The 221,888-nt window shown below is 64.4% G+C and carries 213 protein-coding genes, 4 tRNA genes and 3 pseudogenes (2 of these 220 only partly in view); 124 read left to right on the forward strand and 96 right to left on the reverse strand.

Translation table 11 applies throughout. The features are described 5' to 3' along the window. Positions 1–772: the final stretch of an ATP-dependent Clp protease ATP-binding subunit ClpA gene (clpA, locus tag AAFG16_RS23020; protein ID WP_342740642.1), read on the forward strand. It extends 1,637 nt beyond the left edge of the window; the window shows 772 of its 2,409 coding nt (coding positions 1,638–2,409); its start codon lies off the left edge, out of view; the stop codon is at positions 770–772. Positions 773–869: 97 nt separating this feature from the next. On the opposite strand, the gene AAFG16_RS23025 is transcribed toward clpA, so the two are convergent. From AAFG16_RS23025 to AAFG16_RS23045, 5 genes are all read right to left on the reverse strand, one after another. Further along, positions 870–2,291 carry an MFS transporter gene (locus tag AAFG16_RS23025; protein ID WP_342740643.1) on the reverse strand — a complete coding sequence of 474 codons (1,422 nt, stop codon included), beginning with the start codon at positions 2,289–2,291 and terminating at the stop codon, positions 870–872. A 92-nt stretch (positions 2,292–2,383) separates the two neighbouring features. Then, positions 2,384–2,545: a hypothetical protein gene (locus AAFG16_RS23030; protein ID WP_342740644.1), complete on the reverse strand. Its 162-nt coding sequence runs from the start codon at positions 2,543–2,545 to the stop codon at positions 2,384–2,386. Positions 2,546–2,740: 195 nt separating this feature from the next. Further along, positions 2,741–3,766 carry an aldo/keto reductase gene (locus tag AAFG16_RS23035; RefSeq protein ID WP_342740645.1) on the reverse strand — a complete coding sequence of 342 codons (1,026 nt, stop codon included), beginning with the start codon at positions 3,764–3,766 and terminating at the stop codon, positions 2,741–2,743. 116 nt (positions 3,767–3,882) lie between these two features. Continuing rightward, entirely contained in the window at positions 3,883–4,119 is a 237-nt protein-coding gene (locus AAFG16_RS23040) for a hypothetical protein (RefSeq protein WP_283086424.1), read from the reverse strand. 92 nt (positions 4,120–4,211) lie between these two features. Then, a complete protein-coding gene (locus AAFG16_RS23045) occupies positions 4,212–5,168 on the reverse strand; it encodes a helix-turn-helix domain-containing protein (protein ID WP_283086425.1) in 957 nt (318 codons plus the stop codon). Positions 5,169–5,364: 196 nt separating this feature from the next. On the opposite strand from AAFG16_RS23045, the gene AAFG16_RS23050 reads away from it, so the two are divergent. Both AAFG16_RS23050 and AAFG16_RS23055 read left to right on the forward strand, forming a co-directional pair. Then, on the forward strand, positions 5,365–6,381 hold the full coding sequence (locus AAFG16_RS23050) for a carbon-nitrogen hydrolase family protein (protein ID WP_342740646.1): 1,017 nt from the start codon (positions 5,365–5,367) through the stop codon (positions 6,379–6,381). A 29-nt stretch (positions 6,382–6,410) separates the two neighbouring features. Beyond that, complete coding sequence (locus AAFG16_RS23055) at positions 6,411–7,451, forward strand: phenylacetaldoxime dehydratase family protein (RefSeq protein ID WP_342740647.1); 1,041 nt, start codon at positions 6,411–6,413, stop codon at positions 7,449–7,451. Between the two features lie 97 nt (positions 7,452–7,548). On the opposite strand, the gene AAFG16_RS23060 is transcribed toward AAFG16_RS23055, so the two are convergent. After that, positions 7,549–8,187, reverse strand: coding sequence for an HAD family hydrolase (locus AAFG16_RS23060; protein WP_342740648.1), 639 nt, complete (start codon positions 8,185–8,187; stop codon positions 7,549–7,551). 89 nt (positions 8,188–8,276) lie between these two features. Between AAFG16_RS23060 and AAFG16_RS23065 the strand changes: the two genes are divergently transcribed. The 4 genes from AAFG16_RS23065 to tsaA all read left to right on the forward strand — a co-directional run bounded on the left by AAFG16_RS23065 (position 8,277) and on the right by tsaA (position 10,946). Beyond that, a complete protein-coding gene (locus AAFG16_RS23065; RefSeq protein ID WP_342740649.1) occupies positions 8,277–9,227 on the forward strand; it encodes a lytic transglycosylase domain-containing protein in 951 nt (316 codons plus the stop codon). Positions 9,228–9,334: 107 nt separating this feature from the next. Further along, positions 9,335–10,075, forward strand: a complete 741-nt coding sequence (locus AAFG16_RS23070; protein ID WP_283086430.1) for an AzlC family ABC transporter permease — start codon at positions 9,335–9,337, stop codon at positions 10,073–10,075. Next, positions 10,072–10,422 (forward strand): AzlD domain-containing protein, encoded by a 351-nt coding sequence (locus AAFG16_RS23075; RefSeq protein WP_342740651.1) that lies wholly within the window; start codon positions 10,072–10,074, stop codon positions 10,420–10,422. The genes AAFG16_RS23070 and AAFG16_RS23075 overlap by 4 nt, the downstream gene beginning before the upstream one ends. A 32-nt stretch (positions 10,423–10,454) precedes the next feature. Next, positions 10,455–10,946 (forward strand): tRNA (N6-threonylcarbamoyladenosine(37)-N6)-methyltransferase TrmO, encoded by a 492-nt coding sequence (gene tsaA / locus AAFG16_RS23080; protein WP_235545880.1) that lies wholly within the window; start codon positions 10,455–10,457, stop codon positions 10,944–10,946. A 117-nt stretch (positions 10,947–11,063) separates the two neighbouring features. On the opposite strand, the gene AAFG16_RS23085 is transcribed toward tsaA, so the two are convergent. The 4 genes from AAFG16_RS23085 to AAFG16_RS23100 are packed head-to-tail and all read right to left on the reverse strand — an operon-like array spanning position 11,064 to position 14,057. Beyond that, positions 11,064–11,492, reverse strand: a complete 429-nt coding sequence (locus AAFG16_RS23085) for an HIT family protein (RefSeq protein WP_342740652.1) — start codon at positions 11,490–11,492, stop codon at positions 11,064–11,066. A gap of 50 nt (positions 11,493–11,542) precedes the next feature. After that, positions 11,543–12,784: a GNAT family N-acetyltransferase gene (locus tag AAFG16_RS23090; RefSeq protein ID WP_342740653.1), complete on the reverse strand. Its 1,242-nt coding sequence runs from the start codon at positions 12,782–12,784 to the stop codon at positions 11,543–11,545. A gap of 53 nt (positions 12,785–12,837) precedes the next feature. Beyond that, entirely contained in the window at positions 12,838–13,584 is a 747-nt protein-coding gene (locus AAFG16_RS23095; protein WP_342740654.1) for a glycerophosphodiester phosphodiesterase, read from the reverse strand. Between the two features lie 5 nt (positions 13,585–13,589). After that, positions 13,590–14,057 carry a RidA family protein gene (locus AAFG16_RS23100; protein ID WP_014494672.1) on the reverse strand — a complete coding sequence of 156 codons (468 nt, stop codon included), beginning with the start codon at positions 14,055–14,057 and terminating at the stop codon, positions 13,590–13,592. Between the two features lie 254 nt (positions 14,058–14,311). Between AAFG16_RS23100 and AAFG16_RS23105 the strand changes: the two genes are divergently transcribed. Next, positions 14,312–15,157 carry a cell envelope integrity EipB family protein gene (locus AAFG16_RS23105; protein ID WP_283086436.1) on the forward strand — a complete coding sequence of 282 codons (846 nt, stop codon included), beginning with the start codon at positions 14,312–14,314 and terminating at the stop codon, positions 15,155–15,157. A 118-nt stretch (positions 15,158–15,275) separates the two neighbouring features. On the opposite strand, the gene AAFG16_RS23110 is transcribed toward AAFG16_RS23105, so the two are convergent. Together AAFG16_RS23110 and AAFG16_RS23115 are read right to left on the reverse strand one after the other, a co-directional pair. Then, a complete protein-coding gene (locus tag AAFG16_RS23110) occupies positions 15,276–17,015 on the reverse strand; it encodes a hypothetical protein (protein ID WP_342740655.1) in 1,740 nt (579 codons plus the stop codon). A 20-nt stretch (positions 17,016–17,035) separates the two neighbouring features. Continuing rightward, on the reverse strand, positions 17,036–18,346 hold the full coding sequence (locus AAFG16_RS23115; protein WP_342740656.1) for an autotransporter strand-loop-strand O-heptosyltransferase: 1,311 nt from the start codon (positions 18,344–18,346) through the stop codon (positions 17,036–17,038). Between the two features lie 525 nt (positions 18,347–18,871). Here AAFG16_RS23115 and AAFG16_RS23120 point away from each other — a divergent pair. From AAFG16_RS23120 to AAFG16_RS23140, 5 genes are all read left to right on the forward strand, one after another. Continuing rightward, positions 18,872–21,010, forward strand: coding sequence for a type I secretion system permease/ATPase (locus AAFG16_RS23120; protein WP_342740657.1), 2,139 nt, complete (start codon positions 18,872–18,874; stop codon positions 21,008–21,010). Continuing rightward, on the forward strand, positions 20,997–22,430 hold the full coding sequence (locus tag AAFG16_RS23125) for an HlyD family type I secretion periplasmic adaptor subunit (RefSeq protein ID WP_342740658.1): 1,434 nt from the start codon (positions 20,997–20,999) through the stop codon (positions 22,428–22,430). The genes AAFG16_RS23120 and AAFG16_RS23125 overlap by 14 nt, the downstream gene beginning before the upstream one ends. 88 nt (positions 22,431–22,518) lie before the next feature. After that, entirely contained in the window at positions 22,519–22,920 is a 402-nt protein-coding gene (locus tag AAFG16_RS23130) for a RidA family protein (protein ID WP_342740659.1), read from the forward strand. A 10-nt stretch (positions 22,921–22,930) separates the two neighbouring features. Then, entirely contained in the window at positions 22,931–23,341 is a 411-nt protein-coding gene (locus AAFG16_RS23135) for an NUDIX domain-containing protein (RefSeq protein ID WP_342740660.1), read from the forward strand. Between the two features lie 414 nt (positions 23,342–23,755). After that, positions 23,756–24,037, forward strand: a complete 282-nt coding sequence (locus tag AAFG16_RS23140) for a hypothetical protein (RefSeq protein ID WP_342740661.1) — start codon at positions 23,756–23,758, stop codon at positions 24,035–24,037. Here AAFG16_RS23140 and AAFG16_RS23145 read toward each other — a convergent pair. The 3 genes and pseudogenes from AAFG16_RS23145 to AAFG16_RS23155 all read right to left on the reverse strand — a co-directional run bounded on the left by AAFG16_RS23145 (position 24,014) and on the right by AAFG16_RS23155 (position 25,374). Next, positions 24,014–24,427 (reverse strand): nuclear transport factor 2 family protein, encoded by a 414-nt coding sequence (locus AAFG16_RS23145; protein ID WP_342740662.1) that lies wholly within the window; start codon positions 24,425–24,427, stop codon positions 24,014–24,016. The genes AAFG16_RS23140 and AAFG16_RS23145 overlap by 24 nt on opposite strands. A 132-nt stretch (positions 24,428–24,559) precedes the next feature. After that, positions 24,560–24,643, reverse strand: a pseudogene (locus AAFG16_RS23150) (IS5/IS1182 family transposase); the annotation flags it as partial. 329 nt (positions 24,644–24,972) lie between these two features. Then, positions 24,973–25,374: an ACT domain-containing protein gene (locus tag AAFG16_RS23155; RefSeq protein ID WP_342740663.1), complete on the reverse strand. Its 402-nt coding sequence runs from the start codon at positions 25,372–25,374 to the stop codon at positions 24,973–24,975. Between the two features lie 199 nt (positions 25,375–25,573). On the opposite strand from AAFG16_RS23155, the gene AAFG16_RS23160 reads away from it, so the two are divergent. Next, the gene (locus AAFG16_RS23160) at positions 25,574–25,729 is read left to right on the forward strand and encodes a hypothetical protein (RefSeq protein ID WP_283086445.1); all 156 of its coding nucleotides are present in this window, start codon (positions 25,574–25,576) and stop codon (positions 25,727–25,729) included. A 16-nt stretch (positions 25,730–25,745) separates the two neighbouring features. Here AAFG16_RS23160 and AAFG16_RS23165 read toward each other — a convergent pair whose 3' ends face one another. Together AAFG16_RS23165 and AAFG16_RS23170 are read right to left on the reverse strand one after the other, a co-directional pair. Then, positions 25,746–27,035, reverse strand: a complete 1,290-nt coding sequence (locus AAFG16_RS23165) for a DNA polymerase IV (RefSeq protein WP_342740664.1) — start codon at positions 27,033–27,035, stop codon at positions 25,746–25,748. Further along, positions 27,032–27,343 (reverse strand): DUF3572 domain-containing protein, encoded by a 312-nt coding sequence (locus AAFG16_RS23170; RefSeq protein ID WP_283086447.1) that lies wholly within the window; start codon positions 27,341–27,343, stop codon positions 27,032–27,034. The genes AAFG16_RS23165 and AAFG16_RS23170 overlap by 4 nt, the downstream gene beginning before the upstream one ends. A gap of 252 nt (positions 27,344–27,595) precedes the next feature. Here AAFG16_RS23170 and AAFG16_RS23175 point away from each other — a divergent pair, with 252 nt between their 5' ends. Together AAFG16_RS23175 and AAFG16_RS23180 are read left to right on the forward strand one after the other, a co-directional pair. Then, a complete protein-coding gene (locus AAFG16_RS23175; RefSeq protein WP_008566616.1) occupies positions 27,596–27,961 on the forward strand; it encodes a response regulator in 366 nt (121 codons plus the stop codon). A gap of 14 nt (positions 27,962–27,975) precedes the next feature. Then, the gene (locus AAFG16_RS23180) at positions 27,976–29,349 is read left to right on the forward strand and encodes a PleD family two-component system response regulator (protein WP_342740665.1); all 1,374 of its coding nucleotides are present in this window, start codon (positions 27,976–27,978) and stop codon (positions 29,347–29,349) included. A gap of 326 nt (positions 29,350–29,675) precedes the next feature. Here AAFG16_RS23180 and AAFG16_RS23185 read toward each other — a convergent pair whose 3' ends face one another. After that, the gene (locus AAFG16_RS23185) at positions 29,676–30,281 is read right to left on the reverse strand and encodes a TetR/AcrR family transcriptional regulator (protein ID WP_342740666.1); all 606 of its coding nucleotides are present in this window, start codon (positions 30,279–30,281) and stop codon (positions 29,676–29,678) included. Between the two features lie 130 nt (positions 30,282–30,411). On the opposite strand from AAFG16_RS23185, the gene AAFG16_RS23190 reads away from it, so the two are divergent. Further along, entirely contained in the window at positions 30,412–31,650 is a 1,239-nt protein-coding gene (locus AAFG16_RS23190; protein ID WP_342740667.1) for an MFS transporter, read from the forward strand. Positions 31,651–31,662: 12 nt separating this feature from the next. Here AAFG16_RS23190 and AAFG16_RS23195 read toward each other — a convergent pair whose 3' ends face one another. After that, entirely contained in the window at positions 31,663–31,893 is a 231-nt protein-coding gene (locus AAFG16_RS23195; RefSeq protein ID WP_342740668.1) for a hypothetical protein, read from the reverse strand. Between the two features lie 375 nt (positions 31,894–32,268). On the opposite strand from AAFG16_RS23195, the gene AAFG16_RS23200 reads away from it, so the two are divergent. Continuing rightward, entirely contained in the window at positions 32,269–32,835 is a 567-nt protein-coding gene (locus tag AAFG16_RS23200) for a hypothetical protein (protein ID WP_342740669.1), read from the forward strand. A gap of 391 nt (positions 32,836–33,226) precedes the next feature. Here AAFG16_RS23200 and AAFG16_RS23205 read toward each other — a convergent pair whose 3' ends face one another. Both AAFG16_RS23205 and AAFG16_RS23210 read right to left on the reverse strand, forming a co-directional pair. Beyond that, positions 33,227–33,583 (reverse strand): hypothetical protein, encoded by a 357-nt coding sequence (locus AAFG16_RS23205; protein WP_342740670.1) that lies wholly within the window; start codon positions 33,581–33,583, stop codon positions 33,227–33,229. A 687-nt stretch (positions 33,584–34,270) separates the two neighbouring features. Further along, a complete protein-coding gene (locus AAFG16_RS23210) occupies positions 34,271–34,441 on the reverse strand; it encodes an RNA polymerase sigma factor region1.1 domain-containing protein (protein WP_342740671.1) in 171 nt (56 codons plus the stop codon). A gap of 135 nt (positions 34,442–34,576) precedes the next feature. Here AAFG16_RS23210 and AAFG16_RS23215 point away from each other — a divergent pair, with 135 nt between their 5' ends. Continuing rightward, the gene (locus AAFG16_RS23215; RefSeq protein ID WP_342735350.1) at positions 34,577–35,947 is read left to right on the forward strand and encodes an IS1182 family transposase; all 1,371 of its coding nucleotides are present in this window, start codon (positions 34,577–34,579) and stop codon (positions 35,945–35,947) included. A 140-nt stretch (positions 35,948–36,087) separates the two neighbouring features. Here AAFG16_RS23215 and AAFG16_RS23220 read toward each other — a convergent pair whose 3' ends face one another. From AAFG16_RS23220 to AAFG16_RS23230, 3 genes are all read right to left on the reverse strand, one after another. Further along, positions 36,088–37,701 carry a glycosyl hydrolase family 17 protein gene (locus AAFG16_RS23220; protein ID WP_342740672.1) on the reverse strand — a complete coding sequence of 538 codons (1,614 nt, stop codon included), beginning with the start codon at positions 37,699–37,701 and terminating at the stop codon, positions 36,088–36,090. 264 nt (positions 37,702–37,965) lie between these two features. Beyond that, positions 37,966–38,796 carry a phosphotransferase gene (locus tag AAFG16_RS23225; RefSeq protein WP_342740673.1) on the reverse strand — a complete coding sequence of 277 codons (831 nt, stop codon included), beginning with the start codon at positions 38,794–38,796 and terminating at the stop codon, positions 37,966–37,968. A gap of 2 nt (positions 38,797–38,798) precedes the next feature. After that, a complete protein-coding gene (locus AAFG16_RS23230) occupies positions 38,799–39,038 on the reverse strand; it encodes a DUF1127 domain-containing protein (RefSeq protein ID WP_283086458.1) in 240 nt (79 codons plus the stop codon). A gap of 204 nt (positions 39,039–39,242) precedes the next feature. Here AAFG16_RS23230 and AAFG16_RS23235 point away from each other — a divergent pair, with 204 nt between their 5' ends. Both AAFG16_RS23235 and AAFG16_RS23240 read left to right on the forward strand, forming a co-directional pair. Further along, positions 39,243–40,796 carry a winged helix-turn-helix domain-containing tetratricopeptide repeat protein gene (locus AAFG16_RS23235; protein WP_342740674.1) on the forward strand — a complete coding sequence of 518 codons (1,554 nt, stop codon included), beginning with the start codon at positions 39,243–39,245 and terminating at the stop codon, positions 40,794–40,796. A gap of 293 nt (positions 40,797–41,089) precedes the next feature. Next, positions 41,090–42,142, forward strand: a complete 1,053-nt coding sequence (locus tag AAFG16_RS23240; RefSeq protein WP_342740675.1) for a glycosyltransferase family 2 protein — start codon at positions 41,090–41,092, stop codon at positions 42,140–42,142. A gap of 80 nt (positions 42,143–42,222) precedes the next feature. Here the strand turns inward: AAFG16_RS23240 and AAFG16_RS23245 are convergent, their stop codons facing one another. From AAFG16_RS23245 to AAFG16_RS23260, 4 genes are all read right to left on the reverse strand, one after another. Beyond that, entirely contained in the window at positions 42,223–42,789 is a 567-nt protein-coding gene (locus AAFG16_RS23245) for a hypothetical protein (protein WP_342740676.1), read from the reverse strand. A 37-nt stretch (positions 42,790–42,826) separates the two neighbouring features. Continuing rightward, on the reverse strand, positions 42,827–43,408 hold the full coding sequence (locus AAFG16_RS23250) for a hypothetical protein (RefSeq protein WP_342740677.1): 582 nt from the start codon (positions 43,406–43,408) through the stop codon (positions 42,827–42,829). Next, on the reverse strand, positions 43,390–44,424 hold the full coding sequence (locus AAFG16_RS23255; RefSeq protein WP_342740678.1) for a hypothetical protein: 1,035 nt from the start codon (positions 44,422–44,424) through the stop codon (positions 43,390–43,392). Before AAFG16_RS23255 ends, AAFG16_RS23250 begins: the two co-directional genes overlap by 19 nt. A 260-nt stretch (positions 44,425–44,684) precedes the next feature. Further along, entirely contained in the window at positions 44,685–45,020 is a 336-nt protein-coding gene (locus AAFG16_RS23260) for a nuclear transport factor 2 family protein (RefSeq protein WP_342740679.1), read from the reverse strand. Between the two features lie 153 nt (positions 45,021–45,173). Here AAFG16_RS23260 and AAFG16_RS23265 point away from each other — a divergent pair, with 153 nt between their 5' ends. Then, on the forward strand, positions 45,174–49,616 hold the full coding sequence (locus AAFG16_RS23265; protein ID WP_342740680.1) for a LuxR C-terminal-related transcriptional regulator: 4,443 nt from the start codon (positions 45,174–45,176) through the stop codon (positions 49,614–49,616). 87 nt (positions 49,617–49,703) lie between these two features. Here the strand turns inward: AAFG16_RS23265 and AAFG16_RS23270 are convergent, their stop codons facing one another. The 3 genes from AAFG16_RS23270 to AAFG16_RS23280 all read right to left on the reverse strand — a co-directional run bounded on the left by AAFG16_RS23270 (position 49,704) and on the right by AAFG16_RS23280 (position 53,731). Beyond that, entirely contained in the window at positions 49,704–50,711 is a 1,008-nt protein-coding gene (locus AAFG16_RS23270; RefSeq protein ID WP_342740681.1) for a class I SAM-dependent methyltransferase, read from the reverse strand. A 119-nt stretch (positions 50,712–50,830) separates the two neighbouring features. After that, positions 50,831–52,066, reverse strand: a complete 1,236-nt coding sequence (locus AAFG16_RS23275) for an acyltransferase (protein ID WP_342740682.1) — start codon at positions 52,064–52,066, stop codon at positions 50,831–50,833. A 1,383-nt stretch (positions 52,067–53,449) separates the two neighbouring features. Then, positions 53,450–53,731, reverse strand: a complete 282-nt coding sequence (locus tag AAFG16_RS23280; protein ID WP_342740683.1) for a hypothetical protein — start codon at positions 53,729–53,731, stop codon at positions 53,450–53,452. A gap of 157 nt (positions 53,732–53,888) precedes the next feature. Between AAFG16_RS23280 and AAFG16_RS23285 the strand changes: the two genes are divergently transcribed. The 3 genes from AAFG16_RS23285 (at position 53,889) to AAFG16_RS23295 (ending at position 56,927) form a co-directional block, all read left to right on the forward strand. Continuing rightward, on the forward strand, positions 53,889–55,280 hold the full coding sequence (locus AAFG16_RS23285) for an ammonium transporter (RefSeq protein WP_342740684.1): 1,392 nt from the start codon (positions 53,889–53,891) through the stop codon (positions 55,278–55,280). Between the two features lie 203 nt (positions 55,281–55,483). Next, a complete protein-coding gene (locus AAFG16_RS23290) occupies positions 55,484–55,828 on the forward strand; it encodes a hypothetical protein (protein ID WP_342740685.1) in 345 nt (114 codons plus the stop codon). Positions 55,829–55,937: 109 nt separating this feature from the next. Continuing rightward, positions 55,938–56,927 carry a DUF6745 domain-containing protein gene (locus tag AAFG16_RS23295; protein ID WP_342740686.1) on the forward strand — a complete coding sequence of 330 codons (990 nt, stop codon included), beginning with the start codon at positions 55,938–55,940 and terminating at the stop codon, positions 56,925–56,927. A gap of 3 nt (positions 56,928–56,930) precedes the next feature. On the opposite strand, the gene AAFG16_RS23300 is transcribed toward AAFG16_RS23295, so the two are convergent. From AAFG16_RS23300 to AAFG16_RS23315, 4 genes are all read right to left on the reverse strand, one after another. Next, a complete protein-coding gene (locus tag AAFG16_RS23300) occupies positions 56,931–57,461 on the reverse strand; it encodes a hypothetical protein (protein WP_283086471.1) in 531 nt (176 codons plus the stop codon). A gap of 100 nt (positions 57,462–57,561) precedes the next feature. After that, on the reverse strand, positions 57,562–57,729 hold the full coding sequence (gene rpmG / locus AAFG16_RS23305) for a 50S ribosomal protein L33 (protein WP_007603295.1): 168 nt from the start codon (positions 57,727–57,729) through the stop codon (positions 57,562–57,564). Positions 57,730–57,850: 121 nt separating this feature from the next. Next, positions 57,851–59,176, reverse strand: coding sequence for an LLM class flavin-dependent oxidoreductase (locus AAFG16_RS23310; protein ID WP_342740687.1), 1,326 nt, complete (start codon positions 59,174–59,176; stop codon positions 57,851–57,853). A 204-nt stretch (positions 59,177–59,380) separates the two neighbouring features. After that, positions 59,381–60,718 (reverse strand): amidohydrolase, encoded by a 1,338-nt coding sequence (locus AAFG16_RS23315; RefSeq protein WP_342740688.1) that lies wholly within the window; start codon positions 60,716–60,718, stop codon positions 59,381–59,383. Positions 60,719–60,911: 193 nt separating this feature from the next. On the opposite strand from AAFG16_RS23315, the gene AAFG16_RS23320 reads away from it, so the two are divergent. Then, positions 60,912–61,454 carry a hypothetical protein gene (locus AAFG16_RS23320; RefSeq protein ID WP_342740689.1) on the forward strand — a complete coding sequence of 181 codons (543 nt, stop codon included), beginning with the start codon at positions 60,912–60,914 and terminating at the stop codon, positions 61,452–61,454. A 50-nt stretch (positions 61,455–61,504) separates the two neighbouring features. On the opposite strand, the gene AAFG16_RS23325 is transcribed toward AAFG16_RS23320, so the two are convergent. Genes AAFG16_RS23325 through topA form a run of 4 tightly spaced genes read right to left on the reverse strand, consistent with a single transcriptional unit; the run spans position 61,505 to position 67,821 of the window. Further along, the gene (locus AAFG16_RS23325; protein ID WP_342740690.1) at positions 61,505–62,254 is read right to left on the reverse strand and encodes an NUDIX hydrolase; all 750 of its coding nucleotides are present in this window, start codon (positions 62,252–62,254) and stop codon (positions 61,505–61,507) included. Between the two features lie 32 nt (positions 62,255–62,286). Then, complete coding sequence (locus AAFG16_RS23330) at positions 62,287–62,727, reverse strand: DUF983 domain-containing protein (protein ID WP_342740691.1); 441 nt, start codon at positions 62,725–62,727, stop codon at positions 62,287–62,289. Next, entirely contained in the window at positions 62,721–65,066 is a 2,346-nt protein-coding gene (gene rnr, locus AAFG16_RS23335; protein ID WP_342740692.1) for a ribonuclease R, read from the reverse strand. The genes AAFG16_RS23330 and rnr overlap by 7 nt, the downstream gene beginning before the upstream one ends. A 19-nt stretch (positions 65,067–65,085) precedes the next feature. Beyond that, positions 65,086–67,821: a type I DNA topoisomerase gene (topA, locus tag AAFG16_RS23340; protein ID WP_342740693.1), complete on the reverse strand. Its 2,736-nt coding sequence runs from the start codon at positions 67,819–67,821 to the stop codon at positions 65,086–65,088. 226 nt (positions 67,822–68,047) lie between these two features. Between topA and AAFG16_RS23345 the strand changes: the two genes are divergently transcribed. Beyond that, positions 68,048–68,287 carry a hypothetical protein gene (locus AAFG16_RS23345; RefSeq protein ID WP_027559641.1) on the forward strand — a complete coding sequence of 80 codons (240 nt, stop codon included), beginning with the start codon at positions 68,048–68,050 and terminating at the stop codon, positions 68,285–68,287. A 243-nt stretch (positions 68,288–68,530) separates the two neighbouring features. On the opposite strand, the gene AAFG16_RS23350 is transcribed toward AAFG16_RS23345, so the two are convergent. Together AAFG16_RS23350 and AAFG16_RS23355 are read right to left on the reverse strand one after the other, a co-directional pair. Then, entirely contained in the window at positions 68,531–69,001 is a 471-nt protein-coding gene (locus tag AAFG16_RS23350) for a flavodoxin family protein (protein WP_342740694.1), read from the reverse strand. A 250-nt stretch (positions 69,002–69,251) separates the two neighbouring features. Continuing rightward, on the reverse strand, positions 69,252–69,719 hold the full coding sequence (locus AAFG16_RS23355; protein WP_342740695.1) for a helix-turn-helix domain-containing protein: 468 nt from the start codon (positions 69,717–69,719) through the stop codon (positions 69,252–69,254). A gap of 122 nt (positions 69,720–69,841) precedes the next feature. Between AAFG16_RS23355 and AAFG16_RS23360 the strand changes: the two genes are divergently transcribed. Together AAFG16_RS23360 and AAFG16_RS23365 are read left to right on the forward strand one after the other, a co-directional pair. After that, on the forward strand, positions 69,842–70,615 hold the full coding sequence (locus AAFG16_RS23360) for a glucose 1-dehydrogenase (protein ID WP_342740696.1): 774 nt from the start codon (positions 69,842–69,844) through the stop codon (positions 70,613–70,615). Positions 70,616–70,789: 174 nt separating this feature from the next. After that, positions 70,790–70,972, forward strand: coding sequence for a hypothetical protein (locus AAFG16_RS23365; protein ID WP_283086482.1), 183 nt, complete (start codon positions 70,790–70,792; stop codon positions 70,970–70,972). A gap of 60 nt (positions 70,973–71,032) precedes the next feature. On the opposite strand, the gene AAFG16_RS23370 is transcribed toward AAFG16_RS23365, so the two are convergent. Beyond that, on the reverse strand, positions 71,033–71,641 hold the full coding sequence (locus tag AAFG16_RS23370) for an NAD(P)H-dependent oxidoreductase (protein WP_342740697.1): 609 nt from the start codon (positions 71,639–71,641) through the stop codon (positions 71,033–71,035). A gap of 83 nt (positions 71,642–71,724) precedes the next feature. On the opposite strand from AAFG16_RS23370, the gene AAFG16_RS23375 reads away from it, so the two are divergent. Then, the gene (locus AAFG16_RS23375; RefSeq protein ID WP_283086484.1) at positions 71,725–72,138 is read left to right on the forward strand and encodes a helix-turn-helix domain-containing protein; all 414 of its coding nucleotides are present in this window, start codon (positions 71,725–71,727) and stop codon (positions 72,136–72,138) included. On the opposite strand, the gene dprA is transcribed toward AAFG16_RS23375, so the two are convergent. Beyond that, complete coding sequence (gene dprA / locus AAFG16_RS23380) at positions 72,135–73,277, reverse strand: DNA-processing protein DprA (protein ID WP_342740698.1); 1,143 nt, start codon at positions 73,275–73,277, stop codon at positions 72,135–72,137. The genes AAFG16_RS23375 and dprA overlap by 4 nt on opposite strands. A gap of 91 nt (positions 73,278–73,368) precedes the next feature. Here dprA and AAFG16_RS23385 point away from each other — a divergent pair, with 91 nt between their 5' ends. After that, complete coding sequence (locus tag AAFG16_RS23385) at positions 73,369–74,613, forward strand: amidase (protein WP_283086486.1); 1,245 nt, start codon at positions 73,369–73,371, stop codon at positions 74,611–74,613. On the opposite strand, the gene AAFG16_RS23390 is transcribed toward AAFG16_RS23385, so the two are convergent. The 4 genes from AAFG16_RS23390 to AAFG16_RS23405 form a co-directional block, all read right to left on the reverse strand. Then, positions 74,605–75,795 (reverse strand): patatin-like phospholipase family protein, encoded by a 1,191-nt coding sequence (locus AAFG16_RS23390; RefSeq protein WP_283086487.1) that lies wholly within the window; start codon positions 75,793–75,795, stop codon positions 74,605–74,607. The two genes, AAFG16_RS23385 and AAFG16_RS23390, sit on opposite strands and share 9 nt — an antisense overlap. A 311-nt stretch (positions 75,796–76,106) precedes the next feature. Further along, positions 76,107–76,703: a glycerol-3-phosphate 1-O-acyltransferase PlsY gene (plsY, locus tag AAFG16_RS23395; RefSeq protein ID WP_027559631.1), complete on the reverse strand. Its 597-nt coding sequence runs from the start codon at positions 76,701–76,703 to the stop codon at positions 76,107–76,109. A 62-nt stretch (positions 76,704–76,765) separates the two neighbouring features. Next, on the reverse strand, positions 76,766–78,067 hold the full coding sequence (locus AAFG16_RS23400; RefSeq protein ID WP_283086947.1) for a dihydroorotase: 1,302 nt from the start codon (positions 78,065–78,067) through the stop codon (positions 76,766–76,768). Positions 78,068–78,072: 5 nt separating this feature from the next. Further along, on the reverse strand, positions 78,073–79,020 hold the full coding sequence (locus tag AAFG16_RS23405; protein WP_283086488.1) for an aspartate carbamoyltransferase catalytic subunit: 948 nt from the start codon (positions 79,018–79,020) through the stop codon (positions 78,073–78,075). 237 nt (positions 79,021–79,257) lie between these two features. Here AAFG16_RS23405 and AAFG16_RS23410 point away from each other — a divergent pair, with 237 nt between their 5' ends. From AAFG16_RS23410 to AAFG16_RS23420, 3 genes are all read left to right on the forward strand, one after another. Then, positions 79,258–79,968 (forward strand): M15 family metallopeptidase, encoded by a 711-nt coding sequence (locus tag AAFG16_RS23410; protein WP_342740699.1) that lies wholly within the window; start codon positions 79,258–79,260, stop codon positions 79,966–79,968. Positions 79,969–79,988: 20 nt separating this feature from the next. Then, the gene (locus AAFG16_RS23415; protein ID WP_342740700.1) at positions 79,989–81,632 is read left to right on the forward strand and encodes an acyl-CoA dehydrogenase family protein; all 1,644 of its coding nucleotides are present in this window, start codon (positions 79,989–79,991) and stop codon (positions 81,630–81,632) included. A gap of 145 nt (positions 81,633–81,777) precedes the next feature. Beyond that, complete coding sequence (locus AAFG16_RS23420) at positions 81,778–82,542, forward strand: type II CAAX endopeptidase family protein (RefSeq protein WP_342740701.1); 765 nt, start codon at positions 81,778–81,780, stop codon at positions 82,540–82,542. A gap of 138 nt (positions 82,543–82,680) precedes the next feature. Here the strand turns inward: AAFG16_RS23420 and AAFG16_RS23425 are convergent, their stop codons facing one another. Next, a complete protein-coding gene (locus tag AAFG16_RS23425) occupies positions 82,681–83,604 on the reverse strand; it encodes an AEC family transporter (RefSeq protein WP_342740702.1) in 924 nt (307 codons plus the stop codon). A gap of 4 nt (positions 83,605–83,608) precedes the next feature. Beyond that, positions 83,609–84,094, reverse strand: a complete 486-nt coding sequence (gene ruvX / locus AAFG16_RS23430) for a Holliday junction resolvase RuvX (protein ID WP_283086493.1) — start codon at positions 84,092–84,094, stop codon at positions 83,609–83,611. A 47-nt stretch (positions 84,095–84,141) separates the two neighbouring features. Between ruvX and AAFG16_RS23435 the strand changes: the two genes are divergently transcribed. Further along, on the forward strand, positions 84,142–84,357 hold the full coding sequence (locus AAFG16_RS23435) for a hypothetical protein (protein ID WP_342740703.1): 216 nt from the start codon (positions 84,142–84,144) through the stop codon (positions 84,355–84,357). A gap of 80 nt (positions 84,358–84,437) precedes the next feature. On the opposite strand, the gene AAFG16_RS23440 is transcribed toward AAFG16_RS23435, so the two are convergent. After that, positions 84,438–85,373, reverse strand: coding sequence for a cyclase family protein (locus AAFG16_RS23440; protein ID WP_342740704.1), 936 nt, complete (start codon positions 85,371–85,373; stop codon positions 84,438–84,440). Positions 85,374–85,573: 200 nt separating this feature from the next. Next, positions 85,574–86,464: a LysR substrate-binding domain-containing protein gene (locus AAFG16_RS23445; protein ID WP_342740705.1), complete on the reverse strand. Its 891-nt coding sequence runs from the start codon at positions 86,462–86,464 to the stop codon at positions 85,574–85,576. Positions 86,465–86,563: 99 nt separating this feature from the next. Between AAFG16_RS23445 and AAFG16_RS23450 the strand changes: the two genes are divergently transcribed. The 9 genes from AAFG16_RS23450 (at position 86,564) to AAFG16_RS23490 (ending at position 94,752) form a co-directional block, all read left to right on the forward strand. After that, entirely contained in the window at positions 86,564–87,589 is a 1,026-nt protein-coding gene (locus AAFG16_RS23450; protein WP_342740706.1) for a nitronate monooxygenase, read from the forward strand. Positions 87,590–87,730: 141 nt separating this feature from the next. Then, positions 87,731–88,807, forward strand: coding sequence for a nitronate monooxygenase family protein (locus tag AAFG16_RS23455; protein WP_342740707.1), 1,077 nt, complete (start codon positions 87,731–87,733; stop codon positions 88,805–88,807). Positions 88,808–88,886: 79 nt separating this feature from the next. Then, positions 88,887–89,174 (forward strand): Asp-tRNA(Asn)/Glu-tRNA(Gln) amidotransferase subunit GatC, encoded by a 288-nt coding sequence (gene gatC, locus AAFG16_RS23460; protein ID WP_342740708.1) that lies wholly within the window; start codon positions 88,887–88,889, stop codon positions 89,172–89,174. A gap of 21 nt (positions 89,175–89,195) precedes the next feature. Then, complete coding sequence (locus AAFG16_RS23465; protein ID WP_025036737.1) at positions 89,196–89,420, forward strand: hypothetical protein; 225 nt, start codon at positions 89,196–89,198, stop codon at positions 89,418–89,420. Further along, a complete protein-coding gene (gene gatA, locus AAFG16_RS23470) occupies positions 89,417–90,892 on the forward strand; it encodes an Asp-tRNA(Asn)/Glu-tRNA(Gln) amidotransferase subunit GatA (protein WP_342740709.1) in 1,476 nt (491 codons plus the stop codon). The genes AAFG16_RS23465 and gatA overlap by 4 nt, the downstream gene beginning before the upstream one ends. Further along, positions 90,883–91,185 (forward strand): hypothetical protein, encoded by a 303-nt coding sequence (locus AAFG16_RS23475; RefSeq protein WP_342740710.1) that lies wholly within the window; start codon positions 90,883–90,885, stop codon positions 91,183–91,185. The genes gatA and AAFG16_RS23475 overlap by 10 nt, the downstream gene beginning before the upstream one ends. After that, positions 91,182–92,660 carry an Asp-tRNA(Asn)/Glu-tRNA(Gln) amidotransferase subunit GatB gene (gene gatB / locus AAFG16_RS23480; protein WP_342740711.1) on the forward strand — a complete coding sequence of 493 codons (1,479 nt, stop codon included), beginning with the start codon at positions 91,182–91,184 and terminating at the stop codon, positions 92,658–92,660. Before AAFG16_RS23475 ends, gatB begins: the two co-directional genes overlap by 4 nt. Before the next feature lie 1,508 nt (positions 92,661–94,168). Next, positions 94,169–94,435, forward strand: a complete 267-nt coding sequence (locus AAFG16_RS23485; protein ID WP_212483257.1) for a hypothetical protein — start codon at positions 94,169–94,171, stop codon at positions 94,433–94,435. A 95-nt stretch (positions 94,436–94,530) separates the two neighbouring features. After that, on the forward strand, positions 94,531–94,752 hold the full coding sequence (locus tag AAFG16_RS23490) for a hypothetical protein (RefSeq protein WP_283086502.1): 222 nt from the start codon (positions 94,531–94,533) through the stop codon (positions 94,750–94,752). Positions 94,753–94,879: 127 nt separating this feature from the next. Here AAFG16_RS23490 and AAFG16_RS23495 read toward each other — a convergent pair. Then, positions 94,880–94,972: transfer RNA gene (locus tag AAFG16_RS23495), tRNA-Ser, on the reverse strand. An 808-nt stretch (positions 94,973–95,780) separates the two neighbouring features. On the opposite strand from AAFG16_RS23495, the gene AAFG16_RS23500 reads away from it, so the two are divergent. From AAFG16_RS23500 to AAFG16_RS23510, 3 genes and pseudogenes are all read left to right on the forward strand, one after another. Further along, the gene (locus AAFG16_RS23500; protein ID WP_283086503.1) at positions 95,781–97,394 is read left to right on the forward strand and encodes a porin; all 1,614 of its coding nucleotides are present in this window, start codon (positions 95,781–95,783) and stop codon (positions 97,392–97,394) included. A gap of 392 nt (positions 97,395–97,786) precedes the next feature. Beyond that, positions 97,787–98,005 (forward strand): annotated as a pseudogene (locus AAFG16_RS23505) (SUMF1/EgtB/PvdO family nonheme iron enzyme); the annotation flags it as partial. Positions 98,006–98,034: 29 nt separating this feature from the next. Further along, positions 98,035–99,711 (forward strand): arylsulfatase, encoded by a 1,677-nt coding sequence (locus AAFG16_RS23510; RefSeq protein ID WP_342740956.1) that lies wholly within the window; start codon positions 98,035–98,037, stop codon positions 99,709–99,711. 92 nt (positions 99,712–99,803) lie between these two features. On the opposite strand, the gene AAFG16_RS23515 is transcribed toward AAFG16_RS23510, so the two are convergent. After that, positions 99,804–102,284: a transglycosylase SLT domain-containing protein gene (locus AAFG16_RS23515; RefSeq protein ID WP_342740712.1), complete on the reverse strand. Its 2,481-nt coding sequence runs from the start codon at positions 102,282–102,284 to the stop codon at positions 99,804–99,806. A 228-nt stretch (positions 102,285–102,512) separates the two neighbouring features. Here AAFG16_RS23515 and dapA point away from each other — a divergent pair, with 228 nt between their 5' ends. From dapA to AAFG16_RS23535, 4 genes are all read left to right on the forward strand, one after another. After that, positions 102,513–103,403: a 4-hydroxy-tetrahydrodipicolinate synthase gene (gene dapA, locus AAFG16_RS23520; RefSeq protein WP_342740713.1), complete on the forward strand. Its 891-nt coding sequence runs from the start codon at positions 102,513–102,515 to the stop codon at positions 103,401–103,403. A 54-nt stretch (positions 103,404–103,457) separates the two neighbouring features. Beyond that, complete coding sequence (mscL, locus tag AAFG16_RS23525; RefSeq protein ID WP_283086949.1) at positions 103,458–103,871, forward strand: large conductance mechanosensitive channel protein MscL; 414 nt, start codon at positions 103,458–103,460, stop codon at positions 103,869–103,871. A 71-nt stretch (positions 103,872–103,942) separates the two neighbouring features. Continuing rightward, the gene (smpB, locus tag AAFG16_RS23530) at positions 103,943–104,416 is read left to right on the forward strand and encodes an SsrA-binding protein SmpB (RefSeq protein ID WP_024341117.1); all 474 of its coding nucleotides are present in this window, start codon (positions 103,943–103,945) and stop codon (positions 104,414–104,416) included. Between the two features lie 28 nt (positions 104,417–104,444). Then, positions 104,445–105,026: a peroxiredoxin gene (locus AAFG16_RS23535; protein ID WP_283086506.1), complete on the forward strand. Its 582-nt coding sequence runs from the start codon at positions 104,445–104,447 to the stop codon at positions 105,024–105,026. Between the two features lie 3 nt (positions 105,027–105,029). Here AAFG16_RS23535 and AAFG16_RS23540 read toward each other — a convergent pair whose 3' ends face one another. After that, positions 105,030–105,704: a uracil-DNA glycosylase gene (locus AAFG16_RS23540; protein ID WP_283086507.1), complete on the reverse strand. Its 675-nt coding sequence runs from the start codon at positions 105,702–105,704 to the stop codon at positions 105,030–105,032. Next, positions 105,685–106,332, reverse strand: a complete 648-nt coding sequence (locus AAFG16_RS23545) for an NYN domain-containing protein (protein ID WP_018644573.1) — start codon at positions 106,330–106,332, stop codon at positions 105,685–105,687. Before AAFG16_RS23545 ends, AAFG16_RS23540 begins: the two co-directional genes overlap by 20 nt. A gap of 327 nt (positions 106,333–106,659) precedes the next feature. Between AAFG16_RS23545 and rpoZ the strand changes: the two genes are divergently transcribed. From rpoZ to AAFG16_RS23610, 13 genes are all read left to right on the forward strand, one after another. After that, positions 106,660–107,052: a DNA-directed RNA polymerase subunit omega gene (gene rpoZ, locus AAFG16_RS23550; protein ID WP_008133017.1), complete on the forward strand. Its 393-nt coding sequence runs from the start codon at positions 106,660–106,662 to the stop codon at positions 107,050–107,052. A 209-nt stretch (positions 107,053–107,261) separates the two neighbouring features. Continuing rightward, the gene (locus AAFG16_RS23555) at positions 107,262–109,547 is read left to right on the forward strand and encodes a bifunctional (p)ppGpp synthetase/guanosine-3',5'-bis(diphosphate) 3'-pyrophosphohydrolase (RefSeq protein ID WP_283086508.1); all 2,286 of its coding nucleotides are present in this window, start codon (positions 107,262–107,264) and stop codon (positions 109,545–109,547) included. Between the two features lie 111 nt (positions 109,548–109,658). After that, positions 109,659–110,411, forward strand: coding sequence for a pyridoxine 5'-phosphate synthase (locus AAFG16_RS23560; RefSeq protein ID WP_342740714.1), 753 nt, complete (start codon positions 109,659–109,661; stop codon positions 110,409–110,411). Then, positions 110,408–110,827 carry a holo-ACP synthase gene (gene acpS, locus AAFG16_RS23565; protein ID WP_092218809.1) on the forward strand — a complete coding sequence of 140 codons (420 nt, stop codon included), beginning with the start codon at positions 110,408–110,410 and terminating at the stop codon, positions 110,825–110,827. Before AAFG16_RS23560 ends, acpS begins: the two co-directional genes overlap by 4 nt. Positions 110,828–111,075: 248 nt before the next feature. Further along, a complete protein-coding gene (gene lepB, locus AAFG16_RS23570) occupies positions 111,076–111,849 on the forward strand; it encodes a signal peptidase I (RefSeq protein ID WP_027559600.1) in 774 nt (257 codons plus the stop codon). Further along, positions 111,846–112,676: a ribonuclease III gene (gene rnc, locus AAFG16_RS23575; RefSeq protein ID WP_283086511.1), complete on the forward strand. Its 831-nt coding sequence runs from the start codon at positions 111,846–111,848 to the stop codon at positions 112,674–112,676. Before lepB ends, rnc begins: the two co-directional genes overlap by 4 nt. Next, positions 112,666–113,592 carry a GTPase Era gene (gene era, locus AAFG16_RS23580; protein WP_342740715.1) on the forward strand — a complete coding sequence of 309 codons (927 nt, stop codon included), beginning with the start codon at positions 112,666–112,668 and terminating at the stop codon, positions 113,590–113,592. Before rnc ends, era begins: the two co-directional genes overlap by 11 nt. A gap of 21 nt (positions 113,593–113,613) precedes the next feature. After that, entirely contained in the window at positions 113,614–113,994 is a 381-nt protein-coding gene (locus AAFG16_RS23585) for a hypothetical protein (RefSeq protein WP_283086513.1), read from the forward strand. A gap of 140 nt (positions 113,995–114,134) precedes the next feature. Continuing rightward, entirely contained in the window at positions 114,135–114,887 is a 753-nt protein-coding gene (gene recO / locus AAFG16_RS23590) for a DNA repair protein RecO (RefSeq protein WP_342740716.1), read from the forward strand. Between the two features lie 102 nt (positions 114,888–114,989). Next, complete coding sequence (locus AAFG16_RS23595; protein ID WP_283086515.1) at positions 114,990–115,265, forward strand: hypothetical protein; 276 nt, start codon at positions 114,990–114,992, stop codon at positions 115,263–115,265. Positions 115,266–115,326: 61 nt separating this feature from the next. Next, positions 115,327–117,585: a DNA topoisomerase IV subunit A gene (parC, locus tag AAFG16_RS23600; RefSeq protein WP_342740717.1), complete on the forward strand. Its 2,259-nt coding sequence runs from the start codon at positions 115,327–115,329 to the stop codon at positions 117,583–117,585. 267 nt (positions 117,586–117,852) lie between these two features. Continuing rightward, positions 117,853–119,400, forward strand: coding sequence for an ABC transporter substrate-binding protein (locus AAFG16_RS23605; RefSeq protein ID WP_342740718.1), 1,548 nt, complete (start codon positions 117,853–117,855; stop codon positions 119,398–119,400). Positions 119,401–119,404: 4 nt separating this feature from the next. Then, positions 119,405–120,949 carry a GMC family oxidoreductase N-terminal domain-containing protein gene (locus AAFG16_RS23610; RefSeq protein WP_342740719.1) on the forward strand — a complete coding sequence of 515 codons (1,545 nt, stop codon included), beginning with the start codon at positions 119,405–119,407 and terminating at the stop codon, positions 120,947–120,949. A gap of 119 nt (positions 120,950–121,068) precedes the next feature. Here the strand turns inward: AAFG16_RS23610 and AAFG16_RS23615 are convergent, their stop codons facing one another. The 4 genes from AAFG16_RS23615 to AAFG16_RS23630 form a co-directional block, all read right to left on the reverse strand. Next, the gene (locus AAFG16_RS23615; protein ID WP_342740720.1) at positions 121,069–121,374 is read right to left on the reverse strand and encodes a hypothetical protein; all 306 of its coding nucleotides are present in this window, start codon (positions 121,372–121,374) and stop codon (positions 121,069–121,071) included. Between the two features lie 705 nt (positions 121,375–122,079). Continuing rightward, positions 122,080–123,420, reverse strand: a complete 1,341-nt coding sequence (locus AAFG16_RS23620) for a TAXI family TRAP transporter solute-binding subunit (protein ID WP_342740721.1) — start codon at positions 123,418–123,420, stop codon at positions 122,080–122,082. 270 nt (positions 123,421–123,690) lie between these two features. Beyond that, positions 123,691–125,076, reverse strand: a complete 1,386-nt coding sequence (chrA, locus tag AAFG16_RS23625; RefSeq protein WP_283086522.1) for a chromate efflux transporter — start codon at positions 125,074–125,076, stop codon at positions 123,691–123,693. Then, on the reverse strand, positions 125,076–125,894 hold the full coding sequence (locus AAFG16_RS23630) for a chromate resistance protein ChrB domain-containing protein (RefSeq protein ID WP_342740722.1): 819 nt from the start codon (positions 125,892–125,894) through the stop codon (positions 125,076–125,078). Before AAFG16_RS23630 ends, chrA begins: the two co-directional genes overlap by 1 nt. A 199-nt stretch (positions 125,895–126,093) precedes the next feature. On the opposite strand from AAFG16_RS23630, the gene dmeF reads away from it, so the two are divergent. The 3 genes and pseudogenes from dmeF (at position 126,094) to AAFG16_RS23645 (ending at position 128,930) form a co-directional block, all read left to right on the forward strand. Beyond that, complete coding sequence (gene dmeF / locus AAFG16_RS23635) at positions 126,094–127,056, forward strand: CDF family Co(II)/Ni(II) efflux transporter DmeF (RefSeq protein ID WP_342740723.1); 963 nt, start codon at positions 126,094–126,096, stop codon at positions 127,054–127,056. A 90-nt stretch (positions 127,057–127,146) separates the two neighbouring features. Next, a complete protein-coding gene (locus tag AAFG16_RS23640; protein ID WP_283086525.1) occupies positions 127,147–127,968 on the forward strand; it encodes an N-acyl homoserine lactonase family protein in 822 nt (273 codons plus the stop codon). 84 nt (positions 127,969–128,052) lie between these two features. Beyond that, positions 128,053–128,930 (forward strand): annotated as a pseudogene (locus AAFG16_RS23645) (DMT family transporter). Here the strand turns inward: AAFG16_RS23645 and AAFG16_RS23650 are convergent. Next, the gene (locus AAFG16_RS23650; RefSeq protein ID WP_283086527.1) at positions 128,927–129,118 is read right to left on the reverse strand and encodes a hypothetical protein; all 192 of its coding nucleotides are present in this window, start codon (positions 129,116–129,118) and stop codon (positions 128,927–128,929) included. The pseudogene AAFG16_RS23645 and the gene AAFG16_RS23650 overlap by 4 nt on opposite strands. A gap of 31 nt (positions 129,119–129,149) precedes the next feature. Continuing rightward, on the reverse strand, positions 129,150–130,307 hold the full coding sequence (locus AAFG16_RS23655; protein WP_342740724.1) for an MFS transporter: 1,158 nt from the start codon (positions 130,305–130,307) through the stop codon (positions 129,150–129,152). 177 nt (positions 130,308–130,484) lie between these two features. On the opposite strand from AAFG16_RS23655, the gene AAFG16_RS23660 reads away from it, so the two are divergent. Next, positions 130,485–131,744, forward strand: a complete 1,260-nt coding sequence (locus tag AAFG16_RS23660) for an adenylate/guanylate cyclase domain-containing protein (RefSeq protein WP_283086529.1) — start codon at positions 130,485–130,487, stop codon at positions 131,742–131,744. Here the strand turns inward: AAFG16_RS23660 and AAFG16_RS23665 are convergent. Continuing rightward, positions 131,741–132,304, reverse strand: a complete 564-nt coding sequence (locus AAFG16_RS23665; RefSeq protein WP_342740725.1) for a pyridoxamine 5'-phosphate oxidase family protein — start codon at positions 132,302–132,304, stop codon at positions 131,741–131,743. The two genes, AAFG16_RS23660 and AAFG16_RS23665, sit on opposite strands and share 4 nt — an antisense overlap. 162 nt (positions 132,305–132,466) lie before the next feature. Between AAFG16_RS23665 and AAFG16_RS23670 the strand changes: the two genes are divergently transcribed. Beyond that, a complete protein-coding gene (locus tag AAFG16_RS23670; RefSeq protein ID WP_342740726.1) occupies positions 132,467–133,936 on the forward strand; it encodes a PLP-dependent aminotransferase family protein in 1,470 nt (489 codons plus the stop codon). Positions 133,937–133,944: 8 nt separating this feature from the next. Here AAFG16_RS23670 and AAFG16_RS23675 read toward each other — a convergent pair whose 3' ends face one another. Beyond that, positions 133,945–135,189, reverse strand: coding sequence for an MFS transporter (locus AAFG16_RS23675; protein WP_342740727.1), 1,245 nt, complete (start codon positions 135,187–135,189; stop codon positions 133,945–133,947). Between the two features lie 171 nt (positions 135,190–135,360). Between AAFG16_RS23675 and AAFG16_RS23680 the strand changes: the two genes are divergently transcribed. Further along, positions 135,361–136,713, forward strand: coding sequence for an Nramp family divalent metal transporter (locus AAFG16_RS23680; protein ID WP_283086533.1), 1,353 nt, complete (start codon positions 135,361–135,363; stop codon positions 136,711–136,713). 72 nt (positions 136,714–136,785) lie between these two features. Here the strand turns inward: AAFG16_RS23680 and AAFG16_RS23685 are convergent, their stop codons facing one another. The 3 genes from AAFG16_RS23685 to hemB all read right to left on the reverse strand — a co-directional run bounded on the left by AAFG16_RS23685 (position 136,786) and on the right by hemB (position 139,609). After that, entirely contained in the window at positions 136,786–137,562 is a 777-nt protein-coding gene (locus AAFG16_RS23685) for an arginyltransferase (RefSeq protein WP_283086534.1), read from the reverse strand. A 130-nt stretch (positions 137,563–137,692) separates the two neighbouring features. After that, the gene (locus AAFG16_RS23690; protein ID WP_027559580.1) at positions 137,693–138,235 is read right to left on the reverse strand and encodes an RDD family protein; all 543 of its coding nucleotides are present in this window, start codon (positions 138,233–138,235) and stop codon (positions 137,693–137,695) included. A gap of 312 nt (positions 138,236–138,547) precedes the next feature. Continuing rightward, entirely contained in the window at positions 138,548–139,609 is a 1,062-nt protein-coding gene (hemB, locus tag AAFG16_RS23695) for a porphobilinogen synthase (protein ID WP_342740728.1), read from the reverse strand. Positions 139,610–139,731: 122 nt separating this feature from the next. Between hemB and AAFG16_RS23700 the strand changes: the two genes are divergently transcribed. The 12 genes from AAFG16_RS23700 to AAFG16_RS23755 all read left to right on the forward strand — a co-directional run bounded on the left by AAFG16_RS23700 (position 139,732) and on the right by AAFG16_RS23755 (position 150,508). Then, a complete protein-coding gene (locus AAFG16_RS23700) occupies positions 139,732–140,223 on the forward strand; it encodes a DUF6163 family protein (RefSeq protein ID WP_342740729.1) in 492 nt (163 codons plus the stop codon). A gap of 495 nt (positions 140,224–140,718) precedes the next feature. Continuing rightward, the gene (locus AAFG16_RS23705) at positions 140,719–141,237 is read left to right on the forward strand and encodes a MarR family winged helix-turn-helix transcriptional regulator (RefSeq protein WP_128966623.1); all 519 of its coding nucleotides are present in this window, start codon (positions 140,719–140,721) and stop codon (positions 141,235–141,237) included. A gap of 201 nt (positions 141,238–141,438) precedes the next feature. Further along, a complete protein-coding gene (locus AAFG16_RS23710) occupies positions 141,439–141,675 on the forward strand; it encodes a hypothetical protein (protein WP_283086950.1) in 237 nt (78 codons plus the stop codon). Between the two features lie 37 nt (positions 141,676–141,712). Continuing rightward, entirely contained in the window at positions 141,713–141,934 is a 222-nt protein-coding gene (locus tag AAFG16_RS23715) for a hypothetical protein (RefSeq protein WP_027559576.1), read from the forward strand. Between the two features lie 273 nt (positions 141,935–142,207). Beyond that, positions 142,208–143,506, forward strand: coding sequence for a serine hydroxymethyltransferase (glyA, locus tag AAFG16_RS23720; protein WP_092213863.1), 1,299 nt, complete (start codon positions 142,208–142,210; stop codon positions 143,504–143,506). 15 nt (positions 143,507–143,521) lie between these two features. Then, a complete protein-coding gene (gene nrdR, locus AAFG16_RS23725; protein ID WP_011087793.1) occupies positions 143,522–144,004 on the forward strand; it encodes a transcriptional regulator NrdR in 483 nt (160 codons plus the stop codon). Next, positions 144,001–145,149, forward strand: coding sequence for a bifunctional diaminohydroxyphosphoribosylaminopyrimidine deaminase/5-amino-6-(5-phosphoribosylamino)uracil reductase RibD (gene ribD / locus AAFG16_RS23730; RefSeq protein ID WP_342740730.1), 1,149 nt, complete (start codon positions 144,001–144,003; stop codon positions 145,147–145,149). Before nrdR ends, ribD begins: the two co-directional genes overlap by 4 nt. Before the next feature lies 1 nt (position 145,150). After that, positions 145,151–145,762: a riboflavin synthase gene (locus tag AAFG16_RS23735; protein ID WP_342740731.1), complete on the forward strand. Its 612-nt coding sequence runs from the start codon at positions 145,151–145,153 to the stop codon at positions 145,760–145,762. Positions 145,763–145,824: 62 nt separating this feature from the next. Next, positions 145,825–146,316: a 6,7-dimethyl-8-ribityllumazine synthase gene (gene ribH / locus AAFG16_RS23740; protein WP_342740732.1), complete on the forward strand. Its 492-nt coding sequence runs from the start codon at positions 145,825–145,827 to the stop codon at positions 146,314–146,316. A gap of 3 nt (positions 146,317–146,319) precedes the next feature. Next, a complete protein-coding gene (gene nusB, locus AAFG16_RS23745; RefSeq protein WP_027559570.1) occupies positions 146,320–146,817 on the forward strand; it encodes a transcription antitermination factor NusB in 498 nt (165 codons plus the stop codon). 174 nt (positions 146,818–146,991) lie between these two features. After that, positions 146,992–147,981, forward strand: a complete 990-nt coding sequence (gene thiL, locus AAFG16_RS23750; protein WP_342740733.1) for a thiamine-phosphate kinase — start codon at positions 146,992–146,994, stop codon at positions 147,979–147,981. A 406-nt stretch (positions 147,982–148,387) separates the two neighbouring features. Next, complete coding sequence (locus AAFG16_RS23755; RefSeq protein ID WP_342740734.1) at positions 148,388–150,508, forward strand: sodium-translocating pyrophosphatase; 2,121 nt, start codon at positions 148,388–148,390, stop codon at positions 150,506–150,508. Between the two features lie 171 nt (positions 150,509–150,679). On the opposite strand, the gene AAFG16_RS23760 is transcribed toward AAFG16_RS23755, so the two are convergent. Together AAFG16_RS23760 and bamE are read right to left on the reverse strand one after the other, a co-directional pair. Next, entirely contained in the window at positions 150,680–151,681 is a 1,002-nt protein-coding gene (locus tag AAFG16_RS23760; protein WP_283086543.1) for a tripartite tricarboxylate transporter substrate binding protein, read from the reverse strand. A 117-nt stretch (positions 151,682–151,798) separates the two neighbouring features. After that, positions 151,799–152,284, reverse strand: a complete 486-nt coding sequence (bamE, locus tag AAFG16_RS23765) for an outer membrane protein assembly factor BamE (RefSeq protein WP_342740735.1) — start codon at positions 152,282–152,284, stop codon at positions 151,799–151,801. 98 nt (positions 152,285–152,382) lie between these two features. Between bamE and AAFG16_RS23770 the strand changes: the two genes are divergently transcribed. From AAFG16_RS23770 to AAFG16_RS23800, 7 genes are all read left to right on the forward strand, one after another. After that, entirely contained in the window at positions 152,383–152,934 is a 552-nt protein-coding gene (locus AAFG16_RS23770; protein ID WP_283086545.1) for a ubiquinol-cytochrome C chaperone family protein, read from the forward strand. Beyond that, the gene (locus AAFG16_RS23775; protein ID WP_283086546.1) at positions 152,931–153,500 is read left to right on the forward strand and encodes a DUF177 domain-containing protein; all 570 of its coding nucleotides are present in this window, start codon (positions 152,931–152,933) and stop codon (positions 153,498–153,500) included. The genes AAFG16_RS23770 and AAFG16_RS23775 overlap by 4 nt, the downstream gene beginning before the upstream one ends. 298 nt (positions 153,501–153,798) lie before the next feature. Next, a complete protein-coding gene (plsX, locus tag AAFG16_RS23780) occupies positions 153,799–154,860 on the forward strand; it encodes a phosphate acyltransferase PlsX (protein WP_342740736.1) in 1,062 nt (353 codons plus the stop codon). Beyond that, a complete protein-coding gene (locus AAFG16_RS23785) occupies positions 154,857–155,837 on the forward strand; it encodes a beta-ketoacyl-ACP synthase III (RefSeq protein WP_283086548.1) in 981 nt (326 codons plus the stop codon). Before plsX ends, AAFG16_RS23785 begins: the two co-directional genes overlap by 4 nt. A 132-nt stretch (positions 155,838–155,969) precedes the next feature. After that, positions 155,970–156,311: an integration host factor subunit alpha gene (locus AAFG16_RS23790; RefSeq protein ID WP_283086549.1), complete on the forward strand. Its 342-nt coding sequence runs from the start codon at positions 155,970–155,972 to the stop codon at positions 156,309–156,311. A 24-nt stretch (positions 156,312–156,335) separates the two neighbouring features. Beyond that, positions 156,336–156,911, forward strand: coding sequence for a MerR family transcriptional regulator (locus AAFG16_RS23795; RefSeq protein WP_283086550.1), 576 nt, complete (start codon positions 156,336–156,338; stop codon positions 156,909–156,911). Positions 156,912–157,037: 126 nt separating this feature from the next. Continuing rightward, positions 157,038–157,115, forward strand: a tRNA-Pro gene (locus tag AAFG16_RS23800). Positions 157,116–157,512: 397 nt separating this feature from the next. Here AAFG16_RS23800 and AAFG16_RS23805 read toward each other — a convergent pair. Next, positions 157,513–158,145: a TetR/AcrR family transcriptional regulator gene (locus tag AAFG16_RS23805; RefSeq protein ID WP_342740737.1), complete on the reverse strand. Its 633-nt coding sequence runs from the start codon at positions 158,143–158,145 to the stop codon at positions 157,513–157,515. Positions 158,146–158,267: 122 nt separating this feature from the next. On the opposite strand from AAFG16_RS23805, the gene AAFG16_RS23810 reads away from it, so the two are divergent. Continuing rightward, positions 158,268–159,242 carry an alpha/beta hydrolase fold domain-containing protein gene (locus AAFG16_RS23810; protein ID WP_342740738.1) on the forward strand — a complete coding sequence of 325 codons (975 nt, stop codon included), beginning with the start codon at positions 158,268–158,270 and terminating at the stop codon, positions 159,240–159,242. Positions 159,243–159,362: 120 nt separating this feature from the next. Here the strand turns inward: AAFG16_RS23810 and AAFG16_RS23815 are convergent, their stop codons facing one another. Continuing rightward, a complete protein-coding gene (locus tag AAFG16_RS23815; RefSeq protein ID WP_027559556.1) occupies positions 159,363–159,602 on the reverse strand; it encodes a hypothetical protein in 240 nt (79 codons plus the stop codon). Between the two features lie 447 nt (positions 159,603–160,049). On the opposite strand from AAFG16_RS23815, the gene AAFG16_RS23820 reads away from it, so the two are divergent. Both AAFG16_RS23820 and AAFG16_RS23825 read left to right on the forward strand, forming a co-directional pair. Next, positions 160,050–161,021 carry an SDR family NAD(P)-dependent oxidoreductase gene (locus tag AAFG16_RS23820; RefSeq protein ID WP_342740739.1) on the forward strand — a complete coding sequence of 324 codons (972 nt, stop codon included), beginning with the start codon at positions 160,050–160,052 and terminating at the stop codon, positions 161,019–161,021. Between the two features lie 275 nt (positions 161,022–161,296). After that, positions 161,297–162,406 carry an alpha/beta hydrolase gene (locus AAFG16_RS23825; protein WP_342740740.1) on the forward strand — a complete coding sequence of 370 codons (1,110 nt, stop codon included), beginning with the start codon at positions 161,297–161,299 and terminating at the stop codon, positions 162,404–162,406. A 15-nt stretch (positions 162,407–162,421) separates the two neighbouring features. On the opposite strand, the gene AAFG16_RS23830 is transcribed toward AAFG16_RS23825, so the two are convergent. Further along, the gene (locus AAFG16_RS23830) at positions 162,422–162,928 is read right to left on the reverse strand and encodes a MarR family transcriptional regulator (protein WP_167380687.1); all 507 of its coding nucleotides are present in this window, start codon (positions 162,926–162,928) and stop codon (positions 162,422–162,424) included. A gap of 405 nt (positions 162,929–163,333) precedes the next feature. On the opposite strand from AAFG16_RS23830, the gene AAFG16_RS23835 reads away from it, so the two are divergent. Beyond that, on the forward strand, positions 163,334–164,890 hold the full coding sequence (locus AAFG16_RS23835) for a porin (RefSeq protein WP_283086624.1): 1,557 nt from the start codon (positions 163,334–163,336) through the stop codon (positions 164,888–164,890). A gap of 338 nt (positions 164,891–165,228) precedes the next feature. On the opposite strand, the gene AAFG16_RS23840 is transcribed toward AAFG16_RS23835, so the two are convergent. The 3 genes from AAFG16_RS23840 to AAFG16_RS23850 form a co-directional block, all read right to left on the reverse strand. Further along, positions 165,229–165,708 carry a GcrA family cell cycle regulator gene (locus tag AAFG16_RS23840; protein WP_342740741.1) on the reverse strand — a complete coding sequence of 160 codons (480 nt, stop codon included), beginning with the start codon at positions 165,706–165,708 and terminating at the stop codon, positions 165,229–165,231. 72 nt (positions 165,709–165,780) lie between these two features. Then, positions 165,781–165,978 (reverse strand): hypothetical protein, encoded by a 198-nt coding sequence (locus AAFG16_RS23845; protein WP_007603456.1) that lies wholly within the window; start codon positions 165,976–165,978, stop codon positions 165,781–165,783. Positions 165,979–166,177: 199 nt separating this feature from the next. Continuing rightward, a complete protein-coding gene (locus tag AAFG16_RS23850) occupies positions 166,178–167,119 on the reverse strand; it encodes an acetamidase/formamidase family protein (RefSeq protein WP_342740742.1) in 942 nt (313 codons plus the stop codon). Positions 167,120–167,351: 232 nt separating this feature from the next. Between AAFG16_RS23850 and AAFG16_RS23855 the strand changes: the two genes are divergently transcribed. The 3 genes from AAFG16_RS23855 to AAFG16_RS23865 are packed head-to-tail and all read left to right on the forward strand — an operon-like array spanning position 167,352 to position 170,098. Continuing rightward, a complete protein-coding gene (locus AAFG16_RS23855; protein WP_342740743.1) occupies positions 167,352–168,068 on the forward strand; it encodes a YdcF family protein in 717 nt (238 codons plus the stop codon). Positions 168,069–168,127: 59 nt separating this feature from the next. After that, positions 168,128–168,910 (forward strand): DUF169 domain-containing protein, encoded by a 783-nt coding sequence (locus AAFG16_RS23860; protein WP_342740744.1) that lies wholly within the window; start codon positions 168,128–168,130, stop codon positions 168,908–168,910. 9 nt (positions 168,911–168,919) lie between these two features. After that, positions 168,920–170,098 carry a saccharopine dehydrogenase NADP-binding domain-containing protein gene (locus AAFG16_RS23865; RefSeq protein ID WP_342740745.1) on the forward strand — a complete coding sequence of 393 codons (1,179 nt, stop codon included), beginning with the start codon at positions 168,920–168,922 and terminating at the stop codon, positions 170,096–170,098. Between the two features lie 142 nt (positions 170,099–170,240). Here AAFG16_RS23865 and AAFG16_RS23870 read toward each other — a convergent pair whose 3' ends face one another. Next, positions 170,241–171,437 (reverse strand): FAD-dependent monooxygenase, encoded by a 1,197-nt coding sequence (locus tag AAFG16_RS23870; protein ID WP_342740746.1) that lies wholly within the window; start codon positions 171,435–171,437, stop codon positions 170,241–170,243. 147 nt (positions 171,438–171,584) lie between these two features. On the opposite strand from AAFG16_RS23870, the gene AAFG16_RS23875 reads away from it, so the two are divergent. Beyond that, positions 171,585–172,058 (forward strand): MarR family transcriptional regulator, encoded by a 474-nt coding sequence (locus tag AAFG16_RS23875; RefSeq protein WP_283086956.1) that lies wholly within the window; start codon positions 171,585–171,587, stop codon positions 172,056–172,058. Here the strand turns inward: AAFG16_RS23875 and AAFG16_RS23880 are convergent. From AAFG16_RS23880 to AAFG16_RS23890, 3 genes are all read right to left on the reverse strand, one after another. After that, a complete protein-coding gene (locus AAFG16_RS23880) occupies positions 172,030–173,283 on the reverse strand; it encodes an O-antigen ligase family protein (protein ID WP_342740747.1) in 1,254 nt (417 codons plus the stop codon). The two genes, AAFG16_RS23875 and AAFG16_RS23880, sit on opposite strands and share 29 nt — an antisense overlap. A 167-nt stretch (positions 173,284–173,450) precedes the next feature. Next, positions 173,451–174,998 carry an undecaprenyl-phosphate glucose phosphotransferase gene (locus tag AAFG16_RS23885; RefSeq protein WP_342740748.1) on the reverse strand — a complete coding sequence of 516 codons (1,548 nt, stop codon included), beginning with the start codon at positions 174,996–174,998 and terminating at the stop codon, positions 173,451–173,453. A 120-nt stretch (positions 174,999–175,118) separates the two neighbouring features. Next, positions 175,119–176,252 (reverse strand): glycosyltransferase family 4 protein, encoded by a 1,134-nt coding sequence (locus AAFG16_RS23890; protein ID WP_342740749.1) that lies wholly within the window; start codon positions 176,250–176,252, stop codon positions 175,119–175,121. A 201-nt stretch (positions 176,253–176,453) separates the two neighbouring features. Between AAFG16_RS23890 and AAFG16_RS23895 the strand changes: the two genes are divergently transcribed. Then, positions 176,454–178,754, forward strand: coding sequence for an exopolysaccharide transport family protein (locus AAFG16_RS23895; RefSeq protein WP_342740750.1), 2,301 nt, complete (start codon positions 176,454–176,456; stop codon positions 178,752–178,754). A gap of 75 nt (positions 178,755–178,829) precedes the next feature. Here AAFG16_RS23895 and AAFG16_RS23900 read toward each other — a convergent pair whose 3' ends face one another. Next, the gene (locus AAFG16_RS23900) at positions 178,830–180,011 is read right to left on the reverse strand and encodes a GNAT family N-acetyltransferase (RefSeq protein WP_342740751.1); all 1,182 of its coding nucleotides are present in this window, start codon (positions 180,009–180,011) and stop codon (positions 178,830–178,832) included. A 129-nt stretch (positions 180,012–180,140) separates the two neighbouring features. Here AAFG16_RS23900 and AAFG16_RS23905 point away from each other — a divergent pair, with 129 nt between their 5' ends. After that, positions 180,141–181,190 (forward strand): polysaccharide deacetylase family protein, encoded by a 1,050-nt coding sequence (locus AAFG16_RS23905; protein WP_342740752.1) that lies wholly within the window; start codon positions 180,141–180,143, stop codon positions 181,188–181,190. Here AAFG16_RS23905 and AAFG16_RS23910 read toward each other — a convergent pair. Next, positions 181,174–181,395 (reverse strand): DUF2842 domain-containing protein, encoded by a 222-nt coding sequence (locus AAFG16_RS23910; protein WP_342740753.1) that lies wholly within the window; start codon positions 181,393–181,395, stop codon positions 181,174–181,176. The two genes, AAFG16_RS23905 and AAFG16_RS23910, sit on opposite strands and share 17 nt — an antisense overlap. A gap of 109 nt (positions 181,396–181,504) precedes the next feature. Between AAFG16_RS23910 and AAFG16_RS23915 the strand changes: the two genes are divergently transcribed. Continuing rightward, the gene (locus AAFG16_RS23915; RefSeq protein ID WP_283086638.1) at positions 181,505–182,587 is read left to right on the forward strand and encodes a COX15/CtaA family protein; all 1,083 of its coding nucleotides are present in this window, start codon (positions 181,505–181,507) and stop codon (positions 182,585–182,587) included. On the opposite strand, the gene AAFG16_RS23920 is transcribed toward AAFG16_RS23915, so the two are convergent. The 4 genes from AAFG16_RS23920 to AAFG16_RS23935 form a co-directional block, all read right to left on the reverse strand. Further along, positions 182,588–182,932, reverse strand: coding sequence for a hypothetical protein (locus AAFG16_RS23920; protein ID WP_283086639.1), 345 nt, complete (start codon positions 182,930–182,932; stop codon positions 182,588–182,590). Positions 182,933–183,128: 196 nt separating this feature from the next. Then, positions 183,129–184,409 carry an O-acetylhomoserine aminocarboxypropyltransferase gene (locus tag AAFG16_RS23925; protein WP_283086640.1) on the reverse strand — a complete coding sequence of 427 codons (1,281 nt, stop codon included), beginning with the start codon at positions 184,407–184,409 and terminating at the stop codon, positions 183,129–183,131. Between the two features lie 149 nt (positions 184,410–184,558). Further along, positions 184,559–185,143, reverse strand: a complete 585-nt coding sequence (locus AAFG16_RS23930; RefSeq protein ID WP_342740754.1) for a CoA-binding protein — start codon at positions 185,141–185,143, stop codon at positions 184,559–184,561. A gap of 107 nt (positions 185,144–185,250) precedes the next feature. Then, positions 185,251–186,075, reverse strand: a complete 825-nt coding sequence (locus tag AAFG16_RS23935) for an enoyl-CoA hydratase (protein ID WP_342740755.1) — start codon at positions 186,073–186,075, stop codon at positions 185,251–185,253. Positions 186,076–186,161: 86 nt separating this feature from the next. Here AAFG16_RS23935 and AAFG16_RS23940 point away from each other — a divergent pair, with 86 nt between their 5' ends. From AAFG16_RS23940 to AAFG16_RS23965, 6 genes are all read left to right on the forward strand, one after another. Then, entirely contained in the window at positions 186,162–186,590 is a 429-nt protein-coding gene (locus AAFG16_RS23940; RefSeq protein ID WP_283086642.1) for a PaaI family thioesterase, read from the forward strand. Between the two features lie 158 nt (positions 186,591–186,748). Continuing rightward, positions 186,749–187,213, forward strand: a complete 465-nt coding sequence (gene rplM / locus AAFG16_RS23945; RefSeq protein ID WP_011087726.1) for a 50S ribosomal protein L13 — start codon at positions 186,749–186,751, stop codon at positions 187,211–187,213. 1 nt (position 187,214) lies between these two features. Continuing rightward, on the forward strand, positions 187,215–187,694 hold the full coding sequence (rpsI, locus tag AAFG16_RS23950; protein WP_211411555.1) for a 30S ribosomal protein S9: 480 nt from the start codon (positions 187,215–187,217) through the stop codon (positions 187,692–187,694). A gap of 229 nt (positions 187,695–187,923) precedes the next feature. Beyond that, complete coding sequence (locus AAFG16_RS23955) at positions 187,924–189,144, forward strand: GGDEF domain-containing protein (RefSeq protein WP_342740756.1); 1,221 nt, start codon at positions 187,924–187,926, stop codon at positions 189,142–189,144. Positions 189,145–189,202: 58 nt separating this feature from the next. Further along, complete coding sequence (locus AAFG16_RS23960) at positions 189,203–189,439, forward strand: hypothetical protein (protein ID WP_283086644.1); 237 nt, start codon at positions 189,203–189,205, stop codon at positions 189,437–189,439. 100 nt (positions 189,440–189,539) lie between these two features. Further along, positions 189,540–189,836, forward strand: a complete 297-nt coding sequence (locus tag AAFG16_RS23965; RefSeq protein WP_063683124.1) for an antibiotic biosynthesis monooxygenase family protein — start codon at positions 189,540–189,542, stop codon at positions 189,834–189,836. Between the two features lie 16 nt (positions 189,837–189,852). Here AAFG16_RS23965 and AAFG16_RS23970 read toward each other — a convergent pair whose 3' ends face one another. Then, the gene (locus AAFG16_RS23970; RefSeq protein WP_283086645.1) at positions 189,853–190,986 is read right to left on the reverse strand and encodes an AI-2E family transporter; all 1,134 of its coding nucleotides are present in this window, start codon (positions 190,984–190,986) and stop codon (positions 189,853–189,855) included. Between the two features lie 258 nt (positions 190,987–191,244). Here AAFG16_RS23970 and AAFG16_RS23975 point away from each other — a divergent pair, with 258 nt between their 5' ends. Both AAFG16_RS23975 and AAFG16_RS23980 read left to right on the forward strand, forming a co-directional pair. Next, positions 191,245–192,018 (forward strand): gamma-glutamyl-gamma-aminobutyrate hydrolase family protein, encoded by a 774-nt coding sequence (locus tag AAFG16_RS23975; protein WP_342740757.1) that lies wholly within the window; start codon positions 191,245–191,247, stop codon positions 192,016–192,018. Positions 192,019–192,117: 99 nt separating this feature from the next. Further along, positions 192,118–192,723, forward strand: coding sequence for a hypothetical protein (locus tag AAFG16_RS23980; RefSeq protein WP_342740957.1), 606 nt, complete (start codon positions 192,118–192,120; stop codon positions 192,721–192,723). A gap of 31 nt (positions 192,724–192,754) precedes the next feature. On the opposite strand, the gene AAFG16_RS23985 is transcribed toward AAFG16_RS23980, so the two are convergent. Beyond that, positions 192,755–193,732 (reverse strand): helix-turn-helix domain-containing protein, encoded by a 978-nt coding sequence (locus AAFG16_RS23985; protein WP_342740758.1) that lies wholly within the window; start codon positions 193,730–193,732, stop codon positions 192,755–192,757. A gap of 151 nt (positions 193,733–193,883) precedes the next feature. Between AAFG16_RS23985 and AAFG16_RS23990 the strand changes: the two genes are divergently transcribed. From AAFG16_RS23990 to AAFG16_RS24005, 4 genes are all read left to right on the forward strand, one after another. After that, on the forward strand, positions 193,884–194,141 hold the full coding sequence (locus tag AAFG16_RS23990; protein WP_283086648.1) for a tautomerase family protein: 258 nt from the start codon (positions 193,884–193,886) through the stop codon (positions 194,139–194,141). A 159-nt stretch (positions 194,142–194,300) separates the two neighbouring features. Next, complete coding sequence (locus tag AAFG16_RS23995; RefSeq protein ID WP_342740759.1) at positions 194,301–195,671, forward strand: nodulation protein NfeD; 1,371 nt, start codon at positions 194,301–194,303, stop codon at positions 195,669–195,671. Then, entirely contained in the window at positions 195,668–196,429 is a 762-nt protein-coding gene (locus AAFG16_RS24000) for a slipin family protein (RefSeq protein ID WP_342740760.1), read from the forward strand. The genes AAFG16_RS23995 and AAFG16_RS24000 overlap by 4 nt, the downstream gene beginning before the upstream one ends. A 145-nt stretch (positions 196,430–196,574) precedes the next feature. Then, complete coding sequence (locus AAFG16_RS24005) at positions 196,575–197,186, forward strand: alpha/beta hydrolase (RefSeq protein WP_342740761.1); 612 nt, start codon at positions 196,575–196,577, stop codon at positions 197,184–197,186. 277 nt (positions 197,187–197,463) lie between these two features. Here the strand turns inward: AAFG16_RS24005 and glnA are convergent, their stop codons facing one another. Further along, the gene (gene glnA, locus AAFG16_RS24010; RefSeq protein ID WP_014494828.1) at positions 197,464–198,873 is read right to left on the reverse strand and encodes a type I glutamate--ammonia ligase; all 1,410 of its coding nucleotides are present in this window, start codon (positions 198,871–198,873) and stop codon (positions 197,464–197,466) included. 150 nt (positions 198,874–199,023) lie between these two features. Continuing rightward, on the reverse strand, positions 199,024–199,362 hold the full coding sequence (locus tag AAFG16_RS24015; RefSeq protein ID WP_007603495.1) for a P-II family nitrogen regulator: 339 nt from the start codon (positions 199,360–199,362) through the stop codon (positions 199,024–199,026). A 381-nt stretch (positions 199,363–199,743) separates the two neighbouring features. Here AAFG16_RS24015 and AAFG16_RS24020 point away from each other — a divergent pair, with 381 nt between their 5' ends. Then, positions 199,744–201,243: an NAD(P)H-hydrate dehydratase gene (locus AAFG16_RS24020; RefSeq protein ID WP_342740762.1), complete on the forward strand. Its 1,500-nt coding sequence runs from the start codon at positions 199,744–199,746 to the stop codon at positions 201,241–201,243. Further along, positions 201,243–201,695 carry a GNAT family N-acetyltransferase gene (locus AAFG16_RS24025; RefSeq protein ID WP_342740763.1) on the forward strand — a complete coding sequence of 151 codons (453 nt, stop codon included), beginning with the start codon at positions 201,243–201,245 and terminating at the stop codon, positions 201,693–201,695. Before AAFG16_RS24020 ends, AAFG16_RS24025 begins: the two co-directional genes overlap by 1 nt. Positions 201,696–201,781: 86 nt before the next feature. On the opposite strand, the gene AAFG16_RS24030 is transcribed toward AAFG16_RS24025, so the two are convergent. After that, positions 201,782–203,107: a multicopper oxidase domain-containing protein gene (locus tag AAFG16_RS24030; RefSeq protein ID WP_342740764.1), complete on the reverse strand. Its 1,326-nt coding sequence runs from the start codon at positions 203,105–203,107 to the stop codon at positions 201,782–201,784. 153 nt (positions 203,108–203,260) lie between these two features. Here AAFG16_RS24030 and AAFG16_RS24035 point away from each other — a divergent pair. The 9 genes from AAFG16_RS24035 to AAFG16_RS24075 all read left to right on the forward strand — a co-directional run bounded on the left by AAFG16_RS24035 (position 203,261) and on the right by AAFG16_RS24075 (position 212,377). Then, positions 203,261–203,345, forward strand: a tRNA-Leu gene (locus tag AAFG16_RS24035). A gap of 174 nt (positions 203,346–203,519) precedes the next feature. Beyond that, the gene (gene tig, locus AAFG16_RS24040) at positions 203,520–204,881 is read left to right on the forward strand and encodes a trigger factor (protein WP_342740765.1); all 1,362 of its coding nucleotides are present in this window, start codon (positions 203,520–203,522) and stop codon (positions 204,879–204,881) included. 276 nt (positions 204,882–205,157) lie between these two features. Next, on the forward strand, positions 205,158–205,793 hold the full coding sequence (locus AAFG16_RS24045; RefSeq protein WP_342740766.1) for an ATP-dependent Clp protease proteolytic subunit: 636 nt from the start codon (positions 205,158–205,160) through the stop codon (positions 205,791–205,793). Between the two features lie 461 nt (positions 205,794–206,254). After that, on the forward strand, positions 206,255–207,526 hold the full coding sequence (gene clpX / locus AAFG16_RS24050) for an ATP-dependent Clp protease ATP-binding subunit ClpX (RefSeq protein WP_342740767.1): 1,272 nt from the start codon (positions 206,255–206,257) through the stop codon (positions 207,524–207,526). A 323-nt stretch (positions 207,527–207,849) separates the two neighbouring features. Continuing rightward, on the forward strand, positions 207,850–210,273 hold the full coding sequence (lon, locus tag AAFG16_RS24055; RefSeq protein ID WP_027559513.1) for an endopeptidase La: 2,424 nt from the start codon (positions 207,850–207,852) through the stop codon (positions 210,271–210,273). Positions 210,274–210,338: 65 nt separating this feature from the next. Further along, the gene (locus tag AAFG16_RS24060) at positions 210,339–210,743 is read left to right on the forward strand and encodes a GFA family protein (RefSeq protein WP_342740768.1); all 405 of its coding nucleotides are present in this window, start codon (positions 210,339–210,341) and stop codon (positions 210,741–210,743) included. A 63-nt stretch (positions 210,744–210,806) separates the two neighbouring features. Further along, positions 210,807–210,883 (forward strand) — tRNA-Val (locus AAFG16_RS24065). A gap of 252 nt (positions 210,884–211,135) precedes the next feature. Next, the gene (locus AAFG16_RS24070) at positions 211,136–211,327 is read left to right on the forward strand and encodes a hypothetical protein (RefSeq protein ID WP_254143339.1); all 192 of its coding nucleotides are present in this window, start codon (positions 211,136–211,138) and stop codon (positions 211,325–211,327) included. 189 nt (positions 211,328–211,516) lie between these two features. Continuing rightward, positions 211,517–212,377, forward strand: a complete 861-nt coding sequence (locus tag AAFG16_RS24075; RefSeq protein WP_342740769.1) for a methyltransferase domain-containing protein — start codon at positions 211,517–211,519, stop codon at positions 212,375–212,377. A gap of 152 nt (positions 212,378–212,529) precedes the next feature. On the opposite strand, the gene AAFG16_RS24080 is transcribed toward AAFG16_RS24075, so the two are convergent. The 6 genes from AAFG16_RS24080 to AAFG16_RS24105 form a co-directional block, all read right to left on the reverse strand. Further along, the gene (locus tag AAFG16_RS24080; RefSeq protein ID WP_283086658.1) at positions 212,530–213,516 is read right to left on the reverse strand and encodes a cation diffusion facilitator family transporter; all 987 of its coding nucleotides are present in this window, start codon (positions 213,514–213,516) and stop codon (positions 212,530–212,532) included. A 2-nt stretch (positions 213,517–213,518) separates the two neighbouring features. Further along, positions 213,519–216,737, reverse strand: coding sequence for a CusA/CzcA family heavy metal efflux RND transporter (locus AAFG16_RS24085; RefSeq protein WP_342740770.1), 3,219 nt, complete (start codon positions 216,735–216,737; stop codon positions 213,519–213,521). Then, complete coding sequence (gene ihpB / locus AAFG16_RS24090) at positions 216,730–217,707, reverse strand: divalent metal ion exporter adaptor subunit IhpB (protein WP_342740771.1); 978 nt, start codon at positions 217,705–217,707, stop codon at positions 216,730–216,732. The genes AAFG16_RS24085 and ihpB overlap by 8 nt, the downstream gene beginning before the upstream one ends. Then, on the reverse strand, positions 217,704–218,978 hold the full coding sequence (gene ihpA / locus AAFG16_RS24095) for a divalent metal ion exporter subunit IhpA (protein WP_342740772.1): 1,275 nt from the start codon (positions 218,976–218,978) through the stop codon (positions 217,704–217,706). The genes ihpB and ihpA overlap by 4 nt, the downstream gene beginning before the upstream one ends. 56 nt (positions 218,979–219,034) lie before the next feature. Next, positions 219,035–219,394 (reverse strand): hypothetical protein, encoded by a 360-nt coding sequence (locus AAFG16_RS24100; RefSeq protein WP_342740773.1) that lies wholly within the window; start codon positions 219,392–219,394, stop codon positions 219,035–219,037. A gap of 118 nt (positions 219,395–219,512) precedes the next feature. Further along, positions 219,513–219,755, reverse strand: coding sequence for a hypothetical protein (locus tag AAFG16_RS24105; RefSeq protein ID WP_342740774.1), 243 nt, complete (start codon positions 219,753–219,755; stop codon positions 219,513–219,515). Positions 219,756–220,125: 370 nt separating this feature from the next. Between AAFG16_RS24105 and AAFG16_RS24110 the strand changes: the two genes are divergently transcribed. Next, positions 220,126–221,019, forward strand: a complete 894-nt coding sequence (locus AAFG16_RS24110; RefSeq protein WP_342740775.1) for a hypothetical protein — start codon at positions 220,126–220,128, stop codon at positions 221,017–221,019. 54 nt (positions 221,020–221,073) lie between these two features. Here the strand turns inward: AAFG16_RS24110 and pepT are convergent, their stop codons facing one another. Continuing rightward, positions 221,074–221,888, reverse strand: the 3' portion of a protein-coding gene (gene pepT, locus AAFG16_RS24115) for a peptidase T (protein ID WP_342740776.1). Its footprint extends 436 nt past the window's final position; only the last 815 of its 1,251 coding nucleotides appear in the window; its start codon lies beyond the right edge, outside the window — the gene reads right to left on this strand; its stop codon occupies positions 221,074–221,076.

Consider the following 221,888-nt stretch of genomic DNA (forward strand, 5'->3'; position numbering starts at 1 on the left):
CGGCTATGTCGGCTTTGACCAGGGCGGCCTGCTCACCGATGGCGTCGACCAGCATCCGCATTGCGTGGTGCTGCTCGATGAGATCGAGAAGGCGCATCCCGACCTCTACAACGTGCTGCTCCAGATCATGGACCACGGCCGGCTCACCGATCACAACGGCAAGCAGGTCAACTTCCGCAACGTGATCCTGATTATGACCACGAATGCGGGCGCTTCGGACCTCGCCAAGCAGGCGTTTGGCTTCACGCGCTCGAAGCGGGAAGGCGACGACCACGAGGCGATCAACCGGCAGTTCGCGCCGGAATTCCGTAACCGTCTCGATGCCATTGTCTCGTTCGGCCATCTCAGCGTCGAGGTGATCGGTACCGTCGTCGAGAAGTTCGTGCTTCAGCTCGAGGCGCAGCTCGGCGACCGCGATGTCACCATCGAGCTGTCGGACCCCGCCAAGTCCTGGCTGGTCCAGCATGGTTACGACGAGCAGATGGGCGCACGACCCATGGCCCGCGTGATCCAGGAGCACATCAAGAAGCCGCTCGCCGACGAGGTGCTGTTCGGCAAGCTCAAGGGCGGCGGCCACGTCCGCGTCGTCCTGGTCAAGGACGAAGCCGACGAGACCAAGGACAAGATCGGCTTCGAATTCGTCGAGGGCCCGGTCACGCCGAAGCAGGAGAAGCTGCCCGGCACCCGCAAGCGCCCGCCGGGCAAGTCGAAGCCGGGCGGTCCTGGTGGCTCGAAGGGGCCGACCTCGAAGGGCCCGCTGGTCAAGGCTTGATCGCGAGCGACATCATCGAAAAGGCCGGCTGTTCAGCCGGCCTTTTTGTTTTTGGCGAGAACTGGCCGCGCCGTCGCGTGAACGAACCGTCGCGGCCTCAATCCCCCTTCATCCGCTGCCCGTCCTGCACCCGCACATGCTCAGCGCCGCGCGCGGCGGTGGGCGACAGGCGCAACATGCTGAGCAGCGCGCCGCACAGCGCAAAGCCGACGCCGGCCAGCAGCGCGATCCTGGTTCCCTCCTGCGGGTAGCGGCCGAGGAACAGCGCGACCAGCGCGGCGCCGGTGGTCTGGCCGAGCAGCCGGGCGGTGCCGAGCATGCCGCTGGCGCCGCCGGTGCGCTCGCGCGGGGCGGCCGCGATCATGGTGCGGTTGTTCGGTGTCTGGAACAGGCCGAATCCGAAGCCGGCCAGCGCCATGCGCCAGGCGATGTCGAAGGCGCCGGGCTCGGCCGGTAGCATGGCGAGGGAGGCCAGCCCGCCCGCGAACAGCAAAAGTCCGATGCCGCCGAGCAGGCCGGCGGGATAGTGCTCGACCAAGCGACCGGCGAGCGGGGCGGCGAACGCCACCGTGATCGGCCAGGGCGTGATCAGCAGCCCCATATGCACGGCCGAATAGCCGAAGCGGCTTTGCAGGTAGAACGGGATTGCGACGAAGGCCAGCATCTGGGCGCAGAACGAGGCGATCGAGGTCGCGATCGACAGCGCGAAGATCGGGATGCGCAGCAGATCGACCGGCAGCAGCGGCGCGGCCATATGGGTCTCGCGCCAGATCAGCGCGGCGCCTGCGACCGCGGCGACGGCGAATTCGATCAGGCAGGTGAGAAGCGGCTCGCCATGGCCGACGCTGTCGACGGCAAAAATGCCGACGCCGAAGGTGACGGCGCTTAAGCCCGCGCTTTGCCAGTCGAACGAATGCGCCGCGAGATGCGTGTGCGGCAGGCAGCGCGCGCCGAGGACAACGGCGACCGTACCGATCGGCACGTTGATCGCGAACAGCCAGGGCCAGCTGCCGACGGCGAGGATGCCCGATGCCAGCGTCGGCCCGATCGCGGCCGACACCGCCACGACGAGCGCGTTGCGCGCGATGCCGCGCCCGAGCAGTGCGTGCGGATAGGTGAAGCGGACCAGCGCGGTATTGACGCTCATGATGCCGGCCGCGCCGAAGCCCTGGACGATGCGCGCGACCGTCAGCAGCGGCAGCGAGTGCGCCACGGCGCAGAACGCGGAGGCGAGAGTGAACAGCGCAAGTCCCGCCAGATAGACGCGCCGGTAGCCCACGATCTCGCCGAGTGAGGCGAGCGGCAGCAGCGAGATGGTGATGGCGAGCTGGTAGCCGTTGACGATCCAGATCGAGAAGGCCGGGCTCGCCTTGAGGTCGGCGGCGATGGTCGGTAGTGCCACGTTGGCGATGGCGCCGTCGATCACGGACATGGTGATGCCGAGCGCGATGGTGAGAATGGCCCATCGGCGCTGCGGCAGCGGCAGGCCGTCGGCCTGCTCGATCGTGACTGTCGACATCGTGAGCAGCGTCTGGTTTGGCGAATCGAACGCGCCAGCTGGCGGAGTATTGCGCCAACCGGACGGGACCGCGATAGTTCCGGAACCGGCCGCTACCAGCGCGCGGTCGTCTTGCCCCAAATGTAGAGCGCGACGAGGCCGAGCGTCACCGCCGTCGACGCGACAATGGCGGTGCGATCCCAGTCGATCCGCGTCCGCTCGACGCGGTTCAGGTTGAGGGCCGTGAACAAGGCCTTCATGGCAAAGCGGCGCATCGGGGGGCCTCGCGAACGCCATACGATGCCACGGCCGGCCCCTCACGGCTTGATGCAGCTCAAGCCGCCGGGGACGAAGCAGATCGACCGGCTGCTAAAGCATGATCCGGAAAAGTGCGAAGCGGTTTTCCGGAAAGATCATGCGTAAACAACAACCTAAAGCGCGATGACGATTCACCCAAATCTCATCGCGCTTTAGACCGCCGGCGGATTACGGTCCGTGAAGGTCCCACGCTGGTGCCAATAGGGATAGGGCAGCGTCACCTTGCTCGCTTCATCGAGCTTGGCGATCTGGTCCTTGGTCAATGACCAGCCGACCGCGCCGAGATTCTCGCGCAGCTGCGCCTCGTTGCGCGCGCCGATGATCAGCGTCGACACCGTCGGACGCTGGAGCAGCCAGTTCAGCGCGATCTGCGACACGCTCTTGCCGGTTTCCGTCGCGACCTCGTCGATCGCATCGACCACCCGATAGACGTGCTCGTCCGGCACCGGCGGGCCGAACTCGGCGGTCTTGGGCAGGCGGCTCACCTCGGGCTTCGGCTGGCCGCGGCGGATTTTTCCGGTGAGGCGTCCCCAGCCGAGCGGCGACCAGACCACCGCGCCAAGGCCCTGGTCGAGACCAAGCGGCATCAGCTCCCACTCATAGTCGCGCCCAATCAGCGAATAGTAGGTCTGGTTGGCGACGTAGCGCGGGAAGCCGTGCTTGTCGGCAACGGAGAGCGACTTCATCAGGTGCCAGCCCGAAAAATTCGAGACGCCGACATAACGGATCTTGCCGGCGCGCACGAGCACATCGAGGGTGCTGAGCACCTCCTCGGGCGGCGTGAAGGCGTCGAAGCCATGGAGCTGGAACAGGTCGATGTAATCGGTGCCGAGCCGGCTCAGCGAGGCGTCTATGGCGGTTAGCAGATGCTGCCGCGACGAGCCGATGTCGTTGGGGCCGTCGCCGAAGCGAAACGTCGCCTTGGTCGAGACCAGCACCTTGTCGCGGCGGCCCTTGATGGCTTCGCCGAGAACGCGCTCGGACTCGCCGAGCGAATAGACGTTCGCGGTGTCGAACATCGACACGCCGGCTTCGAGGCAGATATCGAGAAGACGCCGCGCTTCGGTCGCGTCGGTCGTGCCCCAAGCGGCAAGGCGGCCGACGCCGCCGAAGGTGCCGGTCCCAAGGCTCAAAGCGGGCACCATGAGGCCTGACCGGCCCAAGCGTCGGTATTCCATTGATCTGCTCCTCGGCTGGCCGCTGATTGATCAGTGCGGCCTTGGAGTTCAATGGTAATGCAAGTACGCGCGCTGTCCTACGCTAGGCTCACATACCGGCCTTGCTTGGAAACGACCTAGTCGTGCAGACGCATGTCATCGAATGCCGCATCGGCAATGCGCGGACCGGCTGTCTTCGCCGAAGACTGAGCCTCGCCCCGTGTCGCAGGCGAGGGGAAACAGGCGACCTCGCCGTCACGCGCCTGCCGCGGCAGCAGAGTCAGGCTCCAGCCCACCAGGACGAGGACTGCGAGCCGGATCGCGATCACACCCAGCAGCAGCTCCGATCCGCTTATCGTAGACTGAGTCCTCATGCCTGGCAGCCTGATCCACGCAGCAACACAACACAATCTGGAATTGGCGAGCATTGCCTTCGCCTGAAGCGAAGGCTCGCGCAGATGGCTGCTCAGTGCCGCAACTGGCTCTGCCGGAAGTCGCGCGGCGACATTCCGAAATGCTCGCGGAAGACGCGGCCGAAATGCGAGAGATCGTTAAAGCCCCAAGCGAACGCGATCTCGCTGATGTGGCGGTGCGCAAGCACGGGCGAGGCGAGGTCGCGCCTGCATTGCGCGAGACGCTCGGCAAGGACATAGCGCTGGAACGACATGTCTTCATCGGCGAGCAGATCATTGACGTAGCGCGGCGAGATGCCGATTGCGGCGGCGGTTTCCGCCGGCGAGAGGTCGGGATCGGCAAGGTGCGCGCGGATGTGCGCCTTCAGCCGGTAGAGCAGGGCGGAACGGTGGGTCGAGGACGGCAGCGATGCCTTGCCGAGCCGTTCGCTCAGCGCCATCGCCAACAGATCGACGGCCTGCTCCGACAAGGCCGCGGCATGATCCGGCGCAAGCAGGTCCGCGCTCTGGCAAAGCCGGAAGATGAAATCGTAGGCGAGCCGTTCGAGCGGTGCGTCAGCCCCGAACGACATCGCGGTGAGCGTCTCGGTGGCGCCGAGCCGCCGCTGCAGCATTTCCCGCGGCACCTTGAAGATGGTCTGTGTGAAGGCCTCGTTGAACTTCAGCTCATAGGGCCGCGTGGTGTCGTAGAGCGCGAACTCGCCGGGATGGATCACGGTCTCGCGGCCGTCCTGCACCAAGCCGCCGTGACCGCGATTGCCGAGTGCGATGAGAACGAAATCCTGATCCGAACGTGCAATGCGAGAGGGTGTGCGGAACACGTGCTGGCGGTCGGAGCAGACCTCTGAGCACACCGCCTTGCCGAGCGGGGCCTGTGTGACCGAGCCGCGAAAGGCGCTGCCGAGATCGGACTTGCAGTCGAGCCCGACGAAGACGTCACACACGATGTCCTGCCAAAGCGCCAGCCGCCGGTAGCCGGGGCTGCCGTCTGTCGTGAACTGGATTGGCATCGGCAAGCCTCCCTGTCACATCCTGCAAACCGCATGCTGGCGCGGATCGATCCTCGGCCGAGGCAAATTCCGTACCGGGTCGGCGCTTCCGTCCAGTCGAGTTTTTGTTCCGCCGCGGTCGAGCGCGCGGCCGCCCGGCTTGGCCAAATAGACTGCATCGGACGTGGCTTCCGATCAACCGGCAAGGGAGGCGGGAATGGGCATCGAACATCCGAAATACAAGGTGGCGGTGGTGCAGGCGGCCCCGGCCTGGCTCGATCTCGACGGCTCGATCGACAAGTCGGTCGCGCTGATCAGGGAGGCCGCCGAGAAGGGGGCGAAGCTGATCGCCTTTCCCGAGGCCTTCATCCCCGGTTACCCCTGGCATATCTGGATGGACTCGCCGGCCTGGGCGATCGGCCGCGGCTTCGTGCAGCGCTATTTCGACAATTCGCTGGCCTATGACAGCCCGCAGGCCGAGCGGCTGCGCGAGGCCGTTCGAAGAGCGAAGCTGACGGCCGTGATCGGACTGTCCGAGCGCGACGGCGGCAGCCTCTATCTCGCGCAATGGCTGATCGGGCCCGATGGCGAGACCATCGCAAAGCGCCGCAAGCTGCGGCCGACCCATGCCGAGCGCACCGTCTATGGCGAGGGCGACGGCAGCGATCTGGCCGTCCACGCGCGGCCCGACATCGGCCGCCTGGGGGCGCTGTGCTGCTGGGAGCATCTCCAGCCGCTGTCGAAATACGCGATGTATGCCCAGAACGAGCAGGTGCATGTCGCGGCTTGGCCGAGCTTCTCGCTCTACGATCCCTTCGCGCCGGCGCTCGGCGCCGAGGTCAACAATGCGGCTTCGCGCGTCTATGCGGTGGAAGGCTCCTGTTTCGTGCTGGCGCCTTGCGCGACCGTCTCGCAGGCGATGATCGACGAGCTCTGCGACCGGCCCGACAAGCACGCGCTGCTGCATACCGGCGGCGGCTTTGCTGCGATCTACGGCCCCGACGGCAGTCAGATCGGGGACAAGCTGGCGCCGGATCAGGAGGGGCTTTTGATCGCCGAGATCGATCTCGGCGCCATCGGTGTCGCCAAGAACGCGGCCGATCCCGCCGGGCACTATTCGCGGCCCGACGTGACGCGGCTCCTGCTCAACAACAAGCCGTACAAGCGCGTCGAGCAGTTTGCACTGCCGGTCGACAGCGTCGAGCCCACGGACATCGGCGCGGCGGCGAGCTGATCGCCCGAGATCAAGGGGAGGGCACGATCATGGAATCCGCAATTCCTCTACATCTCGAAACGGCGCGCACGCGCCACAAGCGCGTGCCTGATGACTACCAGCCGCCATATCCGTCCTTCGTGGCGCGCTACAAGCCGGCCGTGAGCCGGGTCGTGATGGCCTATTTCGGCGTGCAGTATCGTCGGTCAGCTCCGGTGGCCGCGACCGAGGCGCTCGCGGAGATTGCCGGGCGGTTCGCGGGCGAGGGCGGTCCCTCGCACTGGGACCGCGCGCATTATGTCGACCAGGCCGGCTATGAGACCGTCGTCTCGGTGGCCTATTGGGACGACGTTGCGCGCTTCGATGCCTGGTTTGCGTCGGCGCGCGAAGTTTGGACCGGCAGGGCCTGGGATGGCATCGGTACCTTCATCGAAGTGCTGCGTCCTGCGCTGGCGCGGTATGAGACGCTGTTCTCCTCGCCCGACCGGCCCGAGGGCGTCGCCGTCATCGCAGGCGGCATGAGCGGCGAGGTGCAGGAGCACGCTTATTGGGGCGGCATGCGCGATCGCATTCCGCTGTCGCAGACCGATCCGATGTCGCCGGCGGGTACTCCCGAGCTGATCCGCGACGGCGCGCGCCTGCGCGTCAAGGCACACGATAATCTCTGCCTGATCCGCTCGGGGCAGGACTGGAGCGATACCGAGGCGTCCGAGCGGAAGCTCTATCTCGACGACGTCGAGCCGGTGCTGCGTGAGGGCATGGATTTCTTGCGCGACGACGGCCTTGCGATCGGCTGCTACGCCAACCGCTACATGCGTGTGCTCGCGAATGACGGCAGCACGAGCGAAAAGTCCTACGGCCAGAGCTGGTGGAAGAGCCTCGCCGCGCTCGAGCGCTGGGCGGAGTCGCATCCGACCCATGTCAGGATCTTCGGCGCGGCGATGAAGTACCTCTCGACGCTCGGGCCGTCAGCCAAGCTGCGGCTCTATCACGAGGTCACGGTGGCAGCCGCGGACGAGCAGTTCTTCGAATACCTGAACTGTCACGCGAAGACCGGCATGCTTGCGGCGGTGGAGACCGTCAGCGTCTAAAGCATGATCCGGAAAAGTGCACAGCGGTTTTCCGAAAAGATCATGCGCAAACAACAAGCTAAAGCGCGATGACGATTCATCCTGATCTCATCGCGCTTTAGGCCAGGCAATGGCCGAGCAACTCGGAATGCGCGGCGCAGATGTGATGTGCGCCGGCATCCCGCAGCTCGGCCTCGCTGCCATAGCCATAGAGCACGCCGATCGCGGTCATGCCGTTGGTGCGGGCGCCGACCACGTCGTGGCTGCGGTCGCCGATCATGATCGCATCGGCGGGATCGACCTTGGCTTGGTCGAGCGCGTAGCGCAGCAGGTCGCGCTTGTCGACGCGCGTGCCATCGAGCTCGGAGCCGAACACGCGCTCGAAATACGGCTTCAGGCCGAAATGATCGACGATGCGGGTGGCATAGACTGCCGGCTTGCTGGTCGCCACGAACATGCGCTGATGCGTCGCGGCAATCGAGGATAATGTGTCCTTGATCCCGCCATAGGCCTCGTTCTCGAACAGGCCGACATCGCTGAAGCGCTCGCGATAGAGCAGCAGCGCGCGGTCAGCGAGTTCCGAGCTGCCGGTAAGCTTCTCCAGGCTGGCATGCAGTGGCGGGCCGATGCACCAGGTCAGTTCGTCCTCGCTCGGCACCGCGACGTTCAGCCGCTCCAGCGCGTACTGGATCGAGCGGGTGATCCCGGGTTTCGGGTTGGTCAGCGTGCCGTCAAGATCAAAATAGATTGTAGCCATCTGGGCGGGACCGGCGTTGATATCGTCGCCCGTTGCTAGTTGGCTGGGCCCTCAAGTCAAGGTCCGATTTGTCCGCTATCATGGACGCCATGCGTATAACCCAGGTTATTGCTGTGTTCTGCCTTGCCGTCGCGGTGTCGCCCGCGCCTGGCCAGGAGACACCGAACCGGTTCGTGCATCCGAGCGTCGAGGAGCTTGCACATCCCCTTGAGAAACCTGACGCGCGCGAAAGCAATACGCGGGAATCTATCTGCCTGATTGTGGAGGCGGCCGCGCGCGACAATAACCTGCCGCTGGAGTTCTTCGCCCGCGTGATTTGGCAGGAAAGCCGCTTCCAGGCCGATGCGGTGGGGCCGATGACGCGTAGCGGCGAGCACGCCCAGGGGATCGCGCAGTTCATGCCGGGCACCGCGAGCGAGCGCGGGCTCCTCAATCCGTTCAATCCGGTGCAGGCGCTGCCGAAGTCGGCCGAATTCTTGAACGAGTTGCGAAACCAGTTCGGCAACCTCGGCCTCGCGGCGGCGGCCTACAATGCGGGACCGCGCCGAGTGCAGGAATGGCTCGCCGGCACCGGCGGCATGCCGGAGCAGACCCGCAACTATGTCTATGCCATCACCGGCGCGAGCGTCGATGCCTGGGCCAAGGCCGGCAGCACCGGCAAGGGGCCGCCGAGCTCGCCGCCGACGAGCTGCCGCGATCTGATGGCGCTGCTCAAGCGCGCGCCAAATCCGTTCGTCGCCGAGCTCGAGCAGCATGTGGAGCTTGCCGCCGCAAAGATCTGGGGCGTGCAGCTTGCGGCCGGCTTCGACCGCAACAAGGCGCTGGCGATGTATTCCCGGGCCGTCACGAAGCTGAGCGCCGTGATCGGCGAGCGTGATCCGAGCCTGCTGAGCTCGGTGATGCGCAGCCGCGGCACGCGCGCGTTCTATCAGGTGCGCATCGGCGCGGACACGCGCAACGAGGCGGATGATCTGTGCAATAAGATCCGCAAGGCCGGTGGCGCCTGCTTCGTGCTGAAGAACCGGGGCGTGACCGGGTAGGGCTTCTGTCTTCTCACGCATGCCAGCCCCGCCGCGCGCTTCCTTGACGCGGGCCGCCGCATTGCCCGTTATGCGGGCACGATTCCGCAACCTCGGCCGGCCCTCCCTTGGCGCTTCCTCCGCTCGATTCACCTCAATGGCAAAGCCCGTGGCGCGCCTTTGGCTGGGGGCTGCGCTCGATCACGCAGACGATCCTCACGCTCGTCCTGTTTGCGACCTATCTCGGCATCGGTGCGCTGGCCCATGACAGCCATTTCAGCCTGCTCTGGGCGCTCTGCTCGACGCTGTTCGTCTGGGCAGGCCCGGCGCAGATCATTCTGATCACCACGCTCGGCTCGGGCGCCACCATCATCCAGTCGGCGATCGCGGTGACCGTCAGCGCCATCCGCCTGTTTCCGATGGTGGTCTCGGTGCTGCCCTTGATGCGCACGCCGACGACCAAGCGGCGGGAGCTGTTCTTCGCGGCGCATCTCACCGCCGTGACGCTGTGGGTCGAATGCCATCGCTTCCTGCCGCAGGTCCCGCGCGAGCGGCGGATCGCCTTCGTCAATGGACTTGGCTTCGGTCTGGTCTCGGTGTGCCTCACCGCCAACACGGTCGGCTATTTCCTCGCCGCCAACCTGACGCAGACGCTGGGCGCGGCGATCCTGATGCTGACGCCGCTGTCGTTCCTGTTCTCGACCGCGCGCAACAGCCGGGAGGCCGCTGACGTCGTCGCGCTGGCGCTTGGCGTTCTGCTCTATCCGCTGGCCGCGAAGATGGATTCCGGTCTCGACATCCTCGTCAGCGGCCTTGTTGCCGGCACCATCGCCTATGGCGTGCACTGGTGGCGGGAGGTACGCGCATGAGCTACGCACAGCTCATCGGCGACTGGCATGCGCTCGTTGTGCTGTTCGTCGCCGGCGTCGTTCCCAACCAGATCTGGCGCATGCTGGGCCTGTGGTTCGGCGGCGGCATCGACGAGGGCTCCGAGCTGCTGGTCTGGGTGAGGGCGGTCGCTACCGCGATCCTGGCCGGCGTCATCGCCCAGATCGTGGTCCAGCCGCCTGGCGCGCTGGCCAGCGTGCCGGATGCCCTGCGCTACGGTGCGGTCGGCGCCGGCCTCGTCGTCTTCCTGCTGACCCGCCGCTCGATTTTCGCGGGCGTGGTGACCGGCGAACTCTTCATGCTGGCCGGCAAATGGTGGTTGGGCTAAAACCGCCGGCGAACAGCCAAGGAACTGGAAATATGGTTCGCGAAAACGAGCTCCGTGAGGGCGAGGTCGCCATCGAGCTGCCGCCTGTGGAGGATGCCGGCCTGGTCTTCATCGGCCGCATTCGCACGCCCTGGACCTCGCGGCTGGAGACGCCGCGGCAGGGCCGCCACGACGGCCCGATCTGCCGGCTCGAGATATTTGAGCCGTTCGTGCCGGCCATCAAGGGGGTCGACTTCTACAGCAATCTCGAAGTGCTCTACTGGCTCGACAAGTCGCGCCGCGACATCATTCTGCAAAGCCCGAAGAACAACGAGAAAACCCGCGGCACCTTCTCGCTGCGCTCGCCGGTGCGGCCCAATCCGATCGGGACCTCGATCGTGAAGCTGGTCGGCATCGAGGGAAATACGATTCTGGTGCGCGGCCTCGACTGTCTCGACAACACGCCGCTGATCGACATCAAGCCTGATCGCTGCGAGTTCACCCCGCTGGCCGCGCCGCAGCCGGGAGACTTTCAGACGGAGTGAGGGGGCACCGCTCCAACCCCGTCATTGCGAGGAGCTCTTGCGACGAAGCAATCCAGACTGTTTCTGCGGAGGCAGTCTGGATTGCTTCGCTTCGCTCGCAATGACGAGCGGAGAGACCTAGCCCGCCTTCAGGGCCGCGATCAGCTTGGTCGCGTTCTCTTCCAGCACCTTGACGTCTTCCTTGCGGCTCGCGGGCGGCAGCATCGCGACGCCGTCGTGGCGCGGCATCACGTGCATGTGGAGATGAAACACCACCTGTCCGCCGGCAGGCTCGTTGAACTGCTGCACGGTGATGCCGTCGGCCTCGAACGCCTTCATCGCTGCGGCCGCGATCTTGTGCGCGCCGCGCGCGACATGGGCGTAGTCGTCCGGCTGGATGTCGAGGATGTTGCGAGCAGGGGCCTTGGGGATCACCAGGGTGTGGCCAGGCACGCGCGGCATGATGTCGAGGAAGGCGAAGACATGCTCGTCCTCGTAGACCTTGTGGCAGGGAAACTCGCCGCGCAGGATCTTTGCGAAGATGTTATTGGGGTCGTAGGCGGTCATGGCGGGGCTCCCAAGATTTTGCGCTTACTGTCACCAGCGGCGGCAAACCGTCAAGGCGCCTCGCTGATGCCTTTGCGGAACGGGCCGAGCTCGGCGAGCTCCCGTCCGGCTTCCGCGACATAGGCACGCTCGCGCTTGAGGTAATCGTCGATGGCGCGGCGCAGGCCGGGATCGGCGATGAAATGGGCGGAATGGGTTGTGCGCGGCAGGTAGCCGCGCGCGATCTTGTGCTCGCCTTGAGCGCCGGCCTCGACATGGGTGAGGCCGCGCTTGATGGCGAAATCGATCGCCTGGTAGTAGCAGACCTCGAAATGCAGGAAGGGATGATGCTCGACCGCGCCCCAGTTGCGGCCGAACAGCGTGTCCGAGCCGATGAAGTTGATCGCGCCCGCGATCCAGCGCTCGTTGCGGCGGGCCATCACCAGCAGCACGTCATCGCTCATGGTCTCGCCGACGAGCGAAAAGAATTCGCGCGTCAGGTAAGGCCGGCCCCACTTGCGCGAGCCCGTCTCCATGTAGAACGCGAAGAACGCGTCCCAGGCGTCCTCGGTGATGTCCTTGCCGGTGAGCCAGTGGATGGTGATGCCGGCCGCCAGCGCATCGCGCCGCTCGCGCTTGATCGATTTGCGGTGGCGCGAATTCAGTGTCGCCAGAAAATCGTCAAAACTCGCAAAGCCCTCGTTGCGCCAATGGAACTGCTGGTCGGTGCGCTGGAGGAAGCCGTGCTGGGCAAGCAGCTTCCACTCCGCCTCGCGGGCGAAAGTGACGTGCACCGAGGAGGCCTTGCTGACGCCGCACAGCGCCACCAACCCGCTCGCCAGCGCCTCGGTGATGCGCCCGCGATCGACACCGTCGCGCACCAGCAGGCGCGGGCCCGTGGCCGGCGTGAAGGGAACCGAGACCTGGAGCTTCGGATAATAGCGTCCGCCGGCGCGCTCATAGGCGTCCGCCCAGCCGCGGTCGAAGACGTATTCGCCCTGGCTGTGTGATTTCAGATAGCAGGGCACCACTCCGGCGACGCGGCCGTCGAGCTTGGCGACGAGATGCCGTGGACCCCAGCCGGTGCGGATCGTTGCCGAACCCGATTTCTCGACGGCAGATAAAAATGCGTGTGAGACGAACGGGTTATAGGCCGGTTTTGAGAGGCCGAGGGAATCCCTTGGACGAGCGGATGAGGTTCCCGCGCTAACCTCGTTGCATTTGCCGCCGGGATTGGCGCAGGCGTCCCAATCCTCGGCAGACACCTCGCCAATGGAAGGGACCGCCTCGAGCGTGATTTCAGATGATGCCATCGAGCCCAAGATCGTGCATTGCAGCAGCGACTTCAAGGGTGGGACCATCATGCCTACGGCACGAATCCCTCAAAGATCATCTGATCGGCATACTGCCCGACCCGCGTGCGCTGCTCGGGTGTGCGCACGGTCCAGCCCAGCAGGGCGCAGCCGAACAGATTGCGGGCGATCCAGGGGGCGGGGGCTGGGAGGTGGTCGACCTTGAAGGCGACGAAATGCGGCTGGGTCTGAAAGCCGTGGCGCAGGTACAGCATGCTGTCGCGCTGCTCCTGGGTCAGGTAGGCCCAGTACTCGTCCTCATAGGTCCGCTGCGCGACGATGCCGCGCGGCCGGTTGGGCAATAGCTCGCGCAGCGCCAGCACCTGGTCGGGATCGAAGGACATGCCGACGGCGGGGCCGTCATAGGACGCCAGCACCTCGGCCATCCGCTTCACCAGCTTGCGGTCGCCGCCAAAATGGCTCTTCACCTCGATCACCAGCGGCACGCGGCCGGCGACCATGGCGCAGAGGTCGGACAGCGACATCATCCGCTCGTCGGTGTCCTTGAACTTGATCGCCCTCAGCTCCGCTGCGGTCTTCGAGACCACCTCGCCCGTCGCCTCGGTGAGGCGGCCGAGCGCGTGGTCGTGATGGATCATCGCCTCGCCGTCGGCTGAGAGCTGGATGTCGACCTCGATCGCGAAATTGCCCGCGATCGCAGCCTGCACCGCGCCCGGCATGTTCTCGACGATGCCGCGCGAAATGTCGTGCAGGCCGCGATGAGCGACCGGTCGGGCTGTCAGCCAATCCGGAGCGCGCATGCGCCTCAAGCGACCTCGAACACGCCTTCGACCTCGACCGCCGCATCCGCGGGCAGCGAGGCGACACCGACGGTGGTGCGAGCATGGCGGCCCTTGTCACCGAAGGCGGCGACCATCAGGTCGGAGGCGCCGTTCAGCACCTTCGGCCCGTCCAAAAAGTCCGGCGCAGAGTTGATGAAGCCGCCGAGGCGCACCACGCGCACGACCTTGTCGAGGTCGCCGAGCGCTGCCTTGACCTGGGCCAGCAGGTTGACCGCGCAGCCGCGCGCCGCCGCGGCACCGTCCTCGATCGAGACGCCGGCGCCGAGCTTACCCTTGGCGATCAGCTTGCCGGCGGGGTCGAAGCAGACCTGGCCGGAGACGAACAGCAGATTGCCGGTGCGCACGAACGGCACGTAATTGGCCACCGGGGTGGGGGCCTCATGCAGCTTGATGCCCTGTTCCGCCAGTTTCTGCTCGACCGTGCCCGCCATGTTCGACCTCGTTGTCCAAAAATTCGTCCAGGATTCGTCAGCCCGGGCGCTATCTGTTGGCCCGGCGCGTCCTGTTTCGCTCATCGTACCGCCACATGCAAGCAACCGGAGGCACCGCATTTTGTTGAGGCAGGGCAGGCGGTTCAACGCAAAGGCCGCAACTTTACGTGAAACGGCCTCAGTTGCGACGCAATGGAACAGTCATTAAAATGTCGAATCTGCGCTCGCCAAGGACGCGTCCCCAAGGAACAGACATGGTGCACCTTTTCCGGACTTCGCTCGGTGTGATGGCGCTCGCGGCGGCCAGTTTCGGCCCTGGCTGCGGGGCGCAGGCCGCCAACGGTCCGTTCCTCGCGCACCAGGCGCTGTACGATTTGAGCCTGGTGAAATCGCGCTCCAATTCGATCAACAGCGCGCGCGGCCGCATTCTCTACAACTTCACCGGGAGTGCCTGCGAGGGCTACACCTCGGAATTCCGCCAGGTCTCCGAGCTCGACAGCGGCGAGGGCAAGGTCACGCTCAGTGACCTCCGCTCCAATTCCTGGGAGGATGCCGCGGGAAAAAGCTACCGCTTCAAGATCGAGACGCGGATGAACGAGGCCGATGCCGGCCGGGTCGACGGCTCGGCGGAGCGCGACGGCGACCACATCAACGTCAAGCTGAAGCTGCCGGCACCCAAGACCTTCACCCTCGACGGCAAGATCGTGTTCCCGACCGAGCAGATCCAGCGCATCATCGCGGCGGCAAAGGACGGCAAGTCACTGCTCGAGCTCTCCGTCTATGACGGCTCGGACGACGGCCAGAAAGTCTACAACACGCTGACCGTGATCGGCCAGCCGATCCCCGCCGACCGCACGATCTCGTCCGATCCGTCGACCTCCGACGAGCACATGAAGTCGCTCAAGCGCTGGCCCGTCACCGTCAGCTATTTCGACCGCGAGTCCCAGCAGAAGGAAGGCGAGCAGACCCCGGTTTACGCGATGGCGTTCGAGCTCTACGAGAACGGCGTCTCCCGCCAGCTCGTGCTCGACTACAATGATTTCGTCATTTCCGGCGCCATGGGCAAGTTCGACGTCAAGGACAGCAATCCCTGTAACTGAGCGTCGACTCCCGACGCACGTCGGCAAGCCAACAGCCCGAAGAAAAAGGGCGCAGCCTCGGAAAGGCTGCGCCCTCGATGTTTCAGGGCAGGCGGAGCCGGGCTCCGCCGTGTCGCGATCAGGCCGCAAGGGCGTTGGGCGCGAGGTTCGCCTGCGGAACGACGACGTGCTCGGTGATCATGGTGCCGCCATGTCCATCCGAAGCCAGCGCGAAGTTCGCGGCCGAGTACTGGCCCAGCAGGACCAGCGAGGCCGAATTGACGCCGTTGCTGATTGTCAGCGTGCCGCCGCCATTGCCGGGATCGGCCGCGTAGCCCAGCGTCGTCCCCGCGCCGAAAGCGATGTCGCGGAGGTCGATGATGTCGGTATCGCCGAAGCCGGAGATCTGACCCGAAAACAGGTCGGAGCTGTCGAGCTGAAGCGTGCCGCCTTCGCCCTCGAACGTGACGTCGACCGCAGCGCCTCCCACGGCAACATGCGCGAGACCACCGGAGATGATCGTGCCGTTGGCCACGCCGCTGTTCACGAGCTCGACGCCGCCGCTGTGGACGATCGTTCCGTTGGTGATGCCGCCGGACACGGTCTGGAGGCCGCCGCTGTTCACCACCGTGTCGTTGGCGACGCCCATGACGTTCTCCTTGCCGTGATTTCCGATCACGGTATCGTCGACGACGCCATAGACGTATTCGATGCCACCGAGGTTGGTGGTGTTATCCGCAGTGCCGTAGACGAACTGGTATCCGCCGCTGATGACCATGTTCGTCGCAAGGCCGCCGACCTGGATCATGGCGTAGCCGCCGGTCAGCACCGTGGCATTCTTCGAGATGCCGCCGGTGTCGACCACCTCGTAGCCGCCGGAATTGACGGTCGTGTTTGTCGAGGTACCACCGGCGCTGACGATCTCGTAGCCGCCGCGGTTGACCGTGGTCGCGAACGAGCTTCCGCCTGCGCTGACGAACTCGTAGCCGCCGCTGTTGGCGATCGTGCCGCTGGTCACGCCGCCCGAGGTGACGACTTCGTAGCCGCCGCGGTTGACCACGGTGGCGAGCGCCGTGCCGTAGATCTGCACCTGCTGTGTTGCGCTCGTCAGGGTCGTGCCGCTCACCACGCCGCCGCCGAGCACGGTCTGCGTGCCGCCGGTCATCACCGTGTTGTTGGCGATTCCGTCCCAGACGATCTGCGAGCCGCCGCTCATATGCGTGCCGTTGGCGGTGCCGCCGGCCAGCACATATTCGAAGCCGCCGCTCATGGTGGTGTTGTTCGCGACACCGCCGCTTCCGATGAACTGCCACCCGCTGGTCATCGTCGTGTTGATCGCAAGGCCGATGATGTCCTGCTGGCCCCCGGCAATGGTGGTGCCGCTCGCGGTCGCACCGCCATAGACGGCCTGGTAGATGGCGTTGCCGAGCGTCGAGCCGCTGGCCACGCCACCGGAATAGACCCATTGCGCGCCGGCGCTCAGGTTGGTTCCGGTCGCGATGCCGCCGTCATAGATGGCCTGGACGCCGCCGCCGGTCGTGCGGCTCGCCGTGCCGCCGGAGTAGACGTTCTGTGTGGCGCCGTCCAAGGTGGTGTCGATCGCCTTGCCACCGTTGAAGATGTTCATGACGGCGCCGCCGGCGATCGTCGCATTGATGTCGGTGCCGAACACGTTCTCGACGGCAAGCCCGCCGAGGAAAGAGTCGACAGCCGTTCCGCCGGCGTCCACCACCAGCACGCCGCCGCCATTGACGACCGTCCCGTTGGCGGTGCCGCCGGTGTGGATCTCGAGCGTGCCGTTCCACAGGACCAAGGTCCCGTCGACGGTCGCCCCGGAGCCGACCTCCAGAGTGTCGCCCGGCTGTACTGTGTCAGTCATCGCATTTCTCCTGGTAAAATTCACTGTGTCCTATGTCCGTTTCGCGTCCCGAAGCCCGGGATGGTCTCGATTGTGCGTCTCACTTGGTCGAAGGTGATCAACCGCGTGCACTCGTGTCGCGGCGTATCCTTGTGGCGTGGACACCACAGGAAGTCTTTGTGGTCGAACCTGTGAACAGGATCGTTCCAGCAGGAATTGCAGGCGTGATAGTTGACGACGCGGTAGGGCGTCGTGAACTCGTTGGTCGGATGCGTGAAGCCACTGATGAGCACGACTGGCGTTCCGGTCGCCCAGGCAAGCCATGACAGCCCGCTCGACAGGCCGATGAAGAAGTCCGCGTGCTTGAGCCAGCGCGCGCGCTCCTGCAGCGGGCGGTCGCCGGTCTCGTCCTCGGCGCCGTGCGGAATCTGCGTCCACGCCACGCCGGAGCCGTGAACGGGCTTCTGGTCGATGCAGATCACGCGATACCCCGCCTGCTTCAGGAAGCGGACGGTCTCGCGCCAGCCGTGCGGATTATTCCAGTATTTGCACTGCGTCGTGCTCTGCACGGCGATGCAGACATAAGGCTCGGAAATCGGAGGGGTGTCATCGGCCAGCGCAATGCGTGGCGGTTGCTCGGCCGGATCCACGCCGAGGATGTAGCCGGCCGTGCGATGCAGGCCGACATGGCGGAAGTCGCAGGGCTGAAACACATGGTCCTTATCGTCGAAGAACAGCCCGATATTGTACGTCGCGTAGTAGCGGCGTGGATCGACCTCGCCGTGACCGAGCAGCGTGATGTCCGGATAGGCCGTGCGGAACAGCGGGATGACCTTTTCGGACATCGTGCAGGTCAGGCGGCAGCCGTGGAGGGCGCGAAATCTGTCCGCGTAGGGAAACCACCCGATCGTATCGCCGAGTGTCATCTCGGGAAGCTGGATCAGGACGTCGCGACCTGTGGCTGAATAGTCGTGCTGGAGGCCGACCTCGCCTTTGATCCATATTTCGAGACGGATGCGCACGAAGTAGCGCTTGGTCGAATTGATGCGGCCCGACTCGATCTCGGTTTCGAACAGCACATTGCCGCTGTCGATATCGCTGAGCCTGACCCGGTAGGGGCCGTTGCCGTCGGGGAGCAACACCCGGCAGCCGTCGTTGAAGTCGAAGCGGATGCCGAGCGGGCCGGACTGGGTCGGGACGTCGGCCGGCGGACGGAATGGCAGCTTGTCCGGCCCCGCCGACGGCGCCCGCGCGCTCTGCGGCGATGGCGCGCCAGAGCCCGGTCCCGGCGCCGGGGGCCGAGGTGAGCCGTTCGCGCCCGGAGCGGGTGATGGGGCGTGCGCAATATTCATAGGTGAGCGGTCGGCTAAATGGACTTCATCTGACGGTTTTGGTGCGGAATGGCTTGCTGTCGCTATCGCAACGACCGGGCCGTCGGTGTCGCGGCGACGGGTAGGCAATTACGATATGCGCATCAATTTTGTTATCATAACACAGTGAGCGATGGTTTATTCCTATCCATTGTTATGTGATGTTGCGTCGCGTTGACGCGTCGGTTCGCGCCGAACGACGCCGCCAAAGATGACGAGCCGATCTTGAAGAGCTGATCGGTGCATTTTTGATGACGAGGGCCAAGCGGGGCCTATTTTGTTGATGCAGAGAGCGATGCGGGCCTGAAGCTAGGGTTCACCCAAATGTCGTCGGCGTTGAGTAAGACCCCTGATCGCGGGGCGCGGGATCGCCGTTCAATTGAATTTACGTTCGTATGTGAGTCGCGTTTGCAATATATAACATATATCGCCGGAATATCATATGGGTTTCCGCGCGGCCGCCGAGGTGTCCGTGCGTGACCGGGTTGAGACATGACGGGGCGGCACATGGCTGAAGACGTGGCCCGAGAGCCGTCCGGAGACTCAGGCCTTCACGCGATCGTCGCCTTGTTGCGTTTGAACGGCGTGGGGGCGAGCCCGGACCAGGTCCGGCATCAATTCGGCAACACGATCGGTGTCACCGAGATCCTGCGTTGCGCAAAGGGCTTCGGCCTGAAAGCCAAGTCCGTCTCCACGAGATGGGAGCGGCTTGGCGGATTGCCGATGCCGTGCATTGCAGTCTTGCGCGACGGCGGGTTTCTGCTGCTCGGCAAGGCCGGGGAGGACAAGATCATCGTCCAGGTGCCGGATGCCGCGAAGCCGGACCTGATGACCCGGGCCAAGTTCGAGGCCGTATGGGACGGCCGGGCGATCCTGGTCGCCAAGCGTTCGCTGCTGACCGATCTCTCGCGGCGCTTCGACATCACCTGGTTCCTGGGGGCGATCCACAAATACCGGCGGCTGCTCGGCGAGGTGCTGGTCGGCTCGCTCTTCCTCCAGCTGTTCGCGCTGGTCTCCCCGTTGCTGTTCCAGGTCGTGATCGACAAGGTGCTGGTCCATCGCAGCATGACCACCCTGGACGTCGTCGTGACCGGGCTGGTCGCGATCGCGATCTTCGAGACGATCCTCGGCGCGCTCCGCACCTATCTGTTTTCGCACACGACCAATCGCATCGACGTCGAATTGGGCGCGCGGCTGTTTCGGCATCTGTTGGCGCTGCCCATCGGCTATTTCCGGGCGCGCCGGGTGGGGGACTCGGTTGCGCGGGTGCGGGAGCTGGAGAACATCCGCAATTTCCTCACCAGCTCGGCGCTGACCATCGCGATCGATCTCTTCTTCACCATCGTCTTCATCGCGGTGATGTGGTTCTATTCGCCGCTGCTCACGCTGATCACGTTGGCCTCGTTTCCGTTCTACATCGCGGTCTCGGCCGGCGTCAGTCCAGCCTTCCGCGGGCGCCTCGACGAGAAATTCCAGCGTGGTGCGGAGAACCAGGCCTTCCTGGTGGAATGCGTCACGGGCGTCGAGACGCTGAAGGCGATGGCGCTGGAGCCGCAGATGCAGCGGCGCTGGGAGGAGCAGCTCGCTGCTTACGTGGCGGCGAGCTTTCGCGTCATCAGCCTCGGCAATACCGCGAGCCAGGCCATCCAGTTCGTCAGCAAGGTCGCGACCGCCGCGATCCTGTATTTCGGCGCGAGGCTCGTCATCGGCGGCGATCTGACCGTCGGCGAGCTGGTCGCCTTCAATCTCCTGGCGGGGCGCGTCAGCACGCCGGTGCTTCGCCTGGCGCAGATCTGGCAGGATTTCCACCAGGCGCGGTTGTCGGTGCAGCGGCTGGGCGACATCCTGAACACGCCGGCAGAGCCCGTCTACACGCCGGGGCGCGCGGCGTTGCCCGCGATACGCGGCGACATCAAGTTCGAGCACGTCACCTTTCGCTACCGCATCGACGGTCCCGAGATTCTCAGCGATGTGAGCCTGAGCGTGCCGGCGGGGCAATTCGTTGGGGTCGTCGGCACCTCGGGATCGGGCAAGAGCACGCTCGCCAAGCTGATCCAGAGGCTCTACGTGCCCGAGAGCGGGCGTGTGCTGGTGGACGGCACTGACCTCGCCATGGTCGATCCGACCTGGCTGCGCCGGCAGATCGGCATAGTGCTCCAGGAGAATATCCTGTTCAACCGCACCGTCCGCGACAACATCGCGCTCGCCGATCCCACCATGCCGATCGAGCGCGTCATCGAAGCCGCGAGGCTCGCCGGGGCGCACGACTTCATCCTCGAGCTTCCGGAAGGGTACGACACGGTCGTCGGCGAGCAGGGGAGCACGCTGTCCGGTGGTCAGCGGCAGCGGATCGCCATCGCGCGGGCTCTGATGACCAATCCGCGCATCCTGATCCTCGACGAGGCGACGAGCGCGCTCGACTACGAGAGCGAGCGGATCGTCCAGCAGAACATGGCGCAGATCGCCAGGGGACGCACCGTCTTCGTGATCGCCCATCGCCTTTCGACGTTGCGCATGGCCCACCGCATCATCACGATGGATCGCGGCCGCCTGATCGAGGACGGGACTCATGACGAGTTGATCAAGACGGGCGGCCGCTACGCCACGCTGTTCCGGCTTCAGGCGGGCTTGCATGAAATCAGCTAGCAAGGTCGTGCCGTTTCCGGCCGGCAGGGCTCCGGTGAGGAGCAAGGACGAGATCGCCTTTCTGCCGGCCGCGCTGGAGATCGTCGAGGCGCCGCCCAACCCTGTCGGCCGCGCCGTCGGTGCCGTGATCGTTGCCGCCTTCGCGGTGGCGATCGTCTGGGCCTGCCTTGGCACCGTCGATATTGTCGCGGTGGCACCGGGCAAGGTGATCCCGAGCGGCCGGACCAAGGTGATCCAGCCGTTCGAGACTAGCGTGGTGCGCGCGATCCAGGTCGCCGATGGCCAGACGGTGCGGGCAGGGGACGTGCTGGTCGATCTCGACTCCACGATGAACGAGGCCGAGCTTGGGCATCTCAAGAGCGATCTCGTCGGCGCGCAGCTCGAGGCGGCGCGGCTGCGCGCGGCACTCGCCGGCAGCGGCGATCCGGTCGCCAGCTTCCATCCGCCGGAAGGCGCTCCCGCCGAGCTCGCGAAGGTCCAGCAGCGATTTCTGGCGAGCCAGGCCGCCGAGCAGGCCGCCAAGCTGGCCTCGATCGAGCACCAGGTCGCGCAGAAGGAGGCCGAGCGGGCCACGATCACGGCGATGATCGGCAAGCTCGAGGCGACCATCCCGCTGCTCCAGCAACGCGTCGACATGCGCAAGCAGCTGTTCGACAAGGAATTGGGATCGAAGATCTTCTATCTCCAGGAGCTCCAGGATCTGGTGGGCCAGCAGCAGGAGCTCGTGGTTCAAAGGAGCCGGTCCAAGGAGGCCGACGCGGCCCTCGCTGCACTGGTCGAGACCGGGACGAAGACGACGGCCGAATATCAGCGCTCGCTGTCGGACGATCTTGCCAAGGCCGAGCAGAAGGCCGCGGGCCTGATGCAGGACGTGGTCAAGGCCGAGCAGAGGAGGAGTTTTCAGCGCCTGACCGCGCCGGTCGACGGCGTCGTGCAGCAGCTTGCCATCCACACGGTCGGCGGCGTCGTCACGCCCGCGCAGTCGCTGATGGTGATCGTGCCGCTGGAGAGCCGGCTGGAGATCGAGGCGATGGTGTCGAACCGCGACATCGGCTTCATCGAGGTCGGCCAGGACGTCGCGATCAAGATCGATACCTTCAATTTCACCAGGTATGGTCTGGTGGACGGCAAGGTCACGAGCGTGTCACACGATGCCATCACCCGCGACAAGCCTGCGGACAAGAATGGCGACAGATCATTGGGCACCGAACAGGACAGCAGCGAGCCCAAGGGGCAGGAGCTGGTTTATTCGGCCCGGATCGCTCCCGCGAAGGACCGGATGCTGATCGAGGACAAATCCGTCAATCTCTCACCCGGCATGGCCGTGACGGTCGAGATCAAGACTGGGACGCGCTCGATCATCAGCTATCTGTTGTCGCCGCTTGCGCGCTATCGGCATGAAAGCATGCGGGAGAGATAGCGGAGCATCGCGCGCCGCATCTTTCCCGCTGGCTCCGATCTCGCGATCCGGATAGGCTGTCCGACGAACAAAACGCCAGGGAGCCCCCATGCCCAAGCTCGATCATCTTCGCCCCAGCGGCCTTCATCACAATCCGGCCTATTCCCATGTCGTCACCGCCTCCGGCGCCCGCACCATCTACATCTCGGGACAGGTGTCGGTGGACGAGGAAGGGCGCATCGTGGGTGAGGGCGATCTCGCCGCGCAGACCACGCAGGTGATGCAGAATCTGGGACATGCGCTGAAGGCGGCGGGCGCGAGCTATGCCAACATCGTGAAGATCACGACCTTCGTCGTCGATTACAAGCCGGAGCTGCGCCCGATCATCGGCAAGGCCCGCTCGGCTTTCTTCGAGGGCATGGACCCGCCGGCCTCGACCCTCGTCGGCGTCTCCGCGCTCGCCGCGCCGGAATGGCTGATCGAGATCGAAGCGATCGCTGTTGCGGATTGAGTGTGCAGCAATGACCTCGAATGATTCCATCCGGATCGCGGCTGCGCTGATGAGCCGGAGCGATGGGCATGTCCTGCTGATCAGGAAACGGGCCACCGAGGCTTTCATGCAACCGGGCGGCAAGATCGAAGCGGGCGAGCATCCACAGGCCGCGCTGAGGCGGGAATTGGCCGAAGAGCTCGGGATCGAGGTCGACCCGAGCGAGATGACGTATCTCGGCCGATACACCGCGCCGGCTGCACACGAGCCGGGGCGGCTGGTTGATGCCGAAATCTTCCGTATCGCCATCGCGCGGTCGGTCCATCCCGGTGCGGAGATCGAGGAGTTCCTATGGCTGGACCCGAATGCGCCTGGATCGGTGAAGCTTGCGCCGCTGACACGCGACAAAGTGCTGCCGCTGTGTTCGCGTCCGGTCCGATAGCCGTACCTCCGCTCCAGCAAAAACTGAAAAACAACCCCATGCACAGTAGAAGCGCAATCTCGGAACCGCCATAATTTCGTATTTTGCGAAATTACTTTGACGCGTCGGGCAAAACAGTGGCACTATGGCATCGTGGCCGTCCGAATATAGCAACGGCCAATCGAGGTAGGTGACGCGCGCAATCCGTACGCGATGTCCTGTCTCCGGGCAAACCGCGTTACAGTCGCCAGGCGGTTTCGAACGAAGGGAAAGGCCATGTCGCGAGGGCTTCGCATCGGAGAGGTCGCCGGCCGAACGGGCCGCAGTATTCACACTATCCGTTGGTATGAAGCTCAGGGCTTGATCCCCGGCGTTATCAGGGATCGCGGCGGACGACGGGTCTACAGCGATTTTCACGTTGGCTGGTTGGATCTGATGGAGCGCCTGCGCGGCACCGGCATGTCGGTCAAACAGATGCGCGAATATGCGGCGCTTGCGAAACGCGGCGAAGCAACGCTGACCGAGCGTCACGCGCTGCTCGCAGCCCATCAGCAGCGCGTGCAGGACAACATCCATCGTTGGACGCAGGCTTTGGCGCTCATCGAAGCCAAGGTCGAATTCTATGAGGAGTGGATCGTCAGCGGGGAAAGACCCGCCGTGTCGCCGCATGGACGCCTCAAGGCCGCACCGGCCTCATTGGCTGCCGGGCGGCCTTAGCACCCTCTCGACCAATGCGGTGTCCATGTACTCGGTCAGCTCGCGCAGTTTTCCGTCCGCCATGCGAATGACGAAGCAGTACGTGTTGGCGTAGAGCTCGCCGGCCAGCGTCGTCGCATTGCCCCGGCATTCGGCGACGACGTAATCGCCTTCAGCAATGATGCGGGATACCGTGAGGCTGGTGGGAGCGGTGAATTGTCGGTGGAGAGGCTTCATCAGGCACTCTAGCACGTCGGCCTTGCCGACGTACTCGCCGGACCAGGCCGTCGAGCCGGTGATGCGCCAGACGAAATCATCTGCCATCGCGGCGATGAACGGGCCGGGGTCGCGACGTGCGCGCGCATCCATGATGCCCTGAATGAGTGCCTTGTTGTTGTCGGTCACTGTCATGGGCTGTCTCCTGAAATCGAGGCCAGCCGTCTCTCTACAGGCTAGAGCGTGCTCTAGATCAAGCCGAATTTAGGATGTGGACTCATTAGCGCCGAGCCGTAGCCTGATTGACGCGAAATGGACGAAGGCAAGCTAATTGGCGCCAAGATTGTCGTACCGCGTCGCTACCCGACGACATTGCTTGATCCTGTTGAAGAGCAGCTCAACTCGATTGCGAGCGTGATATGGGCACTGGTGTGGTAAGGTATGCGCCCACCTTGTCGATTTTGCACTTCCGGCGAGAGTTCGGTCTGCGCAGAACTCTTTTCGGGTTGAAGCAACTGCTCGGCGAGGCACAGCAGTGCAACCTTCAGGCGTCGTCGCGACACAATCATTGATTGCTTCCTATGTCCAGCTATCGCCAACATAGTTCGTCCGTGCGGACTAGAGGTGAGTCCGCAAGTGGCCCTTCCGCGACCTCGGGAGACGTCCACTTTCCCGCCGTTGTCAGGGGTTGAGCAGACATCGGGCGGCCAGCCGCTTATGAGTACATAGCCTAGCTAGGCTCAGTTCGTCCCGCTCATGTTTTGCAACAGAGCCATCGCCTCGTCAGCCCGGTCCACGGCCACGAAGAGATGGTCGTGGTGGAAGGCCGAAACGGCATTCACGCTGATCCCGGCCGCGGCGAGACGCGCGGTGATTGCTGCCAAAAAGCCCACCGCATCGAGCGCGGAGTGAACCGCGAGGGTGATCAGGCGCGATGGGAATGCGCACCGTAGTCCCGCACGTTCGGCCTCCTCGTGCCGTATCACCAGCGTAGTTCCTTCGCGTTCGCGGAACGTCAGCATCGGGCTGATGGTGGCTGGAATGCTCGCGCTTGGTGCAAGCGTGCAAAACACGAAGGTGCCGTCCATGATCTCCGGCTTCATGTTGCTCAGCAGCGCGTCGAGATCGCGTTCGCCTGTCACGGTGCCAGCCTCCGAACCGGTAAGATCGTTTGAGCCCCTGCGAAGCCATTGGCGCCAGCGACCGTTGATGCCAGAAGCAACATACCTTTGTATATCCGCTCTAATCCTTCTCATAGGCTGGTCTTACGCTGGTACAATTGAGCGACGGCGGGAGATTCTTACAATTTGAGTCCACTCGGGTCACTGCGAGGAAGCTCAAATGAACGTCGTCATCCGGAAGCTCAACGGCTTGTGGCACCTCATCGTCGGGTCTGGCCAGATCCGAACGCCGTTCCTGGAAACTCAGGATCGGCAGTTGGTCGTTCGATATGCCAGGCGCGCCTATCCGGGTGCACGGATCTTCGAATGCGACTGAGTTGAACAGGACACGATCACTCCTGCGCCTTCTCCGGCCCGTCATAGGCGATGCCCCGGATCACGGCGGCGCTGCCGAACTTCTTGCGCAGACTGTCGACGGCGCGCTCGGCATGGGCGGCGCGACGGTCCAGCATGTCGGTGTCGTCGGCGGGCGAGCCTTCGCGCAGCGCGCTGACGCCGGCGCCCATCAGGCGGAAGGCTGTGCCGTCGATCTCTTTCGCCAGCATCTCGCGGCAGATCGAAAAAATCTTTGCGGCGAGCTGCGTCGGGGCTGCGATCGACTGCGAGCGGGTGCGCTGGCGGAAATCGGCGGTCTTCAGCTTCAGCGTCACCGTCGAGCCGGCGAGCTCGCTGCTCTTGAGGCGCGACGATGTCTTCTCGCACAGCCGCCACAGGATTTTTTCCAGCGTCGCGAAATCGCGGATGTCGGTCTCGAAGGTGGTCTCGCTGGAGATCGTCTTGGCGCCGCGGTCAGGCTCGACGCGGCGGTCGTCGATGCCGCGCGCGAGCCGCCACAGCCTGCGGCCATCGCTCGGAAATTGCCGCATCATCTCGATCTCGTCGGCCTTCTGCAGATCGGCGATGATGCGGAAGCCGCGCTGCACGAGGCGCTCCTGGGTGGCGGGTCCGACGCCGAAGATGAAGCCGACCGGCTTTTCCGCCAGCATCACGCGCGCCTCTTCCTGGTCCAGTGTCGCAAAGCCGCGCGGCTTGCCGAGGTCGGAGGCGATCTTGGCCAAAAACTTGTTGCAGGACAGCCCGACCGAGACGGTGATGCCGACGTCGCGCTCGACGTTGCGGGCAAAGCGCGCCAGCACCTTGGCCGGGATCATGCCGTGCACCCGCTCGGTGCCGGAGAGATCGAGGAAGGCCTCGTCGATCGAGAGCGGCTCGACCAGCGGCGTCAGCGCCTGCATGGCCTGCCGCACCTCGCGCCCGACGCGGACGTATTTCGCCATGTCGGGCGGAATCACGGTCGCATGGGGACAGGCCTCGAGGGCCTTGAACATCGGCATCGCCGAGCGCACGCCGTAGGTGCGTGCGATGTAGCAGGCGGCCGACACCACGCCGCGCTTGCCCCCGCCGATGATGACGGGCTTGTCGGCGATGTCGGGATTGTCGCGCTTCTCGACCGTCGCATAGAAGGCGTCGCAGTCGATATGGGCGATGGTCAGGCTCGACAGTGCTCGGTGGCGGACGAGGCGGGGGGAGCCGCAGGCGGAACAGCGCCGCACGCCCATATCCAGATCGGCCAGACAATCCCGGCAGAAGCAGCGGGGCCCGGCCGTATCAGGACCAGTCACGGCACGTCGCGCTCCCAATTGGGGTCGCCGAGCGCATCACCGAGGACCTGCCGCGCCGCGGCAACGTTGGTCGGGTGCAGTTCCGCGGCCTTGGCGAAGGCCTTCACGGTGTCGTCATCACGCAGCACGAAATCGAGCACGCTGAGGAGGAAATTGGGGTCCGAGGCGGCGTTGCGCAGGGTCTCCGGACCGACCCCTGTCTCGGCCAGGAACAGGCCCAGCCGCTCGGGCTCGCTCGCGACGAAGGACAGCGCCTGAATCGCAACGATTTCAGCAACTTCCCGGGGGTTGTGAACAGGCTTTTTCAATGGCGCAGTTTGCCTTTCCGTTAACTTTCGGTGTCTACTTTGGATCATGCCCGAGTCTTGGGATTGAGTCTCGGCCCTGAGTCTTGCCGGCCCGCGACAAGCAACTGGAAACCACATCGCAGAAAGTGGGCCCTCGGGTTTAACGAAACTAGAGCGAATCTGGGGCTAGTTTGAATCCAGTTTTCGAAGCGCCGGAAAGAGGCGCCTGAGGCGTCACATGTATCGGTCTTTCGGACCAAACAGGAGGGCGGGATGGCTAAGACCGTCCTGATCGTGGAAGACAACGAGCTCAACATGAAGCTCTTCCGCGACCTGTTGGAGGCGCACGGCTATCAGACCTCCGGCACCAGCAACGGCTACGAGGCGCTCGACCTCGTGCGCAAGATGCGGCCTGACCTCGTGCTGATGGATATCCAATTGCCGCAGGTCTCCGGCCTCGAGGTGACGCGCTGGATCAAGGACGATCCGGAGCTGCGTGCCATTCCCGTCGTCGCGGTCACGGCGTTCGCGATGAAGGGCGACGAAGAGCGCATCCGCGAGGGCGGCTGCGAGGCCTATTTGTCCAAGCCGATCTCGGTCGGCAAATTCATTGAGACGGTCCGGCGTTTTATCGGATAGGAAGTGAGTTCACAGTGTCCGCGCGTATCCTGGTTGTCGATGACGTTCCTGCCAACGTCAAGCTGCTGGAGGCCCGACTCTCGGCCGAATATTTCGACGTGATGACCGCCTCGAACGGCGCCGAGGCCCTGGCGATCTGCCGGAGAGCCGAATGCGACATCATCCTGCTCGACGTCATGATGCCTGATATGGATGGCTTCGAAGTCTGCCGCCGCCTCAAGACCGATCCGGCCACGCACCACATCCCCGTCGTGATGGTCACCGCACTCGACAGCCCCGCCGACCGCAACCGCGGCTTGGAGGCCGGCGCCGACGATTTCCTCACAAAGCCCGTCTCCGACGTCGTGCTGATCGCGCGCGTGCGCTCGCTGACGCGGCTGAAGATGATGACCGATGAGCTGCGCATGCGCGCCATCACCTCGCTCGAGATCGGCATGCAGGCGCCCGAGCGCAGCGCCGTCGCCGACACCGGCAAGGGCGGCCGCATCCTTCTGGTCGACGACCGCCAGTCCTCCTATGAGCGACTGGCGACAACCCTCGCCGCCGAGCACACCATCGACGTCGAGCCGAACCCGACGGAGGCGCTGTTCCACGCCGCCGAGGGCAATTACGACCTCCTGATCGTCTCGCTCGACCTCAACAATTTCGATGGCCTCAGGCTGTGCAGCCAGGCGCGCTCGCTTGAGCGCACGCGCCACGTGCCGATCCTCGCCATTGCCGACCCCGAGAACTCGACGCGGCTGCTCCGCGGCCTCGAGATCGGCGTCAACGATTATCTGCTGCGTCCGATCGACAAGACCGAGCTCCTGGCGCGCGCCCGCACCCAGATCCGCCGCCGTCGCTACACCGATCACCTGCGCGACAACGTGCAGAACTCGATCGAGATGGCGATCACCGACGCGCTCACCGGCCTGCACAATCGCCGCTACATGGAGAGCCATCTGGCAACGCTCGCCGAGCAGGCCTCGATGCGCGGCAAGCCGCTGGCGCTGATGATTTTGGACATCGACTACTTCAAATCCATCAACGACAATTACGGCCATGATGCCGGCGACGACGTCCTGCGCGAATTTGCCGTACGCGTGCGCAAATCGATCCGCGGCATTGATCTCGCCTGCCGCTATGGCGGCGAGGAGTTCGTCATCGTGATGCCGGAGACCGATCTGCACGTCGCCGGCATGGTCGCCGAGCGCCTGCGCCGCTCGATTGCGGGGGAGCCGTTCGCCGTCCACAAGGGCACCAAGCGCATCGAGGTCACGATCTCGATTGGCCTCACCACGCTGGAGCAGAAGGGCGAGGCGGTCGCCGACGTCCTCAAGCGCGCCGACACCGCGCTCTATCGCGCCAAGCACGACGGCCGCAATCGCGTGGTGTCGCAGGCGGCGTGAGGCTGCCTGCGCATAAAAATGCGAAAACAACCCCATGCACAGTAGCCGGCGTTAGTCGGATCAAGGACTTGCGCGGATCGCGGAATGATCGGCGCCGGTTGCACCGCAATTTGACACGTCGGGCAAAACAGGGGCATGTTGGTAGGGTCGAGCGACGCGTGAATAGTTGCTGTCGCCACATCCTCAGCTGTCGTCCCCGCGCAGGCGGGGGCCCATAACCCCAGGGAGGGGTTATAGCGCGAGCTGGTAACTCCGAGTCTTCGCCAAACGTCTTCCTGTGGTTATGGGTCCCGGATCTGCGCTTCGCTTGTCCGGGACGACGGCGGTTATTGTGGCGCGGGCTTGCCTCGCTTCACCGCCTTGGCATCCCCACCCACATCAACCCCCGCGTTCCGCAGCAACACCTTCGCCGCCTCCTTTGCGGCGCGCGCCATCGCGGCGTCGTCGCGGACGAGGTCCTGCGCGATGGAGCCATCGACGAGCAGCACGAGCTGCGTTGCCAGCGCATCCGCATCCGCAACACCGAGCTCGGTCAAGCGATCACGAAACCAGATCCGGCGGCTTTCCTTGAAGGCGATCGCGATCTTCTTCACCGAGCGGTCGGCGGGCCCAAGCTCCGCCACCGCATTCACGAACGGGCAGCCGCGAAAATCCTTCGCCGCAAACCGCCGCTCCAGCGAATCGAAGGTGGCGAGGATCTGCTCGGCCGGCGGCCTGTCGGAGGGGCGCTGAGCTACAAAGCGGCGCTCGAGATAGGCTGCGATCAGCGCGTCTTTTGAGGGGAAATGGTTGTAGAGCGTGCGCTTGCTGATGCCGACCTCGGCCGCGATGGTGTCGACGCCGATGGCGCGAATGCCTTGCAGATAGAACAGCTTGTCGGCGGTCTGAAGGATCCGCTCTTTCATCGTCTGTGGAGGGGGCAGGGGAGCCATGCGGCGTCGGGTGTCCTGTTCGCTTGACAGCAACGGCCTTCTATAGCCTAAGTACACAGGTCTGTGTAACCAAAATCAACTGATATTGCAGACGGCGGCGGTTGCGCTGCGCCCAGATGGGAGAACAAAAATGCCCCTGTTGCAGGTCCTGCGTCCGACATTGCCCATCCTGATCGGCGCCTCGATCATGCTGACGCTGAGCATGGGGCTGCGGCAGAGCCTGGGCATCTTCATGCAGCCGCTGACGCACGACATCCACATCTCGATCTCGGATTTCACGCTGGCGCTCGCCGTGCAGAATCTCGCCTGGGGCTTCCTCCAGCCGCTCGCCGGCGCGATGACGGTGCGCTACGGCTTCCGGCCCATCATGATCGTTGGCGCGCTGATGTACATCGTCGGCCTCGCGCTGATGGCAATCGCGAACGGCCTCGTCAGCATCATGATCGGCGCCGGTGTGCTGATCGGCACCTCGCTCGCCTGCACCGCCGCGGCGATCGCGATGTCGGTGGCGGCGCGCGCGGTGCCCGAAACGGTGCGCTCCACCGTGCTCGGCATCGTCTCCGGTGCGGGCTCGCTCGGCGCCTTGCTGTCGGCGCCGATCGGCCAGATGCTCAACGAGGGCTTTGGCTGGCGCATCGGGCTTGCCGGCTTCGTCGTCATGTCGGTGCTGATGATCCCCGCGGCATGGTATGCCGGCCGCGTCGACGCCATCCCGCTGCCGAAGCCGGCCGCCGACGACATCGGCGATGCCACGGCCGCGTCGGTGACGAAGGCGGCGTTCGGAAATGCTCCCTTCGTGGTGATGACCTGCGCCTATCTCGTCTGCGGCATGCAACTCGTCTTCCTTACCACGCACCTGCCGTCCTATCTCGCCATCTGCGGCCTCGATCCGATGCTCAGCGCGCAGACGCTCGGCATGATCGGCGGCTTCAACGTGCTGGGCTCGCTGTTCTTCGGCTGGGCCGGCCAGCGCTGGAACAAGCTGGCGCTGCTCGGCGGCATCTACATCCTGCGCTCGCTCGCTCTTGCCTGGTACTTCATGTTGCCGGCGACGTCGTTCTCGACGCTGCTGTTCGGCGCGATCATGGGCTTCCTCTGGATGGGCGTCGGCCCGCTGGTCGCAGGCGCCGTCGCCGAGATGTTCGGCCTGCGCTGGCAGGCGATGATCCAGGGCCTCGCCTTCATGAGCCACCAGATCGGCAGCTTCCTCGGCGCTTACGGGGGAGGGCTGCTCTACGACGCGCTCGGCTCCTACACCATGGCCTGGCGCATCGGCGTGGCGCTCGGTCTTGCAGGCGGCATCATCCAGATCGCCTTCGCGCTGATCCGGCCCTCGCAGCCGCCAGCGCCGGTGCTGCGGACGGCGTAGGCGCGGGTGGGCTCATGTAGGTCCGCTCACGCGAGTGGAGCCGAAAAGCAAGGCGCGGTCTGACCGGTCGCTTGTGATCTCAAAGCGATCGGCAATCGAGATTGCAATAATTTTCCCGGCAAGGTTAGCTCGCTGCGTAGTGTTTTCGCGAAAAATCTTGCGCCCTGCAACTTTCGACTTTTGCAACAATATCGGCCCGTGGCTGACCTTAGCTAAGAGCGCCGCGAGGTCTGCTTCCTGCATGGGTAGTCGGTCAGCACAGCTGACGATATTCGCTGCGCTTTGCGGGCCCGACGGCTGACGTCCGCCACGCTTCATGTTACGGTGCGGTTAGCTTTGGATCGTGCGGTCATGCCTTCAGTGTTGACCGTTTATCGGCTCTGGCTGAGCCGGTTCTACCTAGAAGCTCATGAACCAACGATAGAAGCTACAATCTCTGCATACTTCGTCGGTTTGAGACGAAGCGTCGTTCGGGCGTGTCGCGTTGGCATTCAGCGCCGACGCACAACTCGACTCTAGCAAGGAAACGCATACGCAGGTGCAAAGCAGGTCATTTCCAACTTGGCGGCAGCTCACGGCGGAGCCTTGAAGCCGCACTTTGATTCCAAGGAGGGCCCCATGAAGTCTATTTACCTGAGCATAATCGATACACCCTCTGCAGCCTGGAGGCTTGCCAAAACAACCGCATTCGCAGCATTGCTCGTGGCCATTGCCCCCGCGGCTGCTCAGAGCGAGCCGATTGAGAAGAAGGGTACGACCCCCTATGTGACGCACTTCATTTTCAGGCCGTTGATGACAATTGATACCGCCGAACTTGGCAAAGCCACCATGCTGGAAGCGGTCGGAACAACCCAAAACATGAAGGGAGAGAAGATGCTGGACAAGATGTCCGCGCGTTGCGTAGCGCTGAACGTCTCATCCGGTGAGAAGAAATACATTGACGGAGCCTGCGTGCTGGCGGACAGCGACGGCGACAAGATTTTCTCGACCTTCGATACTCGGGACCTCGACAAGTCCCAGCCAAAGATGGACTGTGGAACCCATATCATCACCGGAGGTACCGGCAAGTATAAGGGGATCACCGGGAGCGAGCCATTTGCGTGCATCACTATGCCTGCGCTGGCTGGGTCCGGCGACTATTTTGCGATGGACATCCCGCACAACACGTCGTGGGAGATCAAATGATCCGAACCTCAAGGTCGCCCTAAACGCTGGTTATCGATAGCGGTCGTCAATCACTGAACGAGAGCCCAAATGAACGAGAGCCCGGCCAACAGCCGGGATCTTTTTTCTGCAGATACTCATCAGCAGAGTGCAACGGTTGTGAACGCAATAGGCCGACGACACGCTTGAGTGACATCTTTCTCGTTGTCGACATCGATTTCCCTGCAAACCGTTGGAGGCATCAATGTCTGGTGTTGGCCCGTACCGACGAAAGCGGGGGCTTGTCCGGATGTCGGCAGCCAGGGGTAGACCGGAAACGGCCGAGGGTTGGTCAAATCGACGCAGATGACCCAAAGCGGAATCCGCCAATGCGCAATGGCGGACATTCGCTCGCATGCCCCATGGAATGGGATCAGGAGCGCGAACAATTGAGCCGCGCGAGCGGCCCAGAGTTGTAGATGAGGAATAGATCGCCGGTATAGTGAAAATATTCTCCAGCAAACTCCTTAGTCGCAAACTTAAGTTGGATCTTGTTATTGCTGGTAATGCGGGGAGCAAGGATTTTCCCGTCGCCGGTCGTTATAGACAGCTTGTTCTTGTCGCCCAACGTCACGTTCAGATCGATTGGTTTTGGTTGAACGGCTGGATTGGTCATTTCTTGAACGACCTGTCCTTTGCAAGCGAACTGTTGCTCCGCTGCACCGCCGGGCCTAACCATCGTTGTCAGCAAGATTAGGCTACCCACAGTCAATCGAGTTGCTTGGACCATGACATTGCTCCAATCCGGTACCCACGTCTTCGGTACTCTCACTCATAGCCACAGATCTGGTCAAGGCGCGCTTCGGTTGGCGATGTCCGCGTATGGCCCTTAGCCGGCGTGCCGCGACGTCCGCCGATCTGACCGCTTGTGACCGTAAGCAGAAGAGTGCGCCCACGTATCGTCCGCTTCTATCGGTCGATCTTCTTGATGCAAGTGGGGTCGCCGCTAGGCTGAGGGGTGCAATCCCAATCGGGCCCAAAGGCGCCACCAGCGTTCCGCTGTGGGAAGAAAGGGAAGTAAATAGCAACGGCCGCGAAAATGGTGACAGCGATAACTGCCGACACCAGCATCCATACAATGCCCGCGCGATCCGGGCTCCACTGTGGCCGCCTTAACGGTCGGTGCCGTCTTGGATTGGGGTGTTTCACGGTGATCACATCGGCGGAAACTCACATCCAGGAGCACAAGTTCGCCTGAGCGTTGGTCTCGACGTTGAAGCAAGAAATTAGGGATTTTCGATACCTGCTGACATCCTCAAGTTCGCTGCCGATCACAACATCGAGCTTGATTTCGACATATATAGCGAGCGAACTGCGACTGTATGAAAGGTCCGCTTAGACTGGGACCTGACTGCCGATTGCAAAATGGGTGCTGTTGACCCGTTGCAGACCTCAATCGTTACATCAGAGCCAAGCTTTAGTCTCCTTCGATCCAAATTCCTGCTTCGCTCAGAGCGTTGAGAATGCGTTCGATGTCTTTGGGTTCAAGTTCTCTGCTGTCACACAGTTTATTCAATTCAGCAAAGGTAATTTTACCGCTCCGTTCACCGATCTCGACGGCTCGTCGAATGACTTCCGCCACGCTCATGTTCTCTCCGTTTCAGTAGCCCCCACTATACGGGATGAGAGTCAGGTTGTGGCCGATTTTGTTGCAAAAGTCAGTTGAGACGAGCCGGCAAGCGTGATTCCGTTGTGTTGACGTGAATCGCGACGAGGTCGATCCATGATGGGCCGTCTGAAGAGTGACCAAGGTCAACTGTTCTACGAGTTTCATCTCGGCGACGCGGTTCCCGAAGATCATCTGGTGCGGAAGATCGACGCTGCTCTCGATCTGTCGTGGCTTCGCAGCGAAGTTGCTCCTCATTATTCGTCCATGGGTCGTCCGTCGATCGATCCGGAGCTGATGATCCGGATGCTGGTCCTGGGGTATGTCTTTGCGCTCCGCTCGGAGCGGCTGATCTGTCGTGAAGTACAGGTGAACCTCGCCTATCGTTGGTTCTGCAAACTCGGCATTGAAGATGCCATCCCAGACCATTCGGCCTTCTCGCGGGCCCGCAACGAGCGTTTCCGCGAGGGGGATGTTTTCCGTCGCGTGTTTGAACGCGTCGTCGAGGCGTGCATTTTGGCGGGTCTGGTTGGTGGCGAAGGCTTTGCCGTCGATGCGAGCCTGATTGCTGCCGACGCCAACAAGCAGCGCTCGATTGCGGGTCAGGATTGGCGCAAGGATCGCGATCCGGCGAGGTCAAGCCGCGCGGTGAAGGAGTATCTGGCAACCCTCGACGATACGGCGTGGGGCGCGGCCAGCGACGTTGTCCCGAAGTTCATCTCGCTGTCCGATCCCGCGGCCCAGTGGACCGGAGCTCACAAGGGACCAGCATTCTTCGCTTACTCCGACAATTATCTCATCGACGTGAAGTTCGGCGTCATCGTTGATGTCGAGGCGTCCCGCGCCATTCGCCAGGCCGAAGTCGGTGCAGCAAAGACCATGATCGAACGAACCGAGGAGCGCTTTGGTCTCAAGCCGGAGCGGCTTGTCGGGGATACCGCTTACGGGGCTGCTCCGATGCTGAACTGGCTAGTCGAGGAGAAGGGCATCGCGCCACATATCCCCGTGTTCGACAAGTCGAAGCGAGATGACGGCACCTTCTCACGCAGTGACTTTCGATATGATCCGACCAGCGACGTCTACCACTGTCCGGGCGGAAAGCGGCTCGGGACGAGCGGCACCGTGCACGAGGGTAAAACGTTTCTGTATCGTGCGAGCAAGCTCGACTGCGACGCATGCCCGCTTAAACCGCAGTGCTGTCCAAAAGAACCATCGCGCAAGATCCCGCGCGACATACATGAGCACGCCCGGGACGTCGCCCGGTCGTTCGCTGGCACCGAGGGCTTCGAGACGTCGCGACGTCAGCGCAAGAAGGTCGAGATGCAGTTTGCACACTTGAAGCGCATCCTGAGGCTCGGTCGACTTCGGCTTCGTGGCCCACGGGGCGCCCAGGACGAGTTTGTTCTGGCCGCCATCGCTCAAAATCTGAGGCGCCTCGCGTTGTTCGTTGCGCGACCACCACCCGCTCATGCCCTGTGCATTGCGTAGCGTAGGAGTTGCATTGAGAGCGTCAGGGACGGCGGATCAAAGCCGGTCCGCCTTACCGAATGGCCGAAAGACATCCGTCGGTTACAGCCGCCTTTTGCAACAAAATCGGCCCAAAACGGAAGTCGGCTGACCAGGTTTTCTCAAGCGCGCGCGCGCCACAGCGTAACTGCAAGCAGGATATAGGCAGCACAAGTCCACAGCGACTGCCAATTATCCGGCCCTTCGCTAAGCGCTGCATAGATGGCCGCCACCAAGAATACGCCGGCAAATATCGCTTCCGCCATGGGGCGGCTTCCTTTCTTGGGGCGATTGAGCAGAGTCATAGCCGCAAAAGGGACCGCCGCCATAGTGAGGGCCGCAAAAGGAAAATCCTTCTCGCGCGGGTCAAATATAAAGCCCAGCCCGGTCTGCGTGCCGATCACGATGGTGACGATCAAGATCAATCCGTGCAAGATCGCCAGCCCCGATGGGGTCCGGAAGTCCTCCGGACCCAGCAATTCCAGAAATGTAGGCGGCGCGCGCCCGGAAATCAGGGCATTAGCGCCAAATAGCGGCGAGGCAGTTGCCGCCACCAGAAGTGCGCCCCACAGAAGCCAGCTGCCCGCGTCGTAGCTTTCATAGAACATCTTTTGAGCGGCCACCCCTAACAGGGCTCCGGCGGTGGTTGCCGATATTCCGACCGCAAACCATGAGACGAGCCGAGGCTGCGAGGGCTGCCGGCGCGAGGTCAGCCACGCAGTGCCGAACACCAGGATCGCCAGCGCCATTCCGCTGCTCATTTGCAGTTTCCAGAGCGGATAATTGCTGACGGGGATGCCGGGCGGATATTTCAGCGTGCGCTGCGCGGAATCGAATAAGCCCCACGATCCGCCGACGGTGCCCTCGAACTCATGCTTCCACAATTCATCATACGCCTCGAACAGGTTGACGCGGAAATTCTCGCGCCGGGCAAGATCGAGGATCTCAGAGATCACCCGCGCCTGATTGGTGCGCGACGGTAGCGCCGAGGCGCGCATCCGCCCTTCGCTCGGCCAACCTGTTTCTCCGATCAGGATTTCCTTGCCCGGAAACGCCAACGCCACCTGCTTTCGGACGGCGTCGACGTGAGCAGCGGCAGATTTCGCCGGGACCGGGACATTTTCCCAATATGGCAGGATATGAATGGTGACGAAATCGACGGCGTCATCGAGTTCCCGATAACGCAGCCAGTACTCCCAGACGTCGGAATAGGTGACGGGGACCGGCACCTGCGCCTTGATCGAGCGGATCAAGGCAGCAAGGTCGGTAGGCGTCATCTTCCGATGCAACAGAACCTCGTTGCCAACCACGAGTGCGGTGATGGTTTCGGGATATTGCTGGGCGAGGCGTATGCCCGTGGATATCTGCGTCGCGTTCTTCTGTCGGTCCCTATCGAGCCAAATTCCCTGAATGACTTTCAGCCCTACCTTGGACGCGAGTTCGGGGATTTGATCGAGGCCAAGATCAGTCGCATAGGTACGGATACAGTCGGTTATCTTGGCAAGCTGCGCGAGATCTTCCGCGATCTGGTCTCGCGGCACTGGTGTCGGCGACTCTGACGTTTGGTTGTTGCGGAAGGGCGCGTAGGATATGCACTGCAGTTTGGCATTAGGATCGATCGGTGCGCGCGCCAAGTTGATCGGTATGGCCAGCCACCACCACACCGCGGCGATCGCACCCAGGGATATGATGAGAAGCGCCAGAGGCGTGCGAAGCGAGATAGTTCGACCCTCCAACGTAGAGATCGTCGGTCAACCGGCATGCTGTTGTGACCCGACAACAACAGAAATCATCGTCTGCCGCTACCTACTTGACCTGTGAAAGCTGCCGCCAGATCGTCCGTGCCGCAAGTCAATATCCAGCGATGGCCACGAGATTGTCTCACTCCGAGTTCTTCGCATTATGCCCAAAAGAGACATCGGAGCGAAACCAACCGACGGCACCTTGGACGGCTACCAATTACCGCCGGACCCCAGCATCATCGCCTGCGGTTGCGGATATCAACCAGTACCGCCGTGCGGGCGCAGGGCCGCCTCGGCGCGCTGCATCATCCGCCGCCATCGCTCGCTTGTCGGCCCGCCCATAAGCAGGAAGTAGCGGACGATCGCGACCGGCAGCCAGGTCTCCATCGCTTGCCTCAGCGCCGCTACCGGCTTGCCGGACAGCCGCGCGTATTCGGACAGCGCGGCCGCATTGACCGCAAGCGGTCGCTGCGGATTGTCGGTGACGTCGAGGGCAAACTCGGTCAGGCTGATGTGAGTGAACCCATGATCGAGGGCCGCGGGCGCGCGGATCGAAAAGGTCCAGTCGATCAGCCGCGGACCGTCCGCCGTCATGATCACATTGTCGGGATGGATGTCGCCATGGCACAACCCATCCCCCGGCTGCTGCAGGCGGTCGATCAGCGCGAGAATGCCGGAGGCGATGTGTTTGGGCACGATGTCGCCCGAGAGCCTGAAGGCGTTGTCCATCCATGTGCGCAAATTGAAGGCCTCCAACGGCGGCGACATTCTGTGCACGGACAGGCCGAGCGACGCCAGGATCGCACCCGCCTCAGCGAACGTCACGGCGCCACTGCGCGTGGCCTGCAGCAATGTCGGTCCGTCGAGGCGGCCGAGTACGATGCCGAAGCGTCCGTCGAGCGTCACATCGCCCAACACCTCCGGCGCAGGCACGCCGGCGGTGAAGACTGCCTGTATCATCCGCGCCTCTTGCTGGCCGACCCGCGGCGGGAAGCCTTGCCTGAACAGTTTTACGACCTGACCTGGCGCCCAGGCGTGGATGTCCGCCGTGCCGCCCTGGTTGATCTTCGCCCCGAGGGATCCCCGCATCTTCATTCGCCGGATAGGGCGCCCCGCGCATCGCAACCTCGATGCGAGGCGAGGTAGTCGATTTCGCCGCGCGCAATACCGATATCCATCAGCTCCCTGTCACCCAGGTCGGACAAATCGGCCAGTAGTCTCCGGCGTTTGCGCCACTCCTGAAATGCATCCCAATACGGTTCGAGAGGGCTGTAGACCTGCCGCCTTGCGGTTACCACTCCAAGCTCAGTGGTCTCGCGTATCGTGCTCATCGGGGGCGTGTCCTGTCCGGACTGTTAGGTTATTGTTTGAGCACGATCTTTTCGGAAAACCGCTGCGCACTTTTCCAGATCATGCTCTGGACAGAACTTGCCGCAAGATGCGCGGGCGCGCTTAACCGGTGGGTTACATTTCTCTTACCGGCGGCTTATTCTCCATGCGCTGGTCCAGAGGCGACCCCGAGAAGGAATGGCAGCTTGCGCTATCTTTTCGAGGAATACGCATTCGACACCGACCGGCGCGAGCTGCATCGGGGGACCGATGCGGTGTCGATCACACCGCAGGTTTTTGACCTGCTCGATTACCTGATCCGCAACAGGGAGCGGGTTGTCAGCAAGGACGAGCTCATCAAAGCCATTTGGAGTGGGCGCAGCGTATCTGACGCGGCGCTGACAACCCGCCTGAATGCCGTCCGGGGCGCAATCGGCGATTCCGGCGAGGAACAACGCTTCGTCAAGACACTGCCGCGCAAGGGCTTCCGCTTCGTCGGACAGGTGCGGGAGGCGCGAGAGGTCGCGAGCCCAAATCCGGGCGATGCGCCCGAGAGCGCTCCTGCGCTTCCCGACCGACCCTCAATCGCCGTGCTGCCATTCACGAACATGTCTGGCGATCCCGAGCAGGAATACTTCGCGGACGGGATGGTTGAGGAGATCACGACCGCGCTGTCGCGGTTCCGATGGTTGTTCGTGATCGCTCGCAATTCGAGTTTCACCTTCAAGGGCAAAGCCGTCGATCTCAAGGAGGTCGGGCGCAGGCTTGGTGTGCGCTATGTCCTTCAGGGAGCGGTGCGCAAGGCGTCGGGGAAAGTTCGCATCACGTCCCAGTTGATTGAAGCGGCCACGGGCGCGCACATTTGGGCGGATAGGTTCGAGCGTGACATGACAGATATTTTCGCGTTGCAGGACGAAGTCACGCTCGCCGTTGTCTCAGCTATTCAGCCGAAGTTGTTTCAAGCAGAAATTGCACTGGCGACGCGGCGGCGACCGGAAGACCTTACCGCGTATGATCTTTATCTCCAGGCTGTACAGCAAGCCGACCGATCGTCCCGCGAAAGTTTGGTCGAGGCACTCCGGCTGGTCCAGCGCGCACTGGAGCTTGACCCGGGGTTTGCGGCTGCGGCAGCTTTGGCAGGTGCCTGTCATATGGAAAACGTTCTTCGGAGCTACGCGACTGACCCACAATTCGAACGCAAGGAAGCCGTTCGGCTTATGCGCCTGGCACTGAGCCTCGACGATCATGACCCAAACACGTTAGCAACGGCTGCATTAATCACCGCTTTGTTGGTCGGCGATTTTGAAACTGAAATTGAGCTGGCCGATCGAGCGGTCGCGCTCAACTCAAATTCATCTCACACATGGAACTGCAGAAGCTGGGTCTACAAGATTGCGGGGCAGCCGGAGGAAGCGATCCGGAGCTTTGAACGCGCCATGCGAATGAGCCCGGTGGACCCGCAACAATTCACAGCGTTAACCGGGATGGGGTATGCCTTTATTGAGCTTCGTCGCTTTGACGAGGCCATTGTTGCAGGAAAGAAAGCCCTGCGTCAGAATCCGTCCTATCCAGGACCATATCGCTGTCTCGCCTCCGCTTTCGCCCATCTCGGGCGTGACGCTGAGGCCCGTGAGGCGGCGGCCGGTATGCTTGAGGTCGATCCCGCTTTTACAATATCGGCGTGGATCGCTCGGAGCCGGCTACCAATAAATGCGAAGCTGATGATTGAGGGTTTTCGCAAAGCGGGGTTGCCCGAGTAGGGGCGGACAGCGCCGGGAAGCCCCGCTTGTAAACCTGCTGCGACATCGGCCACATCCGCTCGTTCGCCGTCACTAAGGCGCGAGCGGACATCAACAATTCGTGTGCCATGACGACACGCCTCGCGCCGGCTTTCCGCCGGACGTTCCTTCGAAAAATCGCGGGCTGCGGTCTAAGGTCACATGCGAATGGACGATGACTGTCGTCGTCCCCTCAGTCCATCTTTCGGGCGGCTCGGCGGGGTCAGTGCGAGAACGTCCATCATGCCTGCGGACAGGCAAAGCGGGAGGCGAGGATGAGTGTTTCAGCAGCCGCTTCGATGAATGAGGTACCGTTCAATGGATCACTGCAGGCCGATCGATACGGAAGCCGCCCGGGTTCGGAACTCCGCCCCTTCATTTCGATCGCGCTACCAACATTCCGCCGCCCAGACACGCTGCGCCGTGCGGTCGAAAGTGTGCTGCAGCAGGATTTCGCCAATTGGGAGTTGGTGATCAGCGATGACGAAGGGCTGGGCGGCGAAAGTTCGCACGTCTTGTCGGAATATGCGCGCAGGGAACCCCGCATCAGACCGATCGAGAACCGCCGAGGCCGTGGTCAGGTCGAGAACACGAACAACGCGATGCTTGCGTGCCGCGGTCAGTGGATCAAACCGCTGCATGACGACGACTGGCTCGCGCCAGGGGCGCTCCGGACTTTCGTGAGACTTGCGACGGCTTACCCGGCGGTGGCATTCATGACCTCCACAAGCCACCTGGTTCAGGACGAGGGCATCAGGTACCGGCGAGGAACCCAGATTTTCCACTATTCGGGTCAGGAATGCCTGGCGGACCTCTATTTGGCGGGCAAGACGCGGATACTTGGGATCGTCCCGTCGACACTGTTGGTCAACAGCAAGGTCGTCAAAGCAGGCTGCCTGATGCGAAACTATCGGTCGATAAGTTGGGGGGTGGACCAACTGTTCTTCATCGATCTGGCCTGTCACGGCGATATGGTGGCGATCGACGATGGTCTTATCTTCTACGACATGACCGACCATGCCAGCATCACGGCGACCGGATCGTTCGCCCAGATCGACCAGGAGACGATCGATCTCAAGCACCTCATCTGGAGCCTTTTGCAAGATAAGAGGGGACTGCCGGATCCCGAAACGATGGTGCGCGCGCTGCGGGTTGCTCGACTGCGCGGACGGATCGGTCGTCAGCCGATCAGCGCAACGATCCGCGATGCATTTCAAATCCTGCGCCCGTCGGTTCTGCGGGCTGCCAACAAGGCCAGACGAGCATGGGCGCGCGCGCCCGCTGCGACCACCTTCGTCCTTTCCTGCGGCAACGCCATGATGATCTGAGGCGTGCGGAATTCGGCGCGGGCAAAACGCGATCGAACACGGCTGGCTCGTCGAGCGGCACCATTCCGAATGGCTCTGGGTTATAACCCCAGCGCGACCTCGGCCCATTTCAACATGCGCTCGCTATTGAGGAACGCCAGCACCGCCGGCTCCAGTGACGCGGGCGCCCCCGGCCCAACCAGGGCCGTCGCGGCCACCATGTCGCAGCGCTGATTGAAGGCGAGCGAGAGCGCGGTGTTACGATCTCCCTCGATGCGATAGGCCCGGCTGCGGCCCCGCATCGGACCGACGATGATCTCTCGGCCGGCCCCGGTCGGCGTTGCCTTGCCGATCAGCACCAGGTCGCCCATCTGCTCGAGGTCGCCATCGTCGGCGATGCCGGTGGTGCAGTTGCAAAAGCCGAGCTTGGCGCGAACGTAGAGCTGGACCTCTCCGCCGCAATTATCGGCCTTGCAGCGGAACGCCTTGCCTTTGCCCCAGGGATCTGCGGCGAAAGGCCAGTCGGTTTCCGTCCACACCGGGCGGATCTCACCCGATGCTGCCGTTGCGCGTGCCGGTTCGCCGGATCGCGAGATCCAGACCGCCGCGGCTGCGCAAAGCAGTAGGGCGGCTGCGCTGATCGCGACGATTTTGCTTGTCAGGCGCATGGAAGCTGCCGAGGCACTCTTGCTATTGCGACCCGTGCTAATTCTGGGCCATGAACTTTCGAGCGGCCGCGAGGTCCTCCCGCGAGGAGTCGCCATTTTGCGCCATGTCGACGACTTTCGCGTAGTACTGGCGTGCCTTCACGGCATCACCCGCTTTCTCGGCGGCGTGAGCGGCGCCGATCGTCGCGCCAAAGCGGTTCGGCTCCTTGCGCATGGTGCTTTCGAACGCGGCCAATGCCTCCGTCGCCATGCCGCGCTCGAGCAGCATGGTTCCGTAGAGCTCGCGTGCCGGGGCGAGCGGTCCCGGGGTCACGATGGATTTTTCGGTCTTGTCTTCGGCATCGGCGGCAAGCCGCATCGCCTCCAACGCGTCCGCCTGTTTTCCCTGGGCGTTGAGCTGCCAAGCCGTGGCGACCTGCCGCTGAATGTCGACGATCTCGGCCCAATAGGCGTCCTTGTCCTGCTGCAGCTTGTCCCGCAGCTCAGTCAGCTTGGCGATGTCCGCCGTCGCTGCGTCAGCATTGCCGGAGCGCGCCGCGCCAAGGGCGCGGGCGAAATAGGTGATCGCATCGACATAGGCAAACCGGCTCGGCTCGACCTTCAGCGAGCGCTCTGCCAATCGCCGCGCTCGACCATGTAGCGCGCCTGGCTCGCCGCTATCGCGTAGGGACCGGCGCGGACCGCCGGCGCATAGCCCGTGGTCGCAACCATGTCTGCGATGACGTCGCGGGCTCGGCTGTCCTGCGCAAGCTGGAGCAGGGCGTAGACCATGTAGTCGTCGGCATGCAGCTGCTCGCTGGGGTCCTTGCCCTCCTTGGCGGCCTTGGCTGAACGGCTATTGGCGTCGATGGACTCGTTCCAGTAGCCGACGCGCGTGAAGATGTGCGAGGGCATATGCAAAGCGTGCGGCGCCGCCGGCGCGATCTCGGAATAGCGCTTGGCAGCGTCGAGACCTTGCGCTGCGATCGCCGGATAGTCGTAGAGGTGGATCAGGTAATGCGCGACGCCGGGGTGCCGCGGCTGCCGCTTGAAGATCGGCTCCAGGATGGCCGCGCCCTTGAGCTGGTTGGCATAGGTCTTGTCGTTCGGCGAGGCCGTGACATTCAGCGTGATGGCGTAGGCGATCTGAGCCTCGTCATCATCGGGATAGCGCGCGGCGACGGCTTCGGTGGCCTTGAGATAGGCCTGCGCGCGCTGGCCAAACGTGGTCTTTTCGTCGCCTGAATAGAAGGCCAGCAGCGCATCGATATAGTCCCGCTCGCGGTCGCTCTTGGCGCCGATCGCCTTGGCCTTCTGCAGCGCGGCGAGGCCCTCGGTGAGGTTTTCCTTCGGCGCGGGAAAATGCGGATTGTACAGCAGGCTCAGGGCAATGCCCCAATAGGCGATCGCGCATTCCGGATCGGCCTGCAACGTCTCCTCGAAGATCTCTTTCGCGGGCCGGTACCAGAACGAGTGCTGATAGCGCATCCCGCGGTCAAAGCGGCGCTGCGCCACCTCGTTGCATGACGTCTGGAAATGAACCTTGCCAAACTGCTCGTCGGTCCCGTCCTCCGCGCGTGCGGCAGGCGAGGCGGCGATCGAGGAGAGGGTAGCGAGAGCGAGAAGAGAGACGGTATTCAAGGCGAGCGCGCGCATCGGCCCCTCCGTTTCAGTTCCGAAAAAATTTGGTCAGATGGCGCCGATAAAGGTCGGGGCGCCGAATTAGGTAACTCTGAGATTGGCAATGGCAAATTGCGTGGTTGGAAGGATTTGCCCATTCGCGATGCGAGTCAATAGGAGGCGGGCGGATTGCGTTAGGGAAGCACGCCTGTCGCTCTCCGCCAGCGCGCGAGATCGCAGTCGTTGATCCGTTACGTAAGGCGGATAGTGAAGCGGGCCTGGATCACGCCGCAGGTCTAGTGCGAGGGATTGCAGCTCAGTTCCTTGATCCGACCGGCGGCGTCAAAGGCAAAAAGCGCGCTCATGACACCAGCGTTGGTGAGGTACGAGATAATGGTGCCGTCGTTGTGCGAGGGATTGAGATCGTCCAACTTGCCTGCCGGATGCTCCCGGAGGCGATCGACCCAATAGGCACGAAGTGCCTCGCGGCTCGTAATGGTTCTGATGCCGCCGCAGCCGCAGCGACAATGAGCCACGGCATCGTCGGCATACATGTCCAGGATCGCCTCGATATCGCCTGCGCGGTAGGCATCGAGCCAGTCAATGGCAGCCGCCATCGGGTCAAATGACATATTTTCTCGCCCAAACGCCCCCAAAGCTCGCGGTTCCAATTTAACCTTAACGCCGCTAAGCCTCTTTCTTCATTCGATTAATTGTATTTTAATATCTTGCCCGGTCTCGGCCATATGCCGAAGTACATAGATGGCCGGGCCGAGGCAGTGTCCATGTTAGACGTGTCTGCGAACCAAGGCATATTTCAGCGCAACCGTATTGTGATCGTCGATCGACAACCGATCGTTCTACAGGGGCTGAAGTCGATACTCGGAGCACAGCAGGACTTCGACGTTGTCGCATCATGCCGCGATGCGACAAGCGGTCTCGAAGCCATCAGGAATTTGACACCCGACGTCGCGCTGATTTCCGACACCCTGCCGGACCGGACGGTCACCGAGATACTGGCGATTGCGAAAGCCGAGAATGTTCCCACGCGCCTGGTGTTCTTTACCGAGGCCGAAGCCAACCACGAACTAACCGCTGCGATTGCCGCTGGTGCCTGCAGCGCAATTTCGAAATACGTCTCCCCCGACACCATGCTGCGACTGCTGCGGCTGCTGACGAGGCAAAGTGTGTCGCCCGAGCATTTCGATCTCTCGCCGATCGGCAGGGAGGCTGACGGCGCCGGCAAAATTGAAACGAAGCTGGAGCTATTGACGCACCGCGAACGTCAAATCGTTCGACTGGTGTCAGAGGGAATGTCGAACAAGGAGATCGCGCGCCGGCTAAAGGTTTCACCAGGGACAGTCAAAGTACACCTGTACAATATATTTCAGAAGCTCGAGGTCACCAACAGGACGGTGCTCGCGACCCTCGCGTTGTTGAAGCATCCCTCCGGCTTCGGCACGCTCGCGCTGGCCTTTCTGGCGATCGCCATTGCGGACGAACTCAAGGCATCGGAAGCGAACGACACGCGTCCGGATGACGACAGCATCGGCCACGCCGGGCAGGAGCCCTGGAAATATGAGGCTTGGCAATATGAGCCTTGGAAAAAAGCCATTCTCCGGCACCTCGTCGTCTGGGAAGCCGGCGAGACGCACCTGCTCAGCCAGAGCGACTTTTTGGCCAAGCTGGGCCAGGTCGCGAACGCGCCGGCGGCAATGGAAGCGCTGCGCGCAGCTGAGCAATCTGCAGACTCGAAGCCGTTGAAAATCTACGGTCCTGTTGGATCGGCCACGCCTAATCTTCCTGCGCCGCTGCTGCGAGCAACCAGCGACACACAGATGGGAGGTGACCTAACCGCGGACCATCAATTCCCCCGGCTTGCTTCCAATCCGATGTCGGTTCAGGGAGGGTATGGCACCTTCGCCACTGTCGCCGGTGCGTTGATCTACGCACTGCACGATCCACATCTCGCCGTGCAGGCGCATGAGCTGGGTCAGGCGTCGATCGACAGCGTCGTGACCATCGCCGGAGAGAATGCGGCCACGAAATTCGCCGCGATCCCTCATGCCGACGCCAATCATGTCGACAACTCGGCCCCAGGCCTGCCTTCGCACGATTCCCGCCTGTCTTCCGCGCATGTGACCACTGGAAACGAAAGCGTCGCTGGAGAAGGCGCTCGGATCCAAGTGAGTCACGGCGTGAGTCACGGCGCCGAGGGTGACGCACGCCAGAAACCTGTTGGCCTGGCCGACGCCGGTCACGATGCCAGTGTTGGCGGATATAGCCGCGACCAGCTGACGGGCGGCGGCAACGTTGATGGAAACGTTGTTCATCGCTCCCCAACCGATTCCAATTCTACATCGTCCCAATCCGCCTTCGATTTCGCTTCTGGGCCGGGCAGGATCAATCTTGCCGCTTTCGGAGCGCTTGCGTGGCTGCATATGACCGCAGCAAGCAAGTCCATACCGCCACATACCCTCGCCTGGATTTACGACGCCGCAAGCAATGAAACGATCGTCTATGTGAATCCGACCGATCGTGTCCTTGATATCGGGGATCGCAGCCTGCTGGAAATCCATCTGCAGGGGATTGTGTCCGTCGCGGAATCGGATGTCGTCGACCAGCGAGAAGGTGCACCTGTCGCCATCACCTTGGAGAAGCTCGAAGAAGCGCTGACATCGGCGAGCGCCATCGATGGGGCTGTTCTGAGCAAGGACGGTGCTGGGGCCAGCATCGAGGCGAGCGGGAGCACGCTCGGGACGGCCGGGGTTTGGGCCGTTCTTGCCGACCACGGCTTGGGGTTCCAGTTCGGGCAGACTCGGACCGGGGTGGGAGGGATGGCAAGGTCCAGAACCACCACCGGCGAGTCGGCGGACGCAAGGGAAGAGAGCATTGCTGCGTCCGGCGAACCGGTTCGCGTATCATCGATCGTGTCGGCCCATAGCGCGGCGGCTCCGGCCGTTGGAAATGTCACATCGAACAGTGGTCCGATCAATGCCGACACTGGCGTTTCGTCGGGGCCGAACGTGACCGTCCAACCGAGCGTCGCAATGGCCGACAGCGCGGACCGCGGCAACTCGCAGCACACTTCGGAGCCGGAGCCTGCAAAGGCGGCGGCCACGGAACCGACTGAAGCTGACTCCAAACCGGGCAATGGCGTCGACAATGATGCCGAGCGGAAAGCTGCGGATTCGGATGTTCCGACAAAGTTAGCGAAGAAGGTCAAACACGGCGACTCGGGGCACTCAAACTCTGAAAACGCGCCGGGCGCGGCCGTGAACGATCCGGGCGTCGCGAAGACCGAGAGCGCGGGCCATGGCAATTCGCTGCACGCTTCGGAGAAGGGATCTGCAAAGGCGGCAGCCACGGAATCGGCTGAGGCTGGCGTCAAGCCGGGTAAGGGCGCCGAGCATCACGCTGCGGCTTCGAACGTTCCGCGAGGGGCAGCGAAGAAGGCAGACTCAAGCGGAGCCGAACACGACAAGTCGGAGCACTCAAACTCTGCAAACGCGCCGGGCGCGGCCGAGAACGATCCGGGCGTCGCAATTGCCGCGATTGCGGGCCACGGCAATTCGCAGCACGCTTCGGAGAAGGGGTCTGCAAAGGCGGCAGCAACGGAATCGACTGAAGCTGACTCCAAGCCGGGCAACGGCGTTGGCAATGGGGCCGAGCATCACGCTGCGGCTTCGCACGTTCCGCGAGGGTTAGCGAAGAAGGCAGACTCAAGCGCTGTCGAACACGGCAACTCGGGGCACTCAAACTCCGCAAACGCGCCGGACGCAAGCGAGAACGTCGAATTGAGCGTCGTAACGGCCGCCAGCGCGGGCCAGGGCAACTCGGAGCACACGTCGGAGCCAGGGTCTGCAAAGGCGGCAGCGACGGAATCGCCTGAAGCTGACTTCAAGCCGGGCAACGGCGTCGGCAATGGGGCTGAGCATCAAGCTGCGGCTTCGGACGCTGCGCGAGGGGCAGCGAAGACGACAGAACCAGGCGGAGCGGAACACGGCAACTCGGGGCACTCAAACTCCGCAAAGGCGCCGGACGCAGGCGAGAACGTCGAATTGAGCGTCGTAGCGGCCGCCGGCGCGGGCCACGGCAACTCGGAGCACACGTCGGAGCCAGGGTCTGCAAAGGCGGCAGCGACGGAATCGCCTGAAGCTGACTTCAAGCCGGGCAACGGCGTCGGCAATGGGGCAGAGCATCCCGCTGCGGCTTCGGACGCTGCGCGAGGGGCAGCGAAGACGACAGAACCAAGCGGAGCGGAACACGGCAACTCGGGGCACTCAAACTCCGCAAACGCGCCTGACGCAGGCGAGGTCGATCCGACCGTCGTGACGGCCGCCAGTGCGGGCCACGGCAACTCGCAGCACACGTCGGAGCCAGGGTCTGAAAACGCGCCAGCCACGGAGCCGACTGAAGCTGATTCCAAGCCGGGCAACGGCATCGGCGATGGCGCGGAGCATCACGCTCCGGCTTCGGACTGTGCGGCGACGTCAGCGGCAGTGAAGGCAACAGAACCGGTCGCCGCGGAACACGGCAACGCGGAGCACGATCTGCACCCAACCTCCGCAAACGCACCGGAAGTAGCCGAAATCGTCGATCCGAGCGTCGCAACCGGCGGCAACGCCGGATGCGGTAACTCGCAGCACGCTTCGGAGCCTGGGCCTGCAAAGGCGGTAGCAACGGAGCCGACCGAATCCGACTTCACACCGGGGGCCGGCGTCGGCGATGAGGCCGAGCAACACGCCCCGGCTTCCGATCCTGCGAGTGCGGCAGCGGCAGTGAAGACGGAAGAACAGGTCGCCGTGGACCACGGCAATTCGGGGCACTCAACCGCCGCGAACACGCCGGAAGCAGCCGAAGTCGCCGATCCGAGCGTTGCAACCAACGGTAACGCCGAACGCGGCAACTCGCAGCACGCTGCGCGATCTGCTGCAATCGCATCTGACGACGCGCAGCCGGCCAAAGTTGCGTCCGCGACAGGCGGTGCAGATCAAGAACAGGTGTTCCGCTTCGATAGCGAGGCCGCTCCTTCCGCTCTCGTCGCGATCGTCGCGCCCAGCAAACTTGATGACCCGCTCGATCGACACGTTCCGCCCGGTCAGCAAGCGGACCTCGAGGTGATCGCCAAAATGCTCCCTATCGCAACGGACGAACATGCGAACAACCACGGCAATAGTGGTTCGCATCACGCCATCGTACCTGCGCATCATGACCTTCTGGTTTGAATCCGGAAGATCTCTTTGAAATCAGGATCCAGTATTTCATGCGCTCAGCGCAGGTCGGTCAATGGGATGTGAAGGGGGCGGCTCACATTACGAGCCTTTATCAATCTTCACCCAGAGTGCGCTCCCCAGCTTCGATGAATTCCTGGCGGCGTATGCCCATGCCGGTAAGCGTGTTGGTGACTGCGCAAGTGCAACCAAAGCCTGCGTAATCCGCTGCGCTTTGCTCCGCGGCAGGCCACGCACGAATTCACCCACGCTACCCGGCTTCTCCGCTTTGCATAGAAAGCTGTCTACGATGTCTTGCTGCAGGAATGTCGCGAGATTGAATGGTTCGTGCTCGCACTTGCTCAATTGCAGGCCGTGTCGTCGACAGAGGGCTTCGAACGCCGCCGTCGTCCACCGGCCGATGTGGTTTGGTGGTACGTCCAGGCGCGAGCCGTGGCGCTCCATATAGCAGGTCCGGATGTCATTGGGGACGGCGATGAAGACCGAGCCTTGCGGCTTTAGAAGATATTTCAATCGAGCGAAAACGTCATCCACTCGGTCCATGTGCTCGAAGACTTGAAACATGAAGATCATGTCGAAGGCTCCCTTCAGGGAGTCGAAAGCAGCGTCTCGCAGATCGACCGAAAAGGTCTTGTAGCCTTTCGACTGCAATGCGAGGAGTGCTGTCTGGTTGTAGTCCAGGGCATGGATGTCGGGCGTGTGGAACAGCCTGTCCCTGACGAGATCGAGAAAATACCCAAACCCGGCACCGACATCGATGATGGTTTTTCCGGCAGTCGTCATGCCGTTGAGCTCTTCGATCGTCCTTGCATACTCCCATTTCGTAGTCGGATAGGAAGGATGCGGCGCGGCCAGATTATAGAAGTCAGCGCCACCTGCGACGAACGGATCTGCAAAACCGAATCCACAATCGCTGCATCTACGGACATCGCATGTGCTACGACCCCAGAGACTTGACAGGTAATGCGTCAATTCCCGGGAGCGAGCTGGATACTGGCGCGGATTGACGAAGGATCGAGAGGCCTGATCTGCAGTCACTTCGAACAATTTCGCAGTTGATGCATGACCACATGCGGGGCAGGTGCTCATCTGCTGGTCTCTCTTAGGTGTTTGGCCTAGATTGGTCCGGTCCCACTTGTTCCGTCATCATTCAAATGAAGGCCGCCAAGGGGGTGATCAATCCCGCACGGGCGGCGTGGGGCGGACGCTTATCGCGGCCACGACGCCATCACGTTCGCCTTCACGGGGACGGGCAGGGGAAGGCGCAGCCCGCGGGCCAACGTCGGGCGGCTGGAGGCGGGTTGCCTTTGGGGCAGCCTGCCGAAATGCGCGAGCGTTTGCATCAGCGCGCCTCTGACGGCCGGCTCGATCTTCGCGCAGATGAACCAGCAGACCAGGACCAGCATGCCCAGCGCGATCCATACGGCCGTAGTGGCATCCAGGCCGGCCGCGACCAAGGCGCGAATGATCGCCGAGCCTATGACGTTGTGGGTGAGATAGAGCGGATAGGTGATCAGTCCGAGCGTTCTCAGATAAGCCGGTGCTTCCGGGGAAGTGGTGCCCGCAAAGCGCCTGCTCCGGTTCGCGGCTCGGGCAATCAGGAGCACCGCAGCCGCCCAGACCATGATCGGCACAAGGGCTGATTGATCCGCGATGGCGGGGATGGACGTCAGGAAGAAGGAGGCGAAGAAGTAGATTTCCACGGCGCCCGACAGACAGGTGACTGCAACGGCGATCTGTTCGTGCGCCGTCAATTGCCTGTTCGCGGACATGAACAGCCAGATCCCCAGCGCAAAGAAGCAGCCGTGGGTCAGCAGGAATGCTGCGCACGGCACCCGAAACATCAGAATGACCAGATAGGGCAGCTCGGACGGTGTCGTGCATGACAGCACGAGCAGCGCGACGGCGTTGAACACTGCGCTGTAGATGGTGAGACCGAAGGCGAGGTGCCGCAGGGTGATCCTCTTCGTGAGCATCGCGCAAAACACGAGGCCATAAAACGCCGTCTCGGCGGCCAGCGTCCAATAGACCTCGTCAAGCCATTGACCCGTGACGCCCTTCGGTACCATCAGCATGGCATGGATGTAAGGCAGGATGAATTCGGACGCCGGTCCGCTCCCGAACAGAAGCAGGACGAGGAAGGTCGCGGTGGCGCAGACCCAGACCGCCGGATAAAGCCGGAGCGCGCGACCAAGCAGAAACGCGCCCGGCGTAGACTGGCTCGCGGAATTCGCGATGACGAAGCCGGAGATGACGAAGAAGATCTCGACACCGACCCAGCCGAACCATGTGAAGGGCGCGGCGGACGGGTACAACACATCGGCGGCGACGGTACGCTCGAAACCGGGGACGCCGATCGAAGCCCAGGCCCAGGACCAGAACATCTGGTGAAAAATAGCAACTCCGAGCGCGGCTGCGAAGCGCAGCGGATCCAGCAGGGGCAAATGGCTTTTCACGGGAATGGACCAGGTTCATGCAACAATCCCGCTGGAGATATTGAATCCCCTCACGACGCTCTTTGAGGTGGGTCACATTTGGTCGGCCGGCGCTGCTGTTGCTGAACCGACCGTCGCAGTCACTCGCTCCAGTATCAGAGCCGGCACGGGGGCGCACGGCCGCAAGCGTCCGCTGAGGATGTTCGGCGGACGCCGGGCTGCCTTGTCGTGATCAAGCCTGCGAGAGGCTTGGACTAGCGACGTCCCGGACGCTTGAGGTCGGCGACCTTGAACCTGTTGCCGGCCTGCAGGCTGCTGCAAAACCAGTGGGCTCTGTTGCGAAACTCGCCCAGGAACACCTTCGTCTCGACGCAATTCTCGTAGGATGTATGAGTGATGGTGTCTCGGCACGTTGGCGAGAAAGGCCCATAGTTCAGACCGCCGCCCGACTCGCTGCATCCAATCCAGGGCTCTTTGCCGTGTGGGAAGCTTGATGCACAGCCACCGTTGCAGCTGCTGGCGCGTGCCTCGAGGCCGGCAATCCTCCCCATCACCGAACCCGGCGCATAGGAAGGCGTCCGTGTGCCTGAAGACGACGTTTGAGCGGTCGATGCAGTCCGGCGCGATGATGCCCCGGTCGTTGCCGCTGGCTCCTGTCTATGCGGCCTTGCCGCCTGCTTCGGCGCATCGACCGTAACAGAAGGAAGAGTGGCGGCGGAGCCTGTTGGGATTTGCGATGCTGCCGGAGCGCACAGCAAGACGGTTGACAAGGCAGCGACGGTTGAAGGCACGACAAGGCTTGATGAAAATCTCATGACCATGTCCTTCCAAATCCGGGACGGAATGCCCTCCCGGTAAGTGCACGGTAACATACATTTGAGGCTGAGCAATCAGGGGTTGAGGAGATGCCTGGTGATAAACGCGCCATCGGCACAGCCGAGAGAAACGCTGACGCACTCAAAGCAGCCGAGAAGTTTGCGTTCGGCGAAAGGTCTCTGCAGGCCTTCATTGCGAAGAGCGCTTGCGACGAAGCGATCCAGAGTCGTTCCGCAGGAGGCACCCCGGATTGCTTCGCGGAGCTGTCATCGGGCCGCGCTTTGCGTGGGCCCGGTGACTCGCAATGACGGCGCGGAGAAAGGGTAGCGGATGAATTCAGTCTCGTGCTCCGGACGAAGCGTAGCGCTTCTTCAGCGGTGCGTTGCTGAGCCAGAGAGAGGCAAAATCAAACGGGGCCCGAAAGGGCCCGCAAAATCTCTTCAGCGTCCGCGATCTTACTTGATCTTGGCTTCGCGGAATTCGACGTGCTTGCGCGCGACCGTCGGCTGCCAGCGGCCAGCGCCTGCGGGAGGTGGGGGCGCGCGGCCGGCATCGTGCAGATCGCGTCTGCGCTGATCAGGCCGACAGCGCCGCCGCTGTTGCGAACGATGTAGGCATCGTCAGCATCTGCTCATTCATTGGGCGAGACGCTGCTGTATGAAGCAGCACGCATCGGGCTTGTGGCAAGGCAGCAAATGGAAATCGCAGCGCGTTCAGCGGGGTGATTGAAATCGCGTCGATGGCGCAAATCTTGCATGTTTTTGACCAGGAATTGGAATCGTCTTTGACGCTTTCCGATCTGGCGACAAGGGAAAGGCCGATAAGCCATGAGGCTGGTCGCCGCCAGTCTCCAGCCATCGACGCTCGACGACCTCATCGCGCCGAGTCCTGATCATTGTGTCCCAAAAATCCGAGCTGATCACGCTAGCGCGTCGCGCCGGCGCAAACGTTCATCTCGACGGTTCCAGTCAAAGCCACGGCCGGAAGACATCTCTTGCGACTTGGGAGGATGGTGATGGAATCAAAAGCATCGACGCGCCAAAGGCTGCTGACGCTGGCGGTCGCGTTGCTCGGAATGGCACTTTTCTACCTCGTCCTCAGCGACGTTGCCTTGGCGGAGGATGCGGGCCCGCCGGCCTGCGGCGGCAAGATCCTCGAGAAGTGCACGCCCAATCCCGGCGACACCGCCTGGATGCTCACCTCCGTCGCGCTGGTGCTGATGATGACGGTGCCGGGGCTCGGGTTGTTCTATGGCGGCATGGTGCGCAAGAAGAATGTCGGCGACACCGTGATGACGAGCTTTGCGGTGACCTGCCTGGTCACGATCTTGTTCGCGATCCTGACCTACAGCCTGGCATTCCGCGCCGGCACGCCGTTCGTCGGGGGGCTGGACCGCATGTTCCTGAGGGACATTCTTAGCGACATCGGCAAGGGTGGGATCGGCAATCCCAATCCGCTCGCGGCGACGATTCCCGAAAGCGTCTACATCTGCTTCCAGATGACGTTTGCGATCATCACGCCGGCGCTGATCGCAGGCGCCTTCGCCGAGCGGATGAAGTTCTCCGCGATGCTCTGGTTCATCGGCCTGTGGGCGATCTTCGTCTATGCGCCGGTCGCGCATTGGGTCTGGGGCCCCGACGGAATCTTCGCTTCCGGCAATGACGCCGCCTGGGTCAGGGTGCTGGATTTCGCGGGCGGGACCGTCGTGCATATCAATGCCGGCGTGGCGGGCCTGATGTGCGCCATCATGCTCGGCAGGCGCAAGGAGACGGGACCGGCCCACAACATGGTGCTGACCTTCATCGGCGCCTCGCTGCTCTGGGTCGGCTGGTTCGGCTTCAACGCAGGCTCCGCGGTGACGGCAGGCATGCAGGCCGGCATGGCGATGCTGGTGACGCAGATCGCAACCGCGGTCGCCGGCTTCACGTGGATGCTCGTGGAGTGGTCGCTCAAGGGCAAGCCGACGGTCGTCGGCATCTGCTCGGGTGCGGTCGCGGGCCTCGTCGCCATCACGCCGGCGTCCGGTTTCGTCAGCCCGGTGGGGGCCTTCGTGATCGGGATCGCGGCCGGTGTCCTCTGCTACTGGGGATGCACCGGGCTGAAGGCCATGTTCAGCTATGACGATGCGCTCGACTGCTTCGGTGTGCACGCCGTCGGCGGCATCGTCGGCGCATTGCTTACCGGCATCTTCGCCGTCGAGCAATATGGCGGCACCGCGGGCGCGCTGGAGGGAAACCCGATCCAGTTCGTCAACCAGTGCATCGGCGTCGCCACGGTCTTTGTCTATGACGCCGTCGTCAGCTTGATCATCCTGTACGTGATCAAGCTGTTCGTCGGCTTGCGGGTGTCGGAGGATATGGAGCGCGACGGTCTGGACCTCGCACTGCATGGCGAGGTCGTGCACTAGAGCATGATCCGGAAAAGTGTGCAGCGGTTTTCCCTCGCGACAAACGCGGAACGCGTTTGCTCGGAGATCATGCTCAAAACAATAACCTAAAGCGCGATGACGATTCATCCCAATCTCATCACGCTTTAGACCGTCGATAGCGATGTTGAACCAACCCGGCCATCCGCGGTTCGCACGGATGCGCCGGCAAGGGAGAAGGCACGATGACCGAGATCTTTGCGCAAGGTGACCTGCTGATCGAGCGGGTGTCCGATGTCGCGCCATCGGGAACGCTCACGGAGACCGCCGAAGGTGGGCCGCTGGTCCTGCTGGAGGGCGAGGCCACCGGACATTGTCATGCCATTCGCGAGCGCGTGACACTGTTTCGCGACGACGATCTGGCGCGTGACATTCCGGCCGGGCTCTATCTCGGGCATCTCCTGATCGCCTCGGCCTATGCGCGGGTGACGCATCAGGAGCATGCGCCGTTGACGCTGCTGCGCGGGACCTATCGGGTGCGCCGCCAGCGTGAGCTCGGGCCGCGAGATGCGCGCGTCCTCGCCGACTGAGCAGGCGCTGTCTGTCGGGCAGACGGCGGCGTTGGGCGATTACCGTGCGCGGTGGAGAGCGGTCCGACGCTCGACCGCGCCTGCCGATCGCGACGCCGCGGAGCAGGGCGTGCGGCTGGCCTATCGTGCCGCGAGGCTGGCGCCGCCGGCCCGCATCGTCTGGTGCGATGGTCCGCAGGCGTTGGCCGGGCTTGCCGTGTCGCGCGATGACGGCCGCAATGTGCGCTTTCAGCTCGTCGATCGGCTTCGCCGTCAAATCGTTTCTCAAATCGAGGCGCGGATTCACCGGAAGGTGCTTGCCGCGGTCGACAGCGCAGTCAATCCCGCCGACACGCTGGTCACTGCTGCGGCCGAGGCGGTGATACGGAACGTGCCGGAGCAGAACCTGTCCGTGCTGGGCCAGCTGCGCCGAACCGGTCTGTCGCTCGCCGGCGTGCTGCAGGCGCTCACCGCCCCGCGGAGCTTTTCGAGCTGCGCGGCGGGGTCGCACGATCTGTCGTGGCTGGGTGCGTACGACTATCTCCGCGAGGTCCTCGGTTTGCACGCCGAGGCCGAGCCGCTGCGCGGCCTGATGCAACTCGCGACGAGCGCGGGCTGGCTGCTGCCGCACGAGCACAGCTGCTGGCTCGCGGAGCGACCGAACATGCTATGCGCTGATGCACGCGATCGGCTACATCACGCCAGCGGTCCGGCGCTGCGTTATCCCGACGGCTGGTCGATCTGGGCCTGGCGCGGGGTCGAGGTGCCCCGCTGGATCATCGAGCAGCAGGACCGGATCACGCTCGCTGCGATCGACGACCAGATCGACGTCCAGGTCCGCCGCTGCATGATCGAGATCATGACGCCGGCGCGATACGTCGCGCTCGGCGGCGCCACGCGCGTGGCCGAGGACGAGACCGGAATCCTGTGGCGCCGCAACTGGCTCGCTGCGGACGCCTGGGCCGCCGTGGAGGTCGTCAACGCCACGCCCGAGCCGGACGGCGCGCGCAGGCATTTCTTCCTCCAGGTGCCGGCCAATCTGCACACGCCGCGCGAAGCGGTCGCATGGACTTACGGCATGAGGGCAGAGGCCTATACGCACCTCGTGCAGCGGACGTGAGGCTCAGCTGCGGTAGTAGCGCCACATCCGCAGGAAGGTGCGATGGATCGTGTCCGGCGGCTGATCGAACGGCTCGACATTGATCCGCACCATGTTGGTGTGGCTCATTCGCCAGGGCAGGCGCATCAGCCAGCGCCAAGACGGCTGCTTGCGCCAGTCGGCCACGAGCGCGCTGGTGAGCGGCGCGTTCAGCACGATCTGGAGTTCATGCACCGTCATGGCGCGCTCGGCGATCTCGACAAGATCGATGCGCTCGATGGCGCGCCACCGGATCAGGCCGAAGGCCTGGACGAAGATGCCGTACTGGTTCGCGCCGATCGTGGGCCGGCCGGTCTCGAGCAGTGGAATGTTGTAGTAGGTGAACCCGGCCGCGAGCGCCGCGAGCACAAGCCAGTAGAATGCACCGGTGAGAAACGCGGCCGTGCAGAAGATCGCGGCCAGCGCCGCCGTGACGTAGACCGGGAAATAGACATCGTCGCGGCCATAAGCGACCGAGTAGCCACCGACATGTTCCTCGTTCAGGGCTGCGATCATGGACGCGAAGGCTACGACCATCGACCGCAAATAAAAACGGCCGCAAATAAAAACGGGGCCGTGAGGCCCCGTCAAAAGTCTTTCAGCTTATTCCGCGATCTTACTTGATCTTGGCTTCGCGGAATTCGACGTGCTTGCGCGCGACCGGGTCGTACTTCTTCTTGACCAGCTTGTCGGTCATGGTGCGCGAATTCTTCTTGGCGACGTAGTAGAAGCCGGTGTCAGCCGAGGACACGAGCTTGACCTTGATGGTGACCGCTTTGGCCATGTTCTGAACCTCAGAAAATTGGGGAATCTGGAGCCGGCCAAACGGCCCGCGTTGGCCAACGTAGCCAGAAACCGCCTGATGTCAAGGTTTTACACCTGGAAAACCACTCAAATCGGGCCCATTAAGCCTCGAAGAACCGGTTTTTCGGCCGGGGAAGGCCGAGATTCTCTCTCAAAGTGGCCCCTTCATACTCTTTCCGGAAAATCCCGCGCCGCTGCAGCTCCGGGACCACCTTGTCGACGAAATCGTCGAGGCCGGCGGGCAGGAACGGGAACATGATGTTGAAGCCGTCGGAGCCGCGCCCGACCAGCCATTCCTCCATCTGGTCGGCAATGGTTTTCGCCGTGCCGACGAACGACAGCCCGCCATAGCCGCCGACGCGCTGGGCGAGCTGGCGCACGGTGAGCTTGTCGCGAGCGGCGAGATCGACCATGCGCTGACGGCCGCTCTTGCTGGCGTTGGTCTCGGGGATCTCGGGCAGGGGGCCATCGGGATCGAAGCCGGAGGCGTCGGTGCCGAGGATGACCGAGAGCGAAGCGATGGCGCTGTCGTAATGCACGCGGCTGTCGAGCAGCGCGCGCTTCTCCTTGGCTTCATCGACGCTGTCGCCGACCACGACGAAGGCGCCGGGCAGGATCTTGAGGTGCTCGGGGTCGCGGCCGACCTTCTCCATGCGGCCCTTGATGTCCGCATAGAGCTTCTGTCCGTCGGCGAGGCTGCCGCCGCCGGTGAACACGGCTTCGGCGGTTTCGGCCGCGACCTGCTTGCCGTCTTCCGACGCGCCGGCCTGCACGATCACGGGCCAGCCCTGCACGGGGCGGGCGATGTTGAGGGGACCGCGCACCTTCAGATATTTGCCGTTGTGGTCGAGCGTGTGCATCTTTGCGGGATCGAAGAACAGGCCGGATTCCACATCGCGCACGAAGGCATCGTCGGCGAAAGAATCCCAGAGGCCCGTGACGACGTCGTAAAACTCGCGGGCACGCTTGTAGCGCTCGGCGTGCTCCATGTGGTCGTCGAGGCCGAAATTCAGCGCCGCGTCCGGGTTCGAGGTGGTGACGATGTTCCAGCCGGCGCGGCCGCCGCTGAGATGGTCGAGCGAGGCGAAGCGGCGCGCGACATGATAGGGCTCGTCAAACGTGGTCGAGCCGGTCGCGATCAGGCCGATCCGCTCGGTGACGGCAGAGAGCGCCGACAGCAGCGTGAACGGCTCGAACGAGGTCACGGTGTGGCTGCGCTTGAGCGCGTTGATCGGCATGTTCAAGACGGCCAAGTGATCGGCCATGAAAAAGGCGTCGAACTTGCCGGCCTCGAGCTTTTGGATCAGCGTCTTGATGTGGCCGAAATTGAAATTGGCGTCGGGCCAGGCCCCGGGATAGCGCCAGGCGCCGGTGTGGATGCTGATCGGGCGCATGAACGCGCCAAGCTTGAGTTGCCGTTGTGCCATCGCCCCGTATCCGTTCTGGGTGTCGTTCGCAAAGACATAGGGACGCGGCGGAACTCTGCCATTGGGAAGGCTGGGAAGAATTTTTCGTTTTTCGATCAACTCTCAGCACGTTCGCGTCATTCCGGGGCGCTGCGTAGTGGCAAGCTATGATGCGCGATTGCGCATCTGAGAAGCCATCAAGCCGCAGGCGCCGAGCGAGGGGGACTACTGCCCCCGCGCCCTTTGATCGAAGGCGCTCAGCACGGCGAGCGTCATCGCGGTGACGCCGGTCTGGATGGTCGGTTTCGGCACCGGGGCGAATTGCGGCGAGTGGTTGCCGGGAAGCGGCGGGCCGCTGCCGTTACGCGCGGCGGCAACGCGGTCGGGCTCATAGACGCCGATGTTGAAGAACATCGAAGGCACGCCGGCGTTGACATATTCCGAATAGTCCTCGCTGGTCGTGTTCGCAGGACTGACATTGAACTTGTCGCCGAAGGCCGCTTTCAGCACCCGCTCGGCCTGGCCGACCACGGCGGCATCGTTCACCACCGCCTTGGTCCCCTCGTCGAGATGGATTTCGGGCGCAGGCGCATCCGCCATCGCAGCCACCGCCTTCGCCGTCCGCTCGATCCCCGCCAGCATCCTGGCGCGCACCTGCGGCTTGAAGCTGCGGATCGTGCCGATCACCCTGGCCTCGTCGGGAATGATGTTGCCGGCGGTGCCGGCGTGGATCGCGCCGATGGTGACGAGGCCGAATTCGGTCGGGTCCTTCTCGCGGCTGATCACGCTCTGCACGTCGACGACGAAGCGGGATGCCATCATGACGGGATCGATGGTCACCTGCGGTATTGCGCCATGGCCGCCGCGGCCAAGGAATCTGATGAAGAGACCGTCGACATTCGACGATCCGACCCCGACCCTGTAGGTCACCGAGCCATAGGCTCCACTGCCATCGTGCAGGGCAAATCCCACATCGGGCTTCGGAAAGCGGGTGAACAGGCCATCGTCGATCATCGCCCTTGCGCCCGCGACCTCTTCCTCGGCGGGCTGCGCGATGAACATCAGCGTACCGTGCCACTGGTCCTTGATGCCGACCAGGGTCTTGGCCGTGCCGACCCAGCTCGCCATGTGGATGTCATGGCCGCAGCTATGGGCGACGAATGTCTCGCGGCCCTGCCAGATCTGCTTGTCGCGGCTGGCATAGGGCAGGCCGGTCTTCTCCTCCATCGGCAGCGCATCGAGCTCGGTGCGAACCATGATGGTGGGGCCGTCGCCGTTCCTGTAGATGGCGACAACACCGGTCTTGCCGACGTGCTCGGTGACCTCAAAACCGATCGCGCGCATCTCGGCGGCGAGTTTCGCCGCGGTTTTCTCTTCCTGGAAGGCGATCTCGGGATGGGCGTGGATGTCCTTGTAGAGTGCGTCGAGCTTCGGATAGTCGCTCTCGAAGGAAGTCTCGATCGTTTGCTTCAATCTGGCGACGTCGAGCTCTGCATGGGCAGGCAGCGAGAGCAGGCTGCACAACGCGACGGAAGCGAGCAGAGGCCTTGCGAACCGCGTCATCCGACCCTCCAGTCGTTTAAGCGCCTTTTCCCTCACCTAGCACATCTCGTCGCATCTTGCCGCCATGGAAATGCAAGAACGGCACCGGCGCATCGTGACGAAAGGGAGGCCGGTCGCGACGCGGCGGGCGCGCCTGTTCGAACCAATCCGCTCCTAGCCCCGACCAAGCCATAACCTCGCAAGGAGACCCGACATGGCCGGCGCAATGACAGTGGATGGCGGCATGGTCCGCATAGATCGGCCCATGCCCTGGGTCGGCCGGCTGCTGTCGTTGCCGCTGCTGGCGGCGAGCGGCTATCTCCTGTGGAATGTCGCGCTCGGCCTGCGCCAGGATTTTTCCGGCTTCGGCCGACTCGCCGACGATCTCGTGCCGGTGCTGGTGTTCACCGGTCTCGGCCTGCTCGTCGGCATCCCGGGACTGATCCTGCTGACCTTCCGCACCTTCGTCGTGCTGAACGAGACGCTGCGCCAGATCGTCATCACCAGCCAGTTCGGCCCGTTGAATTTTCGCAAGCACCGCGATCTCGCCGACTACCATTTCATCAGCATCACGGAAGACTACGATCCGGAGCTGACGGCCTATGACGTCAATCTGTGCGGCAACAAGGGTACCGAACCAATCAACCTGATGAGCTTCACGAAGCGTGACGACGCCGACAGGCTGGCCGGCGAAATCGGCCGTGTGCTCAAGCTGCCGGCGCGTGACTATGTCGGCACCGAGCCGGACGCCGACTAAGTCGGTCTGTCATTCCGGGGCGCGCGCCCCGGAATGACACGGAACAGCCCCTAGCTTAAAATATCCTTCTGCATCTTGCCGCCGTAGAAATGGAAGAACGGCACAGGCGCGTCGTGGCGCAGCGGGCCGATGGCAAGGCGGGTGTCGAGCTCGTTGAGCACGTTGCGGGTCATCGGATGCAGTTCGGCGAGCGGCTTCGAGCCGAGCTCGACCCAGACCAGCTCGACCAGCTCCGCATCGGCGTGGATGACGCCCTCGACGCGGTGGGTGATCGCGGAGGCATCGGCGGTGAAGAAGCGCGTGTCGAAGCGCTTGACGCGGCCGGGCGGGGTGATCGCACGTGCGATCAAGAACAGGCTGGAGGGATCGGGCAGCAGGCCTGCATCCGCGAATGGCTTCCACGGACCTTCGAGCCTCGCCTTGCCCTCGACCTTGCGCCCGAGGCAGAGGCCGGTCTCCTCACAGGCTTCGCGGATCGCGGCGATCGCCAGCGATTTCGCGCGCGAGGCCGGCGTCTTCGGGCTGCCCTTGGCGAGGTTGGCTTCCAGCTCCGCGGTGATGGGGGCCGCACACGGCACGCGATGATCGTCCTTGTCGACGCGGCCGCCGGGGAAGACGAATTTTCCGGGCATGAACACCACCTTGTCGTGGCGCTTGCCGACCAGCACCTTCGGAATGGTGCCGCTGCGATCGACCAGGATCAGCGTCGCCGCATCGCGCGGGCGGAAATAGGGATGGTGGTCGGCTTCCTTCTCGTCGTGAACCTTTGCCTTCTCGGCCGCCTGCGCCGTATCGGTCATGTCCTCACCCAAACTGCTTCTTGCTTATTTGCTTACACCGGCGGAATACCATCCGGAGGGTTCTCGTCAAACCCGTGCATGCGCAGAGCCCATTGCAAGCCGACCACAGCTCCCTTCACCGGCTGGAGCAGACCGAGCGAGGCAAAGAACGTGAAGGGCAGATAGGCCACGAAGGTCAGCCAGATCGGCGTCGTGTAATTGGTCTCGATCCAGAGAATCGCCGGCACGGTAACGTGGCCGACGATGACGATGACGAGATAGGCGGGCAGGTCGTCGGCGCGGTGCGGCGTGAAATCGAGGCCGCATGCGCTGCAATTGTCAGCTGTCTTCAGGAAGGCGCGGAACAGCTTGCCTTGGCCGCAGCGCGGGCAGCGGCTGCGAAAGCCGCGCTTCATTGCGGTCCAGACGTCGCGCTTCTCGACGAGACCGGTCTCGCGCGTCCAGATCTTCGGGGCCGTGCTCATCGTCACCACGCCTTGCCCTTCTTGCTTTTGCCCTTGTTCTTTCTTTGCTTCTTGCCCTTGCCGGATTTTTGCTTCTCCGGCTTGCGTTTTCTCTCCGGGCTGCGGCCGGGATGCGCCTTGGCGGATTTGCGCTGGGCGCGGAACGGCCGCCGCTCGCGTGGGCCGCTCTCGCTGTCCGAGGACAGCAGCTCGAAACGCAGCGCGCCGGCGATGGGCGCCGCCTCGATCAGGCGGACGTCGACGACATCACCGAGCTGATACATGGTGCCGCTGCGGGTGCCGACCAGCGCGTGACGGCCCTCGTCATAGTTGAAATATTCCGTGCCGAGGGATCGGATCGGGATCAGGCCGTCGGCGCCGGTCTCGGAGAGCTTCACGAACAGGCCGGCGCGGGTGACGCCGGAGACGCGGCCCTGGAAGCTCGCGCCGATGCGGTCGGCGAGGTGATGGGCGATCAGGCGGTCGACGGTCTCGCGCTCGGCCTTCATCGCGCGCCGCTCGGTCAGCGAAATATGCGCGGCGACCTCGCCGAGGCTCTCCGGCGTCTCGCTGTCGAGCAGGGCGCCCTCGCCGAGGCCGAGCGCGCGGACCAGCGCGCGGTGCACGACAAGGTCGGCATAGCGGCGGATCGGCGAGGTGAAATGCGCGTAACGGCGCAAATTCAGGCCGAAATGACCGTAATTCTCCGAGGAATATTCCGCCTGCGCCTGCGCGCGCAGCACCACCTCGCTGACCAGCGGGTAATAGTCGTGGCCTTCGAGCTGGGCCAGCACGCGGTTGAACAGGGTGGGGCGCAGCGCGCCTGATTTGGTGAAGGGGACGTCGAGCGTCTCCAGGAACTCCGCCAGCGCATGGACCTTCTCCAGCGTCGGCTCGTCATGCACGCGGTAGATCAGCGGGAGCGATTTCTTCTCCAGCATCTCGGCCGCGGCGACGTTGGCGAGGATCATGAACTCCTCGATCAGCTTGTGCGCATCGAGACGCTCAGGCACGACGACGCGGTCGACCGTGCCGTCGCTCTTGAGCAGGATCTTGCGCTCGGGCAGATCGAGGTTGAGCGGATCGCGCTCGTCACGGGCCCGCTTGACGCAGGCGTAGGCGGCGTAGAGCGGCCTCAGGATCGGATCGAGCAGGGGACCGGTGGTGTCATCGGTGCGGCCGTCGATCGCGGCCTGCGCCTGCGCGTAGTTCAGCTTCGCCGCCGAGCGCATCAGGATGCGATGAAAACTGTGCGAGCGCTTGCGACCATCGGGGCCGATCACCATGCGCACCGCGAGCGCGCCGCGCGGCTCGCCTGGCACCAGCGAGCAGAGATTGTTGGAGATGCGCTCGGGCAGCATCGGCACGACGCGGTCGGGGAAATAGACCGAGTTGCCGCGATCGAGCGCGTCGCGGTCGAGCGCGGTGCCCGGCCGGACGTAGAAGCTGACATCGGCGATGGCGACGTTGACGATGAAGCCGCCTTTGTTGTTGGGATCGTCGTCGGCTTGCGCATGCACCGCGTCGTCGTGATCCTTGGCGTCGGGCGGATCGATGGTGACGAGCGGGACGTCGCGCCAGTCCTCGCGTCCCCTAAGGTTCGCAGGTTCTGCCGCTTCCGCCTCGCGCTCGGCGGCGGAGGAGAATTGCAGGGGGATCTCGTGGGCGTAGATCGCGATCAGGCTAATCGCTTTCTCCGACTTGACCGAGCCGAGCTTCTCCTTGACCCGGCCGGAGGCGAGGCCAAAGCCGCGGGTGCGGACAATATCGACGCTGACGAGATCGCCGTCCTGCGCGCCTGATGTATCGGTCCTGGCGATGTTCAGCTCGCGGTCGGCGAACTTCTTGTCGACGGGGACGAGCCGGCCGCCGCCTTCGGGCAGGCTGCGAAACACGCCGAGGATGCGGCTTTTGGCCTTGTCGATGACCTTGATGATGCGGCCGCGATAGGCCGGGCCTTCGTCCTCGTCGGTGCGTTCGACGCGCAGCAGCGCGCGGTCGCCGACGCCGGCGGCGGTGCCGGGCTTGGCCCGGCGCGGCATCTCAATGAGAATTTTTGGCGGCTCGCCGCTCTCGACCTCGTCCCATTCGGCGGGGGAGGCGATCAGCTCGCCGTCGCTGTCGCGGCCGGTGATGTCGGCGAGCAGCGTCGGCGGGAGCGCGTCCGGCTCGGACACAGTGTGGCGTTTTTTCTTGATGATCCCGTCGTCGGCGAGCTCGCGCAGCATGCGCTTGAGCTCGACGCGATCGGCGTTCTTCAGGCCGAACTCGCGCGCAATTTCGCGGGTTCCGACCTTTCCGTGATTTGCCTTGATGAAGGCGACGATGGCTTGCCTGTCGGGAAAGCCATGGTCATGCTTGCGTTTCACTTAACCTCTAATTCTTGATCTAATTCTTGCCGGCACTCTTCTTGGCCGGAGCCTTGGCGGTGGCTGTCTTGGTCGGCGACGTTTTGGCGGTCGACGACACGGCAGCGCGCGCCTTGCTGGTGGATTCGGTTTTCGATTTGGCCGCGGCTTTCTTCGCGGCCGGTTTCTTCTTCGGCGTTGCGTCCTCGCCGTCGGCGGATTTGGCTGCCTTGGCCGGCTTCGCCTTCTTGGCGGCCTTGGCCTTGCCGCCGCCCTTGGCGGCGCGTTCATCGAGCAGCGCAATCGCCTGCGGCAGCGTGATGGCGTCCTTCTCGATCTCGGCAGGAATCGTCGCGTTGACGCCGCCCGCGCTGACATAGGGGCCATAGCGGCCGGCCTTCACCGTGACGGTGCCGAGCGAGGGGTGATCGCCGATCGCCTTGCCGGGATCGGCGCCGAAGCGGCGGCTCGGGCCCTTGGCGGCCTTTTCCGCGATCAGCGTCACGGCGCGGTTAAGGCCGATGTCGAAGACTTCGTCGCCGGCCTCCAGGCTCGCATAGGTCTTCTCGTGCTTCACGAACGGCCCGAAGCGGCCGAGGCCTGCCGTGATCGGCTGGCCGGTCTCCGGATGCTTGCCGATCTCGCGCGGCAGCGACAACAGCTTCAGCGCAAGCTCGAGGTCGACATCGCCGGGCGAGGTGCCCTTCGGGATGCCTGCGCGCTTCGGCTTCTCGCCTTCCTCATAATCCTTCTGCTCGCCGAGCTGGATATAGGGGCCGAAGCGGCCGGCCTTGACCCAGACATCGCGACCCGTATCGGGGTCCTGGCCGAGCGAACGGTCGGCGGTGGTCTCGCTGTCGGCGGCGAGCTGGCGGGTGTAGCGGCATTCCGGATAGTTCGAGCAGCCGACGAAGGCGCCGAACTTGCCGGCCTTCAGGTTCAGCCGGCCGTTGCCGCAGCTCGGGCACTGCCTGATATCGCCACCGTCCGCGCGAGGCGGATAGATGTGCTGGCCCAGCATGTCGTCGAGCACGTCGAGCACCTGCGCGACACGCAGATCCTTGATGTCGTCGACGGCGCCGATGAAGCCGGTCCAGAAATCCTTCAGCACCTGCTGCCAGGAGATCTCGTTGTTGGAGATGCGGTCGAGCTGCTCTTCGAGGCTGGCCGTGAAGTCGTATTCGACGTAGCGGGCGAAGAAGCTTTCGAGGAACGCGACCACGACGCGGCCCTTGTCCTCGCCGTGCAGGCGCTTCTTCTCCAGCTTGACGTAGCCGCGGTCCTTGAGGACCTGAAGGATCGAGGCATAGGTCGAGGGCCGGCCGATACCGAGCTCTTCCATCCGCTTGACAAGGGATGCTTCCGAGAAACGCGGCGGCGGCTCGGTGAAATGCTGGGTAACGGCGAGCGACTGCCGCTTCAGCGCGTCGTTCGGGCTCATCGCGGGCAGACGGCGGGAGTCTTCGTCCTCCTCGTCGTCGCGGCCTTCCTGATAGAGGGCGAGGAAGCCGTCGAACTTGACGACCTGGCCGGTTGCACGCAGTTCCAGCGTGCGGGCGCCGGCCTTCGCGGTGATGTCGACCGTGGTGCGCTCCAGCTCGGCCGATTCCATCTGGCTCGCAATGGTGCGCTTCCAGATCAGCTCATAGAGCCTGGCCTGGTCGGCATCGAGCTTGCGGCTCATGCTGTCGGGGCGGCGGGAGAGGTCAGTCGGACGGATCGCCTCGTGCGCTTCCTGGGCGTTCTTGGCCTTGGCCTGGTACTGGCGCGGGGCGTCCGGCACATAGGCGTTGCCGTAATCTTCGCCGATCACCTTGCGCGCCTGGGTGATCGCCTCGGGGGCGATCTGCACGCCGTCGGTACGCATATAAGTAATGAGTCCGGTGGTCTCGCCGCCGATGTCGATGCCTTCATAGAGGCGCTGGGCGATGCGCATGGTGTGCGCCGGCGCAAAGCCGTATTTGCGGCTGGCTTCCTGCTGCAGCGTCGAGGTGGTGAAGGGCGCCTGCGGATTGCGGCGGGCCGGCTTGGCGTCCACCGCGGTGACGGCGTAGCTCGCCAGTTCCAGCGCCTTCTTGAAGTCCTCGGCTTCCGCACCGGTGCCGATGTCCAGACGCTGGATCTTCTTGCCGTCGGCGCCGACGAGGCGCGCCTCGAAGGCATCGCCGCGCGGGGTGAGCAGGGTCGCGATCAGCGACCAGTATTCGCGCGGCACGAACTTCTCGATCTCGAGCTCGCGGTCGCAGACGAGGCGCAGCGCCACCGACTGCACGCGGCCGGCCGAGCGGGCGCCCGGCAGCTTGCGCCACAGCACGGGGGAGAGGGTGAAGCCGACGAGATAGTCCAGCGCACGGCGCGCCATATAGGCGTCGACCAGCGCACCGTCGATCTCGCGCGGGTTCTTCATCGCCTCCGAGACCGCCTGCTTGGTGATGGCGTTGAACACCACGCGCTCGATCTTCTGATCCTTCAGCGCGCGCTTCTCCTTCATCACCTCCAGCACGTGCCAGGAGATGGCCTCGCCCTCGCGATCAGGGTCGGTGGCGAGAATCAGGCGGTCGGCGCCCTTCAGGGATTTGGCGATATCGTTGAGCCGGCCGGCCGCCTTGGGGTCGACCTCCCAGATCATCTTGAAGTTGGCGTCGGGATCGACGGAGCCGTTCTTCGCGGGGAGATCGCGGACATGGCCGAACGAGGCCAGAACCTCGTAGGACGAGCCCAGATATTTGTTGATCGTCTTGGCTTTCGCCGGCGACTCCACAATGACGATATTCATGTAGTTCCAGTGACTTACGGGAAAATCTTGGGCCGAAGACGAAAGGACTCGGGTCGGCCGTTTCGATCCGAACATGGGTGGTGAGGCGGTCCCTGTCAAATCGAGGGGTGTTGAGAGCGTTCCGAATGGGAAAAGTTTCATATCGAGAAAGTTGCAAAATACCACCTTGGAGTTGCGCAGGATCGGCGTAAAGTTCCTCCGGGGCAGGGATTCGGGGTGGGGTCGGGTGACGAAGCCGGGAAGGAAACGGGCGCGCGCCGCATCACGCGCGCCGACACGCACGCGCAACGAGGAACCGGGGGAAGGCGGGGCCGATGAGGCGGTCGCCTTCATCTCGGAGCAGGCCGGCGCTTTGCGCAAACTCGCCGAGCGCCACAAGCTCGACGTGCTGCATTATCTCCTGGGGATGACCAAGCTGGAGGCCGACGAGCATTTGCGCCTGCGGAGCAAGCGCAAGCTGTCGTGAGGGTGGGCCCGATTTGTAGTCCCGTCATCCCCGCGCGAGCGCACGGCGCTCGTCGCTGGAGGTGCGAGCGGCACGATGCGGAGCATCGCGCCGGGAGCCACGAAGGATGAACGGCCGGGCCGTCGCCCTTCGAGGCTCGCCGAAGAGGCGAGCACCTCAGCGTGACGGTGAGAGATTGTGGCGCTCTGCATCAACGTCGTCAAAGACTCGGGATTGCTGCGCTACGCTCGCATGACGGGGTGGTCAGCCGTTGCGGCCAGCCGACCGAGCCAATCGCTGGCCCAGATATTCGGCCGTGCTGAGGTCGCCCCGAGGCAGCGCGCCGTCGACCTGATGCGTCGCAAGGCCGAGCTGGCTGCCCAAGCGATTACGGCCGCCCGGATCCTCCCCGCCCGGGATATCCAGTCCGCACCAGAGCATGCCGTGCTGCGCAGCCAGAATGGAAAAGTAAGTCAGCGTGTGCAGTTGATCGCCGCTCGCGCAGGCGCCCGTCGTGAATCCGGCGGCGATCTTGTTGGCCCAACGCTGTTGGCCCCAGCGGTCGCTTGACGCGTCTGCGAATGCTTTGAATTGAGCCGCGGGTCCGCCCATGTAGGTCGGGCTGCCGAACGCGACCGCGCTGGCGCGGTCGATCGCTTCGAATAGGCTCTCATTCTGGAAGCGGCCGGACACGATGTCATCGCCCGTGATGCGACAGAGTGCGACGTCCGCCACGCCATCCGCTCCACGCGCTACCGCATGCGCGAGCTTCTCGGTGGTGCCGGAATGGAGAAATAGACGATGGCGAGCAGAGGCATGGCGGTGCCACGTTGCGGTATTCAGGCATCTTTGACGCTGACTGTATTTTGTACAAGCCCCGCGTCGTCATTGCGAGCGCGGCGAAGCAATCCAGACTGCCTCTGCGGAAAGATTCTGGATTGCTTCGCTCCGCTCGCAATGACGGTGTCGTAGCAGACTTGCCGCATCACGCCGAGCGCCGTCGCGGCGCAGGCCGCAGCTTCAGCGTGGTGTCTGCGGGGCTGAGCAGGCGGCCGTCCTCGGCGCGCATTTCGAGCTTCTTCACCGGGCGGCCTTTCTCGCGGTCGACCAGGATGGTTGCGATCTCTTCGGGATGGTCGTCGAACTCCTCGCTCCATTGGCGCAGCGCGACGAGGACCGGGAAGACGCCGCGGCCCTTCGGCGTCAGCACATATTCCTGATAGGCACTGCCGTCCGACGCGGGGGCTGTTTCCAGAATGCCGTGGTCGACCAGCGACCGCAGCCGCGCGGACAAGATGTTCTTGGCCATGCCGAGCTTGCTCTGAAATTCGCCGAAGCGGCGGATGCCGAACAGCGCCTCGCGGATGATCAGCAGCGACCACCAGTCGCCGATCGCTTCCAGCGACCGCGCGATCGGACAGGAATCTCCTTCGAAGCTCGTTCGTTTCACCATCGTCTGTCGTCCTGTCGCATTCGCACGATTTCGGCGTCGATCACGCGCTTGTGTGGTTGCATCATAAAACCATGCGCTCTAGATGGCAATGTAGTTTCATTATGCAACCACTGGAGACGAGCGTGAGACTGAAGAACAAGACGGCCCTCATTACCGGCGGCAATAGCGGCATTGGACTGGCGACGGCAAAGCTGTTCGTGGCGGAGGGCGCCAAGGTGATCGTCACGGGGCGCAACAAGGAAACGCTGGAGGCCGCGGCGAAAGAGCTTGGCCCGAACGCGATTGCACTCGCGGCTGATGCCACCGACATCGCGGCGACGGAAGCTGCGATCAGGAAGGGCGCCGACAAGTTCGGCAAGCTCGACATCGTGTTCGCCAATGCCGGCATTCCCGGCGGCACGCCGCTGGGGTCGGCGACGCTCGAGGTTTTCGAGAAGGTCATCAGCACCAACCTCACCGGCGTGTTCTTCACGGTGCAGTCGGCGCTGCCTTATCTCAACGACAACGCCTCGATCATCCTCAATGGCTCGGTGATCTCCGTGCTTGGCATTCCCGGCTACTCCGCCTATGGCGCGGCCAAGGCCGGCGTGCGCGCGATGGCGCGCATCATGGCTTCGGAACTGTCGCCGCGCGGCATCCGCGTCAACGTCGTTGCGCCCGGCGCGATCCGCACGCCGATCTGGGGCGCGGCAATCGCAACGCCTGAAGCGGAGAAAGCATTCGAGAAGCGCATTGCGCTGTCGACGCCGCTGGGGCGCATTGGTGAACCAGATCACATTTCGAAGACGGTGCTGTTCCTTGCCTCCGATGATGCCGCGCACATCCAGGGCCAGGAGATCTTCGTCGATGGCGGCGCAGTGGCCTCCCCGAGCGGCGCGCCGATTTACCGTGGTTGATCAAGTGAAGTGAAAATTGAATCTGTCGGCCGGCCTCGCGCGGTTGTGCCGACGGGTTCCCGCATCTTGCGGGATATATTTGTTGAACCTTGTGTGAGGCGTTGAACCTTGGCGCATGCTGCCAAGACCTTTTTACGGGCGGGGGTCAAAAGACTCATTTCAAAGGAGCCCGTGATGCCGAAGGCAGCTCGCATTTTTTCGTCGATTTCAGCACCACGTATTTACACCGAACGGTCCGCCACATCAGCCAAACGCTCCGACACGTCCGAGTTCATCGGGGTGGCTCTGTTCTCCGGCATCGGGCTATTCATCTCGCTCGTCGCCGTGATCCTGGGAATTCAGGGCTCCTGGTTTTAGGTCCGTTCGATCGGTCAGCCGCCGCCGAAAGGCCGGCAGCGGCTGTTTTCAGTGTGAGCCTTACGCCGCGCGCAGGCTGGTGGCGGCCGCAAGAGCGCCGGCCAGGGCCTTCTCGCGATGCTCGGGGCCAACCTGGATGCCGTCGGCAACGATGAATTCGGGGCTGGTGATGCCCATGAAGGCGAACACACCGCGCAAGTAAGTTTCGAGATGCTCCAGTGAGGCGGCCGGCGTGCCCGGGCCGTAATAACCACCGCGCGAGATCGCCACGATCACGCGCTTGCTGCCGGCAAGGCCCTGCGGGCCGCTCGCGTCATATTTGAAGGTCTTCCCCGCCACGAGGACGCGGTCGATCCAGGCCTTGAGCTGGCTCGGGATGGTGAAATTGTACATGGGCGCGCCGATCACGACGATGTCAGCGTCGAGGAACTCGTTCAGAACGGCCGCGCTTGCGGCAAGGTCGGGTCCGAGTTCCGCAGGCGCCGGCGCGCCTTGCGCGGCCGCGAGGTGCGAGCCGGAAAGGTGGGCGAGCGGGGTCTGGGTCAGATCGCGATAGGCGATGTCGAGGGAAGGCGTCGCCTGCCTGAGCCGGTCGACGATGGCGGCGGAAACCTGCCTGGAGACGGAGTGGGGGCCGAGGACGCTGGAGTCGATATGCAGGAGTTTCATTGGGGTCACCCATGGTATAGATTTGTAACCCGGACTACATGAGTGACTGTCGAAATCCCCGCAAGAACGCACTTTTTTGAGCCATGGGCACATCATTGAAACCTGCACACATCGATTTGCCTGCGCCGCCGCTGCCGCATCCCGACCATGCCGACTGCCGCGGCGTGGCGTCGGTCCTGTCGCGGGTCGGCGACAAATGGAGCGTGTTCGTCATCATGAACCTGAGCGACGGGCCCAAGCGCTTCAATGAACTGAAGCGCATGATCAGCGGCATCTCGCAGCGGATGCTGACATTGACCTTGCGTGGCCTCGAGCGCGACGGCCTCGTCACGCGCACGATCTTTCCGACCATTCCGCCGCGCGTCGATTACGAACTGACCGATCTCGGCCGCGGGCTGCAGCAGCCGGTGAAGGCGCTCGGGCAGTGGGCCATGGACCATCTGATGCAGATCGAGGCTGCGCGTAGGCAGTTCGATCGGCGCAACGACGGCGATTAAAGAAGCGAAACGAGACCACCCCCGTGGCGCTCGAGGCGGCCGGCGAGCTCGAGCTCCAGCAGCACGGTGCGCACGATCGCGGGCGAGGCGCCGGACATCCGCACGAGATCGTCGATCGAGATCGGCGCAGGGCCGAGCAGGCCGGTGATCTGATCGCGGTCATGGCCTTGCGGATCGCTTTCGAACGGCTCGCTGTCGGGCTCGCTCGCAGGACTCATCAGCGGGCGCTCCATGATCGGCTCAACCGCGTTGATGATGTCGGCAGCTTCGGTGACGAGGGTTGCGCCCTGCTTGATCAGATCGTTGGTGCCGGCGGCGCGCGGATCGAGCGGCGAGCCGGGCACCGCGAACACCTCGCGGCCCTGTTCGGCTGCCATGCGCGCGGTGATCAGCGAGCCCGAGCGGTGCGCGGCTTCCACCACGACGACGCCGAGCGCTGCGCCCGAGATCAGCCGGTTGCGGCGGGGAAAGTCGCGGGCGCGCGGCTCGTGACCGAGCGGCATCTCCGAGATCGCCGCGCCCGCGTGATCGAGGATCGCCGTGAGCAGGTCGCCATGCTCGGGCGGATAGATGCAATCGTGTCCGCCGGCGAGCACGGCGATCGTGCCGCTCTCGACGCTCGCGCGGTGCGCGGCCTGGTCGACACCGCGCGCCAGGCCCGAGATGATGATGAAGCCGGCCTCGCCAAGCTCGCGCGCAAGCTGGCCGGCGAATTTCAGGCCTGCACCGGACGAATTGCGCGAGCCGACGATCGCGATCATCGGACGCATCAAGCTTGCGTTATCGCCGCGCACGGCGAGCAGAGGCGGCGCATCGTCAATCATCGCGAGGCGCGCCGGATAGCCGTCCTCGCCGGGCGCGAGCCAGGCGATGCCGAACTTGCGGCTCGCGGCGAGCTCGGCCTTGGCCTCGTCCGCGCTGCAGATGCGCCCCGACCGCTGGGCACCGCCGCGGCGCGCCAGGTCAGGAAGCCGCTCCAGCGCGGCGCGGGCGCTGCCGAGATGATCGACCAGCGAACGGAAGGTGCGCGGCCCGACATTGTCGGAGCGGATCAGCCGCAGGCGGTCGATCCGCTCTTGCTCAGTCAGCTCCACGCTTGGATTGATGGCGTCCACGGCGTCTCCTTGCAGAGACAGCATGGAACAACCTGAGGGCGTTGCGCAACAGCGACGTGCGCTTGCGCGACCTTGCCCCGATGCTAAAAGCGATCCCAATAAGAAGGATTTTGCCATGATCTCACTCGCCGACCTCCAGCGCCGCATCGAAGCGGCGGAGCTTTCGCCCGATGCCGCCATCGCCCAGTCGCTTGCAGCGATCGAGAGCAAGGAGAAGGATGTCCGCGCCTTCGTCCGCTACGACAAGGGTGCCAAGGCGCAAGCCGCCGGCCCGCTGCGCGGCATTGCGGTCGGGATCAAGGACATCATCGACACCGCCAATTTTCCGACCGAGATGGGCTCGGAGATCTATCGCGGCTGGCAGCCGCGCAGCGATGCGCCCGTGGTGATGATGCTGAAGCGGGCAGGTGCCACCATCATCGGCAAGACCACGACGACCGCGTTTGCCTCGCGCGATCCGACGCCAACACTCAATCCGCATAATCTCGGCCATTCGCCGGGCGGCTCGTCCTCGGGCTCGGCGGCGGCCGTCGGCGCCGGCATGATCCCGCTGGCGCTGGGCACCCAGACCGGCGGCTCGGTGATCCGGCCCGCGGCCTATTGCGGGACGGCCGCGATCAAGCCGTCGTTCCGGATGCTGCCGACGGTCGGCGTGAAGTGCTATTCGTGGGCGCTCGACACGGTCGGCCTGTTCGGTGCGCGCGCGGAGGATCTCGCGCGCGGACTGCTCGCCATGACGGGGCGCATCGAGTTCTCAGATATCGCGCCGGCGAAGTCGCCGCGCATCGGGGTGGTCAGGCAGGAGTTCGCGGGCGCGGTCGAGCCGGCTGCGGAAGAGGGGCTGCAGGCCGCCATCAAGGCGGCGGAGAAGGCCGGCGCCAGCGTGCAGGTCATCGATCTGCCTGAAGCGGTGCAGGAGGCCTGGCGCATCCATCCGGTGATCCAGGAGTTCGAGGCGCATCGCGCGCTCGCCTGGGAGTTTTCCGAGCGTCACGACGAGATCGCGCCGATGCTGCGCGCCAGCCTTGATGCGTCGGTCGGGCTGACGCCGAAGGACTATGACGAGGCACGGCGGATCAGTCGCCGCGGCCGCCGCGAGCTCGGCGAATTGTTCGAGGGCGTCGATGTGCTGCTGACCTATTCGGCGCCGGGCACGCCGCCGGCCAAGGAGCTCGCGACCACGGGCGATCCCCGCTACAACCGGCTCTGGACGCTGATGGGCAATCCTTGCGTCAACGTGCCGGTGCTGAAGGCGGGTGGCCTGCCGATCGGCGTGCAGGTGATCGCGCGCTTCGGCAATGATCCGGGCGCACTTGCCGCGGCGTGGTTCCTGGAGAACGCGCTGGCGAAATCAGGCTAGCGCAGGTTCTGCGACGGAAAGGGCGCGTTGGGCCGCTGCGGCTGCGTCCTGTCCGAGCCAGCGCTCGGCGGCTTCGCGGCCGCTCCGGTGCAGCGTGCGGATGAAGCCGCGACCGAGATCGGTGGATGAGCGCTGCGCGAGGCCCTCAACGGAGTCCTCGGCCGCGATCCGGGAGAGCCGCAGCGCAGGCGCTGCGTGCGATTGCGCCCATGCGATCGCAGCGATCTCGGCATTGAGCGCAGCGTTGGCGGCGATCTGGTCGAGCCGGCGGTCGATCGCGGCGAGCGTGATCGGCACATAGCTGTCGCGCGCCGGCGTGACCTGGATGAGCAGGAGGTCTGCGGTTGCAGATTCCTGCACCAGCCGCACCAGCGGCGGGTTGCCGCCAAAACCGCCGTCCCAATAGGCCTCGCCGTCGATCTCGACGGCACAATGAACCAGGGGCGGGCAGGTCGAGGCCAGCGCGACGTCGGCGGTGATTGCCTCGTTGCGGAAGACCTGCTGCTGACCGTCGCGGATCCGAGTCGCTGCGATCAGCAGCTTTGGGCAGGCCGCATCGCGCAAAACGGCAAAATTGATGTCGCGGGACAGCGCCTGCCGCAGCGGATCGAGGTCGAACGGGTCGAACTGCCCGGAGCGCAGCGTCGGGCCGAACGCGACCGAGCTTCCCGCCGGCGAGAAGCCGCCGAGCAGCATCAGCGAGCGGAACGAGGCCTCGTGCATCAGGCGGACCCAGAACCGGTTCAGCCGCGACCGGGCGCCTTCGCGTCCGCCTTCTGCAAGACCGGAGGCGAGGAGGAGCGCGTTGATGGCGCCGGCACTGGCGCCGCTGATGGTGTCGAATGCGATGGACGGCTCTTCCAAGAGCCGCTCCAGCACGCCCCAGGTGAAGGCGGCGAAAGTGCCGCCGCCCTGGAGCGCCAGCGAGAGTTTTCGCGGCGGCCATTGGGCGGCGCGGACCTGATCGCGCACGACGGGTGCGGCCGCGGTCATGACTTCGACCGGAGCGACGGCTTTCGCGACGGGAGCAGGCGGCGGTGGTGGAGGGACAGGTGCGGGCACAGGAGGCGGCAAGGGCGCATCGGACCAGATATTGGTCATCGAGAGCAGCCGGCTTGCCGCGGTGCTGGAAGCACCTTGCAAACCGCCACCGTCATGCGTGCCGACAATCTTCTCGCTCATTCTGAGCAACCGCGTAACGCCATCTTCTCTGTCAGGATGACAGGCATGGAACTCGTTCGCCACTCCGGCCGCGAGCAGCTTCGGAGTTGCGAACAGAATTTGGCATATAATGCGGAGGTGGTGCGGCGCTATCCGTACTTTTTCCGGACTTGGATTTCTCTTGACGCGTTTTCTTGACGCGAACCGGTATCCACTTCGCTCGAAAACGCTCTAAAGCGCGATGAGATCAGGATGAATCGTCATCGCGCTTTAGGTTGTTGTTTGAGCATGATCTTTTCGGAAAACCGCTGCGCACTTTTCCGGATCATGCTTTAGGCCTTCTCGCCGATCCGGCTTTCCTTGCCGGCTTGCAACCGCTTGATGTTCTCGCGGTGCGCGTAGAACAGCAGCAAGGTCAGCACCGCGAACAGCGAGGCAAGTGCCAGGTGGCCGAACCACCACAGGAATATCGGCGTGATGAAGGATGCCACCAGGGCCGAGAGCGAGGAGTAGCGGGTGGTGAAGGCGGTTGCGAGCCAGAGCAGGCAGAACACCAGTGCGGCCGGCCAGAACAGGCCGAGCAGGATGCCGATATAGACGGCGACACCCTTGCCGCCCTTAAACTTGAGCCAGACCGGGAAGAGATGGCCGAGGAAGGCGCCGAGCCCGGCCACCATCGCGGCGTTGGGCCCTGCGATGTAGCCGGCGATCACGACCGCCACGGTGCCCTTGAGCGCGTCGAACAGCAGGGTGCCCGCGGCAAGGCTCTTGCGTCCCGTGCGCAGCACGTTGGTGGCGCCGATGCTGCCGGAGCCGATCGAGCGGATATCCTGCGTGCCGGCGAGCCTGGTCAGGATCAGTCCGAACGGAATCGAGCCGAGGAGGTAGCCGATGACGAAAGCCACCGGCAGGAAGGCTTCAAGCCCCATGGCTGCATCTCCAAAGGCCGCATCCGCATGTCGAACCGAGGCGCCACGCATGATCCTGCTCGTCAGACATGTTCGTACACCGTCCGTCCGCCGACAATGGTGCGCACCACGCGGCCTGTAAAGCGGGCCTCGTCGAACGGGGTGTTCTTGCAGGGCGATTTGAGATCGGCGGGATCGACGATCCAGGGCGTATCGGGATCGATCACGATGACGTCGGCCGGGGCGCCCGTGCGGAGGGTTCCGCCTGGCAGGCCAAGCAGCTCGGCCGGCCGGGTCGACATCGCCCGGATCAGCGTCGCCAGTTCCATCTCGCCATTGTGCACGAGCCTAAGACCTGCGGGCAGCATGGTTTCGAGGCCCACGGCGCCGGGAGCGGCTTCCGCGAACGGCAGGCGCTTGACCTCGACGTCCTGCGGATTGTGGTCGGACATGATGACGTCGAGGAGGCCGGAGGCCATCGCCTCCACCAGCGCGCGGCGGTCGTCCTCGGTGCGCAGCGGCGGCGACAGTTTCAGGAAGGAGCGGTAGGGGCCGATGTCGTTCTCGTTCAGTGCGAGATGGTTGATCGAGACCGAGGCGCTGACGGCGAGCCCGGCGTCGCGGGCGCGCTTGAGGATCTCGAGCGAGTCGATGCAGGTCAGCGCGGCCGCATGGTAGCGGCCGCCGGTGAGCGCGACGAGGCGCATGTCGCGCTCCAGCATCACCGCTTCGGCGGCCTTCGGGATGCCCATCAGACCGAGGCGGGAGGCGAACTCGCCCTCGTTCATGACGCCTTCGCCGACGAGATCAGGGTCCTCGGTGTGGTGCACGATCAGCGCGTCGAAATCCCGCGCGTAGGTCAGCGCGCGGCGCATCACCTGCGCATTGGTCACGCTCCTGTCGCCGTCGCTGAAGGCGACCGCGCCGGCGGCCTTGAGCAGGCCGAACTCGGTCATCTCCTCGCCGCGCATGCCCTTGGTCAGCGCAGCCATCGGCTGGATGTTGACGATCGCGGTGTCGCGGGCGCGGCGCATCACGAAGTCGACGGTGGCCGAATTGTCGATCACCGGCGAGGTGTCGGGCTGGCAGATGATGGTGGTGATGCCGCCGGTCGCCGCGGCCTGGCTTGCGGACGCAAAAGTCTCGCGGTGGCTGAAGCCGGGCTCGCCGACGAAGGCGCGCATGTCGATCAGGCCGGGCGCGACGATCTTGCCGGAGCAATTGACGATGTCGGTGCCCTCGGGGACGCCGGCCGCGCCAATGCCCCGGCGGGTCTCGCGGATGGTGCCGTCGGCGATGAGGACGTCGCCGACGCCGTCGAAATCGCGGCTGGGGTCGACGACGCGGGCGTTGGCGAGCAGGACGGGGCGGCGGTCGGTCAGCATCGGCATCACGCGTTCGGCAGGTTGCGGGCGAGTGCTTCCAGCACCGCCATGCGTACGGCGACGCCCATCTCGACCTGTTCACGGATCAGGGACTGCGCGCCGTCGGCAACCGCGGTGTCGATCTCGACGCCGCGGTTCATGGGACCTGGATGCATCACGAGCGCGTCGGGCTTGGCGTAGGCCAGCTTCTTCTGGTCGAGCCCAAAATAGTGGAAATATTCGGACGTCGACGGCACGAAGGAGCCGTTCATGCGCTCGCGCTGGAGCCGCAGCATCATCACGATGTCGGCGCCGTTGAGACCCTCGCGCATGTCGCGCGCGACCTCGACGCCCATCCGTTCGATGCCGGGCGGCAAGAGCGTGGAGGGGCCGACGACGCGGACGCGGGCGCCCATGGCGTTGAGCAGGATGATGTTGGAGCGGGCGACGCGCGAATGCAGCACGTCGCCGCAGATGGCGATGACGAGGCCCTCGATCCGGCCCTTGTTGCGGCGGATGGTGAGCGCGTCGAGCAGCGCCTGGGTCGGATGCTCGTGCGCGCCGTCGCCGGCATTGATCACGGAACCGTCGACCTTGCGCGCCAGCAGTTCCACCGCGCCGGAGGCGTGATGGCGCACCACCAGGATATCCGGGTGCATCGCGTTCAGCGTCATCGCGGTGTCGACCAGCGTCTCGCCCTTCTTGATGGACGAGGAGGACACCGACATGTTCATGACGTCGGCGCCGAGCCGCTTGCCCGCGAGCTCGAACGAGGACTGGGTTCGGGTGGAGGCCTCGAAGAAGAGGTTTACTTGCGTCCGTCCACGCAGGACGGTGCGCTTCTTGTCAACCTGGCGGTTGAGCTCGACATATTCTTCGGACAGGTCGAGCAGGCCGGTGATGTCGGCCGCGGAAAGGCCCTCGATGCCCAGCAAATGCCGGTGGCCGAGGACGAAGGTCGATTTCGATGTCATTAAAAGCAGAGCTATAGGCGGGGATTGGGGGGTGGGCAAGGGCCAATCGGTGGGATGGGAGTTATCCCCTGATCTGTCGGTCGCTCGCGCTCCGTCATGCCCGGGCTTGTCCCGGGCATCCACGATCTTCTATCGCATTTGACGCAAAAGGACGTGGATGGCCGGGATAAACCCGGCCATGACGATGTGGGGCATTCCGTGAAAACAATTCTGACAGCGCTATTGGCAACAGTCACAATGGGTGCAGCTCACGCCCAATCGCTCCCCGGCGGCTTCGTCTATCTGCGCGACGTCGACCCCAGCATCATCCAGGACGTCCGCTACGCCACTTCCAACAATTTCGTCGGCCGTCCGCTTGCCGGCTATGGCGCCGGCGAATGCGTGGTGAAGCGCGAGGTCGGCCTGCGGCTGAAGGCGGTTCAAGCGGAGCTGGCGGCGCAAAACCTGTCGCTGAAAATGTTCGACTGCTACCGGCCGGCGCGGGCCTCGCTCGACATGGTCAAGTGGTCGCAGAACGGACATGAGACGGCCGCCGAGCGGCGCTACAATCCGAAGATCCCGAAGAGCGAGCTGTTCCGGCTCGGTTACATCGCAAGCCGCTCGCAGCATTCCACCGGCGCCGCGCTCGACCTCACTTTGGTCGATCTCAAGGCCGACAATTCCGCAAAAATCGATCCGTCGAAGACCTATGCCGAATGCACGGCGCCGGTCGCGGCGCGGCTGCCGGAGGGCAGCGTCGACATGGGCACCGGCTATGACTGCACCGACACGAAAGGCCATACCGCGGCACCGTTGATTACGGCCGAGCAGCGCGCCTGGCGCAAGCGGCTGGTGGCTGCGATGGCGAGGCAAGGCTTTGTGAACTATTCGAAGGAGTGGTGGCATTTTTCCCTGCCGGGGGCGGGCGGGGCGGCCTATGATTTCCCGATCCAGCCGCGGCGGAACTGATTCCGCGCCGAGGAAACGTGATGACCCAGCCCAGCTTCGCGACCCACGAGGTCTTCAACCAGTCGCCGCCGTTCGAGGACGTCGATCTGTTCGCGGTCGACCGGCCGCTGGTGGAAGCCGTGAAGGCCAATGGCGGCGCTGTGGCGGAACGGGAGCTGTCCGAGTTCGGCAAGCATTGGGGCTCGGCGGCGATGGCCGATCGCGGGCGCGTGGCGAACGAGAACACGCCGAAGCTGCGGTCCTTCGATGCGAAGGGTAATCGGCGCGACCAGGTCGAGTTTCATCCTGTTTATCACGAGCTGATGGCGCACAGTGCGCATGCCGGCGTGCACAATTCGACGTGGACGGCCGACGGCAAGCCCGCGGGCGATGCCGCCGAGGTCATCCGCGCGGCAAAATTCTACATGGCCGCGCAAGTGGAGACCGGCCATCTCTGCCCGATCACGATGACGCGCGCCTCCGTCGCGGCGCTGGCGATGCAGCCGGATCTGCTCGCCCGCGTGATGCCGGTGCTGTCGACCAAGAGCTATGATCCGAGCTTCGCGCCGTGGTGGGAGAAGCGCGGCATGACGCTCGGCATGGGCATGACCGAGAAGCAGGGCGGCACCGACGTGCGCGCCAACATGACGCGCGCGGTGCGCGACGGCGACGCCTATCGCATCACCGGCCACAAATGGTTCATGTCGGCGCCGATGTGCGATGCGTTCCTGGTGCTGGCGCAGGCAGATAGCGGGCTGACCTGTTTCTTCATGCCGCGCTTTGCGCCGGATGGCTCGGTCAACGCGATCCAGTTTCAGCGGCTGAAGGACAAGCTCGGCAACCGCTCCAATGCGTCGTCGGAGGTCGAGTTCGTCGGTGCTTATGCGGAAGCCGTCGGCGAGGAGGGCAAGGGCATCCGCACCATCATCCAGATGGTGCAGCTGACGCGGCAGGATTGCGCAATCGCGTCCGTCGGCCTGATGCGCTCGGGGCTCGCACATGCGCTGCATCACGCCCGTCACCGCAGCGTGTTCCAGAAGCATCTGGCCGACCAGCCGCTGATGCAGGCCGTGCTCTCGGACATGGCGCTGCATGTCGAGGCGAGCACGGCGCTGGTGATGCGGCTCTGCCGCGCCTTCGACCGCACGCCGGACGATGCGGCGGAGGCCGCCTACATGCGGCTGCTGACGCCCGCGATCAAATATTGGACCTGCAAGAGCGCGCCGAGCTTCCTCTACGAGGCGATGGAATGCCTCGGCGGCAACGGCTACGTCGAGGACGGCATCTTGGCGCGGCATTACCGGGAGTCGCCGGTCAACGCGATCTGGGAAGGTTCCGGCAACGTGATGTGTCTCGACGTGCTCCGCGCGCTCTCGCGCGAACCGGAGGCGGCAATGGCGGTGCGGCAATCGCTCGCGGCCGAGACGAAGGGGCTGCCCGGGGCGGGAGAGGCGGCCACCTTCATCGGCAAGACGTTCCGCCGTGCCGACGGCGAGCGCGTCGCGCGGCTCGCGGTCGAGAAGCTGGCGCTGCTTGCCGCTGCCGCCGCGCTGAACGGCGTCTCGCCGCGCCACGCCGAACTCTTCGCCGCCACGCGTCTCGCGGCCAATCACGCCAGCATGTATGGCGCGGTCGAGCTGGACGGCGGCGACGTCCGCGCGCTGCTGGAGCGGGCACTGCCGTGAGCGGGCACGGTTTCTCCACAACGTCATGGCTGGGCCTGACCCGGCCATCCACGTCTTGCTGCGCGGCACGAAGACGTGGATGCCCGGGACAGGCCCGGGCATGACGATCTCTCGATAGCTTGCGCTACCCAACGAAAGCCCTCCGATGGACTCCCTCAATCCCGACCATCCGCCGCTGATCGAGACGCCAGCGCCGCCGCGCGTCTGGAAGTTCTGGGGTACGGCGCTGTGGGGCCTCCTCATCTTCGTCGCGATGTTCGTCGGGCAGATCGGCGCCATCGTTCTGCTGGTGGTGCTGCGTGGCCTGCCTATGGACCTCGCCTCGCTCCAGTCGATCGGTCACGAGCCCCAGGCGCTGGCGCTTTCGGTGATCATGGGGCTGCCGGCGACGCTGGCGGCGGTGTGGCTTGCCATCCGCATCAAGAAGGCGTCGTTCACCGACTACCTCGCGCTCTATTGGCCGTCCTGGAGGCAGCTGCTGTTCGGCGCGGTCGGTCTCGTCCTGATCGTGCTGGCCTGGGAGGTCGTGTCGCGATCGCTCGGCCGCGAGGCGACGCCGGGCTTCATGACCGATCTGTTGAAATCCGGCCGCGACAAGGGCGCGGCGCTCATGCTGCTGATCGCCTTCAGCGTGGCGGCGCCGATGTCGGAGGAAGTGCTGGCGCGCGGCTTCCTCTTCCGCGGCTGGTCGGCGAGCTTCCTGCGCGTATCAGGCGCGATCATCCTGTCGTCGCTGGTGTGGACGATCGTCCACCTGCAATACGACATCTATTTCCTCGCCGAGGTCTTCACCATCGGCCTGTGGTTCGGCTACATGCGCTATCGCGCGAATTCGCTCTGGCTCACGATCATCCTGCACGCACTGAACAATCTGACCGCGGTGGTGCTGACGATGTGGCTGGGGAGCTGAAGCGGTTGCTCCACGTTCCGTCATTGCGAGCGAAGCGAAGCAATCCAGACTACCTCCGCGGTGACGGTCTGGATTGCTTCGTCGCAAGGGCTCCTCGCAATGACGATGGCGCGAGAGGTGCGCTCGCAATGACAAGCGCTAGGCCACCAGCGCGATCGTGACCGGCATCGTGATCGCCGCCAAGATCGTCTGCAGCGTGATGATCTGGGCCAGGAGCGGCGCATCGCCGCCCATCTGGCGGGCCAGCACATAGGCGCTGGGCGAGGTCGGCACCGCCGCGCAGATGGCGACGATGGCGAGGCTGTTGCCGGAAAGGCCGAACCAGGCTGCGAGCACCAGCGCAAGCACGGGCATCAGCACCAGCTTGAACGCCACGCCGATGGTCGCGCCCATGCTCGGGCGGAGCAGGCCCTTGAGCTGGAGGCCCGCGCCGGTGACGAGCAGGCCGATCGCGAGCGAGGAGCGGCCGAGCGCATCGGCGACCTCGTGCCAGATCTTCGGCAGCGGCAGGTGGATGACGTTGATGACGAGGCCGATGACGCAGGCCCAGATCAGGGGATTGCGGATCACCGTCATGACGATTGCGCGCGCGGACTGCTTTTCCGGCGCGGCGTAATGCGCGAGCACGGCGACGCTGAACACGTTGACCAGCGGAATGATCGCGACCATCGCCACCGACGCCAGCGCCAGCCCGACATCGCCGAACATGTTGGCGGAGACCGACAGCGCGACATAAGTCTGCCAGCGCGTTGCGCCCTGGAAGATCGAGGTGAAGGCCGGGCCGTCAATGTCGAGCCGTGACAGGGCGGGGCGGAGCGCGAGGCACAGCAGCGACATCGCCAGCGCCGACAGCAGCAGCGCGCCGCCGACGCCGGCGACCGGCACCTTGGTGAGATCCGCTCTTACCAGCGTCTGGATCAGCAGCATCGGAAACAGCACGAAATAGGTCAGCCGCTCCAGCCCGTGCCATTGGGTGTCGAGCCGCATCAGCGTGCGTTTCAGCACGACGCCCAGCACGATGAGGATGAAGACCGGCAGCAGCGCCGCGATCACGACGGCCATGGGATCAGCCGGGTCCGCTGCGCAGATTTGCGAGGCGGTCGAGCGCGCCCTGCAGGATGAAGATCGCGGCGTGCTCGTCGATCACCTCGGCGCGCTTGGCGCGGCTGACGTCCATGCCGATCAGCTCGCGCTCCACTGCTGCGGTCGAGAGGCGCTCGTCCCAGAGGCCGATAGGAAGGGCGGTCAGGCCGGCGAGATTGCGGGCGAAGGCGCGGGTCGATTGCGCGCGCGGGCCCTCGCTGCCGTCCATGTTGATGGGCAGGCCGAGCACGAAGCCGGCCGCCTTGCGCTCGGCCGCGATCGCGAGCAGCCGGGCGGCGTCCTGCTTGAACTGCTTGCGCTGGATGGTCTCGACGCCGGTCGCCAGCCGCCGGTCCGGATCGGACACGGCAACGCCGATGGTCTTGGTGCCCAAGTCGAGCCCGACCAGCGCACCGCGTTCGGGCCAGTGGGTTGCAGCATCGATGAGAGGCAGGATAAGAGCCGGCATGGCTTTAGCGCATATCACGCGCGATGCTTCCGAGTGAACCCTCGACGATGGACGCACTGACACTATTCGGCCTGTTTGCCGTGACGGCGATGCTGGTCTGCTATGCCTTGGAGGATCGCAGCCACTGGTTCGTGCTGCTGTTCGCCGCCTCCTGCGCGCTCGGCTCGGCCTACGGCTTTCTCCAGGGTGCCTGGCCGTTCGGCCTGGTCGAGGCGATCTGGGCCGTTGTCGCGCTGCGGCGCTGGAATCTCAGGCCACGATGACGGAGGGATCGGGCGAGGGCGCCTGCCGGGCGGCAGGCGGATCCTCGCCCGGGTCTTGGATCAGAGCATCGCGATCGAGATCAGCGGATCGCGATCGGGTTGATCATCGCCTGCACGCCGCCGGTCCAGCGCGGCTGGCCCAGCACGAACAGGAATTCATAGCCCTTGTCCCGCGCGAGCGCCGCGGTGTCCATGTTCTCGAGGATGTAGGTTCCGTTCATCGCGAGCAGGATCTGGTGCACCTCGAACACGTTCTTGGACTCGAACGGCAGCACCTCGAGCGCCCAGGTGTCGGCGCCGATGGCGACGACGCCCTTGCCGGTGAGGTACTTCGCGCCTTCGACGCCGAGACCGGGCTCGCCCGCCGAGTAGCGCTTGTCGTCCTTGCCGATCAGGCTGAGCCAGCCGGTGTGGAAGATGACGACGTCGCCCTGGCGGATCTCGACGTTCTGCTGCTTGGCGGCTTCCTCGATCTCCTTGACGTTGAAGGCGGTGCCTTCCTTCACCACGTCGGTCTTGAAGTAGGCGGCCATGTCGAGCAGCACGCCGCGGGTGACCATCGGCGGCACCTTCTCGATGCCGAGCTTCTTCAAGCCGGTCGGATCGGCGAAATCGGCGAGCTTGTTGCCGTTGTAATAGACATGCTCGACGCCGAGATGGCCGAGACCGTCGAGCTGGCTGCCGATGCCGACCCACGTATCGAGGATGTCGTCATTGTAGGTCGCCTTGTTGGGACCGAGGCCTGGGCTGCCGGCCTGTCCCGGCTGCACGATGGTGAGCTTGAAGGTGCGCGGCGGATAGGCGGGCGTCTGCGACGTGACGGGGATGCCGAGGGCGTAGGTCTTGCCGGTCTTCACCAGCGATGCCGCCTTCACCACGAGTTCGGGCGTCATGTAGTTGGCGGCGCCGATCTCGTCGTTCGGCCCCCATTTCGATTTGGTCCAGTCCTGAGCGCTTGCAGTCCCTGATATCGCCGACAACGCGACGACGCAGCACAACACGAGCGTATTGCGCATCGATAGTCCTCCCAGTGTTTCTTGCCGATGTTTGGCTTCGTTTTTGGTTTCGCGCTGGCCAGTCACTCATCCTAACGTAGAACGATCGCGCGCTTCAAAGCTTTTCGATGTGCTGCGCTGCGGCGGCTGAACGCAGCGCGCATTGATTCAAACGCGATGGATTTGTGACGAATTTCGTCGCGTGGAACGCTCGCGCCGCGTCAGGCCGCGATGACGTCGTCGTCCGACTTCAGGCAGGCGATGAAACCTTGAAGCGCGCTGTATTGATGTCCGGCGCGGCGCTGAATGAAGAGCGTCTCGACGCGTGCATGCGCGGCGCCCAGCGCGTGGATCGACACGCTGCCGTTCATCGCGCTGCGCTCGACGACCGCCCGCGGCAACAGCGTCACGCCCATGTCGGCGGCGACACAGCCGATCATGCCGTCGAGCGTGCCGAGTTCGAAGCGTGTGGCCGATGGCCAGCCGAACTCGACGAACACCTGCTCGAGCCGCTGGCGATAGGTGCAGCCGGTGCGGAACACCAGCGCGGTGGGACCCGATTCCGGCGTGCCGGCGCGCAGCTCCGCAAGTGAGCTCCAGCGCCGGGCGCTGACCAGCACCAGCTCTTCGCGAAACGCGCTGGTCGCGGTGAGGTCGGCATGTGCGATGGGGCCTGCGACGAAGGCGCCGTCGAGCGCACCTTCGAGCACGCCGGCGACCAGGTCGGCCGTGGTCGCGGTGCGCAAGGAGAGACGCACGGCGGGAAAGCGGCGGTGGAAATCGGCGAGCAGCGGCGGCAAGCGCACTGCTGCCGTTGTCTCCATCGAGCCGATCGCCAGCGGCCCCTTCGGCTCGCCGTCGTCGCGGGCGGCGAGCAGGGCTTCGCGCGAGAGCGCCGCCATCCGTTGGGCATAGGGCAGCAGGCGCTTGCCGGCGCCGGTCAGTGTCATGCCGCGGCTGTGGCGCTCGAACAGCGGTGTGCCGATCTCCGCCTCGAGCGCCTTCACGCGCTGGGTGACGTTGGACTGCACGGTGTTCAGCTCCTCCGCGGCACGGGTGATGCCGCCGGCGCGGGCGACCGCGGCGAAGGTCTGGATGTCGCTGAGTTCCATGGCGCCGTTTCGCTTTCGAGATGGCTACGTTCGTAACAATTCATTTTTCGAGAATGCTAGTCGACCCTAGTCTTGCTGTCCAGATCGGAGGAAGCGCCCGTGCCAATGACGACCTCGCTGACCACGTTGCTGGAGATCAGGCATCCCATCCTGCTGGCGCCGATGGACATCGTCGCCGGCAGTCGTCTGGTGACGGCCGTGAGCCGTGCCGGCGGTTTCGGCATTCTCGGCGGCGGCTATGGCGAGCGGACGTGGCTGGAGCAGGAGACGGCGAAGCTCGCCGAACTGCGTGCGCCGTTCGGCATCGGCTTCATCACCTGGAGTCTCGCCAGGCGGCCGGAGCTTCTCGATATCGCGCTTGCCGCAAAGCCGTCCACGATCATGCTGTCGTTCGGCGATCCCGCGCCGTTCGCGCGCAGGATCAAGTCATCAGGCGCGCGCCTGATCTGTCAGGTGCAGGACGAAGCGATGGCGCGGCAAGCGCTCGATGCCGGTGCCGACATCCTGATCGCACAGGGGACGGAGGCCGGCGGCCACGGCGCCTCCCGCACCACCGTCGATCTCGTGCCCGCAATCGTCGATCTCGCTGCGGGCCGCGTGCCCGTGGTCGCGGCCGGTGGCATCGCCGACGGGCGCGGGCTCGCCGCGATGATGATGCTGGGGGCAAGCGGCGTGCTGCTCGGCACACGCTTCTATGCCAGCCGCGAGGCCGATGGCGCCGAGGAAGCCAAGCGGCGCATTTGCGCGGCGAACAGCGGTTCGACGGTGCGCGGTATCATCTTCGATCTCTCCCGCAACAATGTCTGGCCGGCGCCTTTCACGGGAAGGTGTCTGGTCAACGATCACGCCAGGCGCTGGATCGGGCGCGAGGTCGAGCTGATGCAGAATGTCGCCGCAGTCGCGGCGGACTATGCTGCGGCGAAAGCCGCCGGCAATTTCGACGTCGCGGCCGTGATCGCGGGCGAGGCGGTCGGCCTGATCCATGATATTCCCCCAGCGGCCGAGATCGTCGAACGGATTGTGGTGGAGGCGGGGCAGCTGCTTGCTGGGCGGCGCAATTCCGTTGCTTCTTTCCCTTCTCCCCTTGTGGGAGAAGGTGGCGCGGATGCAATCCGCGCCGGATGAGGGGTTCTATCCGCGGAGAACAAAGTCAAATCTGAGAGGTCTGTCTCCGCGGATGCAAACCCCTCACCCGTCTCGCCGCTCCGCGGCGATCCACCCTCTCCCACAAGGGGAGAGGGGAAGAGCGAATACGAGGCATGAACCATGTGGCCTGACCGTCGACTGATCGACCTCTTCAAGACCGAATTCCCGATCGTGCTGGCGCCGATGGCCGGCGTGATGGATGCGGAGCTGGTGATCGCCGTGGCACAAGGCGGCGGGCTGGGGTCGCTGCCTTGCGCGATGATCTCGGCGGAGAAGATCCGCGAGCAGCTCAACATCATTCGCCAGCGCGTGACGGCGCCGGTCAATGTGAACTTCTTCTGCCACACGCCGGTCGAGCTTACGGCCGAGGCCGAGGCGCGCTGGAAGCGGCGCCTGGCGAGCTATTACACGGAGCATGGTCTCGATCCGGCGGCTCCGGTCAACGCTGCAAACCGGGCGCCATTCGATGCGGCGGCGTGCGCGGTGGTGGAAGAGCTGAAGCCCGAGGTCGTAAGCTTTCATTTCGGCCTGCCGGAGCAGGCGCTGCTCGATCGTATCAGGGCGGCCGGCTGCCTCGTGATCGCCTCGGCGACCACCGTGAAGGAAGCCGTCTGGCTCGAGCAGCGCGGCGTCAACGCCGTGATTGCGCAAGGCGCCGAGGCCGGCGGTCATCGCGGCATGTTTTTGACCGACAAGATCGCCGAGCAGCCCGGGCTGTTCGCGCTGCTGCCGCAGATCGTCGACGCCGTGAAGGTGCCGGTCATCGCGGCGGGCGGCATCGGCGACGGACGTGGCATCGCGGCGGCGTTCGCACTGGGCGCATCTGGCGTGCAAATCGGCACCGCTTACCTGCGCTGTCCGGAATCCACGCACACGGCTGCGGGACGCGCCGCGCTCGCGGAGGGACGTGACGATTCCACCGTCATCACCAACGTCATGACCGGGCGTCCGGCGCGCGGAGTCCAGAACCGTGTGATGCGCGAGGTCGGCCCGATTTCGCCCGATGCCCCGCCATTTCCCCACGCCGCAACGGCCTTGGCGCCGCTGAAAGCGGCTGCCGACAAGCAGGGGAAGGTCGACTTCACCAACCTCTGGGCGGGGCAGGCGGTTGCGATGGGACGGGAGCTTCCTGCGGCCGAATTGACCCGGGATCTCGCCAAATCGGCCTTGGCTCGCCTGAAAGCGCTGGCTGGATAGGGCGCCAGGGCCGGTTGCGGCGCAAAAGCGGCCTCTGCTATACGGCAGACCTGATTTCTGCCGTTCGAGGCCTTATATAATGTCAGTCGACGCCGCTACCGTCCGCCGCATCGCTCATCTGGCGCGCATTGCCGTCGGGGACGACGAGGTTCCACACTTGCAGGGTGAGCTCAATGCGATGCTCGCCTTTGTCGAGCAGCTCTCGGAGGTCAATGTCGAGGGCGTGGAGCCCATGACCTCGGTCACCCCGATGCAGATGAAGAAGCGTCAAGACGTGGTCAATGACGGCGAGATCGCCGACGATATCGTTGCCAATGCGCCTGCGACCGAAGGTCACTTCTTCCTGGTGCCCAAGGTTGTTGAGTAATTCAATTCGGGACGTGGTCCGATGTGCCTGCTTTGCGACGACGAGAAGGCCTATCAGGCCTACATGAACTATCTCGACAAGATGGAGCGGCAGGGCAAGGCTGCCGATCCCAATGTCGCCGTCAATGCCGTGCTCGACGAGATCGAGGCCGCCGCGAAAGCGGCAGCCAAGAAAAACGTCATGCAAGACGACCCGGCCAACGACAAGACCCTGTCTCCGTTCTTCTGCAGCCCGATCAATAAATGACCGATTTGACATCGCTGACGCTCGCCGAAGCCCGCAAGGGTCTCACGGCCAAGACTTTCACGTCGCTCGAACTGACCGACGCGCATCTGAGCGCGATCGAAGCCGCGCGCGTGCTCAACGCCTTCGTGATGGAGACGCCGGACCAGGCGCGCAGCATGGCGCGCGAGGCGGACAGCAAGATCGCCAAGGGTGATGCCGGCCCGCTCGCGGGCATCCCGCTCGGCATCAAGGACCTGTTCGCGACCAAGGGTGTGCGCACCACGGCGTGCTCAAAGATCCTCGGCAATTTCGTGCCGACCTATGAGTCCACCGTCACCTCGCAGCTCTGGCGCGATGGCGCCGTGATGCTCGGCAAGCTCAACAATGACGAGTTCGCGATGGGCTCGGCGAACGAGACCTCGTGCTTCGGTCCGGTCGGCAATCCATGGCGGCGCGAGGGAAGCAACACGACGCTGGTGCCGGGCGGCTCGTCCGGCGGCTCGGCCTCGGCCGTTGCGGCGCTGCTCTGCATGGGCGCGACCGCGACCGACACCGGCGGCTCGATCCGCCAGCCGGCGGCGTTCACCGCGACCGTCGGCATCAAGCCGACCTATGGCCGTTGCTCGCGCTGGGGCATCGTCGCCTTTGCCTCCTCGCTCGACCAGGCAGGTCCGATCGCGCGCACAACGCGCGATGCCGCGATGCTGCTGCGCTCGATGGCCGGCCACGATCCGAAGGACACGACCTCGGTCGACATCCCGGTGCCGGACTACGAGGCCGCGATCGGCAAGTCCGTGAAGGGCATGAAGATCGGCATCCCCAGGGAGTATCGTCTCGACGGCATGCCGGCCGAGATCGAGAAACTTTGGGAAGAGGGCGCGGCGTGGCTGAAGGCCGCGGGCGCCGAGCTCGTCGAGATATCGCTGCCGCACACCAAATACGCACTGCCGGCCTATTACATCGTGGCCCCCGCGGAGGCGTCCTCCAACCTCGCGCGCTATGACGGCGTCCGTTACGGCCTGCGCGAGCAGGGTAAGAACATCATCGAGCTCTACGAGAACACCCGCGCCGAAGGTTTTGGCGCGGAGGTACGCCGCCGCGTCATGATCGGCACCTATGTGCTCTCCGCCGGCTATTACGACGCCTATTATCTGCGCGCCCAGAAAGTGCGCACGCTGATCAAGAAGGATTTTGAGGATTGCTTCGCGAGGGGCGTCGACGCGATCCTGACGCCGGCGACGCCGTCGGCCGCCTTCGGCATCGGCGAGAAAGGCGGTGCCGATCCCGTCGAGATGTATCTCAACGACATCTTCACCGTGACCGTGAACATGGCGGGCCTGCCCGGCATCGCCGTGCCCGCCGGCAAGGACTCGCAGGGTCTGCCGCTCGGGCTGCAGCTGATCGGCCGTCCATTCGACGAGGAGACGCTGTTCTCGCTCGGCGAGGTGATCGAGCAGGCCGCCGGCCGCTTCACGCCCGCGAGGTGGTGGTGAATGTCGCGGCATTCATCGCGAGCGTCGACGGCGCGGCGCCCGCGCCTGACCTGAGCGCGCCGCTCGCAGGTCTCTGGTGGGCCGCCAAGGGCAACTGGGACCAGGCGCACAAGATCGTTCAGGACGACAGCGGCCGCGACGCCGCCTGGGTGCATGCATACTTGCACCGGGTCGAAGGCGATCTCGGCAATGCCGGCTACTGGTACCGTCAGGCCGGTAAGCCGGCGGCAAAGGATTCATTGGAAGCGGAGTGGCGGCGGATCGCTGCCACGCTGCTCGGGAGCACGACATGAGCACGGCCACGCACAAGCTTCTCAAAGGCGCCACCGGCGATTGGGAGATGGTCATCGGCATGGAGATACATGCCCAGGTGACCTCGAACGCGAAGCTGTTCTCGGGCGCGTCCACGGCGTTCGGCGGCGAGCCGAACAGCCACGTGTCGCTGGTCGACGCCGCGATGCCGGGCATGCTGCCCGTCATCAACGAGGAATGCGTCAAGCAGGCTGTCCGGACCGGGCTTGGTCTCAACGCAAAGATCAATCTGCGTTCGGTGTTCGACCGCAAGAACTATTTCTATCCTGACCTGCCGCAGGGCTACCAGATCAGCCAGTACAAGTCGCCTGTCGTGGGCGAGGGCGAGGTGCTGGTCGAGCTCGAAGGCGGCCGCAGCGTCTCGATCGGGATCGAGCGCCTGCACCTGGAGCAGGATCCCGGCAAAATGCTGCACGACCAGTCGCCGTCGCTGTCCTTCATCGATTTCAACCGCTGCGGCGTGGCGCTGATGGAGATTGTCTCAAAGCCGGACATCCGCGACGCCGAGCAGGCCAAGGCCTATGTGACCAAGCTGCGCTCAATCATGCGCTATCTCGGCACCTGTGACGGTGACATGGAGAAGGGAAGCCTGCGCGCCGATGTGAACGTTTCCGTGCGTAAGCCTGGCGGACCGCTCGGCACCCGTTGCGAAATCAAGAACATGAACTCGATCGCCTTTATCGGCCAGGCGATCGAGTATGAAGCAAGGCGACAGATCGAGATCATCGAGGACGGTGGGCAGATCGAGCAGGAGACGCGTCGGTTCGACCCCAACAAGGGCGAGACGCGCTCGATGCGCTCGAAGGAAGAGGCGCACGACTATCGCTACTTTCCCGATCCGGATTTGCTGCCGCTGGAGTTCTCGCAGGCCTTCGTCGACGAGCTGAAAGCGAAGCTGCCGGAGTTGCCGGACCAGAAGAAGACGCGCTTCGTCGCGGACTTCGGCCTGTCGGCCTATGACGCGAGCGTGCTGGTCGCCGAGCGCGAGAGCGCGGTCTTCTACGAGACCGTGCTCGACAAGCTCGCCAACCGCGCCCGCGACGGCAAGATGGCGGCGAACTGGGTGATCAACGAGCTGTTCGGCCGTCTCAACAAGGAAGGCCGGGATATTGCGGGCGCTCCGGTCAACGCCGAACAGCTTGCGGCCATCATCGACCTGATCGGCGAGGGCACGATCTCGGGCAAGATCGCCAAGGATCTGTTCGAGATCGTCTGGCAGGAGGGCGGCGATCCCCGCGCGCTGGTCGAAAGCCGCGGCATGAAGCAGGTGACGGATCTTTCGGCGATCGAAAAGGTTGTCGACGACATCATCGCGGCCAATCCCGACAAGGCGGCGCAGGTCAAGGACAAGCCGCAGTCGCTCGGCTGGTTCGTCGGCCAGGTGATGAAGGCGTCCGGCGGCAAGGCCAACCCGCAGAGCGTCAACGACCTGCTCAAGTCCAAGCTCGGCGTCTAGCCTCACGCGTTCGAACGAGGTGACGACATGCTTCGTCGCCTCGCTTCACCTTGCGATGCACGCTCGCGCGCGTCGTCGACGGCAATCGTCATCCGCTCAAGGGCGCGCAGCGCCACCGAATCGCGGCCCGCGCGATTCGCGCGAAACGGCGATTTGCAGACGCTCTGACGAGCGCTTCCGCCGTTAAGCATGAAAATAATTTCGTTGCCAAAATTCGCGACTCAGAGTCCGCGACTCTGCCCCGCGACGCGATCGCGCGCGTTGCAGCGCGCGTCATCGCGTCGATCACGCATGATGTGCATGCGCAGAATATTACTTGCTGCATAGGGTTTTCTTGCAATCGCTGTGCTCGTCGACGTCGATACTGCGCGAAGCATTTGCAATCGCGGACGCGTGTCGCCGCGTGTCGGCAAATCAGGCGCGGCTGGCGCACGCGCGCTGCGTCGTCAACACTTCCTTAAGTGAGAAGATGTTTTTTTCGTCGTGTTGGTGTATTCGGGGTGAGTGCATTCGATCCCCGAATGCGCGCAGCGATTAAAGCCATCTCACACATCGGAGGGCAACATGGCCAAGAAAGCGAAGAAGGCGAAGAAGGCGAAGAGCGCAGTGAAGAAGACTGCGAAGAAGACCCGCAAGGTCGCGAAGAAGAAGAAGTAACTTCGCTTCTGAAGTTGCCGGCTCCTGAAGCCGGCACGTCATCAGCGCCTCCCAGAGGTTCTGGTCGACGATAGAGGGTGTCGGCGAGACATCAGGTCAACGGTCGGATCGTTCTCTTTGACGGTCCGGCAGAAGAAACGAGTTTTCTTCGTTCGGTGCGGTTCTCTTTCCAAAGGGCTCCGCAATTTCACAAACGGCCTTTGGCCAACGTGAAATCTGGTCCTGACGTGTTCGCCGACGCCCTCGTTCTCCCTGAGGCCGGGGTATTGCCGGCATTCCCTTTTCCGACATTGCTGATCTGACCGCGACGTCGTCGCGCCGCCTTGGCTGTACCGTTTCGAGACGGGACAGGGCTGCGGCGAACTGTCGTTGGCTGCGACGGCCGTTGCCTGGGCGCTGTGCAAAGCCGTTTACGATCCATTCTCCCGTTTCGATCGTTGCGCCAGGCGGCATGATGTCCGCGGGTGGGGCCGCACGAGGCGGCCACTTGCGCTTTGCCGACGATCCGCTTCCCAAAATTGCAGCCGCAGAAGACGCGCCAGTGTGCGCGATGGTTATCGATGTCCCAAAATGCTGGGGTAAACGGAATCTAACGAATCTCAGAAGTGCCTGCAAAACGGAGACTTCTTGCATTCGTCGCGCGGATGCCGCGCGCTCGCGTTTACGTCTGCTTCATTGCGATACTTAAACTGCCATTCAAATTTGCCCGCCATCATCGCCTTCAACAAGCCGGCAAACGGCATTGGGGATGAGTTGAACAGTGCACGATCCCGGGAAGGGGCATGCACATCAGAGTTGGACGGGAGCCGCGCTCGGGGGAACGAGGCGGCACAAGAAAAAGGGGATGCGTTATGTTTCAGGGTACTTTCGATCTCGAGACCGCGACGCCGATCGATGCGAGCGCGCTGTCGGACGTGCTGTTCGAGCGCGGGATCTATTGGGCGAGCGGCCGCTCCGGCCTCGTCGATCTCGTCGCCGCGCACAAATGGTTCAATCTCGCCGCGCTGAAGGGCCGCAAGGACGCCGTGGCGCTGCGCCAGGAAGTCGCGGGCCAGATGTCGGATGCCGAGATCGCTGCCGCCCAGCGCGATGCGCGGGCGTGGGTTTCGGCTCACTGAGCCGAGCATCGCATCCGGACCCGTGTTCTTCACGGGTGATTTGGTTGCGCTGAATCAAGCCCAGCATCGTGCCTCCGCTTCAGAACCCGCGCGGCATGAGCAACCCCGACAAGAATGACTCCGTCCCGGGTCACTGGCTGCCGATTCAGATAGCGCCCGACGATTGCGATCTGGAACTCGGACGGCCGCACAAGACCGGCATTTTGCCGCTCACCTTTCCATGTCGGCGCAGGGCTGGCGTCTGGTTCAATGTCTGGACCGGCGAGGCGGTGCTGATCTCGCCCTCGCATTGGCGGATCTGGCGATCCCGCACCTAGGTGTGGGCACACATATATAAGAGAGCGCGAATCGGCTGAACTCAGCCGCGCCCATCCTTGCGCCAGGCTTTCGCACCGGGGGTACGAGCGCATTCAGGTGAAAGAACAGAGTCGGGCTGCTGTTGGATGGCGGAGAGGGAGGGATTCGAACCCTCGATACAGCTTGAGACCGTATGACGCTTTAGCAAAGCGTTGCCTTCAGCCACTCGGCCACCTCTCCGGTGCGAGCCTTATGCATCTAATTGCTCGGGCTGGTCAATTTGGAAGCGCGTGTTTTCGTTCGAATATTCCCAGCGATCTTCGGGGCGTGAGCGGAATTTCGCGAGAGCCGGGCGCAGAGCTGAGCCCTCTGGCTTCCGCCGCAAGGATCGTTGCCTGCACGAAGGCCGCCCTTTCTCAAACAAGCGGCTGAACTTCTTGCCGAATCCAGCGTGGTCGCGCACGGGAGAGGGCGGCTTCCGCCGGTCTCGATCCGAATAATCCCCGCTATTCATTCCCCGCTATTCATAAAGGGTGCTTGCAGCAGCGCGGCGGGCCCGACCGTGACTGTGCCTGCAGAGCAACAGCGTCGCGAAGGGGGGCCGTGGCTTCTCCTTGAGTCTCCTCTCGATTCCACGATTCGAGTGCGTCAAAGCCGTTTCGGGCCGGACTCTCGCCTCGGCTGCCTCATGTGCGGAATTTTGAGGGCAAATGGAACCTTCTCGAAAACGATAGCATAAACAATGCGTTGCGAGGGGCGCTTCGATCACATCTGCGTGTTATTTGTGCAACACCCGTCGGAAAACAGGTTTCATATGCCCGTTACGAGGCGTTCTCTTGTTGTGTGTGCAAGGACGTTCGGTAATTGTGACCACGCGACGTAGGGGGGCATCCCGAGGTCGTCCCGTTTAGGTCATTCGCTTAAGTCCCTCGCGTTCATGCGGGTGTGTCCGAAGGCGCGAAGGAACCGAAAGCGGTGATTTAGAGGGGTTTGGGGCATTGGCCGTCCGGTCAGTGACCTCCCCTGAAGAGCAACTTGGAGGTTTAACATGAAGTTGGTTAAGAGCCTTTTGCTCGGCTCAGCGGCGGGTCTGATCGCCGTGGGCGGAGCGCAGGCGGCTGATCTGCCCGTGAAGGCCAAGGCGGTCGAATACGTGAAGATCTGCTCCCTGTACGGTGCGGGATTCTACTACATCCCGGGCACTGACACCTGCATCAAGCTGGGTGGTTATCTGCGCGCTGAAGTCGCGCTGAACACCAACTCGGACTACAGCGGCCAGTTCAACACCGGCTCGCAGGGTGCAAACGGTGCACGTAACCGTCTGACGAACTACTACACCATGCGCGCTCGTGAGGACCTCAACATCGACACGCGCACCGCGACCGAGTACGGCGTGGTCCGCACGTTCTTCGATGGCGTCTTCTCCTGGACGACCGGCAACTACGTCGGCACCAACAGCGGCACTGGTGCGACCCAGTATAGCGGCACGCTCGGCGTGGGCCCCAACCCGGTTGGCACGGCTGCCAGCCCCGTGTCGCTGTTCGGCTCGGGCTCGGGCTCGGTCAACGGCACGGACGGCAACACCTCGGGCGGTTCGCTCGGCGTGTACTACGCCTTCATCCAGTTCGCCGGCTTCACGATGGGTAAGGCAGTGTCGCAGTTCGACGCTCCCTGGACCAACTATCCGGGCAACAACTTCGACGGTCTGGTCGGCGGCAGCGGCACGGTCACTGGTGTCAACCAGTTCACCTACACCGCTGACTTCGGTCAGGGCATCACGGCGGCGTTCTCGGCTGAAGACGTCACCCAGTACTATCAGGCTGGTAACATCAACATCACCCCTGGTGCGACTGGCGGCTTCGGCTTGTTCGGCGGTGCGGTCGGCAACACCGGCAGCATCGGCGGCACGCGTTCGCCGAACCTCGTCGGTATGATCCGTGTCGACCAGGCTTGGGGTCTGTTCCAGGCCTCGGTGGCTGCGCATGATAACCACGTTGCCTACTACCAACAGACCGAGGTGAGCGGTCACCCCGACGACAAGTGGGGTTGGGCGGTCCAGCTCGCTCTGTCGATCAAGAACATCCCGACTGGTGCGGGTGACGTGATCAACATCTCGGGCGTCTACACCGACGGCGCGACCCGCTACAACTTCCAGAACCTCGCGGGCAGCACCTTCGCGATGTTCGGCAGCTCGAACACCGCCTATCAGAGCGTCGGCTTTGCGTCGGCCCCTGACACGGTGTTCATCAACGGCAGCTCTCAGGAGACCGTCAAGACCTGGGGCTTCCGTGGTGCTTACACCCACAACTGGGATCCGTACTGGAACACTGCGGTCTACGGTGCTTACGCCGGGGCTCAGTTTGGTTCGCTGGCCAAGTCGACGATTTGCAGCGCTGCTGTCTTCGGGACGATCGCCGCGGTTGGTTCGACCTGCAACCCGGACTTCAACATCGGCCAGGCTGGTATCATCACCCGCTGGACTCCTGTGAAGAATCTGACCTTCTCGGCAGACTTCACCTGGACCCATCTGGACCAGAAGTATTCTGGTTTCGTGACCCCGCAGGCGACTCTCGCGGTGCCGGCCAAGCCGGGTAACGTGGCCTACGAGCTCAAGGATCAGGACACGTTCACCCTGCTCCTCCGCGCTCAGCGCAACTGGTAAGTTCGGTCTAACGACCTGACAGAGAGCCCCGGCGGGAAACCGCCGGGGCTTTTCTTTTGGCGAACGGGCTTGCGACCCGGCAATGTCAGCCGAGCCAGCGTCCCGCTTCTGTGACCGGTCGCTCGCTACGGCTCAGGTCGCGGCCTCTTCGCGCTGTCTGCTTGACTCGAAACGGACCTTTGATCTGGATCAACCTGGAGGAGTGCCGCTTCGTTTCTGTACGCCTCACCATCGGTAAGATCCGACTATCGAAAAGCCCACATCAAGCGAAGCAACTCTTCGCGTCGGTGTGAAGCAACGCAGGCCGCTGATGCACGCGCCCGGGGGCGTCATGAATCTGGCTGATACGAAGTCGTTGTCTGGTTCCGGACAATCGTCCGAGCATCCAGCGCATCCCGAAAAATCCTCGCGGTGGGCCCGAGGGCGCGAGCTACGATTCTTGTCAGCCGACCCTCAGGATTCCGCGCAAGGTGCTTAAAGGCGGCTCGCATCTTTGCGCTCCCAACTACTGCCGCCGTTATCGTCCGGCCGCGCGTCATGCCGAGCCGATCGACACCTCAGCAAGCCATCTCGGCTTCAGGTGCATCATCAGGAAGAGGATCACGTCATGAGTACAGATAGGATTCTGGAAAAGCCTGAGATGAGCACGGGATCAATCGGCGGAGGATTGAAACGCCGCGATCTCTTGTTGAGTGGTAGTTCTCTCGTCGCTGCTTCGGCGCTCTCGGTCGTCGGATTGACGAGCCCGGCGCAAGCGCAGCAGCCGGCACCGTCGCCCGCAGCGGCCGGCCAGCGACCGAACATCGTCGTCATCATGGGAGACGACATCGGCATCTGGAATATCGGTGCTTACCATCGTGGCATGATGGCCGGCCGGACTCCGAACCTCGATAAGATTGCCGCAGAGGGCATGCTGTTTACCGACTATTACGCCGAGGCGAGCTGCACAGCAGGGCGCGCCAACTTCATAACCGGCGAGCTACCTATCCGCACCGGCATGACCACGGTCGGCCAAGCCGGCGCCCCCACAGGCTTGCCGGCGGAGGCCGTGACCATCGCCACCGCGCTAAAGGGCATGGGCTATGCCACCGGCCAATTCGGCAAGAATCACCTTGGCGACAAGAACGAATTTTTGCCGACGGTGCATGGCTTCGACGAATTCTTCGGCTACCTGTATCACCTCGATGCGATGGAAGATCCGGCCCACCCCGGCTATCCGCAGGACCTGTTGAATGTCGTCGGTCCGCGCAACATGCTCCATACGTGGGCGACCGATGTCGACGATGCCACCGTGGACCCGCGCTGGGGCAAGGTGGGCAAGCAAAGGATCGAGGACGCCGGCACGCTCTATCCCAAGCGGATGGAAACCGTGGACGACGAAATCCGGGACCTTGCTTTGAAGTTCATTGAGAAGGCCAAGGCCGACAACAAGCCGTTCTTCCTGTGGCTCAATCCAACCCGCATGCACATCGTCACGCACTTGTCGCCAAGATACCAGGCGATGCGCAATTCCAAGAACGGCTGGACGATTCATGAAGCCGGCATGGCGCAGCTCGACGACGATGTCGGCATCGTTATGCAAAAGCTCAAGGACATGGGCGTGGATGACAACACCATTGTAATCTTCACTACCGACAACGGCACAGAGGTCTTCACCTGGCCGGATGGCGGACAGACGCCATTCGCGCAAAGCAAAGGCACCGTCATGGAAGGCGGTTTCCGTGTGCCGGCAATGATCCGCTGGCCTGGCAAGGTGCCGGCCGGCAAGGTCGAGAACGGCATCATCTCCGGGCTGGACTGGTTCCCGACCTTACTAGCCGCAGCCGGCAACCCGAACATTGTCGAGGAGTTGAAGAAGGGCAAACACATCGGGGACCGCACCTACAAGTGCCATCTGGACGGTTACAATCAGATGGACATGATCACCGGCAAAGGGCCGTCGAGCCGGCGCGAAATCTGGTACTTCGGCGAGAGCGAGCTGGGAGCCGTGCGCATCGACGACTTCAAGTATCGTTTCATCGACCAGCCTGGAGGCTGGCTGGGCGAAAAAAGCAAGGTTGACGTGCCCTATTTGACCAACCTTCGCCTCGATCCGTTCGAGCGGACTGGCTGGCCCGATAGCGGGACCAAATTTGGCGCGCAGCAATACTTCGACTGGTTCAAATATGAATTCTGGCGCTTCGTGTTCGTTCAGCAGGAGGTCGAGAAACTGGCCATGACGGCGATCGAGTTTCCGCCGATGCAGAGGGGGGCAAGCTTCAATCTAGACGCGGTGAAGGCCAAGATCGAAGCGGCGCGGGCGGCGGTAGCGAAATAAGCGTGCAGTTCTGACCACTTGCGGGTGGCCTCCCATGGGTCGCCCGCTCCCGTTGCCCGTTGTTGGCACTTTGCGTCGGAGTAGGGCCGTCTCTATTCCACGCTGCCGGTGCCGCGGCGCAGATCGGCCTCGATCTGCAATCGCGTGCCGCCGCCGAAGCGGGCGCGGTAGACCTGAAGGTTCTCCATGATCCGCTGCACGTAGTTGCGCGTCTCGGAGAACGGAATCAGCTCGACCCAGTCGACCGCATCGACCTTGGGGTCACGCGGGTCGCCGTAGCGGTCGATCCACTTCTTCACGCTGCCGCGGCCGGCATTGTAGGCGGCAAAGGTCATGATGTAGGAGCCGCGATAATCCTCGAGCAGCCCGCCGAGCTCGGCCGAGCCGAGCGTGGCGTTGTAGACCGAATCGTTCTTCAACCGCGCCAGATCGTAGGTGGCGCCGTGCCGCTTGCAGACATAGCGCGCCGCGTCCGGCGTCACCTGCATCAGCCCATAGGCCTGCGCCGGCGAGACCACCGAGGGGTTGAACGCGCTCTCCTGCCGCGCAATCGCGTAGACGATGCTGCGCTCGACCTCGGGGCCGATCGGCGTGAAGTGCGGAATGCCGTTGACGGGATAGGCGTAGAAATCGAAAGGCAGGCCGCGGTTGAGCGCGGCCTTGCCGAGCAGCAGCATGCCGCGCGCGTCGCTGTAGCGCTGGGTGAGCTCGCCGAGGCCCGCGAGCGCTTCCGGATCGCCGTTCTCGCCCATGTCGGCGAGCAGAGGCACGGCGAGCTCGCGCTCGTCGAGCTCGTAGAGCAGCTGCGCGGCGCGCACGATCTCCAGCCGCTCGGCGCCGCGGCCGCGCGGCTGGCTGTTGAGCTCGATCTGGGGCAGACCGAGCTTGGCGCGCGCGAGCTGGCCGTAATAGCTGGTCGATTGCTCGGCTGCGCGGGCATAGGCGTTGCGCGCCTCCTGCTGACGGCCTGCGGCCTCCGCGGCGCGGCCCTGCCAATAGCCGGCGCGCGCCAGCGTGGTCGGATTGACGCTACCGACGCCAATGCGGGCGAAATGCTGGGCGGCGGTGGTGGGATCGTTGAGGAAGCGCAGCGCGATCCAGCCCGCGGTGAATTCCTGCTCGGTCTTGTAGATGTCGCGCGAGGGCAGGGCTGCGTCGCGCGCGATCAGATAGGCGCTGCGGAACTCCTCGGTGTCGATCATCTTGCGCGCCAGGAGGCGCCGCTCGATCCACCATTCGTCGAGATTGTAGAGCCGGCCTGGATCCTTCGGCGCCGACAGCATCAGCTGGGCGGCTTCGGCAAACTTCTCCTCGCGGCGCAAGAGCTGGATCTTGCTGAAAGTGAAGCCGGGATCATTGTGCAGCTCGCGCGGCACGGCTTCCAGCAACGCGCGCGTGTTCGGCGCCTTCTTGACGGCGGCGATGCGAGCCTTGGCGAGCGCGACATAACCCGCGCCGAGGCGCTTGGCTGCGCGCATCGCGGCCTCGTTCTCGCTGCCGTAGAGCAGGGTGTCCATCCGTGCCTTCTGATCGCCCGGCGTCACCAGCGCGCCGAACTGGTCGAGCGCGTTGTTCTCGGTCTCCTCCGACATCGGATCGCTGCGCCAGGCCTCGCGCACCAGCCGCTCGGCATTGGCGCGGTCGCCGCGCGCCAGCATCGCCTTGGCGAGCGTGAAGCGGCCCTTGGCGGAGATCGGCGACTCGTTCTCGAACCAGGACCAGGCAACGGAATCGTCGCGCCTGTCGTCCCACATCGCGGCCTCGAGGCGGCGGCGCAGGAAGGTCTGCGACGGCCAGCTCGGATTGGCGGAGAGGAAGGCGCGGTAGCGCTCGACGGTGGCGCCATTATCCTCGCTGCGCAGGATGACCCATTCGGCGAGTTTTCGCGCGACAGGATCGGAGATGGAGGCGGCATAATTGCTGGCATCGCCCGCCTTGTGCTTGCGCACGAGCTCGATGACGGTCTCCAGCGTGTCCTTGTCCGCCTGTGACGTCGAGGAGGTCGCAGCGACCGCTGCCGGCGTCACCGGCTTGCGTGGTGCGGCATGCTGGCGCGTCGCAGGAGCCAGCACGGGCGCCGCGACGGGTTTGGCTGGCGCCGGGGCGGTCGGTTTGATCGTGGCCGTCACGGCCGGCGCGGGTGCGGCTTTGGGGGACGAGCTGCCGGCAGTCGGCGTTGGCGCGGGGGCCGCTGCGGCAGGCTTGGGCTTGTCCTTGGGCTTGTCCTTCGCGGGGTCCTTGCCGGCGGTCTTGCCTGCGTCCTTGGTCGGCTTCTTCGCGGCGTCCTTGGCAGGGTCCTTGGCTGGGGTGTTCGCCGCACCCTTGCTCGCGCCCTTAACTGTGTCCTTGGCCGCGTCCTTTGTGTCCTTGCCGGTTCCCTTGTCTGTTCCTTTGGCAGGCGCCTTCGGGGTGTTCTTGGTGGTATCCTTGGCGACCGGCTTGGCGGTGTCCTTGGTTCCTTCCGCCGTCGTCTCGTTGGACTTGGCAAGAGCGGCGCAGCCGATCGACAGTCCTGCCGTCAGGCATAGAACCAGACCAATGGATCGCCACGTGGCGCGCGGAGAGGAGATCACGGCGTTTCGTCGCCCCGAATCAGTCAGTTGGCTCAAGATCTAGCTGTATTTGATTGAATATGCGGACAAAATACCAACAGCGGCTTACCTCCGCCCGATTTGCACCAGCACCGCGGCAAAATCGCGGCCTAAACGGTGCGTCACGTGGAGGCGGGCCTTTTACCGGCGGGATAGACCCGATATGTATGGGGCTTGCTCTCAAGAGATCGCCGCGTACGGAGGAAGTCCATGGCAGCCAAGACGAAATTCCGGGGGTCGTTCACCGCCTTGGTCACGCCGTTCAAGAACGGCTCGCTGGACGAGGCGGCGTTCCGCTCCCTGGTCAACTGGCAGATCGCCGAGGGCACCAATGGCCTCGTCCCGGTCGGCACCACCGGCGAGAGCCCGACGCTGAGCCATGACGAGCACAAGAAGGTAGTCGAATGGTGCATCGCTGAAGCCAAAGGCCGGGTGCCCGTCGTTGCCGGCGCCGGCTCCAACTCGACCAAGGAGGCGATCGAGCTCGCCCAGCACGCCGAGAAGGCGGGCGCGGATGCCGTGCTGGTCGTCACGCCCTACTACAACAAGCCGACTCAGGAAGGCCTCTACCAGCACTTCAAGGCGATCAACGACGCGATCGGAATTCCGATCATCATCTACAACATCCCGCCGCGCTCGGTGATCGACATGTCGGTCGACACCATGAAGCGGCTGTGGGAGCTGAAGAACATCGCCGGCGTCAAGGACGCCACCGCCAGCATGGTGCGCGTGTCGCAGCAGCGCGCGGCGATGGGCGAGGATTTCAACCAGCTCTCCGGCGAGGATGCCACCATCCTCGGCTACATGGCCCATGGCGGCCACGGCTGCATCTCGGTGACCTCGAACGTCGCGCCGCGCCTGTGTTCGGAGTTCCACACCGCCTGGCAGAAGGGCGACGCCAAGGCGGCGCTCGCGATCCACGACAAGCTGATGCCGCTGCACAACAACCTCTTCATCGAGAGCAATCCGGCGCCGATCAAGTACGCGATGTCGCTGCTCGGCAAGTTCGACGAGACGCTGCGGCTGCCGATGGTTCCGGTCTCAGAGCCGACCCGCGCCGCGGTGCGCAGCGCCATGGTGCATGCCGGCCTGATCAACTGACGCGGTGACAAATCGGGGGAGCCGTCCATGAGCGCCGACGAAAGGGGCAGGCAGATGCTCAAGGAGTTCCGCGAGTTCGCCATGAAGGGCAACGTCGTCGATCTCGCGGTCGGCGTCATCATCGGTGCGGCCTTCGGCGCCATCGTCACGTCGCTGGTCGGTGACATCATCATGCCGATCATTGGCGCGGCGACCGGCGGCCTCGACTTCTCGAACTACTTCGTCCCCTTGTCGAAGTCGGTCACCGCCACCAACTTAGCGGATGCGAAAAAGCAAGGCGCAGTCCTTGCTTACGGTAGCTTCCTGACGCTGACGATCAACTTCATCATCATCGCCTTCGTGCTGTTCCTGGTGATCCGCGCCATGAACACGTTAAAGCGCAAGGAAGAGACCAAGCCTGCGGAGCCGCCGAAGCCGTCGGAAGAGGTCGTGCTGCTGACCGAGATCCGCGATCTCCTCAAGAAGTGACGCGCGCGCTTCACCCAAACTGTTAGCTTTGCTGCGCATCTCGATCAGGTTTGACTCCAGGTTTCACTTGCATGGCCGATAAGAACGAACGTCCGATCAAGGTCATGGCGGAAAATCGCAAGGCCCGCTTCAACTATGCGATCGAGGACACGATCGAGGCGGGCATTGCGCTGACCGGCACCGAGGTGAAGTCGATCCGCAACGGCAAGAGCACGATCGCCGAGTCCTACGCGGACTCGAAGAACGGCGAGATCTGGCTGATCAACGCCACCATTCCCGAATATCTCCAGGGCAACCGCTTCAACCACGAGCCGAAGCGGCCGCGAAAGCTGCTGCTGCATCGCCGCCAGATCAACAAATTGATGGGCGCGGTCGATCGCGAGGGCATGACGCTGATCCCGCTCAAGCTTTACTTCAACGAGCGCGGACGGGCCAAGCTGCAGCTTGCGGTTGCAAAGGGCAAGAAGCTGCACGACAAGCGCGAGAGCGAGAAGAAGCGCGACTGGAGCCGCGAGAAGGGCCGCCTGATGCGGGCGAGGGGATAGCGCAAGAGGATAGCGGCAAGAGGACGGGATGTCTCAGAAGAACCTGCTCGAGGTCGATTGGAGCCAGATTCCCGCGCCGGCCGATGACGGCGGCGCTGCACACCTCAAGGGCATGACGCTCCCGGCGATCACCCTGCTCGCGACCGACGATACGTCAGTGACATTGTCGGCGCTGTCAGGCCGAACCGTGGTGTTCGCCTATCCGCGCACCGGCGAGCCCGGCAAGATCGCGCTGGTGGACGATTGGGATATGATCCCGGGCGCGCGCGGCTGCACGCCGCAGACCTGCGCCTTCCGTGATTTGTTCGCCGAGCTGAAGGCGGCCGGTGCCTCGCAGGTGTTCGGGCTCTCGACCCAGAGCAACGAATACCAGACCGAGATGGCCTCGCGGCTGCATCTGCCGTTCCCCGTGCTGTCGGACGAGAAGCTGGCGCTCACACGCGCCCTGAAGCTGCCGACCATGGAAGTCGCAGGGCTGACGCTGATCAAGCGCCTCGCGCTGATCATCGACGATGCCAGCATCACGCATGTGTTCTATCCGGTGTTCCCGCCCGACCGGAATGCTGGCGACGTGCTCGACTGGCTGAAGGCGAATCCCGCCAAGGGATAGTCGTTAGTCGAGATCCGCCTTCACCTTTGCGAACACGGACCGGAACATGTCAGGCGTCAGCACGCCGGTGTTCGTGTTGTAGCGCGAGCAGTGATAGCTGTCGTAGAGCCTGACAGCGCCGGCCTGATGCACGGCGCCGTGGCCGAAGGGAGCTTGTGAGCCCTTCAGATTCAGCGGCTTGAGCACGGTGTCGTGCGCAATCCGTCCGAGCGCGACGATCGCGCGCAGGTTCGGCATGGTCGCGAGGTTGGCGGCGAGAAACTGGCGGCAGGTGTTGATCTCGACCGGCAGCGGCTTGTTCTGCGGCGGAACGCAATGCACGGCATTGGCGATGCGGCAGTCGATCAGCTTGAGGCCGTCATCGGGACGGGCCTGATAGTTGCCCTTGGCAAAGCCGTATTCGAGCAGCGTGGCGTAGAGCAGGTCGCCGGCATAGTCGCCCGTGAAGGGGCGGCCGGTGCGGTTGGCGCCCTGCATGCCCGGCGCGAGGCCGACGATCAGGAGCCGCGCCTTGATGTCGCCGAAGGGAGCGACCGGCGCGTTGTGCCATAACGGCTCGCGCGCCCGATTCGCCTCGCGAAAGGCGACCAGGCGCGGACAGAGCGGACAATCACGGTCGGGGACGACGGTAAGAGGCTGGCGGCTCGACCGGGCCGCCTCACTCCTCAAAGTCGTCATCGCCCCTCGGCGCCATCGTGGTTGCGCGCTGGAGGAATTGCGGGGCGTGGTGGCGTCCCTCGCCACGCTCGCCGCGATCACGCGGGGCGGGGCGTTCGGACGGGTCGCGGCCGAGCTTGGACTGCAGCTCGACGAGGTCGGTGAAGACGTCGGCCTGGCGGCGCAGCTCGTCGGCGATCATCGGCGGCTGGCTGGCGATGGTGGAGACTACGGTGACCCGCACGCCTCGGCGCTGGACGGCCTCGACCAGGGAGCGGAAATCGCCGTCACCCGAGAACAGCACCATCTGGTCGATGTGCTCGGCGAGCTCCATGGCATCCACGGCGAGCTCGATGTCCATGTTGCCCTTGACCTTGCGGCGGCCGGAAGCGTCGATGAATTCCTTGGTCGCCTTGGTGACGACGGTGTAGCCGTTGTAGTCCAGCCAGTCGATCAGCGGTCGGATCGAGGAGTATTCCTGATCCTCGATGATCGCGGTGTAGTAGAACGCCCGCAGCAAGGTTCCGCGGCTCTGAAACTCCTTCAGCAGGCGCTTGTAGTCGATGTCGAAGCCCAGGGTTTTCGCCGTGGCGTAGAGATTGGCCCCATCGATAAAGAGCGCGATCTTGTTGGTAGGGGAAGGTGACATTCAGTTGCTCGCGTAGTGCTTGTGATTGATCGTTTATTGTTGGCGCGGCGGCAGCACGCCGCGCACTTCAAAGTGCTGCCGAAGCCCGTCGAAACCGCAAATCCGGAGAAGTCGGGGCAATCAAGGTATAGTTATGGCGGTCGCGCATACACCCGGCGCTGCCCCGTCCGACAGCCCGGAAAATCACTCGACCCAGCCCCAATGTGGGGGTAGCAGAGCCGTTTGGCGAGGCCAAATCACAATTTGGCCTTGCGAAACCGCCCCGGCCCCTATAACTAGCCCTGATCATCCACATATTTCGTCCCACCCACAACGGAGCGACAGTCCATGGCTCGCGTCACCGTAGAAGATTGTATCGACAAGGTCGACAACCGGTTTGACCTGGTCCTGCTGGCCGCCCACCGTGCCCGCATGATTTCGTCCGGTTCACAACTAACGGTTGACCGTGATAACGACAAGAACCCTGTTGTGTCTTTGCGCGAAATTGCCGACACGACAATCTCGCCGGAGGACCTCCGCGAGGAGCTGGTGCATTCGCTCCAGAAGTTCGTCGAGGTCGACGAGCCCGAGCCGGACACCGTGCCGCTGATCGGTTCCGCCGGCGCCAGCGTCGATGCGGACGATACCGAAGTTGCCGTCGAGCGCATGACCGAAGAGGAGCTCCTGAAGGGTCTCGAAGGCCTCGCGCCGCCCGAGGAGCAGCCCGAGGAAGACGAGTAAATCGTCCCATCGCAGTCATCGACTTCTTGTGATCTTATCAAGGGCCCGAACCGTTGTTCGGGCCTTTGCTTTTGTTGGCGTTTTCGTGGTTACCATAGCGTTGCCGGTTCGCGCTGGGCCCTGTCACTGAATTGATCGGGACGCGCGCGGGATCGGAGCTAGGATGTATACAACGGGCTCTCTCGTGGTCCGTTCGAAGGCAGGATGGCATGGTGTATCGGCGCCGCAGACCAATGCAGATGCTGGCCGCAACCGAATCGGTTGCCATGGCCCCGTCTGCGCCGGTGGCCCGGCCGGCCAAGCCCCGCGCGCGCATGATGCGTCAATATGACCTCGTCGAACGCGTCCGGTCCTACAATCCCAACACCAACGAAGACCTGCTGAACCGCGCCTATGTCTACGCCATGAAGGCGCATGGCTCGCAGACCCGCGCCTCGGGCGATCCGTACTTCTCGCACCCGCTCGAAGTGGCGGCGATCCTCACCGACCTCAAGCTCGACGACGCCACCATCGTCGCTGCGCTGCTGCACGACACGATCGAGGACACCGAGGCGACGCGGGCCGAGATCGACCAGATCTTCGGCCCCGAGATCGGCGCGCTGGTCGAGGGCCTGACCAAGCTGAAGCGGCTGGAGCTGGTCTCGCGCGAGGCCAAGCAGGCCGAGAACCTGCGCAAATTGCTGCTGGCGATTGCCGACGATGTCCGCGTGCTGCTGGTTAAGCTCGCCGACCGCCTGCACAACATGCGGACGCTGGACTTCGTGCCGACGGAATCGCGCCGCCGTATCGCCGAGGAGACGCTCGACATCTATGCGCCGCTCGCCGGGCGCATGGGCATGCAGGAGATGCGCGAGGAGCTGGAGGACCTGTCCTTCCGCACCCTCGATCCCGAGGCCTATTCGGTGGTGATGCAGCGGCTCGACGCGCTCGCCGAGCGCAACCGCAATCTGATCGGCGAGATCGAGGACCAGCTCTCCAACAATCTGCGCCACCGCGGCTTGGGCGCGCGCGTCTACGGCCGCCGCAAGAAACCATTCTCGATCTGGACCAAGATGGAGCGCAAGTCGGTCGGCTTCGAGCAATTGTCCGACATCTTCGGCTTTCGCCTCGTCGTCAACGACATCGAGTCCTGCTATCGCGCGCTCGGCATCGTCCACACCACCTGGCCGGTCGTGCCGGGACGCTTCAAGGACTACATCTCGACGCCGAAGCAGAACGACTACCGCTCGATCCACACCACGGTGATCGGGCCCGGCAACCAGCGCGTCGAGCTCCAGATCCGCACCGAGGCGATGGACCAGATCGCCGAGCGCGGCATCGCCGCGCACGTGTTCTACAAGGAGGGCGTCGGCTCGCCGACCGAATTCCTCAAGCGCGAGTCCAACGCGTTCGCCTGGCTGCGCCACACCATCGGCATCCTCTCGGAGAGCGCCAACCCCGAGGAATTCCTCGAGCATACAAAGCTCGAGCTGTTCCACGACCAGGTGTTCTGCTTCACCCCGAAGGGCAAGCTGATCGCGCTGCCGCGCCATGCCAACGTGATCGACTTCGCCTATGCGGTACATACCGACGTTGGCAACAGCGCGGTCGGCTGCAAGATCAACGGCAAGTTCGCGCCTTTGTCCTCGGAGCTCCAGAACGGCGACGAGGTCGAGGTGCTGACCTCGGAAGCACAATCGGCGCCGCCCTCGGCCTGGGAGACGCTCGCGGTCACCGGCAAGGCGCGCGCCGCGATCCGCCGCGCCACGCGCACCGCGGTGCGCGATCAATATGCCGGCCTCGGCCGCCGCATCGTCGAGCGCCTGTTCGAGCGCGCCAAGATCGAATATGCCGACGACAAGCTCAAGGGCGCGCTGCCGCGGCTGGCGCGCACCTCGATCGAGGACGTCATGGCGGCCGTCGGCCGGGGCGAGATCAAGGCCTCCAACGTCGCGCGTGCGATGTACCCCGACTACAAGGAGGAGCGCGTCGCGCGCTATGGCATCAAGAAGGGCCTTGCCGCCAAGCTCAAGGACAAATCGTCCGAGCCGCCGCGCAGCGCGGTCGCGATCCCGATCCGCGGCATCAATTCCGACCTGCCGGTGAAGTTCGCGCCGAACGGCGGCGCCGTGCCGGGTGACCGCATCGTCGGCATCGTGACGCCGGGCGAGGGCATCACGATCTATCCGATCCAGGCGCCGGCCCTGAAGGATTTCGAGGAGGAGCCGGAGCGCTGGCTCGACGTCCGCTGGGACATCGAGGACACCGCGCCGCAGCGCTTCCCGGCCCGCATCAAGGTCGAGAACGTCAACGAGCCCGGCGCGCTGGCGCAGATCGCGACCGTGATCGCCGAGCACGACGGCAACATCGACAATATCAGCATGCAGCGCCGCTCGCCCGACTTCACGGAGACGACGATCGATCTCGAAGTCTACGACCTCAAGCATTTGAGCGCGATCCTGGCCCAGCTGCGCGCGAAGGCGGTCGTCGCCAAAGTCGAACGTGTTAATGGATGAAGCTCGTCGTTGCCGGGCTTGACCCGGCAACTCATCTTTTCAAAGAAGATGGATGCGCGGGTCGAGCCCGCGCATGACGAGCTGAGTAATGTCGCACAAGTGAGTCCTGAAATGCCCGTATCTCCGCTCCGCCTCGGCGTCAATATCGACCACGTCGCGACCGTCCGTAACGCGCGCGGCGGCCGCCATCCCGATCCGGTGCGCGCCGCGCTGCTGGCGATCGAGGCCGGCGCCGACGGCATCACCGCGCACTTACGCGAAGACCGCCGGCACATCCGCGACGAGGACATGGCGCGGCTGAAGGCCGGGATCTCCAAGCCGCTGAATTTCGAAATGGCGGCGACCGACGACATGATGCGCATCTCGCTCGCCACCAAGCCGCACGCGGTGTGCCTGGTGCCCGAGCGCCGGCAGGAGGTGACGACCGAAGGCGGGCTCGATGTGGTTGGCCAGCACAATGCGCTCGCGCCCTATATCGCGCGGCTGAACGATGCCGGCATCCGCGTCTCGCTGTTCATCGCCGCCGACCCCGCGCAGATCGAGATGGCGGCGCGGCTGCGCGCGCCCGTGATCGAGATCCACACCGGCGCCTGGTGCGATGCCGTCGTTGACGGCCACGCCGACAAGGCGGAAGCCGAATGGCAGCGGATCGTGGCGGGGGCGAAGCTGGCAAAACAAGCCGGGCTCGAGGTTCACGCCGGCCATGGCCTCGACTATGCGACGGCGGAGAAGATTGCGGCGCTGCCGGAGATCATGGAGCTCAACATCGGCTACTACATGATCGGCGAGGCGCTGTTCGTCGGCCTCGCCGAGACGGTGCGCAGCATGCGCGCCGCGATGGACCGCGGCCGGAGCCGGGCATGATCATCGGCATCGGCTCCGACCTGATCGACATCACCCGCGTGGCCAAGGTGATCGAGCGCCATGGCGAGCGCTTCCTCGACCGCATCTTCACCGCGGCCGAGCGGGCCAAGGCGGAGCGGCGCGCCAAGAGCGAGAGGATGGTGGTGGCGACCTACGCCAAGCGCTTCGCGGCCAAGGAGGCCTGCTCGAAGGCGCTCGGCACCGGTATCAGGCGCGGCGTGTGGTGGCGCGACATGGGGGTGGTCAACCTACCGGGCGGGCGGCCGACCATGCAGCTGACCGGCGGCGCGCTGGCCCGGCTCGAGGCCCTGACTCCGGAGGGATTCGAGGCAAGAATCGACCTGTCGATCACCGACGACTGGCCGCTCGCCCAGGCCTTCGTCGTCATTTCGGCTGTCCCGCTGGCCAAGCCCTGACCTTTCCGCGGTCATTTAATAATTCATATTAAGAATCAATATCTTATGCAGTTTTGGTGCGATCCTTGATTGCGTGACCTCCGACAACCGTCTAAAAGTCCGCGGACGCAAATCAGGCTGGGCGAATTCGGCTTTACGTCGGAATTGGCCCTCATTATCAGAATCAGGACAATCTCCTCGGGCTGCGAGCGATGGACTGCTCGCGGGAGGAGGGCGCTCTGTGACCGCCGGCCGGAATTGAGAGAGCAATGAGCGTGACTTCGGGAACGAAAACTGAGAGCGGCGTCGGCGAAACGATCCGGGTCGTGATCCATGCTCTCCTGATCGCGCTGGTGATCCGCACCTTTCTGTTCCAGCCCTTCAACATCCCGTCGGGCTCGATGAAGGCGACGCTGCTGGTCGGCGATTATCTGTTCGTCTCGAAATATTCCTACGGCTACAGCCACTACTCGATCCCGTTCTCGCCGCCGCTGTTCTCGGGGCGAATCTGGGGCGCGGACCCGAACCGCGGCGACGTCGTCGTGTTTCGCCTGCCGAGGGAAGACTCCACCGACTACATCAAGCGCGTGATCGGTCTTCCCGGCGACCGCATCCAGATGAAAGACGGGCTGCTCTACATCAACGACGTGCCGGTGCAGCGCGAACGGCTGAGCGACTTCGTCGGCGAAGACCCTTGCAGTTCGTCCGACACGGAGCGGGTCACGACGGCGCGGGTGAAGCGCTGGAAGGAGGTGCTGCCGAACGGCGTCTCCTACGAGACCCTCGATTGCGTCGATAACGGCTTCTACGACAGCACCAGTGTCTACACCGTGCCGCCCGGCCATTTCTTCATGATGGGCGACAATCGCGACAACTCGACCGACAGCCGCGTCCAGTCGGCGGTGGGTTACGTGCCGCAGGAGAACCTGATCGGCCGCGCCCAGATGATCTTCTTCTCGATCGGCCAGGGCGAGCATGCCTGGATGTTCTGGCGCTGGCCGTGGTCGGTGCGCTGGAATCGTTTCTTCAAAATCGTCCGATGAAAGACGAAGCCAAGGACATCGCGACCCAATCAATCGAGGCGCAAGCCGCTCCTGAGGGCGAAGCTGCGACGAAGACGCCTGCCAAGAAGAAGCGGGCGCGGAGCAGCAAGAAGGACAAGGCGAAGGCGGCGGATGCCAATGCGGCGCTCGAGGCGCGCATCGGACACGGCTTCACTGACCCGAACCTGTTGATGCAGGCGATCACGCATGTCTCGGCGCTGAAGTCGGGGCGCAAGCGCGGCGACAGCTATCAGCGGCTGGAATTCCTCGGCGACCACGTGCTCGGCCTCGTCGTCTCCGACATGCTCTATCACGCCTTCCCGAACGCCGACGAAGGCGAGCTGTCGAAGCGGCTTGCCGAACTGGTGCGCAAGGAGAGCTGCGCCGATGTCGCAAAATCGCTCGGGCTGCTCGACGACATCAAGCTGGGGTCGGTCGGGTCCAGCGCCGATGCGCGCCTGCGCAAATCCATCCTCGGTGACATCTGCGAAGCCGTGATCGGCGCCATCTTCCTCGACGGTGGCCATGCGGCGGCGGCCGAGTTCGTCAAGCGCAACTGGACCGAGCGCATGCACAAGCCGCGGCGTCCGTTGCGCGATCCCAAGACCGTGCTGCAGGAATGGGCGCAGGGCAAGGGACTGCCGACGCCGGTTTACCGCGAGGTCGAGCGCACCGGCCCGCATCATGATCCGCAGTTTCGCGTTGCCGTGGACCTGCCGGGGCTGGCGCCGGCCGAAGGCGTCGGCGGCAGTAAGCGTGCGGCGGAGAAGGTGGCGGCCTCGGTCATGATCGAACGCGAAGGTGTTGGCGGCGGCAATGACGGCTGAAGCAAGCGGAGAGGCGCCGACCGCGACGCGCTGCGGCTTCGTCGCGCTGATCGGTGCGCCCAATGTCGGCAAGTCCACGCTGGTCAATGCGCTGGTCGGGGCCAAGGTGACGATCGTCTCGCGCAAGGTGCAGACCACGCGCGCGCTGATCCGCGGCATCGTCATCGAGAACAACGCGCAGATCATCCTGGTCGACACGCCCGGCATCTTCTCGCCCAAGCGCCGGCTCGACCGCGCCATGGTCTCGACCGCCTGGAGCGGGGCGCACGATGCCGACCTCGTCTGCGTGCTGCTCGATGCCAAGACCGGCATCGACGAGGAGGCCGAGGCGATCCTCGCCAAGGCCGCCAGCGTCAACCACGACAAGATCCTCGTCATCAATAAGGTCGACCTGGTCCAGCGCGAGAAGCTGCTGGCGCTGGCGCAGGCCGCCAACGAGCGCATGACGTTCGCAAAGACCTTCATGATCGCGGCGATCTCGGGTGACGGCGTCGACGACATCCGCACGACTCTCGCCGCGATGGTGCCGCCGGGCCCGTTCCTCTACCCCGAGGACCAGATGTCCGACGCGCCGATGCGGCAGCTGGCGGCCGAGATCACGCGCGAGAAGATCTATCAGAAGCTGCACCAGGAATTGCCCTACCAGTCCACGGTCGAGACCGACAAGTGGGAGGAGCGCAAGGACAAGTCGGTGCGGATCGAGCAGACGATCTTCGTCGAGCGCGAGAGCCAGCGCAAGATCGTGCTCGGCAAGGGCGGTGCCACCATCAAGTCGATCGGTGCGGACTCGCGCAAAGAGCTGATGCAGATCCTGGACGTGCCGGTGCATCTGTTCCTGTTCGTCAAGGTGCGCGAGAACTGGGGCGATGATCCCGATCGCTACCGCGAGATGGGCCTGGACTTTCCCAAAGAATAACCAAGAAAAGATCGGTATCTGATGAGCGTGCCCAGCAACGTCCGGCGCTTCGAAGCGCTGCTCTATGCGTCACTGATGCTGGATGCCTTGTCGGTCGCGGTGCAGGACCGCACGCCCAATGCCGAGATGACCGAGCAGATGATCATGACGGCGACCCTGCTCGCCGGCGGCATGATTTTGCTGCTCGTCTATTTCGTCTGGCTGGCCGCGCGTTGGCGCAAGAACTGGCCGCGCTGGGTGCTGGCGGCAGCGCTCGTTCTGTCGGTGATCTCGCTCGGCCAGATCATCGGCGAGAAGGGCATGGAGCTCGACAGCGCCATCGAGATCGTCTCCTGCGCGCTGACGGCGATCGGCCTGTATTTCTCCTTCACCGGCGACGCGCAGGGCTGGTTCAACGCCTAGCGCCTGGCTGCGCTGCGGTAGGGTGGGCAAAGGCGCGCCCTCGCGCGCTATGCCCACCACAATCGCGGCATGATCAAATTGGTGGGCACGCTTTGCTTTGCCCACCCTACGGCCTCTCGAAATGCGCTAGACTTCCTCCCATGGAATGGACCGACGAAGGCATCGTGCTGGGGGTGCGGCGGCATGGCGAGTCCAGCGCCATTGTCGAGCTCTTGACCCGCGCGCACGGCCGGCATCTCGGGCTCGTGCGCGGCGGCGCCAGCTCGCGGCTCAGGCCCTTGCTGCAGCCCGGCAACAGCGTCAGTGCGGTGTGGCGGGCGCGGCTCGACGAGCATCTCGGCACCTATGCGATCGAGGGATTGAAGCTGCGCGCCGCGACGCTGCTCGGATCGTCCCATGGGGTCTATGGCGTCACCCATCTCGCCTCGATCGCGCGGCTCCTGCCGGAGCGCGACCCGCACGAGGACATCTTTGCGCTTCTCGAGCATTCGCTCGACGATTTCGACGACATCGGCAGTGCGGCGGTGCATCTCATTCATTTCGAGCTGGCGATGCTCGCCGAGCTGGGTTTCGGGCTCGCGCTGGAGAATTGCGCGGTGACCGGCGAGACCACGGACCTGATCTATGTCTCGCCCAAATCCGGCGGGGCGGTGTCACGCGGCGCGGGCGAGCCGTGGCGCGACCGGCTGCTGCGCCTGCCGCCATTCCTGCGCCACGGCGAAACCGCGAGTGAACTCACCGAACAGGACCTTCAGGACGGCTTTCGGCTCACTGGCCTGTTCCTGCTGCGCCATGTGCTGGAGCCGCGCGGACAGGGTCATTCCGACGCGCGCGCGGGCTTCATCAATGCCCTGATGCGGCAGCAGGCGAGGACGGCAATCCCTGCGCCATGAGCCAAGCGGGAGGCAGGCTTACCCTTCGACATTGGTTCCCACGGAACCAAATCGGCCCGGTCGAGTTCGCTCCCGCAGGGTTCCACAATGGGGACAGCCCAAATGTTGATCAGGGGATTTGCCTTGTCTGCGGCGCTGGTTGCGCTCGCGCCTGACGCTACGGCCGGCGAGCCGCAACCGGGCGTGTTTCGGCGCGCCTCCTGCACCGTCGTCCGGTACTATGTGGCCAAATATTCCGCTGCAGCCGCAGAGACATGGGCGCGATCCCATGGTGCTACGGAGGCCGAGATCGAGGCCGCCCGCCGCTGTCTGACAAGCGTGCCAACCCCGGCGCAGGCCAAGACTCCGCCCGTGACAGCCGGCTGGGCAGGCCAATAGGCTGCCCACAGGGAACCATTCGATCCTTGCCCGATTCGCTTCCACGGTTTAACCGGGCGGCATGGGAAAGCGAATCGTTCCGCCGGAAGAGCCGGCCGAAATTCACGAGGTGCCGCTGCGTGAGGCGCTCGAAGAGCGCTATCTCGCCTATGCGCTCTCCACCATTATGCACCGCGCGCTGCCGGACGCGCGCGACGGCCTGAAGCCGGTGCACCGGCGCATCCTCTACGGCATGCGCCTGCTCCGCCTCGACCCCGGCACGGCCTTCAAGAAGTCCGCAAAAATCGTCGGCGACGTGATGGGCTCGTTCCATCCGCACGGCGACCAGGCGATCTACGACGCCATGGTCCGTCTCGCGCAGGATTTCTCCTCGCGCTACCCGCTGGTCGACGGCCAGGGCAATTTCGGCAATATCGACGGCGATAACCCCGCCGCCTACCGCTACACCGAAGCGCGCATGACCGACGTTGCGCGCCTGCTGCTCGAGGGCATCGACGAGGACGGCGTCGAATTCCGCGCCAATTACGACGGCCAGTCGAAAGAGCCGGTCGTGCTGCCCGGCGGCTTCCCGAACCTGCTCGCCAACGGCGCGCAAGGCATCGCGGTCGGCATGGCGACCTCGATCCCGCCGCACAACGCCGCCGAGCTGTGCGACGCCGCGCTGCATCTGATCGAGAAGCCCGACGCGAAGTCCAAGGCGCTCTTGAAGTGGGTCAAGGGTCCGGATTTCCCGACCGGCGGCATCATCGTCGATTCCAAGCAGGCCATTGCTGAGGCCTACACGACCGGCCGCGGCTCGTTCCGCGTCCGCGCCAGGTGGTCGCACGAAGAGGGCGCACGCGGCACCTGGGTCGTCGTCGTTACCGAGATTCCGTTCCTGGTGCAGAAGTCTCGCCTGATCGAGAAGGTCGCCGAGCTGCTGGACCAGAAGAAGCTGCCGCTGGTCGGCGACATCAGGGACGAGTCGGCCGAAGACGTCCGCATCGTGATCGAGCCGAAATCGAAGAACGTCGATCCCGCCCTGATGATGGAATCGCTGTTCCGGCTGACCGAGCTCGAAAACAAGATTCCGCTGAATCTGAACGTCCTGATCAAGGGCAAAATCCCGAAGGTGGTGGGACTCGCCGAATGCTTGCGCGAATGGCTCGACCATTTGCGGGACGTGCTGATCCGCCGCAGCAACTACCGCAAGGAGCAGATCGAGCACCGCTTGGAGGTTCTCGGCGGCTTCCTGATCGCCTATCTGAACATCGACAAGGTGATCAAGATCATCCGCACCGAGGATGAACCGAAGCCGGCGTTGATCAAGGCATTCAAGCTCACCGAGGTGCAGGCCGAAGCCATCCTCAACATGCGCCTGCGCTCCTTGCGCAAGCTCGAAGAGATGGAGATCCGCACCGAGGACAAGAACCTCCGCGCCGAGCTCAAGGGCATCAACGCGGTGCTCGCCTCCGAAGCCGAGCAATGGAAGAAGGTCGGCGAGCAAGTCGGCAAGGTCCGCGACATGTTCGGACCCAAGACGCCGCTCGGCAAGCGCCGCACCACCTTCGCTGATGCGCCCGAGCACGATCTCGCCGCGATCGAGGAGGCCTTCGTCGAGCGCGAGCCGGTGACGGTCGTTGTCTCCGACAAGGGCTGGATCCGCACCATGAAGGGCCATGTCGAGGATCTCTCAGGGCTCGCCTTCAAGCAGGACGACAAGCTCGGCTTCGCCTTCTTCGCGGAGACGACCTCGAAGCTGCTGCTGTTTGCGACCAACGGCAAGTTCTACTCGCTCGACGTCGCGAAACTGCCGGGCGGCCGCGGACACGGCGAGCCGATCCGCCTGTTCATCGACCTCGAACAGGAGGCCGCACCCGTCGCGCTGTTCGTCCACAAGGGTGGTCGCAAATTCCTGGTGGCGAGCCACGAGGGGCAGGGCTTTGTCGTCAACGAGGACGATTGCGTCGGCACCACCAAGAAGGGCAAGCAGGTTCTCAACGTCGACATGCCGAACGAGGCCCGCGCGATCACCGAAGTGCTCGGCGACACCGTCGCGGTCATCGGCGACAACCGCAAGATGCTCATCTTCCCGCTCGACCAGGTGCCGGAGATGGCCCGCGGCCGCGGCGTGCGCTTGCAGAAGTACAAGGATGGCGGCCTGTCCGACGTCGCCGTGTTCGACGCCAAGGCGGGCCTGACCTGGAAGGACTCCGCGGGGCGCGAGTTCAGCGCGAGCATGAAAGAGCTCGCCGAATGGCAGGGCACCCGCGCCGACGCCGGCCGTCTGCCGCCGAAGGGCTTCCCGAAGTCGAACAAGTTCGGCCGGGTGATCGGGTAGGGTCGGGGGCACGACGACCGTCGCCACACATCGGTGTCATGCCCCGCGAAGTCGGGGCATCCAGTATGCCGCGGCCCATCGGTTCAATCACAACCGTCTCTGGAATACTGGATCGCCCGCCCCAGTGCGCAATTGCGCACAAGGCGGGCGATGACAGTGAGTGTGGCGCAAACGCGTGGCAGATAGCCACGAGAGCATACGTGCGGGCACGAACATTGCTTTTCCTGGCGACTGCAAACGTTTCAGTCAAAAGGCAAGAAAACACCAATGTTCGAACTGAGAGCTTTCATTTTGGCGTTGCTCGGACTTGCACTGGCGGCGCCGGCGCATGCGGCGGGCAATCTCGTCGCGGTGCTCGAGGCGGAGATCGTCACGCTCGATCCGCATTTCTCCACGGCCTATATTTCGCGCACGTTCGGCTACATGGTGTTCGATACGCTGTTCGCGAAGGATTCCAAGGGCGAGATCAAGCCGCAGATGGTGCAGGACTGGAAGGTCTCGCCCGATGGTTTGACCTATAGCTTCACGCTGCGCGACGGCCTGAAATGGCACGACGGCCAGCCGGTGACGGCGGCCGATTGCGTGGCGTCGTTACGCCGCTGGGGCACCCGCAGTGCGCTCGGCCGCCGCATCTTCGCGATCACGGCCTCGCTTGAGCCGGCCGATGCGAAGACCTTCGTGCTCACGCTGAAGGAGCCATCCGGGCTTGTCATCGACGCGCTCGGCAATCCCGTGAGCCCGGTCGCCTTCATGATGCCCGAGCGCATTGCGAAGACGCCCGGCGACCAGCGCATCACCGAGATCATCGGCTCCGGCCCGTTCGTCTACAGCAAGGCCGATCACCGCACCGGGGATCGTATGATCCTGAAGAAGTTCGCTGACTATGTGCCGCGTCCCGAGCCCGCCGACTTCCTCGCCGGCGGCAAGCGCGTCAACGTCGATGCGCTCGAGATCCGAGTCATCCCTGACGGTGCGACCGCCGCGTCCGCGCTGCAGGCCGGCGAGATCGACTTCATGCAATATGCGCCGTTCGATCTCTTGCCGACGCTCGAGAAGAACACTCGCGTCAAGCTCGTCAATTTCACCGGCGGCAACATGTTCGCCGGAGCCTATCGCCTCAACGCTGCCTCCAAGCCGTTCGACGATCCCGCCATCCGGCGCGTGCTGTGGAAGCTGGTTGATCAGCGCGAGGTGCTGGATGCGCTCGGGCTCGACTCCAAATATGCGACGCCTTGCGCGACCTACTTCACCTGCGGCACCACATACGAGAGCAAGGCCGGCATTGAAGCCGCCGCCAAGCCGTCGATCGAAGCGGCGAAGGCTGCGCTGAAAGCGACCAAATATGCCGGCGAGCCCGTCGTCGTCATGGAAGCCAACGACCTCGAAGCCCCGCGCGTCTCGGCGCAGGTTCTGGCCGAGCGGCTCAAGCAGGCGGGGTTCAATGTCGACCTGCAGGTGATGGACTGGGCCAGCGTGCTTGCGCGCCGCGCAAAGAAGGAGGGCTGGAGCGTCTATGGCGTTCACGCCGGGGGCTACGACCTGGGCTCGCCGCTCACCAATGTCATGGTCGCTTTCAATTGCGCCGACTTCACTGGCTGGCAATGCGATGCGCGCATCACCCCTCTGATGGAAGCCTTCGCCAAGGCGCCGGCCGAGGAGGACCGCAAGAAGATCGCTTCCGAGATCCAGTCGGTCATGTACGATCAGGCGCCGGCGATTCCGTGGGGCCAGTTTGCCCAGCCGGCGGCCTATCGTGCCGAGTGGCGCAACCTGATCCCGTCCGCCATCCCAGTGTTCTGGAACGTTGAGAAATAATGCGATGTACGATGTCATTGTTGTCGGCGGCGGCTCCGCTGGCGCCGCCGTAGCGGCCAGGCTCTCCGAGGATCCGGCACGGCGCGTCCTGCTGTTAGAGGCGGGGCTCGACTGGCGTGCTGATGAAGCACCCTGGGAGGTCAGGACACCAAATCCGATCCCGATCATCCACAAGCGCGAGTACCAGGAGAAATGGCAATGGCCCGATCTCCTGACGCGCCGCGTGGCGGGGCAGGAGCCGCGCTTCTACTGGCGCGGCAAGGGGCTCGGCGGCTCCTCGATGATGAACGGGCAGATCGCGATCCGCGGCGTTTCCGATGCCTTCGACGAATGGGCTGCCAATGGCTGCACCGGCTGGTCGGCCAAGGACGTGATGCCGCTGTTCTCGGTGATCGAGGACGATTTCGAATTCGGCGACATCGCAGGCCATGGTCGCGGCGGACCGCTTCCGGTCTATCGCGCGCCGCCCGAAGAATGGGGGCCCATCGATCGCGGCCTGCGCGACGCGGCGCTGGCGAGCGGCTATCCCTGGTGCGCCGATCTCAATGGCCCGGACGGTGAGGGCGTTGCCTGCTATCCCATCAACAGCCGCGACAGCCGCCGCATCACCACCAATGAGGGTTATCTCGAGCCCGCGCGCGGCCGCGCCAATCTGGAGATCCGCGGCCACGCGCTAGTCGATCGCGTGCGGATCAGTGACGGCCGGGCGACCGGCGTCCGCGTTCATATCGAGGGGCAGGGCACCCACGAGATCAGCGCGCGTCAGATCGTGCTGTGTGCCGGCGCGATCCACAGTCCGACGATCCTGCTGCGTTCCGGCATCGGCCCGGCCGATGAGCTGAGGTCGATGGGGATTGCGGTCGAGCGCGACCTGCCGGTCGGCCGGCATTTTTTCGACCATCCGCTGTTTCGCGCCACGATCCAGCTCCGCGAGAATCTGCGGCCGACCGATCCGGACACTCGCCACACCAATTGCTGCGTGACCTATTCCTCGGGCCTCGCCGATGGCGGCAAGCGCGACATGATCCTGATCGCGTTCAACCATCGCGGTATCGGCGTGCCCGGGGCGATCGGCGCCGGGTTGTTCAACGCCTATTCGCGCGGAACGCTGAAGCTGGCTTCAACCGACCCATCCATCGATCCCGTCGTCGAGGAGAACATGCTCGCCGATCCGCGCGACATGCTGCGGATGATGGACGCGGTGAAACGGCTGGCGGTGATCACGTCGCAGCCGGCGCTATCAGGCATCGCCGACTGGATCAGGCTGACCGAGACCGATCTGACGCTGCCGCAGGCAGCTAGCCTGCCGGATCACGACCTCGACGCGTTGCTGCGCCGAGAGACCGGCGACATCCAGCATGCCGCCGGCAGCTGCCGCATGAGCGGTGTCAACGACCCCGATGGCGTGGTCAATCCTGATGGCACCGTGAAAGGGATCAGCGGCCTGCGCGTCGCCGACGCCTCGATCATGCCATCCGACTGCCGCGCCAACACGCATTTCACGACGGTGGTGATCGGGGAGGCGATCGCGCAGATGATGATGCGGTAGCTTCTACTGCCTCCGCTCGCAATGTATTGCCCCCGTCGCGCTCCAACGCATCGAAACCGCAAGTTAGGTCAATGCTCCTGAGCGACCATCGATCGCGTAATGCATGCAAGGATGCTGATCTAGATCAAGCCGCAGCGCCCAGTTTGGAGTGAAGAACTGAAAAGGGCAGAGCTATTGCAGAGGAGGGTCAGATGATTTCTCGGCGAAATGCTCTTTCTTCGCTTGGATGGGCGACAGCGTTTGGGCTGATCGCGCTTCCTTCGACATTGACGGCGACGGACGCAGAAGCCCAGACGGCCGGCATGGACCGGCGTCAGGATCGGCGTGAAGGTCGGCGCGATCGCCGGGAAGACCGACGCGATGCCCGGCAGGATCGCCGTGAAGATCGGCGCGACGCACGCGAGGATCGCCGTGAGAACCGTCATGGCGGCACCACGACGGGAAGCACCGGCAGCTCAACCGGCACGGTTGGAGCCGCTACGAAGTAACTTGCCGGGCAGTGCAGACATCACTCTCATCAGGAGGGCAACGATGGATGTCTTGAACATGGGTGGGCCCACTATGCGGCTCGCAATGGCATCGGTTGCTCGCCTGGAACCTTGGTCAAGGGCGGGGACGGCATCATCTACGTCTGCCAGTGAGTCCATGCGGAGAAAATGACATGACAAGAAACGCCAAGCTACTTGGTCTGATCGTAACCACCGCACTCTTCGCGGCAGCTCCGGTGTCGCTCCGTTACTCGGTGGCGGAAGGGCCGTCCGTTACCGTTGACGGTGTGGAAGCGCGAGTCGGAAGACCTCTTACGCCGATGAGCGTAGCTGGGGTCAACCGCAGAGTGCACCGCCGTGCCTATTATGGTGCGGCAGCCGCAGGGGCTGCGGCTTATGGTGCCTATAACTATCGCCGGGCATGCGGATACGCGCCGTATCCGCCCTGCTATTAGCGGGCTCTCGCGAGGCTCGTCGCGTCTGACGTGACGGCGAGCCTCGGGTGGCGCGAATGCTGCCGGGCTCTTGCGCGCCATCGGACGGCGCCATCGATCTTTGCTGACTTGCGTCTTTGCCAAGCTCGTGGCGTAAAGCCTTCATCCGCGGCGCTGGTTTGGATTCCAAGCCAGCCAAGCGTTCCTTTCAGCGGTCCCCGGGATTTGGCGCTGCGAGCGCGATCCGGCGATCATGTATCAGATTTTCGAGGCGATGGGCCGCTACATTCAGGGTGGCCGTATCGAGGCCAGCCTCGTCTTCGCTGACTTGGGTGCGCTGGGCAGAAAGAACCTTGTCGATCTCGTTCTCGATCTCCAATAATTCCGTTTCGTTTCCGGCGAGTCTTATGCGGCGCGCCAATGCATAGAGCGAATCCAGCGCCGGCTCTTTCGGTTTGAGGTCGCCAGATCGCAAGAAGTGCCAGGCCGCCGTGAGCACGGTAGCAAGCGCTCCAAGCCCCATTGGCGCAAGAAAGATGGCGTTGCTCCATCTGTCCAGGAAAGTTTGCTGGCTCCCATTGTAGAACTCGGCGGCGCCGGGATGAACGGGAAGATAGGCGCCTGCGTCGGTATCCGGCGCCTTGAACTGCGCGAGGATCGGTAATTCGGGCAAGACGTCTCTGCGAGCGGTCGTTATCGCTTGAGTGAAGTTGGCAATCAAATCGGTTCCAAGGCTCTTCCTGCCGATCAAATAAAAGGAAACCTGCAACGTGGTGACGTCGTCGTCGGGAACAGGAGGTGATCCGCGCAAAGTCCCCTTCGGGATGTCGAAGCTTTCGTAAGCGCGCTCTTTCTCAGCGATCGCCCCCGCATTGTCGATCGGGATCAGGACCAGAGCGGTCTTCGCGCTTTGTGGGAATAGCCCGCGGACCAGAGACAGATACTTGTCGCTAAGCGGGATCACGAACAGTGCGGCGCGTATCTCTTTGGTTTCAAAGGCCCGGCGGACCTCATCGAGTGCAACGCTCTTGAATACAACATTGGCGCGATCGAGGTCATATGCCTTTCTCAGCACGCTGACGATCTTCTGATTGGCGTCGCCCGCGACGACCCCCACTGTCATGCGCTTGAGCCCGGCCATGTCCGTGAGCGGAGAGCCCGGCGGGGCGACGAGCATGGCCACGGCCTGCGCCAGCACGACGATCGCCTGTGCCTGGGAAAGGTCGCCGACATCTCCTCGGACGACTGCAAGGTCTGTCTTTCCAGACGAAAACGCGTCCGCCGACTCGATTGGGCCGGTGGTCTCAACCACCTTCAGCCGCACCGGCGCGTTGTTGACCGCGAGCCTGCTCGCGAGCGCCGATACGATTTTGGTGGCATCGCCGTCGAACGACCCGACTGCGATCGAAAGTGTCACGGGCCGGACGTACCAGCGGTAAGCATACAGGCTCGCACCCCCGACCAGCAACGCCAGCATCAGCACGATGAGGATCCGGAGCCACGTCGGCAGATTGGCACCGGCTATGCGGATTGGCGATGAGTGATCCATGGTGCCTGCGGCCTTTTGCGCTCGACGCAAGACCTTATTGCCTGAAACGCGCCTGATTGTCGGGCGCGTCCCTGGCCGCGAACACAGGCGCGCGAGAGCCGTATCGATCGCGCCCGCTCCGAGTAAATCTTGTCCCGGCTCGCTTGGTGCTTTTGATCTAGATCAAAAGCCAAGCTGCGAGCGCGAAGTGCGGACAGAGCAGCCAATGGTCTCCGGCCGGGCGGCGCCCTTCGATAGCAATCGGATGCGAAGAACCCGATGAGTATCCGCCTAGATCACTCCGGCCAGCCGCAGCGCCACGCCCGCGGCGCAACTGCCGGCCAGCACCGTCAGCATCCCGAGCTTGAAGCGGAAGATCGCGGTGGCGGCCGCGATCGCCAGCACCAGCGCGGGAATGTCGACGCTCTTCAGCACCGGCATGTCGAAATCCAACGGGAAGGCGTGCACCGGCACGGTCTCGCGGAACAGCGTGTGCAGCGCGAACCAGATCGAGAGGTTGAGGATCACGCCGACGACGGCGGCGGTGATCGCACTGAGCGCGCCGGCGAGCCCCGTGTTGCCGCGCAAGCGCTCGATATAGGGAGCGCCGACGAAGATCCAGAGGAAGCAGGGCGTGAAGGTGACCCAGGTCGCGAGCAATCCGCCGAGGGTCGCAGCAAGCATCGGCGACAGCCCGCTCGGATCGCGATAGGCGGCCATGAAGCCGACGAACTGGAGCACCATGATCAACGGGCCCGGCGTGGTCTCGGCCATGCCGAGACCGTCGAGCATCTCATGCGGCTTCAGCCAGTGATAATGCTCGACCGCCTGCTGGGCGACGTAAGCCAGCACCGCATAGGCGCCGCCGAAGGTGACCAGCGCCATCTTGGAGAAGAACAGCGCGATCTGGCTGAATACGTTCGCCTCGCCGAGCACCAGAAGTAGCGCGATCACCGGCACCAGCCAGAGCGCCAGCCACACCGCGCCGGTCCGGATCGCGCGTCCGGTGTCGGGCCGCACATGCTCGGGCACGGCTTCGCCAAGCATGCTGTCGATCGCGGCGGCGCTGCCGCCATGGCCGTGCGCGGCCGGGGCGAATTCCGGCCGGCCGGCTCGTGCACCGACATAGCCGATCAGGCCGGCGGCGATTATGATGATCGGAAAGGGGACCGCGAAGAAGAAGATCGCTATGAAGGCGGCGGCCGCCAGCGCGATCATGATGCGGTTCTTCAGCGCGCGCTTGCCAACGCGCACCACGGCTTCGACGACGATGGCGAGGACGGCGGCCTTCAGCCCGAAGAACAGCGCCTCGACGAAGCTGACATTGCCGTAGGCGGCATAGATGTAGCTGAGGCCCATGATGGCGATGATGCCGGGCAGGATGAACAGCCCGCCCGCCATCAGCCCGCCGGCCGTGCGATGCAAGAGCCAGCCGACATAGGTCGCGAGCTGCTGCGCCTCGGGGCCCGGCAGCAGCATGCAGTAGTTCAGTGCATGCAGGAAACGTCCCTCGGAGATCCAGTTTTTCTCCTCGACCAGGATGCGGTGCATCACCGCGATCTGGCCCGCGGGGCCGCCAAAACTCAAGGACGCGACGCGCAGCCAGACGCGGAAGGCCTCGTTGAAGCTGATGCCGTGACCGGCATCAGCTCCCGTTTGATTGGCGCGGGTGTCCATTACGCCTTCACCTTGTTGGTCGGCCAGTTGTGGGTCTCGGCCGTGGCGTCGCGGCACCAGCGGTAGAAGGCGTCGTAGAGCAGCATGCCGGCCTCGAGCTGTTCGAGGTCGTCGTCATACATCCGCGACAGCCCGAGCGAGGCCGCGAGCAGGCCGGGCGCCTCCGGCGCCAGATCCGGCCGTGCGGTGTCGGCGCCGCGCACCAGCGTCGCGAGGTGGAGTAGGGCCGGCGTGGCAATGCCGAACTCCTCGATCATGACGTCGAAGGTGCAGAGCTCGCCGCGGTGGCTCCAGAACACGTTCTCGATGTCGAAGGGCGCAGCGCCAAAGCGCTCGCCGACGGCGACCACCTCGGACGGCGCCACATAGAGGAACACCGCGTTGGGATCGACGAAGCGCCGGATCAGCCAGGGGCAGGCGATGCGATCGACCTTCGGCCGCGCCCGCGTCACCCAGACGGTGCGTCCCTTGGCGTCGCGCGGCGGCAGCTTGCGGGTGTCGAGCAGGGGTAGCTTGGCGGCCTTCCAGCCCTCGAAGCCGCCTTCGAGCGTCTCGGCCTGCACCCCGAGCTGGCGGAGCCAGGCGGCCGTGCCCTGGGCGAGCTTTTCACCGCGCAGGCAGGAGACGATGACCCGGCGGTGGGCGAATGCGCCGCCCCAGTCTTGCACCTTGTCGTGGCTGAGTTTGATCGAGCCCGGAATCAGCCGCCGGTCGGCGGCAAAATCCTCCTCCGTCCGCACGTCGATCAGGGCAGGGGCGTTGGCCGTGCCGATCAGCCGGGCCAATTTGTCAGATGATATGGTCGTGAAAGTAGACATGTTGATGCGTCCTCGTAGGAACCGAACGGGACGCGATACTTGGGCATGTCGCCTCGTGGGGAGATCGCTCAAATCCCCATATACCAATTACAGCGAAACTAAACTGAACTGTCAATCCGCGAGGCGATTGGGCCTTAGAAAATTGCTGTCTGCCGGTCTATATTGCGGACTGACAGAGCTGAATTGTCTGGAGAATTCGATGCATTCCCACTCCATTGAACGGTGGACCCACGACCACGCCTTCCTCGGAGAAAAACACGACGAGAACGAGCGGCGCACCTGGTTCGTGGTCGTCCTGACGCTGGTCATGATGGTCGGCGAGATCGTCGCCGGCTCGCTGTTCGGCTCGATGGCGCTGCTCGCCGACGGCTGGCACATGGGGACGCATGCGGCCGCGCTCGGCATTGCGGCCTTCGCCTACCGCTTCGCGCGCCGGCACCTCGGCAATGCGCATTTCACCTTCGGCACCGGCAAGTTCGGCGATCTCGCCGCCTTCGCCAGCGCGATCATCCTTGGCCTGATCGCGGTCGAGATCGCCTATGAGAGCGTGCTGCGGCTGATCACGCCGGTGCCGATCGTCTATGGCGAGGCGATCGCGGTCGCCGCGCTCGGTCTCTGCGTCAACCTCGCCAGCGCGTGGCTCTTGCGCGACAGTCACGATCACCATCATCACGGCCATGATCATGGGCACAGCCATGCGCATCATGATCATGACCACGATCATGATCACCACCACCATCACGACAACAACCTTCGCGCCGCCTATGTCCACGTCATGGCGGACGCCGCAACGTCCGTGCTGGCGATTGCCGCGCTCATGGTCGCGATGTATTCGGGATGGGTCTGGGCCGACCCGGCCGTCGGGCTGATCGGCAGCGTCGTGATCGCGAGCTGGGCCTTCGGCCTGATCAAGTCATCAGGGGCGGTGCTGCTCGACGTGCGCGCCGATGAGAAGCTGGAGCGGGTGATCCGCGCGCGCATGGAGGTCGGCGAGGATCGCGTCACCGACCTGCATCTCTGGCAGGTCGGCCCCGGCCATTGCGCCGTGCTGGTGTCGCTGGTGTCGGACAAGCCGAAGCAGCCGGCCGTCTACAAGAAGCGCCTCGCCGGGTTGAAGAGGCTCAGCCACATCACGGTCGAGGTCGAGACCTGCCCTCATTGACGTGATCCACGCGAGGGGAATTCAGCGGCGCGGTCGGGGTTGATCCTCGGTCGCAGCCCATACAGGGCGCTTGCCAAGGAGGGATTAAGGATGACGTCCAGGATCAAGCTCGCTCTCGTCGTTGTCGCGCTCGCCTTGTCAAGCCAAGTGGCTGTCGCGCAGACCGGCGTCGAAAGGCTCTACGTCCTCAATTGCGGCGAGGGCACCGCCGGTGACATCTCGCGCTGGACGCCCGGCCTGAACGAGGGCAAGACCATGGACTTCGTCGACAGCTGCTATCTGATCAAGCACGCCAAGGGCTGGTTCCTGTGGGACACCGGCATTGCAGACTCCGTTGCGGCCATGCCGAATGGCCTTGCGCCCGCCGATCCCAAGGCCGTGACCTGGCGGCGGCCGAAGACGCTTGCTGCCCAGCTCGAACAGCTCGGCGTCAAGCCTGACGACATCAAGGCGATGGCGGTCTCGCACACGCATCCCGACCATATCGGCAATGTCGAGCTGTTCCCGCAGGCGACGCTCTACGTCCAGAAGGCCGAATATGACTGGCCCGGCGCCAATAACGAGCCGCGCTTCAAGCCCTCGCATCCCGTCGAGCTGCTGACGGGCGACAAGGACGTCTTCGGCGACGGCAGTGTGACTATCCTGTCGACACCCGGCCATACGCCGGGACACCAGTCGCTGCTGGTGAAGCTGCCGAAGACCGGAGCGGTGGTGCTGTCCGGCGATGCCGTCCATTTCAGGGATAATTGGGACAACCGCCGCGTCCCCAGCATGAACGCCAACAAGGAGATGAGCGCGGCCTCGATGCAGAAGATCGCCGACACGCTCGAAAAGGAGAAGGCGCAGCTCTGGATCAACCACGACAAGGTCCAGCGCGACGGTCAGAAGATGGCGCCCGAGTTTTACGACTGACGTGTGAACCGCCCCTGCTGCCATGACGATGGCAGCAGGGATGTGCTAGCCGCCTCCGCGAAGCTCCGAAACAGGAGACGAAGCGTGGGCGAGTGGTTCGGGGTTGCGATCGCGCTTGTCTCGAGCAGCATCGGCGGCACGGCCGCGGCGATCACCCGCTATCTCGTCGGCGGGGCCGATCCCATCCTGCTTGCGATCCTGCGCTGGGGCGTCGGCTTTCTCTGCCTGCTGCCATGTGCGCTTGTGCTTGGTGCGCGCTGGCCGCAGCGCGCCGACTGGCCCGCCGTGGTGCTGCTCGGCATCTGCTTCTTCGGCCTGTTCTTCATCCTCTACAACATCGCGGTGTCCTACACGACCGCCGCCCGCGCCAGCCTGGCGCTGGCGACGCTGCCGCTCCACACCATGGTGGTCGGCGCGATCCTGGGCGCGGAGCGGTTGACGGCGCGCAAGATCACCGGCGTTGCCATCGCCGTGCTCGGCGTGACCGCAGCCTTGGCCGCGGGCTTGGCGCAGAGCCCGCCCGGCGCGTGGCGGGGCGAACTGATCATGACCGGGGCGGTGTTCTGCATGGCATTCTACAACGTGCTGTCGCGCCCGCTGATGCAACGCTCCAGCGCGCTCGGCTTCCTCACGGTCGGCATGGGCGCGGGCGCCCTCGTACTGGTGCTGGCAGGTCTGGTGAAGGGCAGTTTTGCAGCACTCGATCACTTCACGACGGGGCAGTGGATTGCCGGCATCTATCTCGGGATCGGCGGCGGCGCGCTCGCCTTCATCCTCTGGGTCATGGCGCTGGCGCGGGCGACGCCGACCCGGGTCGCCAATACGATGACGGTCAATCCGATCGCCGCTGCGTGCTGGCGGCGCTGCTGATCGGCGAGCCGATCACGGCAAACCTTCTGATCGGGCTCGTCGCGGTCTTCGCAGGCATCTGGATCGCGACCAGCGAGGCGAAGACGGCTTAGTTCCGCGGCGCGGTCGCCGCGGGCGGAGTTGGTTCGGGCGTCTTCTTCGGCTTCAGCGTGCCGGCATAAAACGAAAGCAGCCACACCAAGAGGACGGCGAGCAGATAGACGCCCCAGGCCTGGGGCGGCGTGGTCGCCCAGCGCAAAAGGCCCTTGAAGGTGCGGGGCGGGCTGTTGTCGTCGGTCATGGCCCGCTTGTGGGCGAAAGCGGCTCCGCGGTCAATCCGGCTGCCGTTCGATGCGGATCAGGAACAACGCCGCCAGCGCCGAGAGGCTGAGCGCGGAGGAGACGATCAGCACCTTGGCGCCCATCACATCGATGAGCAGGCCGAAGGCCAGCGGCGCCGCCGCTTGCGCCATCCGCGCCGGGGCCCCGATGATGCCGAGGCGGTAGCCAAAGTCCTTGGGGCCGAAGATCGCAAGCGGCAACGTTCCGCGGGCGATCGTCAGGATGCCGTTGCCCGAGCCGTGGAGCAGCGCAAAGGCGCTTGCGGCGGCGCCCCCGAAGATGGCCACCACGGCAGCTCCGATCGGATGGGTGAGGCAGGCAAGCCGCGTCGACCACAGCGGATGGAAGCGGCTGAGGAAGCCGGCTTCGAGGACGCGCGCGGCCACCTGGGCCGGGCCGATCAGCGCACCGGCCGCGATCGCCTCGACATGCGTCGCGCCGGTTGCTTCCACGATGCGCGGGAAATGCACGGCCATCGCACCGGTAACGGTCCAGGCCGCGGCGAAGACGAAGGCGAGCAGGATCATGGTGCGGTCGAGCGGCACGTGCGGCTTTTCGGCCGTCGCGGCCGCCTGCCTCGCGCCCTTGATCGACGGCAGCATGAAGAAGTTGAGGGGAAGGCCGATCAGGATGTTGGCGGCGGCCCAGGCAAAGCAGGTCTCGCGCCAGCCGATATGGGCGAGGCCCCAGGCGGTGAGAGGCCAGCCAACGGTGGAGGCGAAGCCCGCCATCAGCGTGATGCCGGTGATCGAGCCGCGGGCTTCCGTGCCGTAGATGCGGCCGAGCGCGGCGAAGGCGGCGTCGTAGAGTCCCATCGCCATGCCGATGCCGAGCACGAGCCAGGCGAACGCCATCACCGCGACCGAATGCGAGAGGCCAAGCAGGACGAGGCCGGCGGCGATGGTCAGGTTGGAGGCTGACAGCACCTGCCGTCCGCCGACGAGATCGATCTGCCGCCCGATGCGTGGGCCGAGCATCGCCGAGATCACCAGCGAGGCCGAGAAGGCGCCAAAGACCCAGTTGGAGGAGACGCCGAGGTCGCGTGCCATGGGATCGGCGAGCAGCGCCGGCAGATAGTAGCTGGAAGCCCAGGCCAGGGTCTGCGTGGTGCCGAGCGCCAGGATGATCGGAAGCTGGCGCTGACTCATCCGCGCGCGCCTCCGATTCTGCCCGACAAGTTCATCATGGCAGGCATTTGCCGCCCACCCGGCGAGGGCGTCAACCACGGCCGCGGCATGTTCGACCTGCAAGGGATGGGAGCCTTGTGCACGGTTCGCGCGTGGCTTGCGCCTTTCGCTCGTCACGAATGCACGCCATAATGACGTATGCAACTGACCTCCCGCCTTGCGCTGATGAACTGGCTGACCGGCCAGGGGCTCACCGGCCTGCCCGAAATCGACCTGCTCCGCGGCTTCTGCGAGCGCTGCCGCGCCGAAGGCCTGGAACTGTCGCGCGGGATGGTCGTCATCGACACGCTGCATCCGATCTACGAGGGCCGCGGCTTCCGCTGGAGCGACCGCCCCAGCAACGAGAGCGACGCCTTCGAATACGGCTCGACCGCCGAGGGCGACGCCGCCAGGAGCTGGCGCCGCTCGGTGTTCTTCCACATGCTCGAGCAGGGCCACGACGAGATGGTGATCGATCTCGCCGATGCCCCCTCGATGGATTTCTCGCAGATCGGCGAGCTCGCCGAGAAAGGCCACAAGCACTATCTCGCCTTCGTGCATCGCTTCGGCGAGAACGGCGCGCTCGGGCTGATGGATTGCCTGTACTCCTGCTGGACCACGCGCCGCGCGGAAGGCTTTGGCGAACAGGGGCTGGAGGCCCTGCGCGATCTCGTGCCGGTGCTGGGGCTCGCGATCAAGTCGGCGCAGCAGGTCGATATCGCGCGCACGCTAGGTCGGGTCTATCTCGGCCGCGATGCCTCCGAGCAGGTGCTGCGCGGGCGCATCTCGCGCGGCGTCACCGAGCGCATCAACGCCGTGCTGTGGTATTCGGATTTGCGCGGCTCGACCGGGATCAGCGAGAGCATCGGCCCCGACGAGATCATCCCGTTCCTCAACGACTACGCCCAGGCCGTGATCGACGCGATCCATGATGCCGGCGGCGACGTCCTGAAGCTGATCGGTGACGGCGTGCTCGCGATGTTCACCGGCGAGGACATGGCGGACGCCCGCCGCGCGGCGCTGCGGGCCGAGCACCTCTTTCGCAAGAATGTCGCGGCGCTGAACGTGCGTCGCACCGCCGACGGCCGCCCGACCACGTCGGCCTATATCGGCTTGCATGTCGGCGAGGTCTTCTACGGCAATATCGGCAGCGAGGACCGGCTCGACTTCACCGTGGTCGGCCCGACCGTCAACGAGGTCAGCCGCATCGCCTCGATGAGCCGCTCGGTCGACCGCGAGTTGCTGGCTTCAGCAGAATTCTACAAGGGCCTGGACGCCGCCGGCCGGCGCTACCTCGTCTCCACCGGCCGCTACGCCCTGCGGGGCATCGGCCGCGCCCAGGATCTCTACACGCTCGATCCGGAAGTCGATGCAAGCGAGCCGGTGACGGGGAGCTACGAGCGCTATCTGGCGAACTAACGCTGGACCGCTGGTGCCGAAACATGCGGTGTTTTCGTTCGATCCTTGACGGGCCATTGTTCGGACAGCGGCGGCATCGGGGTCTCCTTGCCGGTCATGCGCTCGACGGCGACGGCGTAGACGGTGATGATGTCGAGCCTCGGGAAGAATCTCTTCGGTCGCGTCGTATCCGGCTTGCCGTATTTGGCCATCAAATTTTCGCAGAACCGCTGCTTGATCTCGCGGTCGTCCACGACCCGGATGCGGCCGAACAGGCATATGCTTCGATAGGCGAGACCGGAATCGCATTCGAACCGGCCATAGTCGAAGACCCCGTCGTGCTCGTCGATCTCGATGCAGACGCGCGAATCCCGCTCGATGTTTGCGCGCAAATGTCCTCTAGCCGCGGTCGTGTGCAGATACACCCCGCCATCGAGCCAGAGATACAGCAGCGGGATGCAATAGGGGAAACCGTCCTCGCTGACTGTCGCGAGATGGCCGGCATATCCACGTGACAGCATCTCCAGGATCCGCTCCTGCGGCATCGCGCGGTCCTCGCGACGGATTTGCGGTGAACTCATGGTGCCAGGCGCTCCACGCCACCATTCGAACGAGCGGGCATTTCCGGGTTTCCTAGTTATCCGAAACAGGATAGAAAAATAGTGGTCTTGAGCAAAGGTCCACTTGATCCCATCGAGGCATACCACTTTCCTCGTGCGGCTCACCCTGTGAGAAGAGGCCCCGTGAACAGCAGGCAGAGCTGGGCAGAACTCTATCCCTTCAGCGTCGACCGCACGGCGGATGCGCCCGTATTCCGCCAGATCTATCTCGAACTGCGATCAGCCATCCTGTCCGGAGCGCTTCGTCCTGCGACGAAGCTCCCCTCGACACGCGACCTTGCAGCACAACTCGGCGTCTCGCGGACCGCAGTCGTTTCAGCTTTCGAGCAGCTTCTTGCCGAAGGCTACGCCTTCGGCAGGAAGGGGGCGGGGACTTATGTTGCGTCCGATCTGCCTGAGCCCTTTGCCGCGCCTCACGGTCCCAAGGCGCGGGCGGCGCCGGCCGCGGCAAAGGCGTCCTTTCGCGGCCTCGGCGATTTCGTTGACGTAACAGCGCAGAATGACGAGCGCCCCTTCAACTTGGGGCGTACCCTGCTGGACGCTCGTAGCGCGGAATTGTGGCGCAAGCTCACCGCGCGCACGCTGCGATCCTTTGAGAGCTATCATCTCGGCTACGGCGATCCGCGCGGCCTGCCGGAGCTGCGCAAGTCGGTTTGCGACTATCTTCGCGCCGCACGCGGCGTGCACTGCGAGGCCGACCAAATCGTGATTACCGCCGGCACCCAGCAAGCCATCGACATCGTCGCGCGCGTCATGCCGGGGCCGGACACGGAGGTCTGGATCGAAGACCCCGGCTATAGCTTGACCCGTCTGACGCTCGCCGCGTCAGGCGCGAAGATTTGCCCTATTCCGGTTGACCGGCATGGTGTGAACGTCACGGAAGGGATCAACCGCGCCCCGAAGGCGCGTGCAGCTTTCATCACGGCCTCGCACCAGTTTCCGACCGGCGTTCCCCTGTCGATGGCGCGTCGTCTCGAACTTCTCGCCTGGGCCCGCGAGTCCGGTGCCTGGATCATTGAGGACGATTACGCCAGCGAATTCCGTTACGGCGGCCGGCCACTCGCTTCGCTTCAGGGCCTGGACGAGGCCGGGCGTGTCATTTACGTCGGAACGCTCAACAAGGCGCTCTTTCCGGGACTGCGGCTTGGCTACGCCGTGCTACCACATCCGGTGCTGCAGGATTTCGTTGCCGCGCGGTATCTGATCGACCGTCAGCCGTCGAGCCTCTGTCAGTGCGTCGCTGCTGCCTTCATGGAAGAGGGGCATTTCGCGGCTCACGTCCGCAGAATGCGGGAAGTCTACCGCCGCCAGCGCGACGCGCTCGTTGCAGCACTGAGGCGGCGCCTGGGCGACCATTTGTCGGTCGAGCCGCCGGATCAGGGCATGCACCTGGTTGCCTACACGCGACGGGGACTTTCCGACGTGAAGATCGAACGGGCCGCTCGTGACCAGGGCGTCGTCATTCGGGCGATGAGCCGCCTCTATATCGAGGCGCCGGCACAGTCAGCGCTGATGCTGGGTTTCAGCGGCTACCCGCAGCAGACAATTGCGCCGGCGGTCGCCCGGCTGGCGCGGGCGATCGCCGCTGGTTAGATCCCGGACTAACACCGCGCAACCACTTCGTCCCCGACCATGTCCGGTTGCCGGTCGAGTGCCGCGGCCGGCGACAGCAGGATCACCAGCGCCTGCGCGCCGAACACGACCGCGGCGAGATACAGGCACGCTTCCGCGCTCCAGAGGCCGCCGACGATCGCGCCGAGCGCCGAGCCCAGCGGGCGGGCGCCGTAGCTCATGATGTTGATGGCGGAGACGCGCCCGAGCAGGCGCGGCGGCGTCACCGACTGGCGTAGCGTCGTGGTCGAGATCACCCACAGGATCGGCCCGACCCCGAGCAGGAAGAAGCTCAAGGCGGCGAGCCAGGGCGAGGGGACCAGCACTGTCAGCGCCATCACGACAGCGGCGACGAAGCCGGTGACCGGGCCGAAGCCAACCACGGTGCCGAACGCGATGCGCTGCATCACGCGCGTAGCAAACAGCGCGCCGATCACCATGCCGACGCCGTACATCGTCAACACGGTGCCGACGCCGGCGGCGGTCAGGCCGAGATGGCGCACGGCGTAGGGCACGAACACCGCGATCTGCAGGAACCAGCCGGTGTTGAAGATGAACTGGGTGACGAACACCGGCCGCAGCAGCGGATGGTGAAACACGAAGGCGGCGCCTTCGCGGATGTCCTGGAACGGATGCCGCCGCGGCGCGGGCGTACGCGCGGGCTCGTAGATGCCGGAGAGCAGCACGACCGCGATCGCCGAGAGCGCCGCAGCGAAGCCGAAGGCCGGACTCGCGCCCCACCAGCCCACCAGCGTGCCGCCAAGTGCAGGTCCGCTGGCGAAGGCGATGGTGCGCGCAAGCTCGATGCGTGCATTGGCCGCCGGCAAGAGCTCCTGGTTCACCAGCGAGGGCACCAGCGCCGGCGCGGCCACGCTGTAGACGACGGTGCCGCACACGGCGGCAAAGCCGAGCAGCGCCAGCAGCGGCAGATTGAGCGCGCCGAGTGCGAGCAGCAGCACGATCGCTGCGAGCGCGGCGGCCCGCAGCGCCTCGGCGCCGGCCATCAGCGAGCGGCGGGAGATGCGGTCGGCGAGCAGGCCGGCCGGGATGGCGAACAGGACGAAGGGGAGGGTGAGGGCGGTCTGGAGCAGTCCGGTCTGGCCCTCGGCGACGGCCAGCGTCAGCACCGCGACAATGGGGGCTGCGGCCAGTGCGATCTGCTCGGCCGACTGCGCCGCGAGATTGGACCAGGCGAGGCGGTTGAAGGTGTCGGGGAGGCGGGGCGGATTTGACATGGCTCGTTTCCTGCAAAGTCGGATTGGCGCCAGTATCGGCCCCCGAGGCCGGCCATACCCACCCGCTTCCCGACAAGTCCGGAGCAGAAGAGGGGGCTCTGCCGGAACCGGTCCGGCTAGATGCAGTTGCAAATGAGTTGCAATAAGATTCGAGTTCGGTATTCTCGCCCTATGGATGCCCGATCCCCCGACCTGACCTCCGACACCGCCGGCTGGCGTGCTGATGCGCCCACCACCAAGAGCCTCGCCGAGGTGAATGGCACGGTCGCCATCCCGGCGGCGGCGGCGTGGTGGCGGCGGCTGCTCGCCTTCGTCGGTCCGGGCTATCTGGTCTCAGTCGGCTACATGGACCCCGGCAATTGGGCGACCGACCTCGCCGGTGGCTCCAAGTTCGGCTACACGCTGCTCTCGGTCATCCTGCTCTCGAACTTGATGGCGATCCTGCTGCAGTCGCTGGCGGCACGGCTCGGCATCGTCACCGACCGCGACCTCGCGCAGGCCTGCCGCGCGACCTATTCGCCGGCCGTGAATTTCCTGCTCTGGCTCGCCTGCGAAGCCGCGATCATCGCCTGCGATCTCGCCGAGGTCATCGGCACCGCGATCGCGCTGAAACTGCTGTTCGGCATTCCCCTGATCGGCGGCGCGCTGCTCGCCGCGCTCGATGCCTTCCTGCTGCTGCTCCTAATGAACCGCGGCTTTCGTTTCCTCGAAGCCTTCGTCATGGCGCTGCTTGCGGTGATCGCGGTCTGCTTCGCGGTCCAGATCGTCGCCGCTGCCCCGCCGGTCGCGGACGTGCTGCACGGCTTCGTGCCGAAGACCGAGATCTTCACCAATTCGGAGATGCTCTATATCGCAATCGGCATCATCGGCGCGACCGTGATGCCGCATAATCTCTACCTGCACTCCTCGATCGTGCAGACGCGCGCCTATGAGCGCAACGACACGGGCCGCCGCGAAGCGATCAAATGGGCGACGACGGACTCGACGATCGCCCTGATGCTGGCGCTGTTCATCAACGCCGCGATCCTCGTCGTGGCAGCTGCGACCTTTCACAAGAGCGGTCATTCGGATGTGGCCGAGATCGGCCAGGCCTTCGAGCTGCTGTCGCCCCTGCTCGGTCTTGGCATCGCCTCGACGCTGTTTGCGGTGGCGCTGCTCGCCTCCGGCCTCAACTCGACGGTGACGGCGACGCTCGCCGGCCAGATCGTGATGGAAGGCTTTCTCGACCTGCGCCTGCCGAGCTGGGCGCGCCGCCTCCTGACGCGCGGCATCGCCATCGTTCCGGTGATCATCGTCACCGCGATCTATGGCGAGCGCGGCACGGCGGATCTGCTGGTATTCAGCCAGGTCGTGCTGTCGATGCAGCTGCCCTTCGCCGTCATCCCGCTGGTCCGCTTCGTCTCCGACCGCCGCAAGATGGGCAAGTTCGCGATACCGATGTCAGTCGCCGCGATCGCGTGGATCGTCGCGGGCGTCATCGTGGTTTTGAATGTGAAGCTGCTGGCGGATACGCTGTTCGGGTGAAAAGCGCGAATGGCGAGTGGCGAATAGCGAATGGGGTTCTAATCGCTATTCGCCACTCACCATTCGCCCTTTTCAATCCTGCGGCTCGGACGCCGTGTCGCCCTGCGCGTCGATGCGCAGCCAGCCTGAGGGGGCGAGGCGTTGCTGCGGCAGGAAGCGGGCCTTGTAGTCCATCTTCTTGGAGCCCTCGATCCAGTAGCCGAGATAGACGTAAGGCAACCCTTGCCGACGGGCGCGGGCGATGTGGTCGAGGATCATGAAGGTGCCCATCGAACGGCTGACCTGGCTGGGGTCGAAGAACGAATAGACCATCGACAGGCCGTCACTGAGCACGTCGGTGAGCGCGACCGCGATCAGCTCCTCGCCGCGGCCGGTGATGCCACTGTCGGGGCCGCGCCTGCGGTATTCGATGATGCGGGTCTCGACATGGCTGTCCTCGACCATCATGGCGTAGTCGAGCACGGTCATGTCGGCCATGCCGCCATGGCGGTGGCGGGCATCGAGATAGGCGCGGAACACCGAATATTGCTCGGAGGTCGGCACTGCGCTGCGCTGCTCGCCGATGATGTCGGCGTTGCGCGCGAGCACCTTGCGGAAGTTGCGGGAGGGACGGAACTCGTTGGCGACCACCCGGACCGAGACGCAGGCGCGACACTGGTCGCAGGCCGGGCGGTAGGCGATCGACTGGCTGCGGCGGAACCCGCCATGGGTCAGGAGGTCGTTGAGGTCGCCGGCGCGGTCACCCACGAGGTGCGTGAACACCTTGCGCTCATGCCGGCCCGGCAGATAGGGGCAGGGCGAAGGCGCCGTGAGGTAGAATTGCGGGGTATCGCGCGAGTGCTGGGTCAAGGGACGTCGTGGGCCTCCGAAATGAACATCAGCATCGCGCTACGGAAGTCCCCGGTCAATTGGCCAGCTCGGCAGATCAGATCAGACAGCTTAATGGATCCGGGTTGATAGGTTCTTGATCACCGGGCTCTCAGTAGGTTCTGGCCGCCTGCGGCAGAGGGGCGCGGACGGAATTGTTGATCACGACCGTTCCCAGCACGAAATCGTGCAGCAGGCGGCGGCGGCCGTTGAACAGGCCGACCAGCACCACGAAGGGCGTCAGGAACGAGACCGTCACCCAGAACAGCACGGCATGGGTGGCGCCGAGCACGAAATAGCCCGGCGCGCCGTACCAGGTGCGCAGCTCGAGATCCATCAGGCGCATGCCGATCGTTGCGGACGAGGGGCCGCCGATGCAGGCGCCATAATAGACAATGGCCCAGACCACGGAGGCCGGCCAGGCGATCCCGAACAGCAGGAAGCCGACGCCGAGCGTGACCACGCCGAACACGAAAATGAAGATGTAGCCGAGGATCACCGGCACCGAGATGATGACGAGGTCGATCAGGAAGGCGAACGCCCGCCGCGTCGCAACGCCGCGGAACAGTTCCGGATGCAGGTCAGGGTCGTAGGCATGCGGCTGCATCGCGCCGTCATTGCGCCAGGCGCCTGAACTACCCGAGTCATACGACATGATCCGTCCTCCGGAGCAAAACCCTCGAGGCAGGACATGGGAACAGGCCATCCCCGTGCCAAGGGCGCGCGGGTGTCAACAAGCCGAAATATTCCGGCGATTCGGGGGCGGTTCTCTTACCGTTGTCATTCCGGGGCGGACCGTCGCATCGCCCCGGAATGACATGGGCAGTGCCGTAGGGTGGGCAAAGGCGCGCAGCGCCGTGCCCACCATTGCTCGCTGTCGTGCACGATGGATGGATTGGTGGGCACGCTTTCCGCCTTCGCTCTTCGAGCTACGGCGGACAAGTCGCTTTGCCCACCCTACGCGAGCTTATCCTTGGCTGCGCAGCTTCTCCGCCACCTTCGGCGCAAAATAGCTGAGCACGCCATCGGCACCCGCGCGCTTGAACGCCAAGAGGCTCTCCATCATCGCGCGCTCGCCGTCGAGCCAGCCGTTGCCGCTTGCTGCCGCGATCATCGCGTATTCGCCGGAGACCTGGTAGGCGAAGGTCGGCATCGCAAACGTGTCCTTCACGCGGCGGACGACGTCGAGATAGGGCATGCCGGGCTTCACCATCACCATGTCGGCGCCCTCGGCGATGTCGAGCTCAACCTCGCGCAGCGCCTCGTCGGTGTTGGCGCTGTCCATCTGATAGGTGCGCTTGTCGCCGGTGAGTGTCTTGGCGGAGCCGATGGCGTCGCGGAACGGGCCGTAGAAGGCGGAGGCGTATTTTGCGGCATAGGCCATGATCTGCACGTCGAGCAGCCCGGCGCGATCGAGCCCCTCTCGGATCGCAGCGACACGGCCGTCCATCATGTCAGAGGGCGCGATGATGTCGCAGCCGGCTTCGGCCTGCACCAGCGCCTGGCGCACCAGCACGGCGACCGTCTCGTCATTGAGGATCTTGCCGTCGGAGATCAGGCCGTCATGGCCGTGGCTGGTGAAGGGATCGAGCGCGACATCGCAGAGAATGCCGATCTCAGGAAATTCCTTCTTGATCGCGCGCACCGCCTGGCAGACCAGATTGTCCGGGTTGGTCGCTTCCGAGCCCTCTTCGTCGCGCAAGGAAGGGTCGGTGTAGGGAAACAGCGCGATGCACGGAATGGTCAGCTTCATCGCCCGCTCGGCCTCGCGCACGGCCTGGTCGACGCTGAGGCGGTCGACGCCCGGCATCGAGGCGACCTGCTCGCGCTTGTTGTCGCCGTCGATCAGGAATAGCGGCCAGATCAGATCGTCCGTGGTGAGCACGTTCTCGCGCACCATCCGCCGGGCCCATTCGGCCTTGCGGTTGCGGCGCGGGCGGACCGTCAGATCGAGGGCATGGGGCACCGCGGTACCGGTCCCGCGCGACACCTCGCGCAATTCGATCGGACGTCCGTATTTGATCGCCATCACTCTTCCTCCGGCTGGAATTATTCTTATACCAGCTCGCATGGTTCCCGCCACCGCGGCTTGACCTGCCGCAAGAGATGGCGGCCGATTGATTTTGCGGGGCAAAGCAGCCAGAAGGGGGCATGTCCGAGATCTCCACCCGCGATGCGGCCCGCGACAGCGCCCTTGCCAGGGACGCTACGCGCGACCATGCGATATCTGTCGCGGCGATCTCGTCGGAGCGGGCCGAGTCCGACGACAGTGTCTGGACGCGCCGGCTCGTGCTGTTCCTGCGGGTGATGGCGCTGCTCTCGATCCTGAAAGGCCTCTATCACTGGGCGCAGGTGACTGGCTTCGTCGGCGGCGAGGACGAGGCGTTCGAGAACCAGCCGATGGCTTGGCAGGCCGCGACCGTCTACTTCGCCGTGATCGAGCTCGTCGCTGCCGTCGGCCTGTGGCTGGCGACGCCGTGGGGCGCGGTGGTGTGGCTCACCACCGTGGTGTCGATGGCGGTGATCGAGCTGATGTTTCCGGGCATCTACGGCGGCAGCTTGATCGTGGTCGGGGTCGAGGCCTTCATGCTCGCCGCCTATCTCGCGCTGGCCTGGATGGCCGCGCGCGAGCGGCCGCCGTAGCGGTTGGGCGTGCGGGCATCTTGTAGGATGGGTAGAGCGCAGCGAAACCCATCAGCGACTTGCGCCTCCGTCGATGGGTTTTGCTTCGCTCTACCCATCCTACGATCTGTTCAACTCCGGGACATGAGAGTGTGAAGCTCGCGAAGTCGTGCGCGATTGGTTGACCGCTGGTTGCCTAAAATTCGCGGTAAGTTTTCATTGACCAGTCCTTTCCGCCACAGCTGTTACGCGGCCGTTTCGAAACGGGGCGGGGCTGTTCTGGAATGCGACAGATGCGGCGGACGGAGGGTGAACAGGACCTTGCGAAGGTCAACAGAGGGTTGCGAAAAGTCCTTCTGGCACAGGCTTAATCCGCAATTCACTGTCTTAAATTCATGATCTCTTTATTCTCTTATTTAAGCCGATCTTCAAACGCCCCCCTTAAGTTGCACCTATCAGGCGGGACACAAGTTTCGTCGAATAAGTGTCGATAAAAACGACAACAGGGGAAGTGTCATGATGAAAGCCGTCGCAACTGCGGCAGATACCGCAGAGCGCGTCTCCGGCCCCCAGGGTTCGGTGCAGTCGCTCTATCTGGAAGCTTTGACTCTGGTGGAGCGGCTGCATCGCCGTCTCCTCGACGTCATCAAGGACGAGTTCGATCGCCGCGGCCGCGCGGACATCAATTCGGTGCAGGCGCTCTTGCTCTACAACATCGGTGACAAGGAGCTGACCGCGGGCGAGCTGCGCACGCGCGGTTACTATCTCGGCTCCAACGTCTCCTACAATCTGAAGAAGCTCGTCGAGCTCGGCTTCCTCGATCATCAGCGTTCGCGCGTTGATCGCCGCTCGGTGCGCATCCGCCTGACCCCGCAGGGCCAGGAAGTCCGCCGCATCGTCGACGCGCTCTATCAGAAGCACGTCAAGACGGTCGAGCAGGTCGGTGGCATCTCGGGCGAGGAGTTCTCCACGCTCAACAAGTCGCTGCACCGTCTCGAGCGGTTCTGGACCGACCAGATCCTGTACCGGCTCTGAGCTTTTACGAGGGATCAAGGCCAAGCCGGCCCCGCAACAAGACCGGCAAGCCTCCCGAACGTGCCTAACTTCCCCAAGCGCGCCGGCCCGGCTTTGCCCGGACCGGTGCGTTTTGCATTTGTGCGGTTGCGAAAAAATAGCCGGCACCGCGGAACCAGTCTTGGGCTCGGCGCTTATCTCCTTCGGATCGGAGAAATGTCGATGCTGGTCGAGCGCGGGCTTCAGGCGATGAACGTGGAACTCGTGAGCGAGGCCTACGCCATCGCCGCGAATTACCTCCGCCGTTCCGGCGCGATCCCCGACTCCCTCGTCACCGACGAACGCCTGCTCGGGATCATCATCAAGCTGCTCCAACAGGGCGAATTCAACAAGATCAGGCTCGCCAACAAGGCGATAGTCCGGTTTGAGGCTGAGGCCGAGGCCCGCGCGGTTGCCTGATCAAGACTCCCCGAAATTGGAAGAACCAGAGGGTGCCATGGAAGCCGCCATTGATCGCATCATGCAGACCTATGACCTGCTCGCCAACCGCACCGCCGCGGCCAGCGAGGAGGCGCGCATGAAGGTGACGAACTACCTCAATATTCTGGTGGAAGCTGGCGAGAAGGACACCCACAGGTTGACGGTGTGCGGCCTGACCTATCTGCGCCAGCTCGACGGCAGCGTGGACCCGGTGAAAGCGGGGTATACGGGGCTTTAGGGGCGATCTGGCCCTTATCGGTTTGGGCCCGGCATGGGGGATTTGAGGTCCAAAGCGGCCTCATCAGACGGATCGGCAAGGGGAGCGGTTTCATAGAACCCGCGTTGGGGCCGAAAACCTTCAATCCCCACCATATCTTGCATAAATATCAGGCCCGACCCGCAAATGCTTGGCCGGGGGCGGGCGATGTGGTAGATCGCGCGTGCTTCCGATCGCCACACCAGACCCGCCCGTAGCCTGCCAAAAGGCTGCGGCGGTGGAGATATTCGCAAGATGACCCTCGCAAAGACCGCCTCTGCGCCCGATTCGTTTTTCACCGCCTCGCTCGAGCAGGCCGACCCGGAAATCGCCGCCGCCATCAAGGGCGAGCTCGGCCGGCAGCGCCACGAGGTCGAACTGATCGCGTCCGAGAACATCGTCAGCCGGGCCGTGCTGGAAGCGCAGGGTTCGGTGATGACCAACAAGTACGCAGAGGGTTATCCGGGCGCGCGCTACTATGGCGGTTGTGAGTGGGTCGACGTCGCCGAGAACCTCGCGATCGATCGCGCCAAGAAGCTGTTCGGCGCCAACTTCGCCAACGTGCAGCCGAACTCCGGCAGCCAGATGAACCAGGCTGTGTTCCTGGCACTGCTCCAGCCCGGCGACACCTTCATGGGTCTCGACCTTGCGGCCGGCGGCCATCTCACCCATGGCTCGCCCGTCAACATGAGCGGCAAATGGTTCAAGGCCGCGCACTACACCGTGCGCCGCGAGGACCAGATCATCGACATGGACGCGGTGCAGAAGCAGGCCGAAGAGGTCAAGCCGAAGCTGATCGTCGCCGGCGGCTCGGCCTATTCGCGTGCCTGGGACTTCAAGCGCTTCCGCGAGATCGCGGACAGCGTCGGCGCGTATCTGCTGGTCGATATGGCCCACTTCGCCGGCCTCGTCGCCGGCGGCGTGCATGCGTCCCCGGTGCCCTATGCCCACGTCACCACCACGACGACGCACAAGTCGCTGCGCGGTCCGCGCGGCGGCCTGATCCTCTCCAACGATGAGGTGCTCGCCAAGAAGCTCAATTCGGCGATCTTCCCGGGTCTCCAGGGCGGTCCGCTGATGCACGTGATCGCGGCGAAGGCGGTCGCCTTCGGCGAGGCGCTGCGTCCGGACTTCAAGGTCTATGCGAAGAACGTCGTCGAGAACGCCAAGGCGCTGGCCGAGGCGATGAAGAGCCATGGCTTCGACATTGTCTCGGGCGGCACCGATAACCATCTGATGCTGGTTGACCTCCGGCCGAAGGGCCTGAAAGGCAACGTCTCGGAGAAGGCGCTGGTTCGCGCCGCCATCACCTGCAACAAGAACGGCATTCCGTTCGACCCCGAAAAGCCCTTTGTCACCTCGGGCCTGCGTCTCGGCACGCCCGCGGCGACGACCCGCGGCTTCGGCGTCGCTGAATTCCAGCAGGTTGGCGGCATGATCGCCGAGGTCCTGAACGCGATCGCACAGTCCGACGACGGCAAGGCGCCGCTGGTCGAGGCCGCGATCAAGGAACGGGTCAAGGCGCTCACCGACCGGTTCCCGATCTACCAGTAAGGTCAAGGCAAACGGATGCGCTGCCCGAACTGCAACAGTCTAGATACGCAGGTAAAGGACTCGCGTCCGACCGAGGATTCTTCCGTCATCCGCAGGCGGCGCGTGTGCGTCGCCTGCAATTTCCGCTTCACCACCTTCGAGCGCGTGCAGCTGCGCGAGCTCACGGTGATCAAGCGCAACGGCCGCCGCGTGCCGTTCGACCGCGACAAGCTGATGCGCTCGGTGCAGATTTCCTTGCGCAAGCGGCAGGTCGAGCCGGAGCGGGTGGAGAAGATGGTCTCCACCATCGTGCGCGAGCTCGAGACCGGCGGTGAGGCCGAGATCTCCTCCGAGGTGATCGGCGAGACCGTGATGGAGCATCTGCGCACGCTCGACGACGTCGCCTATGTGCGCTTCGCCTCCGTCTACCGCAATTTCCGCGAGGCCAAGGATTTCGCCGATGTGCTCGGCGAGCTCTCCGGTGAGGAGGAAGCGCGGCTCGCCGCGATCCGCAAATGATCTTCCGCATCCTGGAAGATCAGTTCGCGCACAAGGCCCGCGAGGCCAAAGACGCCGATCGCCGCTTCATGGAGCTGGCACTGTCGCTCGGCCGGCGCGGGCAGGGGCGCACATGGCCGAACCCGGCTGTGGGCGCCGTCATCGTGAAAGACGGCGTGATCGTCGGCCGCGGCTGGACCCAGCCGGGTGGACGGCCGCATGGCGAGCCTGAAGCGCTGCGGCGCGCGGGCGAGGCTGCGCGCGGCGCCGCGCTCTACGTCACGCTGGAGCCGTGCTCGCATTTCGGCAAGTCGCCGCCGTGTGCGGATGCGGTGATTGCCGCCGGCATCAAGCGCGTCGTGGCAGCCATCGAGGATCCCAATCCGGAGGTCGCGGGGCAGGGCCATGCGCGGCTGCGCGCCGCCGGCATCACGGTGGAAGTGGGCCTGTGCGCGGCGGAGGCTGCCTTCGACCACGCCGGCCATTTCCGCCGTATCCGCGACAAGCGCCCACATGTCCTCCTGAAGCTCGCGGTCTCGCCCGACGGCAAGATCGGCGCGGCCGGCGGCAAGCCGGTTGCGATCACCGGCGAGGCCGTGCGCAACCGCGTGCATCTCTTGCGCGCGCAGAGTGACGCCATCCTCGTCGGCATCGGCACGGTGCTGGCGGACGATCCGCAGCTCAACTGCCGCCTGCCGGGCATGGCGGCGCGCTCGCCGGTGCGCGTGGTGCTGGACCAGAGCCTGCGGATTCCCGCATCGAGCGAGCTCGTGCGCTCCGCGCGCGAGACACCGCTCTGGGTGGTGGGCTCGGAGCTGGCCGAGGCAGCGGCTGCGACGCGGCTTGGCGCAGCTGGCGCGCAGATCATTCGCGTAGCCCCGGGTAGCGCGTCCGGGCTCGATCTTCCGGCCGTGCTGCATGCGCTGGCCGGGAAGGGCATCTCGCGGCTGCTGGTCGAGGGCGGCAGCCGCGTCGCGGCGTCCTTCGTGGCGGCCGACCTCGTCGACGAGATCTGGCTGTTCCGCGGGGCGGAAGCGGTCGGCGCCGATGGGGTGGATGCGCTCGATGCAATGCCCCTGTCGAAAATCACGCAGTCGCAGGCCTACAAGGTTCATGCTAGCGAGACCTTCGACAAGGATACTCTCACCGTCTACGAGCGCGCCTAGCATGTTCACCGGCATTGTCACCGATATCGGCGAGATCGTCAGCTTCACGCCTGTGGCGCAGGGCCAGCTCCACCGGTTGCGCATCGCCTGCAGCTACGATCAGGCCACCATTGCCGATGGCGCCTCGATCGCCAGCAACGGCGTGTGCCTGACAGTGGTTGGTTCCGGCGTCGCAGGCGGCAAGACCTGGTATGACGTCGATGCCGCGGCGGAGACGCTGGCGCTGACGACGGCAAAGCACTGGAAGCTGGGCACGAAGCTCAATCTCGAACGCGCGCTGAAGATCGGCGACGAGCTCGGTGGCCATATCGTCGCCGGCCATGCCGACGGCGTTGCAATCCTGGTCAGCCGCGAGGACTTGCCCGATATGGCACGGTTCGAGCTCTCGACCACGCGGGAGCTGGCGCGCTTCATCGCCACCAAGGGCTCGATCACGCTCGACGGCGTCTCGCTGACGGTCAATACGGTGAAGGACGTGACCTTTTCGGTGCTGATCATCCCGCACACGCTGACGGTCACGACGATCGGCGGCTGGAAGGCGGGCGACGAGGTCAATATCGAGGTCGATCTGATGGCCCGCTATGCGGCGCGGCTGACGGAAATGACAGTTTAAAACTTGGCTTACATGCTTCCGGCGACTACATAGCGCCGACCCCTTTCGAAACGGATTGAACGATGGCAGACGCGCGGCGCGCACCCCTGAAGGACCAGACCGACATTTCCGGCGCACGGGCGCTGATTGTCGAGGCACGGTTCTATGACGATCTCCAGGATGCGCTGCTGGACGGCGCGGTCGCCGAGCTGAAGGCGGCCGGCCTGACGCATGACGTGATCACGGTTCCCGGCGCGCTGGAGATCCCGGCGGCGGTGGCCATCGCGGTCGATGCGGCGGCGGCGAGCGGCAAGCCCTACGACGCTGTGATCGCGCTCGGCTGCGTGATCCGCGGCGACACCATCCATTTCGAGATCGTCTCGCAGGAATCCTCGCGCGCGCTGATGGACCTCGCCGTGGCGCGCAAGCTGCCGCTCGGCAACGGCATCCTCACCGTCAATAATGAGGACCAGGCCTGGGCGCGGGCGCGCGCCAGCGAACTGAACAAGGGCGGCGATGCCGCGCGCGCCGCGCTTGCGATGCTGCGCATCAAACGCCGTCTGGCGCGGGCCTGAGCAATGGCTGACAACACCAAAAAGCCGGCGTCTGCCACCGAGAAGAAAGCGAACCGGCGCGGTGCCGCGCGGCTCGCCGCCGTGCAGGCGTTGTACCAAATGGACATCGCCGGCGCCGGCATCAACGACATCTTTGCCGAGTTCGAGAGCCACTGGCTCGGCAACGAGGTCGAGGGCGACACCTACCTGCCGGCGGAAGCCGCCTTCTTCCGCGACGTCGTCTCCGGCGTCGTGCGCGACCAGAAGAGGCTCGATCCCCTGATCGACGAGGCGCTGTCCAAGGGCTGGCCGCTGAAGCGGATCGAGGCAATCCTGCGCGCGGTGTTGCGGGCAGGCGCGTACGAATTGGAGCACCGCAAGGACGTGCCGGGCCGCGTCGTCGTGTCAGAATATGTCGACGTCGCGAATGCCTTCGTCGATCGTGAGGAGACCGGCATGGTCAATGCCGTGCTCGATCAGATCGGCCGCCAGTTTCGCGGTGACGAGTTCGGGCGGGGGTAGTTTCCCGCAAGGGCGGTGAATTGATGCGAGACGGCTGCACCATACTCCGCTGTCATCACCCGCGAAGGCGGGTGATCCAGTACGCCGCGGCCTATCGATTTAACACAACCGCCTCTGGAATACTGGATCGCCCGGTCAAGCCGGGCGATGACAGCGGAGAGTGGGGTTAGGCAAGTGGCAAACCCGCACAATCCCTCCGCCGAAGACTCCCTCATCGCCCATTATTTCAAGCCGCTGGCGACCGATCCCGGTGCGTTCGGGCTGGTCGACGATGCCGCGGTCCTGTCCTCGTCCGGCGACGACATCGTCGTCACCACCGACGCCGTTGTTGAAGGCGTGCATTATCTTGCCACCGACCCGCCCCACACGATCGCGCGAAAGGCGCTGCGGGTGAACCTGTCGGACCTCGCCGCCAAGGGGGCTGTGCCCGCCGGCTTCGTGCTGACGCTGGCGCTGCGTAGCCAGGACGATGCATGGCTCCGGCCATTCGCGGATGCGCTCGGCGAGGACGCAAAAACCTTCGCATGCCCGCTGCTCGGCGGCGACACGGTGTCGACGCCGGGGCCGCAGATGATCTCGATCACCGCGTTCGGCCGCGTGCCGAAGGGCCGGATGGTCGGCCGCACCGGCGCAAAGCCGGGCGACCGCATTCTGGTGACGGGAACGATTGGAGACGCCGCGCTCGGCCTCGGCGTGCTCACGGGTGGGGCGGTCGCGGCTGTGCTGAAGGACCACGCCGCGCAGGAGTACCTGATCGACCGCTATCGCGTTCCGCGGCCGCGCAATGCATTGGCGGGGGCGGTGCTTGCCCATGCGAGCGCATCGATGGATGTGTCCGATGGCTTGGCAGGTGATCTCGCCAAGCTCTGCGCCGCTTCCGGCGTCAGCGCCTTGATCGAGGCTGACCGCATTCCGAAATCACCTGCCGCCTCTCTCGCCATCTCCGCCGTCGGCCTCGAGAAGCTGGTGTCCGGCGGCGACGATTATGAAGTCCTGTGCACGGTTCCGGACGCGCGCTGCGCCGATTTCATGCGCGAGGCCGAACAGGCGGGAGTTCCCGTCTCGGCGATCGGCACCGTCGTCGGCGGCCGCGCCGCGCCGCGCTGGACGGACGCGCACGGCAACGAGATCGCGCTGCAGCGGCTCTCCTACAGCCATTTCTAGATTCGGGTGCGACCTTGCGTCCGCAGCGAACGCAGTCCCTCTGCTTTTCCGCGATAACCGGGTAACATCGGCAATCGCAACTGACCTTCGAGATCGCGTCCTCATCCCGGCCCCCCGTGAAGTCGGCGGCCTGAGCATGGCCGCGGCCGAGCTGAGCCCCGGTTCAAAGGTCTCCCGCATGCAATGGGCAAGGCGGCGGCCAAGCGCTGCTCAGTATTTGGCCTAAATACTTGCCGAGATCGGCTTTTTCGGCCTCATCCGGCGTTGCACCCTCAATTTGATTTTGGCAAGCTCGCAACCGACTAAAGCCGCCTGGGGGCGGCTTTGTTCAAAATCAAGGCGCCATACCGCACGACGGACAACAAAAGGCGCCGGGGGTACATCAAGGATCTGAGGCAAAAATCACATGACAGCATTATGGTTGATAGTGCTCTGCGGAGTGCTTTCCGTCGTCTACGCGATTTGGGCGACGTCTTCGGTGTTGAGCGCGGATGCGGGGTCGCCGCGCATGCAGGAGATCGCAGGCGCGGTGCGTGAAGGCGCACAGGCGTATCTCCGGCGCCAGTACACCACGATCGGTATCGTCGGCATCGTCATCTTCGTGCTGCTTGCCTATTTCCTTGGGCTCTATGTCGCGATCGGTTTTGCCATCGGCGCCATCCTGTCCGGCGCCGCAGGCTTCATCGGCATGAACGTCTCGGTGCGCGCCAATGTGCGCACCGCCCAGGCCGCGACGACGTCGCTCGCCGGCGGTCTCGAGCTCGCCTTCAAAGCGGGCGCCATCACGGGCCTGCTGGTGGCCGGTCTCGCACTGCTCGGCGTCACCCTCTATTTCGGCTTCCTGGTCCACTCGCTGAAGCTCGCGCCCGATAGCCGCACCGTGGTCGACGCCATGGTGGCGCTCGGCTTCGGCGCCTCGTTGATCTCGATCTTCGCCCGTCTCGGCGGCGGCATCTTCACCAAGGGTGCGGACGTCGGCGGCGATCTCGTCGGCAAGGTCGAGGCTGGCATCCCAGAGGACGATCCGCGCAATCCCGCGACCATCGCCGATAACGTCGGCGACAATGTCGGCGACTGCGCCGGCATGGCCGCCGACCTGTTCGAGACCTATGCGGTGACCGCGGTCGCCACCATGGTGCTGGCAGCGATCTTCTTCGCCAAGACGCCGATCCTCGCCAACATGATGACGCTGCCGCTCGCGATCGGCGGCATCTGCATCATCACCTCGATCATCGGCACCTTCTTCGTCAAGCTCGGGCCGAGCCAGTCGATCATGGGCGCGCTCTACAAGGGCCTGATCGCAACCGGCATCCTGTCGTTGATCGGCATTGCCTTGGTGATCTATTCCCTGATCGGCTTCGGCAAGCTCGACGGTGTCGACTACACCGGCATGGCGCTGTTCGAATGCGGCGTGGTCGGTCTCGTCGTTACCGCGCTGATCATCTGGATCACCGAATACTACACCGGCACCGACTATCGTCCGGTGAAGTCGATCGCCCAGGCCTCGGTGACCGGTCACGGCACCAACGTGATCCAGGGCCTCGCCGTCTCGATGGAAGCGACCGCGCTGCCCGCGATCGTGATCATCGCCGGCATCCTGGTCACCTACAGCCTCGCCGGCCTGTTTGGCATCGCGATCGCGACCGCCACCATGCTGGCGCTCGCCGGCATGGTCGTCGCGCTCGACGCCTTCGGCCCGGTCACCGACAACGCCGGCGGCATCGCCGAGATGGCGGGCCTGCCCAAGGAAGTGCGCAAGTCGACCGACGCGCTCGATGCGGTCGGCAACACCACCAAGGCGGTGACAAAGGGCTACGCAATCGGCTCCGCCGGTCTCGGCGCCCTGGTGCTGTTCGCAGCCTACAACCAGGATCTCAAGTTCTTCGTTGCGGACTCTGCTCACCACACCTACTTCGCCGGCGTCAATCCGGACTTCTCGCTCAACAACCCCTACGTGGTGGTGGGCCTGCTGTTCGGCGGTCTGTTGCCGTATCTGTTCGGCGCGATGGGCATGACTGCGGTCGGCCGTGCAGCCGGCGCGATCGTGGAGGAGGTGCGGCGTCAGTTCCGCGAGAAACCGGGCATCATGCAGGGCACCGACAAGCCTGATTACGGCAAGGCGGTCGACCTGCTGACCCGCGCGGCGATCAAGGAGATGATCATCCCCTCGCTGCTTCCGGTGCTGTCGCCGATCGTCGTCTATTTCGTGATCTACGCGATCGCGGGGGGCGGCGCGGCCGGCAAGTCGGCGGCGTTCTCGGCGGTGGGCGCGATGCTGCTCGGCGTGATCGTGACGGGTCTGTTCGTCGCGATCTCCATGACCTCGGGCGGCGGCGCCTGGGACAACGCCAAGAAGTACATCGAGGACGGTCATTTCGGCGGCAAGGGCTCTGATGCCCACAAGTCCGCGGTGACCGGCGACACCGTCGGCGATCCCTACAAGGACACGGCCGGCCCCGCGGTGAACCCGATGATCAAGATCACCAACATCGTGGCCTTGCTGCTGCTGGCGATCCTGGCGCACTGAGCGGTGCAGGCGAGAAAAGACAAAACCCCGCGGCGCGAGCCGCGGGGTTTTTGTTTTCCGTCGTCATTCCGGGGCGGTCCGCAGGACCGAACTATGGTGCGCAATTGCGCACCTGAGAACCTCGAGATTCCGGGTTCGGCTCTTCGAGCCGCCCCGGAATGACGCTGCGCATCACTGCACGTCCATCTGCAGCCCTTCCTTCTGGATGATGCCGGCGAACTTCTTCGTCTCGGCGTCCACGAAGGCGGCGAACTGCTCCGGCGTGCCGTAGTCGGCGCGGGCGCCCATGGCGGCGATCTGCTTCTTGATGTCGTCGCGCTCCAGCATCGCCTTGACCTGGAGATTGACCGCGTCGAGCACGGGCGCGGGGACGCCCTTCGGCAGGAAGACGGAGAACCACGACGACACGTCGAAATTAGCGAGCTCCGGCGCGCTCTCGCGCATGGTCGGTAGGTCCTTCGCGAGGTCGCTGCGCTCCGGCGTGGTCACGCAGAGGCCAGTCAGGGTGCCGTTCTGCACCTGCGGCAGGCTCGGATAGAGATTGTCGAACAGGATCTGGATGTCGCCGGCAAGCGCGGCCTGGAGCGCGGGACCGGCGCCGCGGAACGGGATGTGTGTCATCCTCAAGCCGGTGAGCTGGAGGAACCAGGCGCCGGTGAGGTGAGGGCTCTGGCCGACGCCGGAGGAGGCGTAACTGAGCTTGTCCGGATTGGCCTTCAGATACGCGATCAGCTCGGCAATCGACTTGATGCCGGTCTTCGGATGCGCCGAGACGATGTTCGGGATCCGGATCATGTTGGAGACCGGCTGGAGCTGGTCCGGCTTGTAGGTGAGGTTCTTGAAGATGCTGTAGGCGATGGCGTTCGGACCAGGATTGCCGATCAGGATGGTGTGTCCGTCAGGCTTGGCGCGGACCGCCTCGGCCGTGCCGATCGTGCCGCCGCCGCCGGAGCGGTTTTCCACGACGGCCGACTGGCCCCAGGCGGTTTGCAGATGCGCGGCCAAGAGCCGGCCCATCACGTCGGTAGAGCCGCCGGCCGCGGCCGGCACGATGATGCGGACGTTCTCGGTGGGCTTCCAGTCGGCCAGGCTCGATCGCGGCAGGATCGCCGCGGCCGAGAGGCCGGCAGCAGCGGTCAGCACGCGACGGCGGGACAACAAACGATTGGGCACGAATCCACTCCCTGCTTCTTGTTTTGAAGGGAGCGTAGGGAAGGCCGCGCGCAACGGCAAGTCGCACGCGCCTGCAAGCGCCGCGCGCGCAGCGGTAGGACGCCGCAGGCTGAAGGATCAGTTAAAGCTCAGCAGCTTGAACAGCGGCGTGAGGTAGTTCATCTCCTGGCCCGACGTCGTCGTGGTGCGGCTGATGAAGTCGAAGATCTTGCCGTCCTGGAGGCCGTAATTCGCAAGGCGGCGCACGCGCCGGTTCTTGTCGAAATAGATCGCGATCACGCGTTGATCGACCACCTTCTGATTCATGAAGGCGACGGGACGCTCCGAGCGCTGCGAGATATAGTAGAACACTTCGCCGTCGAGGGTCGCGACCGTGGAGGGCGTGCCCATCACGATCAGCACCTGGTCCTGGCTCGCGCCGATCGGAATCTGCTCCAGCGCACCGGGCGGAAGGATGTAGCCCTTCTGGAATTGCTCGCCGGTGCAGCCCGCGAGCGCTACGCCGACCAGGGCCACGGCGGCGGCCATGCGCAAGCCGCGCCAACGTGCATGAAGGCCGCGCGGCAGGCTGGCGCGCAGGCTGGTCTGGTTCGTTATCGTCATAGCGGAACTGATTCCGTCCCCTTGCGTCGCGCGAGGCGCTGAAGTACCGGGCGGAGGCTCTGAATGCAACACGCGCGCGCCCGCTTGCGGAAACCACAATGCTTTGGCCGTTCAATCACTTCAGGAAACCCCGGCTAACCCCGGCCGGCACCATTGAAGCCATCTATGGCATGATCGTGACGCAGGCGCGAGAACCCATATTTTACCGCGACTTGGGCGTGTCCGATACGGTTAACGGGCGTTTCGACCTGTTGCTGCTGCATCTCTGGCTGGTGTTGCGCCGCCTGCGCACGGTCCAGGGCGCCACCGAGCTGTCGCAGGCGCTGTTCGACCGTTTCTGCGAGGACATGGACGACAATCTGCGCGAGATGGGGGTCGGCGACCAGATCGTGCCGAAGCGGATGCGGGCCTTTGGCGAGGCGTTTTACGGCCGGGTGCAAGCCTACGACCAGGCGATCGAAGCTGGCGGTGAGGCGCTGGCGGCGGCGATCTGCAAGAATATCTTGAATGGGTCCGGTCTGGACCACGCACGGCGGCTCGCGGCTTACGCCCGGGCCACGGAGGCCGATCTCGCCCGGACCGGCGAGGCCGCGCTGCTGCGCGCGTCCTTCAAGTTTCCCCCGGCGCTTTCCGAGGATGTCACGCCATGAGCCGACCGCACACCGGAGCCCAGCCCGATCCTTGGCGGGCCCCCGTCATCGTCGCACAGATTCCAGACACTGGCCTCTATCGCGAGCTCGAGGCGTCGACCGCCGAGCGGCAGGCCATGGCGGAGCTCGCTGGCCTTCGCGAGATCCTGTCTGCCAAGGCCAGCTTCGACGTCGTGCCGAAAAGCGGCGGCCGCTACCATGTCACGGGCCAGGTCCGCGCGCGGATCGGCCAGACCTGCGTGGTGACGCTCGATCCGATCGAGAACGAGATCGAGGAGGAGGTGGACCTGATGTTCGCCCCCGAGGCCGAGGCGCGGCGCCTTGCCGACCTGATCGAGGAGGGCCAGGACGACGAGGAGCCTCCGGAGGTCGCCGATCCGCCGGAAGCGATCGTTGGCGGCATCATCGATCTCGGCCGGCTCGCCACCGACGCGCTGTTCCTGGCGATCGACCCCTATCCCCGCAAGCAGGGGGCCGTGTTCGAGGCGGAGGTCACCGCTCCCGATCCGGAGGATCATCCGTTCGCGGCGCTGAAGGCGCTTCAGGATGAGAAGAAAGGCCGATAGATCGGCGTTTCCACGTGAGCGCCTTGCGAGGGGACGCGAGGCGGTTGCCGGGATGGTTTGAAGAGCGGTCTCATCTATTTGATTTTATTGTGTTTTATCTCGAATTTGACCGCCCGCCAGCCGATCGTCCTGAATGCAAAAGGCTGGGGGCAAGAGGTTGTTTCGGGATAACAAAACGCTATTGTCGCGCCGCGGTCCGGGTGCGGCGGGGCGCTTGGCCGGTCGCCAAATCGATGGCGAACCCATTTCGCGGCCCCGCTCGTTCAAGACCGCACCAGACCAGGTTTCCAGGACTTTCATGCTAAGCAAGGTTCGCATCGCGCTGGACGCCATGGGGGGCGACGCCGGCGCCGCCGTGGTCATTCCAGGCGCTGCCATTTCGCTTGGCAGGCATCGCAACACCGAATTCCTGCTGGTCGGGGACCGCGCCAGGATCGAGCCCGAACTCGAGAAGCATCCCGCCCTCAAGGCCGCTTCGAAGATCATCCATACCGACGTCGCCGTGAGCGGCTCGGACAAGCCAAGCCAGGCGCTGCGGCGCGGCCGCAGGACCTCCTCGATGTGGCTTGCCATCGACGCGGTGAAGAAGGGCGAGGCGGATGTCGCGGTTTCCGCCGGCAATACCGGCGCGCTGATGGCGATGTCGCGTTTCCACCTGCGCACGCTGCCGGGCATCGACCGCCCGGCCATCACAGCGATATGGCCGACCAGGCGCGGTGAATCCGTCGTGCTCGACCTCGGCGCCACCATCGGCGGCGACGCGCGGCATCTGGTGGCGCTTGCGGTGATGGGCGCGGCCATGGCGAGCGTGCAGTTCAACAAGCCGCGCCCGACGGTCGGCCTGCTCAACATCGGGACCGAGGAAATCAAGGGGCACGAGGAGATCCGCGAGGCCGGTGAAATCCTGCGTGCGCGGAACCTGCCGGAACTCGACTATATCGGCTTCATCGAGGGCGATGGCATTGGCAAAGGGCTGGCCGACGTCATCGTGACCGAAGGCTACAGCGGCAATATCGCGCTCAAGGCCGCCGAGGGAACCGCGCGGCAGATGGCGGAATTACTCCGCAACGAAATGCAACGAAGCTGGCTGTCCAAGCTCGGCTATCTCTTTGCCCGCAGCGCTTTCCAGGCCCTGCGCAATAAGATGGACCCCAACAAGTCCAACGGCGGGGTGTTGCTGGGGCTCAACGGACTGGTGGTCAAAAGCCATGGCGGAATCAACGCCGAAGGCTTTGCCTATGCGATCGATGTTGGCTATGAGATGGCTCACTACGATCTCCTGAACAAGATCAATCAGATGCTCAACCGCGAGGGTGGTGCACTCAATTCCGTGCAGTCCGCGCAGGAGGCTGTTTCGTGACTCAAATTCGTTCGGTCGTGCTCGGCTGCGGCTCCTACCTGCCGGAGCAGGTGGTGACCAACGCCCAACTGGCGGCGCGTATCGACACGTCCGACGAGTGGATCGTGCAGCGCACCGGCATTCGGGAGCGGCACATCGCGGCCGAGGGCGAGTTCACCTCGCATTTGGCGATCAAGGCGGCGCAGGCCGCGCTCACCGATGCCGGCATCGACGCGCAGTCGATCGACCTGATCGTGCTGGCGACCTCGACGCCCGACAACACTTTTCCCGCGACCGCCGTCGCCGTGCAGCATGGACTCGGCATCAACCATGGCGCCGCGTTCGATCTCCAGGCGGTGTGCTCGGGCTTCGTGTTCGCGCTCGCCACCGCCGACAATTTCCTGCGCACCGGCGCCTTCAAGCGCGCGCTGGTGATCGGTGCGGAGACCTTCTCGCGCATCCTCGACTGGAACGACCGCGGTACCTGCGTGCTGTTCGGCGACGGCGCGGGCGCGGTGGTGCTGGAGGCGCAGGAGCAACCGGGCAAGGCCGCGACCGACCGCGGCGTGGTGACCACGCATCTGCGCTCCGACGGCCGCCACAAGGCAAAGCTGTTCGTCGACGGCGGACCGTCCTCGACCCAGACCGTCGGCCATCTGCGCATGGAGGGCCGCGAGGTCTTCAAGCATGCGGTCGGCATGATCACCGACGTGATCGTCGATGCCTTCGAGGCGACCGGGCTCAATGCCGACAGCATCGACTGGTTCGTGCCGCACCAGGCCAACAAGCGAATCATCGACGCCTCCGCGCACAAGCTTCATATCGCACCGCAGAAGGTGGTGCTGACGGTGGACCGTCACGGCAACACCTCGGCGGCTTCTATCCCGCTGGCGCTGTCGGTGGCGCGCAAGGACGGCCGCATCAAGCGCGGCGACCTGGTGCTGCTGGAAGCGATGGGCGGCGGCTTCACCTGGGGCTCCGCGCTGGTGCGCTGGTAGCGACAGTCAATAAAATTTTGCCCGAATCAGCGCCGATTATCGATGCGTCTGCATTGATGAGCGCTGTTGACCGCCGTGCCGTAAGCTCATAATTTCAGACAACAATTGTTCGCCGTGATGTGGGGCAGGGCGATGACCGATCAAAGTAAAACCGTAACGCGTGTCGATCTCTGCGAAGCCGTCTACCAGAAGGTGGGGCTGTCGCGCACGGAATCGTCCGCCTTCGTGGAACTCGTGCTGAAGGAGATCACCGATTGCCTCGAGAAGGGCGAGACGGTGAAGCTGTCCTCGTTCGGTTCCTTCATGGTGCGCAAGAAGGGTCAGCGTATCGGCCGTAACCCGAAGACCGGCACCGAAGTGCCGATCTCGCCGCGGCGGGTGATGGTGTTCAAGCCGTCGGCGATACTGAAGCAGCGAATCAACTCCCAACACCGTACCAACGGCGATGGCAGCAAGGTTCAACCGGAGGCGTAATCGCCCGCGGAAAGGATTTGGCATTTGGACAAGGCGCCGGATGCGTTCCGAACCATCAGCGAAGTAGCGCAGGAACTCGACATTCCGCAGCACGTGCTGCGGTTCTGGGAGACCCGATTCTCCCAGATCAAGCCGATGAAGCGCAGCGGCGGCCGCCGCTACTACCGCCCCGACGACGTCGACCTGCTCAAGGGCATCCGCAGGCTGCTCTACGGCGAGGGCTACACCATCCGCGGCGTGCAGCGGATCCTCAAGGAGCATGGCGTCAAGTCGGTGCAGGGCCTCGCAGACGGGGCAGCCGCCGTCTCGTTCGGGGCGATCGAGGATGCCATCGGCCAGAGCCTAATGGAGCCGGACGACGAGGCGCCCATCAAGGGCATCACTGACGCCGACGATGACGACTACCAGGGGGATGAGGAGGAAGGCATCGACTTCCGCTTCACGGAGGTCGACGACGAGGAAATTCTCACCACCTTCCGCAAGGGCGGCGCCGCTGTGCCGGCCGGCCCCAGTGCGCTGGACCGCGAGCGGCTGGGCCGGGCGCTCGCCGACCTCGTGGCTTGCCGGGAGATGCTTGACCAGGCGCTGAAGGACGGGTGAGGGCGCCTTTCGCCGGCTTTGCGGGCAGTTCCGGGGGCATCGGCCTTAGGCCTATTGGAGAGAGCCGCCAAAATGGTGCGACCTCGCCTTGCGCAACGCGGCGATCCTAGCTAATGGAACGACATTCGGAGCGTGGCGCAGCCCGGTTAGCGCACTAGTCTGGGAGACTAGGGGTCGGAGGTTCAAATCCTCTCGCTCCGACCATTTTCTTCTCAAATGGACCAAAGCTTTGCGCGATCGCAGCGCTGTGCGGGCACTGCTGCTCGGGCAGAGGCTTGCCACGGGTCCAGGTCCGGACGGCAAAGGCGAGCTGGCGCGGTCCCATCGCATCCACGATCGAGGCCTGTGCGCTTTCGAGTCGCCTGGCCAATCCGCTGACGCTCAGGTCCAGCACGGCGTCGGCGGCCAGCAGGGCCACCGACAGGAACGCAATCGATCCCGCAACGGCTATCGCCTTCCATTCTGGTGACTGCATCAGCTGACTTTCTCAGGTATTTTGCCGCTCGCCGGATAGGTGGGGCTTTTTCGCCAGGTTCAAGCCCTCGACCAGGCTCGCGCACGCGTTCTTGAAGTGCGACAAATCTGTAACAGGTGGCTCGTGCTACCCGGACGGACGCAAGTAGCCCACCACCATCCTTGTCGTCTCGTCCACCAGCGTCTTCACCGTCTTGTCGGACTGCATCTCGGCCTGGTGCAGCACCGTGTTGTGCGCCACCGCCTCGATCGCGCTGACGCAGATGAAGGTCGCCATATCGAGGTCGATCTTGCGCATCTCCTTGCGACGGCTTTCGAAATAGGCGCGCACGAGGGCGTGGACCTCGTGATTGAAGGCCTCGACTTCGGCAAGCCGCCCCGAGCGCGGGATCTGCTCGGCGAGCACGCGATGCAGGTTCGGATCGATGTGATGGGCCTCGATCGCGACGGTGACGAGCCGACGCACCGCCTTCTCGACCGGCATGTCCGCGACCTCGACGAAGGCGGCGCGGACGATTTGCATGATCTCGTCGTTGTGACGGTCGATCACGGCGGCGACCAGCGCCTCCTTGCTCGGAAAGTATTGGTAGAGCGAGCCGACACTGACGCCGGCGATTTCGGCGATGCGGTTGGTGCTGGTCTTCTCAAAGCCTTCACGGACCAGAATGCGAGCAGTCGCCTCGACCAATGCGTCGACGGTGGCGCGGGATCGCTCCTGCGAGGCATTTTTCCGGCGTTTTGTGAGCGGTTTGCGGGCCACGGCCTTGTGATCCGAATGCGAGTAGGAAAAGCGAGTGAATGCTCGCATTATAGCGGCAAGTGGTGGCGGGTCGGCAAGCCGCTTTGTCGCCGTTTCGAAAAGAGCCAGGTGGGGATATGGCCATGAGCGTTGCCAGAATCGTGTCGGCCTTGCAGTTTTGCCCGGGCGGTTGCGTGTTCAGTCCACCGCCCCGGCGCGATCCCGCACCAAGCCTGCGAAGCCGCGTCTTCAACATGCTGCTGCGGCAGCTTCCCTACAGGAAGCAGCTCGCATCAGCCGAAGCCGTGCAGGCACAAGTGCAGAAGCTGGCATTGGAGCCGGCATCGTTCGAGCCGACGGGACTTGGCCGCGGCGTCGAGGCGACACTGACCAAGATGGGCGGCTGGCCGGTCTATTACACCGCGCCGTCTTCGGGGCATGAGGGCTGCAACTTCGTCATGTTCCTGCACGGCGGCGGCTACATCAACGAGATCGTGCCGGCGCATTGGCGCTTCATCGGCCAGATGACGCGCAAGGCGCGCGTCGTCTGCGTCGTGCCGATCTATCCGCTGGCGCCACGCGCCACCGCCAAGGACGTCGTGCCGGCCACGGCCGAGCTGCTGCGGATGCTGCTGGAGGATGCCGGACCGGCAAAGGTCACGGTGGTCGGCAATTCGGCCGGCGCGGGCCTCGCGCTGGCCGCATGCCAATGGCTGCGCGATCGCGGCCATCGGCAGCCGAACCGGCTGATGCTGATCTCGCCTGCGGCCGAGGCCTCGGTCAGCCGTCCCGAGCAGATCGAGATCGCGGCGCGCGATCCGATCCAGGATATTCCGGGGATCGTCGAAGCCGCGCGCCTCTATGCCGGCGAGCTCGATGTCGGCCATCCCTTCGTCAGCCCGCTGAACGGCGCCTTTCGCGCGCTTGCGCCGATGACGATCTTCTCGGGGACGCGCGATCTGCTCTATCCCGACAGCGTTGATCTCGCGGAGCGGGCGCGTGCGGTGGGCGTGCCGGTCGAACTGCATCTGCTCCGCGACCAGCCGCATAATTATGCGCTGATGCCGACGCCCGAAGGGCGGCGAGCGCGTGCGGTCATTTTGCGGGCTGTCGGTTGAGGGGAGGCGTGACCATTGTCACGCGAGGTGCCGTCTCGATCGGTCTGGCGCTGGCGGTGTCCGGGCGGAGGGCAAGGCAGCCCCCGGGCGTTTCCTCGATGGACGTAGTTTTGCGGGGCCTTAGGCGTGGCCCTTGATCTCGTAATGGCCCGGCACGCATTTGTAGCGCTCGAGACGCCAATTGGCGTGATAGATCGGATGCTCGCCCATCCATTTCGCCAAGGGGGCCTGTGCGCCGACCGCGCACTGCATCATCGACATCTCGGGCGTCATGTTGCTGTCGGTCACGATTTCTTCGACGCAGCCGCCTGTGGCGGATGCACCAAGCCGGCAGAGCACGGCAACGACGGTCACGAACATTCCTGTCACCTCATCGGTAGTTTCTGACCACGAAGAGGATGCAAGCGGAGTGCCAGAGCCTGTGACACAAACAACACGCTGGCCTGGACGACTCGACCCAGCGTCCTGATTCCATTTGACGATTCGGATTGTAAAAAAATTGCCCCTAAACCGAAGCCGGACAAATACGGGGAACCGGCGGGAGCAATCGCCTGTGGCGGCCGCGCCACAGCGGGGCCAGTGGTCTCGATGCGTGCTCAGCCGGCAGCTTGCGGGTCATGCCGAGATCGTGACGTCTCGGATTCGCGCGGAATAGTCCGCGCGTCGAAATAAAAGGCAATGTTTGCACGGCGCGCCGTGTCGATCCGCTTTTGCGCGCGGAAGCGGCGCTGCTACATTTTGCGCGCGCCGCGGTCAGTGGCGCTAGCTCTGAAGAAACAGACCGACAAAGGGAGGGGCCGAAGTCCCATGAAGGATTTTGCAGGAAAGATCGCCGTCATCACCGGCGGCGGGACGGGGATGGGACGCGAGCTTGCCAGGCAGCTCGTTGCCGAGGGCTGCAATGTCGCGATGTGCGACGTCTCGGAAGCGGCGATGGCCGAGACCAGGCGGCTCTGCGAGGTCGAGAAGCGGCCGCAGGGACTGCGCATCACGACGCATGTCGCCGACGTCGCGATCGAGGATCATCTGAAGCGGTTTCGCGACGAGCTCGCCGAGCAGCAGCAGACGGACCGTATCCATCTTCTGTTCAACAATGCCGGCATCGGTGGCGGCGGCAGCCTGTTCACCAACACACGCGAGCAGTGGGAGCGCACCTTCAACATCTGCTGGGGCGGCGTCTATCTCGGCGTGCGCACATTCCTGCCGATGCTGGTCGCGGCGGACGAGGCCCACATCGTCAACACCGCGAGCGTCAACGGCTTCTGGGCCTCGATCGGCATGAACCAGGCCCACACCGCCTACAGCTCGGCCAAGTTCGCAGTGAAGGGATTTACCGAAGCGCTCATCAATGACCTGCGCCTGCATGCGCCGCACGTCAAATGCTCGGTGGTGATGCCCGGCCACATCGGCACCTCGATCGTCTCCAATTCGCGTAAGGTGCAGAGCAATGACGGCTCCGACCGCCTCAACGCCGACGAGGTCGCGCTGACCCGCAAGCGCATGGTCGCGGCCGGCGTGCCGGATGCCGACAAGATGTCGGACGAGGATATCCAGGCCGTGTTCGCCGAGCGCGCCCGCAGCTTCCTCGAGGACGCGCCGACGACCGCCGCGCAGGCCGCTAAGATCATCCTCGACGGGGTCAAGACGGAGCAATGGCGCATTCTTGTGGGCGAGGATGCAAAGCGCCTTGACGAGCGCGTCCGCGCCACGCCGGAGCAAGCCTATGACCGTGCCTTCTACGAAAGTCTCACGCAGGAGGTCGGCTGGCGTCTCGGCTGAAGCTGCCCGGCTGACATCGTCAACGATGGCGCGCGGATGTATGTATGATGCGCGTCATGGCAAGAGGTGGACCGGTGATTTCATGTGCCACCTCCTGCCAATGTTTGCCGCCTTATGACGAATAGGAATGTCACGCATGCGACACCGCTGGCCATCAAGCATCGTTCAAGCGATGGTGATGTTAAACGGGTCTCATTCGGCGCACGGCGGCTTGGTCAGGGAACCAAAATAGTTTAGTGAATCAGGGGTAACGCGACGATAGAGCGTAGCTCCCGATGATACCCGCATGCCTCTCCGACGACTGGACCCTTTGCCCGGAGCGAGAGGACATCTCCGCTGAATTCACGCGGCTCCTCACCGCGGCCCAGGAGGGCGGCGCCACGATCGCAGAGTGTCTGATGATCGCACGGCAGCTCAAGCGGGGCGACGAGCAATCCTGGCATCGCGAGTGGAAGAAGCTCGCGCAAGTGAACCGTCAACGTGCCGAAGCCGCGTTCGCGGAAGGCCACATGGCGACGGCACAGCGCAACTGGCTGCGTGCGATGAATTACTATGGTGCAGCGGCGATGCCGCTGGACCAGGCCGACGAGCGCCGCTGGGTTGCGGTGCTGGCGATGCAGGAATGCGCCCGTCGCTATCTCACGGCGCGCCGCCCGTCAGGCGAGGTCGTGACTATTCCCTGGGTCGAGGATCATCCGTTGCAGGGCTACTTCCTGCCCGCGACGGCGGCAGGCGGGCGGGCTCCGACCGTGATCTGCATCGGCGAGCCCGGCCACCGCAAGGAAGAGTTCCTGTTCAAGCTCGCGCCGCATGCGCGCGAGCGCGGCTTCTCGATGCTGGCGCTCGATCTGTTCGGCGACCAGCGCGACGATTATCTCGACGTGCTGTTGCGGCGGCGGGATCTCGAGAGCGCGATTCCGGGCGTCATGGACTATCTGGAGAGCCGCCGCGACGTCGATTTCGATCGCGTTGCGATCGTCGCCGATGGCTGGGGCTCTTCCTTCGTTGCTCGCGCGGTGATGCAGGAGCCGCGGCTTGCCGCGGCCGTCTGCGACGGCGGCCTGTGGGACCTGCACGAGCGGGCCTTCTTCGCCAGCCGGTTTGCGATGAGCGACGTCAGCATCGTCCCGGTGCCGCATGCGCCGCTGATGGCCTCCAGCGCCGATTGTCCGGTGCTGATCACGCTGGGCGAGGACGGCTGGCTCAAAGCCGATCGGGCCCGTCAGATCGTGCAGACCTCCCGGCTCGGCAGCTCGGATGTCATGCTCAAGGTGTTCACCGCGGCGGAGACCGGCGCAGCGCAGGCGCATGCGGACAATCCGAGTCTTGCCAACGAATACATCTTCGACTGGCTCGAATCGCGGCTCGGCGCCGCGCGCATCTAGCGACGGCAGTTCGCCTCAGAAGTCGAGGCTGAGACGGACGCAGGCCTTCTCCAGGCGGGTCTTCAGCGTGGCGAGCTTGGCGGTGAATTCGGTGAGCTCGTTCTCGTCGAACTCCTGGAAGACGAATTCCTTGATGGTCTTGTACTGCTCGTTGAGGCTCGCCAGGTGCTTCTGAGTCTTCTCGGTCAGGGAGAGGCGGACCACCCTCGCGTCAGTCGGGGAGGGACGACGGCGCAACAGGCCCTTCTTCTCGAGCAGCTTGGACTGGGTGGTGACGAAGGACGGATCGACGTGGAGCAGCTTGGAGACCACGTTGACCGGGATGCCATCGTCCTTGTCGAGGTCGGAGATCGCCATCAGGATCAGCCATTGCGGGCCGCTGATGCCGAGCGTTCTGGCCCAGAACTGACGCAGCTCCTCCAGATACATGTTGATCGACGATATCTCCCAGGTGAAGCGCCGGATGATATCGAGATTTCCGATGGAGCGCAGGCGCGCTCCTTCCTTCCTCGTTGCGGACACAGCGTCACTCCCGTGATCTGATTCTTCTGGCTGGTGTCGTGGAAGGCCATAGTCCACGCAAGCCTGCTCTGACGCAAGTGCAGAGCAGGGTAATTTTGTCACTAAAATTACAAAGATGATCGACTCAGCAGATCGGCCGACCCTGGTGTTGCCCGCGGGGCACAGGTTTAGTGAAACAACTAAGCTGAGCAGATAAACTATTTTGATTAGCGGAACGGCGCAGGCATATTGCTCGTGACGGTGGGGGGTACTCGATCGTCCCGTTGCAGGTGGTTCGCTCACGTCCCTCGCGTCGAATGCGGGTGTGTCCGAAAGCGCGAAGCGGCCGAGCGGATTTGAAGAGATGGGGATCTGGGGGGCCTCACGGTCCGGTCTCCGTAAAATGAGCAACTTGGAGGTTTTTAAATGAAAGTGGTGAAGAGCCTTTTGCTCGGCACTGCGGCGGGTCTGATCGCCGTTGGTGGAGCTCAGGCGGCTGATCTTCCGCTCAAGGCCAAGGCGGTCGAGTACGTGAAGGTCTGCTCGCTCTACGGCGCGGGTTTCTACTACATCCCGGGCAGCGACACCTGCATCAAGCTGGGCGGCTATCTGCGTGCCGAAGTGGCGCTCAACGCCGGCGGCAACTACAACGCTTCCTACAACAACGTCTTCGCGGCCAACAACCGCCTGACGAACTACTACTCGATGCGCGCTCGTGAAGATCTCAACATCGACACGCGCACCGCGACCGAGTACGGCGTGGTCCGCACCTATTTCGACGCGGTGTTCACCTGGACGACCGGCAACTATGTCGGCACCGGCAGCGCCACCGGCGGCACGCAGTACAGCGGCACGCTCGGCCTCAACGCTGCGGGCACGGGTCTCGTTGGCTCGACCAGCGGCGCGGTCAACGGCACCGACGGCGGGATCTCGGGCGGTGCGCTCGGCGTCTACTACGCCTTCATCCAGTTCGCCGGCTTCACCTTGGGTAAGGCGGTCTCGCAGTTCGACGCGCCCTGGATCAACTATCCCGGCAACAACTTCGACCAGCTCGTCGGCGGCAGCGGCACCACCAACGGCGTCGTTCAGGCCACCTACACGGCCGATTTCGGCCAGGGCGTGACGGCTGCGTTCTCCTTGCAGGACCAGACGCAGGTCTTCCAGACCAACATCTGGAACACTGCCGGCATGAGCACCACCGGTGTCCTCGGCGGCGCCTATGGCTCGAACAACCTCGGCGGCACCAGGGCGCCCGACATCGTCGGCATGGTCCGCGTCGACCAGGCCTGGGGTCTGTTCCAGGCGTCGGTCGCCGCGCACGACAACCACGCCGCCTACTACGGTGCGACCGAAATCACCGGTCACCCCGAAGACAAGTGGGGCTGGGCCGTTCAGCTCGCCTTGCAGATCAAGAACATCCCGACTGGCGCCGGCGACGTGATCAACATCTCGGGCGTCTACACCGACGGTGCGAGCCGCTACAACTTCCAGGAGCTGGCCGCGACCAGCTACTCGATGTTCGGCAGCTCGAACGCGGCCTTTCAGAGCATCGGCTTTGCCGGCGTGTCTGACGCGGTGTTCGCCCCCGGTGGCGGCATGGAGCTGACCAAGACCTACGGCTTCCGTGGTGCCTACACCCACAACTGGAGCCCGTTCTGGAATACGGCGCTGTACGGCGCCTGGGCTGCGGTCAACTACACCGGCACGGCCAAGGGCCTGATCTGCGGCAGCGCCGCGTTCGCAACCCTGACCGGCACCTGCAACCCGGACTTCAACATCGGCCAGGTGGGTGTCATCACCCGCTGGACGCCGGTGAAGAACCTGACCTTCTCGGCCGACTTCACCTACAGCCATCTCGACCAGAAGTACTCGGGCACGATCACGACCGGTGCTCTGACGAACGTCGCCAAGCCGGCGGCCACCTACGAGCTGAAGGACCAGGACACCTACAGCCTGCTGCTGCGCGCCCAGCGCAACTGGTAAGCTCGAGATCTGTCTGATCTGACCTTAGCCCCGGCGGGAAACCGCCGGGGCTTTTTGCGAGCGGAGCCTTCCGGCAGGGACGGCTTTCGGAAAATCCGGCAGCCTCTGCAAGCCACGAAGACGAGCCATGCGATTCGATCGTCTTCAAACTTATTTACTTACCTGAGTTAATCAGCTATATTCTCTTTAGCCGATTACGAAAGTCACGGCTCTTAGCTTCATGCTAAGCCTCCAGAGACCTCCGGTGATGCCCCGCCGGAGGTTTTTCGTTTTTGGGGAAAGCGTTTTCGAGCGAAATCGATACCGGTTCGCGCCAGGAAAACGCGCCAACCAACAAGCTAGCCGCGCATGACGCGGGCGCGCGAATTCGGCCGGTAGGCGAGGCGGCTGTGGCCGGCGCAATAGGGCTGGCCGTCTGGCGCGGCGTTGCCGCAGAAGCAGAAATCCTCTTCGCCCGGCGTCGAGATCGGCCAGCGGCAGCGGTTCTCGGACAGCTCCAGCAGCGAGCAACGATTGGCGTCGTCGATCGGTCCGGCGACCACGGGCGCGTCGGTCTCGCCGTAGATCGTGGCGAGCATCTCGTATTGCAGGCGTGGTACGGCGCGTGTCGCGCGGGCCGGCGGCGCAAGGCTTCGCTCGAGCCTGCGGTCTTCGACCGCGCGGCTGCGCGTCAGATTGAGTCGGGACAGCTTGCCGATGACGGCATTGCGGCTGACGCCGATATCGGCCGCGATCTCGCGGCAGGAAAGGCCGGCCTCGAAATGCTGCTTCAGAAGTTCAATTCGTTCGTCAGTCCAAGTTGGTGAGAGAACAGGCATTGTAACGGTCCCAGGTTGCAGATGTCGGCCATCCGCATCGCAAGATCCGTCCGCATCACGTCCGGCGCGCGCTCACGTCCTGCCATTGTCGCGAATCGACAAAAGCCCGTCCTTGATGGCGAGACGGATGCCTTCCTCGATCAAGGTACGTGCGACGCCGGGAACGCTGGTGCCATGGGTGCCCTGTCTCACCAGTTTCTCCAGGTAGGTGATGGTCGAGAGCGCCAAGGTTACGGGAATGCGGTCAGTCTCGGCTTTTTCGGTGGCCATGGCCGAACGCTAGCCTCTTACTCGGGTACATAAAAGTAACGATTAAGACTCTATTTAGGTTCGGGGGTGGAAGTCAAATGCAGGTTGAGTTCGTTGATCAGCCCGTTGGAATCGCACATGAAATTGGGCGCGACTCAACGTGCCGCCCGGAAGGGCGGGCGCGGAGTGGCATCGGCAGGTCAGGGAAGGTGGGCTCGGCTCAGCCGTGCACGATCGCCTTTTCGATCATGCAATGGATGCCTTTGGCGCCGTTGACGGTCTGGGTCACCCTGAGATCGGCCGCCAGGCTGCAAAGCGTGTAGGCATCCTCGCGCGACAGGTTTCGCGTCTCGCCGAGCAGCACGATCATGTCGCGCAGCGCGCGCACGGCGCACTGGTCGAGGTCGGGGTCCATCGCCATGGTGATGTAGTGCGTCGCCGTCTCGGCGCGGGGATAGTCGAACCCGAGATCCTTGCGCAGCGTCAGCCGGAAGCGGCCTCGGAGCGCGGTCTCGATCGCGGTGACGCAGACCTCGCCGTCGCCCTGCACGCCATGGCCGTCGCCGCAGGAGAAGAGCGCGCTTGGCACGAACACCGGCAGGTAGAGTGTCGCCCCCGCCCCCAGCTCCTTGTTGTCGAGATTGCCGCCCATCGCGCGCGGGACCAGCGAGGAGATGCGGCCCCAGGCTGGCGGCGGCGATACGCCCATCACGCCGAAGAACGGTTTGAGGGGCAGGTCGAGGCCCCACGGCATGCGGCCGACCATCCGCGTCTGGTCCAGCGGGATGTTGAGGAGGCGCGTTTCGTGGAAATCGTCGGGCAGGGTGCCCGACAGCGGCTTGATCATGTTCCAGCCCCAGTCCTGTCGGAGCTGGACGTCGAGGATCTCGACCGCGAGCACGTCGCCGGGCTCGGCGCCCTCGACCGCGATCGGGCCGGTGAGGATGTGGCCGGGCAGCATGCGCTCGTTCTTGGCATGAACCTCGTGCATCTCCGGCGGAATGTGAAACTTGTTGCGGTCGGGCAGCACGTCGGGGCCGCCGCTGATGGTGTCGACCGTCACCTCGTCGCCGCTCGCGATGGTGAGGACGGGCTTGAGGGCGGCTTCGAAGAAGCCCCAATGGCAGGTCTCGGGGCTTGAATGCAGGTGATGATGGGTCATTTGCCGCGTCCGTCCGGTTTCATCAGGTCTCGTCATGAGAACCTGCTGTGCCCGGGCTTGACCCGGCGATCGATCCTCTTTCAAGAAGATTTCTGAAGAAGGATGGGCCGGTCAAGCCCGGCATGATCATTCCAGCGAGGCTCCCCTGTATTTCGTTCTTTCCAAGACGCTCGGCACCGCGCTGCTGCCTGTCAATCTGCTGCTCGAGCTCGGAATCCTGTCTCTGCTGCTGATGGTGACGCGCTTTGCATCGCTCGGCCGCAAGCTGGCCGCGACCACGCTGGTCCTGTTGGCCGTGGTTGCGTTTTCGCCGTTCGGCAATTTCCTGCTGTATCCGCTGGAATCGCGGTTTCCGGCGTGGGACTCCTCGCGCGGCGCGCCGGATGGCATCATCGTGCTCGGCGGCTCCGTCGATACCGATTTGTCGGCGGCGCACAGCACGCCGGTGGTCTCGCACGCGGCCGATCGCTTCTTTGCGCCGGCCGAGCTCGCTCGCCGTTATCCGAATGCGCGCATCGTCTTCACCGGAGGCTCGGCGAACCTGATCTCGACCGAGGCCAAGGAGGCCGACTACTCCGTGCCGATCCTGGAGAGCATCGGCATAGCGAAGGAGCGGCTGATCGTCGAGCGCGAGTCCCGCAACACCTGGGAGAACGCGATCCTCACGAAGCAGCTGGTGATGCCGAAGCCGGGCGAGCGGTGGCTCCTGGTCACGTCGGCCTTCCACATGCCGCGCGCGATGGGGGTGTTCCGCAAAGCCGGATTTGACGTCGAGGCCTACCCTGTCGACTGGCGGACGGGCGGGCGCGACGCGCTTTTCGCCTTCACCCGCAACGGAGCGGAAGGCCTCAGCAAGACCGACGTCGCCATGCGCGAATGGATCGGCCTTTTGGCGTACCGCGTCACGGGACGGACCGGCGAGTTGCTTCCGGGACCGGCCACGGACTAGAACGGGGCTGCAAAACAAGAACACAGCACCGGCGCGCGATCGCCGGCCCGGAGGATGCCATGCCGCAGCAGAGCGCAGACAGGATCGATCTTGCCGGCCTCGTCGTCGATCTCAACAGCCTGTTGCGGCTGAAGACGACGGTGATCGGCATGAAGCTATTCGCGCATGTCGCGGAGATGGAGGCGATCCCGAAAATCCGGCGGCCGAACGCGATCCACACCACCGACCAGATCGTCAGCATGGCTGCGCGTCTGGGCTGGACCGTCGGCATCACGGGCGAAGATCTGGTCGGCGCGCAGTGCCGCGCGGTGATCGGCCTCGCGCCCCAGGACGAAAAATGGCTCGCCGGCGAAAACTATGTCGGCGTCTGGCACGGCACGGCGGAAGATGCGCGCAAGCGCCAGGAGGCGCTCGACGTCGTGCCGTTTGGACGCTACCAGGCGCTCGCGGTCAGTCCGCTCCAGAGCGGCCGGCTCGATCCGCCCGACATCTGCCTCGTCTACGCGACACCCGGGCAGATGATCATCCTGATCAACGGGCTGCAATATACCGGCTACAAGAAGTTCGAATGGGGCGTGGTCGGCGAAACCGCTTGCGCGGATTCCTGGGGGCGGGCGCTCAAGACCGGCGAGCCCAGCCTGTCCTTGCCATGCTATGCCGAACGGCGCTATGGCGGCGTGCCGGACGAGGAGATGCTGATGGCGCTGAAGCCAGCGCATCTTGCCAAGGCAATCGAGGGCATGAAGGCGCTGGCCAAGAACGGCCTGCGCTATCCGATCCCGCCCTATGGTATTCAAAGCGACGTCCGTGCCGGCATGGGCGTGAGTTACGCGAAAAAGTAAGGGACGACCATGAGCACAGCGAAATTCGACATCGTCGTCTACGGTGCGACCGGTTTCACCGGCCAACTCGTCGCCGAATATCTGGCGGCGCATTACAAGGACGACAAGCAGCTCAAATGGGCGATGGCAGGCCGTAGCCTCGACAAGCTGAAAGCGGTGCGCGATGCGATCGGCGCGCCCGCGGATACGCCGCTGATCGTCGCCGATGCGTCCGATGCCGCCTCGCTGAAGGCGATGGTGGCGCGGACGAGGTCGGTCATCACGACGGTCGGTCCGTACCTGCTCTATGGCAACGAGCTGATCGCGGAGTGTGCGGCGACCGGCACTGATTATTTCGATCTGTGCGGCGAGGTGCCGTGGATGCGTCGCATGATCGACGCCCATCTTGCCAGCGCGCGAGAGTCGGGCGCACGGATCATTTTCTCCTGCGGCTACGACTCGATCCCGTTTGAGCTCGGCGTCTTCACCGTCCAGGAAGAGGCCAGGCGCGTGTTCGGTGCAACGGCCCCGCGCGTCAAGGGCCGGGTGCGCGAGATGCGCGGCACCTTCTCCGGCGGCACGGCAGCAAGTGGTCGCGCCATCTTCGAGGCGGCGTCAAAGGACCAGAGCCTGTTTGCGCTGGTGCGCGATCCCTTTGCGCTGACGCCGGACTTCCAGGGGCCAAAGCAACCGCCCGGCAACAAGCCGATCTTCGACGAGGATCTTCAGACCTGGCTGACGCCGTTCTTCATGGCGAACATCAACACCCGAAACGTTCACCGTTCCAACATGCTGCTGGGTTTTCCCTACGGGCGCGAATTCGTCTACGACGAGATGCAGATCACCGGTCCCGGCGAAGAGGGGGCGGAACTGGCGAAGAAGATCGTGGCGGCCAACAACCGGATGGCCACGCAGGCCGGGCCCAAGCCCGGCGAGGGGCCCTCGAAGGAAGAGCGCGAGAATGGCATGTATGATCTGCTCTTCGTCGCGATCGCGCCTGACGGACGCCAGGTCCGCACCTTCGTGAAGGGCGACCGCGATCCCGGTTATGGTTCGACCTCGAAGATGATGGCTGAATGCGCGATCTGCCTGCTGCGCGATGCGACGGATGTCCCCGGCGGCATCTGGACGCCGGGTGCAGCGATGCAGCACAAGCTGATCAAGCGGCTGCAGGAGAATGCGGGGCTGACGTTCGGGGTGGAGAACTAGTTCGGTATCGAAGGGTGGGCAAAGCGACTTGTCCGCCGTAGCTCGAAGAGCGAAGGCGGAAGCGTGCCCACCATTGTCTCGATTCGAGAGAGATGGTGGGCACGGCGCTTTGCGCCTTTGCCCACCCTACTACAGTGTGCCGTTACACCGCCCGCGCGTCATATGCATACATGAAGTCCATGCTCTTGGCGCCGAGCGGCAGCAGCCACTTCATCATCTGATTGCGCATCCATGCGCCGGTGGCGCTGAACTCACGCTTGCTGTTGCCGTTGCGGCGGGCCATGGCAACGATCTTCTCCGCGCGGGGGCGGCGCTCGGCCTCGAAGGCCTGGAAGGTGGCGCCGAGCTCCTGGCCGTCCTGCATCAGGCGTGCGAGCCTCATCGCATCCTCGAGCGCGAGCGAGGCGCCCTGGCCCGCATGGGGGCTGGTCGCATGCGCGGCGTCGCCGATCAGCAGCGAGCGCTTGCGCGACCAGGTCGGCAGGGTCGCGACGTCAAGCGTATCGGTGACCACGATAGTCTCGGCCGCTTCGATGATGTCGGGGATCGGATCGTGCCAGCCGCCGTGGAAGCCGCGCAGATGCTGCTTCAGCGTCGGCTGGTCGAGCGCGCGGAACATCGCGGCGTCCATGCCGTGGGCGGGCTGCGTGCTCCACCACATCACGCCGTCATTCGGATCCGGACTGCAGTAGCCGTAGCCGAAGAACCCGCTCTGGCCGAACGTCGTCTCGACGTGCCGGCCGATCCGCCGGCCGTCGAGCACGGCGTGCGGCACGAAGCCGCCAAAGCCGATCAGGCCGGTGTTGAATGGTTGCGGCCCGTCCGGCACCACCTGGCGCCGGGTAATGGAATGCACGCCGTCGGCGCCGATCAGGAAGTCGCCCTCGGCGGTGGTGCCGTCGGCGAAATAGGCGATAACAGGCTGGTCGCCGCGATCCTCGATCTTGATCAGACGCTTCTCGAAATAAAGCGAGACGCAAGAGCACCAGGCCTTGTCGATCAGCATCTCGTTCAGCGTGGCGCGGCAGACATTGACCGCCGGCTGGCCGAAGCGCCGTTCCATGTCGCGATTGATCGAGCCGAGCCGCTCGCCGCCTTGCGAGTAGAAGTCGAAGGACTCCGCGACCGAGCCGCGGCTGACCAGCTCGTTCGCAAGGCCGATCTCGTCCATGACGTGCATACCGTTCGGCGCGATCTGAAGACCGCCGCCGATGCCTTTCGAATAGGGCCAGGCCTCGTAGATCGAGGATTCGATGCCGGCGCGGCGGAGCAGGATCGCGGCGACGGGCCCGGCGATGCCGGCGCCGATGATCAGGGCCTTGCGTGGACGGCTGGACATGGCTTGCTCCCGACGTTGCCGTGGTGCTAGGAGAAATTAAGGTCACTAAATCTCTTAGTGACTAAGATATATATCGACTAAGATACGAGGGCGGCCTTGTCAAGGACGAAAGCGCGCGCGGCATTGTTGCAGGAGCTCGAGGAAGCGATGCGCAGGTCGTCCGCGCAGGGCGTGCTCTATGGCCAGACCGTTGCGAACGTTGCCGGAATTGCCAATTCCGACCTCGAATGCATGGACATCCTGTATCTGGAGGGCCGCGTCACCGCAGGGCGGCTTGCCGAGGTGACGGGCCTGACCACGGGCGCGATCACCGGTGTGGTCGACCGACTCGAGAAGGCTGGCCTTGTGCGCCGCGAGCGGGACGAGAACGATCGGCGCAAGGTCTTCATTTCGGTCGTGCCGGAGACCGGGGCGAAGATCGGCGAGCTCTATGTGCCGTTGCAGCAGGCCATGGAGAAAGTCTTCAGCGCCTATTCCGATGAGGAGCTGCGTCTCCTGCTGCGCTTTGCAAATGAGGGCTACAAGGGTGTGCTCGCGGCGACCGCTGCATTGAAAGGCCTGCTCGACACGCCGCCGGAAAAGCGGCCCGAGCTCAAGCTGAAGAAGGGTCCTCGTCCCTAGTCTTGTACGCTTGCGCGGCGGCGATCATGCCCCACATTGCGCCCAGCATCATCCAGAAATGCCGCCAGTGGTCGGTGTCGATGACGAAGCTCTCGCCGACAGTGCCGACGAAGGCGGAGAAGACCGCAAGATAAGCGCGCTGCCAGGGCACGCGGACGAAGATGTGGCGGAAGCCCATGATCACGGTGGTGAAAACCAGGGCGGGATAGCACACGCCGGAGAGCCAGCCGCCCGACATGAAGGCGTTGAGATAGGAGTTGTGGGTGTCCTCGGGAAAGAAGCGGTGGAATTGCAGCGGGCCGATGCCGAGCGGCAGGTCGAGTGCCATCTCCGCGCCGAGGATGTGCCGGCCGAACCTGCCGAAGCGGCCTTCGTCATAGCTCTGGTCGAAGCTGGCGCGCTGCTTGAACATCTCGGCGGTGGAATCGAATGACAGCAGCACAGCGATCAGCGCGAGGCCCAGCACCGCGGCGACGATCGCCATAACGACGATGCGCGAGCGCTGCGCGTTGGTGCGGCTGGTCAGGACCATCAGCGCCAGCATGAAGGCGGAGGTCAGCACCAGCCCGCCCCAGGCGGCGCGGGAGAAGGCAAGCAGGATCGCCAGCGACATGATGCCGAAGGCGATGACGTTCCGGAGCGCCTGGGCCAGCTTGTCGGAGACCACGCTCTGGAGCGCGAACAGCGCCGGCAGGATCAGGAACGCGCCGAGCACGTTCGGGTCCTTGAACGTGCCGCGCGCGCGTCCGTAGAGCGTGAGGAGATCGTCGCCGCCCGGAACCAGGTGGAAATAGCCGGCGATCGCCGCGAGCGAGGCGACCATCGCGCCGACCACGAGGCCGCTCCGCAGCATGTCGAGCCGGGCCGCGGTGTCCTCCGAGGTGATCATCGCGAAGAACACCACGGTGACCGCCATGTACCAGGAGGTCGCGATCCAGCTCACCACCTCGCTCTGCTCGAACAGCGGGATTGCGCTGATGGTGTAGCCGACATTGAGCAGCACCAGCATCAGCATCAGCGGCATCAGGACGAGCTTCAGCCGCAAGCCGGTGGCGAAGAAGGTGACGGTGGCAAGCAGCGTCGCGATCTCGTAGGGGCTCGGCTCGATGAAGACGATCGCGCCGGAGGCGCCGACCAGCCACACCAGCGCGCGCTGGAGCGCCAGCACGCCGGGCGCAGCCGGCGCGGCTGCGTTCACTCCACCGGCTGTCGCCGCATACGCCATCACACGCTCACGCTACTTATACGCCACAAATACCGCTGTCATCGCCCGGCTCGACCGGGCGATCCAGTACTCAGAGGCAGCGAGGTTCACCCCCGGCGTCTCGGCGTACTGGATGCCCCGCCCCAGTGCGCAACTGCGCACAAGGCGGGCATGACGAGAAACTCAACTCAATACGCGTTCTCGTTCTTGGTCAGCAGCGAGATCGGCGTCTTCAGCAGAATGTAGAGGTCGAACAGCACCGACCAGTTCTCGATGTAATAAAGGTCGAACTCGACGCGCTTCTGGATCTTCTCTTCGTTGTCGATCTCGCCGCGCCAGCCGTTGATCTGGGCCCAGCCGGTGATGCCGGGCTTGACGCGGTGACGGGCGAAATAGCCGTCGACGGCTTCGTCGAACAGGCGGCTCTGGAGCTTTCCCTGCACCGCATGCGGGCGCGGACCGACCAGGGAGAGGTTGCCGGAGAACACCACGTTGAAGAGCTGCGGCAGCTCGTCGAGGCTGGTCTTGCGGATGAAGCGTCCGACGCGGGTGACGCGCGGGTCGTTCTTGGTCACGACCTTCGAGGCGGTCGGGTCGGCCTGATGATGGTACATCGAGCGGAACTTGTAGACGTCGATGCGCTCGTTGTTGAAGCCGAAGCGCTTCTGGCGGAACAGCACGGGGCCGGCGCTGTCGAGCTTCACCGCCAGCGCCACCAGTCCCATCACCGGCAGCGCTGCGAGCAGCGCAATGCCGCCGACGACACGGTCGAACAGCCATTTCATCACCAGATCCCAGTCGGTGATCGGCGCCTCGAACACGTCCAGCGTCGGCACCTCGCCGAGATAGGAATAGGAGCGGGGCCGGAAACGCAGCTTGTTGGTGTGCGCGGAGAGGCGGATGTCGACTGGCAGAACCCAGAGCTTCTTCAGCATCTCCAGGATGCGGGTCTCGGCCGAGATCGGCAGCGCGAACAGCACGAGATCGACGCGGGTGCGGCGCGCGAACTCGACGATGTCGTCGACCTTGCCGAGCTTGCGGGCGCCGGCGCAGGTGTCGAGCGCGCGGCTGTCGTTGCGGTCGTCGAACACGCCGAGCACGTGGATGTCGGAGTCGTCCTGCGCGTTCAACGCCTCGACCAGCTCCTCGCCGTTGCGGTCGGAGCCGACGATGATGGTGCGGCGGTCGAGCCGGCCCTGACGGGCCCAGTTGCGCACCAGCGAGCGCAGCACGAGGCGTTCGCCGATCAGCACGCCAAGACCGAGAAAGAAGAAGGCGGCGAGCCAGAGCCGCGACGTGTCGCTGCCGAATTTGGCGAAGAAGGAAACGCCGATGAACAGCAGGAAGACGAACGACCAGGACGAGATCATCCGCGTCATCTGCCGCAGATGGCCGCGGAACAGCTGCACCTGGTACATGTCGGCGGCCTGGAAGCAGACCACGGCGGCCACTGCGACGGCGACGATCTGCGCAGGATAGACCCAGCTGAAGCCGGACAGCGGCATGACATAGCCGACATAGAGTGCGGCGCCGACGAGGCTCAGCAGCGTGAAGTCGGCCGCGCGCACGAAGCCTGTGATCACGATCGGCGAATAGGCGCGAGCGACCTTCTGGTTGACGACATCGAGCGCGGCCGGCGAGAGCCGGCGGCGGCGTTCGACGAAGGGCTTGTCAACCGGGCCGGCCGCAGCGCTGGTCGCGGCATCGAGCATCGAGCGTGCGTTGAGCGGTTCCACGGGCGTCCACGTCCATTCCAAAAACCCGCGGGCAGCGACTTTGCGCCCCCGGGTCAGCATCCCCTGGCACGTCGATTATCGAACAAATCGGAAGATTTTCTAAAGCGACCCGAACAGTGGTTAATGATTGGCAAATGCGTCGCGATAGCCCGCGAGCACGCCATCGACCATCGCCTGCTGCGAGAAATGCGCGGAGATGCGCTCGCGCAAAGAGGACGAACGCTGCGCGGTGCCTTGCGGATCGTCGAGCGCTGCAGCAATTGCTTCCGCCATCGCTTCGGCGTTGCTCGGCGCGAACAGCGCCGGACTGTCGGCACCAAAGATCTCGGGGATGCCGCCGACCCGGGCGGCGATCATGGGAATGCCGGCCGCTCCCGCTTCGATCACGACGTAAGGCATGGAATCGCCGCGCGAAGGCACCACCAGCAGCCGGCCCTTGGAGAAGCCGTAGCGCGCCTTGACGTGGCCGATGAAGCGGATGGCACCGGCGAGGCCGAGCTTCTCGACCTGCGCTTTCAAGGCCGCCGTTTCCTCGCCATCGCCGCCGAGCGTCAGTGTGACCTTCCTGCCGTTTGCGTGCAGGCGCGCCACCGCATCGACCAGCAAATCCGCGCCCTTGATGCGCCTGAACTCGCCGACATAGGCGAGATCGGTGGCATCCTCCGCGGTGATAACAGGCTCGAACTCCTCCGGAGTCACGCCGTTGAAGACGCAGTGCACCACGCCCTTCGGCGTGCCGACGATGCGCTGATAGGTGTTGCGGGCAAAGGCGCTCTCGAACAGGAACAGGTCCGTCGCATCCATCAGCGTGCGTTCCAGCCGTGCGTAGAATTCGCCCTTGAACGTGTGGAGAGGGTAATGCAGCGAGCCGCCATGCGGGGTGTAGATGCGAATGGTATCGTCGGAGCGTCGCCGCATGCGGACAAAGGCACCGGCCTTGGCGCCGTGGCCATGCATGACGTCGGGCTTGAGCTTGGCGATCAGGCGGCGCATCCGAAGCCACACCAGGAAATCATCCGGCGAGGGTTCGCGGCGAATCGCAAGGCGGTGCACGCCGAGCTTCAGTCGCGGCGCGAGTTCGACGAGTGCCTTGTCGACGCGCTCGCCGCCGGTGAGGCTGTCGGCGAGAATGCCGACATGATGGCCGCGGTCGACCTGGCCGTTGGCGAGGTCGAGGATGTGGCGGAAGATGCCGCCGACGGGCGCGCGTACGGCGTGCAGGATGCGGAGCGGCCGGTCGGGAGAGGGGGGCATGATCAGAACCAGCGCTCGAAGGCGATGCTCGAACAATTCTCGAAATATCGAGATGGATTAAGAGCCCTCGTGGTTAACAAACGGTGTCGGGCGCAAGTCCGCCCGATCGCAGCGTCGCGCGATTAACCCAGCGGCAACCTTAATGGAGTGTAATCGCCATGGTTGAGGTAGAGTCGCAGCATTGCCCTGCGGGAGTGTTCGATGCGTTTAGCGTTCTGGCGTGCCGGCAAGGACAAGGCTGTGGTCGCGCGGGCTGTCTCGAAGTCCAAGGCTGAATCTAAGGCTGAAGCTAAGGCTGAAGCCAAGGTGGCCGAAGCCGCACCCGAGGTTGAAGCCAACAGGATCGAAGCAAAGCCTGCACCCGTCGCCCCGAAGCAGGTCCCGGTCGAATCCGGTGACATCGACCTGCACGCGCTTGGCGCGGCTCTGGCGCGCAAGCGCGGCTGGATCATCGTGCCGACGGTGCTCGCGCTCGTTGCCTCCATCGCCGCCGTCAATCTCGTCACGCCGCGCTACAAATCCGAGGCGCGCATCCTGATCGATGGCCGCGAGAATGTATTCCTGCGGCCGAACAGTGACCGCGCCGAGGAGCGGCAGGCGCTCGACGCCGAAGCCGTCACCAGCCAGGTGCAGCTGGTGCTGTCGCGCGATCTCGCGCGTGAGATCATCAAGAAGAACAAGCTTGCCGAACGGCCCGAATTCGATCCGGTGCTGCAAGGCATTTCGCCGCTGAAGTCGCTGGCGGCGCTGGTCGGCATCGGCCGCGATCCGTTCTCGATGACGCCGGAAGAGCGCGTGCTCGACGCCTATTACGAGCGCCTCCAGGCCTACGCCGTCGACAAGTCGCGCGTGATCGTGGTCGAATTCCAGTCCGCCGATCCGGAGCTTGCCGCGCGCGTCGCCAACTCGATCGCCGACGGCTATCTGGTGCTGCAGCAGGATGCGCGCCAGGATCAAGCCAAGAACGCGAGCCTGTGGTACGCCAGCAGGATCGACGAGCTCAGGCGGAACGTCTCCGAGGCCGAAGCCAAGGCCGAGGATTTTCGCTCCAAGTCGAGCCTGTTCGTCGGGACCAACAACACCACGCTGTCGAACCAGCAGATGGGCGAGGTCAACACCCAGCTCAACAATGCGCGCGCCTTGAAGGCCGATGCCGAAGCCAAGGCGCGCCTGATCCGCGAAATGCTCCAGAGCGGCAAGCCGATCGAGGCCTCCGAGGTGCTGAACTCGGAATCGATTCGTGGGCCATCCCAGCAGCGCGTAGCCCTGCGGGCGCAATTGGCCGAGCAATCCTCGACGCTGCTCGGCAATCATCCGCGTATCAAGGAGCTGAAGGCGCAGCTTGCCGATCTCGACAACCAGATCCGCGACGAGGCCGCCAAGATCGCCCGTTCGCTGGAGAATGACGCGCGCTTCGCCAGCGGCCGGGTGCAGGAACTGTCGGCGAGCCTGGAGCAGCTCAAGAAGCAGGCGACCTCGACCAACGGTCAGGACGTGCAATTGCGTGCGCTCGAGCGCGAGGCCAAGGCGCAGCGCGACCTGCTCGAGACCTATCTCGCCAAATACCGCGAGGCCAACACCCGCGAGACCATCGACACCGCGCCGACCGATGGCCGCATCATCTCGCGTGCCATCGTGTCGAACACGCCGGCCTATCCGAAGAAGCTGCCGATCGTGCTGATCGCGACGATCGCGACCTTGCTGCTCTCGTCCGGCGTCGTCGTCACCGGCGAGCTGCTGCGCCAGACCGCGCCGCGCGCATTGGCGGCGATCGCCCCGGCACCGGCGCCGGTGCGCCAGGAACGGGTGGTCGAGCCGGTCGTCGAACCGCTCGTCGATCCGGTCATGACGGAGCCCGCGCCGCTCCAGCCGGAGATGACCGCCAATGCCGACGTCAGCGAGTTCGCCGAGATCGAGCATCTGGCGGACCGCCTGCGTGCCGCTGGCACAGCGGCTAGGAAGATCACGGTGCTCGGCACTGCGCCGGGCGAAGCCATCACGCTGTCGACGTTGACGCTCGCCCGGCATCTGGCGCGCGACGCGCGCGTCGTCGTGGTCGATCTCGCCGGGTCGTCGTTGACCATCGCAGCCGTGTCCGTCGATACCACAGCGCCTGGCCTTGCCGAACTGATGCAGGGCGAGGCTTCGTTCGCGCAAGTCATCACCCGCGACAAGCTCTCGCGGCTGCACCTGGTCATGGCCGGCCGCCCCGGCTTCGACCGCAGCCTGCTGCAATCGCCGCGGGTGACACTCGCGGTTGACGCGCTGCTCCGTGCCTACGACCACGTGCTGCTGGACGCGGGCAGCGCTTCGGACTTGCCTGCCGAACTGCTGACGGCGCATGCCCGCGCCGTCGTGGTGCCCGATGCCGCGATGGCGCAGGATGCCCGTACGTCGATGTGCGAGCAGCTCAGAGCCGTCGGCTTCAGCGAGGTGACGATGCTGAGCAGGCCGGTGCAGCCGTCAAACGCACCAGAAGCCCCGCGCGTCGTGGCAGCGTGACGTTCTTACCCTCTCCCCTTGTGGGAGAGGGTGGCTTCGCGCCACCTTCTCCCACAAGGGGAGAAGGGAAGAGAACTACCCGAACGCCTGCCGCAGCCGCCGGGCCAGATCGAACAGCATCTGGTTCTGCTTCACCAGCCGCTTGCCGCGGCTGAGCGACGACATCGCCATCGCCGCGAGCTTGCCGCGCGAGGTCAGGGGGACGAAGCTGTCAAAGATGTCCTCGTCGTCCTTGCAGAACATCCGCTTGTAGTCGTCCGAACCGATGCCGAGATCGAGCGAACGGAAGCCGCGCTCGGCTGAACGGTCGATGATGTAACGCATCAGGATCAGCCCGGGGCTGTAGCGGGCGTGCTCGGACATGGTGTAGGTGTTGAACATCATCGAGAAGCGCTGGCCGTCGGCGACACCGGCGAAGATCGCGATCACCTCGTCGTCGCATTCGAGCGCGTGGATGTCGATGACGCGGCCGTCGCCGCGCGGGGCGAGGCACGCGCTGCGGATGAAGGCTTCGACGCCGGGCTCGGCGAAGACGTTCGGCAGCTTCTGCTCGGCCATCCGCGCCGGCTTGACGTGGAAGAACCAGTCGAGCAGGCGGGTGATGTCCGCATCCGTGGTGGCGAGATGATAGCGGTAGCCGGCGAGCGTCTGGAGCTTCTTCTCCTTGCTCTTGAGGCGGCGGCGGAAGGAGTTGCTGATCCGCGATGCGGGCGGTCCGCCGGGCTCCATCACCAGCAGCGGGCAGCCGTTGATCGCGCTCTGCCGCGGCAGAGCCGCAAACGGGTTCTGCTGGTCGTTCCAGCGCAGCGGCTGCTGCGTCAGCGAGAGCACGTCGACATGATTGCGCAGCGACGCAAGCAGCGTGTCGAGATCGGCGCTGGTGGTCTGCGCAGCGAACTCGGCGTTCCACAGACCCATGTTGAAGGTCGTATGCTTGCCGCCCATGAAGCAGGCTGTGCGCACGCCGTGCCCCTGACGCAGTGAAAGCGGCAACAGCAGAAGCGGCTGGCGCTCGGCGTCGCGGGCAATGACGATGAACGGGTGGGCGCCGTCGCAGCCGCCGACCAGCCGCTGCCAGGGGCCGAGCAGGTCGAAGCGCTGGTAGGGCGTGAAGAGGTGGCCGCTCTCCTCGAACGCGCGCCAAGCTGTTTCGGCCTCGGCCAGATCCGTGACGATATCGACGTGCGCGATACGGCTCGCTTTCGACCGCGCTGGCGCTTCCGCCGTCCGGCTTTGCATCGCCGCAGCCATGGTCATTCGCGAAACCTGTCGAGAAACGAAAAAATGCGTAATTCGGCCTGTGGCCGACCTTTACAAAGAAATGTCAACAAAGGGTAATGACAATGGGCGAGGGAACGGGGCGCCGACGAACGCGAAGGTGGGATATTGGCATCGGACGACAGATGGCTGGAGCGGCTGCGCCTCGAACTGGCCTGGTTCACCGGCCAGCCTGCGCTGCGCAGCCGCGGCGCCGGCGCCATCCTGCGTTTTTCGCGCGTGCGGCCGCGGCGGCGCGGCGGATTCCAGCCGCTGAGACATGACGAGATCACGCCGCAATTCCTCGACCGCGCCATTGGCGCGCTGAAGCGGTGGCGATATGACTTCCTCGGCATGGACGAGGTTTGCCGCCGCGCGGTGACGCTGCGGGAGAAGCATCGCTTCGTGGCGCTCACCTTCGACGGCGCGCCTAAGGACCTCATCAGCTTCGCCTATCCGGTGCTGGCGCGCCACGCCGTCCCGTTCACCGTCTACGTTCCCACCGCTTTTCCCGACGGTGTCGGGGAAGCCTGGTGGCTCGGCCTCGAGCAGGTGATTGCGCGCGAGAGCCGCATCAGCCTGATGATGGGCGAGAAGGAGCAGCGCTTCACTGTCGCTGGCAATGCCGAGAAGCGGGCTTTGTTCTCGCATCTCGAAGGCTGGCTGCGCTCGCTGCCGCCGGCGGAACTGTCGGTGGCGATGGCCGATCTCTGCACGCGCTACCGGATCGATCTTGCCGCGCTCTCGCGCGAAGCGTCGATGGACTGGGAGGATCTGGCGAAGCTGGCTGCCGATCCGCTGGTAACGATCGGCAGCGCGACCGTGAACTATCCCGTTCTCGCCAATATGAAAGATGCGGCCGCGCTGCGCGAGATGACGATGGGCAAGGCCGTCGCGGAAGCCGCCTTCCACCGCGATGTCAGGCATCTCGCCTTTCCGTTCGGCGACCGCACGTCGTTCCGGCGCAGTCACGTCGTGATGGCGGAGCACGCCGGCTTTGCCAGCGCGGTGTCGACGATCCCGGGCATCGTCGATGCGGAGGGCCGCACCAATCTGCGCGCGCTGCCGCGGATTTCCTGGGACGGGCGCGTGCGCTCGCTGCGCATGTTGCGCGTGCTGATGTCGGGTGTCGCCTTTGCGCCGGTGAAGCCGACGGGCAGCGTCACGAACTCGACTTGACCCGGTCGGGCCGCTGCATCCAGCTCACGATCGGCATCGCCGGCAGCACCCAGCCCATGCCCACCACCACGTAGTAGATCGCCTGCCGCCAGCCGGATTCGGCGATCCACGGCATCTGCGCGAAGGCCATGCCGAGCAGGGCCCAGACGGTGGCCAGCACCAGGAGCAGGATGGCGCCGAGGAACTTGCGGGTGCGGATCGTCATGGCGGAATGCTGCGGCTTTCGCGTAACTTGCGCTGCGGGAGCGGGGGACTATAAGGGGCACGCAGTCCGGTTCAAGTCTCTTAGCTATAGACCTGGTTTAGCCCCTGAAATGACGCCGATTTCCGCCCCGTCCGAGCCGCATCGCGCCGTGCGCTGGTGGCTGATCTCCGTGGCCGCGCTGATCGCGCTGATGGTGCTGGTCGGCGGTGCGACGCGGCTGACGGAATCCGGGCTCTCGATCGTCGAGTGGAAACCGGTCACGGGCAGCGTCCCGCCGCTGTCGGAAGCGCAGTGGACCGAGGCGTTCGAGGCCTACAAGAAGATCCCGCAATATCGCGAACTCAACGCGGGCATGAGCCTGTCCGAGTTCAAGGAGATCTTTTGGTGGGAATGGAGCCACCGGCTGCTCGGCCGCTTCATCGGTGTCGCCTATCTCCTGCCGTTCCTGTTCTTTCTGTGGCGGGGTGGCCTCTCGGGTGAGCTCAAGCGGCGGCTGTGGCTGCTGTTTGCGCTCGGCGGACTGCAGGGCGCGGTCGGCTGGTGGATGGTGGCCTCGGGCCTCATCGAGCGCGTCGAGGTCTCGCAATATCGGCTGGCGACGCATCTGGTGCTGGCGCTCTTGATTTTCGCCGGCATCGTCTGGACGGTCCGGCGGCTCAAGGAGCGGCCGCAGATCGCAGCGCCCGCGCGGCTGCGCTTCACCAGCGCGCTGCTTCTCGTCGTGACCTTCGTGCAGATCTATTTCGGCGCGCTGGTTGCGGGCCTGCGCGCGGGCCGCGCCTACAATACCTGGCCTGAGATCGACGGCGCGTTCATTCCGTCGGGCGAGCGGCTGTGGTTCGAGACGCCGTGGTGGCGGAACATGTTCGACAACGTGCTCACCGTGCAGTTCGAGCACCGCATGACCGCCTATGCGCTGTTCGCGCTGGCTCTGCTGCACGCCTTCGATGCGGTGCGTTCGCGCGCAGGTTCGGCTACCAGCGGTGCGCTCTGGCTGTTCGCGGCGGTGAGCCTGCAAGCGGTGCTGGGTATCCTGACACTGCTCAACCAGGTGCCGATCGGACTCGCCCTGATGCATCAGGCCGTTGCGATCGTGGTGCTCACCCTTGCGGTGATGCAGGTGGAGCGGCTTGCCTCGCGGCAGTCGACTGCGACGCAGCCGCGCGCAGTCCCGGTCAGCCAGGCCGGCTGATCAGCAATAGCCGTAGACACCGCACGCATAGGGCAGCCGCCAGAAATAGCCGACCTGCGGTCCGCCGTAGTATGGGCCCTGATAATCGTAGCTCCAGGGGCGACCGTAATAGCCCGGCAGCGTGTTGGAGCCGGGCAATAGCGGCGTACCCGGCAAATTGCGGACGTAGCTGCCGATGCCGTAGGCCGGCGAGATCAGCGCATCCGGATCGGTCTCGACATAGACCGTTGGCGGCTCCGGCGGCGGAGCGGCGGCGCGCCGCTTCGGCGTCGCTGCCAGATCGGCGGCGAAGGCGGTTGAGACCGTCAGCATGGCCGCAAGGGCAGGCACCATCCAGCGCAGCATCGTCGGCTCCGAATCAAAGGGGCGATCCAAAGTCGATGTATGGGGCAGATATGGTTAATGCGGATTAACCGGCAGCGGCCAAAACCACTGTCGTCATTCCGGGGCGGTGCGAAGCACCGAGCCCGGAATCTCGAGCTGACTAGACAAGATCGAGGTTCCGGGTTCGCGCTACGCGCGCCCCGGAACGACGGGCGAACTACGCCCCCAGCGCCTGCTCCAGATCGGCGATCAGATCTTCCTTGTCCTCGATGCCGATCGAGAGCCGCACCACGTCGGGACCGGCGCCGGACTTGACCTTGGCGGCGTCGTCGAGCTGGCTATGCGTGGTCGAGGCCGGATGGATGACGAGCGAGCGGGTGTCGCCGACATTGGCGAGGTGCGAGAACAGCTGCAGCTTCGAGACCAGGTTGACGCCGGCGTCATAGCCGCCCTTCAGGCTGAAGGTGAACACCGCGCCCGCGCCCCGCGGCGCATATTTGCGCGCGAGCTGGTTGTACTTGTCGCTCGGAAGGCCCGCATAGCTCACTGACGCCACCGCCGGATGGCCGGCGAGGAATTCGGCGACCGCCTTGGCGTTGTCGCAGTGCTTCTGCATGCGCAGCGGCAGCGTCTCGATGCCGGTGAGGATCATGAAGGCATTGAAGGGCGAGAGCGCCGGCCCGAGATCGCGCAGACCCAGCACCCGGCAGGCGATCGCGAAGGCGAAATTGCCGAAGGTCTCCTGAAGGCGGATGCCGTGATATTCCGGCCGCGGCTCCGACAGCATCGGATATTTGCCGCCGGTCGACCAGTCGAACGTGCCGGCATCGACGATGATGCCGCCGAGCGAGTTGCCGTGGCCGCCCAGGAATTTCGTCAGCGAGTGCACGACGATGTCGGCGCCGTGGTCGATCGGGCGGATCAGATAGGGCGAGGCCAGCGTGTTGTCGACGATCAGCGGCACGCCCGCCTTGCGCGCCACCGTGGAGATCGCCTCGATGTCGGTGATGCTGCCGGCCGGGTTGGCAATGGACTCGATGAAGATCGCCTTGGTGCGCGGCGTCACCGCGCGCTCGAAGCTTGCGATGTCATCCGGATCGGCCCACACCACGTTCCAGCCAAAGCTCTTGAACGCATGCGTGAACTGGTTGATCGAGCCGCCATAGAGTTTTCGCGCAGCGATGAACTCGTCGCCGGGCTGGAGCAGCTGCTGGAGCACCACGACCTGCGCGGCATGGCCCGAGGCGACCGCGAGCGCGGCGGTGCCGCCTTCGAGCGCGGCGACGCGCTCTTCTAGGACCGCGTTGGTGGGGTTGCCGATGCGGGTGTAGATGTTGCCGAATGCCTGCAAGCCGAACAGCGAGGCAGCATGGTCGGCGTCATTGAAGACGAAAGACGTGGTTTGATAAATCGGAGTCGCGCGCGCACCGGTGGTCGGATCGGGCTGTGCACCGGCATGCACGGCGAGGGTCGAAAATCCCGGAAGGCGATCGCTCATTGAGGGCGTCCTGTTCTTGTGGTCTGAAATCGCGCGGCATGCTGATGGCCGCCGTGGCTGCCGTCAAGCTGCCGCTTCACACCAGAATGATTTGGGCGTGATCTTGCTACGCAATGTCGCGTTCGCGAAAGGAATCCTTCGCGATTGTCTCAGCTTTGCTCGGTCTTGTTTTTGGCCGCGCGATCGGAGGCCGCGGTATCGCCGCCGCCGACACTCATCCGATTGAGGGAGAGCCGCATGCCCTGCGTCGGCGCCGGCGGGCGCTTGGAGCTGAGCGTGCGCGAATTCACGCCCATCCAGGAAATCTCCGACGACAAACGGCCATATTCGATCTTGGGGCAGCGGTTCATCACGACCTTGATCCCGGCCGCCTCCGCCTTTTCCGCCGCGGCGTCATCCCGCGCGCCAAGCTGCATCCAGATCACCTTCGGCAGCGGATCGAGCGTCAGCGCCTCCTCGACGACGGGCATGATGTGGCTGGAATTGCGGAAAATGTCGATCATGTCGACGGGACGGCCGATGTCGGAGAGCGAGGCAACGAAGGGTTTTCGGAGCAGCTCCTTGCCGACATGGCCGGGATTGACCGGGATCATGTCGTAGCCGCGCTGCGCCAGATATTTGAACGCGAAATAGCTCGGCCGCACATTGACCGGCGAGGCACCGACCATCGCGATCGACTTCACGCTGTTGAGGATGCTGCGGATGTAATTGTCGGGATAGGCGTCGTGGTTCATTGGGTCTTCTTTGTTGTTGTCATTGCGAGGAGCGAAGCGACGAAGCAATCCAGACTGTTTCCATGGAGCGATTTCTGGATTGCTTCGCTTCGCTCGCAATGACGCGGTTATTCATCCCGCCATGTCGGCTGACGCTTCTCGATGAACGCGCCGATGCCTTCCTCGGCATCACGCGCCATCATGTTCTCGGTCATCACCTCGGCGGCATAGCGATAAGCATCCGCAAGGCTCATCTCGGCCTGGCGGTAGAAGGCTTCCTTGCCGAGCTTGACGGTGTAGGCGGACTTCAGCGCGACCTGCTGCGCGAGCTCGATCGCGGCGCCGAGCTCGGTGCCGGCGGGCACAACGCGGTTGACGAGGCCGATCTCGCGGGCGCGGTCTGCCGTAACAGGCTCGCCCGTGAGCAGCATCTCCATGGCCTGCTTGCGCGGGACGTTGCGCGAGAGCGCGACCATCGGCGTCGAGCAGAACAGGCCGATGTCGACGCCCGGCGTCGCGAATTTCGCGTCTTCCGAGGCGATCGCGAGATCGCAACTCGCAACCAGCTGACAGCCCGCCGCGGTCGCGATGCCCTGGACGGACGCGATCACGGGCTTGGGCAGATGCACGACCGCCTGCATCATCGCGCTGCAGGCGTTCATCATCTCGGCGAAGAAGGCGCGGCCGCGATCCAGGTCGGTGCGACGCGCTGTCAGCTCCTTCAAGTCGTGGCCGGCGGAGAAGGCCGGACCGTTGGCGGCGATCACCACGCCGCGGATGGCCTTCTCGTCGCGGATCTCGTTGAGCTCGGCATGCAGAGTGGCGATCATCGCCGCCGACAGGCTGTTGCGGGCGGCCGGACGGTTCAGCGTCAGGACCGCGATCGGGCCGACGGTCTCGCGCAGCAGGATCGGCGGGTGCGGGGAGGGGGCGCGGGCGGCCTGAACGGACATTGACGCGGTTTCCGTTGGATGATTGCAATGGGATGACGCAGATAACTTAATGTACCAGGGCAAGTGAAGCGAGGGTGGGGAACAGCATGGCGGCAGCGAAAATGACCGTGGCGGAGGTCGAGCAGTTTCTCCGCGACGAGTTTCCCCAGGCCTTCAGCGGCGACGACATCACGATCGAGAGCGCGGACGGCCAGACCTGCCTTTTGCGCCAGCGCTTCAGCGAAAGAATGCTGCGGCCGGGCGGAACCGTGTCCGGCCCGACGCTGATGGCGCTGGCCGATTTCGCCATGTACGTGGTGCTGCTGTCCGCAATCGGGCCTATCGGGCTCGCGGTCACCACCAATCTCAACATCAATTTCCTGCGTAAGGGCCAGCCGGGGCAGGACGTGCTGGCGGAAGCCCGGCTGCTCAAGCTCGGCAAGCGCCTCGCGGTCGGGGAGGTGAACCTGTTATCCGGGACCTCACCCGATCCGATTGCCCATGTCACCTCGACCTATTCCATTCCAAATGTTTGAGCTTTTCGCAGGTAATATAGTACCATATTTTTAAGATATTGATTTTATGCAGGTAATTTCCGTCTTCTGGCATTGACCGTCGCGCGTCTCTTCTCTAGAAAACCGCGCAGTCCGGTGCGGTATTCGCGCCGATGCTCCCCGTCCACGGAAACTCTGACATGAAAACCTTTTCGGCAAAGCCGGCTGAGGTGACGAAGAAGTGGGTGCTGATCGACGCCAAGGGTCTGGTCGTCGGCCGTCTCGCCACCATCGTTGCCATGCGCCTGCGCGGCAAGCACCTCCCGACCTACACCCCCCACGTTGATTGCGGCGACAACGTCATCATCATCAACGCGCAGCATGCGGTCCTCACCGGTCGCAAGCGCGAGCAGAAGACCTACTACAAGCACACCGGCTATGTCGGCCACGTCAAGGAGCGCACTGCGCGCCAGATCCTCGAGGGCAAGCATCCCGAGCGCGTGCTCGAAAAGGCCGTCGAGCGCATGATCCCGCGTGGTCCGCTCGGTCGCGTGCAGATGGGCAACCTTCGTGTTTACGGCGGCGCCGATCATCCGCACGAGGCGCAGCAGCCCGAGAAGATCGATATCGCCAAGTTGAACCGCAAGAACACGAGGGCCGCATAACATGGCCGAATCCATCCAGTCGCTCGACCAGCTCTCGCAGCTCAAGACGGCGGCGGCGCCCGAGGCGCCCAAGCACGAGAAGAAGGTCGACAAGTTCAACCGCGCCTACGCCACCGGCAAGCGCAAGGACGCGGTCGCCCGCGTCTGGATCAAGCCGGGCGCCGGCAAGGTCACCGTCAATTCGCGCGAGGTCGAGGTCTATTTCGCCCGTCCCGTGCTGCGCATGATGATCGAGCAGCCGTTCTCGGTGGCCCAGCGTTCCGGCCAGTACGACGTGATCTGCACCGTCGCCGGCGGCGGTCTGTCGGGCCAGGCCGGTGCGGTCCGTCACGGCATCTCCAAGGCGCTCACCTATTTCGAGCCGGAGCTGCGCACCGTGCTCAAGAAGGGCGGCTTCCTCACCCGCGACTCGCGCGTGGTCGAGCGTAAGAAGTACGGCAAGGCCAAGGCCCGCCGGTCCTTCCAGTTCTCGAAGCGTTAATCGCCTCGGTCACATTCGCCGCGAAAGCGGCTTCAATGAGATGCAAAAGGGCGCTGATTTCAGCGCCCTTTTTGTTGTTCGTTTGTACGCAAATTGATGGCGTGTTTCCCGAAAACTTGGGCTCGCACGAAAACCTGAATGGAACTCGCGGGACATAGCGTCGCATTCGGAAGGGCGCGCAAATCGGATGTGCCGATCGCGTAACTGCTATGTTTTCAAGGGGGCCGACATGATGTCGCTCGATAGCATCACGCTCTATTTGGTTGCCACCATGGTTGCCGCACTGCTCGGCGCCATGATGGTATTCTTTGGCAGGCAGGAGAACAGTCCTGCGCTGAAATGGTGGGGCACCGCCTATCTGCTCGGCGCCGCCTCCGTCGCGCTGTGGACGGCGGCCGGCGACAAGCTCGGGCCGCATCTCTATCTGGCGTTAAACGCGGTCGGATTCGTCGCCTGCGGCATGGTGTGGAATGCCGCGCGCGTCTTCCATGGCCGCAAGCCGAACTGGCCGGGCCTCCTCCTTGGCGCGCTCGCCTGGGTCGCCGCCGTCTCGCTGCTCGATCCCTCAGCGTCCATGCTGCGCATGATCATCGGCGCCGGCATCGTCTCGGTCTATGCGGCGCTGACTGCGAGCGAGCTGTGGGTCGAGCGCCGCAAGAGCCTGCAACGGCGCTGGCCGGCTTTCGTGGTGCCGGTGATGCACGGCTGCGTCTTGATGCTGCCGATCCTGCTCGGCAGCTTTTTGCGCCCGCACGATGCCGGCTTCTCGTCGAGCATCTGGGTCACCGTGTTCGCGGTCGAGCTGATCCTCTACGCCGTCGGCACCGTGTTCGTGATCTTCATGCTGGTGTCCGAGCGCACGGTGACGGCGCACCGGACGGCCGCGTCCACCGACCCGCTCACCGGCATGCTCAACCGCCGCGGCTTCTCGGAAGCCTGCGGACGCGTGATCGAGCGCGAGGCCAAGGCCGGCCGTCCCGTGACCGTGATGATCTTCGACATCGACCACTTCAAGTCGATCAACGACCGCTTTGGCCATCCCGCCGGCGACGAGATGCTGAAACTGTTCTCGACCGTGGTCATCAGCAACTTGCGCATCTCCGACCTCTCGGGCCGCATCGGCGGCGAGGAATTTGCGGCGTTGCTGCCGTGCTCGCTCGAGGAGGGCGTGCTGGTGGCCGAGCGCGTCCGCGAAGCGTTCGAGACCTCCGGAGTCGTCGTCGATGAAGGTCCGGTCGACACCACCGTCAGCATCGGGGTTGCCGGCGGTCCGGCCGGCACCGAGCTCGAAGTATTGCTGGCCTCGGCCGACACCGCGCTTTATCAGGCCAAGCGCGGCGGCCGTAACCGCGTCGAGGCCGCGGAGGAGCTGCCGCTCTCGCTGGAGAACTGGCGCCGCCAGAGCGCCGCGCGGACCGGTGCGCAGCAGGCGCGGCCGGCCACTGCCTGACGCGCGGAAGGAGCTGCGGTAAGTCTCTGTTTACCATTCGATCCCTACCATCGCGGTCATGGAATCGATCCGTCGACAGAACCCGCAAGCTGCCCTGATGTCGCTCGAAGCCGCCGCAAGCTTGGCACGCGGCGGCTTCGCCTGCCTGTTCTCCACTGCAGACGAATATGAGAGCGCGCTGATCACCGAGCGGCGTGCGCAGGGGCGCTATACGCAGGGCCGCAGCTACTGGCCGCTTGCGCTGTTTATCGGTTGCACGCTGATCGTGGCAGGCACCGCGCTGCTGTTCGCCTGAGAGCGACGCATTTCTGACGGGCAGGGCGCCGTTTCGGCGCCTTTTTCTTTGTCTCGGTCTGCGGTAGACAACGCCCATCAAACACGAAGGGTGGAAACCGATGGTCACCGAGATCGCGCAAATTGACGTCAAACCGGGCAGCGAGAAGGACTTTGAGGCTGCTGTCGCCAAGGCCAAGGCCGCCTTCGGCCGTTCCAAGGGCTTTCACGGTTTTGAGCTGCACAAGTCGATCGAGAAGCCTCAGCGCTACCGGCTGATGGTGAAGTGGGCGACGCTGGAAAATCACACCGTCGATTTCCGGGGCTCGGAGAATTTCACCGAGTGGCGCGGCCTCGTCGGCCAGTATTTTGCCGCGCCTCCGGAAGTCGAGCACACCGAGACCGTGCTGACGACCTGAGCGACTTCAAGACGCCTTACGCCGCCTCCGCCAGAGGCGGCGCCTCATACGTCTTGAAATGGTCGATCATGACCTTGGCGATGGCGACGAGAGGCAGCGCCAGCGCGAGGCCCCAGAGGCCGAACACAACGCCGAGCAGTATCTGGAACGCGAACAGCGTGGCCGGCGGGATGTCGAGCGCCTGACGCTGCAGGATCGGCGTCAGCACGTAGCTCTCCATGGCGTGCACGCCCATGAAGAGCAGAAAGGCGGACAGCGCCGGGATCCAGCCTGAGGCGAGGCTCGCAAGCACCACGACGACGCCGGCGATGATGGCGCCAACGGTCGGGATGAAGGCAAGCAGGCCGGCCTGGATTCCCAGGATGAACGAGCCGGGGATGCCGATGACGGCAAGCCCGATCCAGGTCACCGCGCCGACCGCAATCATCACGACGATCTGCGCGATCAGCCAGCGCTCCAGTGTCTCGCTGATGCCGTCGATGATCAGGGCGGCGCGGCTGCGATGTTTCGCCGGTGCCAGGAACAGCAGGCCATCGTGATAGACGCTCGGCTGGGCGGCGAAGGCGAGGCCAAGAAACAGCACAATGAAGATGTTGCCGACGGCGCTGATGGCGCCGAACAGCAGCTTGAAGGTCTGGCTGACGATCGCCCCGCCGCTCGAGGCCAGCGCGCCTGCGCCCGGCAATCCGCCGTGCGCGGCCGGGCTCGGGGCGGGCGTCGGCGTTGCATCGCCGGTGGCGGCGGGCGCGGCATTGCCGAGATCGAACACGCTGGTGTCGATGCCGTGGTTCTCGAGGAAGGAACGGACGTTGCCGATCTGCGACTTGATGGTCTTGCTCAGCACCGAGGCCTGCTCGGCGATGGTGGCACCGCCGAGATAGGCGACGCCGGCGAGCATCAAGGCCAGCACGATGCAGACGATCGCGAGCCGGACCGGATGGGGCAGCTGGACGCGGCGGCCGAGCGCGCCCGTCAGCGCGTTGAGACCGACGCCGAGCAGCATGCCGGTGAAGATCAGGAGCAGGGTGGCCGCAAAATACCAGGCGAAGGCGAGGAGAGCCGTGAACAGCACGACCCCGATGCCGCCGACCGAGATCGACCAGGCCAGATCGGTGCGGGTCCGGGGCCGTTCATCTCTGGAAATGGTCACATCGGCTCCTTCTTGGCGGCTGCGCGCGGGCACTCTTTCGCGAAATTCCACCGGGGATCAAGCCGGGCCAAGCGCCGATTTGACGTGTCCGCGGCCCAGGAGCCAACGCTGCCCCGGCGAAACGGTGCGACATCGGACCCTCTGCCAGCGCATTTGCGCGAAAATAGCATTGCCGTCCCGCGATCCCCTCTGTTGAATTTGTTCCATCCCGAGGGCATCTTTGGAGAATCTTTTCTCGGCGGGAGGTCGGAACGGGAGATGAGAAAGCCGGTCGTCGGCGTGATCGGGAATGCCCATCGCGTCGAAAATCGATTTCAGGTCCAGATGGTCGGCGAGCGGAATTTGCGCGCCGTGGCCGAGGTCTCCGGCGGTCTGCCGGTGATGTTCGCGGGAGCGCCCGACATCACGGACATCGCTGCGCTGCTCGACACCGTCGACGGCATCGTCCTCACCGGTGCCCGCGCCAACGTCCACCCGACCCGCTTCAACGTCGACCCCTGCGAGAAGCACGAGCCCTACGACATCCACCGCGACGAGGTCGCGCTGGCGCTCTCGGTCGCCTGCGTCTCCCGCGGCATTCCGCTGTTCGGCATCTGCCGCGGCCTCCAGGAGATGAACGTCGCCTTCGGCGGCTCCTTGCATCCGGAGATCCGCGAGATTCCGGGTCGCATGAACCACCGCATGCCCCGGCTCGAGAACGGCGAGATCCATCCCGATCCGACCGTGGTGTTCGCCGACCGCCACGACGTCGACCTCACTCCGGGCGGGGCGTTCGCAAAACTGCTCGGCTGCGAGAAGATCAGGGTCAATTCGCTGCACGGCCAGGGCATCCTCGACCCCGGCAAGCGCGTGCTGATTGAGGGCGTCGCCGAGGACGGCACCATCGAGGCGATCCGCATCGCGGAAGCCCCGACCTTCGCGCTCGGCGTGCAATGGCACGCCGAATACGATCCGCAGCGCAACCCCATCAACCGCAAGCTGTTCGAGGCTTTCGGCGAAGCGCTGGTGGCGCGGCAGAGAGCGGCGGCGTAGGGCGGGCTGCGCTCGCAATGACGGGGAGTAGTTGTGTCGAGTTGATCTCGCGCGCTACCTTGCTGACCGGATTTTTAGGTCTGGAATTGCACCCCGATGATGCGCCACACGGCCACCGCCCTTGTCCTGCTCGCGTCCCCTGCATTCGCCCAAACCACGCCGGCGCAGGAAGGGTCGATCACTTGTGCCTCGCCGGTCGCGCCTGATGACACTGAACGGAGCTTGAAACAGCGCTTCGGGAAGGACGCCGTGGTGCAGGACCTGCCGGGCGCCGAGGGCGAGAAGTACAAAGGCCTCGTGCTGTTTCCGAAGGCGAGGGACCGCCGCATCGAAGTCGCCTTCACCGACGACAAGGCCATGCGCGCCTCCGGTTTGACCTTGCGCGATGCAGGCAAGACCAGCCTCTGGAGCGTTGGCGGTGCCACGATCGGATCGAGCCTTGCCGACGTGCAGAAGGCCAACGGCAAGCCGTTCCTCGTCAGCGGTTTCGAATGGGACTACGGCGGCTTCGTTACCGACTGGAAGGGCGGGACGCTCGGCCGCCCGCTGCAAGGCGGCTGCACCGTCACGATCCGCTTCGGCAAGAAATCCGCCGCGCCCAAATCGCTCTTGGGCGACGGCGTGAAGGTGGCCTCCGACTTCGCGACGCTGGTGAAATGGGCGCCTGTGGTGACCGAGATCGGCGTGAATTTTCCGGACAAGTGAGACGGTCAACCGGACATGCGGCGGGAAGCCGTCAGGCCGCCCGCTCCAGCCGCCGCGCCCGATAGGCCTGCGGTGACATCAAAGTCAGCTTGCGGAAGGCCTTGCGAAAACTGCTTTCGTCCTCATAGCCGGCAGCACGCGCGATGGTCTTGACCGGCTGCATCGTCGTCTCCAGCAGCGTGCGCGCGTGCTCGACGCGGCGGCGCGTGATGAACGCCTGCGGCGGCTCGCGCGTGAGCGCCTGGAACTTCCGGTTCAGCGTGCGCTCGCTGAGGCCGAGCGCCTCCGCGAGGCGCCTGACCGTCATCGGGCTCTTGCCGCTGCGGCGAACCAGCAGGTCCGCCTTGGTCAGCAGCGGGTCCTGCGACAGCAGGTAGCCGACGGGCATGAAGAGCGATTGGGTCCGCTGCGCGGTGTCGATGACGACGTAGTCCGCGCATAGTTTTGCGACCTCCTTGCCCTCGATCATCTCGATCAGCCTGAGCAGGAGATCGACCCACGACATCGGTCCTGCCGCACAGACGATGCGGTCGGCAACGGTGATGACGGCGTCGGGTGCGAGGTCGATCGCGGGATGGCGCTGCCGCAGCTCGCTTTGCAGCCACCAGGTGATGGTGGCGCGACGATTGTCGAGCAGGCCGGCACCGGCCAGCAGGAACACGCCGCTGCAAAAGGCGCCGATCAGCCGGCCGCTTGCATGCTGCTGCCGCAGCCAGGCTCCTGCACGGGCATATTGTGGCTGGAGCCGCTCGGCCGTGACGTGATCGACGAGGTTGCCGGGGACGAGGATCGCGTCGAAGCGGCCGCGTTTGCCGACCGCGCCATCGACCGCGACCATCTGTCCGCCGCCGGCGCGCACCGGTTTGCCGTCGAGCGAGAGCGTCTGAAGGGCGAAGCGCGATCTTGCGCCGCTCTGCTGCATCACGTGATTGGCGAGCGCGAGGATGTCGGCGACGCCGGCAATCGCCGAATGCATGCAGCCTTCCAGTGCGAGAACCGCGAGCTTCATGACGTCTCCAGGCAAGTGCATCCACCTTATCCGACCGGAACGGCGGGCGTGTGGCGGAAATTGCCCGATCTCTGGCTTGTCCGCCACTGCCGTGTTGGCGGCGTCGGGTCCAATCTCGCGCCGTCGTCACACCACATGATTGGAGAGAGACATGCCATACATCACGGTTTCCACTGTCCGCGGCATCCTGGACGCGGCGCAGAAGAAGGCGCTGCTCGAGCGCATCACCGACCTGATGGTCGAGGTCGAAGGGCAGGGCAGTCCGGACTTCCGCCGCAACGTCTGGGTCAGGATCGAGGAGCAGGAGCCCTCGCACTGGTCGCTCGGCGGCATGCAGCCGACGAGCGAGATCATCGCTGGCACGTTCGGTGCGATCGGGGCGGACGGGGTGCGGGTCCGGCGGCCGTAGCAGTGCAGAGTGCACCGGCGGATCAGCCCAAGGCATGGTCCGCCACCGCCCTATGCTCAGGGCAATTCCATTGCATCGCACAATCACGACAAGGGTCTGCACGCGGCCACATTGAGGTTCGCAAGACGCGCACCATATGCTCTGCAAGGGAGCACTGCCGTGCAGACCATGAAGGCGGCCCTCGTTGCGGCGATTGGCGTCGCGGCTTTGATGTGCGGCCTCCGTCCCAGCCCAGCGGAGGAGAACAGCCGCCTTGCACTGATAGTTTCGATCGACGGGGCCATTGGCCCTGCGTCGGCCAGCTACGTGAAGGAGGCTTTGGCCAAGGCAAGCGAGCGTCGCGCCGAAATCGTGCTTCTGAGAATGAACACGCCCGGCGGTCTCAATTCCAGCATGCGCGAGATCATCGCCGATGTGCTGGCCTCGCCGATCCCCGTCGTCGGTTACGTCGCTCCCTCCGGCGCCCACGCGGCGAGCGCGGGGACCTACATCCTTTATGCGTCCCACATCGCAGCGATGGCGCCGGGCACCAATATTGGTGCTGCAACGCCGGTGCAGCTTAGCGGGCCGCTCGGCGGTACGCCGGACAAGGACGGCAAGGACAAGAAGGACGAGCCGAAGGACGCAATGATGGCGAAGGTGACGAACGATGCCGTCGCCTTCATCCGCAGCCTTGCCGAGCTGCGTGGCCGCAATGCGGAGTGGGCTGAGAAGGCGGTCCGTGAGGCCGCCACACTCTCCGCCAACGCTGCGCTGGAAGCTCACGCCATCGATCTCGTCGCGCGCGATCAGGCTGAGTTGCTGAGGCAGATCGATGGCCGCGTGGTCGAGGTTGCAGGCGGCAAGACGCAGCGCCTGGTGACAAAGGATGCTGTCGTCGAAGCCATCGACCCCGGACGGATATCCCGCTTCCTGGCTGTTATCACCGATCCGAACGTGGCGTTCATTCTCCTGATGGTCGGCATCTACGGCGTGATCTTCGAGTTCATATCTCCCGGTGCCGTCGCCCCGGGAGTCGTCGGCGCGATCTGCCTGCTGATCGGCCTCTATGCGCTCAATCTGCTGCCGGTCAATTATGCCGGCCTCGCCCTGATGTTGGTTGGACTCGTGCTTCTCACCATCGAAGCCTTCAATCCGACCGTGGTGATCGGTTTGGGAGGGATCATCGCTTTCGTGCTGGGAGCCCTGATGCTTTTCAGGGGCGAGGCGCCTGGCTACCAGCTGTCATGGTGGGTGATCGGCATCACTGCGTCAGTGTTCGTCGGCTTTGCGCTCGTCGTGCTTGGTTCGCTTCGGCGCGTCGGCAAGGCTCCTGCACTGGTCGGCGCAAAGGCCATGCGAGGCTTGCCCGCCGAGGTTCTCGACTGGAACGGGAACGAAGGACATGTGTTCGCCCATGGTGAGCGCTGGCAGGCGCGCGGCGCCGAAACGTTCAAGCCCGGAGAGACCGTCGAAGTCGCCAACGTCGTCGATCTGACGCTGCTGATACGGCGCGCACCAGCCCGAACCGGCGAGGGAGGTCCATCATGATGCTGGAATATCTGACCTATGCGGCCCTTGCGCTGCTGGTCATCATGTTTCTGTCCCAGGCCATTCGAATCCTGCGCGAATACGAGCGTGGCGTCATCTTTACGCTCGGCCGCTTTACCGGCGTGAAGGGCCCGGGCCTCATCCTCCTCGTTCCGATCGTGCAGCAACTCGTAAAGGTCGATCTACGGGTGATGGTGCAGGTCGTGCCACCGCAGGACGTGATTTCGCGCGACAACGTATCCGTCAAGGTCAACGCCGTTCTTTACTTCCGCATCGTCGACCCCGAACGGGCCATCATCAAGGTCGGCGATTACATGGCCGCCACCAGCCAACTCGCCCAGACCACGTTGCGTTCGGTGCTCGGCAAGCACGAGCTCGACGAGATGCTTGCCGAGCGCGACAGGCTGAATGCCGACATCCAGGAGATCCTCGACAAGCAGACCGATGTCTGGGGCATCAAGGTCACCGGCATAGAGATCAAGGACGTCGATATCAACGAAACCATGGTTCGCGCGATTGCCAAACAGGCTGAGGCGGAGCGGTTGCGGCGGGCCAAGGTGATCAACGCGATGGGTGAGCAGCAGGCTGCCGAAAAGCTGGTCGAAGCCGGCCAGATCCTCGCGCAGGAGCCTCAGGCGATGCAGCTGCGCTATTTCGCGGCTTTGCACGACATCGCGGGCGAACGGTCGTCGACCATCGTGTTTCCGCTGCCGACGGGGCTGCTCGACCATTTGACATCGCGGCGTGAGACGACGTGAGAGCGTAGCAAAGCCCACCGTTGTCGCGGCCTTGAGGCGATGGTTTCGCAAGGGCTCAACCATCCTACGAAACCGTTACATTCGACGGATAGATGTCGTTTCGCGGCACTTGGGCTGCGCAAATAGGTGCAGGCGGGAGCAGTGAATGCCCTCACATGATCACTATCTCCTGAAGGGGGCAGGGCCGGATCACACCCCGCTGCTGATGCTTCATGGCTCTGGCGGGACCGAGCGGGACATGGTGCCGCTCGCCAGCCAACTTGCGCCATCCGCGATGGCGGTCGCGGTTCGAGGCGCCGTCCCTTGGGAAGGTGGCTTTGCATTCTTTCGTCGGTTTGAGGATCGCTCGATCGATGAACGCGATCTCGTAGCCCGGGCCGGTCGGCTCGCCGACGACGTGGCTCAAATCGGCCTAGACTATCGCTTCCCGAAACCTCCGATTGCCATTGGTTTTTCGAACGGTGCAATCATGGCGGCTGCACTGCTCATGCTCTACCCCCAGTGTCTCTCCGCTGCAGTTCTTCTCAGGCCGCTGTCGCCATTCGCCACCGATCCAGCCACGCGCCTTCCGCGGACACCAGTCCTCATCATCGACGGCCATCACGACGAGCGGCGATCGCCTGGCGATGGCGCCCGCTTGGCAAGACGTCTGGCTCACATGGGCGCAGAGGCGACGCACCACCAGCTCCGAACAGGTCATTCGATCACGGAAGATGATATTCGTCTGGCGCGAGAATGGCTGAGGCCGCTGCTTTAGCAAGTCGGATGGGTAGAGGGCAGCGAAACCCATCGTTGTCGCGAGCCTTGAGGCGACGGGTTTCGCCAGCGCTCTACCGATCCCGAGTTGCTGCTCCATCGTCCATCTCGGATTGAATAAACCAATTGGCAGGAATTGGTGTGTGCCGCTTTTCGCGATTCTGATTCGTTCTTTGAGAACGAAGTGGAGTCAGATGCAGAACGAAAGTTGAGTTTCGATCGTTCAAAACAAAAGGCGCCCAAAGGGGCGCCTTTCGCGTGTCGGGATATCGAGCCGCTCAGCCCGAATAGTACATGTCGAACTCGACCGGGTGCGGGGTCATCTCGAAGCGCTCGACTTCGGTCATCTTCAGCTCGATGTAAGCGTCGATGAAGTCGTCGTCGAACACGCCGCCGTTCTTGAGGAAGCCGCGGTCCTTGTCGAGGTTTTCCAGCGCCTCGCGGAGCGAGCCGCAGACGGTCGGGATCTGCTTCAGCTCTTCCTTCGGCAGGTCGTAGAGGTCCTTGTCCATCGCCGGACCCGGATCGATCTTGTTCTTGATGCCGTCGAGGCCGGCCATCAGCATCGCGGCGAAGCCGAGATAGGGATTGGCAAGCGGATCGGGGAAGCGCACCTCGACACGCTTGGCCTTCGGCGAAGCGGTGTAGGGGATGCGGCAGGAGGCCGAGCGGTTGCGTGCGGAATAGGCCAGCAGCACCGGGGCCTCATAGCCCGGGACCAGACGCTTGTAGGAGTTGGTCGACGGGTTGGTGAAGGCGTTGATCGCCTTGGCGTGCTTGATGATGCCGCCGATGTAGTGGAGGCAGGTCTCCGACAGGTCGGCGTACTTGTTGCCGGCGAACACCGGCTTGCCGTCCTTCCAGATCGACTGGTGCACGTGCATGCCCGAGCCGTTGTCGCCATAGACCGGCTTCGGCATGAAGGTGGCGGTCTTGCCGTAGATATGCGCGACCTGGTGGATGCAGTACTTGTAGATCTGCAGGTGGTCGGCCATCAGCGTCAGCGTGTCGAACTTCATGCCGAGCTCGTGCTGGGCGGAAGCGACCTCGTGGTGATGCTTCTCGACCTTGACGCCCATCTTGGCCATGGCACCGAGCATTTCCGAGCGCATGTCCTGCACGGAGTCCTGCGGCGGCACCGGGAAGTAGCCGGCCTTGGTGCGGATGCGGTGGCCGAGGTTGCCGCCCTCATATTCTGTGTCGGTGTTGGTCGGCAGCTCCGAGGAGTCGAGGCGGAAACCGGTGTTGTAGGGGGAGGAGGAGAAGCGCACGTCGTCGAACACGAAGAACTCGGCTTCCGGGCCGACGAATACGCTATCGCCCACGCCCATCGACTTCACCATGGCTTCCGCCTTCTTGGCGATGCCGCGGGGGTCGCGGTTGTAGGGCTCGCCGGTGGTCGGCTCGAGCACGTCGCAGGTGATGACCATCGTGGTCTCGGCGAAGAACGGATCGATCGTCGCGGTCACCGGATCGGGCATCAGGCACATGTCGGATTCGTTGATCGCCTTCCAGCCGGCGATCGAGGATCCGTCGAACATCGTCCCTTCGGCGAAAATGTCCTCGTCGATCATGCTGACGTCGAACGTCACATGCTGCCACTTGCCGCGCGGATCGGTGAAGCGCAGGTCGACGTATTTGACGTCGTTGTCCTTGATCGATTTCAGGACGTCTTTGGCGGTCTTCATGCATACCCCTTTTGGCTCTGCGGGTCGGTTTCCAGGTGAGCAGATTTGTTCTCGCTTTCGGCGAGTTCGAGCAACCGCACAAACGAAATCAGGCCGCCGAAGCAGCCTTTTTTCTTTCAGAGTGTCGCAAAATTCGGGATAGCACCCGGCTCAGATAGCGTCCAGCCCGGATTCGCCGGTCCGGATGCGGATCGCCTCTTCGATGTTGGAGACGAAGATCTTGCCGTCGCCGATGCGGCCGGTCTGCGCGGCGCGGCGGATCGCGTCGATCGCGCGCTCGACCAGGTCGTCGCCGATCACGATCTCGATCTTCACCTTGGGCAGGAAGTCGACGATGTATTCTGCGCCGCGGTAGAGCTCGGCATGCCCCTTCTGCCGGCCGAAGCCCTTGGCCTCGGTGACGGTGATGCCTTGAAGGCCGACTTCCTGAAGCGCTTCCTTCACCTCGTCGAGCTTGAATGGCTTGATGATGGCTTCGATTTTCTTCACTGCGCGCCTCCCGGCCTTTCGATCAAATAGCAACGTCTTCGTCAGGATGCGCTTTTCTCACGCACGATCGTGTCTTCGCTATGCCGGAATCCCTGACCAGTCCGGCAACAACGGCCGGCCACACCCTGATAGATGCCAGTGAGCACGACTAACCGAAGCGGCTTCCTCGAAAGCAGGGTCTATGCCAAGTTGCAAATGCCCTGATTATTGGAGCGTTATCAGCCTTTTAACGAGCATCTCTGATAGGTGGCGCCGACCGGCCCAAAATACCGCAGACTACGAAATAGGCAAACGGTTCAATATGTGTGCAGTCAAGTGTTCCCGGTGGCGGATCGGCACGGAAGATGCCTGTTCAAGAGGCGTTTGTACCAGGGAAGTGGCATGGAGATACTGACCAACGCCGAAATGCAGCGCGCTGACCAGCTCAGCATCGCCGCAGGCACGCCCGGCTTCAAGCTGATGCTGAGCGCGGGGCAGGCGGTCGCCGAGGCCGCCAATGCGCTGGTGGAGGAGGGGCCGATCCTGATCGTGGCCGGCCCCGGCAACAATGGCGGTGACGGATTTGTCGCAGCCGCCGAGCTCGCCGCGCAGGGCCGCGAGGTCTCGGTGATCCTGATGTGTGAGCGCGACCAGCTCCAGGGCGATGCGGCGTCCGCTGCGCGCGGCTGGAAGCATCCGGTGCTGCCGTTCAATCCGCAGGCGATCGGACGACCCGCGCTGATCATCGATGCGCTGTTTGGCGCCGGCCTCAGCCGGCCCGTCGAGGGCGAGGCGCGCGAGATGATCGAGGCGATCAACGCCAACGGCGCCCCGGTGCTCGCCGTCGATCTGCCGAGCGGCATCAACGGCACCAGCGCCGCCGTGCTCGGCGTGGCGGTCAACGCCACCGAGACCGTCACCTTCTTCCGCAAGAAGCCGGCGCATCTGTTGCTGCCCGGCCGGATGCATTGCGGCCGCGTGCGCGTCGCCGACATCGGCATCGAGGCGCCGGTGCTGGACGAGATCAGGCCGCAACTCTTCGAGAACGATCCGGACGTCTGGGGCGCAGCCTTTCCGGTGCCGCGCATCGACGGCCACAAATACGCACGCGGCCATGTGCTGGCGGTCTCGGGCGATGCGGCCGCAACGGGCGCCGCACGGCTCGCCGCGCGTGGGGCGCTGCGCGCCGGTGCGGGCCTGGTGACACTGGCAACGCCGCGCGACGCGCTCGCGATCAATGCTGCCGCGCTGACGGCGGTGATGGTCCGCCCCGTCGACACCGCGATCGAGTTCGGCGAACTGCTCGGCGACCAGCGCTACAACACCTGCATGATCGGTCCTGGCGCGGGCATCGGCGAACGCACCTGCGACATGGTCCACACGGCGCTTGATGCGCAACGGCATCTCGTCCTGGACGCGGACGCGCTGACCAGCTTTGCGGCAAATCCCGAGCGCCTGTTTGAGTCGATAAAGTCCTCGCAGGACAGTGCGGTTGTGCTGACGCCGCACGAGGGCGAGTTTCCGCGCCTGTTCTCCGATCTCAGCAACAAGCATCCGGGCCGCTCCAAGCTCGAGCGCGTGCGCGCCGCCGCCGAGCGCTCCGGCGCAGTCGTGCTCCTGAAGGGCCCTGACACCACAATTGCCGCCCCCGACGGCCGCGCCACCATCGCCGCCAACGCGCCGCCTTGGCTTGCGACCGCCGGCGCCGGCGACGTGCTCGCCGGCATCATCGCTGGTCTCCTGGCGCAGGGCGTGCCGGCCTTTGAAGCCGCCAGCATCGGCGTCTGGATGCATGGCGAGGCGGCCAGCGAGGCGGGGCCCGGCCTGATCGCTGAGGATCTAACCGAGACGCTGCCGGCCGTGCACCGGCGGATCTATGATGCGCTGGGGATCGAGTACTAGTGCTCAGGCAACTTGCGCTCACCGACATGGGCGCCGCGGCGCAGGTTCATCGGATCGCGTTCGACCGGGCGATGCCGTGGCTCGCAGGCCTGCACACGCCGGACGAGGATCGCTGGTTCTACCGCGAGCGCGTTTTTCCGACATGCCAGATCTGGGGCCGCTTCGACGATGACGCGCTGATCGGGATCATCGCCTTCAGCGACGGTTGGATCGAGCAGCTCTACGTGGTTCCCGCGGTCCAGGGCCGCGGCGTCGGCACCGAACTCCTCGTCGTCGCCAAAGGCGCCTGCGAACGCTTGCAGCTCTGGACCTTTCAGCGCAACGCGCCGGCGCGGCGTTTCTATGAGGCGCGCGGATTCAGGCTGGTCGAGGAAACTGAGGCCGCGCGGAACGAGGAGAAGGAGCCCGACGCCCGGTACCTCTGGACGCGGCCCGGCCGACAAGCCGGGTAGGATGGGTAGAGCGCAGCGAAACCCATCATCTCAGGCCTTGCGCGATCTCGACGGGCTTCGCTTCGCTCTACCCATCCTACGAGGTCTCACTCCACCGCGTACCAGCGCACCAGGCGCGGCGCGGCCCAGTCGGTCGCGACGGATTCGAGCAGCCATCGTCCGGGGGAGGTCGCCGCGAAGGCAATGCGCTGGATCTGGCCGGGCTCGATCGCGAGCGTGTCGAGCCAGTAAGGCTTCCAGCCGTCGTCGAGCTTGTCGAGCAGGCGGAAGGGATGGCCGTGCAGGTGGAAGACGGTGGTGAGAGGGGCGGGATTCTTCAGGGCCAGCACGACGGTGCGGCCGGTCTTGGCGCGGAAGGCGGGGGCCGAGGCGGTGGAGAAGTTTGCAGGCTTTATCCAGCCGGCTTCGGACGCGCCGAGCGCGACATCGAACCGCGGGGCGCCCTTCAGGTCGAGCTTCTCGGGGAGATCGTTCGACGGGAGGGGCTGTGCCGGCAACAGCGGCGCTCGCCGGTCCAGTTCGCCTGAAATCTTGAGGTGGCCCACCTGATGTGCCTCTTTGCCGTCATGCAGCAGGAACGCGGCCGATGTGGCCGTATCCACAAACGCGTCGGCACGTGCACCGGGGGCCAGCACCAGGGCGCCGTTGCGCGCTGGAAATGGCTCGGCCGGCTGCCCGTCCAGGGCCATGACCCGAACCTCATGGCTTTCCAATTTGATCGCCAGAACGGAACGTTGTGAGCCGTTGATAAAGCGCAGCCGCAGCCGCTCATTGGCCGCGGCTGAGAGTTCGAATGAAGTCGTTCCATTGATCGTATAGAGGGGCGTCGTGCCGTCCGCCTCTCGGCCCGGCGGAAGCGCGGTCCCGTCCGGCCGCAGGCGCCATTCCTCGATCAGGAGGACCACGTCACGATCGACGGCGACCCGGCTCGACTCGGCGGCGATGATCGGAAGCGGCCGCGCGGGCTGCTTCTGGGCATCCTCGAAGAGCCGAAAGTCGGCCAGCAGGGTTCCTGCATTAGGTATTGAAATAACTGACGTTTCCGTCGTTTCCGGGGCTGCCGGCGCGCGGCCCCGGAGCGGATCGGCCGCCGCCGGGGCATTGAGGCCGGACCAGACTGGCGCAAGCGGCACGGGCAGGTCGTTCCGGAACACCACCTGGCAGTTGTCGAAACGCTTGAGACGCACGTCCCCAAGATGGCTTACGGCGGTCAGCTCCCAGATTGGTATAGGCGGCTGTCCCGGCCTGAGCGCCAGCGTTGCTGCCCTGGCCTGAAGGGCGAGCTGGGCGGTCATGAGCGGGGCCGCGCCGCCCGCGATCAACCCAGCCGAGGCGCCAAGGGAGGCGCTGATGGAGGCGCCAAGCCCGGCCAAAACGTCGCGCCGATCAGGGGCAGATATCCGCGTTTTCATGCTCGATCCGGACCATGCCGCGCTGGATAAGTCCAGCCATCGTGCCTACGTAAAGCTTGCCTCCATCAGGCCATTTTTTTGCTGCGAACAGTCAGGCACATGCTATAAGCCCGGCCGCCCGCGGCATCGCGGCCGGTCTTGATGCAAATTCACGCGGGCGTGGCGGAACTGGTAGACGCGCTGGATTTAGGTTCCAGTGACGAAAGTTGTGGGGGTTCGAGTCCCTCCGCCCGCACCAAGCGCTTCTCGCGTTTGCACGGATTACGAGGACCTGCTTCTCGTGGACGTTTGTCCGCCTGAGGCCGGTCCGATGAACCACCGGCGTTGGGGCATTAGCCTTGCGCCGGATCGATTAATGACAGCGTCCCGACGCGCAATGTGCCGGGACCGAGCGAAAAGAAGATTGGACGCCATGCAGGTCACAGAAACCCTCTCGGAAGGTTTGAAGCACGAGTTCAAGATCAGCGTTCCCGCGTCTGATCTCGACGCCAAGGCCGGCGCCAAACTCGTCGATCTCAAGGACAAGGTCCGCATCAACGGCTTCCGTCCCGGCAAGGTGCCGGTCACGCACCTGAAGAAGGTCTATGGCCGTTCGGTGATGGCCGAGACCATCGACCAGACCATCCGCGACACCAACACGCAGCTGTTCTCCGAGCGCGGCTTCCGCCTTGCGACCGAGCCGAAGATCACCATGCCGACCGAACAGGCCGAGGTCGAGGAGCTGCTGAACGGCAAGACCGATCTGACCTACACGGTCGCGATCGAGGTGGTGCCGTCGATCGCGCTCGCCGACTTCAAGAGCTTCCAGGTCGAGAAGCCTGTCGCCGAGGTCTCCGATACCGACGTCGCCGAGGCGATCAAGCGCATCGCCGATTCCAACCGCACCTATGTCGCCAAGGGCGAGGGCGCCAAGGCCGCCTCGGGCGACCGCGTCACCATCAACTTCAAGGGCACCATCAACGGCGAAGCCTTCGAGGGCGGCACCGGCGAGGGCATCCAGGTCCTGATCGGCTCCAACACCTTCATCCCCGGCTTCGAGGAGCAGCTCATCGGCATCGGTGCCAATGAGACCCGCACGCTGAAGGTGTCGTTCCCGAAGAACTACATGAACGACAAGCTCGCCGGCCAGCCGGCCGAGTTCGAGACCACCGCGACCCTGATCGAGTCGCCGCAGGATCTCGCGATCGACGACGAGTTCGCCAAGACGCTCGGCCTTGAATCGCTCGACAAGCTGAAGGAAGCCGCGCGCGAGCGTCTGGCTGCCGAATTCGCGACCGCGACGCGCCAGCGCGTCAAGCGCGCGCTGCTCGATCGCCTCGACGAGGCGCATCGCTTCGAGGCTCCCCCCTCGCTCGTCGAGGAGGAGTTCAATCTGATGTGGAACTCGGTCAAGGCCGAGATGGACTCCGCCGGCAAGACGTTTGCCGACGAGGACACCACTGAGGAGAAGGCGAAGGAAGAGTACCACAAGATCGCCGACCGCCGCGTGCGCCTCGGCCTCGTGCTCTCCGAGATCGGCGAGAAGAACAAGATCACCGTGACCGACGACGAGGTCGGCCGCGCCGTGATCGAGCGTGCCCGCCAGATGCCGGGCCGCGAAAAGGAAGTCTGGGACTTCTACCGCAACAACGCCCAGGCCTTGGCCCAGCTTCGTGCGCCGATCTACGAGGACAAGGTCGTCGACTTCATCCTCGAGCTCGCCAACGTGACCGAGAAGAAGGTCTCGCGCGAGGACCTCTACAAGGACGACGAGGCGGAAAAGACCGCCGCCTGAAAGCTTTGAAACAGCCTTCTATTAAGGATGATCGGCGAAGGGGCCCAGCTAGCCAGATGGCCTGCTGGGCCTCTTTGCGCGAATCAGCTTCAACTCCCTGATCGATTAAGCCTTAATTCGTTCAGGACTTGTCTGGCACGAATTGGGCTATATCTGTCGCTAGCTCTTCTACGAAAGTTCCTGCATCACGGGACGTCCATCGGCCTTCCGGCACATCCAGCCAAAACTGGCAGCCAAGACTGGCGATGTCCGCCTCTCAAAACCCCTAGGTGACTCATGCGCGATCCGGTTGAAACCTACATGAACCTCGTGCCCATGGTGGTCGAGCAGACCAACCGTGGCGAGCGCGCCTACGACATTTTCTCGCGCCTTCTGAAGGAGCGCATCATCTTCGTGACCGGTCCGGTCGAGGACGGCATGTCGACGCTGATCGTCGCGCAGCTGTTGTTCCTCGAGGCGGAAAATCCGAAGAAGGAAATCTCGATGTACATCAACTCGCCGGGCGGCGTGGTGACGTCGGGCCTTGCGATCTACGACACCATGCAGTTCATCCGCCCGCCGGTCTCCACGCTCTGCACCGGCCAGGCGGCCTCGATGGGCTCGCTGCTGCTCGCCGCCGGCGAGAAGGACATGCGCTTCTCGCTGCCGAACGCGCGCATCATGGTGCATCAGCCCTCTGGCGGCTTCCAGGGGCAGGCCACCGACATCATGCTGCACGCCCAGGAGATCCTGAACCTGAAGAAGCGGCTCAACGAGATCTACGTGAAGCACACCGGCCAGACCTACAAGTCGATCGAGGACGCGCTGGAGCGCGACAAGTTCCTGACCGCGACCGACGCCAAGGAGTTCGGCCTCGTCGACAAGGTCATCGACAAGCGCGCCGAGGAGCCGGCGCCGGCCAAGGTCCCGTAACACTACTGGGCTCTGGCGGCGATCCACCGGTGGATACCCTGGGGATCGCGCGGCACCGTCAAGGCGGTGTTGACGGTAAGGACGTCTGTGCGCGTCGCACAAAGCGCCGTTTGCGCGCTGCGATGGGCACAAAGTTCCGCTTTCGTGCTTGTTTTTCGTGGCAATCCAGCAACGCCGGGGTGATTTCCATCACTTCGCCCGTGCCAAGACCGGAAATCACGGTATTGTCACGGGTAGCCGGCGACCCCCGATTAGCGAATTCTTGATAGTCGGGTGACAGCATGGTTGGCTATGCATGATCGGCTATGATCGCGGGAGAATCGAGTGACCGTGATTCGCACGGGATGTAACGCATAGGGTCTTTTTTGGTACGGAATTTGCTCTATTTGAACTTCATACCGGCCATTCGTGCCGGGATGGAGCGATCGAGCGAGACGATCGAACCGCGGACGGAGACATGAATGAGTAAGGTTGGCACGAGCGACTCCAAGAACACGCTATATTGCTCGTTCTGCGGCAAGAGCCAGCACGAAGTCCGCAAACTGATCGCGGGTCCCACGGTCTTCATCTGCGACGAGTGCGTCGAGCTCTGCATGGACATCATCCGCGAGGAGAACAAGTCCTCGCTCGTGAAGTCGCGCGACGGCATTCCGACGCCGAAGGAAATCTGCAAGGTGCTGGACGATTATGTGATCGGCCAGAGCCATGCGAAGAAGGTCCTGTCGGTCGCGGTGCACAATCACTACAAGCGCCTCAACCACCAGACCAAGCACAACGACGTCGAGCTCGCGAAGTCGAACATCCTGCTGATCGGTCCGACCGGCTCGGGCAAGACGCTGCTCGCGCAGACGCTCGCCCGCATCCTGGACGTGCCGTTCACGATGGCGGATGCGACCACGCTGACCGAGGCCGGCTATGTCGGTGAGGACGTCGAGAACATCATCCTGAAGCTGCTCCAGGCCGCCGACTACAATGTCGAGCGCGCCCAGCGCGGCATCGTCTACATCGACGAAATCGACAAGATCAGCCGCAAGTCCGACAATCCCTCGATCACGCGTGACGTGTCGGGTGAGGGCGTGCAGCAGGCGCTGCTCAAGATCATGGAAGGCACGGTGGCCTCGGTCCCGCCGCAGGGCGGCCGCAAGCATCCGCAGCAGGAATTCCTGCAGGTGGATACCACCAACATCCTGTTCATCTGCGGCGGCGCGTTCGCCGGCCTTGAGAAGATCATCTCGGCGCGCGGCCGGTCGACCTCGATCGGCTTCGGTGCCCAGGTGCTCGCGCCGGAGGACCGCCGGACCGGCGAGATCTTCCGTCACGTCGAGCCTGAGGACCTCCTGAAGTACGGCCTCATCCCCGAATTCGTCGGCCGTCTGCCCGTCGTGGCGACGCTCGAGGACCTGGACGAGACCTCGCTGAAGAGGATCCTGACCGAGCCGAAGAACGCGCTGGTGAAACAGTACCAGCGGCTGTTCGAGATGGAGAACATCGAGCTGACCTTCGCCGACGAGGCGCTTGGCGCGGTTGCCCGCAAGGCGATCGAGCGCAAGACCGGCGCGCGCGGCCTGCGCTCGATCCTCGAGGCGATCCTGCTCGAGACCATGTTCGACCTGCCGGGCCTGGAAGGTGTGGAAGAAGTCGTGATTTCGCGCGAAGTCGTGGAAGGCACGGCCCGTCCGCTCTACATCTACGCCGATCGCTCCGATCGCGCGGTCGAGAACGCCAGCGCCTAAATTGCGGCGTTGGAACGCTCCAAACGTCTTATCGGTTGAGGGCTGCGGAATGCTTCTCCGCAGCCCATGTTGCGTCGCTTACCTGTGTGCGTAAGCGCCTGATGGCGCGCGTATTTCAATGACTTGACACCCCCCGGGTCGATAGCCACCTAATGTCGGCGGCGAGCGAGAATTCCGTTCAAGATTCGCCGCTGTTCCGATCCGGCAAGCCTGGTCCAACCTGCGAATGGTAGACCGGTTCTGCCGATCACCTCGGCACCTTGTGGCGGTTGCGCATAAGACAGCGGGCTGCGTGCAAGGGGGCAAAGCAAAAGGAAAAGGCCATGACTAATCCAAAACCCCGGCCAACCATCGTCCATGGCGAGGCGCACGCTTATCCTGTGCTGCCGCTGCGCGATATCGTCGTCTTCCCGCACATGATCGTTCCGCTGTTCGTCGGTCGCGAGAAGTCGATCCGCGCGCTCGAAGAGGTGATGAAGAACGATGCGCTGATCATGCTCGCGACGCAGAAGAACGCGTCCGACGATGATCCGGCGCCCGATGCCATCTACGAGACCGGTACGCTGGCCAGCGTGCTCCAGCTCTTGAAGCTTCCCGACGGCACCGTGAAGGTGCTGGTCGAAGGGCTCGAGCGTGCGCGCGTGCAGAAATACACCGATCGCGCCGACTACTATGAAGCCACCGCCGTTGCGCTTGCCGACACCGATGCGAAGTCGGTCGAGGCCGAGGCGCTGGCGCGCTCGGTCGTGTCCGACTTCGAGAGCTATGTGAAGCTCAACAAGAAGATCTCGGCCGAGGTCGTCGGCGTGGTGCAGGCGATCACCGATTTCGCCAAGCTCGCCGACACCGTTGCCTCGCATCTCGCCGTCAAGATCGCGGACCGCCAGGGCATCCTGGAGACGCTGTCGGTCACCACGCGCCTCGAGAAGGTGCTGGGCCTGATGGAGAGCGAGATCTCGGTGCTCCAGGTCGAGAAGCGCATCCGCTCGCGCGTCAAGCGCCAGATGGAGAAGACCCAGCGCGAGTATTATCTCAACGAGCAGATGAAGGCGATCCAGAAGGAACTCGGCGACGACGACGGTCGCGACGAGCTCGCCGATCTCGAAGAGAAGATCTCCAAGACCAAGCTCTCCAAGGAAGCGCGCGAGAAGGCGCAGCATGAATTGAAGAAGCTGCGCCAGATGTCGCCGATGTCCGCGGAAGCGACCGTCGTGCGCAACTATCTGGACTGGCTGCTGTCGATCCCGTGGAACAAGAAGTCCAAGGTGAAGAAGGATCTGGAGGCGGCGCAAGCCATCTTGGATTCCGATCACTACGGTCTGGAGAAGGTCAAGGAGCGCATCGTCGAGTATCTCGCCGTGCAGTCGCGCGCCAACAAGCTGACCGGACCGATCCTGTGCCTCGTCGGGCCTCCCGGCGTCGGCAAGACCTCGCTCGGCAAGTCGATCGCGAAGGCGACCGGACGTGAGTTCGTGCGCGTCTCGCTCGGCGGCGTGCGCGACGAGGCCGAGATCCGCGGTCACCGCCGCACCTATATCGGCTCGATGCCTGGCAAGATCATCCAGTCGATGCGCAAGGCCAAGTCGTCCAATCCGCTGTTCCTGTTGGACGAGATCGACAAGATGGGCGCCGATTTTCGCGGCGATCCGTCCTCGGCTCTGCTCGAGGTCCTCGACCCCGAGCAGAACGGGACCTTCAACGATCACTATCTCGAGGTCGACTACGATCTCTCCAACGTGATGTTCATCACGACCGCGAATACGCTCAATATTCCCGGGCCGCTGATGGACCGCATGGAGATCATCCGGATCGCGGGTTACACCGAGAACGAGAAGGTCGAGATCGCGCGCAAGCATCTGATCCCGAACGCGGTGTCCAAGCATGGCCTGGACTCCAAGGAGTTCTCGATCGACGACGACGCGCTGCTGCTTCTGATCCGCCGCTACACCCGCGAAGCGGGCGTGCGTAACCTGGAGCGTGAGCTCTCCACACTCGCCCGCAAGGCGGTGAAGGAGCTGATGATCTCCAAGAAGAAGTCGGTCAAGGTCACCGAGAAGACTCTGGAAGAGCTTCTGGGCGTGCCGAAGTACCGCTTCGGCGAGATCGAGAGCGAGCCGCAGGTCGGCATCGTCACCGGCCTTGCCTGGACCGATGTCGGCGGCGAGCTGCTGACCATCGAAGGCGTCATGATGCCCGGCAAGGGCAAGATGACGGTCACGGGCAATCTGCGTGACGTGATGAAGGAGTCGATCTCGGCGGCGGCGTCCTACGTCCGCTCGCGCGCGATCAACTACGGCGTCGAGCCGCCGCTGTTCGACCGGCGTGACATCCACGTGCACGTGCCGGAGGGCGCGACGCCGAAGGACGGCCCGTCCGCGGGCGTGGCGATGGCCACCGCGATCATCTCGGTCATGACCGGCATCCCGGTCCGCCACGATGTCGCGATGACCGGCGAGATCACGCTGCGCGGCCGCGTGCTGCCGATCGGCGGCCTGAAGGAGAAGCTGCTGGCTGCGGCCCGCGGCGGCATCAAGACGGTGCTGATCCCCGAGGACAATGCCAAGGATCTCACGGAGATTTCCGATGCGATCAAGGGTGGCATGGAGATCATCCCGGTCTCGCGTCTCGACGACGTCGTCGCCAAGGCGCTGGTCAAGAAGCCGGTGCCGATCGTCTGGGAAGAGGACACCAAGGTGACGGTGAAGCCGGACGGTGATGAAGCGGCCGGCGGCCTGACCGCTCACTGAGAACGCAGTTCAAAAAGATGATAAAACGGCGCCTTCGGGCGCCGTTTTTGTTTTGAGGACTGGTCATGCAGGTCGACGGACAATGCCATTGCGGCAAGATCACCTTTGAGGCCGAAGTCGACCCTGAGGCGGTCTCGGTGTGTCACTGCACCGACTGCCAGACGCTGACCGGCTCGCCGTTCCGGGTCACCGCGATCTGCACCCAGGCTGAGGTCAAGCTCACCGGCGGCACGCCAAAAATCTACGGCAAGCGCGGCGACAACGGCCGGATGCGCTTCCAGCACTTCTGCGCGGACTGCGGTTCCCCCCTGTTCACCAGCGGCGAGGGCGACCAGGCCGACGATTGGGGCATCCGCTGGGGCAGCATCCGCCAGCGCGATGCGCTGCGGCCGGTGAGGCAGATCTGGTGCCAGTCGGCGGCGGTCTGGATCGACGCGGTGCCGCTGCTGCCGGGACGGCCGCAGGATTGAGGTCCCGGAAATGGAGTTCCGCGCTTGCCCGTCCGGGGCCTGTGAGGCTAAAGAGGCGGCGAGGGGCGGTTAGCTCAGCTGGTTAGAGCATCTCGTTTACACCGAGAGGGTCCGCGGTTCGAATCCGTGACCGCCCACCAGCCTTCACTCGCTTCGCGAGTTTCGGCTGGGTAAGCCGGCTTAGACCTCCAAGCCAGCTCAAACGTCATTGACGCGATGCGGGCGAAGGCCACCGCGCCGGAGCCCAACGGACCAAGGCGGGCTTTTGCCAGGCACCCGGCGCCGTGAAAGAGACCCGTGGCGGGTCCAAAATTGCCTTCGTTCGGTCATCTTTTCGATCGCACCGCGAACCACCGTTCCAGTTCCCCTAATGAGCGTGGAGTATCGCCGTGATGAGTGATCTTCGCACGAAGTTGGAAAGGTACGAGGCCAAAGCCGCTCACTGCATGAAAGCAGCTCAGGAAGCGAGCGACGAAGCCGGCAAGGCTTTTTATGAGGAGCTTGCCCGCTATTACGACGAGCTGGCAACGGACTTCCGCCGGGTTCTTGCGAAGCGAACTGGAGCCTCGCTGGCGGCCGAATGACTTTGCGTAGCGCATTGGCGTAGCGCAGCTCGGCAGTAAGTGCTCTCACCGTCCGTCGATCTCTGACGCCGTGCAACGCGGCGCGAACGGAGGCATGTCTCGCCGACAGGTGGACAGAGCAGCCCCGGTTGACGGCGTCATTGCTTTTCGGCATCGGGGTCTTTCGACCGAGTTGCCAGAGGGGCACCCATGGAACAGCCAAGCGGACACGCAGAGAACGCCGACCAGATCGCCTATTGGAACGGCCCGAGCGGGCAGCGCTGGGCGGACCGCCATGCGGCGCAGGAGAAGCTGCTCGGGCCGATCGCCGACGTCCTGATCGACCGTGCCAAACCAAAGCCGGGCGAGCGGGTGATCGATGTTGGCTGCGGTTCCGGCGCGACGACGTTTGCGTTCGCGAAGGCCGTCGCGTCCGATGGCTTTGCGCTCGGCCTCGACGTCTCCGAGCCAATGCTGTCGCAGGCGCGGGCGCTGGCGCCAAAGGGCCTGCCGCTGGATTTCGTGCTGGCGGATGCGACGGTGCATCCATTCGAGCCGGCGAGCTTTGATCTCCTCGCCTCGCGCTTCGGCGTGATGTTCTTTGCCGATCCCGTCGCGTCTTTCTCCAATCTCCGCCGCGCACTGAAGCCCACCGGGCGGCTCGCTTTCGTCTGCTGGCGTGAGCCGAAGGAAAACCCGTGGATGTTGGCGCCGCTGATGGCGGTCTACAAACACGTCCCGAAGATGCCGCCGGTCGGGCCGGAGGAGCCGGGCCCGTTCGCCTTCGCCTCCGAAGAGCGCGTGATGCGCATCCTGAAAGGTGCCGGCTTCGCGGACGTCGCGATGGAGCCGCACAATCTCGCCATGGATATCGCCATCGGCGGCGGTCTCGACGCCGCCGTCGACGGCTCACTCCAGATCGGCCCCGCCAGCCGCGCGCTGCAAGGGCATCCGCCGGAGACCTATGAGGCCGCCAAAGCCTCGATCCGGGAGACACTCGCGCCGTTCCTGAAGGGGCAGAGCGTGGCGCTGCAGGGCGCGATCTGGATCGTCACGGCGAAGGTGGAGTAGGGCTCCGTCGTCATGCCCGGGCTTGTCCCGCCTGCGCGGCCGAAGCCGCTTCGGCGCGGCGAAGGCCCGGGCATCCACGTCTGGCATCACTCGCGGTGGTGCGTGGATGGCCGGGACAAGCCCGGTCATGACGCCGGCGATAGTTGGCCTCGTCACACCACATCGTCCGGCGCCAGCGCGCAGCCATTGTCGGGATGCGTCTCGACCTGGAGCGTGGTGTGGCCGATGCGGAACGATGCTTTCAGCTGCTGCGCCGTCTCCATCAGGAATGCGTCGCCGGAGCCGCCGGGCATGACGAGGTGACACGTGAGCGCCGTCTCGGTGGTCGAGATCGGCCAGACGTGGAGATCGTGGATTCCTGTTACGCCCGGCCGCGCCAGCAGGAATGCCTTGATCGCGGCGAGGTCGGTGCCCTTCGGCGCGGCCGCCATCGACATGTCGATGGAGCCGCGCAAGAGGCTCGTCGTGCTCCAGAGGATGGTGGCGCAGATCACGAGGCTGGTGACGGGATCGAGCCAGAGCCAGCCGGTCCAGATGATCAGCGCTGCCGAGACCACGACGCCGAGCGAGACCGCGGCGTCGGCCGCCATGTGCAGATAGGCGCCTTCGATGTTGATGTCGTCCTTGCGGCCGCTTGCGAACAGCATGGCGGTAAAGCCGTTGACGAGGATGCCGATGCCGGCAACCACCATCACGGTGACGCCCGCGATTGGCTCCGGCTCGCGCAGCCGCAGGATCGCCTCCCAGCCGATCGCGCCGGTCGCGACCAATAGGAATACCGCGTTCGCCAGCGCCGCCAGGATGGTGGAGGCGCGCAAGCCGTAGGTGAAGCGGCCGCTCGGCGCGCGCTTTGCCGCGACCGAGGCGCCCCAGGCCACGACCAGGCCGAGCACGTCGGACAGGTTGTGGCCGGCGTCCGCGAGTAGCGCGGTGGAGTTGCCGATATAGCCATAGACCGCCTCGGCCACGACCAGCGCGGTGTTGAGGGTAATGCCGATCGCGAACGCCTTGCCGAAACTGGCGGGCGCGTGAACATGCGCAGCACCATGATCATGGCCATGCGCGTGGTCATGGCCGTGACCATGATTATGCGAATGGCCCGCATGATCATCATCGTGATGATGGTCGTGGCTGCCCAATCCTAGCGCTCCCCGGAAGCCGCCAAATCGGGCGCCATTGTAGGCGTTTCGTTTGCCACGTCACGGCGGAACAGCACATAGAGCGCCGGCAGCGCCAAGAGCGTCAGCACCGTCGAGGAGATGATGCCGCCGATTACCACGGTCGCGAGCGGCCGCTGCACCTCGGCGCCGGCGCCGGTTGCGAGCGCCATCGGCACGAAGCCGAGCGAAGCCACGAGCGCCGTCATCAGCACCGGGCGCAGACGGGTCAGCGCGCCCTCGCGCACGGCTTCCGCGATGGGCCGCCCCTCGCTGCGCAGCCGCTCGATGAAGGCGATGATGACGAGCCCGTTGAGCACGGCGACGCCCGACAGCGCGATGAAGCCGACGCCGGCGCTGATCGACAGCGGGATGCCGCGCAGCAGCAGAGCCGCAACGCCGCCGGTCAGCGCCAGCGGCACGCCGGAAAACACCAGCGCCGCATCCGCCGCCGATCCCATGCCCATGAACAGCAGCAGGAACACCAGCAGCAGCGCCACCGGCACGACGATCGTCAGCCGCTTGGTGGCGGAGACCAGCTGCTCGAACTGTCCGCCCCAGCCGATCCAGTAGCCCGGCGGCAGCTTGACCTTTTCGGCGACGGCGGCTTCCGCCTCGCTCACGAAGGAGCCGAGGTCGCGCGCGCGGACGTTGGCGGTGACGACGATGCGCCGCTTGCCGTTCTCGCGGCTGATCTGGTTGGGGCCGGGCGTCGTATCAACGGTTGCGACCGACGACAGTGGCACGTAGCGCATCTGGGCGAGGGGAGAGCCGGTGAGCGCTGTGCGGATCGGCGCGCTGGCCGCGGCGTCCTCGCCCGGCGGCAGCGGGATCGGGATGGCGCGGATCGCCTCGAGATTGCCGCGCAGCCGCTCGGGCAGGCGCACGACGATGTCGAAGCGGCGGTCGCCCTCGAACAGCTTTCCGGCCGACTTGCCGCCCACCGCGATCTCGACGATGCCCTGCACCTCACTGATGCTGAGCCCATAGCGGGCGAGCGCCTGGCGATCGAGGCGGACGGTGAGGATCGGCAGGCCCGAGACCTGCTCGATCTTGACGTCGCTGGCGCCGCGGATGCCGCGGATCGCCGCCTCGACCTGCTTTGCCGCACCTTGCAGGATGTCGAGGTCGTCGCCGAAAACCTTGATGCCGACGTCGCTGCGCACGCCGGAGATCAGCTCGTTGACACGAAACTGGACCGGCTGGGAGAGCTCGTAGGCGCTGCCAGGAATGTCGTCGGCGGCCTTGTCGATGGCTTCGATCACTTCCGACTTCGGCTTGTCCGGGTCGGGCCATTCGGCGCGCGGCTTCAACATGATGTAGCCGTCTGTCTGCGCCGGCGACATCGGGTCGGTGGCGACCTCCGCGGTGCCGATGCGGGTGAAGAACTCCTTCACCTCCGGAATCTGCGTGATGCGCTTCTCCAGCGCCTTCTGGAGGTCCAGCGACTGAGTGAGGCTGGTCCCGGGAATCCGGATCGAGGCCAGCGCGACATCGCCCTCGTCCAGGCTCGGAATGAACTCGCCGCCCATTCGCGAAGCGGCGATGCCGCTCGCGACCACGATGACGACAGCCATGATCGCGACGGCGGCCCGGTTGTCGATGGCAAAGCGGAGCAGGGGGAGATAGGCGCGCGTTGCCATCCGCATGAACAGGTTTTCGTGCTCGGAAACCTTGCCCGTAACGAAGATGGCAACCGCCGCCGGCACGAAGGTGATGGAGAACAAGACGGCCGCGCCCAGCGCCATCAGCACGGTCAGCGCCATCGGCGTGAACATCTTGCCCTCGACGCCTGTCAGCGTCAGTACGGGCAGATAGACCACTGCGATGATCAGCGTTCCGAACAGGCTCGGCTTGATGACTTCGCTCGACCCGCGCTGGATCGCGCGCAGCCGTTCGGAGGTCGTGAGCAGGCCGCCTTTCTCGCGCTGGGCCACCGCCAGCATGCGCAGGCAATTCTCGACGATGATCACGGCGCCATCGACGATGATGCCAAAGTCGATCGCACCGAGACTCATCAGGTTGGCGCTGACCTTGGTCTCGACCATTCCGGTGATGGTCATGGCCATCGACAGCGGAATGACGCAGGCCACCACCAGCGCGGCGCGGATGTTGCCGAGGATCAGGAACAGCACGGCCACGACCAGTGCCGCGCCTTCGACGAGGTTGTTCTGGACCGTGCGGACCGTGGCCTCGACCAGATGGGTGCGATCGTAGACGGTTCGCGTCACGACGCCCTCGGGCAGCGATTTGGCGATGTCCTCGAGACGGGCCGCGACACGACGCGCCACCGTGCGGCTGTTCTCGCCGATCAGCAGCATGGCGGTGCCGAGCACGGTCTCCTCACCGTCACGCGTCGCCGCTCCCGTGCGCAAATCGCGGCCTTCGGTGACGGTGGCGATGTCCCGGATCCTGACGGGATTGCCACCACGCGAGCCGATCACGACATCCTGGATCTCGCCGATACTGCCGACCTGGCCCGGCGACCGCACCAGATATTGCTCGCCGTTGCGCTCGATATAGCCGGCGCCGACATTGGCGTTGTTGGCGGCCAGCGCCGTCATGACGTCGCGAAAGCCGAGCCGGTAGGCCATCAGCTTGCCGGGGTCCGGCAGCACGTGGAATTGCCGCTCGAAGCCGCCGATGGTGTTGACCTCGATCACCCCCGGCACGTTGCGAAGCTGCGGCCGGATGATCCAGTCCTGCACGGTGCGCAAGTCGGTCAGCGAATAGTCATGGCCGCCTGGTGCCTTCGCGCCCGCCTTGGCCTCGACGGTGTACATGAAGATTTCGCCAAGCCCGCTCGAGATCGGGCCCATTGCGACCTCGACGCCGGCCGGCAGCTGGTCCTTCACCTGCTGGATGCGCTCGCCCACGAGCTGGCGGGCGAAATAGATGTCGGTGCCGTCCTTGAAGACCACCGTCACCTGGCTGAGGCCGTAGCGCGACAGCGAGCGCGTGTAGTCGAGCTTGGGCAGCCCGCCCATCACGGTCTCGACCGGGAAGGTGATGCGCTGCTCGGTTTCGAGTGGCGAGTAGCCGGGCGCGCGAGTGTTGATCTGCACCTGCACGTTGGTGATGTCGGGTACGGCGTCGATCGGCAGGCGCTGGAAATTCCAGCCGCCGAATGCGACGGCGCCGAGCGCGAGCAGGAGGACCAGCCAGCGCTGCTTCAGCGAGGCGGCAATGAGGCGCTCAATCATGCTCGGCCTCCCCCTTGCCCATCTCGGCCTTCACCACAAAACTGTTCTCCGCGACGTAGTGCTCGCCGGCGGAAAGGCCCGCCTTGATCTCGACATGGCGCGGGTCGGAGTCGCCAAGCTCGACCGGCCGCGCCTCGATCTTGTCGCCGTCCTCGCGGACGAACACGATGGTCTTGTTCTCCAGTGTCTGGATCGCGCTGCGGCGCACGGCGACGGCGACGTTGCGGGCGGCGAGGATCAGCCGCGCCGTGACGAACAGGCCGGGACGCAGGCGTCCGTCCGGATTGGGCAGCACCACGCGCGCCAGCGCGGTTTGGGTCTCGCTCGAGCCGATCGGCGCCATGTAGGAGATCGTGCCCTTGATCTCGCCGCGGCCGTCGTCGGGGTCGATCAGCACCTCGTCGTTGAGGCGCACGCGTCTGAGATCCTGCCGGTAGATCGACAGATCGACCCAGATGGTGGAGAGATCGGCGACGACGAAGGCCGGCTTCTGCTCGGAGGCATATTCGCCGAGCGAGATCTGCCGCTCGATGATGGTGCCGGCGATCGGCGCCTTAAGCTCGTAGACCGTCAGGCTCTGGTTGCTCTCGATCGCGGCGAGGAGGTCGTCCTTGCCGACCTTGTCGCCGATGCGCTTCTGGATCGATTTTGCAAGTCCGGGAAAGCGGGGTGTGACCTGAACCACTGCCTCCTGGTTGGCGCGCAAGATGCCGTTGAAGGACAGCGTGTCGGTCAGCGTCGCGCTCGCGGCCTCCGCAAGCGTCACGCCGGCTGCGGCCAGCTTGACGTCGGAGATGCGGATGCGGTCGGCGCCGTGCTCGTCCTGCTCGACATGGTCGTTCGGCTTCTTCTGTTCGGAATGCTCGGCATGGTCGGTGTGCGCGACCTTGGCTGGTGCAAGCATCGAATAGCCGTAAGCGCCGAGCGCGGCGGCCACGACGGCAACGAGGATGGTAGAGATTGGCTTCATCGTGCGCTCTCCCGCGCGAGCGTGAAGGGATTGCCGACGAGGCCTTCGATGGTGGCAACGCCGACATGGAAGTTTTGCAATGCCTCCTGCTCGCGCAGGCGCGCCTGCGTCACGCTCGCCTGGGCGTCGAGCACTTCGAGCAAGGTGAAGCGGCCTTGGCCATAGCCTTGCGAGATCGCTTCGGAGGCTTCGGTCGCCTTGGGGATCGCGGTCTCGCGCAGCACGGCAAGCTCGCGCAGCGAGCCCTGAAGCGAGTCGTAGGCGCGGCCGGCGACCACGATCAGCGTGTTGCGGCTCGCCTCGCGCTCGGCCCTGGTCTTGGCGAGGCTCTCCTGCGCCGAGAGAATGTTGCCCTGGTTCTGGTCGAACACCGGGATCGGCACCGAGACGGTGAGGCGCACCGCGTCGTCATTGGTCTCGTTGAAATGGCGCCAGCCAGCGGCGATCCGCACGTCGGGATAGGGCCGCAGGCGCGCTATCAGCAGCTCGGCATTGCGTTGGGCATAGACCGCGGTCCAGCGCACCAGCTGTGGATTGGCGTCGATGGCGGTGACCACCGACTGGAACGTCGGCGGCTTGCCCATGGTGTCGAGCCGGCCGGAGACCTCGCCGAACTTCGCGGCGGGATCGCCCATCAGCACCGCAAGCTCGCGCCGGACGCTCGCCAGCGTCGCCTTGAAGCGCTCGCGGTCGGCCTTCACCAGCGCCGAGGCGACCTCGGCGCGGCCGGTCTCGGCCGGCGAGGAGGCGCCGGCCTCGACGCGGCGGCGCAGCAGCGGCGTCAACCGGTCGATCGCGGCGATCTGCTCGTCGAGGATCTGGATGCGCCGCTGCGCGCCGAGCACGCTGAGGAAGGCGATCGCGGTCTCCGACAGCACCTCCAGCCTGACCGCCTTGCGCTGGATCGCGGCGACCTCGATGCCGGCCGCGCCGGCGGCGATCCGCGCCTCGCGCTTGCCGAACAGCTCGAAGGCCTGGCTGATCTGAAGCGTGGTCTCGGCCGATCTTGTGCCGCGATAGATGCCGGAGCCGAACGAATTGTCCTGCTCATAGGACAGTTCCGGATTGAGCAGTGCGCCCGCCTGGATGCGCTGGCCGGTGGCGATGCCGACATCGCGCTCCGCCGCCGTCAGGCGCGGGCTCGCGGCCAGCGCGCGCGATAGCGCCGCGCGCATCGTCAGCGTCTGCGCGTGTGAGGTCAGCGCCAGCGGTGGGCTGACGAGAAGAGCCATCGCGCATGCCATGCGCGCGGCCATTCGCCTGGAAAGCATGAATAGGACCTGTGAAGGAGACGAGATGGGCGCGCAGCTGCGCCCGGCTGATCCGCTCAGGTCAGATGCTTGGGAGGCGGGGAATCGGTATCGGGGACGATGCCGGTGAGGCGGGGCTCAGGCTCTGGATGCGCAGCCGCCACAATCAGGATCGACGTGCTCGATGGTGCCGGCTGAACGACCGCGACCGAGAAGCAGCCATGGCAATGGTGCCCGCCGATCGCCTTGTGATCGCTATGTCCGGCGGTATCGAGCACCGCCGCGATTTCCGAGCCGCCGGCGGGCGTGGTCACGTCGATGTCGTGCAGGCCGTGCAGCGCGCCCGCGAGCAGATAGACCACGGCAATCAACACGGACAGCAGGCCGCGCCAGGTGCGCGGTCGGCGGGATGCTGAGGGCTGGCGGGTCGCGAGCACGATGGCACTCTGGTTGCGGTCTGGGCCCGGCCTAGCATGGCGGCGGGAACAGTGTCGACCCGCAACATTGTTACGTCCCAGGAACATTTGCCGCAGCAGCGCGAGCTGCGCGCACTTGTTACTGGCGGGCGATCACACGCGGGTGCGAGGAGAGCGTGTCGATCGCGGCCGCGGGCGCCGGCTCCGGAACATGGCTGATGTCGTCAGCCTCGACTGTGATGACGGCGTGACAGCTCGCCTCCATTGCCCGCTCCAGCCATTTGATGGCTTCGTCGATCCATTGATCATGGTGCTCGGGATCGGCGAGGGCCTTCTCCCGGAATATATCCGCCTGATGCAGGCACGCCGTTCTGCGGTCCACGCGCCTCTCCCGATTTGCAGGTCCCACCCCGATTGCATCTTCGATGATCCCGCCGCCGGCGTCGTTAACATAGGACAGGCAACGGGCAGGTCAGGCGGTCGCACACGCGGAAAGGCCCCAGCTCCGGGGCTGCCCGGCTGGGGCCTTTTGTGCTCACAATCTTCATCCTTGGGACTTGGACAGACAATTCGCATCGCGCCGGTTCGTTCCGCGAGGCCGTGCCGAATTAGGAACGTTCCTCGTTCCTCCCGATTAGCGATTGGGGAATGTTGAGGAGGACGGACCATGGACGGACTGATTTATCTGATTGGCTTGATCGTCGTGATCATGGCGATCCTGTCGTTCTTCGGCTTGCGCTAAGAGAGCCGTGATGACAATCGAAACTCTCGTGCAGGAAGACGTGATGGAGGGCGGCGCGGCGATCGCCGAGGATCGCCGGACCATCCAATGGGGCTCGGTGCTGGCAGGTGCCTTCGCCGCCGGGGCGATGTCGTTCATCCTGGTCGGCTTCGGCGTTGCCGTTGGCCTCGGGGTCAGTTCGGCCTCGCCGACATGGCGCGATGCGTCGGCGGCGCTGGCGCTGCTGTCCGGGCTGTATCTGATCATCCAGGCGATCGTCAGCTTCGGCTTCGGCGGCTACATCGCCGGACGGACCACGCGACCGGCGCCGGCGCTGGCGACGATCGAGGATGATGGCGAGCGGCGGGACGGGCTGCATGGCCTGACGTCCTGGGCTCTTGCCGTGCTGATCGGCGCAGCGCTGCTGGCGATCCTCGGTGCGGCCGCACTCGACCGTTCGCCGATGCGCAGCGGAGCCGGCAATGTCACCTCCTCCGAGCCGCTGCTCAGCTACGAGCTCGACAAGCTGTTCCGCGCACCGCGCAGGCCTCCCAACACGGACATGCGGGAAGCCCGCGCCGAGGCCGGACGCATCCTGATGACGTCTTCGAGCCATAGCGGTGTCAGCACCGATGACCGAGCCTATCTCGTGCAGCAGGTTGCCGCTGCCACGGGATTGGCAGCACCTGATTCCGAGCGGCGGGTCGACGCGATGATCGCGGAATCCCACACGGCGATCAACCGCGCGCGGCGCAACTCGATCATCGTGGCCTTCTCGGTCGCGGCGGCGGCCCTGATCGGTGCCGCAGTCGCCTGGGGCGCCGCCGTTGCCGGCGGACGCCACCGCGATGGCGAGCCGTTGCCGAACTGGATGGCAAGCTCGAATCGCTTCCATCGCAATCCGCGGGCGATGCCGGTGCCGTAGATAATCTGCAAGATGATGGCCGGGACCAGCCCGGCCATCCCTGTCGTCGAGAGGCTAAGCCTTCTCCTCCCAGATCATCGCCAGATGCACGATGGTCTGCACCGCCTTTTCCATGTCCTGCCGGCTCACCCATTCCAGCCGCGAATGAAACGCGTGCTCGCCCGCAAATATGTTGGGGCAGGGCAGGCCCATGAAGGACAGGCGCGAGCCGTCGGTGCCGCCGCGGATCGCGGTGTGCATCGGACGCAGGCCGGCGCGGCGAATCGCCTCGATGGCGTATTCGAGCACGTGCGGGTGACGGTCGATCACCTGCTTCATGTTGCGGTACTGCTCGCGCACCTCGAACGTGTAGGTCGAGCGCGGATAGTCCTTCATCACGTCCTTGACGATGCCCTCGAGCAGGGCCTCCTTCTCCTTCAGCCCTTCCTCGGTGAAGTCGCGCACGATGAAGGACAGCGTCGCCTGCTCCAGCGCGCCGTCGATTCCGACCGGATGCAGGAAGCCCTGCTTGCCTGAAGTCGTCTCCGGCGAGCAGCCTTCCCTCGGCAAGCGCTCGACGATGGCGGCCGCGATCTTGATCGCGTGCTCCATCTTGCCCTTGGCGTAGCCGGGATGGGCGCTGACGCCGTTGATGGTGATGGTGGCGCCGTCGGCCGAGAAGGTCTCGTCCTCGACGGTGCCGGCGCTCTCGCCGTCCATGGTGTAGCCGAAATCGGCGCCGAGCTTCTTCAGGTCGACATTGTCGACGCCGCGGCCGATCTCTTCATCCGGCGTGAACAGGATCTTGATGGTGCCGTGCTTCACGTCGGGATTGTTGATGAAGAAATGCGCGGCATCCATGATCTCGGCGACGCCGGCCTTGTTGTCGG

Source organism: Bradyrhizobium sp. B117, assembly GCF_038969555.1.
Classification (GTDB): domain Bacteria; phylum Pseudomonadota; class Alphaproteobacteria; order Rhizobiales; family Xanthobacteraceae; genus Bradyrhizobium.

Excerpts from the sequence above, each read along its gene's own strand:
- AAFG16_RS23025 (WP_342740643.1), bottom strand. The coding sequence starts at position 2,291 with ATGTCGACAGTCACGATCGAGCAGGCCGACGGCCTGCCGCTGCCGCAG.
- AAFG16_RS23030 (WP_342740644.1), bottom strand. The coding sequence starts at position 2,545 with ATGCGCCGCTTTGCCATGAAGGCCTTGTTCACGGCCCTCAACCTGAAC.
- AAFG16_RS23035 (WP_342740645.1), bottom strand. The coding sequence starts at position 3,766 with ATGGAATACCGACGCTTGGGCCGGTCAGGCCTCATGGTGCCCGCTTTG.
- AAFG16_RS23040 (WP_283086424.1), bottom strand. The coding sequence starts at position 4,119 with ATGAGGACTCAGTCTACGATAAGCGGATCGGAGCTGCTGCTGGGTGTG.
- AAFG16_RS23045 (WP_283086425.1), bottom strand. The coding sequence starts at position 5,168 with ATGCCAATCCAGTTCACGACAGACGGCAGCCCCGGCTACCGGCGGCTG.
- AAFG16_RS23050 (WP_342740646.1), top strand. The coding sequence starts at position 5,365 with ATGGGCATCGAACATCCGAAATACAAGGTGGCGGTGGTGCAGGCGGCC.
- AAFG16_RS23055 (WP_342740647.1), top strand. The coding sequence starts at position 6,411 with ATGGAATCCGCAATTCCTCTACATCTCGAAACGGCGCGCACGCGCCAC.
- AAFG16_RS23060 (WP_342740648.1), bottom strand. The coding sequence starts at position 8,187 with ATGGCTACAATCTATTTTGATCTTGACGGCACGCTGACCAACCCGAAA.
- AAFG16_RS23065 (WP_342740649.1), top strand. The coding sequence starts at position 8,277 with ATGCGTATAACCCAGGTTATTGCTGTGTTCTGCCTTGCCGTCGCGGTG.
- AAFG16_RS23075 (WP_342740651.1), top strand. The coding sequence starts at position 10,072 with ATGAGCTACGCACAGCTCATCGGCGACTGGCATGCGCTCGTTGTGCTG.
- tsaA (WP_235545880.1), top strand. The coding sequence starts at position 10,455 with ATGGTTCGCGAAAACGAGCTCCGTGAGGGCGAGGTCGCCATCGAGCTG.
- AAFG16_RS23085 (WP_342740652.1), bottom strand. The coding sequence starts at position 11,492 with ATGACCGCCTACGACCCCAATAACATCTTCGCAAAGATCCTGCGCGGC.
- AAFG16_RS23090 (WP_342740653.1), bottom strand. The coding sequence starts at position 12,784 with ATGGCATCATCTGAAATCACGCTCGAGGCGGTCCCTTCCATTGGCGAG.
- AAFG16_RS23095 (WP_342740654.1), bottom strand. The coding sequence starts at position 13,584 with ATGCGCGCTCCGGATTGGCTGACAGCCCGACCGGTCGCTCATCGCGGC.
- AAFG16_RS23100 (WP_014494672.1), bottom strand. The coding sequence starts at position 14,057 with ATGGCGGGCACGGTCGAGCAGAAACTGGCGGAACAGGGCATCAAGCTG.
- AAFG16_RS23105 (WP_283086436.1), top strand. The coding sequence starts at position 14,312 with ATGGTGCACCTTTTCCGGACTTCGCTCGGTGTGATGGCGCTCGCGGCG.
- AAFG16_RS23110 (WP_342740655.1), bottom strand. The coding sequence starts at position 17,015 with ATGACTGACACAGTACAGCCGGGCGACACTCTGGAGGTCGGCTCCGGG.
- AAFG16_RS23115 (WP_342740656.1), bottom strand. The coding sequence starts at position 18,346 with ATGAATATTGCGCACGCCCCATCACCCGCTCCGGGCGCGAACGGCTCA.
- AAFG16_RS23120 (WP_342740657.1), top strand. The coding sequence starts at position 18,872 with ATGGCTGAAGACGTGGCCCGAGAGCCGTCCGGAGACTCAGGCCTTCAC.
- AAFG16_RS23125 (WP_342740658.1), top strand. The coding sequence starts at position 20,997 with ATGAAATCAGCTAGCAAGGTCGTGCCGTTTCCGGCCGGCAGGGCTCCG.
- AAFG16_RS23130 (WP_342740659.1), top strand. The coding sequence starts at position 22,519 with ATGCCCAAGCTCGATCATCTTCGCCCCAGCGGCCTTCATCACAATCCG.
- AAFG16_RS23135 (WP_342740660.1), top strand. The coding sequence starts at position 22,931 with ATGACCTCGAATGATTCCATCCGGATCGCGGCTGCGCTGATGAGCCGG.
- AAFG16_RS23140 (WP_342740661.1), top strand. The coding sequence starts at position 23,756 with ATGGAGCGCCTGCGCGGCACCGGCATGTCGGTCAAACAGATGCGCGAA.
- AAFG16_RS23145 (WP_342740662.1), bottom strand. The coding sequence starts at position 24,427 with ATGACAGTGACCGACAACAACAAGGCACTCATTCAGGGCATCATGGAT.
- AAFG16_RS23160 (WP_283086445.1), top strand. The coding sequence starts at position 25,574 with ATGAACGTCGTCATCCGGAAGCTCAACGGCTTGTGGCACCTCATCGTC.
- AAFG16_RS23175 (WP_008566616.1), top strand. The coding sequence starts at position 27,596 with ATGGCTAAGACCGTCCTGATCGTGGAAGACAACGAGCTCAACATGAAG.
- AAFG16_RS23185 (WP_342740666.1), bottom strand. The coding sequence starts at position 30,281 with ATGGCTCCCCTGCCCCCTCCACAGACGATGAAAGAGCGGATCCTTCAG.
- AAFG16_RS23190 (WP_342740667.1), top strand. The coding sequence starts at position 30,412 with ATGCCCCTGTTGCAGGTCCTGCGTCCGACATTGCCCATCCTGATCGGC.
- AAFG16_RS23195 (WP_342740668.1), bottom strand. The coding sequence starts at position 31,893 with ATGCAGGAAGCAGACCTCGCGGCGCTCTTAGCTAAGGTCAGCCACGGG.
- AAFG16_RS23200 (WP_342740669.1), top strand. The coding sequence starts at position 32,269 with ATGAAGTCTATTTACCTGAGCATAATCGATACACCCTCTGCAGCCTGG.
- AAFG16_RS23205 (WP_342740670.1), bottom strand. The coding sequence starts at position 33,583 with ATGGTCCAAGCAACTCGATTGACTGTGGGTAGCCTAATCTTGCTGACA.
- AAFG16_RS23210 (WP_342740671.1), bottom strand. The coding sequence starts at position 34,441 with ATGAGCGTGGCGGAAGTCATTCGACGAGCCGTCGAGATCGGTGAACGG.
- AAFG16_RS23215 (WP_342735350.1), top strand. The coding sequence starts at position 34,577 with ATGATGGGCCGTCTGAAGAGTGACCAAGGTCAACTGTTCTACGAGTTT.
- AAFG16_RS23225 (WP_342740673.1), bottom strand. The coding sequence starts at position 38,796 with ATGCGGGGATCCCTCGGGGCGAAGATCAACCAGGGCGGCACGGCGGAC.
- AAFG16_RS23230 (WP_283086458.1), bottom strand. The coding sequence starts at position 39,038 with ATGAGCACGATACGCGAGACCACTGAGCTTGGAGTGGTAACCGCAAGG.
- AAFG16_RS23240 (WP_342740675.1), top strand. The coding sequence starts at position 41,090 with ATGAGTGTTTCAGCAGCCGCTTCGATGAATGAGGTACCGTTCAATGGA.
- AAFG16_RS23245 (WP_342740676.1), bottom strand. The coding sequence starts at position 42,789 with ATGCGCCTGACAAGCAAAATCGTCGCGATCAGCGCAGCCGCCCTACTG.
- AAFG16_RS23255 (WP_342740678.1), bottom strand. The coding sequence starts at position 44,424 with ATGCGCGCGCTCGCCTTGAATACCGTCTCTCTTCTCGCTCTCGCTACC.
- AAFG16_RS23260 (WP_342740679.1), bottom strand. The coding sequence starts at position 45,020 with ATGTCATTTGACCCGATGGCGGCTGCCATTGACTGGCTCGATGCCTAC.
- AAFG16_RS23265 (WP_342740680.1), top strand. The coding sequence starts at position 45,174 with ATGTTAGACGTGTCTGCGAACCAAGGCATATTTCAGCGCAACCGTATT.
- AAFG16_RS23270 (WP_342740681.1), bottom strand. The coding sequence starts at position 50,711 with ATGAGCACCTGCCCCGCATGTGGTCATGCATCAACTGCGAAATTGTTC.
- AAFG16_RS23280 (WP_342740683.1), bottom strand. The coding sequence starts at position 53,731 with ATGGCTGGAGACTGGCGGCGACCAGCCTCATGGCTTATCGGCCTTTCC.
- AAFG16_RS23285 (WP_342740684.1), top strand. The coding sequence starts at position 53,889 with ATGGAATCAAAAGCATCGACGCGCCAAAGGCTGCTGACGCTGGCGGTC.
- AAFG16_RS23290 (WP_342740685.1), top strand. The coding sequence starts at position 55,484 with ATGACCGAGATCTTTGCGCAAGGTGACCTGCTGATCGAGCGGGTGTCC.
- AAFG16_RS23300 (WP_283086471.1), bottom strand. The coding sequence starts at position 57,461 with ATGATCGCAGCCCTGAACGAGGAACATGTCGGTGGCTACTCGGTCGCT.
- rpmG (WP_007603295.1), bottom strand. The coding sequence starts at position 57,729 with ATGGCCAAAGCGGTCACCATCAAGGTCAAGCTCGTGTCCTCGGCTGAC.
- AAFG16_RS23310 (WP_342740687.1), bottom strand. The coding sequence starts at position 59,176 with ATGGCACAACGGCAACTCAAGCTTGGCGCGTTCATGCGCCCGATCAGC.
- AAFG16_RS23315 (WP_342740688.1), bottom strand. The coding sequence starts at position 60,718 with ATGACGCGGTTCGCAAGGCCTCTGCTCGCTTCCGTCGCGTTGTGCAGC.
- AAFG16_RS23320 (WP_342740689.1), top strand. The coding sequence starts at position 60,912 with ATGGCCGGCGCAATGACAGTGGATGGCGGCATGGTCCGCATAGATCGG.
- AAFG16_RS23325 (WP_342740690.1), bottom strand. The coding sequence starts at position 62,254 with ATGACCGATACGGCGCAGGCGGCCGAGAAGGCAAAGGTTCACGACGAG.
- topA (WP_342740693.1), bottom strand. The coding sequence starts at position 67,821 with ATGAATATCGTCATTGTGGAGTCGCCGGCGAAAGCCAAGACGATCAAC.
- AAFG16_RS23355 (WP_342740695.1), bottom strand. The coding sequence starts at position 69,719 with ATGGTGAAACGAACGAGCTTCGAAGGAGATTCCTGTCCGATCGCGCGG.
- AAFG16_RS23365 (WP_283086482.1), top strand. The coding sequence starts at position 70,790 with ATGCCGAAGGCAGCTCGCATTTTTTCGTCGATTTCAGCACCACGTATT.
- AAFG16_RS23370 (WP_342740697.1), bottom strand. The coding sequence starts at position 71,641 with ATGAAACTCCTGCATATCGACTCCAGCGTCCTCGGCCCCCACTCCGTC.
- AAFG16_RS23375 (WP_283086484.1), top strand. The coding sequence starts at position 71,725 with ATGGGCACATCATTGAAACCTGCACACATCGATTTGCCTGCGCCGCCG.
- dprA (WP_342740698.1), bottom strand. The coding sequence starts at position 73,277 with ATGCTGTCTCTGCAAGGAGACGCCGTGGACGCCATCAATCCAAGCGTG.
- AAFG16_RS23385 (WP_283086486.1), top strand. The coding sequence starts at position 73,369 with ATGATCTCACTCGCCGACCTCCAGCGCCGCATCGAAGCGGCGGAGCTT.
- AAFG16_RS23390 (WP_283086487.1), bottom strand. The coding sequence starts at position 75,795 with ATGAGCGAGAAGATTGTCGGCACGCATGACGGTGGCGGTTTGCAAGGT.
- plsY (WP_027559631.1), bottom strand. The coding sequence starts at position 76,703 with ATGGGGCTTGAAGCCTTCCTGCCGGTGGCTTTCGTCATCGGCTACCTC.
- AAFG16_RS23400 (WP_283086947.1), bottom strand. The coding sequence starts at position 78,067 with ATGCTGACCGACCGCCGCCCCGTCCTGCTCGCCAACGCCCGCGTCGTC.
- AAFG16_RS23405 (WP_283086488.1), bottom strand. The coding sequence starts at position 79,020 with ATGACATCGAAATCGACCTTCGTCCTCGGCCACCGGCATTTGCTGGGC.
- AAFG16_RS23410 (WP_342740699.1), top strand. The coding sequence starts at position 79,258 with ATGGGTGCAGCTCACGCCCAATCGCTCCCCGGCGGCTTCGTCTATCTG.
- AAFG16_RS23415 (WP_342740700.1), top strand. The coding sequence starts at position 79,989 with ATGACCCAGCCCAGCTTCGCGACCCACGAGGTCTTCAACCAGTCGCCG.
- AAFG16_RS23420 (WP_342740701.1), top strand. The coding sequence starts at position 81,778 with ATGGACTCCCTCAATCCCGACCATCCGCCGCTGATCGAGACGCCAGCG.
- AAFG16_RS23425 (WP_342740702.1), bottom strand. The coding sequence starts at position 83,604 with ATGGCCGTCGTGATCGCGGCGCTGCTGCCGGTCTTCATCCTCATCGTG.
- ruvX (WP_283086493.1), bottom strand. The coding sequence starts at position 84,094 with ATGCCGGCTCTTATCCTGCCTCTCATCGATGCTGCAACCCACTGGCCC.
- AAFG16_RS23435 (WP_342740703.1), top strand. The coding sequence starts at position 84,142 with ATGGACGCACTGACACTATTCGGCCTGTTTGCCGTGACGGCGATGCTG.
- AAFG16_RS23440 (WP_342740704.1), bottom strand. The coding sequence starts at position 85,373 with ATGCGCAATACGCTCGTGTTGTGCTGCGTCGTCGCGTTGTCGGCGATA.
- AAFG16_RS23445 (WP_342740705.1), bottom strand. The coding sequence starts at position 86,464 with ATGGAACTCAGCGACATCCAGACCTTCGCCGCGGTCGCCCGCGCCGGC.
- AAFG16_RS23455 (WP_342740707.1), top strand. The coding sequence starts at position 87,731 with ATGTGGCCTGACCGTCGACTGATCGACCTCTTCAAGACCGAATTCCCG.
- gatC (WP_342740708.1), top strand. The coding sequence starts at position 88,887 with ATGTCAGTCGACGCCGCTACCGTCCGCCGCATCGCTCATCTGGCGCGC.
- AAFG16_RS23465 (WP_025036737.1), top strand. The coding sequence starts at position 89,196 with ATGTGCCTGCTTTGCGACGACGAGAAGGCCTATCAGGCCTACATGAAC.
- gatA (WP_342740709.1), top strand. The coding sequence starts at position 89,417 with ATGACCGATTTGACATCGCTGACGCTCGCCGAAGCCCGCAAGGGTCTC.
- gatB (WP_342740711.1), top strand. The coding sequence starts at position 91,182 with ATGAGCACGGCCACGCACAAGCTTCTCAAAGGCGCCACCGGCGATTGG.
- AAFG16_RS23485 (WP_212483257.1), top strand. The coding sequence starts at position 94,169 with ATGTTTCAGGGTACTTTCGATCTCGAGACCGCGACGCCGATCGATGCG.
- AAFG16_RS23490 (WP_283086502.1), top strand. The coding sequence starts at position 94,531 with ATGAGCAACCCCGACAAGAATGACTCCGTCCCGGGTCACTGGCTGCCG.
- AAFG16_RS23500 (WP_283086503.1), top strand. The coding sequence starts at position 95,781 with ATGAAGTTGGTTAAGAGCCTTTTGCTCGGCTCAGCGGCGGGTCTGATC.
- AAFG16_RS23510 (WP_342740956.1), top strand. The coding sequence starts at position 98,035 with ATGAGCACGGGATCAATCGGCGGAGGATTGAAACGCCGCGATCTCTTG.
- dapA (WP_342740713.1), top strand. The coding sequence starts at position 102,513 with ATGGCAGCCAAGACGAAATTCCGGGGGTCGTTCACCGCCTTGGTCACG.
- mscL (WP_283086949.1), top strand. The coding sequence starts at position 103,458 with ATGCTCAAGGAGTTCCGCGAGTTCGCCATGAAGGGCAACGTCGTCGAT.
- smpB (WP_024341117.1), top strand. The coding sequence starts at position 103,943 with ATGGCCGATAAGAACGAACGTCCGATCAAGGTCATGGCGGAAAATCGC.
- AAFG16_RS23535 (WP_283086506.1), top strand. The coding sequence starts at position 104,445 with ATGTCTCAGAAGAACCTGCTCGAGGTCGATTGGAGCCAGATTCCCGCG.
- AAFG16_RS23540 (WP_283086507.1), bottom strand. The coding sequence starts at position 105,704 with ATGACGACTTTGAGGAGTGAGGCGGCCCGGTCGAGCCGCCAGCCTCTT.
- AAFG16_RS23545 (WP_018644573.1), bottom strand. The coding sequence starts at position 106,332 with ATGTCACCTTCCCCTACCAACAAGATCGCGCTCTTTATCGATGGGGCC.
- rpoZ (WP_008133017.1), top strand. The coding sequence starts at position 106,660 with ATGGCTCGCGTCACCGTAGAAGATTGTATCGACAAGGTCGACAACCGG.
- AAFG16_RS23555 (WP_283086508.1), top strand. The coding sequence starts at position 107,262 with ATGGTGTATCGGCGCCGCAGACCAATGCAGATGCTGGCCGCAACCGAA.
- AAFG16_RS23560 (WP_342740714.1), top strand. The coding sequence starts at position 109,659 with ATGCCCGTATCTCCGCTCCGCCTCGGCGTCAATATCGACCACGTCGCG.
- acpS (WP_092218809.1), top strand. The coding sequence starts at position 110,408 with ATGATCATCGGCATCGGCTCCGACCTGATCGACATCACCCGCGTGGCC.
- lepB (WP_027559600.1), top strand. The coding sequence starts at position 111,076 with ATGAGCGTGACTTCGGGAACGAAAACTGAGAGCGGCGTCGGCGAAACG.
- rnc (WP_283086511.1), top strand. The coding sequence starts at position 111,846 with ATGAAAGACGAAGCCAAGGACATCGCGACCCAATCAATCGAGGCGCAA.
- era (WP_342740715.1), top strand. The coding sequence starts at position 112,666 with ATGACGGCTGAAGCAAGCGGAGAGGCGCCGACCGCGACGCGCTGCGGC.
- AAFG16_RS23585 (WP_283086513.1), top strand. The coding sequence starts at position 113,614 with ATGAGCGTGCCCAGCAACGTCCGGCGCTTCGAAGCGCTGCTCTATGCG.
- recO (WP_342740716.1), top strand. The coding sequence starts at position 114,135 with ATGGAATGGACCGACGAAGGCATCGTGCTGGGGGTGCGGCGGCATGGC.
- AAFG16_RS23595 (WP_283086515.1), top strand. The coding sequence starts at position 114,990 with ATGTTGATCAGGGGATTTGCCTTGTCTGCGGCGCTGGTTGCGCTCGCG.
- parC (WP_342740717.1), top strand. The coding sequence starts at position 115,327 with ATGGGAAAGCGAATCGTTCCGCCGGAAGAGCCGGCCGAAATTCACGAG.
- AAFG16_RS23605 (WP_342740718.1), top strand. The coding sequence starts at position 117,853 with ATGTTCGAACTGAGAGCTTTCATTTTGGCGTTGCTCGGACTTGCACTG.
- AAFG16_RS23610 (WP_342740719.1), top strand. The coding sequence starts at position 119,405 with ATGTACGATGTCATTGTTGTCGGCGGCGGCTCCGCTGGCGCCGCCGTA.
- AAFG16_RS23615 (WP_342740720.1), bottom strand. The coding sequence starts at position 121,374 with ATGACGGTTCTCACGGCGATCCTCGCGTGCGTCGCGCCGATCTTCACG.
- AAFG16_RS23620 (WP_342740721.1), bottom strand. The coding sequence starts at position 123,420 with ATGGATCACTCATCGCCAATCCGCATAGCCGGTGCCAATCTGCCGACG.
- chrA (WP_283086522.1), bottom strand. The coding sequence starts at position 125,076 with ATGGACACCCGCGCCAATCAAACGGGAGCTGATGCCGGTCACGGCATC.
- AAFG16_RS23630 (WP_342740722.1), bottom strand. The coding sequence starts at position 125,894 with ATGTCTACTTTCACGACCATATCATCTGACAAATTGGCCCGGCTGATC.
- dmeF (WP_342740723.1), top strand. The coding sequence starts at position 126,094 with ATGCATTCCCACTCCATTGAACGGTGGACCCACGACCACGCCTTCCTC.
- AAFG16_RS23640 (WP_283086525.1), top strand. The coding sequence starts at position 127,147 with ATGACGTCCAGGATCAAGCTCGCTCTCGTCGTTGTCGCGCTCGCCTTG.
- AAFG16_RS23650 (WP_283086527.1), bottom strand. The coding sequence starts at position 129,118 with ATGACCGACGACAACAGCCCGCCCCGCACCTTCAAGGGCCTTTTGCGC.
- AAFG16_RS23655 (WP_342740724.1), bottom strand. The coding sequence starts at position 130,307 with ATGAGTCAGCGCCAGCTTCCGATCATCCTGGCGCTCGGCACCACGCAG.
- AAFG16_RS23660 (WP_283086529.1), top strand. The coding sequence starts at position 130,485 with ATGCAACTGACCTCCCGCCTTGCGCTGATGAACTGGCTGACCGGCCAG.
- AAFG16_RS23665 (WP_342740725.1), bottom strand. The coding sequence starts at position 132,304 with ATGAGTTCACCGCAAATCCGTCGCGAGGACCGCGCGATGCCGCAGGAG.
- AAFG16_RS23675 (WP_342740727.1), bottom strand. The coding sequence starts at position 135,189 with ATGTCAAATCCGCCCCGCCTCCCCGACACCTTCAACCGCCTCGCCTGG.
- AAFG16_RS23680 (WP_283086533.1), top strand. The coding sequence starts at position 135,361 with ATGGATGCCCGATCCCCCGACCTGACCTCCGACACCGCCGGCTGGCGT.
- AAFG16_RS23690 (WP_027559580.1), bottom strand. The coding sequence starts at position 138,235 with ATGTCGTATGACTCGGGTAGTTCAGGCGCCTGGCGCAATGACGGCGCG.
- hemB (WP_342740728.1), bottom strand. The coding sequence starts at position 139,609 with ATGGCGATCAAATACGGACGTCCGATCGAATTGCGCGAGGTGTCGCGC.
- AAFG16_RS23700 (WP_342740729.1), top strand. The coding sequence starts at position 139,732 with ATGTCCGAGATCTCCACCCGCGATGCGGCCCGCGACAGCGCCCTTGCC.
- AAFG16_RS23705 (WP_128966623.1), top strand. The coding sequence starts at position 140,719 with ATGATGAAAGCCGTCGCAACTGCGGCAGATACCGCAGAGCGCGTCTCC.
- AAFG16_RS23710 (WP_283086950.1), top strand. The coding sequence starts at position 141,439 with ATGCTGGTCGAGCGCGGGCTTCAGGCGATGAACGTGGAACTCGTGAGC.
- AAFG16_RS23715 (WP_027559576.1), top strand. The coding sequence starts at position 141,713 with ATGGAAGCCGCCATTGATCGCATCATGCAGACCTATGACCTGCTCGCC.
- glyA (WP_092213863.1), top strand. The coding sequence starts at position 142,208 with ATGACCCTCGCAAAGACCGCCTCTGCGCCCGATTCGTTTTTCACCGCC.
- nrdR (WP_011087793.1), top strand. The coding sequence starts at position 143,522 with ATGCGCTGCCCGAACTGCAACAGTCTAGATACGCAGGTAAAGGACTCG.
- ribD (WP_342740730.1), top strand. The coding sequence starts at position 144,001 with ATGATCTTCCGCATCCTGGAAGATCAGTTCGCGCACAAGGCCCGCGAG.
- AAFG16_RS23735 (WP_342740731.1), top strand. The coding sequence starts at position 145,151 with ATGTTCACCGGCATTGTCACCGATATCGGCGAGATCGTCAGCTTCACG.
- ribH (WP_342740732.1), top strand. The coding sequence starts at position 145,825 with ATGGCAGACGCGCGGCGCGCACCCCTGAAGGACCAGACCGACATTTCC.
- nusB (WP_027559570.1), top strand. The coding sequence starts at position 146,320 with ATGGCTGACAACACCAAAAAGCCGGCGTCTGCCACCGAGAAGAAAGCG.
- AAFG16_RS23755 (WP_342740734.1), top strand. The coding sequence starts at position 148,388 with ATGACAGCATTATGGTTGATAGTGCTCTGCGGAGTGCTTTCCGTCGTC.
- bamE (WP_342740735.1), bottom strand. The coding sequence starts at position 152,284 with ATGACGATAACGAACCAGACCAGCCTGCGCGCCAGCCTGCCGCGCGGC.
- AAFG16_RS23770 (WP_283086545.1), top strand. The coding sequence starts at position 152,383 with ATGCTTTGGCCGTTCAATCACTTCAGGAAACCCCGGCTAACCCCGGCC.
- AAFG16_RS23775 (WP_283086546.1), top strand. The coding sequence starts at position 152,931 with ATGAGCCGACCGCACACCGGAGCCCAGCCCGATCCTTGGCGGGCCCCC.
- plsX (WP_342740736.1), top strand. The coding sequence starts at position 153,799 with ATGCTAAGCAAGGTTCGCATCGCGCTGGACGCCATGGGGGGCGACGCC.
- AAFG16_RS23790 (WP_283086549.1), top strand. The coding sequence starts at position 155,970 with ATGACCGATCAAAGTAAAACCGTAACGCGTGTCGATCTCTGCGAAGCC.
- AAFG16_RS23810 (WP_342740738.1), top strand. The coding sequence starts at position 158,268 with ATGAGCGTTGCCAGAATCGTGTCGGCCTTGCAGTTTTGCCCGGGCGGT.
- AAFG16_RS23815 (WP_027559556.1), bottom strand. The coding sequence starts at position 159,602 with ATGTTCGTGACCGTCGTTGCCGTGCTCTGCCGGCTTGGTGCATCCGCC.
- AAFG16_RS23820 (WP_342740739.1), top strand. The coding sequence starts at position 160,050 with ATGAAGGATTTTGCAGGAAAGATCGCCGTCATCACCGGCGGCGGGACG.
- AAFG16_RS23825 (WP_342740740.1), top strand. The coding sequence starts at position 161,297 with ATGATACCCGCATGCCTCTCCGACGACTGGACCCTTTGCCCGGAGCGA.
- AAFG16_RS23835 (WP_283086624.1), top strand. The coding sequence starts at position 163,334 with ATGAAAGTGGTGAAGAGCCTTTTGCTCGGCACTGCGGCGGGTCTGATC.
- AAFG16_RS23840 (WP_342740741.1), bottom strand. The coding sequence starts at position 165,708 with ATGCCTGTTCTCTCACCAACTTGGACTGACGAACGAATTGAACTTCTG.
- AAFG16_RS23845 (WP_007603456.1), bottom strand. The coding sequence starts at position 165,978 with ATGGCCACCGAAAAAGCCGAGACTGACCGCATTCCCGTAACCTTGGCG.
- AAFG16_RS23850 (WP_342740742.1), bottom strand. The coding sequence starts at position 167,119 with ATGACCCATCATCACCTGCATTCAAGCCCCGAGACCTGCCATTGGGGC.
- AAFG16_RS23855 (WP_342740743.1), top strand. The coding sequence starts at position 167,352 with ATGGTGACGCGCTTTGCATCGCTCGGCCGCAAGCTGGCCGCGACCACG.
- AAFG16_RS23860 (WP_342740744.1), top strand. The coding sequence starts at position 168,128 with ATGCCGCAGCAGAGCGCAGACAGGATCGATCTTGCCGGCCTCGTCGTC.
- AAFG16_RS23865 (WP_342740745.1), top strand. The coding sequence starts at position 168,920 with ATGAGCACAGCGAAATTCGACATCGTCGTCTACGGTGCGACCGGTTTC.
- AAFG16_RS23870 (WP_342740746.1), bottom strand. The coding sequence starts at position 171,437 with ATGTCCAGCCGTCCACGCAAGGCCCTGATCATCGGCGCCGGCATCGCC.
- AAFG16_RS23875 (WP_283086956.1), top strand. The coding sequence starts at position 171,585 with ATGCGCAGGTCGTCCGCGCAGGGCGTGCTCTATGGCCAGACCGTTGCG.
- AAFG16_RS23880 (WP_342740747.1), bottom strand. The coding sequence starts at position 173,283 with ATGGCGTATGCGGCGACAGCCGGTGGAGTGAACGCAGCCGCGCCGGCT.
- AAFG16_RS23890 (WP_342740749.1), bottom strand. The coding sequence starts at position 176,252 with ATGCCCCCCTCTCCCGACCGGCCGCTCCGCATCCTGCACGCCGTACGC.
- AAFG16_RS23895 (WP_342740750.1), top strand. The coding sequence starts at position 176,454 with ATGCGTTTAGCGTTCTGGCGTGCCGGCAAGGACAAGGCTGTGGTCGCG.
- AAFG16_RS23900 (WP_342740751.1), bottom strand. The coding sequence starts at position 180,011 with ATGACCATGGCTGCGGCGATGCAAAGCCGGACGGCGGAAGCGCCAGCG.
- AAFG16_RS23910 (WP_342740753.1), bottom strand. The coding sequence starts at position 181,395 with ATGACGATCCGCACCCGCAAGTTCCTCGGCGCCATCCTGCTCCTGGTG.
- AAFG16_RS23915 (WP_283086638.1), top strand. The coding sequence starts at position 181,505 with ATGACGCCGATTTCCGCCCCGTCCGAGCCGCATCGCGCCGTGCGCTGG.
- AAFG16_RS23920 (WP_283086639.1), bottom strand. The coding sequence starts at position 182,932 with ATGCTGCGCTGGATGGTGCCTGCCCTTGCGGCCATGCTGACGGTCTCA.
- AAFG16_RS23925 (WP_283086640.1), bottom strand. The coding sequence starts at position 184,409 with ATGAGCGATCGCCTTCCGGGATTTTCGACCCTCGCCGTGCATGCCGGT.
- AAFG16_RS23930 (WP_342740754.1), bottom strand. The coding sequence starts at position 185,143 with ATGAACCACGACGCCTATCCCGACAATTACATCCGCAGCATCCTCAAC.
- AAFG16_RS23935 (WP_342740755.1), bottom strand. The coding sequence starts at position 186,075 with ATGTCCGTTCAGGCCGCCCGCGCCCCCTCCCCGCACCCGCCGATCCTG.
- AAFG16_RS23940 (WP_283086642.1), top strand. The coding sequence starts at position 186,162 with ATGGCGGCAGCGAAAATGACCGTGGCGGAGGTCGAGCAGTTTCTCCGC.
- rplM (WP_011087726.1), top strand. The coding sequence starts at position 186,749 with ATGAAAACCTTTTCGGCAAAGCCGGCTGAGGTGACGAAGAAGTGGGTG.
- rpsI (WP_211411555.1), top strand. The coding sequence starts at position 187,215 with ATGGCCGAATCCATCCAGTCGCTCGACCAGCTCTCGCAGCTCAAGACG.
- AAFG16_RS23955 (WP_342740756.1), top strand. The coding sequence starts at position 187,924 with ATGATGTCGCTCGATAGCATCACGCTCTATTTGGTTGCCACCATGGTT.
- AAFG16_RS23960 (WP_283086644.1), top strand. The coding sequence starts at position 189,203 with ATGGAATCGATCCGTCGACAGAACCCGCAAGCTGCCCTGATGTCGCTC.
- AAFG16_RS23965 (WP_063683124.1), top strand. The coding sequence starts at position 189,540 with ATGGTCACCGAGATCGCGCAAATTGACGTCAAACCGGGCAGCGAGAAG.
- AAFG16_RS23975 (WP_342740757.1), top strand. The coding sequence starts at position 191,245 with ATGAGAAAGCCGGTCGTCGGCGTGATCGGGAATGCCCATCGCGTCGAA.
- AAFG16_RS23980 (WP_342740957.1), top strand. The coding sequence starts at position 192,118 with ATGCGCCACACGGCCACCGCCCTTGTCCTGCTCGCGTCCCCTGCATTC.
- AAFG16_RS23985 (WP_342740758.1), bottom strand. The coding sequence starts at position 193,732 with ATGAAGCTCGCGGTTCTCGCACTGGAAGGCTGCATGCATTCGGCGATT.
- AAFG16_RS23990 (WP_283086648.1), top strand. The coding sequence starts at position 193,884 with ATGCCATACATCACGGTTTCCACTGTCCGCGGCATCCTGGACGCGGCG.
- AAFG16_RS24000 (WP_342740760.1), top strand. The coding sequence starts at position 195,668 with ATGATGCTGGAATATCTGACCTATGCGGCCCTTGCGCTGCTGGTCATC.
- AAFG16_RS24005 (WP_342740761.1), top strand. The coding sequence starts at position 196,575 with ATGCCCTCACATGATCACTATCTCCTGAAGGGGGCAGGGCCGGATCAC.
- glnA (WP_014494828.1), bottom strand. The coding sequence starts at position 198,873 with ATGAAGACCGCCAAAGACGTCCTGAAATCGATCAAGGACAACGACGTC.
- AAFG16_RS24020 (WP_342740762.1), top strand. The coding sequence starts at position 199,744 with ATGGAGATACTGACCAACGCCGAAATGCAGCGCGCTGACCAGCTCAGC.
- AAFG16_RS24030 (WP_342740764.1), bottom strand. The coding sequence starts at position 203,107 with ATGAAAACGCGGATATCTGCCCCTGATCGGCGCGACGTTTTGGCCGGG.
- tig (WP_342740765.1), top strand. The coding sequence starts at position 203,520 with ATGCAGGTCACAGAAACCCTCTCGGAAGGTTTGAAGCACGAGTTCAAG.
- AAFG16_RS24045 (WP_342740766.1), top strand. The coding sequence starts at position 205,158 with ATGCGCGATCCGGTTGAAACCTACATGAACCTCGTGCCCATGGTGGTC.
- clpX (WP_342740767.1), top strand. The coding sequence starts at position 206,255 with ATGAGTAAGGTTGGCACGAGCGACTCCAAGAACACGCTATATTGCTCG.
- lon (WP_027559513.1), top strand. The coding sequence starts at position 207,850 with ATGACTAATCCAAAACCCCGGCCAACCATCGTCCATGGCGAGGCGCAC.
- AAFG16_RS24060 (WP_342740768.1), top strand. The coding sequence starts at position 210,339 with ATGCAGGTCGACGGACAATGCCATTGCGGCAAGATCACCTTTGAGGCC.
- AAFG16_RS24070 (WP_254143339.1), top strand. The coding sequence starts at position 211,136 with ATGAGTGATCTTCGCACGAAGTTGGAAAGGTACGAGGCCAAAGCCGCT.
- AAFG16_RS24075 (WP_342740769.1), top strand. The coding sequence starts at position 211,517 with ATGGAACAGCCAAGCGGACACGCAGAGAACGCCGACCAGATCGCCTAT.
- AAFG16_RS24085 (WP_342740770.1), bottom strand. The coding sequence starts at position 216,737 with ATGATTGAGCGCCTCATTGCCGCCTCGCTGAAGCAGCGCTGGCTGGTC.
- ihpB (WP_342740771.1), bottom strand. The coding sequence starts at position 217,707 with ATGAAGCCAATCTCTACCATCCTCGTTGCCGTCGTGGCCGCCGCGCTC.
- ihpA (WP_342740772.1), bottom strand. The coding sequence starts at position 218,978 with ATGCTTTCCAGGCGAATGGCCGCGCGCATGGCATGCGCGATGGCTCTT.
- AAFG16_RS24110 (WP_342740775.1), top strand. The coding sequence starts at position 220,126 with ATGACAATCGAAACTCTCGTGCAGGAAGACGTGATGGAGGGCGGCGCG.